The organism is Bifidobacterium sp. ESL1130 (assembly GCF_058507935.1).
Genome location: NZ_CP196379.1, coordinates 1,211,101 through 1,441,786, shown reverse-complemented (window position 1 = coordinate 1,441,786; position 230,686 = coordinate 1,211,101). Strand labels below are relative to the sequence as shown.

Sequence of the window (230,686 nt, the reverse complement as noted above, 5' to 3'; positions counted from 1 at the left end):
TGGTTCTGGCACGGATAGAGCGTTTGACACTCGGCTTGCGCATACCGATTTTCATGTGATGTTCCTATGCGTTTTGTAGTTCGCGCCGGTAGTTGGTCTCGAGACCGTCGCGCAACACCTGCGAGTAGTTGATATGGTGTTGCTCTGCATAGGTGTCGAGCCATGCGGGGATGGTGACGTTCTTGCGCACGGCTTTGCTGCCATACCTAGCAGCGTAGTCGTCCATGTCGAGGGTGATCAGAGTGACGATGCCATCGCTTTCTTCTGGCATAACATTGTGTACATCGGTGGCTTTGGGTGCAGGGCGTCCTGCCTCGAGTTCGGTGAGGACCCAGCCGCTGGCCGCGTCTTGTGCCATGGTGAGCACTTCGGCCAGATTATTGCCTTCGGTAACCAGTCCTGGCATATCTGGGGCGGTAACAGTGCAACCATCCGGAGTGCCGGAGGGGTATAGGATGATGGGGTAGACGAGTTTCATTTGATTTTCCTTTCGTTGGTGCCGGCTTGTTTCCAGATGGACTTGACGGTGAAGGGGCGAGGTCGCCGTTGTGTTTGGGCACGGTCACCTTGCCGGGCTTGCTGGGGTGCGTGTATTGGCAGTGGCTGCCCGCTTACGCGTACAGTTGCCATCCGTCTGCCATCAGCCGTTTCTCGAGTTCCTTGAACCTCATACCTAAGCAATACGCATAATGCGTATGAAAGTCAAGCAGTAAATGCCGCCACCTTTGATAATTATCATGCTTCAGGTGTTCATTAGCCGCGGCTAGAATCTCGGCGGCAGTATCTGGAGCTGGAGTTCGGGTTTTTGCCACCCTGACTGGTGGCTGTTATGCAGCAGGAGCATGCGTGCGGCGTTTGATATATGGGTAGTAGCGTTTTGACTGTTGCGCTGAAATGTATCCGACCAGTTGCCCGTCAGGGTGGGCGAAGACGGTTGACACAGGGTAGTGTCATCGAACCTCTGGATGCGGATGTTTCAGGTACGCGCTCCAGAGTCAACTCGTACCCAGGCTCTGGGAAATATGTCTTGGCAATAACAATGTTGCATGCGGACAACGAACCTTGTTCTCGAAGGATTGACTCATTCGAGACTTGTCTGCAAATGTGGCTCAATGCGATGACGTCCCGGCCAAGTCATCTAAGACATTCGCCATGGAGCTTATATTCCCAGAGGTGTCTGTATGATGGTGCGTAGTGCAGTCCGCTTGTATACGCAATGCGGCTGGTTGTGTGCGCAAACGGCGGTGCGTCGTTTGCGGGAGCTTGATCGTGTATCGGTTTGTATGGAATGTAGGGGTAAAAGAATGGTTTCGAAGCAGCGCAAACTCAACAAGAGGCAGATTAAGCAGCTGCGCACGTTGGCGAACACATTGGAGCCGATGCTGTGGATCGGCAAGAATGGTCTGACCGATGAGACGGTGCGCCAGGCTGCGCAAACGTTGGAATCGCACGAGTTGCTCAAATGTTCTCTGCAGGACGGCTGCCCTGTCGATGAGAAAGAGGTCAGCGAGGCACTGTCTGGTCAGGTCGGCGCTCAGGTGGTGCAGGTCATCGGCCACCGTTTCGTGCTGTATCGTCCCACCAAGAAGCCGGGCGTGAAGACGATTCAGCTGGTTCGCTAAAGTTGCGCTTGGGCATGCGAGCATGCTTCATAACCCCGTCTACGTGAAGCTATTCGCGCCCCTTGTGGTCGCTGTTGCTCGAGGTTTTCTTCGTTGACGCCATGGTCTTGAGAATATCCACGACCTGATTGGCTTTGAGTTCGGGCACGTACGCATTTACCACGGAGATGCCGATTTGTGCGAGTTTCGCTGCGTCTGGGTAGCAGACGTAGATGGGATCTGGTTTGGGCTGGAACTTGCGCTTGAAGAAGAACAGCGACTTGAACCCATATGCCGGTTCCATGATGTCTGCCACAATCTGCAAGGCATGCTCGATAATCTCGGTGCCGGACTGTGCCTGCACCGGATTGGATGGAATACCGGCGTCACCGGTTCCGCAATCGGAAGTTTGCTGCGGATTGTCGGCTTTGTTCTGTTCCCCGCTTTGTGTCTCTGTGACCCGGCCTTCGCCCATACCGGCCAGGGGAGCGGCGGACAAACTCATGAACTCCACACCGCCGTCGGGGTTGGCAAGGCGTTGGTCACGCAGTCTTTCCGCCATACGTGCGATGAGATATTCCATGATGCCATTGGGGCTGTCGGTACGGTGACGCATGAAGTCGAGTGTCCATCCCACCACATGGCCGGCCCGGTAGGTGGGTAGCCAGCTGGTCACGCCGAGCACTCGCCCGTCGGCATCCTTGGCGTAGAGCAATGCCACGCGCTCATCGCGCAGTTCTTCCAAACCGCCTAACGTGAACTTCATTTCGGGCAGGGCTTTGAGCTGAGTCCACTGCTCGGAGATTTCGACGATTTGCTGTTGAATGTCGAATCCCGCAGTGTCGTAGGTGCACAGTTCATCGGTGATGCCGTCCCGTTTGGCCTTGTTGATGGCGGTGCGGATATCCTGCCATTTCTTGCCGCGCGTCTGCCACTGGTTCGGGTCGATCACCATTTCGGTGCCTACCTGTATGGAACTGCAGCCCATGCTCTCGAGTATGGTGCGTTGGTCGTCGTGCACCGCATAGAATGCGGGACTCCAGCCTCGGTTTTCGCAGAAGGCGGTAAACTGTGCAAGATCGTCACGGTACTCCCGTTCGTCGCCGAATGGGCCGGTCACGCTCAAGGCGATGCCATGCAGCACGCGATAGGCGATGGCGCTATGGCCGGACTGGGAGAACCAGTAGTGATTGTCTTCCCAAGTAGTCATGAAGCTCATGGAGGATCCACCGGCCTGCACCAGCAGGTTCGCTTTGGCGCGATCGTGCTCGTCAGGCGTGACGTTGTCTTTGAACCAGAGAATGAACACCACCAACACCGTGAGCCAGAACAAGGTGGTGAATCCCTCGCTCACCAGTGTTGCCGGTACGGTGTCGGGTTTGATGATGGATGGTCTGCGTCCTGCGAATCCCGAAGGTAGGAGACGGCGCAGCATGTCGAGTACCAGGAGTTTGAGATCTGGCTTGGGCTTGAACGAATCGGGGAAGGACAATGCGAATGCGGTATATCCTGCCACGGTGCCGACCAGTATGAGTGCGATGGTGCCGATACCGCGTCGTATGCGGCTGGCGGGCGTGGCGATTTCAAAATGTTCGAGCTGTCGTGCCATGAACATAACCAGAAGCAGCGGCGGTAACGCCGTGAGGATGAAGGCCGGCATCACGGCATGGTTTTTTGAGGGGCCGGCACCCAAAGGTGCGAACCAGATGGGGAAGACCACGTAGTAGAGCACGGTGAAGATAACTACCAAAGTGTTGAGGGCCATGCTGGTCCATGCTGCAAGACGGCGTCCATGGTATAGACCCCAAGCCACCACGGCAAGTGCGGCCACCGGCAGCAGGATATGAATCCATAGTCCCAGCAGTTCCAGATGGTGCTGCCCGGAGACCATGATGCAGCTTTGCACGCTTTGATTGGCGCTGCATGAACGCAGCAGGGACGAATCGCCCACCATCGAAGAGTAGAAGAGACCGAGCGAGGTGAACAGGCCGAAGCGTGAGGTGGAGGTCAGCGAGAAAATGGGACCGATGGCAAGCACGAGTTGAGCGAAGGTGAACAGACGGCGAATCTCATAGTCGGTGCCACGTTTCCAACTTACCTTATCGACCGTTTTCCCGCGCATCAGCAGGCCGAGGGCATGCCCGACCACTGCGGCGGCGAGGTTGCAATAGTCGCCTGGATTGCCGCTGAACAGCAGGAGCGTGCCCACCGTGGTGTAGGTGATGAGTACTATGCGGCGGCGCCACAGTACGGACTCGAACGCGCTTTGGGCCATAAGTGCCCCCACAATCAGCACGAGAGGGGAGAGTGTGACCGGAAGTTCCTGCAGCCTCGACCAACCGGTGATGGTGTGACTCACCAACATGCATATGCCAAGGCCCAACGTTGATCCGAGAATGGCGCTGAACAGGGAGGTGGCTATGGTTTTCCATACTCCAAGGCGTGTCTGTACCGAGCTGATGACAACAAGCAGCAATACGAAGTAGAGCAGAAGCTGGAACAGACCCCGCACAAACACGACTGAACCCAGCACATGATTGAGCCAAGTGAGAAGATCGGGATGATTGTCCTGTACCGATCCGCCGGGCAATAGATGCCGGTCTTTAAGTGCTTGGGACAGGCTGAGACTGTGCACGGTCGGGTTGGAGACGATATGCCGTGATGCGCGCCAGATCCACCGGGTGAAATTGGCCAGTACGAAGAGCAAGGACACGCTGATGGCGAAGACGTGGCCGTGCATCCAGCGTTGCAGGTCGCTGCCGAGTACTCGCCAGCTTGATTGAGGTGTTTGTTTACGGCTTGGTTGTTTGGCTGCCTTAGGTCGAGCTTGAGGCTGCGGGTGTGGCGCGTCCGTTCTGGTTTTGCCTGTGGCATCTCCGTGCTCGAATGGTCGCTCAGAGTTTTTCGAGGCAGGTTCTGAGGAGTCCGGTGAGGGGTGCTGTGCAGAAGCTGCGGATTTCGAAGTGCTGCTGCCGTCTTCGGCTTCGCCCGGGCGGGAAGCTGTGCCCGGCGCACACTGAGGTTCGCTCTGTGCTGCGCGAGCTGGGGCGGAATGGCCATTCCGCGGCTCGGTGGTGTCGTTATCCTGCATAATGCCCTCTGTTAATGGTGAAACTTGGATGGGTGGGATGCGTGTGGCTTACAACATGCCTCGTCAGTCTGTTCTTATGGTGGTTGCCGAGTCTACAAGGGTGAGCTTGGGATAGTCGGCAATGTCTCTGCCTGTGGAACCCATGCCGGTCTCTGTGCCGAACATGTCGACTTGCGCCTCCATGGCTGCCTGCACGGTATGCCAGTCGTGGCCTGATTCGTGCGCTATAACGGTGGTGGTGCGCATACCTGCCTGCTTGGCCGCCGTGGCGATTTTCAGCTGGTTCTTTTGCGACTTGCTGTCCCATTCGCCGGCCACGCTGAACCATGTCTGTGTGCTGGGGCTGTGCCGTTTGATGATGGTGATGGGAACGTGCGATTCGTAAGCGTGCTCGTCACCGTCGAAGAACTTCTTCACCGTGGCTTTCCGGGAACCGTCAACCGGCTCGATCTCACCGCCGGCAGAGAACACATGGCCGTAAAGATCGGGATGGGCGGGGCCCAGCTGCGTGCTGCATGTGGCGCCCTGCGAGAAACCGCCGATAAGCCAGTCCTTGGCCTTGGTGGAGACGGGAAGATTCGCCTTTACCCAAGCACTGACATCTTTGGTGATGTAGGTTTCGGCGTTGCCGTAGACGTCTGTGTCGGCGCACAGTGAGTTGCGGGAGATGGCACCGTTTTGATCAGGAGAGATGGCGATAGGGGCCAATCCGTGGTGTTGTTTGGCGTATGCGTTGAGCATCTGACCCAAACGGCCTGCGGTGAAGAAGCGATCGCTGTTTCCTGGTTGCCCGGCAAGCACAATCATGACAGGCAGTGCCGGTGGTTTCTCGCTCAGTGCTGCAGGAGGCAGATATACGTTCGCTCCTCTGGCACGAAAATCTGAAATCGTGGCGGGAATGCGCACCGCATGCACCTCTCCTCGATCAGGCATCGACGGCAGCCTGCCCTTATCGGCAAGGTCCTCCCATTGCTTCACGCTCATTACCGCTTTGCGTTCCGCTGAGGTATCAAGCTTGGAGAACTGCGAATGACCGAACAGGGAACCCATCGTGGTGTACTCACCGTAAATGCCGTCGACCTGAAGCATGCACGTAAGCAGTGATATGAACGCCATAATCAGAGCCAGAACCCGACGCAGCCCCTTGGATTGCACCGCTGCTGCCACCAGAGCGGTAATGACACCGACGCCTATGGCGATGGTGGTCATGACCGCCCATCCCAAACTCACCCCAAACACGCGGAACACATCGGAGATGAGCCACACCACCAACGCACCCGCCAAGAAGCCGAGAATACCGATGCCCAGTTGGAGCAATAGTGGTTTGAGCCATCCCTTCTTGGACTTGAGCAGCACCACCAGCGCGATGCCCACGATGGTGATGACCATCATGGTGGGTGGCAGCCAGCCGCCGATCAACCGTATCTTAAAAAACCAATCCATGGCTTACCTTCGCTTTATGTACCCGTGCCCGTGACGGCAGTAAATTCTGACACCATCCTAAGCGCGTCTCAACAAGCGTTCAATCGGCCACGGGGATGATGTTCGCCATGTTTGAACTGTATGAGATGTGGGGTAGGCTTTGGGCGATGAATAATATGGATAAGGAACAACAGGATGCCGCGCCTGTCGAGGCGGCATCCGAGACGAGTAGGGAATACCCACGCCTGCAGACCGGTGAAGAGCGGGTCGATGCGGGAGACGGGGTGCAAACAGACGCCGCACCGCAAACGCAGGGCGGAGAAGAGTCATCGAACGAAGATGAGCACAAGCGGCACGTATCGTCTCGCCAATCGCGTTCGCATACCTTCAGTCATGCAGTGCACCTGAGATGGTTCGCCTATGTAGGACTGTTCATACTCTTTAACTTCCTTGCGGTACTGGTCCTGCAACAGGGTGTCACTCTCACCTCCACCCGCACCGACCTGTCCAGCCCGCTCGAGACGCCGTGGTCGATGATCGTCAAACTGTTTACCAAAGGCAACTTTGTTCTGGTACTCAACATGGTGCTGCTGGGGCTGGTATATGTGGCGCTCATCATGGTGTTCAATCGTTTCTGGGTGGCTACGGGAGCACTGTTCGTAGCGGCCATCTTCATCTCGGTGGTCGAACATTTCAAGGTTGGAGCACGGTACGAGACGATTCTGCCTTCCGACTTGAACTTCCTGAAATCCGATACCGGCAGCTTGCTGAGCTTCCTGCCCGCAGGTTCCGGCCTCATCATTGCGCTCGCCGTGCTGGCCATAGTGGCTGTCATGGTGCTGGCGCGTGTGCTCAGCCGTTTCGATCTGCGCCGTGGCCGCGTGGTCAAGTCAATGCACAAAGGGCTTGGAGCGGCGCTGCGCATCGTGCTGGCCATCATGCCGGTGCTGCTGCTTGGTGGGTACACCATGCAGGTGAGTGTAGTCGGATCGTGGGCTAACAAGTTCTCGCACGCCATGGGTGACATTCCCTCGATGTGGGATTCTGTCTACGACGCGCAGCGCAACGGTCCGCTTGTCTCGTTCTTGGGGCAGGTCAAACCCAAAGTCATGGACGAGCCAGAGGGCTACAGCAAGGACACCATGAAGAAGGTGGCCGATCGTTACCGTGCGTCGGCTGAATCCATCAATGCCCAGCGCACAGCCAACATAGATGACAGTACGGTCGTGTTCATCCTCTCCGAGTCATATTCCGATCCCACTCGGGTGCCGGGCGTCAAACTTAACCAGGATCCTATGCCAAAGATCCGAGACATCAAAGGCAATACCACCAGTGGACTTATGCTCTCCTCGGGGTATGGCGGCGGTACAGCCAATTTGGAATACATGAGTCTGACGGGCATGTCGATGGTCAACTTCGACCCTTCGCTCACCAGCCCCTACCAACAGTTGGTGCCGGGGGAGAAGTGGACGCCCAGTGTCAACCAGCTGTGGGGAGATAAGAAGAACTCCATTGCATTGCACCCCTATGAGCCGTCGATGTATTCGCGTGCCGGCAATTACAAGAAGTTCGGCATCTCGCACTTCTACACCATCCAGCCACCCGAGATCATCGACCATCAGAAGAAGCTGGGAACATCGCCCTATGTGTCCGATGAGTCGGCCTACCAGAGCACGCTCGAACAGATTGAACAAGCGGATGGCAGCCAGTTCATCCAGCTGGCCACCATGCAGAACCATATGCCGTATCAGAATTGGTATCCGGGCAACACGTTCAAGGCCACGAGTTTCAATCCCGCCGCGCCGCTGGGGCAAAGTGAGAATGAGTCCATCAACACATACGCCAAAGGCGTGAACCAGACCGATGGGGCCACTGCAAAGTTCCTGGATCAGTTGGATGGGCTTGACAAGCCGGTGACGGTCGTCTTCTACGGCGACCACCTGCCCGGCATCTACAAGACCGCCAGCGACGACTCTGCCAATTCGCTGGCGTTGCACGAGACCGATTACTTCATCTGGTCCAACAAGGCCTCGGGGCGGCAGGGTACGAAGAATCCTAACAGCGCGTATTCCTCGCCGAACTTCTTTATCGCTCAGGCTGCCGAGCAGATGGATGCCAAGGTCTCGCCCTTCCTGGCGTTTCTGACACAGCTGCACGGCAAGGTGGCGGCCATGGAACCACCGGTGGTCAACAAGATTCAAGGTTGGGACCGTATCCCCGAGGGACAGTCAATTTATTTGGATGCACACGGCAACCCGATGAATGCTGGGGAGTTCGACAAGGAAACCAAACAGTTGATGGAGGATTACAAGCTCATCCAATATGATGTGACTGCGGGCAGCAATTATCTGAAGGATGATGGGTTTATGAGCGTGCAACATTAGGCTTTGCTGCTGTTTGGCTGATTCTGCGGGTGTGCGAGCCTCTCTCGGGAGGCTCGCACACCCGCGGATCTGGAATCATAGGCCATATTTCCGGGCGATGAAGCAATGTGCATTTGGACGTACCCGTGGTGGTCCCAAACACTTTTGTGCTCCTGCGCAATAAAGAAAACCTCACAAGCCTTACGGCTGTGAGGTTTTGATGGGGTGGATAACGCGGTTCGAACGCGCGACCTTCTGAACCACAATCAGATGCTCTACCTGCTGAGCTATATCCACCATGTGGAGCGGAACGCGAGTCGCCAAGAAGGCAACTCTCATTCGCACAACAAATGAGACTATACACGATTCTTTCGACTTGTGCAGCTCGGCGCGTCGCGGTAGTGAACGTGAGGTATGACTGTGTCGTTGCTTACATAACCGTCGAAATGCGGGAGAAACGTGACCGTAGATACCTTCCGTGCGACATAATGAACCTGTTTGAGTTTTCCACGCTGAGAAGAAGATGAGATCACATGCCACACACGATGCACCCCACCAGGAAACGTCCCGCCGCACCAAAACCGGAGAATGTGAGTCCGGAAAGCGCCAAACCGTTGTTCCCCGGGCGTGAGTTCATCAGCACGGTGCTCCATGTGCTCGAGAGCAAGGAGAAGATGACCGGGCGGATGGCGGGTCAGTACGTGCAGCGTGCGGTCATGGCCGGTCTGTTCATCGGCATCTTCATATCGGCGTTCTTCATGATTCAGGGGCAGGCGAGCCTTGGCGGCCCCGGAACCAAACTTGCCGGCAAGGTGATTGCCGGCACCACGTTCGGCTGGGCGTTGGTGCTTATCTACTACACGAATTCCGAACTGCTCACTTCGAACATGATGCTGGTGAGCATTGGTGCGTACCATCACCGCATTGACTGGCTGCACACGTTGCGTCTGCTGGTGTTGTGCTTTGGTGGCAACCTGCTGGGCGCGCTCGTGGTGTCGGTCATTGTTCGTTTTTCCACCGTGGTTTCGGGGCCGGGCCTCGATCAGATGGTGGCGGCTGCGAATGTCAAAATCGGATATCTGGACTCGGCGACGGGCGTGGTTGATTTGTTCGTGCGCGCCATCCTGTGTAACTTCTGCATCAACATCGCCATGCTCATGGTCTACAACGGTAAGCTGAGCAACGATTTCACCAAATGCTGCATCATGATAGTGGCCGTTTTTGTCTTCACCTTCTGCGGTTTCGAGCATTCGGTGGCCGATTCGGCAGTGTTCCTAATTTTGGGTATGCGTGGTTTAATCAACGGGTGGAAGGCCGTGCTGGTCATCGTTGTGGCTCTACTGGGCAACTTCGTGGGTGGCGGCATTCTCATCGGCTATAACTTCGCCGTCATGAACGACGAACGCAGCGTGACGGGCAAGCGCCTCAACGAGACTGTCTGATCGGGGCGGTGCCGAGTCCGGCTGGTGGCAGGCTCGTGCCTCTGACAGTTCGATTCAGCAGACGCACCGGGTCAGTCGCTGTATGCCCGCTCCATTGCCTGATCGATGTCGGCCAGCAGGTCGTCAATGTCTTCCAAACCTACCGAAACGCGTAGCAGGTCGTCGCTCACGCCTGCTTCGGCACGCAATGGTGCCGGCACTTCGCGATGAGTAATGCGTGCCGGGTCAACGATCAGTGTCTTATTGTCGCCGATATTGGGCATGTATGTCATGACGTGCACGTTGTCTACGATGCGAGAGGCGCGTTCGTACCCACCCTCCACGTTGAAGGAGAGCACGGTGCCGGCACCGTTCGGCAGCAGTTTGTGCACTAGTTCATTCTGAGTGGCACGAGTCTTGCAGTGGCGTTCCGCATCTTGTTTGGTCATGCCGCTTTCCATACGGTCAGGCTGTGCACAATGATTGTCGGGCGCACTGTCGTTGCATTGCGTCTGGCTGTTTGCCGGGTTGTTTGCAAGGCTGGGATAATGCACCTGCGTGACGTGGGGGAGTGCTGCAAGATGGAGCGCAAGGCGTTCCGCGCTCGTCACCTCTGCACTGACTCGCTGCGGCAGGGTTTCCAGTCCTGTGAGCTGTAAGTAGGCATTGAACGGGCTCATTACCGCGCCGAATGTGTGCAGATACTTGGTATGTACCCGTTCGAGAAAAGCGAGCCTGCCGAACGCATCAACAAAGCCTCTGCTGGTGCCCGCGCGCTCGTCGCTGATCACGAGCTCCGGTTTGTTCATGTGTGGGTAGCGCCCGTTGTTCCAGTCAAAGCGCCCGGCATCTACAATCACGCCGCCCAACGTGTTGCCGTGCCCGCTGATGCCCTTGGTGGTGGAATGCACCACGATGTCTGCGCCGAAGCGAATGGGGTTGCACAGGTATGGTGTGGGGAGGGTGTTGTCGACGATGAGCGCCACACCATGCCGGTGAGCCAGATCCGCCAGTCCGGGAATGTCGGCGATGAGTGTGGAAGGATTGGCTACGGATTCCGTGAAAATGGCTCGAGTGTCCTCGGCGATGAGTGCTTCGACGGCATCCAAGTCGTTGATGTCGGCCACGAAATCGGTATGTATGCCGAAATTCGGGAAGAATGTGGCCATCGCATCGACCGAGGTGCCGTAGAGCGAACTTGAGGCAATGATGCGACCGCCGCCTTCCGCTGCGCATAGCAGTGCGAACGAGACGGCTGCCATGCCGGATCCCACGGCCACCGCGCCCTGCCCGCCTTCCAGTTCGGCGATACGCCGCTCGAGTGTGGAGACGGTAGGATTGGCCAGTCGCGAGTAAGAGTAGCCTGGCAGCGTGCCTCCAGAGAGCGCATCTCCGCGCTCGGCATCGACCAAGGCGAACGCGGCGGTCTGGTAGATGGGTACGCTGGCTGCGTTCTGGTGTTCTTGGCTCGCGTATCCGCTGTGTACGGCTGAAGTGGCGAATCCGTTCATGATTCCTCGCTTATGGTGGTGTTTCATTATGGTTTAAGTACTTCGCTTAAGTAACTTCCATCAAAGCGCATCTGCCGTCATGATGTGCCGCGTGTCACAGATTTGCTCATAAGAATTCTTTATGACCGCTTCGAAGAACGGTGAAGTTGAGGCGGTGGAGCAACCGGCAAGTGACAGGCAAGAAGTGAGTGAGACCCCCGCATACCCCGGGTTTTGTCGGGCAAATGCCCGGATGACCATCCATCTCGACCTGACGTTGCCGTCAGGCTCTAGCAGCCTACCCGAAGGACTGGGCGAGCAACCCATGCTTACTGCATTCCCTCTGCTTGGCCTTGCTCCCGATGAGGCTTGCCTTCGCGAACGATGTTACCAACGTCCCGGTGGTCTCTTACACCGCCGTTTCACCCTTACCTGTTCCAACGGAACAGGCGGTTTGCTTTCTGCTGCGCTATCTCTCAGGTCGCCCTGGGCGGACGTTATCCGCCATCGTGCTCTGTGGAGCCCGGAAGTTCCTCAGTCGCGCCCCATGAGGGGTCTGACCGCGGTCATCTGGGGGTCTCAACGTGCCATTCTATCAGGGGCGCGGACGCGTAGACGGCAGTGTGGTGATTTATATTGCGGACGTGAAGATATTGGTGTGGCGAATTGCACATTATAGCGGCATCGGGTACAATTGCATGCATTGGTTTACTGCAGTGGTGCGTGAGCCAAGACAGTAAAGCGCCATCGTGCGCGGCGAAGATGCACAAGAAAGGAACGGCTATGAAAGCTGTACGCATTTACGGTGAAGGGGACGTGCGCGTCGAGGATGTGAGCATTGAGGATCCAAAAGCGGATCAGGTGCAGATCAAGGTGAAATACTGCGGCATTTGCGGCTCCGATCTTCATGCCTATTCCGAAGGCTGGGGTCTTCCCACTCATCCGCACCCGCTGACCGGCAAGACCGTGCCAATCACGCTGGGGCATGAATTCTCTGGAGAGGTTGTCAAGGTAGGCGCTGATGTCACCGACCTGAAGGTGGGTGACGCCATTGCCGTCGAACCGCTGTTGGCCTGTGGCAAGTGCGCGAACTGCCGTGCCGGCAACTACAATTTCTGCGATAATGTGGTGGCGGAAGACGGTGCTGGCAACTTCCTTGGCTTCTCGCAGGACGGCGGTATGGCCGAATATGCGAACATCGACGATGTGTTTGCGCACAAACTGCCCGAAGGCCTGCCATATGAGCTGGGTGCGCTGTGTGAGCCGGTGTCTGTCTCCTACGAGGGCATCAAGAAGTGTGGCTTGCACGAAGGTCAGACCGTGGCCGTGATGGGTGCCGGTCCCATCGGTCTGACCACGGCGCTGCTGGCGCGTATTGCCGGTGCCAACCGTGTCTATATCTCCGACGTTTCCGAGGTTCGCTTGGCCAAGGCTCGCGAACTTGGTTTCACCGATGTGCTCAACCCGGCGAAGGAAGACGTGGTGGCCGCCATTCGTGCCGACTATCCCAACGGTGTGGACGTCGCTTTTGAGGCAGCGGGCGTGCAAGCCACCTTTGACACAGCTCTCAAGGTGACGCGTCGCACCGGTAAGGTGCAGGTCGTGGCTTTGTTTGGCAAGCCAATCAGCATGAACATGACCGATGATGTCATCATGCAGGGCATTGATCTGATCACCACGTTGTGCTACAACAACAGCTTCGACACGGTGCTCGGCATTATCGACAACAACCGTGACGAATTCATGCCGCTGGTCACCAAGAAGGTAAGCCTTGACGACGCTGTGGAAGACGGCATCAAGACGCTTGCCAGCGACAAATCGCAGGTCAAGATCATGATCGATCCCTCGTTGTGAGGATAGACGTTCGCGGACTGTAGCTGTGCATCATGTGCGGATTTCGGTCTGTGTTCTCGCATATACGTCCCGTTGCACCCGCTGCGCATCGGGACGTTTGCATGCAAAAGGCAAACTGGTGTTCGGTATGGCGTGTCATGGGTGTTGGTTTGGTTATGGCATGTTGTCGCGTGTTTCGGTGAGTGTATAGCAGGATGTGGAGTCCACGCAACGGAACCGTCGCTGAGTAGGTGTGGGTGTCGGTTTTGTTGTGTTTGGTGATTGGGGCTCAACGGAATCGTCGCTGAGCGGTGGTGAGCGTCGGTTCCGTTGCGGTAAGTGTGGAGTGCGCAACGCAACCGTCGCTGAGTGAATATAAGCGTCGTTTTTGTCGCGTTGGGTGCGGTTTGCTGTTTGTGTGAACGACGGTGACTCTGTAAGTTGGTGTTGACGGTTGCGGCGTATGGTTGCGTAATTGCGCTGATATCTTCATGCGTAGATCTGTTGGGAAAATCCTCGTATTGTGCACGTGCATTTAGTTGGTGGATGGTTTCGTATGTAGTTTGGTGAATATATGCGGGTTCTGTTATGCTGTGTGTTGTTTGTATATGACCTGTGGCACATGATGTGGTTTGGTGTGTGCGGCTGAGAATAGGATGTGATTATGGTTCGTATGGGTGCAAAGAGGCGTGCAGTTGCCGCGTCAGCCACTGCTGCGACGCTGGCTGTGATGCTGGGGATTTCGGCATTTGCTTCGGCCGATGTTGCCGGTGACTCCGCGATTCGCGGGGGGGGGGTAATCTAAATGCCTCTGCAGTCCAACAGCAAACTGAGGTAGCACAACCTCACACTCTCGAGGATGGTGCGAATTCCTCATCTTCTCTTCTTGCGCAGCAGCAAACCAGTAAAGAAGCTGGAACGATAGGCGCAAACAGTGCTTCGAATACTCAGTCGGCTTTGACGGATAAGGACTCGGCTGCAGTTTCTGTGGATGCGCAGGCCAAACAGGACGCTTCCAGCAGCACTACAGTTTCCTCTCAAGACATGACGCGGGCGGCTTCATACCCTGACCATCTCGTTAATGGAGATTTCAGCTACCCGAACTATAACACCGATACACAGTGCTGGAACAGATTCTCGATCACCAGTCCCGGTTATGACCGGTGGCATATTCAGTTCGTCACTAATACCGCCGGGAATTATAAGGTTGATTACGGTGATTGCGCCGGTTGGGGATCATATAGTCCAAGCGTGTTTGGCTGGAAGAATGATGTGGCTGGCTTGACTGGTGGCAGCGCGGTGACGTTCGATCTTGACACCGTGCACAACAATCAGGTAGGCGAGCTTGGCATCAGACAAGCCGACGGTGAGATGGGTAACGGCATCATGTACCAAGACATTGCTACGGTTCCTGGGGCGGTCTACCACTGGAGTCTGAAGCATACGTCGGCGTGGAATAAAGATACCTATTCTATGCAAGTGTTGATCGGCGCGCCGAACAAGACAACCGCGCAGCCTGCCACGAGGACGGCCAGTCAAAACGGCAATACCATCGGCGCGACGTCAACCACGATGACTACGCCTACTAAAGGCACGAATGCGCACGATTTGTATTGGGACACCTATGCTGGCGATTATACGGTTCCAGCGGGGCAAACAGTCACGCGCTTCACCTATGCGGCAGTGAACGGATGGAGCGACATTGACGATGTGAACTTCAGCATTGCGTATCCGCTGACGTATAACGCCAACGGGGGAACTGGGCAGAAGCCAACTGACATTGCCAATGGTATCGGCGGTTGTCAGGTATACCACAACGTCGGAGCGGTGACATTGGCGACGGGTGCGAAGGATAGCGATTGCTGGGATGCTTCGATGTTGACGAAGCCTGGTGCACGTTTCTTGGGTTGGAGTGATACGCTGTTGGGGACGGTGAATACTGCTGCCGATTGGAGTTCAGCACAGTCTCATATCAAGACGTCGGTGACGATGGTTTCCCCGGGTGTGACAGTGTATGCGGTGTGGGGTTCGGATAAGACCCTATCGTTTGATGTGAACACGCCAACTGGGCATACTGCTCCTGTAACGCCGACTGCGCAGACTGTAGGGTTCAACTTAGGCACGACAGATCAGTCTGGTTGGACGGTTGGTGACACTACGAAGGTGCCGGGTTATAAGTTTACTGGGTGGAAGACGGCGCAGTCAGGCACTCCTGTCACTGGCTCTGGTGGCCCGTTCGATGGTAATACCACGTACGATTTCACTACACCGATGATGGCTAATGTTGTGGTGTATGCGGGTTGGCAGCCGTTGGCTGCGGATATTACGTATGATCCTAATCCTGGTGATGGTGTGGTAACGGGAACTACTGATCCGACTGTTGGTGTGACTGATGGTAGTGCCACGATTTCGGATAGTGGGTTTGCTCGTCGTGGGTTCCGGTTTAACGGGTGGAATACGAAAGCGGATGGTCAGGGTGTTACGTATTGGCCGGGGCAATCCTATGACAGGCTGCCTGTTGGTGGTGTGACCTTGTATGCCCAATGGGCAACCGTGCAGTATGCTCTCCCGTTTACTGGTGGTCAGGGTATTGCTGTTTCGATCCTGGTGGCGGTCATACTGTTGGGTGTGGCTGCGGTGTTTCGGTGGTGGAAGAACCGTCGCATGGCCCGGTGAGGTATCAGCAGGCTGTCGGCTTAATGCAACGAAATCGTCGCTTATTGAAGGTGAGCGTCGGTTCTGCTGCGTTGTGTGCCGGTGGAGTAGCGGAACCATCGTTGAGGTGGTGTGAGTGACGGTTTGGTTGCGTTGAGTGGTGGAGGTGTAACGGAACCGTCGCTGAGACGATGCTAGCGTCGGTTATGTTACGTTTGGTGCAGGGTGCGCGGCTGAACCGTCGTTGAGGTGGTGTGAGCGACGGGTTTGTTGCGTTGGTATAGAGTCGCAAGTAAACCGTTGCGGGACGAACCTGGGCGACGGTTGTGTTGTGTAAAGTGAGTGGTGAAGCAGCAAAATCGTCGGTGAGACACTGCAGTCGTCGGTTTGGTTGCGTTGGGTATGGAGTATGCAACCAAACCGACGCTGAGTCAGAGTGAGCGACGTTTCTGTTGCGTTTGGTGCAGGGTGCGCGGCTGAACCGTCGCTGAGCTGGTGTGAGTGTCGGTTATGGTGCGGTGAGTGGAGTGTACGCGTCGTAACCGACTGTAATGAGTACTAGCAAGGTGGCAATTGGCACCGAGAATTGACGATAATGATAAGCCTGGGTGCGGCCGTCAATTCTCGGCGGCTCACCGCTCCAGGAAGGCAGGGATGCGTTCTGCGGCGTCGCGCCCCAGCTGGTACATGCGCTCCAAGCCTTCCAGATTCTTGGACAACGTGTCCAGTCCGCACAGGTCGCTGGGAGCCAGAATGAGCACCTTGCCCTGCGCTTCGTAGCGCTTGGCGAGGTTCACTTCATCGTTGTAGGTTTTGAAGCGCATCTTGAGCTGGTAGGCCGCAGCAGGGTAGGAGTGGTGCAACATTGCGGCAGGAATGGCGTCTTTCTTAGCTTGACGGACGAAATCGTATTCGTGCGTCAAGATGAGAATCACTCGGTCTGCGCCGTCATCGAGCGCTTTCTGCACCGGTACCGGGTCGGCCAGTCCGCCGTCAAAATAGGGCACACCGTTGATCATAAACGCCTTATTGGCCACCGGCACTGCAGAGGATGCCATCATCGGCTCGTAATGATCTTGGCTGATGTCGTCACGCCCAAAGTAAGTGGGGTGGCCGGTGTTCGCGTTGCATGCCACTACGGTGAAGTCGGCAGGATTGCGCTCAAACGCCTCGTAGTCGGCCGGATATTCGCCGTCATGGTTGGAGAGCGTGCCGTAAATATATTGGAGATTCACGAAGTTGCGGTCATGGAAGAAGTTGCTGGGGCTAGCGTACTCCTTGCGGAATGCGTACTGCGTGTAGAACGTATAGGAGCGCCCGGGCTGTTTGCACAAGAAGGTGAAGATGTTGGCACTACCGGCAGAGATGCCGTACCCGTGGTCGATGGTCAGGCCCAGCTCGGCCATGCGGTCCATGACTCCAACGCCGAATATGGAACGGTAGCCGCCGCCAACATCAATCATTGCGGTTCGTGTCATGAGCTCCTCCAGTCGTTCAGCAGCTGATGCGTATTATACGCTCAGCATACGCGGCGCTGGCGGACATCGGCGACGCGAACTCACCGGTTCAGCAGGTCAAGCGCAAGCTGCTGTTTGGCTGGGCTCGGGTCGGAATTGTGCAGTTCAACCGCACCAAGCTGATGAGCACCGTCTCCCTGCGGAAGAGTCGCCAGCGCGCCTCGCTCCTGCAACAGACTGCGCACTCGCCGCGCAGTGCCTGCGTTGCCGTCGATGATGGCGCAGGTGGAGGGGAGTAGTTCTTGGAAATACTCGCGATAAAACACGAAATGGGTGCAGCCCAAGACCACAGAATCAATAGTATCGAGGTCGTACGCGTCAAAATAGCGGTGCAGCGCCTTCATGACCACGCGCCGGTCGCCAAGCAGCCCCTGCTCCACGATTTCCACCAAATCGGGGCACGGCTGACGGTAAATGGTATGGGTGTCCTCAAAACGGCTCATCAGCGCAGCAAACTTGTGCTCGCGCAACGTCAGGTCAGTGGCAGCTACAATAACCCGCTGCGCTCGCCCCTGGCCCCGATCGCACGCCACTTTGAGCGCCGGTTCCATGCTGATAATAGGGAAGGGGTACGCGGCCCTCAAATCGTCCACCGCAGCAGAAGTGGCGGTGTTACAGGCAATCACGACCGCTTTGACACCCATACGAGCGAATCGTTCCACGATGTCGAAAGACAGCTGCCGCACCTCGCTCGGGCTTTTCGTGCCGTACGGTGCATTGGCGGAGTCGCCGAAATACACGATCCGCTCGGCCGGCATAAGCGAGCGCAGCTCGCGGACTACGGAAATACCGCCCAATCCCGAATCGAACACGCCGATGGGAGCGTCTGCAGTCATACTGTCCCTTCCTGTCATATTCCTTATTGTAGGAGCTGGGCTGTGCTGGCGGCGAACGGCGCGTTAGACTTGGGGGTATGACGATTCCAAGACACATCGTAAAAGCCCACGCTACCGGCAATGATTTCGTGCTCTATGTTGACCCGGATGGTCGCTATGAGCCTGACGCCGACGAGGTGCGCTGCCTGTGCGACCGTCATTTCGGCATCGGTGCCGACGGCCTGATTCGTTTGGCACACCCGTGCGATGTTTCCGATCTTGAGGAGTCTGACGTGGAGCGTTGCCAGCAGGCAGGAGCTCAGTGGTTCATGGACTATCGCAACGCTGACGGGTCCATCGCCGAGATGTGCGGCAACGGCACGCGCGCAATCACCCTGTTGGCACAGTGCGAAGGTATTGCGGCCGGGCCTGGAGGCGAGCCGTTCCTGCTGGGCACGCGCGCCGGGGTGAAGACGCTGCGCTCGTTGGGTGAGGCGGTTCCCTACGGTGAGCACGTGTTCGAGGTGTCGGTCGGACGTTGGCAGATCGGCCCGGTGGACGCGCTGCAGGTCTCACTGCCTGGGTTGGAAGGTGTGCGGGCAGGCACCTTCGTCGACATGGGCAACCCGCATGTAGTGGTGGTTTTGGACGGCGCTCGCGGCACACTGCCGGTTGGTGCAGGCGCGTGGCCGGATGTGGAACAGCTTGATTTGTCGCGCGCTCCTACGGTCACGCCCGCGCTGGAGCATGGGCAGAACGTCGAGTTTGTGCGAGTTGACCGGCTGGATGCCAGGCGAGGGGTTGGCGAGGCCACGATGCGCGTCTACGAGCGAGGCTGCGGTGAGACGCTGTCGTGCGGTACCGGCTTGTGCGCCACGGCGGTCACGCTGCGTGCCAAGACGGGAGTGGATCAGTGGGATATCCGCGTGCGCGGCGGGGTGCTGCATGTGGTGGTGAGCGATGATGATGTGAAACTTACCGGGGACGCTTGCCTAGTGGCAAACGTTGAGCCGGAGCAGCTGTAACGTGAGGGGTATCAAGCCCCGTGCGAGTTAGGGCAAGGCCTCACCAAGAAACGCAACAGCCGCTGATACGCAATTACAGGAATGCATATCAGCGGCCGTATGCCATGAGGGACTTCGCTATGCGAAGAGCGCTGGGCCTTCGGTGATGACTACGAGTGCCACGATGGCTGCGATCCACAGCACGTCCACCATCCAGTCGTAATGCAGACGGTAGTAGGTGCGCAACCACCCTGCGTTGGCTCCCAGCCCTTGCACGGTGACTGTAGCGTGGCTTAAGGCCATGAACATTACCGTGGTGGCTCCCATCATGAGCATGCACCACGGGCATAGCGCCTTGATGACGAACAAGGACTGGGAGAACAGCCAATAACTGAACAGCAATGCCAGCAGGCCACCGCCCCAAGCGGCGCCGGCGAACCATCGAGGCAACTTGACTTGTGCCAGACCGATTACGGCCACGGTGATGAACACGCTGTAGGCAGCGATGCCGAAGAAGGCGTTCGGAAAGCTCAAACTGCCGATTGTGATGAGTTCGGCTTGCGGGGACTGAGCTACTGAGGAGCAGGACACCACGGTGTTTACGTCGCAGCTCAATGGGGCGTTGCCGTTGCGTGCCAGCTTTAGCGTTTCTGCAGACAAGGTAAAGGCACTGAGCAGCCCAAGTACGGCTCCGACCAGCATTACGGCATATGTCCACGTGGAACTGTGCCAGAAGCCGGTAAAAGACTTTGCAGCTGGGACGGCAGAGGCTTCCGGAGCGTTCTCCTTGTTGAGAGCGGGCGCTGTTGACCGCTGCGACGGGTCAGTGGATTGCTGCTTCTTGCTCATGCTTTGGTACGATAGCAGGGTGACACGAATATTGCGATCGACGCCTCCCGCGCACGGCTGGGACCTGCATTGCCATACGGTATACTCCGACGGCACCACCACTCCCGCGGAGTTGGTGAAGCGTGCCCGGGCATGCGGATTGGATGGGGTGGCCATCACCGACCACGACACTGCAGCAGGCTGGGATGAGGCGAGGCGGCAGGCAGAAATATCGCACATGCCGCTGCTATGCGGCTCCGAGATCACGGCCGAATTTGATATTTCTTCTGTGCATATGTTGGCGTATGCCTACAACCCGTGCAGCGAGCACATCGTGCGACTATTTACCAGCACTCGTCAGGCAAGGCTTGAGCGTGCGCAGATTATGGTGGAACACCTGTCCCGCGATTTTCCCATCAGCTGGGAGAGTGTGTTGGAGCAGGCCAAGAAAGGCGATCAGACCACAGTAGGCCGCCCGCACATGGCCGATGCCCTTGTGGCCGCAGGTGTTTACCCGACAAGGTCGGATGCGTTTTCCGGCGCAATTTCAGCCTCGAGCGAATATTACATTCCCACGCCGTCTCCCAGTGCCGTTGAAGTGGTCGAGGCAGTGCGACAAGCAGGAGGGGTGAGCGTGGTGGCGCATCCGGGCGATCACAGCCGCAACGCCACATTGCTGAGCGACGAACAGATACATCGCTTGGCGCTAGCTGGGCTAGGCGGTCTCGAGGTGTGGCACCGGGGCAACAGTAGCGAGCAACGTGCCCGGTTGCTGGAATTGGCGAGGCGCAATGATTTGTTGGTCACCGGAGGCTCGGATTGGCATGGGGAAGGCAAGCCGAATCTTCTGGGGGAGTGTGTTACTGATGACGACACGGTGGCTGAGATTATCAGCCGCAGTGCAGAGCTTGCAACAAGTTGACCATCTTGTGCGGCGCAATGGTGCGTTCAGTCGATTGCATTGATGGTAATCTGCCCTAACAAGATTTTCGGGCAAATCGGGCGGGCAAATCGGATACGTTCTGCGAATAGCGAGTTTGCAATCATCACATAGCGTGCGAGGAGATAACGATAACAAAATTGCCTCGCACGTGAAATTTCAATGTGCGAGGCAATAGTGAGCGGTCAGGTGCTTTAAAGGGCGCCGAACCCTACGGCATGCTTGGTCTCGGAACCGATCATTGCGTAGCCTAATGCTCCGGCGGGTACGATGATGCGACGGCCCTTGTCGTCGAGCAGGCTGATGGGCTTGCCTTCGTTCATCGCTTGCTCCACCGCAGCCTCCACACTCTCGGCGCTGTCCGAAGTGCTGAAGTTAACGGGGCGCGCTACATTCTGAATGCCGAATTCAACGTCCATGTGTGTTTCCTTTTCTGTTAGGCCGCTGCCGGTATCCGCCGGCCGCATATTGGCTTTGTCGTATGATTGTACGCCGTTGCGTACTGGCGTTCACTCTGTCCGCTTATTGTCCGTGGTATCGTCACTGCCTGCCGTATGGTCGAAGGTGATGTCGGAGAAGTGGAAAGAGCTATTGGTGTCATCTTCCGCATCCGGTTCGTTTGACGCTGAGCTTCCCGGCTGCGGTGTCTGGGCGAACTTGCGGCTCTCGTACTCGTCAAGTCCCTCCTGGGCATCACGCAGTGCCTGCTGCTCCTGTTCAAGCTTGGGGATGAACAAGGTGGGAGGCAGACCGCTGTCTCGCGTGGTCTTGTGGGTGGAATGATCGTTGGCTGCGGCAGCGTGCACAGCATTGTCTGGCGCAGGCTGATCGATGGTCTGCGATTCGTTGCCGGCAGACACCGTGCCGGCTGCCATCACAACCGTGGCTGACGACGAGGGATCCGGCATGTCCTTGTAGGAGGGACTGTTCGCCTTGCTGCCAGGGTTTGGCCGCTGCGTGCCCGAAGAGGCCGGACGTTCAGCGCTGAAGGTGTTGTCTTCGTCGAGTGTGTTGTCGGAGACGATGTCCTCGTCATGGGTGTTGTCGTTGTCAAAGGTGTCGTCGCTCACCGGCACATCGTCGAAGGTGTTGTCTTCGTCGAGTGTGTTGTCGGAGACGATGTCCTCATCCTGCGTGTAGTCGCCGTCGAAGGTTTCGTCGGACTGTTCCTGACGGGCTTGCGCCTGCGCCTGTTCGCTGGCCTGACGTCGAGCAGCCTCAGCAGCGGCCTTCGCCTGACGCGCCTCACGCTCCGCGCTGGCCTTGGCCTCATTGCGGTTGGTGAGCACGGTCAGCTCGTGCGCCAGCTTCTCAACCTGTGCCTTGAACTTGGAGATCTGGCGGGAATCGGCGCGGCTGAGAGCCTCGATGAACTCGCCCACCTGTTCCATCTGCATCCACAGGTTGGCTCGCAGCATGATCAGATCATCCACGCGTGAACCCATCATGTGCCCGTAGGCGCTCATCAGCTGGTTGCGGTGCTCTTCGTCCAGTTTGGAGAATATCCAAGCCAGGTCTCGTGCCGGATCGTTCAACTGCATGCTCTGCCAGTTGGTAACCGCGTTGATGGTTGAGCCTGAGAAGACAAAATCGCCATCGTTGAACCCGCCATGTACCAGGCAAGTGGAGAACATCCACAGACCGTCGGTATTGATGACCTTGGCCCAACTGGACGTGATGGCCTGAGGGATGTGTCCTGCCCGTTGCAGACGTTCGATCCATGTGGTGAGCTGGATGCGGATCTCGTCGGTGGTGAACGTCGCGTAGCCGCCCGACTCAAGAAAATCGGGGTTGAGACGGTGAATCGCACCGATGGCGGTGCCGGCGCTGGCACAGTCCTCGAAGGTGAGCAGATCAAGCGAGCGAGATTCGCCGTTGACGTGAGGGGCCACCAGCACAGACTCGTCCCCACCGGGTTCGAACGCGCTGATATCGTCCACAGAGAAACCCAGTCCATTGGGCCCACGGGTCCCCGCCAGTGTCTGGGAGGCTTGCGCACGCTCGGCAAGGCGCTTGCGGCCTTCTTCGCTACGGGCGGCATATACGTCGTAAAAGCGGCCGCGTGTGTCCTGAACCACGGCAAATGCTATGCCTGCGGCCTCATCGGTCTCATTCGTTTGGTGTACGTCGCGCACGCCGGCAACGGCGATGGACGGCATCGCGGCCGAGGCTAGTGCTGCCAACGTAAGCTTGCTCTGTAAAGTCGTCACACCCCTACAGTAATACAGTGCACCCCCGTGAGGAAATTTTCGGCCAGCCGTCCAAAAAATTTGGGGCATGCGACTGCCACAATGGAACCATGACCACCTCGACCTTGCCCCATGACGACGCCGAAGCCCTGCTGGAGGGCCTTGACGACTCCCAGCGAGCCGCCGCGACCGAGTTGGAAGGGCCGGTGCGCATCATCGCCGGTGCCGGTGCAGGCAAAACCCGTACGGTCACCAGGCGCATCGCCTACGCCTGCGCCACGGGGGCATGGGATCCGAGCCGCACACTCGCGGTGACGTTCTCGGTGAAAGCGGCAGACGAGATGCGTCGACGTCTCGAAAACCTTGGTGTGGACGGGTCGATCACCGCAGCCACCTTCCACTCTGCGGCCCTGCATCAACTGCGTCGCGTCTGGCAGCAAATCAGCGAAGCGCCGTTCCCGCGTCTTGTGGAGAACGCACAGGAGGTGATGCACCGGGCACTCAAGCGGTTCGACGACCCGGATCGTTTCGGTGACAGCGAAGTGAGGGATCTCATGGCGCAGATCGACTGGGCGAAAGTGTCTTTGGTGGCACCCGACGACTATGTCAGAGTGTGCGCCGCAACCCATCGTGAGCCGCCTGCCGGACTAGAGGCAGCGGAATTTGCTGATATATACACGGCGTACGAGCAGGAGAAGACCTCGCGAGGCGAGATGGATTTCAATGACATTTTGCTCATGGTCTGTCATGTGCTTGACCGGTTCCCCGAGGCCGCTGCTTCCATACGTTCCTCCATCGGTTGGCTCACCGTTGATGAATACCAAGATGTATCGCCTCTGCAGCACCGGCTTATGACGTTATGGCTGAACGGCAACACCAACGTATGCGTGGTGGGGGATCCGGCACAGACCATCTATTCGTTCGCCGGAGCCAGTAGCTACGATTTGCTGGGGTTCGCCGATGAATTCGCACCGTTGAGCGCCGACATCAATTTGGGCATCGACTACCGTTCCACGGCAGCAATCGTTTCCAGCGCCAACAAAGTACTGGAGAAAGCCCCAAACCGCCAGGATTATCTTCGTCTCAAAGCAGTGAGAGCTGGTGGCAGGAAAGTGCTACGAACTGTGTACGACAACGACGTGCAAGAAGCGCAAGACGTGGCTCATCGTATTGTAAAACTGGTGGAATCGGGCGCCGATGTGGCTGATTGCGCGGTATTGACCCGCATCAACGCGCAACAGCAGGTGGTGTGTCGAGCGCTTAGGGCGGCAGGTCTGAACTACAGGATGAGACGCGACGGAGCCGCACAAAGCTCCGTATTGGAAGACGATAACGAATCGCGGCGCGCGGCGTTGGAGGCATTGGGCCTGCGCGCCGCCGGAGCGGTGACGGTCTCGACGATTCACGCTTCGAAGGGTTTGGAGTTCAAGCATGTCTTCCTTATCGGTTGCTCGGAAGGCCTGCTGCCGTACGGATCACCTGCTGAGGGCGACGCTTTGGAAGAGGAGCGGAGGCTGCTCTACGTGGGAGTGACCCGTGCCGAGGACACGCTGCACATCTCTTACGCGCGCAGCAAGGACGGCACCGGTTCGCTCACTCGTTCGCCGAGTCGGTTCCTGTAGGTTCCTGCCCCTGCCCGCCGTTTGCAGCTGGACGGTTTGTGCCGTCTGAAGCATCATCGTCGCTCGCTGTGTCTATTTCGCCGGAGCTGTCAGGTGCGCCGGCTCCGGAATCTGTGCTGTTTGCCTGTGCAGAACCGCCCTCATCTGAGTCGTTGTGATTGGTACCGCCTTGATCGGCTGCTCCCATATCGCTTTCGCGCAGTAGCTTGGCGAGTTCGGCATCCCAATCTATGGTGCCGTGTTCAGTATCGGCGCTCGCCGAGGATTCGCTCTGCCGCTCCGGGGAAGGAGTGTTTGTGGGATGTTCTGCAGAGGCATCCTGTGCGTCGATGCGTGGAGTCGAATCGTCGATTTGGGGCAGCAGATCGGGGTGGGACCAAGCGTGATCTCGTCCCTGCACTCCTTGCTCGGCAGTAAGGCGTTCCCACAAAGCAGCGGCCTCACGCATACGCTTGGGCTTAAGTTTCAAGCCCAGCAGGGAGGAGAAAGTATGTTCGGTGGGGCCTCCGACCGCACGCTCGCGACGTGCCATCTCACGCAGCTGCTCGATATGCGGAATATGGGCCATGCCGGCATGCCAGGTAACGCAGTCAACCCAGCCTTCGACCTGATCCAGCAGATTTTCCAGCGCTCGCAGGGCTTCCTGCTGTTCCGGGGTATCGGGAATGGCTACTTTGGAAAGATCCACGGCTCCGGAGAGAGATTCAGGATCCATGCTAGTGGCATCGCGCAACTGCTCCTCTACGGCATCCAGATCGATATCGACACCACGGGCATATTTTCCGATAAGCGCCTTGAAACGAGGCATGAGCCAGGGCACGTTTGCGAAGAGCCTTGCATGTGCAGCTTCCTCAAGTGCCACATATGCCAGAACCTCCGCTTTGTCGATACCCAAATCGTCCGCATAAGCGAAGACGTTTTGAGCCACAATCGCACCGGCGGGATTGTTCTGCAAGGCGATACCTTGATCGAAACTGCCGTGTACCTCATGGCTGATTTCTCCCGCCGAGTTTCCTAGTTGCATGGCGAATGCGGTACTGCCCAGCATCTTGACAAGACTCGCAGGATCTTTCATGTTGTCAGGTATGGAAATGGGGATGGGTCCGGCAAAGACTCCTGAGATCTCGCCCGAGTCTCCTAAACGGTCGGTCATCACTTCAGCCAGTGCGTCGTTGGTTGCCTGTGCCACCGGGCTGGCGATATCCACCCAAGCGTCCAACGTGGAGCTCACCCAGTCGGCACGGGTCTGTACCTGCACCTCCCCGTGTGCAGGGTCGATGTCGCAGGTGGTGTCAAGCCACAGGTTTGCTTCGCTCATCGCCTGGCGCACCTCCTGTGCGTTCTCGGCGCTTACGATTTTCTCACTCGACTCGTCGTTGGCCTGCGCTGTGGCGATGGAAGAGGCCAACTTGGCGTTGATGGAGCCGCCTTGCATCGCATCGGTCATGTCTCCGACTGTGCTGAATCCTTGTGAGGTGAACGCCTGCATCATGGCCTGCACTTCGGAGGGACGGGGGAGTTTGGATACATCCTGGCTGAACAGCTGGTCGCGCACCACAGAAGGCATGGATTGAATCTGATTCCATACCAACTCTCCCTGCACGGGGCCAAAGCTTTCAACGATCCACTGGTGGATTGCATTCTCATCCATCGTTTGCTCCTCGGGTTGCAACTCGTCGTAACTGAATCACGACCAATCTTATTGGTTCGCATGGTCTTCCGCCCCGCGCGATGTTGGTGGCAGCGGGTCATAGAATAACCGAGTGAAGATTCGTAACGCACCAAGTAACAAGCCTGATTCCAAGGCATCGGCTTCCGGCAACAGGCGTAGGCGCAACACAGGTCTGCATGTGGGATCGTGGTGTGTGATGCTCTGCCTGCTGGCCATGCTTGTTCCCAGCCCGTACGTCATCAAATCTCCAGGACCGACCCAGGATGTGCTCGGTACCGTTGACGGCACTGAGGTGATTGCCCTGGACGGGGTGAAAGCACACAAATCTCGTGGCAAACTGCTGATGGTCACCGTCAGTGTTGAAGGGGTTCCCGGATATGTGGTGCCCGTGTCCAGAGTTATTCCTGCGTTGGCTGACAGCAATCAGGAAGTCGTACCGAGTGAGGCTGTGTTCCCGGTGGGTCAAAGTGCCAAGGAGTATCAGCATGAGTCCGACTCGCAGATGAGCGGATCCCAGGATGAGGCTTCGAAGGCTGCACTGGCATATGCAAAGCAGCGAGGGATAGATGTGGAGGGAGCGAAAATAACCCTGCACAGCAAGGATGTGGGAGGCCCGTCGGCCGGCATGATGTACGCGCTCGGCGTGTTGTCCAAGCTCACGCCTCGCGATGAGACCGGAGGGCGTGTCATTGCCGGCACCGGTACCATAGACGAAGCTGGAACGGTTGGGAAGATCGGCGGTATCACGCTGAAAATGCAGGGTGCCAAACGTGACGGCGCCACATGGTTCCTTGCTCCTGCGGGAGACTGCGGGGAAGTGGTAGGTCATGTGCCGCAAGGGTTGCGCGATGTGAAGGTAGCGACGCTTGACGATGCGTACCGTGCGCTCGAAGCCATTGGACAGGGGCGTGGCGAATCACTGCCACACTGCTCGGCCAGTGGTGCGGGGCGGAGCTCTCAACGCTAGCCTTACAACGTTGCTGCACAGCGTATTTCGACAAAACGTGACGCAGTTCGCAGCCGTTTGCTACTATGAGCCACGTGAATGAAACGGCATCTCAAAACGCTGAAGAATTCGGTTTTCGCGAAGGCGACATTGTCCAGGAGTGGCTCTGGGACGATGACGTTGACGACTCCGTGCGTGCGAAGATTGAAACGTTGACAGGCGAAGACCTTGTTGATGAAGATTACGACTCCACAGTTGACGGGGCTATCATCTGGTGGCGCGACGGCGATGATGAAGATGGTCTGAGCGACACCATTGTGGATGCGTATGCGGTGATTGGAGATGACGGTCCTATGTGGCTGATTACCCCCAAGCCTGGTCGTTCAGGGTCCGCGAATCCCAACATAGTGCAGTCTGCGACCAAGACCGCCGGCATGAATGCCGCCACACCGCTCACTGTGGCACCGGATTGGAACGGAATACGGCTGCGTCCTTTCGGCAAAGGCCGCTGAGATGAATGAAGCCCCGACATGCTTACACGCCTGTCGGGGCTTCATTCATAGTGAAATACTTGCATTTCAAGTGTTTAAAGAGATGTGGGCGATGAGGGATTCGAACCCCCGACATCCACCGTGTAAAGGTGGCGCTCTAACCAGCTGAGCTAATCGCCCGCAATCGTACATGCTTCATATGTTCGCGTTGCAGATTCATACTGTAGCGCACCGTGCGGTCAACTTCAGTGAATCGTTGCCGCGGCAGGGCGGAACACGCGCGCATAACCGGTGTGTGCAGCTGCTGTAGTTTGGTTTTTCTCGTTGATGCGTCTGTGCGCTCGCGTAAACTTGACGCAGTCAACGATTACCTTGAGGAGGCAAATCCTATGGCCGAGGAAACCGAGACTGGTCAGAAAATGCCCGGGATTGCCCGTGTCGGCAGTCGCAAGCGCGGGTATGACGTGGATCAGGTGGACGCGTTCCTGGACAGGGCGCATGCCATGTACGACAGCGACCGCATGCCGCTGACGCTCAACGATATCCAAAACGCCGCCTTCCATTTGGTCAACGGAGGCTACGCTATCGGCCAGGTCGATGCCGCCCTGGCTCGTTTGGGCCGTGCCGTTGCAGACAAGCAGACCGCACGTGAACTCAATGAGCAGGGGAACGAGGGATGGAAGGCACGCACCCGGCATCTGTACCGCGTGGTGGAGAACCATGCTGAGCGTCCTGCCAAGCACCGTTTCGCCAGGGGCGAGCGGAAACGTATCTCCTATGATGTCAAGCAAGTCGATCAGCTCGTCAACATGGTGGTCGATAAGATCGCCCTGGGATTGGGCATGGACGATGACATCAAGCAATCCAAAAAGTTGGATAATCTTAGTTCCACCAGCGTGTCGAATTCTATTTTTACCCAGCGTAAAGGTTCGCGCGGCTACGATCAGCGTCAGGTCGATTACTTTCTGAGCTACTGTGTGGACCTGCTCAACCGCATTGAGTCCTACAACCGTCTGGATGGCTATCAGCAAAGTGTCGGTTCTGCCGGTGCTTTCGATGGCGCGCCTTCTGCTCCCGTGCCGGTTGCTGCAGTACCAGCGCCGATGCCAAACAGCGCTGCGGACGAGCAGTACGCCAATGGCTTTGACTATGCGTCTGGCGGGCAGCTTGAGGACGATTCACGTGATGAATTTGCTGAGCCGTTCAATGCTGGTTCCAGCGTTTCGAATTTCGGGTTCGACGATGATTTTGGTGATTCGGCGGTAGATGATTCGGTTGTTGAACCGCGCAATGCGTATGAGCAGCACAGCGCTTATGAACCGGTTGCGACTGCATATGAGCCGGAACCGATGGATGTTCCTGCGGCACCGCCTGCACCGGATTTTTCGCAGTCGGCGCAGGTAGCACCGAGTGCAAGTCAGATGTCTGACTATCCAGCTCCTCCTGTCTCAGCTCCCGTTCCGGCTCCTGCTGCTTTCAGTGCGACGGAATCATTCGCCCCCAGTGTTCCTCCGGCTCCGGCACCCTCGTCGTTTGATGGAGCTCCGGTGCCCCCGCAGCCAGTGGAAAGCGACGTTCCGGCTCCTGCCGCAGCCAGCCCCTCGCTTGCTGCCCTGGCGAGTATGGGCCAACAGGCAAATGCCCCGGCCCCCGCTGCCCCTCCCGCACCTCAGTTCGATGGCAAATCCGCAGATGCCGGAGCACATTATGACGATGCTCTCTATGAGGACGAACAGAGCGACATGGGCATTCCCAATGTCACGTTCCCCGGGCTGAGCAATGGCGGCAACGGGTATCGTTTCTGATTATGCGGGCGGGGTGACGTCCCCTAGGTTGGTGTGAGTTTGAGTGATGTGATGAACGGTGCCGAGCAGCCGGACGAGAAGGCTGAGCGTGCCGAGCGCCCCAAGGCATGGACGTTCGGCAAGCGTATGCTTGCCACGCTGCCCATCTTCGTGATTATGCTGGGACTGCTGGTTTCCATATCAGGTGCCACAGCGACCTCATGGAACAAGGAGCCGACCGATCAGCGCATCGAAACGTTGACGCCCGACACCAGCGTGCACTTCGACAACCCGCAAGGTGTGCACTTGAACAGGAAAGGCGACTACGAGGTAACGAGCCGGCATATCACAATCGATGCCAAGCAGCCTTCGACCGGTGCGGTGCAACACATCAACGTCAACATTCGCGAGCCGAAGGGTGCGCCCAAAGGCATGCCGGGACTGGTGTTCTTGCATGGCGCCGGCTATGGCACGTGTGACAACTCGTTTGGTGACGTGGCCACTGATTTTTCTTCGGCCGGTTTCGTGACGGCGGTGCTCGACAAACCGGTATGGAATACCAACGACCTGACCCGAGACTATCCGGGGTCGGCGGTCGCCTACGACCAAGTGGTCGACTACGTACGCGGTCTGCCTGGCGTCAATCCCGACAACATCGGTCTGTATGCCACTTCGGAGAGCACATGGATTTCGCCGTATGTCATCAAACGAGACAAGCGTATTGCCTTCCAACTGCTGCTGAGCCCTATGGTTTACCAGCCTAGGCTTTCGCTCGGTTTCTTTGTCTCCCAAGACTTTTCTCTGGTCGGTGCCAATGATGGATACCAGTCGATTGTGCGCCGTCTGTTCCACATTGATGCAGATATGTTCGGCATGCATAATCTGGACGTACCGGTGGATTTGCCGGAGGCATATTCGGTTCCCACCATGGTCATGTATGGCGCCAAAGATGTGATGACCGCGCAGGTGCAAGGCGCTGAACACATCTTCGATTCCGCACATAAAGCAGGAAACCAGAATGTGACCGTACGCAGCTACCCTGTGGCCAACCATGTGCTGCGTCTGGGAGACGAGGCGGAAGCCGGCACTCCGTTCGCCGACGAGTATGAGCGTGATATCACTGACTGGACGGTCGGCACCTTAGCCGGACTGCATGAGACGAGCGAGCGTGTGGCGGGGGTGACCATCCACCAGTCCACGGCGGTGCCTACGGAATTGCACGCCGACAGACCGCTGACGGTGTACGGATGCATTGTGCATGTTGCCATGTTGGTGCTGTTGGCAGTGGCCATAGTACTTTCGTTGGTCGCTTTGGTGATGAAGGCTGTGCGATGGTTGCGTCGTGACAAGCGCCGTGTGTTCGGGTTCCGGCATGGCTTCGGCAGTGAACTGCTGGCCATCACGGTCACCACATTCGCCACGTTTATACTGTTCGGAGCCGGTTTGGGTCAAGTCATCATGGCGCTGGTCAAGCTTGGTTGGGGAGGCGCACCCGATGAAGATCCGGGCATGATGCATTGGAGCTGGCCGGTAGTGCAGATTATTGCCGTGGTCATGGTCTGGGCGTGGGCGCGAGTCGTGGCACGTCTTGTGGAATTGACGCAGACCGGCAGGGTGCGTTTGCCGTTCTCCAAGACGAAGCAAGGTTTATCCCTGCAGGCTGCGCAGCCGTCATCGGTGAAGAACGAACCGGTACTGGCTACCACCCGATTCGGCAGAATCTTCTTCTGGGTGGTCGCGGCGGCTATGCTGCAGATGCTGCTGGTCTTCGCTTTCTGGGGGCTGTTCATCTACTAGATCGGTAGGAAACCGGCACGGAGAGGAGACGGCCGTGGCATTGTATCGTGACGAAGGTGTGGTGCTGCGCACGGTCAAACTAGGCGAGGCCGACCGCATCATTACGCTCATGACGCGCAACCATGGCAAGATTCGTGCTGTGGCCAAAGGGGTGCGTCGTGTCAAATCACGTTTCGGCGGTCGTCTTGAACCGTTCATGCGCTGCGACCTGCTGGTGGCTCAGGGACGCTCGCTCGACGTGATTTCCCAAGCATCCTCGATTTCGGCTTATGCCAGCACGGTATGCGCGGATTATGAATCCTATGGTGCGGCCAGCGCTATGGTCGAGGTGGTCGACAAGCTGGTGTCTGATGAAGATGAACCGGCTCAAGCTCAGTATCTGCTGCTCATTTCTGCCTTGCATGCGCTGGAGCTGAACCGGCACCAAGCGTCGAGCGTCGGCTATTCGTATGCGTTGCGAGCCTTGGCCTTGGCTGGGTGGACGCCGCGTCTGGACTCGTGCGTTGTCTGTTCCACACGTGACGACCTGGGGTATTTCTCTTCGGAAGCCGGCGGAGTGATGTGCTCCGTACATCACACCCGGCAGTCCAGACCCATCGGTTTGGAAGGGCGTGAGTTGCTCGAGGCGTTGCTTGAAGGCGATTGGTCAGTGCTTGACCAGACTGTTCCAGATCAGCAGACATGCCGGTTTGTGGAGGAATGGTGCGAATATTACCTGGAACGCCCCATCCGTTCTTGGCAGTTGTTACATTCATAGGTATGGCTTTTGAACAAGTGGATTATCAGTCGTTGAGTGTTCCTGCGGCACCATTCTCCGACCCTGCCATCATTCCTGATTTCCCGAAAGGCTCCGTACCTCGTCATGTCGGTGTCATCATGGACGGCAATGGACGCTGGGCGCAGAACCGCGGATTGGCGCGCACCAACGGGCATCAGGCTTCCGAACCCGTGGTGTTCGACACCATCGCCGGTGCCATCGAGGCCGGTGTGCGGTACCTGAGCCTGTACACCTTCTCCACCGAGAACTGGAAGCGCAGCCCACAGGAGGTTCGCTTCCTTATGGGATTCTCCCGAGATATCATCCATCGCCGTGTAGCGCAGATGGACGAGTGGGGCGTGCGTGTGCGTTGGAGCGGCAGACGTCCCAAATTGTGGAAGTCGGTGATCGACGAGCTGGAAACCGCGATGGAACGCACGCGCCATAACACGACCATTGATGTGGTGTTCTGCATCAACTATGGGGGCCGGGCGGAGATCGCGGACGCGTGCGCGCAAATCGCCCGTGAGGTACGCGACGGTGAGATCAGCGGAGATCGCGTCACTGAAAAGATGATCGCCCAGCACCTGTACAATCCGGACATTCCCGATTGCGATTTGATGATACGAACCTCGGGGGAGCAGCGCACGTCGAACTTCCTGCCTTGGGAGGCGGCGTATGCCGAGTTGGATTTCGCTCCCGAACTGTTCCCGGAATACGGCCGTGAGCCGTTGTGGAGGTCCATCGACCATTACGTGCACCGAGACCGCAGGTTCGGAGGCGTGAAGAAGTAGTCCCTGACGGCCTGCCGTATGTGCGAGAAACATAGCAAGAGAACACTGACGGATGGCTCAACCGGCGGTTTTGGCTGTCAGTAACTGCTACTAGCATGGCGCTTATCTTTATCGTTGTTGTCTTTGACCAGAAGGTGTGATTGTGGCTGTTTCCAAACTTGATGAGGTGGTGTCGCTGGCTAAGCGGCGCGGATTCGTGTTCCCCGCCGGGGAAATCTACGGTGGTACGCGCTCGGCTTGGGACTATGGCCCGTTGGGTGTGGCGCTCAAAGACAATATCAAGCGTGAGTGGTGGCGCTCCATGGTCGTCACCCGCGGCGATGTGCAGGGCGTGGACACATCCGTCATCCTGCCTTCGGCGGTATGGAAGGCTTCCGGCCATGTCAGCGTGTTCAACGATCCGCTTATCGAATGCCTGAACTGCCACAAGCGTCAGCGTTCCGACAAGCTTGAGGAATCGTGGGCCGAGAAACACGGCGACAAGATGCCGGAGAACGGACTGAAAGACATTGCCTGCCCAGAGTGCGGTACACGTGGTCAATGGACGGAGCCTCGTGACTTCAACATGATGCTGCGCACCCAGCTCGGCCCGGTGGACGATGACAACGCCCTGCACTATCTGCGTCCCGAGACCGCACAGGGCATCTTCGTGGACTTCAAGAATGTCATGACTTCTTCGCGTTCCAAGCCACCGTTCGGTATTGCCAATATCGGCAAGTCCTTCCGCAACGAGATCACGCCCGGCAACTTCATCTTCCGCACCCGCGAGTTCGAGCAGATGGAAATGGAGTTCTTCGTGGTGCCCGGCACCGATGAGGACTGGCATCAGTATTGGATTGACACGCGCACCCGTTGGTACACCGATTTGGGTATCAACCCCGAAAACCTGCGTCATTATGAGCACCCCAAGGAGAAGCTCTCGCACTACTCCAAGCGCACGGTCGACATCGAATACAAATTCGGCTTCAAAGGTTCGGATTGGGGCGAGCTCGAGGGCATCGCCAACCGCACCGACTTTGACCTTTCGGCACATGCCGAGCATTCCGGCGAAGACCTGAGCTATTTCAACCAGGCTACCGGAGAGCGCTTCGTGCCGTACGTCATCGAGCCGGCAGCTGGCCTGACGCGCTCTCTCATGGCATTCTTGGTGGATGCATACGATGTTGACGAGGCTCCCAACACCAAGGGTGGGGTGGATCGCCGTACGGTGCTGCGTCTCGACCCGCGCCTGGCGCCTGTCAAGGCCGCGGTGTTCCCGCTGAGCAAGAAACCCGAACTGCAGGGCTTGGCTCAGGATTTGGCTGCTGACCTGCGCCAGCATGATTGGATGGTGGACTACGACGAGTCCGGTGCCATCGGCCGTCGTTACCGTCGTCAGGACGAGATCGGCACCCCGCTGTGCATCACCGTGGACTTCGACACCATCGACGACCAGGCCGTGACCATTCGCGAACGCGATTCCATGAGCCAGGAGCGCGTGAGCCTGAGCAAGGTGGCTGATTTTGTGGCGGAGCGTGTGGGAGAGAAGCGCACCCGCTACCCGCAGGGACCGATCAACATTGTTGGCACCAAGGCTGCGGATGGCGGCAGCGATGTAGCCAAAGAGTCCGGCATCGACACCTCTGAGCCGGTCAAGGTCGCGCAAGCAGGTGGGTTGTACTAACGTGCCCGATGTAGCTGTACCTTCTGCCATCGCCCCGATTGATCTGGGGCCGGTGCATGTCCCTACACCAGTGGTGCTGTCTCCCATGGCCGGCGTTACGAACTGGCCGTTCCGCGTATTGTGCGAAAGCTATGGTCCGGACGGTCTGTACGTGGCTGAGATGATTACCTCACGGGCTCTGGTGGCGCGCAACCCGAAGGCGTTTAGACTATGCAGGTTCGCACCCAGCGAGAAGATCCGTTCGCTGCAACTTTACGGTGTGGACCCCGAGATTACCGCGCAGGCCACGAGAATCGTGGTGGACGGTCATATGGCCGATCATATCGACCTGAACTTCGGCTGCCCGGTGCCCAAGGTGACCCGGCGCGGGGGAGGTTCCGCTCTGCCATGGAAGACGGATCTGTTCCGCGAAGTCATCCGCCGCGTGGTCGAAGTGTGCGAGCCCGCCGGGATTCCTGTTACAGCCAAGATCCGTGTGGGTATTGACGCCGAGCATGAGACGTTTTTGGACGCAGGTCGCATCGCAGAAGACGAGGGATGCGCAGCGGTGACCTTGCATGCCCGCACCATGGCCGAATACTACGGCGGTCACTCCAACTGGGACAAAATTACCGAACTGGTGCAGGCCTTGGATATTCCAGTAATCGGCAACGGAGATATTTGGGGCGCCGAAGATGCTCAGGCCATGGTGGAGCAGACCGGTTGCGCTGGTGTCGCTGTGGGGCGTGGCTGCCAAGGGCGCCCTTGGTTGTTCGCAAACATCGCCAACGCGTTCGCCGGTAGTGACGAACGGCTTGATCCGAACCTTGGTGAGGTGTGCGCCATCATTATGAAGCATGCCGGTCTGCTGGTCGAGTTCTATGACGGTGACGAGCAGATGGCCGTTCATGATTTGCGCAAGCATATGGCTTGGTATCTCAAAGGTTTTCCTGTGGGCGGGCAGACGCGCCGCGCGTTCATGGAATGTGAGACGCTTGACGATGTGCGCCGCCAGATGGACAAACTCGACCCTGAAGTGCGCTATCCCGAGAGACTGATGGATAAGCCGCGGGGGCGTGTTCGCTTTGCGAAAAAAGTGCATGTGCCTTACGGCTGGTTGGATTCCAGAACCACCAGCCACGAGGAACGTGAGGAATTATTCGGCAACGATCCCATGGACGCCAGCTATTGACGAATCGCTGGTGCAGTGGATTGTTTACACGAACGTTACGACGCACGACGCGAGCCACGTCAACTTGGCGGCGTTCTGCGGTAGAGTTACAGATATACGTGAGTGACAGGAGACAATGGTGAGCGAGATTGCCCAACAAGACAATTTCAACGACAAGACCAGCATCAAAGTGGTCGGTGTCGGTGGTGCCGGTGGCAACGCCGTCAATCGAATGATTGCTGAGGGGCTGCAGAACGTTGAATTCGTAGCGATTAATACCGATGCAAAGGATTTGCTCCGTAGTGACGCGGATGTGAAGATCTCGCTGAGTGACCATACCAGTCGTGGCCTTGGCGCAGGTGCTGACCCTGAGAAGGGGTCCAAGGCCGCGCAAGACCATCAGTCCGATATCGAGGAGGCCCTCAAGGGTTCCGATATGGTATTTGTCACATGTGGCGAAGGTGGTGGCACCGGTACCGGTGCCAGCCCGATCGTGGCTCGTGCGGCACATCAGCAGGGTGCGCTTACCATCGCCGTGGTTACACGTCCTTTCGAGTTCGAGGGACCGCAGCGTGCCGCGTCAGCAACGCTGGGCATTGAAAACCTCCGCAAGGAAGTCGATGCGCTCATCGTCATCCCCAACGACAGGCTTCTGGAGCTTTCCGACCGCACCATCGGCATCGTCGATGCCTTCAAGACCGCGGACACCGCTCTGCTGGCCGGTGTGCAGGGCATTACCGACCTCATCTCCATGAACTCCTATATTCACGTAGATTTCTCTGATGTGACCTCGATTCTTCGCAGCGCAGGCACTGCACTCTTCGGCATCGGCTCCGCCCGCGGTGAAGATCGCGCCACTCAGGCGGCCGAGATCGCCATCAGCTCCCCATTGCTCGAAGAGAGCATCGAAGGTGCCCACGGTGCTCTTATCAACATTGCCGGCCCCACCGATTTGGGCATGCAGGAGACCAGCGCCGCAGTGGAGCTTGTCCGCCGTGCCATCCACCCGGAAGCACAGATTATCTGGGGTCTTGCTCTCGACGACTCCTATGGCGATGAGGTTCGTGTCACCGTCATCGCGGCCGGGTTCGACAGCACGTCAAAGAAGGATGACGGCGATGCTCAAGATTCTGTTGAGTCTGCACCAGCCGAAGTGCCGGAGACTGTGGAGCAGCCTGCCGTGCAATCAGCTCAGCCACAGGCTCAGCCACAGGCTCAGCCTGCAGTGCAAGAGCAAGTCCGTCAGCCTCTGCAACAGCAGTTCGTAGCTCCCAATACGCAGGGCGTTCAGGGGGGTGCTGCCCCCTCTACTGTGTACCGTGATCCGCAAGGCCGACCAGTTGCTGGTCGCGTCTATGAGGAGCCAGACGACTCGGCTGATGAGTTTGGTGACCTCGACATTCCGGATTTTCTGCGGTAAGGTAACGACTGCACACTGAAAGAGGGTTCTTATGGCTGGTATCATGAAACATGCCATGTCTTACTTGGGCATGGCCGACGTTGTTGACGAGGACGACCTGGACGAGGAGGACACTCCCACTTCGGCGTTTGACTCCGACCGTACTGTCACGCCTATGGTGCCGCAGCATGAGGAACCCATGGAATCTTCCGAGACATCGATGAACCCGTTCCAGAGCAAAATCAACCGCATCACCACCATTCATCCACGTTCGTATGAGGATGCGCAAAAGGTGGGTCGTGCAGTGCGTGACGGTATTCCTGTGGTTCTCAATCTTACCGGTGTCTCTGAGTCCGTGGCCTATCGCATTGTCGATTTTTCGTCTGGTGTGGTATTCGGCGTGCGCGGATCCATCGAGCGTGTCACCCCGCGTGTCTTCCTGCTCAGTCCCGCACAGGTGAACATCAAAGTAGAGGAATCCAGACCGGATTCCGACGATGAACTCTTCTAGCTGACGTTACCGGCGCGTTCTGAGGCAATATGCTCTTTCTGCTGTACGTCATCATTTCATGGCTGATTAACATCTACTCTATGGTGGTGCTCATACGCACCATCATAGACTGGGTGCTGGTGCTCATGCCGCGCTGGCGCCCCGGCCCCACACTCGGTAGTATTTTCAATGTTTTCTACGTTCTCACCGACCCGCCGCTGCGTTGGCTGAGACGCTACATCCCCATCGTGCGCATCGGTGCCTTGGGCATTGATTTCAGTCCAGTTGTGCTGATTCTCGGACTCGAAGTACTCAATTTCCTGATTTGAGGCGAGTAGACGAATCCAGACAGGAACCCGAGAGACCAATAATCGGTGTGTTCTGCGCTACTGGGACAGGATTGTGCTAGCATGGCTGAGGAACAACAGTCGCGTCAGCGCCCAAAGTGAGGTAATAGTTTATGGCTTTACTAACGCCTAAGGATATTCGAGAGCACAGTTTCAACACTGTTCATTTCAAAGAAGGCTATGACGTCGACGAGGTGGACGAGTTTCTCGACGAAGTCACCGAGACCGTAGATGTGCTGAGCAGCCAAGCGGTGCGCGGCGGACAGTCCGCACAGAGTGCAGGGCCCGAGGTAGGTAAGCTCAATGCAAAGATTGCGGAGCTGAACTCGCAAGTGCAGTCTCTGACGCAAGAGAACCAGTCCTTGAAGGCAGCTGGATCCAAGCAGGGAGCAACCGCTCAGCCGGCCGTGGACTCTGCCAAATTGAATGAGGCGGAAGAGAACAACCGCGCTCTGGTCTCCCAGAATCGCCAGCTCAAGGATCAGGTTGATCGTCTCAACGTGCAGGTGGATCAGCTCACCGCTCAGGCCGCCAAGACGCAGGGCTCAGGCGATTTGACCAGTCAGCTTACCGCATTGCAGCGGGAGCGTGACGAGGTGCGCTCCAGCAACGAACGTCTGAATCGTGAACTTTCCCGGTTGCAGCAGCAACTGAACCAGACTCGTTCGCAGTCCGATCAGGTACGGGATCTGAACCGTCAGCTCGAAGAGGCCAAGAGCAGGGAGAGTCAACTGCGCGCCCAAGTGGCGAAGATCGAGCCCAGCACGGAGACCGGCAGCCTGCAGAAGATCGCAGGAGCTGCCGCAAACGGTGACAACGAGGCCGAGCGCGCCACGGCGATGCTGGCGCTGGCCATGCAGCTGCACGACCAGTACGTGGACAAGGGCAAGGCCAAGGCTAAGGAGATTACCGACTCCAGTCAGTCCAAGTACGACGAGATTATCGCCAAGGCGAACGAATACTCGTCTCGCACCCGCTCCGAAGCCGAGTCTTACGGCAAGCAGGTGAAGGAGAAGGCTGAGTCCTACGCTTCTCGCAAGCGTTCGGATGCCGACCTCTATGCCAACCAAACGCATGAGGACGCCGATGCCTACGCACGCAAGGTGCGCGCCGATGCCGCCGGATATGAGACCGAAGTGCAGCGCAAGGCGAACGAGTATGATACCCGTACCCGTTCTGCGGCAGATGTCTATGCACGTCAGGCGCACGACAACTACGAGTCTCAAGCCAAGGCCGCAGAGGAGAACATCCAGAGCCTCAAGCAGTTCGAGACCGAGTACCGTGCTCGTCTGAGCGATTTCCTGCACCAGCTGATGACGCAGGTCTCGGACGTCGATACGTACAGCAAGATCGAGCGCTCCGGCCGCTGATTGGCGAAGCGTGGAGATGACTGTGAATGTTCAACGACGGCTGTGCACACGCACAGCCGTTTTGTTGTGTGTAACCGCATTGGTGCTGCTCGCCGACCGGTGTTCAAAGCTCTGGGCGCTCAGTGAACTGAGCGATGGCCGTTCTGTGCGTCTTCCCCTCGGACTTGGGCTTACCTTGGTGCGCAACCCTGGCGCATCCTTGGGTATGGGGTCTTCCAGCACATGGCTGATTTCATGCCTGGCGATTGTGGCATGCGTGGTTTTGGCGCTATTGGCACTACGCACCCGGCACATGATGTGGACGGTGGCGCTGAGTCTGGGATGCGCCGGAGCGCTTGGCAACCTCATCGACCGTGTGATATACGCAGACGGATTCCTCAACGGTCGCGTTGTGGATTTCATTGACTACGGTTGGTCCGTCGGCAATGTGGCAGACATCGTACTGCTTGTGGCGGCCGTGATAGCTGTGGTGCTCATCATGGTTGGCGTACCGTTTGGCGCGGCCGACCACACTGACCACACCGAACGCACCATCGATCCAGAAAGTGCCGGGCAAGGAGATCGGTCATGAGCCATGTGGTACCGGTTCCAGATGCACTGGTGAACCGTCGTTTTGATGTGGCGGCGGCAAAAATGCTGGGTGTGTCCAGATCGAAAGCCGCGGAACTGGTCGAGAGCGGTGAAGTGTCGGTACTGGGACGAGCCCTGCCCAAGTCAGGTATGCTGCTGGCAGGCGACATGGTGAACGTTGACATCCATGAGGAAGACACTCCGGTTGAACCGTTGGCGCAAGACATGGCGGTGGTCTACGAAGACGACGATGTCGTGGTGGTTGACAAGCCGGTGGGTGTGGCCGCACACCAATCGGTGGGGTGGACCGGCCCTACCGTGCTGGGCAGTCTGCTGGCACGTGGCGTGCACATCACCTCGTATGGAGCTCCTGGACGGCAAGGCATCGTCAGCAGACTCGACGTGGGGACGAGTGGACTCATGCTGGTGTGCAAGTCGGAACTCGCCTACAAGGAGATGCGCCGCCAATTCTCCGAGCACGAAGTGGTGAAGACCTATCATGCGCTGGTGCAAGGCAACCTCAAGCAAGACAAGGCCACCATCGAGGCACCCATAGGTCGTGCAAAAGTTTCCGATTTCCGCTTCGCTGTGCTTCCTGACGGCAAACGTGCGGTAACGCATTGGGACGTGCTGGAACGTTTTGGCGAGGCGACCTTGGTGTCGGTGAACTTGGAAACAGGTCGCACGCACCAGATTCGTGTGCACTTTTCTTCGATCGGACACCCATTGGTAGGAGACCCGATGTATGGCAGCAACCCGGTGGTGGCAAAGGAACTGGGACTGGAACGCCAATGGCTGCATGCCATGAAGCTGGAGTTTCGCCATCCGCGCACCCACGCGTGGACCACTGTCGAGTCTCAATATCCGCCGGATTTGGCGGCAGCCCTCGCGGCAGTACGCCAACGCGCCAGCTCGATACGCTGACCCGGTTGCTGCGTCCGCCTCTTCGACAGGCATACAGTCGCAATGAGTCGGTAGGGTGGAGGCATGGCTCATTCGGGAAACTTCGTGCAACTTCACAACCACACCCACTATTCGCTGCTTGACGGCGCTTCGAAGATTCCGAACCTGGTGGCACGTGCCAAAGAGCTGGGTATGCCCGCCGTCGCCATCACCGACCACGGCAACATGCATGGTGCCTACGAGATGTGGACCGAGTCGGTCAATGCCGGCATCAAACCCATCATCGGCATCGAAGCGTATGTGACGCCTGAAACCGCGCGCCAAGACAAATCCCGCGTGCACTGGGGCACCGAAGCCCAGCATTCCGACGATGTCTCCGGCGGCGGCCTGATCACCCATATGACCATGTGGGCCGAAACCGACGAGGGTCTTCGCAACCTGTTCAAAGCCTCGTCCGTGGCCAACTTGGAAGGCCGCGTACAGCGTTACCCCCGTATGGATTACGACGTGCTTGAGCAATACAGTGCCGGTGTGATCGCCTCTTCCGGCTGCCCCTCAGGCATAGTCCAGACCCGTCTGCGCTTGGGGCAGTACGATGAGGCATTACGTGCCGCCGGTCACCTGCAGGACATTTTCGGCAAGGAGAATTTCTACATCGAGCTCATGGACCACGGCCTGAGCATCGAGAAGCGGGTATTCGAGGATCTGCTCAAGATCGCCAAGGCGCTGGATGCCCCGCTGCTGGCCACGAACGATTCCCACTATGTGAACGAAGAGGACCGCCAAGCGCAGGATGACATGCTCTGCATCAACTCCGGTTCACGCCTCGATGACCCCAACCGGTTCAAATTCGACGGCTCGGGATACTACATCAAATCCGCCGAGCAGATGCGTGACCTGTTCAAAGACTTCCCTGAAGCCTGCGACAACACATTGGAGATCGCCGAACGGTGCAACGTCATGTTCGACGACCACGAGGACGGCGCCTACATGCCGAACTTCGACTGCCCGGAAGGTTGGGACGAGACCTCTCTGTTCCTGCATGACGTGCAGGCGGGTCTCGAAAAACGTTATGACGGCAACGTTCCCGAGGATGTGCGCGCCCAGGCCGACTACGAGTGCGGCGTGATCTGCCAAATGCAGTTCTGCGGCTACTTCCTGGTGGTGGCGGACTACATCAACTGGGCCAAGACCCACGGCGTGATGGTGGGGCCCGGGCGAGGCTCGGCGGCAGGCGCCATGGTGGCGTACGCCATGGGCATCACCGAACTCGACCCGCTCAAGCACGGGCTGATTTTCGAGAGGTTTTTAAACCCCGAGCGCGTCTCCCTGCCCGATATCGATATCGACTTCGACCCCGACGGCCGCGCCAAGGTGCTCGACTATGTGGGGGAGAAGTACGGGCACGACAAGGTGGCGCAGTGCGTCATCTACGGCACCATCAAAACCAAGCAGGCCTTGAAGGACGCCGCGCGCATCATGGGCTACGAGTTCTCCGTGGGCGAGCGGATCACCAAAGCCCTGCCGCCGAGCAAGAACGGCAAGGACGCGAGCCTGAAAGAAATGTTCGACCCCACCTCCAAGCGCTACGCCGAGGCCAAGGAATTCCGAGAGCTCTACGAGGCCGACCCGGATGCCAAGCGCATCACCGACGAGGCCAAGGGCATCGAGGGGCTGATCCGTCAGACCGGTGTGCACGCCTGCGCCACCATCATGTCCGCCATTCCCATCACCGACTCTTCGCCGCTGCTGGAACGCACCGACGGCACGGTGACCACCACGTTCGAATACCACACGTGCGAAACGTTGGGATTGGTGAAGAACGACTTCCTGGGCTTGTCCAACTTGACAGTCATTCGAGACACGTTGAAGAACATCGAGATCAACGGCAAGGAGTCCATCGACTACACCAAGATCCCGCTTGACGACAAAGCCACGTACGAGCTGCTCTCCCGGGGAGACACCCTGGGCGTCTTCCAGCTCGATGGCGACGGTATGCGCGCTCTGCTCAAGAGTCTGAAACCCGATAACTTCAACGATATATCCGCACTCATCGCCCTGTACCGACCGGGCCCCATGGATGTGGATTCGCACAACAATTACGCCAAGCGTAAGAACGGGTTGCAGGAGATCACACCCATCCACCCTGAGGTGGCCGAGGCACTGGCCCCGGTGCTCGACGAGACGTATGGTCTGATCGTCTACCAGGAGCAGGTGCAGTCCGCTGCGCGTATTTTGGCCGGTTACTCGCTCGGTGAGGCAGACGTGCTGCGCCGTGCCATGGGCAAGAAGAAGCCCGAGGTGTTGGCGCGTGAGCAGGTGCCGTTCTTCGAGGGCATGAAGCAGCATGGCTACTCCCAGGAGGCGGCGCAGGCTGTGTGGGACATCTTCGTGCCGTTCGCGGGCTACGCCTTCAACAAGGCGCATTCTGCGGCGTACGGGCTCATCTCGTACTGGACGGCGTACTTGAAGACGCACTATCCGGTGGAGTTCATGGCGGCCCTGCTGCAGAACGAGCGCACCAATAAGGACAAGACCGCACTGTATCTCGGTGAAGCGCGACGTATGGGCATCCAGGTGCTGCCACCGGACGTGAACGAGTCGCGCCTGGAGTACGCGCCTGTGGGCGACGTGGTGCGCTTCGGACTGGGTGCCATCCGCAATGTGGGTGACACCCCTGTGCATGACATCATTGCCGAGCGCGAGAGCGGACGGGGCAAGTTCGTCAACTTCATGGACTTTGTGCGCCGCGTGCCGATTTCCGCCCTCAACCGGCGTTTGGTGGAATCTCTTATCAAGGCCGGTGCCTTCGATTCCATCGACCCCAACCGTCGTGCCCTCTTCCAGATTCACGAGTCCGCCATCGACTCGGTGGTGAGCCTCAAACGCAAGGAGGCGGAAGGCCAGTTCGATCTCTTCTCCGATTTGGATGATGACGGGGGAAGTGACGCGATGGGCGATGCCCAGGTGCAGGTGCCGGACATCGAGGAATGGGACAAGAAGACCAAACTGAACTTTGAACGCGAGATGCTGGGGCTGTATGTTTCCGACCATCCTCTTTCGGGCATGAGCGCCGTGCTGGCTGGGTTGCGGGACATGTCCATCGCGCAGCTCATCAACAGTGCGCAAAACTCGGGGGATGGCCGGCAGGTCACCATCGCCGGGCTGATCACCAGCGTGGATCGGCGTGTATCGAAGAAAGGCAACCCATGGGCCATCGTGACGGTGGAAGACATGGAAAGCTCGGTACAGTGCATGTTCTTCGGCAAGGCCTACACCACGTACGCCCCCGATTTGGCCCTTGATCAGATCGTACAGATTCGAGGTCAGGCGGAGCAGCGTGACGAGAGCGTGAGCCTGCGTGCCATGGAAGTGGTGGTACCCACCATCGAGGACGACGACGGTAAGCCGTTGATCATCACCCTGCCCATGCAGGCACTGGATAGGGGACGAGTGATGCAGCTGGGGCAGATCATCTCCTCGCATCCCGGGTATTGCGAGGTGCGTTTGGCGGTGCTTGACTCGGACGGCAACGCTCAGGTACTCACGTTTGGTGACCGGTTCCGCGTCAAACGCGAGACCGCGCTGTTCGCGGAGATCAAAACGGTGTTCGGCCCCAAGTGTTTGCCGGCGGCGTGAATCCGCGTCTCAGCATGTGACATAGTTGTGCCTTGTGGCGCATTCCCAGCCGGAAAGTTGCTAGGATGGCGCTATGAACGATACCATGATGCGAACCATCGATCTGCGGGGCAAAGCCCTGTCCAAAGCACAACTTCTCGAAGCCATGCCGCGTGCGGCCATGGGTACCGGCGACGCCGCACAAGTGGTGCGCCCCATTCTCGAAGCGGTCAAAGAGCACGGTGCACAGGCACTGCGCGACTACGAAGAACAGTTCGATCATGTGCACGTGCATCATCTGCGTGTGCCGCAGAGTGCCATGCAGGAGGCGTTGGAGAAGCTCGACCCCCAAGTGCGCAAGTCCATCGAGGAGTCGGTGACCCGTGTGCGTGCGGTATGCCAATCCCAAGTGCCGCAGGACTTCCACACCGATTTGGCACCGGGTGCCCGTGTCTCGCAACGTTGGATTCCCGTTGAGCGAGTGGGACTGTACGTTCCGGGAGGCAAAGCGGTGTATCCCACCTCCGTCATCATGAACGCGGTGCCGGCTCAGGTGGCCGGTGTCAAGTCCTTGGCCATCGCCACGCCTCCCACTCCCGGTGGGGACGGCCTGCCCAACGCCACTATTCTGGCTACGTGCGCCATTTTGGGCGTGAGCGAAGTCTACGCCGTGGGAGGCGCTCAAGCAGTAGCCATGTTCGCCTATGGAGCCAAGGGGAGCGAACCGCAGGACGGGGAGGTGCTGTGCGATCCGGTCGATAAGATCACCGGTCCGGGCAACATCTTCGTAGCCACTGCCAAAAGTCTGGTTTCCGGTATCGTGGGCATCGATGCTGTGGCAGGCCCCACGGAGATCGCCATCATCGCAGACGCCGGCGCCAACCCGAGCTGGCTGGCTGCCGATCTGATCGGGCAGGCGGAACATGACGAGCTCGCCGGCTCTGTGCTCATCACCGACAGCGAGCACATCGCCCAGGAGGTGCAGGCTGATCTGGAACATCGTGTGCCACTGACCGAACACGCTGAACGAGTGCGCACCTCGCTGTCCGGCAGTCAATCCGGCATCATCCTTACCGATTCGCTTGATCGTTCCATCGAAGCGGCCAATGCGTATGCCGCTGAACACTTGGAGATCCAAACCGAGCATCCGGACGAGGTGGTGCCGCGCATCACCAACGCCGGCGCCATCTTCCGGGGCCCCTACTCGCCGGTGCCGCTTGGTGACTATATGGCCGGGTCGAACCATGTGCTGCCCACCGGTGGCACAGCGCGCTTCAACCCCGGTTTGGGCGTCCACTCGTTCCTCAAACCCGTGGAAGTGGTGGAATACGACGAGGAAGGTCTCAAAGCGATCGCCTCGCGCATCAACACGTTTGCCGTGGCAGAAGACCTGCCGGCTCATGGGGAATGTGTGCTCAGTCGTTTCGTCGACGATCCGTACGACAAAGCCACCTTGGCAGCTCAAGAGGAAACGGCAGGATTGCGATGAACGACCGGCAACAAGCTGAGAGCCCCAATGACAGCGCTACTGCCAGCGCTACGGTTGGTGATGCCAGTACGGCAGACGGCAACCAGCAGGCCAGCGCGCCCGGCGATCAAGCCTCTGCGCGACGTGCTCTGCCGCTGCGCAACGATCTGCAAAACGAGGAACCATACGGTGCCCCACAGCTCGACGTGCCGGTGTGCCTCAATGTCAACGAGAACCCATACCCGCCTTCACCGGCGGTGGTGGACAGTATCGCCCAAGCCGTACGCCGCGTGGCACCGAGCCTTAATCGATACCCGGATCGTGAACATATAGCGCTGCGCGGGGCGCTGGCAGATTACCTGAAACGCGAATCCGGCGTGGCGCTCGCTGCCGAGCAGTTGTGGGCCGCCAACGGATCCAATGAGATCATGCTTGAACTGTTCCAAGCGTTTGGCGGTCCCGGGCGGTCGGCGCTGGGTGCCGCTCCCACCTACTCCATGTATCCCGAGTATGCGCGCGACACGTTCACCGACTGGCAGGTGGTGGGGCGCCGGGACGACTTCTCTTTGGATCTCGACGCATTGCTTGCGCGCATCAGCGAACTGAAACCGGCCATGGTGCTGCTCACCAGCCCCAACAATCCCACCGGCACATTGCTGCCGCAAGATCAGCTGCGCACCATTCTCGACTTCTGCAAGAGTGCGAGTGTGGCCGGAGCTGGTCCCGAAGTGCATCCGCTGGTAGTGGTGGATGAAGCCTACATTGAATTCAGAGACCCCGGCGTTCCTTCGGCGCTTGAACTGCTCGACGAATATCCGGCGCTGGCGGTGAGCCGCACCATGAGCAAGGCCTTCGCGTTCGCCGGTACTCGTCTGGGTTACCTGGCTGCAGCCCCAGCAGTGGTGGACTGCTTGCGCATAGTGCGCATGCCCTACCATCTGTCCGCAGTCACCCAAGCCACTGCATTGGCCGCGCTGGAGCATGCCGACGAACAGCTCAGCCAAGTTGAGCATCTGCGCCGTACCCGTGAAGCCACGGCCGCATGGCTCAAGACGCTGACTTGGCATGGCAAAGCACTTGCCGTGGCACCGTCACAGTCGAACTTCCTCATGTTCGGTGGAGGGTTTGAAGACCGAGAAGCGATTTTCGCAGCAATGCTGGAGCGGGGTGTGCTCATCCGGGCTGTGGGACCTCAGGGCTGGCTGCGCGTGTGCATGGGAACCGATGAGGAGGTGGAAGTGTTCCGTTCCGCTTTGGCTCAGGTGCTCGCTACCATGGAATCGGAGGGATGATATGGCACGAACTGCTGCGATTACAAGGCAAACCAGCGAATCAAGCATTGAGTTGAGCTTGAATCTGGACGGTACCGGCAAGACTGACATCGATACCTCGGTGCCGTTTTTCAACCATATGATGACTGCGCTCGGCAAGCATTCGCTTATTGACCTGACTATCAGAGCCCATGGCGACACCGACATCGACGCGCATCACACCGTGGAAGACACCGCCATCGTGTTTGGGGAGGCGCTGAAACAAGCGCTTGGCGACAAGCGCGGCATCCGCAGGTTCGCCGATGCCACGGTGCCGCTTGACGAGGCTTTGGCTCGAGCAGTGGTGGACATCTCCGGAAGGCCTTACGCTGTGTGCACCGGTGAACCCGAAGGGTTCCAGTACGCGATGATTGGCGGGCATTTCACCGGATCTCTGGTGCGCCACGTCATGGAATCCATTGCCATGCACGCCGGCCTGTGCCTGCATATGCAAGTGCTGGCCGGACGCGATCCGCACCATATCGCCGAGGCTGAGTTTAAAGCGCTGGCTCGTGCCCTGCGTGTGGCAGTGGAGCCTGACCCAAGAGTGGACGGAGTGCCGAGTACGAAAGGAACGCTGTAGTGGCGGGTAGCAACCGGGAAGATAACACGTTCGACGATGATGCATTTGACGCGCAAGCGCCGTACGAGTTCAATATGGACGACTTGTTCCCGTCAGGGATGAGCGAGGAGAGCGCATCCGGAGAAGATGCGCATGCTCAAGGAGCCGAAGCGGATGATTTGGCGCAGTTCGAACGCGAGTTCGGTCAGGCTACGCAAGCTGATTTCGATGCCGAATTGGATGGGCTGATCGGCAACAAAGCCAAGGCTGCCATGCTCATCACCGGTCTGGTCTCCGCCGAGTTGCTTACCGCGTTCTGCTCGCTTACGGACATTGCCGCCGACTGCATGGCGGACGAGCATGGTGCTGTGGCCGTGTTGCGCAATCTTGACGGTGACGCTCCCGAAGCCGCTGCTTCAAGCCTGTCCCGCATGGTATCGGGGATGCCGGTGGTGCTGGCCGTCAACCGTGCGGATAAACTCGCATCAACGTTGTACATGGACGGCGAAGCGGGGCAGGAGTTCGCACCCCCTGTGCTGTTTGCGTCCTCGCCCCGGTTTGTGGAAGATGTGATGCTCGGCATCGTCTCATTGGCGGATCTGCAAGCGCAGGGGCAGCCGACGTTCGACTCGTCGTCGATGGGACGGTTGAAGGCCATGAGAACCGTCAATTCATTCGTGCGTCAGGCGCAGAAGGCAGCCAAAGCGCAAGAGCGTGCAGAGCGCGACCAGGACAGGGGCGCAGATGCAGGCACCGGTGCCGAGGATTCCGGTAATGCCGGCGATATCTCGGGAACCGACCCGACGGACGACGGGAAACGCTCATGAAACGAGTGGTGGTGTTCGATTACGGGTTCGGTAACGTTCGCTCTATGATGCGTGCCTTGGAACATGTGGGCGCGCAGGTCGAACTCACCGCCGATCCCCAGCTCTCGTTCGAGGCGGATGGCCTTGTGGTTCCGGGAGTGGGAGCGTTCGGTGCATGCATGCAAGGCATTGAAGCCGCACACGGCGCGCAGATCATCAACCGTCGTCTGCAAGCAGGGCGACCGGTGTTTGGCGTATGCGTAGGGCAGCAGATCATGTTCACTTCCGGCAGTGAACACGGCATGGCTGTACCTGGCCTGGGGCTGGTGCGAGGCACTGTCGAAGCACTGGATGCTCCTCGCGTGCCGCATATGGGCTGGGACACGGTGCAGGCAGCCCCTGACTCCACACTGCTTGCCGGGGTGGGAGATGAGCGTTTCTATTTCGTCCATTCCTACGCGGCAATGAACGCCGAATCCGCCACTGATGCGCTGCATGGCGAGCCATTGAAGGTAACCCGTTGCAACTACGCGGGCAACGATTTTGTGGCTGCGTTGGAGCAAGGACCCCTGAGTGCCACTCAATTCCACCCTGAAAAGTCGGGGGACGCCGGTGCCGTGCTGCTGCGCAACTGGCTGAACACACTATAGGCTGAACACAGAGAACGCAAAGACGGAAATAAGAACGGAGAACCTCATGCTGACATTGCTCCCCGCAGTAGACGTAAGAGACGGTAAAGCGGTGCGCCTGGTACAAGGGCGTTCCGGATCGGAGACCGACTACGGAAGCCCGCTCGAGGCGGCTCAGGCGTGGGCGGACGAAGGTGCACAGTGGATTCACCTGGTTGATCTCGACGCCGCGTTCGGTACCGGCGACAACCGCGAGCAATTGCGCAGCATCGTCGAAACGCTGGGTGAGCGAGTGCACATCGAATTAAGCGGTGGCATCCGGGACGACTCCAGTTTGCAGGCCGCTCTCGACGCCGGCGCAGCACGAGTCAACATCGGCACCGCAGCTTTGGAAAATCCCGAGTGGACCGTAGCGGCCATCAAACGTTACGGGGACCAAGTGGCCGTAGGCCTTGATGTGCGAGGCCATACCTTGGCAGCGCGCGGCTGGACGCGAGAGGGCGGTGACCTGTTCGACACCATGGCCATGCTCGACGATGCCGGCTGCGCCCGGTACGTGGTCACCGACGTGGAGCGAGACGGCATGATGAACGGTCCCAACGTGGACCTGCTGTGCGAAGTGGCCGAACGCACCGAAGCAAAGATCACCGCGTCGGGCGGTATCTCGAGTTTGGATGATATTGCGGCTGTCAACGCATTGGGAAAGAGTGAACAAACCTCCAATGTGGACTCGGTCATCGCAGGAAAATCCCTGTATGCCGGGGCCTTCACCCTGTCTCAGGCGCTCGCCGTCACCGGCTTGTAATACGAGTGTGAGACCATGGGAGGCATGGATAAACAGCAAGAATTCGTAATGCGCACGGTAGAAGAGCGAGATGTGCGCTTTATTCGCCTGTGGTTCACCGATGTGCTGGGGACGCTGAAGTCCGTAGCCATTGCACCTGCCGAACTCGAGGACGCGTTCAACGAAGGCATCGGATTCGACGGGTCGGCCATCGAAGGCATGACTCGTCTTTCGGAAGACGACATGATTGTCAAACCCGACCCCTCCACCTTCCAGATGCTGCCTCAGAAAGGTGCGGATAAAGGCAGCGCGCGCATGTTCTGCGACGTGCTTACCCCCGAGGGAGAGCCCTCGCTCGGCGACCCGCGCCACGTGCTCAAGCAGGAGCTGGAACGTGCCAAGGAGAAGGGCTTCACCTTCTACGTACACCCCGAGATTGAGTTCTATCTCTTCGAGAGTCAAGACGACTGGAGCAAACCGCCGGTTCCGGTAGATCGTGGTTCGTACTTCGAACACCTGCCCAGAAGCTCCGGTATGGACTTCCGTAGGGCTGCGGTCAACATGCTTGAGCAGATGGGAATCTCTGTGGAATATTCGCATCATGAAGTGGGGCCGGGACAGAATGAGATCGACCTGCGCTACGCCGACGCACTCATCACAGCCGACAACATCATGACGTTCCGTACCATCGTCAAGGAAATCTCCATCGATCAAGGCATTCACGCGAGCTTCATGCCCAAGCCCCTGACCGATGAACCCGGGTCGGGCATGCACACCCACCTCAGTCTGTTCGAAGGGGATTCGAACGCGTTCTATGAGGCTGGACAGGAATTCAACATGTCGCTTATCGCCCGTCAGTTCGCTGCCGGCATCCTCTACCATGCGGCTGAAATCTGTGCGGTGACCAACCAGTATGTGAACTCCTACAAGCGCTTGTGGGGAGGCAACGAGGCACCCAGCTACGTGTGCTGGGGGCACAACAACCGTTCCGCCCTGCTGCGTATCCCGCAGTACAAGCCAGGCAAGGGCAACTCGGCGCGCATGGAGTTCCGTGCGCTCGACTCGGTCACCAACCCCTACCTCGCCTTCTCAGTGCTCTTGGCGGCTGGCCTTGACGGCATCGAACAGCAGATGACGTTGGGGGAGCCCACCAGTGATGCGGTGTGGAAGCTCACCGATGCCGAACGTAAGGCTATGGGCATCGAACCTCTGCCCGGCTCGCTCGACGACGCGCTGTCGATTATGGAAAAGTCCGATTTTGTGGCCGGGGTGCTCGGCGAGCAGGTGTTCGAATACTTCCTGCGTAACAAGCACCATGAGTGGGACGACTATCGTCGTCAGGTGACCACGTACGAATTGGAGCACTTCCTGCCCAAGCTGTGATGCGTGGCTGTAATATATGGCTGAGATGTAGCGGTGTTGTCTGGAGAAGCAACACCGCTTTTTTGTTGTACATCGTTCCAATCTGTGGCGTATATAGTGGCGCATAGTGCTTGGACGGGCAGCTATTTGGAGGGCAACAGCGAGGATGTTTACTTGCGCGGGTCGCCGAACCAGTTGCTGTAAATAAGTGAGAAATTGCGGTTGCCGTAGCTCGAGCAGCCATCTCCCTCGCCGTAGCCGGCACTGAGAGCGGCCTCGTTGGGCTGATAGGGTGTATAGACGTAGAGTAGGGCCGTGGCGGCGGTAGATATGTAGACCTGTGTGCCGCCGCACTCCTTGTTGGGATGGTACTGCACATAGTTGAGCGTGCCGGAATGATATGGGTATTGCTCGGCATGGGCCTGATAGTACTTGAACCGTTTGGCGGCACCATAGACCTGGCGGAAGAATCCGGCATATTGGGGATCGCAGTCCGCGTCGTCGGGGCAGCTCAACCCCATGGCCGATTTGAATTGGAAGTCGGAGGCTGGGGTGGTGGAGAGCAAGTGCTGCTCCTTTTGCAGCATGGTCAGGAGCACCTTCTCGCTGATGCCGCAGGCTTGGGCGGATTTGTAGACGATGGCGCCGGCACTCTCGTTGCCGGGGTCGGTGTAGGCCTGGCACAGGTCGTCGGCGGGTTTACTTTCACTGGGGAATGTGCGTGCCGCAAGGCAGTTGGCTTCGGTGCAGCTGCGCGCCGGGTCGGCGATGAACGCCTCCACTTCGGCTTGACTCATGGCGTCTGCGTTGAAGAACTGCGCGTCGGAAATGATATTACCCGGGTCGAAGTTGTACTGTTGCTCGGACTGTTGTTGCCGGTGTTCCGCCTGGCTTACCTCCACACGCCATTGCACGACGCGCACCAATCCCATGACAAGTGCCATGGCGCAGATGGCCGCGATGACGGCGAGCGCGACCGCTGTGGTGCGAGTGGCCACGTTCGCCTTGTTCCAGCGTCGGCGCAACTGATTGCGCCATGAGGCAGTACGAGAGTTGCGTTTGGTGTTCTTGGCCTGTCGTTTGCGGCCGCTCTGGTTGCCGCGTCGGCGGCGTGAGGGGTGCGAGGAGCCGTGATGAGAAGCCATATCCCGATGCTACCGCATGGCACTGAATGGTGAGCGACCGCGTCCGAACATGCTTAGCAGCAAGCGTTGGTGAGTGGCTGCCAGGGGTCGAGGTCGATCGGTTCGGTGTTGAGCACGGCGAGCGTCTCGGTGTTCAGATAGCGCTTGTGGATGATAATTTCGGTGACGTATTCGCTGAACCATTCGTCACTCGCCACGTAGTAGCCATCGCGTCCGCTGGCCTTGCCCCAGCTGTTCTCCACTTTCCAACGGTCGGGCTTACCGGCTTCATCAAGATTCACGCCTGTCAGAGTCATGGCGTGGTTGCTGGGGGAGTCGCCGTATTCCAGCCCATGTGCCTTGTCGAGGGTGAAGTCGGTGCCGAACAGTTCGTCGGTACGCACGGTGCTGCGGTCAAAGACACCTTCTGCGCGCAGGGAGAACTGGTCGCAGTCGCAGGCAAACCAGATGGGGTGACCGTCGGTAAGCTGGTCAACGGCTGCTTTATGGAACACGTCAATCGGCACATTGATGAATTCGAGGGGACCGGACTCAATTACATTGGTGGCGTACATGAGATGATAGCGTCGATTCATCGGGCGGCTTGGCATCGGCACGTTGGCGAGGGTGACGAAGTCGTTCACGTCCACCGGCACATACTTCCTGTAGAACTCCATCGGGGTGATGCCGAATTCGCGAATTTGCTGGCTGGAGTCGATGCGCGAGTCCTCGCTCTTTGCGGTTTTGGCCTTCGCTTTGACGTTGGTTCCGGTGCTTGCGGGAGTGGCGCTGCCGGTCTTTTCGTTGCTCTTGTCATCCTTGGTGCGAGCGAAGAAATCGAAATGTTCCGGCGGCTCGCCGAGGCTGATGGCGCAGATACGGTAGACGGTCTCCATGCTTTGGCGTTTGAGCTCGCGCAGTTCATCTATGCTTGCGCCGGCTTCATGTTTCTCGCGCAAGGTGGCGCCCGCCTGGTGGAGTTTGGTAGCGAGGTATTGGGTGAAGTCGTCGGAGTCCCGGGAATTTGCGGACTCCGGGTAGGCGGACTTGGGGACGAGACCGTACTTGTTGATAAGGTTGACGAACATCTGCCACCAGCCTCCGTCCGCTGCCGGATAGTCGTTGATGGCTTGGAAGATGCGGCTTTCGGTGGACTCGTCGAGCGTGGCGAGCACGTTTTCGAGGTAGGCGTTGGATTTCTCCATCTTGTCCCAGAAGAAGAGGTAGGTTTCTGAGAATTCGAAGTCGTCCAGATTCCAGCGGTGCATCACTTCAAAACGCAGCGTATTGAGTGCGGCGAACATCCAGCAGCGGCCAGAATGGCGCTGGTTGGTGATGGATCCCTGCTTGAGTTCGACCGAGAAATCCTGTGGCAGTTCGCGCAGTCCTTGGTAGCTGGTGGCTGCTTTAAGCACGCCGTTGGTCACAGCTGCGTTGGCAGCCACACGGTTGGCGCGGTCGGTGTTGAAGTTAACCGAATACTGCCGGGTCTGATCGGCGGTGATGGCTTGCAAAGATGCTGCGGAGGTAGGAGCGGAGGCGGTTGGCGATGGTGCTGTTTTGTCTCCGTTGCGGCCGCCAGTCGTACTGTCATTGCTCGGTATGGGTGTTTTTCCTGATGATGCCATGATGCTTATGCCTCCGGTTTCGTAGAATACGCATCAGTATACGGTCAGATATGAATGACGGTGAGGAGCAGGGGCGCCTATCCGCGTCATGTGTCGTCGCGCACCACGGTATTGTCACGTTGAATCGTTCCGTGAGTACTTTTTGTGGATGGTGTGGGTGTGCTGGTTTTAGAGATTGGTGGAATTTCAACGTTCTTGTTGAGGTGGTGGTTGTGTAGCCTGCGTGAAAGTACTCACGGAATGAGCTGTTCATGGTGTTGGTTCGTTCCGTAGGGACGAAAACCAGGGTGTGGCGTTACATCGATTTCGCAGGTCGTTGAGATTCCAGCGTTTTGGTTTTCGGGCGAAGAGTGTTTAGCTTGTTTTGTCTCTACTGAATGAAGAGGGCTATGGGTGAGGGTGAGCTCACACGGATAGTGTGAACTCACCCTCACTGATTTTTGTTACTGGCTACTGGTTGGTTCGCTTGTTGCGCAGGTGGGTGAGGAGGGCTGCTAGGGCTAGGAGTGCTAGGGCGATAATACAGCCAATGATCACTCCGGTGCCGCCGGTGAAAGGCATGCGGGTGATGGCACGCTGATAGATGACGGTGACATCGAGCTTGCGATTGGATGTGTTGGGGTTAGCTGGATCAGTAGCTGCAAATGTGACCGATGGGTTATCGGTACGACCGTCTTGGGTGATGCCGGTGATGGAGGTGACTGTGCGTGGGTTGGTGAGATATCCAGGCTTTGACGGGGTGACAGCATCGAATGCGGTGGTGTCGGTGTTGTGCCAGTTGTTGTAATGCTGGGGCGGCTCGTTGGGGTAGATGACATCGTAGAAGAGGTCTTCTTTCCATGTACTTGTTTGAATGGTGTCTGGGGCTGCGCTGGTGCCGTCGGCGTACTGGTGGTGGATGGTGCGGGTGATGGTTTTCACTCCGGCGTCTTTCTTGATTTGGTTGTTTTTCAGGTAGATGGTGATTGTGGTGTCACTACTGGGGATGGTGGTGTTCAATGTGAAAGTGCGTGTTTTAGCGCTGTCGCTTCCTTCGCTGACGCTGACTTCAGGGGGTACGCCGACTGCTCGGTCGGGTCCGAAGAGTTTGTCGGTGTAGTTCAGGGTTTCGTGTACGGGTGTGCCGGGTTGGTTGGTGAAGGATTGTTGGTATTGGGTGACGGGTTGACTGCCGGCACAGGATGCCCAGTCGTTGTTGGCAGGTGCGCAGGTGTCTGGTACTTTCAAATATTGGACGGTGATGGTTTGGTTGTCTGGGATGTAGAAGTAGTAGACGTCGGTGGTACCCCAACCGGCGGTACTTCCTGCGGTGCCGAAGGCGACGATATCGCCGTTGGCGTTGTAGCTGAGGCCGGTTTCTCCAGGGTAGGGAACGGATAGGTTGCCAGTGGCCCAGATGCTATTGGCATCAGTGTTGTTGGCTAGAGCGGTCAACCCGGCCACGCTGGAGTTCGACGCGCCGAGTGTGGTGGCGATGGTTTGGCGCTGTGCGTCGGTTAACGAGCTTAAATCGGTGCTGGTGAGTGGTCGATAGCCGGGTATGGAGGCCGGGGTGTTGGCTGCAGTCGCAGTGCCCTTGCTTCCGGTGACGGAGTTGGTTTTGCCCGTGGGGAAGCTAACGGTTTGACTGTCTGGTGCTGCGGAGGTTCCATCAAGGTTGAGATGATGCGTGGCGACCGTGGTTTGTCCGCTGGACGATGAACCGGTGCTGGGCGTAGAGCCGCTCACCTTTTTGAGTACCGAACCAACGGTATGTGACGTGCATGTGCTGCCTGTCATGCCTCCTGCGCATGTATTGTTGGCGTCAGGGGCGCTGCTGTCTAGCGAGAATGCATCGACGGAAGTTGTTTTGTTGGTATTGGCAGGTGTGAAGTATTCGTAGATGCCGATGTTGCTGGCATAACTGTTGAGATACTTGTGGTAGTAGTTGCGTGTGGAGGTCACGTCGGCTTCACGATTCTTGCTGTAGGCTGCAGCACTTGCATGATATGTGCTGCGGGTGTTCTGATCAATCTGGACGTCAGTGAGTACTTGATCTGCAGCTTTGATTATGGTGGAAGTCATGATGGATCCGTCGTCTTGCCGCGAATAATACATCGCTGAGGAAGTGAGTTTCTTGACTTTGGCATCGAGTTCTTTGGCGTAGATACCATCTCCGGCGTTAACGACCGGTATGGCTTTTGTGATGTCTGATTCCACGGTATCGGCTTCATTCTTGTCTCCCGGTGTGGTCTGTGCGTAGTCGTTGGAAACGTAGAATGTGCCGAGGTACACCGTTGCTTTGGTGGGGACGACTGTCTGGCTGGTATATATGTTCGTGTTTCTGATGATGTCCCGGCCTTTGATGTTTGGTGTCGTTCCCACTCCAGGCTTGTTACCTGGTCCGATGGTCAGTGTTGGTGTCTGAATATCTCTGAACGTGGTGTCTGTTAAAAGATTCTTCCGCATGTGATCGTTGACTGTGATGGTGTCAGCTAAGCGTAGATTGAACATGTCTCCGGCGAGCTCGGTCGCTTTGTATGTGGGTTTTGGAGCCGCGAATTCGATACTGTAGGCGTGGTTGGTGGCACCGGTCTGGTTCTTGCCAGTAGTGAAGGTGCTCGTGAACGGCATGGTGTGCATCGTTGTGGCACTGGTCTGGTATGCGATGTAGTACATCCATTCTCCGGTGAATTTGAAGAATGTGGTGCTGTTGCCGGGAATGGTGTTGGTGACGCTCAAGGTGAGTGCGGAACCCCAAGGCGAGTTGGGGTCGAACTGGAGAGTGCCCACGGGTTTGCCGGTGTTGGTGCTGATGTTGACTGGTTTGCCCTCATCGTTGAAGGGAACTGACTCTCCCCACGTACTATCGGTAGATTGGACAATGGTGGAGACAAGGATGGTGGTGCCGGCCACCAAATCGCTGGTATTGACGCTGAAGGTGCCGGTGGCGCCACCGCGTACGTAGTCGTCGGCGGCGAAATACTGATAGGACGGCATGGGGCCGCTGCAGAAACTGCTGTAACAAGTAAGTGCGACGTCTGCGCTGACGGCTTGTGCGGTGACACCGCGTGTGGAGATGGATGCTGTTTGGTTAGTTCCTAGCGTGCCGGGTTTGCTGGGGGGGGGTGATTTCATTGCTATTTTGGGTTGCCCCAGCTTGTGGTTTAGGCTTCGTTGGCGGTGTTGCCGGCGTAGGCGACTGAGCCTGCGGCGAAAGCGGTGAGTAGGGTAGCTGCGGCAGCGATACCGGCAATCAGGCGTGTGCGTGCGGACTTCGCTGCTGTGCGGTCACTGTGGTGCGCGTGAACCATGGTCATCATGCCTCCTGGTCTGCTCGTGCTTGTCTGCTGCGCGAGTTTCGGCTGCTGTTTGGTGTGCAGATCACACGGACTCTGCAACTATTCAATATTCGTCTATGTACTTGTGGTCGTGCTGACGATACTGCAGTGAGCTAGGCCACAAACAACACAACAAACACTACCTACCGCATCAGACAACACTATGCATATTCCCTGCATACTAGGTTCTGAGATAAGCGTCAATGACGGAGCATTCCGTGAGTACTTTTTGTAGGAGGTGTGGTTGTGTCGGTTTTGGAGATTGGCGGAATATCAACGTTCTTGGTGCGATAGTAATCGTGCAGTTCATGAAAAAGTACTCACGGAACGAACTCATTATGATGTTGATGCGTTTAGTAGGGACGAAATAGCAAATATGAAGGTATGCCTGCATTGAAGATTAGCGAAATGGCACCGTTTTGGTTTTGGGACGGTGAGAGTTGAATTCGAATTCGTCCCTACTGAATGAGAATGCACACATGAGCATGCTACTTATAGGTACGTTTCAGTCAATTATGGGGCAGATTTTGAACGAAACGTACCCGACTGAGTTGGAGGGGAGGAGACCCTACCCATTTTGCCTTAGTTGGTGGCGAACACGGACAAGGCTGAGCGGCTCAGGTGACCTGTACCGCTGTCGCCACAGAGTCGCTACGCCACGAACTCGATGGGCGCGTCTAGCTCCACTCCGGACGCATCTCTGCGCATGTCCGGCTTGGGCAGCTCCACTGGGGCACCTTCGGGTGTGCTGGCGCGCAGCGGGTAAGTGCCCACCACAGCAAGTGTCAGCCCATCCTGGCCTTTGAGGAAGCGTTGCGAGCGCACGCCTCCGGTGCCGCGCCCCTTGGTGGGGTACATCTCGATGGGGGTGACCTTGGCTGCGCCGTTCTCGGTGCCCGGCAATGCCGCAGAGTCGCCGGCCACGGTGAGCAGCACGGCGCCGGAAGCTGAATATAGCCCGTTTTCGCCTTCGTCGTAGGTCCAGGACACCTTGCCGGCCGGTACGACGTTGAACGTCATCACCGTGCAACCTTCAGCCAGGCGAATACCGTTCATTCCCGCTGAAGTACGTCCTTGAGGGCGGACCTCAGCGGCGGCGTAGGTGAGCAGAGATGAGTCCGAGGAGACGAAGACGATACGGTCGTCGTCTTTGGCGGGAGCGGCAAAGACGACGCTGTCGCCGTCCTTAAGCTCGATGACGTTCCACGAGTCCATGGTGCTGGGCGATTCTCGGTTCCAGCGTTTCACCGTGCCCCGGCGCGTACCGATGGCAAGGGGGACATCGCTCAAAGCCGGCACGGCCGCAACCACGGTCTCACCGGGCACCGGATCGGTGTTCTCGGTGCCGCCGAGAAGATCCTTTGCAGCCACGCCCAGAGACACATCTGTCGGTGTCGCCGCGCCTGAGACGGCAAGTGAGGGGAGATCGGCCACATTGGCGAGTACGAGCCGGCCGGCCGAAGTGATGAGCGCGTACCGTGCCTGGGTCGTGGTCTCGAATAGGGAGACGATTTGATCATTGGGTCCGCGTTGATCTGCGGTGGTGCGCGTCTGCCACTGGTCGAGCGTACTGACCTCGCCGCGTGCGATGAGGCCTGACGCGCTGAGCAGCACGGTGCAGGGCGAATCGTCAAGTTGCAGGGCCTGTACGGCGTCTTCGTCGTTGCCTGCCCTGCGTGCGGCAGCGGCCTGAGCCACACCGGCCTCGGCAGAGGAGACGATCTGAACCGCCTGGATGGCCTGCATGGCTTCGCTCTGCACACCTGAAACATCGGAACCTTCGGCGTGCACCGGGGTGAGCGTACCGTCCTCGGCCTGGTCAAGTAGCACCGTGCGCCTGGGGTCGCCGAACTTGGCGGCCGCTTCGTCCATCTCCGAGACGATGACGGCGTCGAGCTTGGCCGGGGAGGAGAGAATGTCGTTGAGCTCGGCGATACGCGCGTTGAGTTCGTCGCGTTCGCCTTCCAGCTCGATACGGCTCATTTTGGTCAGCCTGCGCAGCCTTAAATCGAGAATGTACTGCGCTTGAATATCGTCTAGGTCAAACACGGACATGAGTCTGTTTTTCGCAGCTTCGGCATCGTCCGAAGTGCGAATCACCTGGATGACCTCGTCGATATCGACCATGGCCAGCAGCATGCCTTCCACCAGGTGCAGGCGCTCTTGGGCCTTGCGCAGCCTGAATTCGCTGCGGCGGTGCACCACGGTGCGGCGGTGCTCCACCCACACCTCAAGCATCTCCTTCAAGCCCATGGTGTGCGGGCGTCCGTGCACGAGCGCCACGTTGTTCATGGTGAAGTTGTCTTCCAACGGCGTGGCTTTGAACAGCTGAGCCAGCACGGAGGCGGGATCGAACCCTGTTTTGATTTCGATGACGATGCGGGTGCCGTTGTGCCGGTCTGTCAGGTCGATGGCACCTGAGACACCTTCGATCTTATGGCTTTTCACCCCGGCGGAGATGCGTTCGAGCACTCGTTCCGGGCCCACCATGAACGGCAGTTCGGTGACGATGATGGCCTTTTTGCGGGCGGTTACGTTCTCCACATGCGTAGCCGAACGGGTGGTGAGCGTGCCGCGGCCGGTTTCATAGGCTTCGCGGATGCCATCGCGACCGATGATGATGCCACCACCGGGCCAGTCCGGTCCGGGAACGAAGCGCATGAGGTCGTCGAGTGAAGCGTCGGGATGGGACATCAGATATTTGGCGGCATTCACCACCTCACCCACGTTGTGGGTGGCCATGTTCGTGGCCATGCCCACGGCGATGCCCGAAGCGCCGTTGACGAGCAGGTTCGGAATAGCCGCAGGCAGCACGTCAGGCTCTTTGAGCTTGTTGTCGTAGTTTGGAGAGAAATCGACGGTATCCTCGGCGATGTCGGCATTCATGCCCAAAGCGGCCGGAGCGAGCCTCGCTTCGGTGTATCGGGAAGCTGCCGGACCGTCGTCGAGCGAACCGAAGTTGCCGTGCCCGTCCACCAACGGCAGACGCATGGCAAAGGGTTGCGCCAGTCTGACCATGGCCTCGTAGATCGACGAATCGCCGTGAGGGTGGAGCTTACCCATCACTTCGCCCACAGCGCGTGCGGACTTCATATACGCCTTATCCGGCGTCAGATTCATCTGACCCATCTGATAGATGATGCGCCGCTGTACAGGCTTCATGCCGTCTCGGGCGTCGGGGAGGGCGCGCGCATAAATCACTGAATAGGCGTATTCGAGGAACGACGTGCTCATCTCTTGATTAAGCGGCGTCTCGACGATGTTTTCCTTGACCGTGCGTGGGTCGAAGCCCGGCTTGACGGTTTTGCGGCGTTGAGCCATACCCTGTGAACTCCCTCTTGACGACCTTACCGACTTTATATAATAGCCCGAACCGTGCATTGCCTGATTGACTTGGCATGACGCGGGGGAGATGAGACCTGTATGCGGAACTTTTCTGCGCACGGTGATTCAATGAGACGCGTGAGCATTGCCATACCTGACGAACAAGATCTGCTGCAACCCGTGCCAATAGCGCAATATGGGGATGCCGTCCATCGGGCGCGCGGAGGGGCAAGACATCTATCAGCGCTCTTGCCCGCTCTCAGCGCTGCCATCGGATCTCCGACGTCTACGCGTGTGCACAGCGACCCCGAGGCATTATGCGCCACGCTCGGGTTGCCGAAAGTTCGTTCCGCCATTGTGGTGCTGGTGGACGGGCTGGGATATTGGAACCTGAACATGCGCATAGGCCACGCACCATATCTGCGCTCGCTGATGAAGCGTGCCGAGAATGCACGCCCCATCGCCTCGACGTTTCCGAGCACCACGGTGGCTGCGTTGGCTGCCTTCGGCACCGGCACCGCCCCGGGACTTACCGGCATGACCGGGTACACCCAGCGCAACCCTGGCACCGGTGCCTTGGCTCAGCTTATCCAATTCGACGGTGCGCCAGATCCACTCGACCTGCAGCGCGAACCTACCATATTCGAACGTTTGCGCGAACAGGGAGTGCGTGCCACCAGCGCCGGACTGCGTCAATTTGCCGATTCGCCGCTTACTCGCGCCGCGCTGCGAGGAGCGGACTACGTGAGCGGAGGCACGCCAAACGCCCGCGTTGCGGCAGCCTGCCGAGCTGCCAGAAAACCGGGCTTGACCTACTTCTACCTGCGTGACGTGGATAAGACGGGGCATCATGATGGATGGGAGGGAGAGTCTTGGGCAGCGGCTCTCGAATCGGTGGATGCGCAGCTGGGACTGCTAGGTCGCAGCGCGCCTGAAGGCACCCTTATCGTCATCACTGCCGACCACGGTATGATCACCCCTGACCCTTCGTGCATCATCGACGTTGCCGCACGAAGTGACTTACGGCGCGATGTGGCACTCGTCGGAGGAGAAGCCCGAGCCGCGATGCTCTATGTCAAGCCCGAAGCCGACGTAGATGAAGTGGCTCAGCGGTGGCGCGAATCATTGCATGGGCAGGCGCAGGTGCGCACGCGCGCCGAAGCGGTGAAGGAAGGACTGTTTGGTCCGGTCAGTGCTCGAGTGGAGCCCATGATTGGCGACATTGTCGTTTCTGCACTGGGACGTACCACCATCGTGGACTCCCGTACACAGAGCGAGAACGCCATGCACCTCGCAGGTGTGCACGGTTCGATGTCGGCCATGGAAGCGGATATCCCCCTGCTCATCGACCTTATCGATTAAGCAGAAGGATATTGATGGGCAGGCAGGGGAAGGCTATGCAAAGCGAAGCGTAACCTCTGGAACAGCAATCAGTCGCCGAAAAGAATCTCGTCCCAGCTGGGCATGGCGGAACGGCCCGACTTTCCCTTGCTGCGATGCACCGAGGTGCTCGCTATGGTTTCCGTCTCGACGGTAACCGGTTCCACCTGGGCGTTTTCAGCACCGTCAGTTGCCACCGCGGTTTCACCGACAGCGGAGGGGATGACCGGCTCGGAAACAGGCACAGCAGGTTGCGCAGTGGATTGTGGTTGCACGAATGGTATCGAGTCGTCCGTCTCGGAGCCGAGGGGCTGCCAGTCGGTCTGCGTGGAGACGGCGCTTGGTGAAACATCAGCGGGTGCCAAGGCTGGTGCGTCATCGGGAACTGTACTTGTACTTTCTTGGCCAGCGGCAATATCAGCAACATCAGGGGAGAGCTGCTCTGCCTCACTGGAATACGCTGACGCTGCTTCCGGCTCTGTTTCAACGTCGGTTCCCGCTACCTGGACTTGCGGAGCGGCGATGGGGAACGACTGCGGAATTGGCTGGGTGGGCATTTGCTCAGGTTGCAGCTGCTGCGCGAGCATCTGTTGAATCTGGAATTGCTGCATCTGCGCTACAGGAACAAACGCCGGATATCCTGATATGTTCTCTGGCGTGTCGTTCCCATCCTCACCGGTCTGCAGTGAAGCGGCTGGCTGGCTCTGTGGCTGCTGCCATGAAGGCAGAGTGCTGCCGATGCGATCCTGCGTCACGGTGCCGCCCGCAGATGTCCTGCCTGCCCCTGCGATGGTGTCGATACTCACCACGCCGCTGTCCACCGGCTCGTTGACGCTTTCTCCCAGCAAGATCCGTGCAGCTGTGTTCAGGCATGATACCGAGTTGTCTCGCATGTTCCAAGACCATTCGGCCGTGATGCGGTTCCGCTCGGTCTTGAATTGCGCGCTCACCTTCCACGGCTCGCGGCTTCGGCGTGTCGCGCTCCATGTTACCTCGTTTTCGCTTACATGCGCGGCGGTGAGCGTCAGGTCAATCAAGTCCCCGATGGTGTGCACACGGCTGCCTTTAGGCGCCGGAACGGTGAGGAACTGCTCGATGGCGTACTGTTTCTCGGTTTGCACCGATGACGTGAAGCGGCGCACCAGAGCCTCGCTCAATCCGTACTGTTCCGCCACTTTCTGCGCATCCACACCTTCACGAATCTGTGCCTGAATCCTGGAGATGGGCAGAGTCGACGTTTCATGCACGGGGGCGGTCTGCGCGGCCTCGGAATACAGCTGACGGGCTTCGAGCACGGCACGCTCCAGCGTGTCGCTCACCTGCACCCTGAAGGTTGCGCCGTCCGCATGAAACACCAGATTTCCGGCGTCGTCAACATGGTCGAACTGAGCTTCAACCGCTTCACTGCCCGGCATATACCACCACTTTCCTAGAGCTTCTCTAGCCCAATCTATCATCTGCTTTCTCTATTGTGCCCCACGTGTCGTATTTTACGTTGCGCGCAAATCGTGTATCCTGTAGCCCATAAACCGTAAACGCTCCGCCGCGCCGATGCCGACGGAACGCCAAGATGAAAGGACCGGGCATGGCTCAGGACTACGATTCTCCCCGTAACAAAGACGAAGACGAGGAGTCGCTGCAGGCTCTCGGCAAAAGCGAGCAGAACAACAACAGCGATATCGACGACGATGAGAACGCCATCGCCGAGGATTACGAACTGCCTGGCGCCGATTTAAGTCACGAGGACTCTTCGGTCACCGTCATTCCGATGCAGGGCGACGAGTTCATCTGCTCGCAGTGCTTCTTGGTGAAGCACCGCAGCCAACTCGCCTACGCCGATGAGAACGGGCAGCCGGTGTGCCAGGAGTGTGCCGCATAATGGCATTCGACGAGGCATACAACGAGCCGGAAACCGTTGAGGTGCTCACCTTGGGCTCTGTTGAGCACCTTGGTCTGCGTTATGCGCATGCCGGGGATGCAGGTGCGGATTTGATCACCACCGAGGATGTGGAACTCAAGCCGTTTGAGCGGGCGCTGGTGCCCACCGGCGTTTCTCTTGCTCTTCCCGCAGGCTATGTGGGGCTGGTGCACCCGCGTTCCGGCCTTGCCGTCAAGCAGGGGGTGACGGTGCTCAACGCTCCTGGAACCATTGATGCCGGGTACCGTGGGGAAATCAAGGTTCCGCTCATCAACCTCGATCCTGAACATACGGCGGTCTTCCATGCCGGAGACCGCATCGCCCAGCTGGTGATCCAGCGCTATGTCGAAGCACGTTTTGTGCCGGCACAAGCGCTGCCGGGCTCTGACAGGGCAGACCGAGGGTTCGGTTCCACCGGTGTGGCTTCGCAAGTCTGAAGTGTCAGTGTGGCGCTGGCAGGTGACTCGCCGAGCTGTGGCCCAATCGGTTGGACCGCTCAAGTATGATGGCAGGTAATACAACGAGGGGAGCGGATATGGCGGGCCGCGACGAGGAACAATATTCGGCGAAGATGCTGGGCTGTGAAGTGAGCGCGGACCCGCTGGATCCGTTGCTGCCCATAGCTTCCGTATGTGCACAGCACTACCCGGACGCCGACTTGGACATTCTCGAGCAGGCATACCGCAGAGCTGTGTACCAGCACCGCAATCAACGGCGTCGTTCCGGAGAACCCTACATCATTCACCCCCTTGCCGTGGCGCAGATTCTGGCTGATTTGGGCATGGGGCCGGCTGTGGTGGCCGCAGGGCTGTTGCATGACACCGTGGAAGACACCGATTACACGCTGGAGCAATGCCGCGCCGAGTTCGGGGACACGGTGACGGGTCTGGTGGACGGTGTCACCAAGCTGACCAATATGGAGTACGGTGACTCGGCCCAAGCCGAGACCATCCGCAAGATGGTGGTTGCCATGAGCCGGGACGTGCGTGTGCTGGTCGTCAAGCTCGCCGACCGTGTGCACAATGCGCGTACATGGCGTTACGTCAAACCGGAGAACGCTCAACGCAAAGCGCGTGAAACGCTCGATGTATACGCCCCTCTTGCCAACAGACTGGGTATCAACACCATCAAGACCGAACTTGAGGAATTGAGCTTTAAAGTGCTCTATCCCAAGATATACAACGAAATCGTGGTGCTGGTGTCTCGCAGGGCAGGGCAACGAGACGTGTACCTGAAGCAGATTCTGGCTGAGATCAACGCCGACCTGTCCGCTCAGCATGTCAAGGCGACGGTGACGGGACGGCCAAAGGATTATTTCTCCATCTATCAAAAGATGATTGTGCGAGGTCATGATTTCGCCAACATCTACGATCTTGTCGGCGTGCGCATCATCGTGGACACCATTCAGGACTGTTATGCGGCGCTCGGTGCAGTGCACGCACGCTGGAGTCCGGTGCCGGGGCGGTTCAAGGATTACATCGCCATGCCCAAGCTCAACATGTACCAGAGCTTGCACACCACCGTGGTGGGGCCTGGGGGCAAGCCGGTCGAGATTCAGATTCGCACATGGGACATGCATCGTCGTTCCGAGTTCGGTATCGCCGCGCACTGGAAGTACAAGGAGAATGGGCAGGCCGGTCGGCATTTGAGCGTGCCGGACAAGGATGATCGAAAGCGTGAGAGTGCCGATAGCTCGGAACTCAGCGAAGCCGACAATCTCAAATGGATTCAGCAGCTGGCCGACTGGACCAGTGAGACCCCTGATTCCGACGAGTTCCTGGGATCCCTCAAGGAGGATCTCGGTTCCTCCGAAGTGTATGTGTTCACGCCCAAAGGCAAAATTATTTCGCTTCCTGCGAACGCTACGCCCATCGATTTTGCCTATGCGGTCCATACCGAAGTCGGTCATCGTGCGATGGGAGCCAGGGTCAACGGCCGGCTGGTGCCGCTGGACACGGTGCTGGAATCGGGCGACACCGTTGAGATGTTGACGTCGAAGTCCGAGACGGCAGGCCCGTCGCGTGATTGGCTGAGTTTTGTGAAAAGTCCGAAGGCGCGTAACAAGATTCGGCAATGGTTCAGCAAGGAGAGGCGCAGCGAAGCCATCGACGAAGGCAAGGACGAGCTGACGCGGGCATTGCGCAAACGCAACCTGCCGGTCAACACGCTGCTGACGACGAGCGCATTGGTCGGGCTGGCCGATGAGCTGAGTCTTGACAGTGCCGATGCGGTGTTCGCGGCCATCGGTGAGGGACAGGTGTCCACACAGAACGTCATTGCGCATCTGGTGAAGGATGCCGGCAGCGACGAGGTGGAAGACGACGTGGAACAGAGCGGACTGCCGCTTACCCATGCCGACCGAGGGAGTAAAAAGAGCGAATCGCTGGGAGTCTCCGTCAAAGGTGTGGGCGATGTGTGGGTCAAGTTGGCGCGTTGTTGCACCCCGGTGCCGGGAGACAAGATCGTCGGTTTCATCACGCGCAATGACGGTGTTTCCGTGCATCGTGCCGACTGCTTGAACATGCTTGACTTGCAGAAGCATCAGCCTGAACGGGTTATCGAGGTGGCATGGACCAGTGCCAAGGGTCTGTTCATGGTCAAGATTCAGGTGGAAGCGCTCGATAGGGCGCACTTGCTTTCGGACATCACGCAGGTGCTCTCCGATCACGGCGTCAACATTTCCAGCGCTTCGATCGCCACTGGCTCGGATCGTGTGGCCGTCGGCCAGTTCTCGTTTGAGATGGCCGATCCGCAGCACATGACCACATTGCTGTCTGCGGTGCGTAAGGTGGAAGGTGTGTTCGACGTATATCGTCTTACCGGTTCCAAAGACTCACGCGAGGCCAAGATACGCAAGATTGCGCGTAACCAGCGCTCATAGCCAGCGACCGATAAGTGGGGCGGCGGTGCCCCTGGTACGGGTCTGTGGCAGACTTCGCACTGGTTAGGGGTGCCGGGCATCACGATGATTGGGTATGGCAAAGGGGCGGCCGGAATTGTTTCCGACCGCCCCTTCACTGTTGCGGATTCAGGCCTCACGGCAGTTATGCCGCTGAGCTTACTTCACTTCGATGGAGATGATGCCGGCCGGTTCCAGCGGCATATCGCTGCGGTCGGTGTCCACAGCCTCGAGCTTGTCGACCACGGCGCGGGATTCGTCATCGGCCACTTCGCCGAAGATGGTGTGATGGCCGTCGAGCCAAGGGGTGGGCACGGTGGTGATGAAGAACTGGGAACCGTTGGTGCCGTGCATCTTGCCGTCGGCGCCACGGCGCACGCCGGCGTTTGCCATGGCCAGTTTGTACGGTTCGTCGAACTTGAGCTCGGGCACGATCTCGTCGTCGAAATCGTAGCCGGGGCCGCCGGTGCCGTTGCCCAAGGGGCAGCCGCCCTGAATCATGAAGTCTTTGATGATGCGGTGGAACGTGAGACCGTCATAGAACTTGTCGTGGGACTTCTCGCCGGTGGCGGGGTTCGTCCATTCCTTCTCGCCGGTTGCCAGGCCCAGGAAGTTCTTCACGGTTTCGGGTGTCTTGTCGTCGAATAGGTCGAGTGTGATGTCGCCTTCGGATGTGTGCATGATAACTGTAGTCATGAGCCTCATTCTCGCACGGATTAGGGACGGTGTCGGGCCGTTTGCGGGCAATGCAGGCGTCGGGGATGTAGCCGGTTATAAGCAACGGTGATACGTAATTTGGCCGATAGTGCCGTGTCGGCGTGCATGATTCTGTACGCTGGCTGCAACGGGTGCGGTTCGGCCCGCATATCGGTGGAAGGTCAGGAACGTCGGCACGTGAGGTGCGGCGTGAGGGTCCGACCGGATGATCCCATGAAAGGAACGCGATGAGCGACGAACAACCAGATGGAGAACCGTTCTCGGGTTCGCTTGAATTTGAAGAACCGGTGCGGGTGTATCACATCAAGCGCAACGTGGTGATTGCGGTGGTTCTGGTGGTACTGGTGGCCCTTGTCGTCGGGCTTGGACCGCGCACCGTCGATGCGCTCAAGGCTCGAGCCCCCAAAGGTTCCAAAGCAAATCCGGTGACGATCGGCGTGGTGGGCGTGACGAGCCCGGAATGGGTGGCCTTCAAGGACGAGAGCCAGAAGGAAGGCATCTACGTGGATCTGGTTGATTTCCAGGATTACACGTCCAACAATCCGGCGGTGGACTCGGGCAAGATGGATATGAACGAATACCAGCATTTGTTGTATCTGGCTAACTACAACGTGAAGAACCATAAGCAGCTTCAGCCCATCGGCGCGGTGGCGGTCTATCCGCTGGGCATGTACTCCACCAAAGTACGCAGCGTCGATGAGATTCCGCAGGGATCCCAAGTGCCTATCCCGGACGATGAAAGCAATCAGGCAAGGGCGCTGAGTGTGCTTAAATCTCAGCATCTCATCGAACTGAAGCACCCTTGGACGCCGTTCACAACTCCCGCGGACATCGACCAAGATGCTTCCAGAGTGAAAGTGATGCCGGTCAAAGGGGCGCAAGTGCCTACATTCCTTAACGATCCGAAGGTCTATGCCGGCGTTATCAACAATGATTTTGTGGCCGATGCCGGGCTCAAGCCCACCGACGCCATCGCCACCGACGATCCCGATGGCCCCGAGGCCAGACCATACATCAACGTGTTCGTGGTGCGCAGTGACGATGTCAAGAACCCCACATACACGAAACTGGTGGAGATTTTCCACCGTAAACGTGTCATGGACGGGGTGGCCGCCAAGTCGAAGGGGACTGCCGTGCTTGCAGGCCAGTACACCGCAGATCAGCTTCAGGGCTATCTCAAAGACATCGAGAGGGAAGCCAAAAGTGCCGGGGAGTAAGTGACGGCTGGCCCGATACTGACGTGGGTCAACCAACAGCGACGGCAAGATGACAATTTGAGGAATGAGGAACGCATATGACAGATCCAGCCATTGTCTTCGACCACGTGGTCAAGGAATACCAGAGTGACGGCTCCAATCGTAAACCGGTTCGTGCCGTGGACGATGTCTCGCTGAGCATCGAGCAGGGGGAGATATTCGGCATCATCGGTTATTCGGGTGCCGGCAAATCCACGCTGGTGCGCATGATCAACGCACTTGAGCGGCCCACCTCGGGTACGGTTACCGTGCTGGGGGAGGACCTGAACGGGCTCAAAGGCGCTCAGCTGCGGGCGATGCGGCAGAAAATCGGCATGATTTTCCAACAGTTCAATCTGTTTGCCAACCGAACGGTGGCGCAGAACATTGTGTATCCGCTGGAACTTGACCACTGGCGCAAGGATTATCAGGAGCGACGCGTGCAGCAGCTGCTCCGGTTCGTAGGTCTTAGCGACTACGCCGACCGGTACCCGGCCAAGCTTTCCGGCGGGCAGAAGCAGCGTGTGGGCATAGCCCGGGCCTTGGCCACCAACCCCAAGATTCTGCTTGCCGATGAGGCGACGAGCGCACTCGACCCCCAGACCACGGCGGAAGTGCTGGATTTGTTGCGCCAGGCCAACGAGCAGTTGGGAATCACCGTGGTGACCATTACCCACCAGATGAGCGTGGTCAAGCAGATAGCCAGCCGTGTGGCGGTGATGAGTCAGGGCAGAGTCGTGGAAACAGGGGCCGCCTACAACGTGTTTGCCCTGCCTGATCAGGCGGTCACCAAACGTTTCACTGCCACCGCAGTCTCCGGACTGCCCGAGCCGGCACGTTTGGAGACCATGCGTGCACAGTGGCCGGGGCGCATCGTCACCATCAAGATTCGTCAGCGCGATGTGATGGACGGCGACGAACTGCTGTCCCCGGCCTCCGGGCAGGACATATCCGATCTCATCGCAAAATTCGGCGTATCCACCAGCATGCTCTACGGCGGCATCGATACCGTGGACGGCTCTGCCATCGGAGCGATGACCTACGAGTTGAGTGGGGACGAGATGACGGTGAACCGGTTCCTCGAAGCGTTGAGCCGGGGCAGTGACGTCTACGACTTCGGCACGGCGGCCAATCCTGTGCAATATCAGCAGGCCGTGGCTCGTGTGCTCAATCCAGCATCGTTGACAGTGCCGCCTGTGAGCACCGATAGCGATGTGCGCAGTGCATTGAGTGAAACCGCAATCAGTGAAGACGAACAGGGAGGTGTGCGATGAGTGCAACGAATTGGGTGGACGCCGGTTTTGCAACGGCACAGTCTGTTGCCGTTGGAAGGGGCACACGCGCAACGGTGGTGTTGGCGGCGAACCAAAGCTGGGATGTGCTCAAACCGTTGCTGTTGCAGTCCATCGGCCAGACCCTGGAAATGGTGTTGGTCACGTTGGTTGTCGGCGGCCTGCTCGGACTGGTGCTCGGTGTGGTGCTCTACGGCACACGCCCGGGCAACCTGTTTGAGAACGCCGTGGTCTACCGGGTGCTCGACGTGATCGTCAACATCGTGCGTCCCATCCCGTTCATCATCTTTCTTGCCGCGGTGCAGCCGCTGACGGTCAAGGTGGTAGGTACCTCGATCGGCACTACTGCGGCAATCTTCCCTATGGCATTGATGGCCACGTTCGCCACCTCGCGGCTCGTGGAGCAGAATCTGGTGAGTGTGGACCCGGGAGTGATCGAGGCGGCACGTGCCATGGGCGCCTCCTCGTTCACCATCATCCGCACCGTGCTCATTCCAGAGGCACTCGGCCCGCTCATCCTGGCCTATGCATTCCTGTTCATCTCCATTCTGGACATGTCGGCGATGGCCGGCTATATCGGCGGCGGCGGGCTGGGAAACTTCGCCATCTCCTACGGCTACCAGAAATACGATGCGTCTGCCACGTGGATGGCGGTCATCATCATGATCGTGCTCGTGCAAGTGGTGCAAGCCATCGCCAATGCACTGGCCAAGCACATATTCCGACGCCGTCAATAACGCGTGGGGTGGTATGACGGCATATCCGATACGTGGACAGGTACACCCCACGGCGGTGCATCTCGCCTATAGTGGTTTTATGGCCACGCCGACAGGCGGCATCGTACCCGAAAACAGGTTTGGCCGGGTTCTGCGCATCAGAACAACGGCATCAACGGAAGTGAGTGGTATCATGAGCGAGCATCTCACCATCGATGACGACATCGTCGCCGTCAGGCACCGGTTGCACGAGCACCCGGAGATGAGTCTGCACGAGCATTGGACCACACAATTCCTGCGAGAACAGCTCGAAAATCACGGCATCAACGTACTCGACACTGATTTGCAGACCGGGTTGGTGGCGGAGATTCATGGGGAGCGTCCAGGGCCGCGCATCGCCCTGCGTGCCGACATCGACGCGCTGCCTATCGAAGAGCACAGCGGGTTGGAGTTCGCGTCCCGCAACACCGGTTGCATGCACGCCTGCGGGCATGACATCCACATGTCAGGTCTTCTGGCGGCCGCTTTCTGGCTTGCCCAGCGGCCGGAACTCATTCACGGGTCGATCGTCATCCTGTTCCAGCCTGCGGAAGAGAACGCGCAAGGGGCGCGATTGGTGGTGGAGTGCGGAGCGTTGGGCAGCGTGGATGCCGTAATAGGCACGCACAACAATCCCGAGATGAAACCGGGGCAGATTGCCGTGGGTAACCAACCCATGATGGCGGGCTGCGTAAAATTCGACGTGACGTTGCACGCCCAAGGGGCGCATGGCGCGCACCCTGATCACGGTACAGGCCCCATTGAGGCGCTCGCCTCCATGATCCTGTCGTTGCAGACCATCGTGAGTCGCAACATTCCGCCGTTCAACCCGGCGGTTCTTTCGGTTACCTCCGTGCGAGGGGGAGAAATGTGGAATGTTATTCCGCAAGAGGCGGGATTCTTGGGGACAGTGCGTTATTTCCACCAGGACGATGGGGAGTCCATGGAGCGGCGCTTCCGTACCATCGTTGAGTCGACGGCGCAAGCGTATGGTATCACGGCGGACGTGGAGTGGAATGTTGTGGCGTTCCCGTTGGTCAGTGACGAATACTTGGCCGGCAAGGTGATGGAACGGGTTCCCGACTACGCGCAACTCGTACCGATCATCCCCTCAATGGGTGGTGAAGACTTCTGCAACTACCAAGGTCTGGCTCCGCTGGTGTTCGCTTCCATCGGTTCCAACGGCGGGCCGGGGCACCATGGTGTGCACAGTCCCGGCTTTGTGGCGCTCGACGAAGCCATCAAACCCACCGCCGAGTTCTATGTCAATGCGGCACTCGACGTGGCGCAGGCCATCGAAGAGCGACGCGCATGCGCTGACGTCCCGCGTCGCACCGGTTGCGAGGATGAAATATGATGGGGACATGACTCAACTTCGTTTCGCCATCGCTCAAATCGACACCGCCGTAGGCAACCTTGAAGGCAACGCCGGCACCGTGCTTCAATTCGCACGCGCTGCCGCTTCTCAAGGAGCCCAAGTAGTGGCGTTCCCTGAGATGACGCTCACCGGGTATCCCATTGAAGACCTCGCTCTGCGCGCCACGTTCCGCACGGCCGCATGGAACAAAGCGAATCAGTTGGCGCAAACCCTCAAACGCGAAGGCTTGGGTGCGCTGTACGTGGTTGTCGGCACGGTTGGCACGTCCGCAACGGGCACGAAACCCACCAATCGTCTCGTAGTGCTGCACGACGGTGTGGTATGGGCCGGATATGACAAGCATTTCCTGCCCAACTACGGTGTGTTCGACGAGTTCCGCATTTTCGCGGCAGGAGAACGGTCGGTCGTGCTCGACATCGACGGCGTGCGTGTGGGCGTGGCCATCTGCGAAGACATCTGGCAGGACGGCGGGCCGGTGGCCGAGTTGGCCGGCCGCAACATCGACGTGCTGCTGACCATCAACGGTTCCCCCTACGAGGAAGGCAAAACGCACACGCGTCTCGATCTGGCCGCCCGGCGTGCCGGCGAGGTCGGAGCACCGCTCATCTACGTCAATCAGGTGGGAGGCCAAGACGATCTCATCTTTGACGGCGGAAGCTTCGTGGTGGACGCCGACGGGACGCTGCTTGAACGCTCGCCGATGTTCATGGAACATCTCGGCATCTTTGACTTCGACTCTTCAACCGCTCATCAGACTCCGGGGCAGGTGGCGTCCTGGCCATGCAGAGACGAGGAGGTCTACACCGCCTGTGTGCTCGGGCTGAAGGACTATATGGCCAAGAACGGGTTCACCGGAGTGGTGCTCGGCCTGTCGGGCGGCATCGATTCGGCACTGGTGGCGGCCATGGCGGCCGACGCAGTGGGCGGCGAGCACGTATGGGGCATTTCCATGCCCAGCATGTACTCCTCCGACGGGTCGAAAGACGACGCGGCGGATCTGGCTCGCAATCTCGGAGCGCACTACGAGATCCAGCCCATTGAGCCGCTGTTCACCGCCTTCCAGAACCAGCTGGAATTGGAAGGCGTGGCGAAGGAGAACCTGCAGGCACGCATCCGCGGAGTCATCGTGATGGCCTACTCGAACGGTCAGAACCTTCTGGCGCTCGCCACCGGCAACAAATCCGAGCTGGCATGCGGCTACTCCACCATCTACGGGGATGCCGTGGGAGGGTACGCGCCCATCAAAGACCTGCTGAAAACGCGCGTATGGGATCTGTCCCGATGGCGCAACAAGGCCGCAGCCTCCGGCATGGGGATCGGTGGCCTGCATATGGTCGGCAACGAACATGGTGGAGCCGGAACGCCACTTGACGGCGGTGTGATGATTCCGGTGAACAGCATCGACAAAGCGCCGAGCGCGGAGTTGCGCCCCGGGCAGAAAGACTCCGATTCTCTGCCGCAATACGATCTGCTTGATCAGGTGCTCGCCGCCTATATCGAAAAAGCCCACGGGAGGGCCGACCTGCTGGCCGACGGATTCGATGAAGAGACGGTCGACACGGTGATGCGGCTGGTGGACCGGGCCGAATGGAAACGCCGTCAATACCCGTTGGGGCCGAAGGTCACGGCGCTCGCATTCGGACGCGACCGCAGGCTGCCCATCACCAACGCGTTCCGCGAGTAGTCGCACAAATCATGCAAGGCAGAATCGACCATGGCAGCGAAAGGATCGTAACGATATGAACAGCAAGGAACACCAAGAAGAGTGGTATTTCAACACAGTGACCGGTGAGCCGGAGCTTGGCAAACTTTCACCGGCCAACCAGCGTAGCGGGCCCTACCGCACCCGCAAGGATGCACTTGACGCATGGAACATAGCCCAAGAGCGCAACCTGACGTGGGATGAGCAGGATAAGCGCTGGAACGCTTGGCAGGCTTGATCAGGTCCACATGATGGCCGCGCCGCGTCCCAGAACCAACAAGGCGCACACATACAGCGCACAGCATATGCCAAACACCCAGTCACGTCTGCCTGTCTTCATCTCATGCCACCGGGTGCGTGGCATGCCCGCCTCGTAGCAACGCGCATCGAGCGCGAGCGAAAGGTTGTCGGAATGACGCAACGCGCCTGTGAACACCGGCACGATGATGGCTGCCAATGCTCTGATGCGTTTGGCCGGAGTGCCGGTTTCGATGCTGCCTCCACGCGCCGACTGCGCATCGACGATGGAACGTGCCTCTTGGGCAAGGGTGGGCAGAAAACGCAAGGCCAGACTCATGACCAGAGCAATCTCCTGGGTATGCAAGCCCCAATGTGAGAGAGGGGAAAGCAAGGACGCAAAACCGTCCGTCAGTTCGGTTGGTGTGGTGGTGCGCAACAATACCGCCCCGATGATCACCACCAATGCCAAGCGGCATGAGTAGAGCACCGCATCGGCAAGACCGGCCTCCGTGATCGCCAGTGGTCCCCAAGAGAAGAAGGTGCGGCCGCCTTGCACAAAGAACATGTTGACAATGCCGAGAATGGCGAACATGCCGAGAAACAGTTTGAGAGAACCCAGGAGCTTCAACGGGTTGATGCGTGCCGCACCGATGATGGCAGCCACGGCCGCCGTTGAGAGCAGCAGTTGGGCGGGCGTGGCCACAGTGAACCCGGTGAACAGCAACACCAGGAACAACACCAGCTTGACACGCGGATCGAGTGAAGCGATGAACGAGCGATGGGATGCGGCTGCGTTTGGCGCCGATGCGGATTCGTGTCGCGGTGCGGCATGGCGTGTTGAAGCCGGTTGTGCCTCAGGCTCTCGCTCCCCATGCAGCTTGACGATACGAGCCCCCAAACGAGCCGCCTGCTCCTTGGCATGGGTGATGAGCACAACGGTGACGCCTTGTGCATGTAAGGACAAGATGAGCTGGTCGATCCGTGCCGCTGCGGTACTGTCCAACCCTGCGCTCGGTTCGTCCATGATGAGTATGCGCGGGTGGCAGGCAATGATGCCCGCTATGGCGACGAGCCGCTGCTGGCCGCCGGACAAGGCAAAGGGCGAACGGTCTGTCAACGCTCCCATGCCCAGCATGTCCAGTGCTTCCTGCGCTTGGCGTTCGGCATCCTCCTGTGTCAGCCCCTGGTTTCTCGGCCCATAGGCGACATCCTGAAGCACGGTGTCTGCGAACAGCTGGCGTTCCGGCTGTTGCATGACCAATCCGACGGTGCGGCGCAGCGTGCGCTTGTCAGCGCGGCTGAGATGACGCATATCCAATCCTGCTACGCGCACCGTACCGGTGTCAGGTGCGGAAAGCGCCGTCAACACGCGTGTCAGTGTGGTTTTCCCGGTACCGTTGCGGCCCATGATGGCAATGATCTCTCCGGCATCGATGTGCATCGTCACGTCATGCAAGGCATCACGTTGGGCATTGGGGTATCGCATGCTGACATGTTCCACACTGATGACGGGGTCATTGCCGGCAGCGGCATCTAAGCCGGCGCTGGATGCGGCCGTTGGTGCAGTGGTCAAGTCCGTTTCGGCATCGGTACACACTGTGCCGGCATCGCCTACGCCGTCCATCGCGGTCGCGCTCGAGGCTGTCACATCGTGCAACAGCCCGTCACGTAGTTCAAGCACGCGGTCGGCACCCTGCAATTCAGCGGGTTTATGGGTGACGTGGACGATGGTGGTGCCGTTGTCGTGCAAGCGCTCCAGGATATGCAGCACATCGGCTTGTGCCTCTTCGTCAAGCATGGCGGTGGGTTCGTCAAGCACCAGCAGACGGGGAGACATGGCCAAGGCTCCGGCCATCGTCACGCGCTGTTGCTGGCCGCCGGACAGTCTGGTGGGATCGGCGGCCCTGAAATCGCTCATTTCCACGGCGCGCAATGACTCGTCCACGCGTGTGCCGATGGTAGTGCGCGGCATGTTCAGGTTCTCCGGCCCAAAAGCGGTGTCATCAGCAGTTACTGTAGTAATGAGCTGGTCGGCAGGATTTTGGAAGACGACGCCGATGTCGCGGCGTGCCGCACGGTATTGGTCGGCGTCCGGGGTGCTCTCGTGGAAGACCTGATGGCCGAGTAGGGTGATTTCTCCCTCGTCGGGAGCCGACAGACCAGCGATGAGACGGACGAGCGTGGATTTTCCGGCACCATTGGGACCGATGATGCACAGTCGTTCGCCCGGAGTAATGCTCAGGTCGATACCGTCCAATACCCAGGTCTGGCCGCCGTTGTGGCTGAACCGTACGTCGCGCATGCGTACGAGCGGCTCAGCCGAGAGGGTGCTGCATTGCGAGATCGCCACGGTGTCAGCGATTCAGGAAGTTCGAGATCGGCTTGTAGATCAGGAAAGTGACCACGCCGTTGATGGCGAACTTGATGAGGTTGAACGGCAGCAAGGTAGGCACGATGATGGCCACGACCTTGTCTACCGGCCAACCGGTGTAGATCGGTGTGATGAGCAGGTTGCACACGATGGCCATGATGAGCGCGCACACGGCTCCCACGATGATGGCAACGGCTGCACGGCCGCGCGTGCGGCGAGTTTTGTAGATAAACGCCGCGGGCATGCTCAGCGACAGTGCCACGATGATGGCGATGAGGGCTCCCCAAGGGTCTCCGAACACGTGCGGCAGGAAGCTCAAAATGCTTACTATGGCCGCCGCCGAGGGGCCGAATGCGAATCCCGCTATAAGGCAAACGATGCCGGATGGATCATATTTCAGCCAGTTGGTGCCCGGCATGATGGGGAACCCCACAAAACTCAGCGCCATGGCCAGCGCTACAAACAGCGCGTAGACGGCGATGCGTTGGGTGGACCAGCGGCCGGAATCGGCAACGCCGGTGGCATGGGAGGACTGCGTCTTATCGCGGCGCCCATCGTTGTTTTGGGTATGCTGATTAGAGCTCATATCGAGCCTCGTTTCTTTCATCCGGACTATGACCGTTGGCTTCGGAGTCTCACCGAATCAGCCGCTTGCGCAGCGCGCGGGCTTCGTGCCGGGAACCGTTATGACAGTGGTTCCGGACGTTACCGCCAGTAAGGAATTGCACCTTCCCTGAAACTTGCACTTCCAAGCTATACACGTACGGCTCGCCAAATGGGCACGAGAGTGTGAACGGTACGTCCGTCCGGTCTCGTTGGGCGGGCGTGCAAGAATGACGGTATGAATGAAACAGAACACATGACCTCCGCAGATTCGCAGCGCCCCTCGGTCGGCAAGGATATTGAGCGTTCCGGTGCTGCTCGGCCGGCACGTCGTGGCATGCTTCACCAAGGGCGAACCATCGAACGCCTGGCCATCGTAGTGGTGACCTACAAGCGCCAGGAGTTGTTGGGAGAGCTGCTGGAATCCATCGAGCACTTGGAACAGGCGCCATGGCGCATCGTGATGGTGGACAACGAGCACAGCGACCGCACCCGAGACATGGTGCTTGAGTTTTCGGCCAGAGTGGCGGCACGTTGGGGGCAGACCGATCCTGACGACCAGGGCGGGCGTTCGCGCGTGGTGTATGCCCCGCAAAGCGGCAACATCGGTGGTGCCGGCGGGTTCAATGCCGGTGTGAAGAAAGCCTATGAGCTCGGCGCGCAATGGTTCTGGGTGATGGATGATGATGTGGCGGTGCTTCCTGACGCCATCGACAAGTTGGCCAAGTGGACGCCCAACCACGATGTCATCCAAGGCTCGCGCTTCGATTTTGATGGAGGTCCGTTCTACTGGCAGTACGACTTCATCGTTCCTCTGGGTATTCCCAATCCCATCGCTCCTGCGGCATTTGGGCCGTCCGGGTATCACCGGATGAACACCCTGTGCTTCGAGGGGGGGCTGTTCCGCCGCTGCATCGTCGAGAAAATCGGATTCCCCGACCCACGCTTCTTCATCTACTGGGATGACACCATGTACGGTTATCTGGCCAGCAAAGTCACCGAGTCGATTGTGGTGGTCGACCGCATCATCCGCCGCACGCGCACCATCGGCAACTGGGACATCGCTGGAGTTCGCCAGCTCAACTCCACTTCGGACATGAACCGCTACCACATCATGCGCAACCGCGGCTATATGGCGCGTTACTTCATGGCGCACGGCGACTATCGTCCGGCGATGTTCGCCCTGGGTACCTTCCTGACGGGCGTCAAGGAGGTGATTCGCCTGGTGGCTGTAGACCGTGAGCATCTGGGCAATGGGCTCAAGCAGATCTTCAAGGGATGGATCGATTCGAGAAAACTGCTGCACGACCCTGACTGGAAGCCCATGCCGTCTTTGCGTTGAGCGAAACCGACCTGCCGGCAGATCGGCTGATCGTCTGATGTGCCGGTGCGTACGGTCGAACTCCGCCGAATGCAGACGGGGCGGCAATATGGGCATGTTGCGTAACGTGTCGTCTTTTTGGGTATCGGATGAGTTAAGATACCTGAGTTTATAAGCTCATGAACCAAAGGGGTAATGATGATTGAAACAGCGCAGGCCTTCGGTGTCGATATCGGTGGTTCCGGCATCAAGGCGGCTCCCGTCGATTTGGAGCACGGGCAGTTTGCCGAGCCGCGCCTGAAGATTCTCACCCCCGAGAACTCCACCCCTGAAGCGGTGGCGGCAGTGGTGCGCCAGGAGCTCGACCATTTCGAGGTTCCTGCCAGCGCTCCGGTGGGCATCGCGTTCCCGGCACCCATCAAGCCCGGTCAGACCATTGACTTCATGGCCAACCTTGACAAGTCCTGGATCGGTACCGATGTGACCGAGGTCTTCTCCCAGGCGTGCGGCCGTCCTGTCACGGTGGTGAACGACGCTGATGCCGCAGGTCTTGCCGAGCAGCAGTTCGGTGCGGCGAAGGGGCATGACGGTCTGGTCATCGCCACCACGCTGGGAACCGGTATCGGCACGGCACTCATCTACAACGGTGTGCTCATTCCCAACACTGAGCTTGGTCACATCGAGCTGCAGAAGGGCAAGGGCGACGCGGAGAAGTATGCTGCGTCCTCAGTGCGCGACCAGCAGAGCTTGGGCTACAAGCGTTGGGCCAAGCGCCTTACCAAGTATTACGGGCTGCTGGAAAAGTACTTCAGCCCGGATCTGTTCGTAGTCGGTGGCGGCGTGAGCCGCATGAGCGAGAAGTTCCTGCCGTACATCGAGATCAAGACCCCGTTGGTGCCGGCGCAGCTGCGTAACGAGGCAGGCATTATCGGTGCCGCATACTATGCGGCGACCAAGCAGGCGTGAGCATTCTGCCATTGATATTCGGGGGCGAGTCTTGAGGCTCGCCCCCGTCTGTATAGGGAGCGTGACGGTGCCGGTTGTGGGCGCTGCCGGCAGATAAGCAGATACACGCTCAAATCAAGGAAGGTGTGTGCCTATGTCGTACCGGCCGGTGCATTTTTCATCACGTGTGGGCAGCGTGACACTCAACGCCGTTGCCCAGGCCGAAGCGCAAGCCAAGAGCCGAGGCGTGGCATTGGGTAAACTCAACGATTCAAACCCCACCGCCAACGGACTCGGACCGGCATTGGTTCCCGGCATCTACGATGCACAACCCAAGGGGCCGCAGACAGCACGCCGCGCCTTAGCCGAATTTCTGGAAGAACGCGGTCGCGCCGAAAGCAGTGGAGAAGGGCAGGAGGGGCATGCGGTAGACCCTGAGAGACTCTACCTGTTGAGTTCCACATCGCAGGCGTATTCGTGGCTGTTCAAACTGTTGTGCGACGCCGGAGACGTTGTACTGGCGCCCAAACCCGGATACCCTCTCATTGAGTCCATAGGGCGGTTGGAAAACGTGGAGACGCTCGAATACCAGCTGTCGTTCGACGGATCATGGTTCATGGATCTGTCGCAAATTGAAATGCTGCTCGATTCCGAAGCCAGCTCTCGCACTCGAGCCATCGTCGTCATCAACCCCAACAATCCCACCGGCTCCTATGTTAAACCGGACGAGCGTGCCCGCTTGGTGGCATTGTGCGCGCAACGTGGCATCGCCATCATCGCCGATGAGGTGTTCTTCGACTACACGCTCGAGCCATTCCCCGGCAACCGTCGCTTTGCTCGGGAGAAAGAAGCATTGGTCTTTGCGCTCGACGGCTTCTCCAAACTGTTGGCCGCGCCGCACGCCAAAGTGGGGTGGATCGAGGTTTCCGGGCCAGATGAACTGGTAGAGGAATCACTGTGCAGATTGGACATGATTGCCGACGACTACCTGCCGATGAGCAACATCATTGCCGAGCAGATGCCCGAACTGCTGGGCGCGGCACCGAGCCAACTTGCTCGGGTCGGAGGGCGTGTCCATGCCAATTTGGCCACGCTGCACACCATGTTGGATCGGCATGAATCCGGGCTGGTGTCCTTGCTGCGGCCCGAGGGAGGCTGGAACGTGTTGGTGCGTTTCCCCTCGACGATCGATGAGACCGAATTGACGCTCTCACTCATCGAGCACCACCATCTCACCGGTCAGCCTGGATACTTCTTCGACATGCCGGGCAACGGCGCCATGGCATTATCCTTGTTGCCGGAACCTGATGTATTTGCCTCCAATGTTGCCGCATTGTTGGATGCAGTCGATGCCATGGTGCTCTAAGAGCTGCACGGTTCACAGTGAAAAGAGGAGCGAGAACCAGGACTGTACGGTGTGGAACAATACCGGATCGTGTTTGATGAGCGCATCGTCTCGTCCTGGGGTGAATGCGGTGAGCACACTGATCAGCAGGCTGGCGCTGACCAGCACCACACACAGTAACCGTATGGCGGCGAGCCGTACAGGGGTGCTGTGCCATGACATGGCAGACGCGCTTGCATGCGTTTCATCGGCTGTGAGTACGCGCAACTCGCCGGAGGTGTCCGCATGCATGCTGGCAGTCACTGTCACCAGCACCACAGCAGCCACCAACGCCAGCAGCCAGCCGAAATCAATCATGTAGCGCCATGACAGGCCGCCTTTGGCGCTGTCCACCACGATTAGCAGCGCAGCAAGGGCCACTGCTGCCACCAGCGTGGGGAAGATGCCTGACGTGCGTAGACGACGACGCATCCATGGCAGCGCGACCACCAGTAGCAGCGCCGGGCACAGCATGAACAGGCCGCCGGCCATCGGGTCGGTGTAACTCCAGTTCGTCATCGGAGTTGCGGTGATTCCCAAGAAGGGGAAACGGTCCATGAAGGTCAGGGGAGTGGCCAGATAGTATCCGATTTCAGACATCAGGTTGCGCGCATTGCCGGTAACGGTCATCATATCGGATACCGTAAGCTGGTATTGTTCCCCGAAGTTCAACGGCGAACCGAAGCGTGCGGCGTTGTAGATGCCGACGGAAATGATGATGGCCAATGCAGGCAGGAGCGCCGCGCATAACAAAGTGATGGCATTTCGTCGCTCCGCTCGCGCTGTGCTGCCATCTGTGGGCCTGAAGCGCTTGGAAAGAAGCGTTTTGGCAATGGCCTGCAGCTGCCTCCAAAACAGGGGAAGTGCCAGCAAAGCCGTGAAGATGAACGTGGGGCGGCACCCGATCGTACCTGCCATCGCCAGAGATCCCGCCGCCAAATGGGGCCATGAGACCGGTGGGGCCGATCCGATGCGTACCGTATGTTTGTTGCGCTTTTCTTCGCAGTTGATGGCACCGAACCAGAACCACAAGCCAACGATGCTCAGCAGGAGGGAAGCGGCGCAAGGCACCGAATAGAAGTTGGTGCGCAACGCCAGATAGCTTACGTTCGACCCCACCAGCAAGGTGAGCAGTGCCAATATCATGCCGGCCAGTGGGGCGTTGGGGGCGACCCGTTTGGTCACGCGAATCATGAGCAGGGCAGCGAAGAGAATAATGCCGAATGTCATTATGCCCACGGCGGCATGCGTGGAGAGCATGAGACCTCCAGGAGTGAACCAGCTGGAAATCAACCGGAAGGGGGCAAAGAGCAGCAACGCCGGCAATACGCCGAAGTATGAGTACCAGTGCCCCTGATAGAACACATAGTCCCAGTAGATCGGTGTCACCCCATCATGCAGCAGTTGCTCGCGTACGGAAGGATCGTAAGGGTTGGAAGCATGCAACAGTTCGCTCGGCACCGGCATATCCAAGGAGACCTGACCGTGCAGCAGAGCGTCGGCGAGGTGGCCGTACTGGTTGAAATCGTACGTGTAGTTGCCCGGCTGGTGGAATGCCATCGACTCAGGGGATACGGCGTTGGGAATAATGTCGGCCAATGTGGCTGCGCCCAACAAAGCGAACATGCCCCAGAACAATCCGCGCTGCTTGCGACTGCCGGTGTCCAGCGATATGCGCCACAAAGGGGATCCGGGACGGAACGCCTCGACGAATACGGCGATGACTGCCATGAGCGCGATGCGCACCGGTTCGATGCTGAAAGGAACGCGGACGTTCGTGCGCAGGTCCGTGGCCGCCACGCGTGTGCCGGCAGCCTCTTGAATCCACAACTTGACCGTGCTGCCACGGCCCACGTTCAGATAGTGGGAGCGCGGAGCATCTTGGGACAAGGAGATGCTGCGCCCCATATGGCCATCCACCTGCGGAGCCACAAAGAACGACTTGCTGAGCCTGGTGTGTGGTGAATCGGCCGTTTTGTCAATGTTCATGTCGACGCGCACGTAAGGGGAGCTGCCATCGCTGTCTGCCTCGATCCACGCCTGTTGAGGGTCATGGACTATCAGTGTGCCGTCGTTCTGCCGTTCCAGACCGGCACCAATCGCGTTGAGCGCTGCGGCGGAATCCGTGCTGGCCGACGTAGAAGTCCAGAATGGCAGGTTGCACACCACACACTCGAGTATGGCGATCAGCAAGACCCACAGCAGGGCTCTCAGAGCGGCTGTGGATAGGCGGTTGGGCCGGTTTTTGCGAACGTTCACCCTGTTATTCTATAAGCTGGAATGTCTGAATGGATTGAAAGAATAAAATCTATGTCAAAATTCACGCCGCACATGCATGACAGAGATTCGCTGCCGGAAGACAACGGCATCTTTTCGCGCGTCGTGAACGCCGCTCGTAAAGCCGCCTCAGCTGTCTATGAAACCGCACAGCAAAGCCACATACCCGGTCAGGGAAGCAGCGTACCAAGTGGGAGCGGAACCAGCGGGGGCGTGGGGGCTGACGCAGCGGACATGAGTCGTATCGTGGAGGGCATCGAAGCCCACGCATTGACGCTCTCACCGCTGGTAAAAACGCATATGTTCCCCGACTTTCCAGGCATTGCAGACGGATTGGTTCCAGGATGGGCGCAACTGCCGCAGCGCCACGGTACTGCCTTCTCTCTCGGCGTATTCTTCGATGGAGCTAAAAACAGATTCCACCAGTTGGCGCTCGCTGACGGTCAAGGGCGAGTTTTTGTGAGCGTCGATCCCAACGATGACGTGCAATCCCTGACCCCGGCACTCTTCTTCAGCAAAGAAGGCGAGATAACACTGGCCGATAGCAGCCGTATCTCGCGCGCAGGCAACCGGAACGCAGATTACGTTCCGCCAAAAGCCCTGCAAGGTGCCGTGGTCGGAAGGGACGCATCGGGAGAGCCGATGTGGCTTTCCTCCTGGCTTTCCGTAGGCAAGCGGTACACGCTCGAACAGCTGCGTCTCGACGTGCCGCGTAACTTGCGCGTGGACCTCGAATACCGTGATGCGCTCGCGATTGCCTTCTTCTGCGCTTGCGCCATGCCGCATTACGTGGGCACCATGGGCTTTGGCGCCGGCAATATTTTCCGCAGACTCAACCACGAAGCGCCCCTAGGTGCCATACGTCGTGCCGTGGCCGATGGCACTCAAGCCAAAGCCAAGGGGCTGCGTGTCTCTGGCCTGGAGGAATACTTCGCGCGACTGATGCGTGAAGCCGGGGCGTTGGAGAGCACGAAAGGTCTGGAAGCGGTACATGGCAGAGAGCCGTTGAGCTTGGTTACTCTGAACCATTCCGGCATGTACGCCTTCGACTGGGGAGAGGCGTTGGAACTGTCCTCGGCGTTGCGCGCACTGCATATCGAAGGCAATCTGAACCGTTTCGCCGCCGTAAGTGCCTGGCTGGAACATAACGCACGCGTCGGATCGTTGCCGATCGAAGACACCGTTTCGGTGGAGCAAGCTGCCGATATTGACGCGACGCTGTTGCGTAATCCGGCGCTAGCCGCTTTCGACGTGAACGATCAGGGGAGGCTGCGTCTGGATGAGCCAAGCGCCGACTCTGTGCAGCGTGTGCTGCATATCGCGCAGCAAGCCGCACTGCAGAACATGGAACATGACGGTGTGCAACCAGATGGCACCGGTCAACGTGCGCAAGGGGAGTGGGAATACCGGCAAACCCTTTCCGGGTTATTGCGCAGCCTACGTTTCCCTTTCCGTTTCGACGCTGATTTTCGCTCGAACATCGCGCAGGGCGAGACGGCTATATCCCTGAGTGCGGTGGGTTCCTCCATGATGCCGCAGCATCGGTGGGATGGCGGCCGTCATCAGTGGGTTGACTATACGCACAGCGAACGCGTGGAGATGAGTGTGGACTACAACCTGCGTGCAGGCTTGGTGCTGGCCGCGCTGTGCTTTGGCGCCAGTGAGCAGGTGAATCGTGTTTCGCTGCGCATTGAGTCGCTTGGCTTGGAGCAAGCCTTGGAAGCACAGGATTCGACGATCGGCGAGATGATCGCGCGAGCGTTGGGGGCGTTGAAGAGGGCCGATGTTCCTTCACGAGGCACGCGTTCCAAAGCCGATCCCAAGGACGGCGACGTGCACGGAGACCCTGCGCAGGTCAGCCTGAGTGATGACCACGGTCAGATTCGCACCGATGCCTCGACCCAAGACCGTGCGGCTGATGGGACGGATGATGCTCGCACCGCGCGTCAGGCTGCGACGGCTTCGCAGCCCTGCGAGGAAGATGCGGCTCAGCACCCTGCACAAAACGATGCGCATACGGATAATGGCGCAGGGAGCAACAGCGAGACCGCAGGCGTTTCGGGACACCGCAATGATGCTGGTGATGACAGTTCGGTAGATGCGCAGTTCGCTGACCTCATGCAGGGAGTCGACATCGACGACATGGCCATTGCTGCGCAGGAACGTGACCGCCGCATGGGACTGTGGGGTACCGGTATGCATCAGCATGGCGGTTTTGCCGGTGATGGCACTGGTGTCGACGGCGATTTTGAGGATGATATGGACGGCGCCGACATGGGCGACGGGTCTGTCGGCTCAAGAGGGGACATGCTGCGTGGCAATGTGCAGGTTCCTCAGCCTATTGCCGTGGTGACGGTGACATTCACCCGCGAAGATTTCATGCGGCGCATCGCCGAGGGCGGATTGGATAATCCTCAGGAACTGTATCTGCAGTGTGCCGCGGCAATGGCACTGGATTCAATCGAAGGGTTCGCTGAGATCGTCCCGCAGTTCACCCTGCACGATAAGCGTTTTGCTCCTGCCACCGCTCAGTCGGAGCCGGAGTTCTCTGATGAGGTGCTGCCGCAGGCTCAAGCACAGGTTTTGGGGACGCAGACAGTGAGCGGTCTGTCGATTCAGCGAGGCGACGTACTGCAACGCGTGGATTCGGACTTCCAACGTTTGGCGATGGATGAGTCCATGCCGCGAGTAGGCAAGGCACAGGAGGCCATGCGCATCGTGGCTGCGGTGGGAGACCCGGAACTTGATGACTTGGCGCCGATGGTGAGTCGTGCGCTCATCGACGGCGACGATGTGCCCGACATCCATTTTGTTCTGAGCAAGCAGATAGATGATGCGCGCCTCAAGGCGCGAGACCTGCTTTTCTCCGGCAGATTCAATCAGTCCATCGAACTGCTGGAGCAGACGCTCGACGAGATTGACGCCCGTTACGACTCGATTCCTGGCGTGCCGCGTTACTTCAACTCCTATGCGGAGCGGGTGGTGTACAACCGGCTGTTCGCCACCCCCGACGAGTGCACGGTGCTCATTCCTGACAGCCTGTTCTACGCGCACATGGAACTGTCGGATGTGATGTCGCAAGTGCAGGGGCCTGCTGCGGCACTGTCGCACCTCAACAAGATGGTGGCCTATGCTCCGGCCTACCCGCTCTCGCATATGCGTCTGGCGGTGCAGTTGGCACGAGGCGAGGACTGGAATTCTGCACGCGCTGCCTGTTTGAACGCGCTTCGGGTGAGCTTGGACGGGGATGATGCAGCGTATGCTTACTACCGTCTGGCTTACGCGGAATGGATGAGTGATCGGCTCGACGTGGCCGCTGCCGCTTATATGATGAGCGAACATCTGGCGCCCGGCAAGATCGAGTCGGCCCCAGAAGAACTGCACGAGGTCGTAGGCAGAGCTCAATCCCAGTGCATTACTGTGCCTTCTTCGCCGCAAGAGGTGAGCCAGATGCTTGCATCACATGACATTCCGGTCTGGCCGCACATCGGTGTGGCGCCGATGGTAAGTCAGGCCGCACAGGTGTGCGTGGATCGTGGCATGTTCATACCGGCGCGCACATTGGCCGTAGCCAAGGCTCGCATGAGTGAGGGCAATCAAGATGGTATCGACATGGCGCAGATGCAATTTCTGCGCTCATTGGGGGCATGATGGGAATCGAGGCACACGAGCATCAGGAAGCGCTGAATCTGGGGGTGTCGCAGTTCACTCCAGGGTCGGCGGCCTGGGTTGCGGCATTGAGTGCAACCGACGCGGATGCCATGACGTTGACCGTGCTCGACGTTCCCGCATTGACCAGCGAGGTTGCGGCACGTCTGTGGGCAAAGTTGGCCGCGTGGGTGGAAAACGATCAAGTGGCGTATTACATCGACGATGCGCCGGTCTCCTCTGACGCGGCGTATGATGCCAGACTGCGCTGCCTGCAAGCATTGGAAGCAGCATTCCCGGTGCTTGATACCCCGCAGTCTCCCACACATCGTGTCGGCGGCACCTTCTCGAACGATTTTGCTTCGGTGAGGCATCCATCTCAGATGATGAGTCTCGATGATGTGTTCTCTATAGATGAGCTGAAAGACTGGTATGACGGGGTGCGTCAGGCGTTGGAGTGGCCTGAAGACGAAGCGCTGCCCATGACCTGTGAAGTCAAGATCGACGGGCTGGCGCTCAATCTCATCTACCGTTCCGGAGTACTTGAACAGGGGCTGACCCGCGGGGACGGAGTGACGGGCGAGGATATCACCACCAACGTGCGCACCATCTCCTCCATACCGCCGAATCTTGGCGGCAAGGCCGAAGATATTCCACAGTTCGTGGAGGTTCGCGGCGAGGTGTTCATGCGTTGGGACGATTTCAAACGTCTCAACGAGGCGAATGAGAACGCCGGGCGACCTCCGTTCGCCAATCCTCGCAACGCTGCTGCGGGAAGTCTGCGGCAAAAGGATCCTCGCATCACCGCCACACGCCATCTGAGCTTCTACGCGCACGGGTTGGGACGTTTGGACTGGGGTGACGGTGCGACTGGGCATGACGCGGTGAACGACCAGTCGCAGGCCTATGCGTTGTACCAGACGTGGGGCGTGCCCGTGTCCCCGCATAACCGGGAAGTGACCGGGTTCGACCAGATTCTCGAGATGATCGACTACTACGGTGAGCATCGCGGAGACATCGAGCATGCACTCGACGGCATTGTGGTCAAGGTGGACGATCTGGCGCTGCAGCGTCGTCTCGGTTCCACTTCTCGCGCTCCTCGATGGGCTATCGCCTACAAGTACCCGCCTGAAGAGGTCAACACCCAGCTGCTGGATATCACCGTGCAAGTGGGGCGCACCGGCCGGGTCACCCCGGTAGCGGTGCTTGCGCCGGTCTACGTTGCCGGTTCCACGGTGGCTGCCGCCACATTGCACAATCCCACCGAAGTCAAACACAAGAATGTGCTCATCGGCGACACCGTGGTGGTGCGCAAGGCCGGAGACGTGATTCCCGAGATAGTGGGGCCGGTGCTGGAACGGCGGCGTGGTCGCGAAGAGCAGTTGCGAGAGTTCGAGATGCCACAATATTGCCCTTCGTGTGGTACGAAACTGGCACCGTCCAAAGAGGGCGACAAAGACATCCGCTGTCCAAACGTCGAATCCTGCCCGGCGCAGTTCAGCGAAAGGGTCATCCATCTTGCTTCCCGCAAGGCGTTCGATATTGAGCACTTGGGTGAGCAAAGCGCCATTGCGTTGACCAACCCGGAAGATAACCGGCCTGACAGCGTCGCCACCTACATGCCCGGCATTCAGGAGATCGAAGTGAAGCCGGGGGAGGAGCCGGCACCGTACGAGCCGGCCGCAGGCCTGGTGCTCCCGGCTCCTCAGGAACCGGTGCTCACCAGCGAGGCAGGCCTGTTCTCGCTGGACGCCGCAATGTTGCGCAGCGTGCATGTGTGGCGCGAGATTCAAGTGATAGAAAAAAGCGTGGAGGTCGATGCCAACGGGCGCAAGCACTTTCACCGCAAGGCGCTCGGCGGTTCTGGCCTATGGCATACTGTCCCTGCGTTCTGGACGTTGCCGTTGGATGCCAAGAAACCTGCCGGCAGTGAAGAGTATCAGATTCCTGAAGATGCTGTGGTAGTAGGCAGCAGAACGGTGAAGCGGCGGAAGGAAGCCGACGAGGAGAGGCCGCTGTATGTGCGTCCGTCCGAGACCACGCGCACCATGCTCGCTGAGATTGACAAGGCCAAAGACGCCGAGTTGTGGCGTGTGCTGGTGGCATTGTCCATCCGGCGCCTCGGTCCGCCCACAGCACGCCTGGTCGCCACGACTTTCGGCAGTTTGGAAGCCATCGAACATGCCAGCGTGGAGGAGCTGTCCGCCATTGACGGAATCGGTCCGGAAATTGCCGAATCGGTGTCAGGTTGGTTCCAGGCCGCGCACAATCCTGACGATTGGCGTTTCGCGGTGCTCAAGGCGTGGAAAGATGCGGGCGTGGGCAGTCACGCTGCCCAAATCAGCCAGCTGCCGCAAACGTTGTCAGGCAAAACTGTGGTTGTCACAGGCTCATTGGAAGGTTATAGCAGAGATTCGGCCAAGGAAGCCATCGTGGAACGTGGCGGCAAGGCCGCGGGTTCGGTGAGCAAGAAAACCGACTACGTGGTGGTCGGCGAGAATGCCGGGTCCAAGGCGGCGAAAGCCGAGGAGCTGGGCATTCCGCAGCTGGACGAGGAACAGTTCAAGATGCTGTTGGAAACCGGGGACGTGCAGGAATCGTAGGCTGACCTACTATGGGTTGCTGTGCGGCCTCATTGTCCTGCCTATCAGAGATGCGTGTACAAAACTGTATATTTTGCAAAATTTGCTGAATATTGATTCTACGTTTGTTGCGTGAGTCAGGATGGTCAACGGTATCAATAAAAGTAATAGCGGATGATAGCTTTTATAAAAAATAGTATACGAGAGTTGATGAATGAACACGCGCTGGGCTGTAATTTGATATGACATCGCAAAGGCGCGACACGCCCGGATGGAGTTGTGTTTAAAGATGTTTTTTTACTACGTATGACTCAAAAAGGCACAGAATTCTGTAATTGAGTTGTACTTTTTTAGCGGATGCCATACGCTGTCTTATGCAGGGAAATTTGAAGTGGTTGTATAAAAGTTCTCTGTATAGCCGTAAATCAGTACTGATGGTTATTCGTAATCCGAATAATGATGGAAAGGTTTGACTATGTCAATCACAAAAACGACATTCAACAATTTCGACCCTACCGAAGGTCGTGGAGCTTCAATGAATTATGCAGCTGGTTGTTGTTGCTGCTCCTGCTCTTGTTCATCGGCTGCGGTGTGAGCTGAATTCTCTAGCATCGCGGTGGAAGGGCTGGTGCACAATGTACCGACCCTCCCATGAGGAGCAACAATGATTATTCTGCAAGATATAAAAGTTAATCTTTCTGGGAAAACCATCTTGGATTTTGCTGGAAAGAACATTGAAATCAGCAATGGTAGTAAGTTGGCGGTTCTTGGCGAAAATGGAGCCGGGAAGACTACTCTGATTAATACCGTTTTAGGCGAGTACAAGCTGAGTCGCGGTGCAATTGAGAAGGACTTTCAAGGCAGCGATGTCGGCATCGTATTTCAGGACAACAGCTATAGTGACTTAATTAAGGTTAAAGAGTTTGTCGCTTTAATTTTTCCACACTGGCGTCGAGACAGTGTTGATGCTTTCTTAAATAAGTATCAGCTCAGTGGCTTGGAAAATTCGTTGATTAAGGATCTTTCCGCCGGTGAATTGCAGCGATTTACTTTGGGCTTGGTTCTGTCACAACAGAAATCTGTGTATTTCTTCGATGAAATCACGTCAGGGCTGGATGCATACAAGCGTAGTCAACTTTTGAAGATTATGACTGAGGAAACCAGAGACGCTACCGTAATCAATATTTCTCATTATTTTGAAGAAATCAATAATTGGGCTACAGATATCCTGATTTTGCGCCGTGGAAGACTTGCATTCTATGGCACTAAAAGTCAACTGTTTGCAGATTTTCCTCATATTGGTGCGCTGAAAGTGAATGGAATGGATGCATTTCCTGTTGATGAATCTATCCAGCATGCTGATACAGGGGATGGTACGGTGTACTACCTGAAAGACGCAGAAGATAAAGCAAAATTGACAGAACAATGTCATCAGGACAAAGTTGAATTCTCCTACCTTGAGCCAAGCATATATACGTGCTATCTCATGGCAAATCAAGCGGAAAGTATCGTGGCGTGAACAAAATTATTCTCAGTCTAAAAATGCAAATGCGTGTTCCGATATCGATTTTCTTTACGGTCTTTTTCCCGCTTATCATGATGTTCGTCATGATGACGTCGTTTAAGAATTTCGATATTGGCCAAGGGTATCATTTTATCGATAAATATGTGCTCGTCACGACTGGCATAGGCTTGATTCCGCTCACCCTGATTAGCTTTCCCATCTGGGTTGGTGAAAGTATTCGCAATGATAGTTATAAGCGGCTTAAATACTTTAATGTCAACTTACTGACATACACGCTCGCTGATGTTTTCTCTTATGTTGTGCTTGCTCTGCTGAGCATATTTGTGAATATTTCCGTCGCGTATTTTGTGTATGGGGCCAAACTTCCATCTTTCGGCTATCTGGCAGCGTATGTGCTTCAATGCCTGTATGGTGTCTTTGCATTCTTGCTAGTAGGAACGCTTATCGCTTTGGTTGTCAAGAATACTCGAGTATTACTTCCGCTCGGTATGACCTTGCTATTCGCGTGCTATATGTTTACCGGAGCGTTTGTTCAATTCGATAAGCTTCCCTCATCTATCCAAAAGATTGGAAGTGCTCTCCCATGGAAATATATGATGAATGATTTCTTTGAGATATGGGGCATGAATGAGTATTGGAATCTGTCGTTTTTGAAGGTAACGTCGCTGTGGCTTGTTGCTAGTGGAGTTGTGTTGCTGGGCGTCGTTTACCTACGCAAAACACTGGAACGTAAACGAGTGAACGCATCGTGAAGAGGTAAAACACGGTGCTGTACCGTGCTTCTAAGTTGACGTAACTGTGCGGAATCGGCTCCGACTATAGACGAATGTTGAGCGGGCGGCTATGGTAGGTGAGTGACGTTGCTCAACGGCGCATGCGGCGCAGGCTCGTCAAGGAGGTTTCAATGACGGCAGCTGGCGTGGACATCGAGACGTTGAGTAGACGGTTGTATGAGAGGCTTTCCCACGTCATCGACCCGGAGATTGGCCGGTCGGTCACCGATTTGGGTATGATTGCAGGCATTGACATCACCCCCCAAGAGCGCGACGGACACTTCGATGTCACCGTACACGTGGAACTTACTGTGCCGGGCTGCCCCCTGTCGGCAACCATCGCCGAACAGATCAAGCAGGCTGTGGCATCGTGCGCCGACGCCGAGCTGACGCCCCACATCGAAGTCGGCTCGATGGAACAGGACAAACTCGAACGGCTCGTAGCAGATCTCAAAGCCGAGCGGCGGCAGAACCCTTTCAACAAGCCAGGAGTCAAGACCCGCATCTTCGCCATCGCATCTGGCAAAGGGGGAGTGGGCAAATCGTCCGTGAGTTCCAATCTGGCGGCCACGTTCGCGGCGCTTGGGTACAGTACCGCAGCCATCGATGCCGACATCTACGGGTTCTCGCTGCCCAAGCTGTTCGGAGTGCACTCCCAGCCCACCAATGTCAACGGTATGCTCATGCCGGTGAGCGCTTGGGGGGTCAAGCTTATCTCCATCGGTATGTTCGCCGGTGCCGATCGTGCGATTTTGTGGCGCGGTCCGCGGCTGCAGCGCTCGCTTGAACAGTTCCTCTCCGACGTGTGGTGGGGTGAGCCTGACGTGCTGCTTCTTGATTTGGCCCCGGGCACTGGCGACATGGCCATCTCGGTGGCTCAAGCCTTGCCTAACGCTGAGCTAGTGGTGGTCACCACTCCGCAGCCGAGCGCTTCGGATGTAGCGGTGCGCAGTGGTCTGGTGGCTTTGCAGGTGCCTATGAAGGTACGCGGCGTGGTGGAAAACATGAGCTACTTCGACCATGCCGGGGAACGGTTGCGTCTGTTCGGCCAGGGGGGCGGCGAACGGGTGAGTGCTCAGCTGACCTCCGCACTGGGGTATGATGTGCCGCTGATGGCCACGTTGCCGCTCGAACCTGAGCTGCGCGAGAGCGGTGAGGCCGGCCGCCCTGCAGTGTTGAACGAGGACGGCTCCTTGGCTGCGAGCCCGCTGGCGGATGCATTCCGAGACTTGGCTCAAGGGCTGATGCGAGGTGCGCATGAAGCATGATCATGATGATTCGCGCGGCCGCGACGGAGCGGCGTCACCGTCAGACGAGACTGCTGGCGACGTTGATAACACGACAGCCAATGCAGTTTATGGCACTGCAGCCGGTACAGACAAGACCGGTACAGACAATGGCACCGTTGCCGGCTCAGACAAGACGAACTCTGACATGCGGGCTCTTAGTGACGAGCAAATAGCCAGTGTGGGTGTGCTTGCACAAGACAATGTGTATATGAAACAATCCAAGTGGAAGACGTTCCGAGAGTTGCCGTTGCGAGACAAGTGGCCGTTCTTTGTTCAGCATTTTCTGCTTGGTGTGGTGGCTGTTCTGGTGGTGCTCGCGCTGGTGATCTCGTACATCGTCACGCTTGTCACCAAGGCGCCAGACCCGTACTTGAGCGTGGAAGCACTCAACATGCACGAGTATTCCAGCCAGCTCACGCGCATACGCTCCGGCTTCCTGAGGCATGAAAACATCGATGACGAGCGGCTGGTCGGCATCAATGCTGATCTCAATGTCAGCGTCGGCTCAAGTGAACGCAAAGAGGACGATGGAGCTGACGGCAACAGCGTTGATGATTCCGCCAAGATTCTGGTGCAGGTGACCGCAGGGCAGATTAACGCCTTCGTATCCACGAGACAACAATTTCCGCAATTGCAGCAGCGTGGCTATACGTCGAAGCTTGAAGATGGACTGTCTGCCGCGCAGATGAAGCACTTGGCAAATATCGGGGCGTTACTGGACTCGAACGGTGCCTCGGTGGCGGATCCGTCGCAGGCGTATGGTCTTGACCTTTCCAAGTCCTCGGTGTGGAAAGGCGAATCGGGATTGCCGAGTGACGCCGTCCTTGCTTTGGCAAACTTGGAAAGCGGTACGAAATATGTACGGGACTTTGTGAATTACCTTGACTTCCACTGATGCTGCCGGTGTGAGGCGCGGCTGGTTAATGTCTGGTTAACGGTTGTGCCACGCGTCGCCCGGCCGTCAGTCCGGCGTTGCGCTATGGTTAGGCATAGCCAACAAACGCAAGGGGGCGGTATGCAGCGGTTCGCGGTTGGGTATGAGTTCATCGCACGTATCATCATGATGGTTGCAGTGGTGCACGTGGCCTTCGTGGCCTACACATTGTTGGGGTTGGGCGTGCTTGGAGTGTTTCCCTCCATTGCTGCGGCATGCACGGTGTATCGTACTTGGATTCTTGACGTGGACGACCGATCGTGGACGATTAAACAGACATGGACCGTCTTCCACCGTGCATGGAAATCCGAATTTGTGTCCGCAAACTTGTTTGGTTGGCCTCAATTCCTGGTATGGGCGTTGCTGATATGGGATTACTGGCTGACCATGCGCAACGACATGGGAACCGCTGGACTGGCCGTTTCTGGCGTATTGCTGGTGCTGAACGTGTTCTATGGCCTGTTCGTGTTTCTCAGCTGGCCGGTACGTTCGAACTTCGAAGAGCGGCCGATGTGGATCATTAAATACTCACTGTCGATGGTGATTGCGAGACCGTTGAACAGCGTCATGGTGGTGTTGCTGCTGTTCATTGTGGTATGGGCATACTGGCAGTGGCCGGGACTGATGGCGGCGTTCGGTGTGGCCGTGCCGCTGTTTGCCGACATGATGGCCGTCTATTCCTGGGGGCGTTTGCCGGGTATGGATGTACATGTACTTGAGCCGCGTGAGGAGAAGCGGAAACGTGCCGAGCGGCGTGCTCAAGCGCGCAAGGATCGGGTGAGTCGCCGGCGTTGAATGCTGCATGGGTTGCGGTGAAGCTCAGCTCAAGCGCAGTTGGCAATACTGTGGTAACGCATGTTGTTAACTTGTCGGTTATGGATACTGGAAGAAGAATATGACTGCAATGGCTAGGATTCTGCATTATAAGTTAACAAGTTAATGAGCAAAGTTGACATCAACCGGTTAACTTGTTATTTCTTATCTCATCATCAACCGTTCGTCAGCGAGGCTGCTCGGTGGCGGCTGGTGATATCACGAAAAGGAGAGTGTAAATGACACAAGGAAGTGCATGGAAGAAATTCGCGGCAGCCGGTGCCTTGGTAGCCATGCTGATGCCGCTTGCGGCATGCGGTTCGGATTCCAGCGACAATGCCACTGACAAAGACGGCAAGCCGATCGTAAAGCTCATGATCACCCGCTATTCCACCGACACGCCTATGACCAAGATGAAGTGGGTCAAGGATGTTGAAGCCGCATGCGACTGCCACATTCAGTGGGACGATCTTGCGGATTCTTCGTGGAGCCAGCAGAAGAGCGCCAAGCTCGCCTCCGGAGACATCGCGGACGCATCAATCTTTGCATTCGATCCGGGAGACGCCACAAAGTATGACTATTTCGATGACCTCAACGCCAACATGGACAAGATGCCCAACGTCAAGAAGTTCTTCACCCAGAACGAGACCGCTGAAAAGATGGTGAAAGACAAGGACGGCCACGTCTATGTGCTGCCGACCGATCGTGGCGAGAGCTACCGGGTCTCCACCAACCACTTCCTCATCAACAAGAAGTGGCTCGACAAGCTCGGTCTGCAAATGCCCAAGACCTGGGACGAACTGACACAGGTGCTCACCGCGTTCAAGAACGACGATCCGAACGGCAACGGCAAGGCCGATGAGATTCCGTTCAACATGCGCAAGCTCGATACCGATGGATTCAAGCTGTGGAACCCGTTCGTGTTCCTCAACTCCACCGGCATCACGACCAGCTTTGCTGGCACCTCACCCTCGCTGCAGGGCTACTATGTCAAGAACGGCAAGGTCGATAGCTTCCTGACCACGCCGGAATACAAGTCGGTCATCAACTATCTCCACTCGCTCATGGAACAGGGCCTGGTTCCCAAGGACGCCATGACCCGTGATGACGCAGCCACCACAGCGGCCACCACCGGTGACGGCAAGACGGCCAAGTCCGGTTTGATTGTGGGCTGGTCGAAGACCGACTTCGAGAAGCTCAAGGATGAATACGTGCCCATGCCGGTGCCTAAGGACACCGCCAGCAGGCCCGACTCCGAGGTGACCTGGGACTACTCGCAGGATCTGACCGAACTGAGCAACCATGGCATCGCCGTCAACAAGAACGCGAAGAACAAGGATGCCATCTACAAGGTCATCAACGCTCTGTACAGCCCCAAGATTTCCGTGGCCCAGTACTACGGCGACATTCCCGACTATGTCGAGCAGAAGAGCGACAACGAATTCCGCATGAAGGACGGCTGCTATGACGGCAAGCTGCAGTGCGCGGCCGTGGCCGACCGGTTTGCCGGTTGGATCCCCGACAGCGTAAAGGTCGAGAATGACCAGACCGCTGATGCGTTGCACGAGGCAGATGTGCCGTACCAGCAGAACTTCGCCAACGTCGATCCGGTCAAGGATGTCATGCCCGCTTACGTGCGTATCGATACCGAAGAGGATCAGACCACTCTGGGCAACAACAACACCGCCATTCTGAGCTATGCTCTGGAGCAGACCGCCAAGTGGATTCAGAAGGGCGGCGTGGACCAGGAATGGGATGCGTACGTCAAGAAGCTTGAAGATCCGAGCCTGGGACTCAAGAAGAATATCGATATCTGGCAAAAGTATTACGACCAGTACACCAAGGCCGAAGCCGGAAAGTAAGTCTTCGGTCCGACGAGTGGCCCCACCTCGAACGGTGAAGTGGGGCCACTCTTGCCGGTGCAGCTCTTACTGTGCCGGAGGGCGGCGCACCATCGCAGGTGGGCTGTTCCATGAATATGTCATATACGCGCGAACAGTGAAGGAGTTGTGCATGAGAGGGGAAAAGAGTGTACCCCACGAGAATCAGCCACACGGGTGGAGTGGCATCGTTTGGTCGCTAAAACGGTACTGGCAGCTGTGGCTGTTGGCAATCCCGGCGGTATTCTTCGTGGCGTTGTTCGCGTATGTGCCGATGTGGGGCATTCAACTGGCGTTCCGCAAATTCGAGCCGAGCAAAGGCATAACCGGCGGTGACTGGGTTGGTTTGGATTACTTCAAACAGTTCTTTGCCTCGCCGATGTTCGTCAACATCATGAAGAATACGGTGACCATCAGCCTGTGGACACTGCTCATGGGGTTCATTGCCCCGATCATCCTGGCGTTGCTCATCAATCAGATCGGCAGCAGCAGAGTCAAGGGCTTCGTGCAAACCATCACCTACATGCCCCACTTCATCTCCACAGTGGTGATTGTGGCCATGATCAACATCTTCCTGACACCTGGCACCGGTCTGCTCGGCAAATTCCTCGGCGAGACCAGTTTGCTCGGCGAACCGCAATGGTTCAGCACCATCTATTGGGTTTCGGAGGTCTGGCAGCACGTCGGGTGGAACTGCATCATCTACCTTGCGGCCCTTTCCTCAGTGGATACCTCGCTCTACGAAGCGGCGAAGATCGACGGCGCAGGCAGACTTCAGCTCATCCGGTATGTGGACATACCGACCATCATGCCTACCGTAGGCGTACTGCTCATCATGAATATGGGTTCCGTGCTTTCCGTTGGCTTCGAGAAGGTATACCTCATGCAGAATGCGTTGAACGCCTCGGCCTCCGAGGTCATCTCCACGTACACCTACAAAATCGGTATTCTGGGTAGCCAGTTCTCCTATTCCACGGCCATCGGCCTGTTCAACACCATCGTCAACTTCTTCTTCCTCATCATCGCGAATTATGTGTCGAAGAAGGTTTCGAACACGAGCATCTTCTAAGGAGGCATCATGGCAGATACACAGATGCAAGCCGACAGCCACGAAGCCGTGGCCCAAGCGCACGACGCCACTGCTCTGGCTGTCAAGGTCAACGGCGGAGACGTTCCGTTCAACACAAAGATGAAGCAGCGCAAAAGCGTCTCCGACTGGATCATCGACATCATCATCTGGGTGATCATCGCACTGGTGGTCATCGCTGTGCTCTACCCGCTCTGGTTCGTGGTCATCGCTTCGGTATCGGATCCCAAGATGGTAGCCAGCGGTCAACTGAGCCTTCTGCCCAAAGGGCTGACGTTCAAAGGGTATGAGACCATCTTCAAGGATTCGCGCATCTGGAACGGGTATGCGAACACCATCCTGTACTCGGTGGTGGGCACACTGCTGAACATGGTGGTCACCATTCCCGTGGCCTTTGCTTTCTCCCGGCCGGAGTTCAGGGCTCGTCGCGTGCTCATGTTCCTGTTCACCTTCACCATGTTCTTCGGCGGAGGCCTCATTCCCAGCTACCTGCTCTACAAGCAGCTCGGCATCCTCAACAGCGCATGGGTGTTCATCCTGCCTGGCGCGGTGAGCGTGTACAACGTCATCATCGCACGCTCATTCTTCGACTCCTCGATCCCGGAGGAGCTCTACGACGCGGCGCAACTCGACGGCATGAGCTACATCGGCTACTTCCTGCGCATCGTCATCCCGCTCAGCTCGGCCATCATCGCCGTCATCGCGCTGTACTACTTTGTTGGGCACTGGAACGACTACTTCACCGGTCTGGTCTACATCACCGACATGAAGAAGTGGCCATTGCAGAATGTGCTCCAGCAGATTCTGCTGGCCAACCAGACGCAGACCAACGTGGCGTCCCTTGGGGCGCAGCAGGCGCAGGAAGCCGCCGAACAGATCAAGTACGGCATTATCATCGTCTCGACGCTGCCGCTGCTGGTGGTCTACCCGTTCCTGCAGAAGTACTTCAACAAGGGTGTCATGATCGGTGCCGTCAAGGGCTGATATCATACTGTCTCCGAATACAAGGGGGTAATCGTGGTCACGTTGCAGGAAATCGGCGACAGCCTTGGTATTTCCAAAGCTACCGTGTCGCTCGTTTTGAGTGGCAAGGATCGGGGTCGTGTCAACGCCCAGACCGCCGACAAAGTGCGCCAGGCAGCCCGTTCCATGGGGTATGAGCTGCGTGGCGCCGGAGCCGGAGCGCGGGGGAGAAGAACCCGCGTGCTCGGATTCATCAGCGACCACATCGCCACCACCCCGTACGCGGGCAGGCTTATCCTCGGAGCTCAGGAGGCGGCCCGGCAGCAGGGATACATCCTCGTCGCCGTCAACACGGACGGCGACGACCGGCTGCGCGCCTCGGAGATACAGGCGCTCAAGGAATACGGCGTGGATGGCTTCCTGTACGCCAGCGTGTACAACCAGGTCATCCACTTGCCGCAAAGCCTGCGCAACGAGCGTGTGGTGGTGGTCGATGCCACGGACGCCAGCGGTCAGGTAGCCTCCATCATTCCCGACGAACGTTTCATCGGCCGCATCGCCACCCGTCGCCTCATCGAGGCAGGGTGCAAGCGCATCGCCTTCATCGGCTCGTTCGGGCCCATGCAGGCGCAGCGCGGCCGGCTCGCCGGGTATTGCGGAGAATTGACCAGGCACCGCCGAGCGGTGGATGATGCGCTCATCGTCAATGTGGAGATGGGTGAGGACGGCATGGAGAAGGTCGACAAGCTCTTTGAAGATCGTCACCCTGACGGGTTTTTCTGCTTCAACGACGCTCGGGCATGGTACGTGTACGGTGCCGCGATGCGCCGTGGTCTTACCGTAGGCGAGGATATATCCGTAGTAGGCGTCGACAACCACCAAGTGGTTGCTGAAATGATGGCACCATCCCTGACCACCATCGAGCTGCCGCATTACGAGATGGGGTATTGGGCCGCGCTCAAGCTCATCTCCCTGCTCGAGCGCCGGCGGCTGGACGATGTCAAGCTACGCCCCACCACGGCCCCCATACCATCGTTCGACAGGATTCACGCGCAGGTCGAATGCGCTCTGATAGAAAAGGAATCGGTCGTAGGTCATTCATGAGTGTACGCGCCACCGGTTCGTCGGAAGGCACGCATATCCATGTTCAACATTTTCGTCCTGTCACCGTGTGGCAGGTAGCCGTACACGGCACATATCACCAAAGGAGTTCCATAGTGTCACTCAGCTCACAGGCAGAACACATTGCATTCGACGCCCGATTCCATACCCAAGTGGAGGTTTTTCTCGAACGCGAGGGGAACGGTGAAGCGTCTGTCACTCTTTGCGAGGATGGCTCGATTGAGCGCAAAGAGGCAATGAAACCACAGAACTACCGCCAACATCTGGTGCTGCCCCTCGAGCAAGGTCATCAGTACCGGCTTGCCGTGCATGGGGGACGGGTGAGTCTGGCATATTGCTCCGGTGGAGAAGACCTGCTGGAACGGGGTATTCGCTACATTGTGCCTGACATAGATGAGACAGCGCGGTTCTCCGGGCATTTCAAGCCAGCCGCTCATTGGATGAACGATCCGAACGGACTGTGTCGCTTCCAAGGCCGTTACCATCTGTTCTATCAATACAACCCCTACGGTTGGGATTGGGACAACATGCATTGGGGGCATGCCGTCAGCCGTGACCTCGTGCATTGGGTGGACTTGCCGATTGTGCTGTTCCCGCAGCCCAGCCTTCACGAAGACATCACGCTGACCGGTGGCGCGTTCTCCGGATCGGCCATCACAGTGGACGAGAGCGGCAAACCCTGCTTAGACGGCGACAATGCAGCCGCCATCAGGTTCTACTTGACTCGGCATATGGCGCGTAAGGGAGATGACAGCTCGGTCGAGCAGGTGCAGACCACCGCCATCAGCTACGACGGCATCACCATCGAAAGCGAGCACACGGTCATCACCCGTCCTAACGAGTCCTTCGGCCTTGATTTCCGAGACCCGAAGATCGACATGGGGGTAGCTGACCCGACCTACAACGGTGCCGATGGCGACGCACTGCCGTTGATCGTGCTGGCCACGAATCTTCCGGACGACGGCGACGGAGCGCGGCCCGGGAATCCGGGTGCCGTCAACCCGGACGATGCGCCGCAGGACGGGGAGAAGCTGGGCTGGTATACACGCGATTCGTCGCTGGGACGGGAACGTGCCGTGCTCACGCAGATCCCCGACGCCAGGCGCGTGCCCTCCATCGTCGCGTTTCAGGCCGACGGCACTGACTTGGGTCAGGCGCATTGGCGGTGCCTAGGGCCGGTTGTCAAAGACTTCCGGCATGCCGTCGCCAACACGTACGAGTGCCCCGACATCTTTGCGTTGGACGGCTCGATATGTGTGGCCGGTGCCCTGATGCAATACCGTGACGATCATGGCCGCTTCCAGCCGGTACGCTGGTATGTCGGCGATATCGCCGATGCGAGCAAGCCACGGCTCGACGTTCGCTCCAGCGGTTGGTGTGATTTCGGCTCCGGCTACTATGCCGTCCAGTCCTTCCGCGACCGCGGCGGCCGCCGCATCGCCATGGGCTGGCTAGCCGACTGGTTCGGCGCGCGCAAGGCCAGTGCCATGGGCGTCAACGGTGCCATGTCGCTGCCCCGCGAACTGCATATCCGAGACGGTGTGCTCACCGGCTATCCGGTGCGAGAAGTGTTCGATCATCTGGTCGGTTCCGCCGAATTCGAACGTCGTCTGAGCGAACCTGGGCAGTGGGAGGACGGCATCGGAAACGCTCCGTGCTACATCGATGTCACGCTCGAGGATGACAGCGACTTCAGCATCGTGCTGGCACAAAGCGGCAACGGCTCCTCGGCTCGAGTGGAACGCGTCGGCGGCGTGGTGCGTCTGGCCACTGAGGGAATGTCCGCGGACAAAGCCGATCTGGCCTCGAGCGAACGTGGTGTGCGCCGTGTGGAGGTGTTCCGCGACGGCGACATCGTGGAGGTGTTCCTTGACGGTGGTCGCAGCGCGGGAACCCTGATCATGGACGCTCACGCGGTGTGCACGTCCTCGGGAATCCAGGCTTCGATGGGGGCGGGCACCGTGCGTGTGCACCCGTTCGCCGGAAGATGACGCGTGGGCGAGCTAAGGAGCGATGCAGGTATGGCCGGAAAACCGAGAGTCCACAAAGCCGTGGTGGCGCTATCGACGGTGATTGCCTTGGCTGTCGCCGTGGCGCTGGTGTGGGTGTCCGGGCTGGTGCCCGGCTTTGCTCGAGGCAAGACCGGTGCGGGACAAGATGGGGATGCAGTGGAGAACAGTTTGGCCAGCAGCCAGTTCAGGCAGAAGTATCACTTCTATAACCCGGCCGGTTTCATGAACGATGTGCAGACCATATGGAAGGGGCGCGACGGCCGCTACCATTTCATGTACCTGCAGAATTCCCAGTTCAAGCATGATGGTGACGGCACGGAATGGGCGCACGTCACCACCGATGATTTCGTGCACTACCGCCACGAGGGCATCGCCATCGCCAAACACGTCGGGGGGTGGGATGATATGGCCACCGGTTCGATTGTGCGCAATGAGGGCAAGTTCTTTGCCGATCTTGACGAACATGCTCTGGTGGCGTACTTCACGAGTTACATGCCTGCCGGCCAGCAGCAGTTCGTCGCCTATTCCACCGATGAGGGCAAGACGTTTAAGCCGTACGCCAAGGAGCCGGTGCTCAAGGCCCCCGATGCCAGCGCCAACTTCCGAGACCCATATGTCACCATCGATCCGGAAGCGCACAGGCTGACGATGTACTTGGCGGCCGGTGACCGGGTGAGCACCTATACCAGTGATGACGGCCTGAGCTTCGACCATGCCGGAGACACCATGATCGACGCCGATACGCTGGAAGACGGCACGGATTTGGGGCTGATCGAATGCCCGAACGTGAAAACACTGACGGACCCGGACACGGGGGAGCGCAAAACGGTGCTGTTCTTTGGAGCCAACGGTTACAACCATTCTCAACCGACCGGCACGTATTATATGGTCGGACATCTTGACCAAGATGCGGTGTTCGTCCCCGAGCAGCAGCCCAAACGCATGGACGACGGTTCGGACTACTATGGCGCCAACTTCATGCAGCAGGACGACCGGACGGTGACATCGCTGGCGTGGATGGGCAACTGGGATTACACCAACAAGAGTCTGGAAGACGATCACGGCACCGCCTACAATCTCGGTTCGCTGAGCCTGGCTCATCAGCTGCGATTGGCAGGGCATGCCGGGGACTACTCGCTTTCCGGCAGTTTCATCGAGCCCAAAGCGCTCTATGGGAAAGCCGAGACAGGCAAGGCGCGGCTCGGCCAAGCGCAGGGGCAAGGAGACAGTCAGGGCAACGGGCAGGGCAAAGATGGCAAATCGTTTACCAAGGAATGTTCCTCTTACCAACGCATGCGCTTTGAACTGACTCCTGAATCCGGTGGAACGGGGGTGAACGGGCATACGAGTGTGACGCTCAAACAGCAGGATTCGAGTGTCACCATTGACTATGACGCCGATACTGGGCAATATACGGTGGCCCGTACCACGACACGGTTCACCGATGCCCAAGGTGCCAACCACTACAGTAAGAAGTATGCATCGGTGCCCAGTGGTGTGCCCGCCGGCGGCAAGGCGGTGTTGAACATATTGGAGGATCAGAGCAGTGTGGAACTGTGGTTCGAGGGCGGCGGCCGTACCTACACGCTTGCCAAGTTCTCGACGGATACCAGGACTCAGGTCACGGTGTCGGCGACCCGCCCCACTTCGTTGCGCTATAGCTTTCAAGATGTAGGTTCCATCTGACGATATATCCATGTATATCAATGGCTCATTGATCCGCAGCATCTGAAATGTACCCACTTTCCGTCAGCCGCACTGTGAGCGGGTACATTTCGGACACTGAACAGTGTGTTTTTGACCGAAGTGTACCCATTTTCTTGGAGCTGGTGGGAACGTGGGTACAATTCGGTCGTGTTGTGACTTATTGTTGGCCGAAATGTACGCACCCGCGGCGTGCGATGGCGATTGTGGGCACGTTTCGGTCATGAAATGGTGTCGTATTGACCGTATCGTACGCATTTTATGTGAGTAGTGGCCGAGATGGGTACAGTTCGCTCATAAATGAGTGTTATGCGCAAGAAGAAACGGATAGATTGCGTAAACGCGAGAAATGCCTGCTTTCAGCTGGGAAAGCAGGCATTTACCGTTGTGTTTTTAGCGTGGTGCTTGGTAGGTGCTTATTTGATGCGATTCTGCCTCTTTTTGAGCAGGTGGCTGATGGTGATGAGTACTCCAGCCAGGAGTATCCCGCCTGCGATCAGTCCCAACGCGGTGAGCGTGGTACCGGTGAACGGTAGGGCCTTGACTGCCCGGTGGTAGATGACGGTTACCTCCTGGGTGCGTGGCGCTGTGGTCGGGTCGCCAGGCACGGTGGGGGTTCCCGGAGTGAATCTGGGATCGTCATGGGTGATGATGTCGATGGAATCCACGGTGCGTGGGCTGGTGGTGTAGTCGGTCATTGTGGTATCCACGGCAGGCATGGACACCTGGCCCGCTGTAGTGACTAGAGCGGGGTCGGTTTTGGTCTTGTCGAGAACCCAGTTGTATTTCAACGTGGGTTGTCCGGCATAGCCGGGGTAGTCGTTGGTGAACTGATCCTGGCTCCAGTACACGGTCTGGATGGTATCGGGTTTGGCTTGGCTGCCGTCTGCGTACTGGTGGTGGACGGTGCGTGTGGTGGTTTTGTCGGCGTAGTGGATTTGCCGGTTGTTTTTCATGTACACATATTCGACCTGGTCCGTGTTGTCGTCAGTGTCGTAGGTGGTGTCCAATGTGAAGCTGATGGTCAGTTTCGGTCCGACCGGTTGGCCTTGCTTGATGCCGTCGGTGGTGGCAAACACCCAGTCGGAGCTGCCGACGCTCATGGTGCGGTCTAGGGTTCCGGTGGCAGGGCTGTTGGACGGGCCGGTGAAGGTCTGGCTGTAGGCGGCTACTTCTCCCATGCATCCGTTGAAGTTGGGGTCGGTTTTGTCTTTGATGCAGGCGCCGTCCAGTACGGTGGGCGTGTGGTCGTTATCGAATTTGAGGAAGACAACCTTCAACTTCTGCGGGTTGCCGGTGTAGGTGACGGTGACAATGGTGCTGCGGCTGCCGCTGCCGTCCGGATTGGCGGTGGGGAAGTTGGTCGCTGCGTTGGAGGGGCTTCCGGTGGCGGCGTTGTTGCCGTCATGGTCGAACCCGGCAATGGCCGGCACGTTCTTGGTGTCAGGAGTGTAGCCGGCGATTGCGGGCGTGGCAATCGCGGGAAAATCGTCCTTCAGTGTGGTGGTGTCGCCGTTTTTGGACCAGTTGCGGTATGATTTCTTGTTGCCGTGATCAACGTTTACGATGACTTTGCGCTGCCATGTGGTGGATTGTGTTTGGTCGGTACTGGCTTCGCGCCCGTCGCTGTACCGGTATTTGACGGTGCGGCTGGTGGTTTTGGTGTCGATGGTGTAGGGGTTGGCCTGCAGGTACAGGTAGGCTTCTACTCCGCCGGCGGGGGTGTGAACCAGATTGAGGTGGTAATGCCAGGCGCCGGTGCCGTCGCTGATGGGTTTGTTGTTGCTATCTTTGATGTCCTGCACCCCGTCGAGCTGGTCGCTCCAGCCTGCAGCGTGGTCGTCGCCGTTGTATTTTACGGTCTGGCTGATGGTATCGCCGGCGGCTTCGTCGGTGAGATGGGTGAATGATTGGCTGCCGGTTTCAGTGCCGTCATTGGGCTGCCATGTGGTGCCGCTGGCAGGCTTCGCATCGCATGGCTTGCCTGACTGCTCGTCTCCGGGGTTGGTGTAGCAGGGCACACGCACGGTATGCACGGTGATGGTTTGTGGATCGGGAGTGTAGGTGACCGTGACGGTGTCGGTGTAGGTATGGTCGGCGTGTTCGTAGGCGCTCAGGTCCGGTGCGCCGGGTGCTGCACTTTGGCTGGCGGTATAGCCGGGAATGGCGGGGGCTGTTATCTGCATGCCGGTGCTGGTAGGGTCGACGGCCCATCCGGCGTCGTCGCTGATCGCGCCGGTGGTCGGGGTCTGCTTGAACGTCCTAGTCTGCTTGTCGGTCAGGGTCTGGTCGGGTTTGGCTGTGGTGCCGTTAGCATACTGGAATTTGACGATGCGGTTATGGATGTGGGTGACGATGCGCGTGGGGATGTCCGCATACCAGACGTAGTAGTTGGTAGCGCCTCCGTTGGCATCATAGGTGACGTTGATGCTGAACGTGCCATTCGCGTTGGAGGTGATGCCCGGTGACGTGTTGGTCACGTATCCGCCGGCTGGCAGGGTCCATCGCAATTGTCCTGCGAGTTGGGTTCCTGCATTGCCTTGGTATGCTTCCAACATGGCGGTATTTTCGATGGCATTGGCGGCGTTGCTGGTGTCGCGGTTGTTGTAGTTCATCCAATGCACGTAGACGGTGGATATCTTTGGTGCTGGCGGCGGGGTCGGTGCCGGTGCCGGCGTCACATCGGGTAGCGTCAAGGTGCCACCGGCACCCACGCCGAACGGGTAGTAACCGTGGCATGGTGCGGTTGGGCTATTCATGTCGACGTTCCTGTCCGGAGCGATGGTGAGCTTGGCACTGTTGTTGCCGTTGAACGTAACGCGCTGGGTAAGTGACCGGTTGCTGATGGCTGCTCCATGGTAGAACTCCAGAGCTGCTTGGTCATCCGAGGCCTGACCGTTACCGGAAACGATACCGCTGGCACGGGTACTGGCGAGAATCTGCGCGTCGGTGAGCGATAAATCCGACGGTTTGATGCTCACCGCGACGTATTGTGAGCCGACGTAAGAGGTGCTGATGCAGGCGGCACTGTAGGACAGGTTGTTTGCACACTGTATTGTTTGTTGTGCAGTGGTAGCGCCCGAGTTCGCTACCGGCAGTGCGATTGTTTTACCGTATTTCAAACTTCCAGAGAGGCTGGAATTACCGGAATATACCATTTTGGGCGCCGAGTTGCCTGTGCCTGTGTATGCAACCGGGTAGACGCCCATGTCCACAGTGATGGATGGATTGCTGATGCCCTGTTTGCTGCCGATATGGTACAGGCGAATCACGTTGTGCGGAGCCGGTTCGCCTACGGTCTGTGTGCGACCGCTGGATTGTTGCAAAGTGGTGAGAGTCTGCGTAGCAGTGCCGTAGCCGGTGCCGCCTTTATCGCCGAATAGCTCATGTTGCAGGATGTCGCTTACGGAGAATGCTGGATTACTGCGGCTGTTGAGCACGAAGTTATCATAGTCGATGCTGTTCAGAATGCCGATCGAGGAGCTGATTCCTTGCGGAGCTATGGTACCTGCCGAATCAGCGCCTAGTGTGCCCGCTGTTGCGGGGGGGGGGCAATATTCGATGTTTGCTGAGTCTCCGTGCTGGAATCTGAGCCAACGCCGGTGTCGTTTCCTGCGGCAAACGCAGTGGCCGCAGTGCCAGTGAACACAGCCACGGCCGCCACAAGCACGGCTATGGGACGAGTGCGGTGATACTGCTTGGCTGTGCCGTTGCTCTGTAGCTTGTGTCGCGACTGCGTGAAGAGGGACATATGATGCACCTGTGTTTCTCGATACGGCACCGCGGGGCGCCGTCGCAGCCCCGCAGCATGTTCTGGTTGTAGGCGTAGCTTCCGTGAACAGCAAAGCATACTGTATAATAGACTACAATTATGTGTGGATTTTATGCACGTACTGTGGATACGTAAGGCGCGGCACCGATTCGCGGGACTTATATTCGTATATATCAGTATCTGCCGCTGTCTAGCCGACAACGCGTACTGTTTCTAAGCCGTCAGTCGCGGTTCCTTGATGCGCAGCACCAATTTGCGTGCTTCCGAAGCCACAGCGACGAACAGTGAAAGTCCCAGGCACTCCAGCCAGTCGAGTGCGCTCAGCGGTGTGGTGCCGAACGCTGTGTTGAGCGCAGGCGTGTAGATCACCGCCACCTGCAGCAGGGTGGAGATGCCGATGGCGGCCCACAGCCAGTGATTCGAGAACAGGCCTGTGAACATGCTTTGTTTGTGAGAGCGCGAGGCAAGCGCATTGACCATCTGTGCAAAGACGAGGATGGTGAAGCCCATGGTACGTGCTTCGGTCATCTGGAATTCATGACTGCCGCCAAGAGAACGATCGGTGAACAGGCCGCCGGGCAGGTGCAGATCCATACCGATAAGGGTGACGGCTGCCATGACAATGCCAGTGAAGATGATGTCCCCCCACATCGTCTTGTCGATGACGCTGCTGCCGTTCTTGCGAGGAGGCTGATCCATAAGATTCTCGCTCGACGGATCCACACCCATCGCCAGCGCCGGAGCTGCGTCGGTGAGCAGGTTGATCCAGAGTAGTTGTGTGGCCAGCAAGGGCACCGTCACACCTGTGGAACCGGGTTGGGTGATACCGAGGAACCCGGAGAGCACCACGCCGCCGAATACGGTGAACACCTCGCCCATATTGGAACTGAGCAGGTAGCGCAGGAACTTCTTGATGTTCTCGAAAATACCGCGTCCCTCACGCACAGCGGCCACGATAGTGGAGAAGTTGTCGTCCGCCAGAATCATCTTGGCGGCTTCCTTCGTCACTTCGGTGCCGGTAACTCCCATTGCCACGCCGATATCCGCCGCTTTGACCGCTGGGGCGTCGTTCACGCCGTCTCCGGTCATGGCCACGATGTTGCCTTGGCGTTGCAGAGAGCGCACTATCGTGAGTTTGTGTTCGGGGGCAACGCGTGCGTAAACGCTTACTGAAGCCGTGGCCGCGTCGATGGCCTCCTCGTCATCGCCCAAACGCTCGAGGTCGTCTCCGGTCATGGTCACCTTGCCGGCAGACTGAGCTGTAACGCTTTCGCCTTCGCTGCTGTGAGCCTCACCGTTATCGGCTGCATCGTTATCGGTGGGTTTGCGCTCGCCGTCCGCTTCGATGATGCCGAGGTCGGCGGCGATGCGCTCTGCGGTGAGCGGATGGTCGCCGGTGATCATCACCGTGCGGATGCCTGCCGCATGCGCTTCGGCTACGCTTGGAGCCACCTGCGTGCGCGGAGGGTCGATGATGCCCACCATACCGGCCCAAATGAGATGCTTCTCTATCGCCTCACCTTGCTCGCTGATATCAGATGCATCGCCCTGCTCGTTCGTGGCAATGCCATCAACGTCGCTGATGTTGGAGACTTCCAGTGGACGGTAGGCCTGGCCGAGTGTGCGGTAGGCCTGAGAGGAGAGACGCTCTACCTGACTCAACACAGTTCTGCGGTCTTTGCTGGTGAGGGGCCTTACCGTATTGCCTTCAAGGATGCGGTCACAATACTCCAAAAGCACATCGGGCGCGCCCTTGGCGAAGACGGACAGGAGCCCGTCGCTGGCCATGTCGCGTGCGATGACGGACATGCGTTTGCGTTCGGAGGTAAACGGTATCTCCGCCACACGTTCAAAATCGCCATACAGCTTGTCTGTGCCGGTTTTGCGAGCTGCCACAATGACGGACACCTCGGTGGGATCGCCCACTGCCTGCCCTTCGCTCAGATCGCCGTCATTGGCCAAGAGACCGGCTCCCAAGGTCGCCGTTACCTCATGCATCACATGTTCAGGTATGGTTTTCGGACTGGAGGAGGCAGAAACATCGGATTCCGCTTGGTCGGATTGCAATGGCAGCACTTCGACCAGACTCATTTCGCCTGCTGCGGCATATCCGGTGCCGCTCAGCTGCACCTCGCCGCTGGTGGTGACCACTCGTTCCACCGTCATTTCGTTGCGCGTCAATGTGCCGGTTTTATCCGAGCAGATCATCGATGCCGAACCGAGCGTCTCGACGCTGGACAGTTTCTTGACGATGGCTTTGTGCTGAGCCATGCGCTGCACGCCGAGCGCCAATACCACGGTAAGGATGGCAGTCAGTCCTTCGGGCACAGCCGCAACGGCAAGCGAGACCGCAAGCAGCAGTGAATCGATGACATCGTGCACGTTATGGAATCCTTCCATAAGTGCCAGTGCCGCAATGACCAGCACGGCGATAATGCACACCGACACTCCCAAAATCTTCGAGACTTTCGCCATCTCCTTCTGCAGAGGAGTGGATTCTTCGTCCGCGTTCGCCAACAGGCTCGCGATGTTGCCTACCTGCGTATCCATGCCTGTGCGGGTTACCACGGCCCGGCCTGTGCCTTGGGTCACTGCTGTGCCGTTGAATACCATATTGGTACGGTCGCCGAGAGCTGCGGCACTGTTGAGCGTTGCCGCATTTTTGCTCACCGGTACCGACTCGCCGGTCAGGCTCGCCTCGGCCACACGCAGCGACGCGCAGGAGAGCAGTCTGGCGTCGGCGCTTACGGCATCGCCTTCGGCAAGTGCAAGAATATCTCCCGGTACCAGTTGCGCAGTGTCAACGGTGGTGAGTGCGCCGTCTCGAAGCACTTGGGCCTGTGGTGCGGTCATGCTGGACAGCGCCGCCACTTCACGCTCGGCTTTGGCCTCCTGCAAGTAGCCGAGCACGGCATTGACGATGAGAATCAGCACGATGACGATAGCGTCGAACGGCAGCTTTTCGCCGCCTTGTGCGCCTGGCTGTGCATTTGCGCGTTCGATGAACCATGCCACCACGGAGATGGCTGTTGCAGCCAGCAGCAGGTAGACCAGAGGGTCTCGGAACTGTTGAAGGAATTTTTTCCACTGAGGCACCGGGGGAGCGGATTGCAACGTGTTGGGGCCGAATCGTTGCAGTCGGCGCTCGGCTTCGTCAGAGCTCAGACCGGTCTTGGCATCGACTCCGAGTTCCTGCGTGATGCGTGTTGCGTCAGCGAGGGACGGATCTGTTTTCCAGTCTGTTTCTAAGCGTTCGGAGGAGATTGGCAGTTGATGATTCGTTGAATCACTCATGATGTTCCCATCGATGTGCCGCGGAGTAGTCAGTTCTTGCGTCAGGCTGAAACACAAGCGCCCGAACCGCTCGAACTGCGCGGTTATGGTGCCGGCGGTGCCGGCTGGTAATGCTCAATCATAAAGTGTGGCATGGATGGGAGCATGGTCTCGAGCCGAAGCATGCGTATGCGTCTTTGTGGCGCAGTCAGTCATGCCTGGCTACAGCAGGTCGATAAGCTGATCCACGTGTTCGGCTGTGGTTGCCCAACTAGTGCAGATGCGCATAATGGTGTGCGTATCGCTGTATTTGGTGACAAAATCGAAGTTCACGTTGCGCGATAGACGTTCTATGGTTGGCTGATCCATAACTATGAAAGTCTGGTTCGTGTGGTTCTCGAAAACAATCTGATAGCCTTTGTTTCGCAATGCTTTGCGGATACGGTCGGCCTGTTCGTCAGCGTTCGCGGCGATGCGGGTGTACAGATCGTAGGTGAACAGTGTGTCAAACTGCAGTCCGAGCAGCCAACCCTTGGCAAGCAGCGCGCCATGCTGCTTGATTTGGGTGAGGAAATGGTTCGGGGTGTTGCCTTTGGTGAATACGACCGCCTCGCCGAACAATGCTCCTACTTTGGTGCCGCCGATGTAAAATACGTCCACGATGCTGGCGATATCTTCAAGACTGAGATTGTTGCCTTCTGCCGCTAATGCGTACCCCAAGCGCGCTCCATCCAGAAAGAGCGGCATGTCGTATTTGTGGGCGACCTCCGCAATGGATTCAAGTTCGGCTTTGGTGTAGAGCGTGCCGTATTCGGTGGACTGAGAAACGTAGACGCAGCCGGGGAAGACCATATGGGTGTGGTTGCCGTCGGCGTAGAAATCGGCGCAGAACCGGTCGAGCTCGCGCGCATCCATCTTGCCTTCGTGGCTCGGCACTGTGAGCACCTTGTGACCAGAGAATTCGATGGCTCCGGCCTCGTGCACGTTGACATGTCCGCTGTCGGCCGCCACCACGCCGGCCCATGCGGGAGTGATGCAGTCGATGACGGTCTGGTTGGTCTGTGTACCGCCCACCATGAACCATATGTCAGCGTCCGGGGCATTGCATGTTTTGCGAATCTTCGCTTTGGCTTCGTCACAGTAATGGTCGGAGCCGTAGCCGGGCAGCTGCTCGAAATTGGTCTCTTCGATGCGCTGTAAAATTGCCGGATGCGCGGCCTCGCAGTAGTCGTTGACGAAATTCAGCATGCTATAAGATCGCTCCTCTTGATGTCAGACCGGACAGCCTCAGTCTAACGCAGAGTCTGCGAACCTGGGCCACAAAATTGTTAGTTTCTTCCTGTTCTGCTGAGAATGCGAGCATTATTGCAGCCGCGGCTTCGAGTGCTCCAGCTATCTGGGGGCGGGATCGCCGTTCTCTAGTGCATTAAGCCGTAGCTCAAAAAAGTTGAGGAGAGAAATCGTGTCTAGGATATACTGCGTTTGAAGTCTTTTTAACTCTTCAGCATCCTGAGTATGGGATTGTTCCACAAAGTCCAGTATTGAGGAGACATAATTCTGTGTATATGGTGTTTGGGTATAGGCTGCTTGAAGAAACTGCAAGGCCTCTATGAATACTTCTTCCTGTGACATGGCCGAGTGCTGCTTTCTTGCTAAACCGTGTAGGTGGCGAAGAATACGAATCTTCGCCACCTACAACGGGAGAGTGTTCTATCTCAATCAGTTCCAAACTACCAGATAAGCTACCCCTGTAATTGCATTAGGGACGCAGTAAGCCGCTTTGGCATACCTGTATTGCTGTTTTCTTATTCGTTCGCATTCATTGTATGAATTGAGGACTCTTCTCACTTTACTGTAATCGAGGATTGGTCTTATGTAGCGAGGCCCGATTTGAGCGTCATTGCCTTGCATGGTGCTTATTGACAGAGAATATGAGGAAGTCTCAGCAACTTCGTTGTGTGATGGTGTTATGGTGCCAGCCATTGCTGAAGATGGAGTAGAGAGACATAGTACAGTAGCTATAGCTACGATGAATCCTGTTTTTTTTCACTTCATTATCCTTAATTGGTTGTGAGTTAGATAGCCTAGCAAGAGTAAAGGTAAAACCGTTATCATGAAGGCTGCTATTAAGCATACCAGAAATTATTTATTTGCAAAGCATATAATGCTGGAATTATTCAAATATATGGTGTGCGTTATATGTTGTCTGGTTTTGGTACATCGGAAAGTTCAGTTCTCGCTGGTGATTCCGTTTTCTGATATAGATGCCGTCTTGCCGGTTGTGTGAAGACTCGTAAGACCTTTAAACAACGGCAAGCCTGTCACTCACGCCGTGCTTACTGCAACTAGCAATTTTTAATGCTGCAAAAATGAAAAGGCTGGTGCCTGCTGCAGAGCAGCAGGCACCAGCCAATATGCCGAAATGTGAAGCTTAAGCCTCAGCAGTTGAAGTAGAGCTGATACTCCAGCGGGGTGGGGGCCAGACGCTGCTGATCGATCTCTCCGCGCTTCAGGTCAATCCACGCCTGCAGCAGGTCGGGAGTGAACACATCGCCGGCGGTGAGGAAGTCGTTGTCTTCTTCCAACGCATCCAACGCCTCGCCGAGGGATGCCGGCACGTGCTTCATACCCTGCAGTTCTTCGGGCGGCAGCTCGTAGATGTCCTTGTCAACCGGAGCCGGCGGCTCGATGTGGTTGATCACACCGTCCAGGCCGGCCATGAGCTGAGCGGAGAAGGCCAGGTACGGGTTCGCCGAAGGATCGGGCACGCGGAACTCGATGCGCTTTGCCGAAGGCGAGGTACCGGCGAACGGGATACGGATGGCAGCCGAACGGTTGCGAGCGGAGTACACCAAGTTGGTGGGCGCTTCATATCCGGGCACTAGGCGCTTGTAGGAGTTGAGTGACGGATTGGTGAATGCAAGCACCGAGGAGGCGTGCTTGATGATGCCGCCAATGTACCAACGGGCAATGTCGGACAGTCCGCCGTAGCCGTTCTCGTCGTAGAACAGCGGCTTGCCGTCCTTCCACAAGGACTGGTGGCAGTGCATTCCGGTGCCGTTGTCTCCCGCGATGGGCTTGGGCATGAACGTGACGGCCTTGCCTGCCTCGGCGGCGGTCTCATGCACAATGTACTTGTACTTCATCAGGTCGTCGCCGGCGTGCAGCAGTGTGCTGAAACGGTAGTTGATCTCCTGCTGGCCTGCGCCGCCCACCTCGTGGTGAGAGCGTTCCAACGTCATGCCTGCCTGCTGCAGGTTGGCGACCATGTCGTCGCGCAGATCCTGGTTGTGGTCCTGCGGGGCAGGGGGGAAGTATCCGCCCTTGACCGTGTTCTTGAACCCGATGTTCGGCGTGCCGTCGGTTTCGGTTTCGCGGCCGGTGTTCCATGGGGCTTCGTTGGATTCAATCTGGTAGAAGGAACGGCCCATGGAGTTCTCGTAGCGCACCGAGTCGAAGATGAAAAACTCGGGTTCCGGAGCGAAGCAGGCGGTGTCTGCCACACCAGAGGCCTTGAGATAGGCTTCTGCCTTGGCTGCCACCTGGCGCGGGTCGCGCGAGTAGGGCTCCATGGTTACGGGGGTCACCACGGAATGGGTGACGACGATGGTCTTGTGCTTGCGGAACGGATCGACATAAGCGGTGGAGACGTCTGGCACGAGCTTCATGTCGGAGTCGTCGATGGACTGGAACCCGCGGATGGAGGATCCGTCGAAGGGCTCGCCGTCGGTGAATGCGTTCTCCAGGAACTCGCTTGCGGGAACGGTGAAGTGCTGCTGGCTGCCGACCAGATCGGTAAACCGTACCGAAATGTATTCTGCCCCTTCGGCATTGACGAGGGCCTCGAGATCTTCCTTGGTTTCAAGTGCAGTCAATGGACCGCTCCTTTCCTTGGGTGAGTGAACCAATTACCTACCAGTGTAAAGCGTGGCGTTTCGGCGCTTTGTTCCTCATGTTACGAACGTGTTTCGTAAGTGTGCGCCGATTTACTTGCCACGCATGGCCCGCCGGCTCATGTGCTGCGGATGGGTGGGGTCGATGCCCTTGGGAATGCCTAAGCCCTGCTTGCGTTGCAGAGTGCGCAGGCGCTCGTTGAGCACGTTGAGTTCCTCACGCGTGAGCAGGAAACGGCTGGTAGGATGCAGTTTACGCATGATGGCGCTCTTGTGGCCGCTGGGCACGCGCGTCTTGGATTTGAGCACCACTCGCCGTAGGTTCTTGAGTCGTACCTGGCCTTCACCGGTACCGACAATGATGCGGTAGACAGGAATTGAAGAGCCGGCGGTCACGCCTTTGATGGCATGCTCCTGACGGTCGAGTTCTCGCCGGACGCTGCCGGATTCACCTTCGGCCAGCAGATAGATACCGTTGTACCCAGTGCCGCGCCAGATTGAATCTTTGGTTTTGCGGTCAATCCACACCGGCTGCTCAGGGAAGCTATATCCGGCCTTGTTGATGTTGCCAAGCACGGCGACGGCTGCACCGGGCTGTCCCTCAAGCCTTACATATCCGACCCTGTCGGCGCGGCGAGTGAGCGTCATGGTGGCAAAGAGCATGCCCAGCATCACTGCCATGATAATCATAAGAACCCAGATGAGCCAGCCCCAGTGCAGAAGCAGCCCGGCAACGACGATCACAATCAGCGGCGCGACGAATACCGCTGCCAGCAGCCATGGCAAAGCCTTGTCATCGGCATGCGTATATTGGTAGATTTGCGTGATCTGCCTGATGATCTTGGGGCCTTTGTCCTTCTTCTCGGTTGGCTTCTTCTCTTTAGCCATCAACTTCCTCACTTCGTGGGTGTTACTCGTACGTGCGATGCCCTCATCCTACCAGCAGCGCAGACTGTATGGGGTTTGAACTGCTAACGGGTGTGTAGCGGTCTGCCATCGGCTTTCAGCAGCGTTTCCCCAAGCATTTCACTGAACGTGGGATGCGGGTGGATCAGTCTTGCAGCTTGGCTCACCGGTATGCGGTTGCCCACCAGCTGCTCGGCTTCGGCTATCAGATCCGAAGCGCCGGGCGCTACCATGTGCACTCCCAACACCACCGGAACATCTGGCATTTCGGGGAGCGCGCCGGAAATCAGCGCCATGGATCCAGCAGCGTCGCTCATGCGCATGCGAGCGTTGCCCATCACCGGGTATACCGTCTCTCTGGCATCAACGAAACCGTTTCTTTCGGCATCGTCCAGTGTCAGTCCCACACTTGCCGCTTCCGGAGTGCTGAACACCACTTGCGGCACGGTGCGGTCGTCGAGGGGTTTGGGGCAGAGACCTGCGATGGTTTCGGCGACGATGATGCCTTGCTCATAGGCACGATAGGCGAGTGAAGGGCCACTCGTAATATCTCCCACCGCCCAAACGTGCGGGGCGTTGGTGTGCCCGAGTTTGTCGGTAATCACTGTGCCGTCCTCGTTACGGGTAACACCGGCTTGGTTGAGCCACTCCATACCGGTTACGGGGGTGCGGCCGATGGCCACAAGCGCGGTCTGCGCACGCAGCTCAAGCTCGGAAGACTCGTCGGTCTCGCGGTTGCTGCGGTAGTGTATGACGGCCTCACCGCTGGAATCGTCCGTAGAGGCGGATGTTACGGCAGTGTGGGGGAGGACGGTTATTCCTGACTTGCTCAAAGCACGGGTCAGCGTAAGCGAGGTACGTCGGTGCCAACCTGACAGCACACGCTCGCCGCGAATGAGCATGGTGACGTCCACACCGGCCTGGTTCCACATCGAAGCGAACTCGACCGCTACCGCACCCGAGCCGATGACGACGGCGCTGCGGGGGAAGGGAATCGCGTTGAGTGCCTGCGTCGAGTCGATGACGGCGCCGCCGAAGGGAGCCGCTGGAAACGGTTGGGGGCGCGAACCGGTGGCAAGCACGATATCGGAAGCATGCAACTCCAGCGTGTGCCGCGCTCCAGATGTCGCATATTTTCCGTCGGAGATATTGCCGCTTGTGCTGTCTGCACTGTTTGCATTGATTGTCGTGTCGTTTACGCTACTGACGCCAACCTGCCCCTGCTTGTCGGCCGTCTCCTCGCCTTGCTGTACCAGCACCACACCCGTCTCGGCAATGCTTGCTATGCCGTGTATGACGGTTACGTTGCGTGCAGACAGTAAGGATTGCACGCCTTGTGTCATCGAAGTGACCATCTCTTGTTGGTAGGCACGAAGCCGGTCTGCATCGACTTTCTCCAACGTGGCGCGGATACCCATGCGTTCGCTGTCGCGTATCTCGGTCATGGCATGAGTGGCGGTGATCAGTGCCTTGGAGGGAATGCAACCGCGGTTCAGACATACCCCTCCCAGCGTGCGATCGCGCTCGACCAAGGCGACGGAGTGTCCCAACTCGCTGGCACGCAAGGCGGTGGAGTAGCCTCCCGGGCCACCACCGATCACCACAATGTCGAACGTATTATTGCTGGTGCAATTCGGTGCTGTCATAGTGCCTCCACAAGTTGGCGCGGCGGGTTACTTGGGCCAGTTGCCACGCTTCTTCGAAGTGGGCTTGGGAATGCGCCAGCGGCGCAGCTGAATGGCGCGACTCCACGCATAGCTGCACGAACGCATGCCTTTGGCTACGGAACGTTCACCGTACTTGGCGATAAGTTTCTTCTTCAAACCGCGCCACATGATGAAAATATCGACAATGCCGACCAGGATGTATACGTAGAGCGCCATTACAATGCCGTAGGAAAGCGCCGTGGACTTGGCCATGGCAATCCAGCTGAGGATCAGGGCGACAAACATCACCGGAATGAAGAACTCGCCGATGTTGAACCGGGCATCCACATAGTCGCGAATATAGATACGCCATGGAAGACGTTCGCTGCGCGGCATCTTCGAGACATCACCGGTGCGCATGGCCTCATATTCGGCGTCCTCGCGGGCCCTGACGCGTGCCTTCTCGGCCTTGGAGTCGGCTTTGCGATCCTTGGGAACCAGAGGGTGCAAGTTCTTGGCCTGCGCGTCGCGGCGCTTGGGTGTGGGTTTACCTTTGCTTGTGCTGCGCGTGGTGGTGTTCTCGCTTGCTTGCACGCCTTCCTCGGCGGCCTCGTTCTTCTTGGCGAATGGGTTCCATGTCATGCTTGCAGGTTACGGTGACGCCTAGACGCGAGTAGGTGGTTTGACCGCCTGACGACTGGGTTTTGACGCTACGCAAGTGTCTTGCTCAGCTTGCGTGCCTGCGGCAGATGCCGTACACGCGGCTCGCATTCGCTTTCGACAGTGAGGAATGAGGAATACAGTATGAGCACATTGAGTACACAGACGGTGCAATCCAGGGTAGCTTCTGATTTCGAACGGGTGGTGGACATGCTGAGCCGAAAAGTGGCGATGCAATCCGTGTCCGCCAACGGCATTACCGCCGAGCATATGCGTCGTTCCGCGCAATTTGTGGCTGATGAACTGAAACTGGTGGGTGTGGATGCCAAGGTGATTCAGTCTCAGAACCCCGATGGCACGCCGGGCGCGTTCGAGGTGGTCGGTTCCAAGCTCGTCGACCCGCAAGCACCTACCGTGCTGCTGTATGCCCACCACGATGTACAGCCTGTGCCTGATGTCAGCGCGTGGGACACCGATCCGTTCACCGCCACCGAGGTGGACGGAAGGCTCTATGGCCGCGGCTCGGCGGATGACGGCGGCGGCATCGCCATTCACTCCGGCGCGCTCAAAGCGTTGGGGGACGATCTGGGTGTCAACAGCAAAGTGTTCATCGAAGGTGAGGAGGAGATGGGGTCGCCGAGCTTCATTCCCTTCATTGAGGCCCATCGTGAAGAGTTTGATTCCGACGTCATCATCGTCGCTGATTCGGGCAACTGGTCAACTGAGATTCCCAGCCTCACCACCAGCCTGCGCGGCAACACCGACTTGGACGTGCGCGTGCGTGTACTGGGACATCCGGTGCATTCCGGCCAGTTCGGCGGTCCAATCCTCGATGCCAACACCTTGGCGTCCATGCTGATAGCCTCCATGTATGACCAGGACGGATCGCTGGTCATCGACGGGCTGGAAGGCGGGGACCCGGTCGGCGGACTGCAACGTGACCTCGAGGAGTCCAGTGTGCGTGCCGATGCCGCTGTGGTGGACTCCTACCGTTTGGCCGGAACAGGTTCGTTGGCTTCCCGTCTGTGGACCAAGCCCAGCGTTTCGGTGATCGGGTTCGACGCCCACCCGGTGGATGGTTCGTTCAATGTGATCGCCGATCAGACCCGCTTCCGTCTCTCCGTGCGCACGGCTCCCTCACAGCGACCCGAAGAAGCCCAAGAGGCCGTCTCTCGCTTCCTGAAGGAGCATGCGCCCTTCGGTGCAGAAGTGGAAGTCACCCCGTTGGACGCCGGCATGGGTTGGAGCATGGATCCTCAGGCGCAGGCCACTCAGGACGCGCTCGAAGCAATGCGTGAGGCGTTCGGTACCGAGCCGGTCAACAAGGGTGAAGGCGGGTCGATTCCCTTCATTCCCGAGTTGCAGCGCTTGTTCCCCGCGGCGCAGGTGCTTGTCACCGGTCCGGAAGACCCGAAAGCCAATGCCCACAGCCCCAATGAGTCCATTAGCCTGCCGGCGTTGGAACGCAACATTGTGACCGAAGCGCTGATTCTGGACAAGCTCGCCAGCTGAACGTAAACCGGCTTTCCGCAACGCTGTACGGCATCGGTTGCCGTCAATCCTACCCTTGCCGTACAGTGGGCGGTGACACGGGGGCTGCGCAACACGATTACTCGTTGAGTCTTTCTGTAGGATGGATGTTGTGATGCGCGGCTGAGATGAGGGTTACCTCGACCGAATGAACGTGAGTCCAGATAATGCTGGCGCACGGACGTCTCTTTTCCCGTGCCTTGGGTGCGCTGAAATACAGTGATCCCGGGAAGGCACACATCATGTCATCATCTATGTCGGATTCATCCGAAGCGACCGCAATGGTTTCTCCTGCTCCAGCCCCCGCGAGTCTGCGCTGGCGCGTAGTCGATATCGCCGTGGCTTCGGCCGTAGGAGTGGTCAGCTCGCTCATCTACTGGGCTGCGGCCCTGTTGTACAGTCCGATCGCCGCACCATTGACCGCTCTGGTGCCGGGGCTTGACGGGTTCATGAACGGTTTCTGGCTGTTCGCCGGACCTCTGGCACTCGTCATCGTACGCAAACCGGGTGCTGGTCTCTACGCTGAAATTGTGGCAGCTGTGCTCGAAGCGTTCTTCGGCAACGTGTGGGGCGGTCTAGGGACTGTGGCGATAGCATTGGCGCAAGGAATAGGCGCGGAACTCGTGTTTGCGCTGACTCGTTACCGGGTTTGGAATGTGGCGCTTACCACCCTGTCCGGGGCGGTGTCAGGACTGGCTTGCTGGCTGTACGTGTTCTTTACCCACATGCAAGGCTTCTCCATCACCGGTGCCTATGGTATCTGGAACTTGGTTTCCACGCTTATTGCCGGCGCATTGATTGCAGGCACGCTCATGTGGTATCTCTATCGCGCCATCGCTGCCACCGGGGCGCTCGACAAGTTCGCGTCCGGTCGTGCAGTGCACAACGTGAACGCATAAGTCACGGCAACTCGGAGAACGGTGAGGTGAAGAAGGCAGCGGAGGATATGGGGAGAATCGCATGAACACGAGCGTGGAACCGGAACAATCGGCCGGTGCAGGCACAGCGCGGTCTGGGGCGCGGCCGGGTGCGTCCATACGCTTCGAGAACTGGGGGTATCGGCATGCCTCGAGAAGCAGGTTCACGCTCCAAGGTCTGAACCTCACCATCTCCGCCGGTGAACGGGTGCTGCTGCTGGGAGCTTCCGGCATCGGAAAATCGACGATGCTGGAAGCTGTGGCAGGACTACTCGGAGCCGGGGCCGTCAACGGTGAGGAAGACAGCGAAGGGGGCATCTCGCAAGGCGCAGTACTGGTGGACGGAGTACCTGCAGTGCAGGCACGAGGTGCGGTAGGACTGGTGTTGCAAGACCCCGAGGCACAGGCTGTTTTCGAACGCATCGGTGACAACGTGGCCTTCGGACCGGAGAACATGGGTGTGCCGCGCGACGAGATTTGGGAACGAGTACGTCGTAGTATGGCGGACACCGGGCTCGAAGGCCTGCAACTGCATCGCTCATCAGCACATTTGAGTGGCGGTCAGATGCAGAGGCTGGCGCTGGCCGGTGCGCTGGCCATGCACCCGCGTGCCTTACTGTTGGACGAACCGACCGCCAACCTTGATCCCGCAGGCGTGGAACAGACTGTGCAATCAGTCGCTCGAGTGTTGGAAACCACCGGTGCCACAATGGTGCTGGTGGAACATCGCGTCGACCCGTGGATAGACACAGTGAACCGTGTGGTGGTGCTGGGCAAGGAGCATGACCAAGAACAGGGTTCCCGCGCAGTGGTGCTGGCGGACGGCACCCCCCAGGAGGTGTTCACGCGCAAGGACGTGGACTTTGCATCATTGGGCATCTGGGTGCCGCAGCGTTGGCGCAGACCCGAAGACGAGGTGAAACGCATACATGTGGAGGGTGAACCCGGCACTGATCCGGCTCAAGGCAGCGGCGATGTGGTGCTGAGTACCCACGACTTGGCAGTGGGACGCAACGGCAACGCCATCGCCAGCCATATCAACCTAGAGTTCTCCACTGGGCAGATCACTGCCATCGTGGGCCATAATGGTGCCGGCAAATCAACGCTTGCACTCACACTGGCCGGGCTGCTTGAACCAGTGGACGGCACTGTCGAAGCCTCACCTTCCCTGCAAGCCGGAACGGCAAGCGCACAACCGTATCAATGGTCATCGGCACAGCTGGCGGCGCGCATCTCCTACGTATTCCAAAATCCCGAACACCAATTCGCCACCGGCAGCGTGCTCGAAGAAGTCAAGCTTGGCCCTGTTCGCACCGGCGTTGAGCCAGATCATGCAACAGCGCTCGCAGAAGGTCTGCTGGAACGCTTCGGTCTGTCCGCACACGCCAATGCCAACCCCTACACGCTTTCCGGTGGTGAAAAACGCCGTCTCACGGTAGCCTCCGCTTTGGCGGCAGCTCCGAAAGTGGTGATTTTGGACGAACCGACCTTCGGGCAGGATCGGGTTACCTGGATGCGCATAGCCGAACTCATCCAATCGTTGCGTGCCGACGGTGTGAGTATCATCGTCATCACGCATGACCGTGATTTGGTCACGGCGCTGGGGGCGCGCGTCGTAGAACTGGCCAGTGCGCCCGCATCGCACGCACCTGCACAAGCAGTACACGAGACAGCGATTCCCTCCGATGAACAGGTGACAGTCAGCTCCGTCAACGACCGGAGCGAGGAGGAAAAGCCGTCCAGTCGTTCACGATTTCTTGCCTCCCTCAACCCGGCTTGGCGCATGATAGGCGGGTTCCTGGTCTCTCTGCCCATGTTGCTCAGCCTCGACTGGGTATCGGCTCTGGTGGCGCTCGGGTTGGAGTTCGTGGCGTTGTTGGCCATGGGATTTAAACCTTGGACCGTGGTACGCCACACATGGCCCGTGTTCATCGGAGCCCCTGGATCGGCACTCGCAGTGCTGCTATACGGCAAAGAAGGAGGGGCACTGTGGTGGCACTGGGGCATGATCAACATCACCGAACGCTCTGCCACGCTGGCGCTGGCCACCGGTCTGCGAGTGCTGGCGATTGGTGTACCGGCGGTTATCGCCATGCTCGGCATTGACGCCACCGACTTGGCGGATTCGCTCAGTCAAGTGCTGCATCTGCCGGATCGATTCGTCTACGGTGGGCTGGCAGGCATGCGCATGTTCTCCGTGCTGCGCGACGACTGGGCTGCGCTTACCGCGTCGCGGCGCTCGCGGGGATTGGGCGACGACAATAAAATCAAAGCGTTTTTCCCTCAGGCATTTGCACTCATCGTGCTTTCCATCAGGCGTTCCACTACGCTGTCGGTGGCTATGGAGGCTCGTGGATTTGGTGGTGAAACGATTCGTACCCATGCCCGGGTCAGCCAGGTGCATAGACGAGACCATATGTTTGCTCTCGGGTGTTTCGCTGTTCCGGTGGTGGCGCTGCTTGCGGCTTGGGCGGCAGGCACCTTCGTTTTCTTTGGAGGGTGATGCTCGCATGCGGGCTGTCTGTGATGTATACCGGCGAATATTATGCGACTCTGACCTTGCCTTCGTCTAAGATTGCCAATGTATATGCCATCAATGAGGGGAAGAGAAAATGTCCGAGACGGATATGCCGCAGTCAAGCAATATTGACGGGCCCTCACTGTACCCCAACGGTGAGCTGCCCGCAGAGGCGCCGCTCAATCCTGTCGTAGAGGCCGAATTGCAAGCCATGGTGCAGCGTGCTGCCGCAGAACGTGCTGAAGACAAGCGGCGTAAACAGGCGTCGTTGGGATTGCCAGCCGCCATGGTTCCTTCGGCGCAGAACGCGCCACAGACTCAACCCTATGCTATGGAAACGCCCTATGGCAACACTGCAAATCCCGTTCAGCCATCTTATACAGGCCAGACCTCGGCGCCTGTAGCGAATCCTGTGACGGTGCCGCTCGGAACCGGCGCGGTGAAACCTGCTCCTGCGACCACCCCCAGTGTCGTCTCTCCATATCCCTCCGAGCCAGTGCCAACAGCATCGGGCGCGGCTACGGCGAGTGCCGTTCCGCCATCGAGCATGTCAACTGGTGCAGCACGGCACAATAATCCGGAACATGAGCGTTCGAGCCAGTTGAAGCACAGGCAAGGACATAAGCACACCAAGGCTGACCAACGGTCCAAGAACACCCCGAGCGCAGCGAATCCAGCGGGGAATGACAGTCGTCGTGCTGTACGGCGGCAACCAAATGCCGCAGGTGAGCGGAGTGCTGTACAAACGGCAAAACCGCGCAGGTGGAAAGTGGTACTGGTGCTGGCCCTGGTGCTCGCCATCGGTTTTGGTATCGGCTCATGCGCTGGCAGCAGTCACCCCAAGAAGTCGCAGGAATACAAAGATCTGAACGCGCAATATATGAAAACCGAGCGTGAACTGCAAAATTCGCGGGATAGTCTGGCCAGCATGCAAGCGCAGCTTGCGAACTTGAGCAAGCAGGCGCAACAGCAATCCGCGCAAACACCGCAGCAGGGCGATCAGAGCCAAAATCCGCAACCGGCTCAGCCTCAGGCACAGAACGAACAGCCGCAGACTCCGACTCAGGAGCAGGGGGCAGGGGCGCAGTCGCAGCAATCTTCTCCAAGTGCGACGGCACCTCAGGTGCGCAGCAACGATTCTGCCGCAGTGCCGGCACCGCAAGCGTCCATTGCTCCGCAATCCGGGCAGGCGTGCACTTCTGAGGGCAAGACGTCCGCCGATGGCAAGTTATTGTGCATGTCGGGACATTGGCAAGGCTGAAATTCCGGTATTCGCTAAACGCGGAGCATCCTGGCGAGGTATCATAAAAGTGTGACTTAGATTACATTATGATATGCACGCGAGGAGGCAATCATGGCCAGCGACAAGTCCCAAGAGATCATGGACATGGAAGAGGCTGACAAAGCCTATAACGACGCCCAGTCGGAATATGAGGAGGCTACGTCTTCGGCGAAGTCAGCGCTGAAAAAAGCGCAGAAGACCTATCGCAAGGACATCAAATCGGCCGAGAAGGCGCTTGAAGATGAGAAAGATCGCATCGGAAAACCATTGGCTTCATTCGGTGGGTCAAAACTATATTGGGATCATATCGAGCAGGGCAAGACCTCGTTGGTTCTGGAAGAAGGCATGAGCATCGAAGTTAATGCTGCAGGTAGCACCTATACGGTGGTTGCCGATCCCGATGGCGTCAGCACCAAGTCGTCCGGTGATATCGAGCAGGATGGCGGCACACGGGATGCCAGTGGGACGGGCGCCGCCGAAAGTCGGAACCTGTTCATTTCATTGAAAACGTCGAGCAATGTGATGATGTTGCAATGCAATCCCGATAAGGCCAAAGAGGCAAGGGACTATGCAGATGCCATAGGTGAAGCAGCTGCGAATGTGACTCGTAGAGCCGGCGAGAATCAGCAGAGGTTGAACGAGGCGAATGAGGAAATTGCACGAAGCAGAGGTAACACCGCCGGTGTGCAGGATGCCAAGCGAGCCTTGGACGAGAGCACGTCCGACAAGGATGATGTGAACGAGGCCAAGCGCAATCTCAAGCAGGCCATCGACCAAGTGCCGCAAGATGAGCTTGATGACTACCGTAAGACCAAGCGGTGGCGCAAGTTGCTATTGGTGCTGCTGGGTGTTGTGGTAGTACTGGTTGTGGCGGTGGTGCTGTACATTCTGCTCACCTGACTTCTTGGCATCGGATTCGCGCCTGTCACGTGCAGTTTGTGTATTGCGCCTGCAGTGCGCTGTGCGGTTGGCTGTGTGGCGGACTGTGATGGCTGACTACCATAGGTTTGGCCGGTGTCTGATGCTCTCATGCAACAGACACCGGCCAAATCCGTGCAGCGGAACAACCGCAGGGCTCGAGGTGCTACTCGGCCTTCTGTTCTGTGATCTTCTGTTCTGTGTCGTTCCGTTCCGCGGCCAGTGCCAAGTAGTCGGTCATGGTCGCAGGGTACTCAGGCCACGCTCCGGACTGAGTGCACACGAATGCGGAGGTGTTGACCGCGGCCTTGTGAGCCTCGCGAAGCGATGAACCGGTGAGCAGCTTGGCGGTGAACGTGCCGGAGAAGGAATCGCCCGCACCCACGGTGTCGGTGGCATCCACGCGAGGGGTGGAGAGTGTGGAGGTCTCTCCGTCGCGGGAGACGATGGTGCTGAACGTTGCGCCACCGGTCAGAATCACATATTCCAGCCCATAGGTGTCGATGAACCACTGGCATGCTTCCTCGTCAGTGGTGCCTTCGATGGTAAACATGTCCCGGAGCAGCAGCAATTCGGCATCGTTGATCTTGAAGACAGTTGATTCCTGCAGCAGCTCTTCGATGAGCTCTTTGGAGTAGTTGTTGCCGCGAATGTTGATGTCGAAGAACTTCATGGCACCTGGCTTGGTGCTGTGCAGCAGTTCGATGATGGTGTCATGCGATTCGGGGGAGCGCATGCCCAACGTGCCGTAGCACACTGCATCTGCCTGTTCCGCCAGGTCGATGATCTGCCGGGTGAGCGGGATGTGGTCCCAGGCCACACCCGAGATGATGGAGAACTCGGGGATGCCGTTTTCCAGCTCCACGGCCACGGTGCCGGTGGGCCATGCATTGCGAGCGATAACTCCCTTGATACCGGCCTTCTGAGTAGTTTCAAGCAGTTCATCGCCCAACGTGTCCTCGCCGACTGCGCTGATGGCATAGCCGTCACAGCCGTTCATCATGGCGTGATAGATGAAGTTGGTGGGGGCGCCGCCTGCACGCTTACCGCTGGGCAGCATGTCCCACAGCAGTTCTCCCATGGAAAGCACGATTGGCTTGCTCATTTCGATCCTTTCGGTTATGTGATGTTGCATCAGGTTAAAAATTTTTAATTGGTTACAGTTTACGGCAAGGTCTGAGCCTCAAAGGCTGACATACCGGGCGCAGCTCGTGCCGTAGCGCGTCGCTCCGGCGGTGTAAAGCGCGAAGGCTGGTTGAGAAACTGTGTGATGGCGATCGCCGCCGCGCCGCTCACTGCGGCATCGGTGGGCAGAGCAGAAAGTTCGATGGACGTTCCTGCCCTCAGTTCGGGGATGACTCTATCCTTGACCACACGTTGAGCAGCCTGCAGCAGGGGCATTCCGGCGGCGGCAAGCATGTCTCCCACAATGATCCGGGACGGGTTGAATGCGTTGATGATGGTGACGCAGCCATAGCCCACGTAAGTGCCAATGGTTTGCACTAGCTCGACCGCGTCTGTGCGGCCTTCCTGCGCATCGGTGAACAGTCGTTCGCAGGCTTGCTGATGGGTCATCGACTCGATTCCGGGGCAGTAGCCGCGTAGATTGAGGGTGCGATGCACTGCCACGGCCGAACAGTATTGCTCAAGGCAACCTCGGTTGCCGCATTCACAGTGCCTTCCATCCACGTCAATGCTGATATGGCCGAGCTCGGTGGCAGTGCCCATGGCACCGTCAATGAGGTGACCGTTGTCGATAACCCCCAAGCCCACGCCTTCGCCCAGCAGGTAGTACGCCAAACTGGGGGAGCCGTGCTGTGAGAACAGCTGCTCGGCGAGCGCCCCTGCACGTGCGTCCTGCTCAATGAAGACGGGTACGGGGAAGCTATGGGTGAATTCTTCCACGAAGTTGACTTGTCGCCAACTGTCCATGGATGAGACCAATGCAGCTCGTCCCGCCTCTCGCAGGTAGGGGCCCGGCACGGCCATGCCGATGGCGATGATGCAATGGTCGTCGCGCAGCAGTGCGGCGATGGTGCGGTGCACGTCGTTCAGTGCCTGGCGCACGGTGTGGTTGCTGACGGTGGGCAGGTTGTTTAGTGAAATTTGAGTGCCGCGCAGGTCGAAGACTCCGATTTGCAGGAGGCTTCGGGCGAATTTGACGCCGATGACGTGGAATGCTTCGTGCCGCAAGCGCAGACCCACGGAGCGGCGGTTGCGTGAACCAGGTAGTGCTTGTGTTTCTTCGATGATGTTGTTTTCCAGCAATCGTGCTGTGATTTTGCTGATGGCGGCCGGTGTGAGGTTCAGCGCCCGGGCTATTTGTGCGCGAGAGGTGACGCCGTGCTGGTAGAGGTAGCGTAAGGTGTGCGAGCGGTTGGACTCGGAAAGTGAGGCTTGGGAGATGGTGTGCGTGGTGAACGGCATAGGTCTCCTTTGCTCTGTGTGTAGCATGGTCGGGTGAGCCTGCTGGGGCGGTAACCCTCACTATATGTTAACAGCGTTAATATTAGAAGTTTGCCATGACGTATAGCAAGGGCGTGTCGCGGATGCTTCTGCGTACATCGTATGCGGTTAGATAGGTCACATCAAAAATCAAGAAGGAAGTGTTAGTATGTCCGGAAATTCCCGGCTTCTTGAGGAAAATGCAGCGCTCGTAGCGCTGCTGAACGCGACTGACCGCAGAAAAGAGTCTTGGAGTGCAATTGCCGAAAAGATAACGCGGCAGGGTAGTGCCATCGAGGTGTTCAACCACGAGGCGGACCCTGCACATTTTGCCCTGAAAGATGAAGGTGAGGGGCAGTATGAGTCCGGTGTGCTCTTCGGTGATGACGAGGTGCCGGTGAACGTTGAGCGGCGCCGTCGTCTGGAAGAGGCTCGGGACGAGGCGAAGCAGTTGGTGGCCGAATGGGATCGACATGGCTTGGATTTTGTCTCTGTGCTTGATGAGCGCTACCCGCCACGGTTGCATCAAGTAGAAGACACACCGCCATTCGTGTTCTGTCGTGGTCGATTTAATGAGCGTGACCGACAGGATATGGGCGTGTGCGTGCTCGGTTCTCAGAACGCCTCTCAGGATGCCCTTCTGTTTGCTCGCGCGGTTACCGGCATGCTGGTTGAGCGGGGTCTGACCGTCTTCGCCGGCCTGACGGTGGGTGTTGATGCTGAGGTTCATCGGCAGGCCATGGATTTGGGCGGCAGGGCAGTGGCGTTTCTGGGTACAGGAATTGATCGTTGTTACCCGCTGACTAATCGGCTGCTGCAGGAGCGGATAGGGCGAGAAGGGCAACTGCTTTCCCAGTTCTGGCCTGAGACTGGCCCCAGTCGTCACACATTCCCTGCACGAAGTGCGGCGATGTGCGGCTATGCGGTGGCTACGGTGATTGTGGAGGCAACCGAGCAGTCTGACGCTCGTATGCAGGCAAGATTGGCGCAACGGCAAGGCAAGCCGGTGCTGCTGCGCGATGAGGTGGCGCGTCATACGGTGTGGGGAGCTTCTATGGTCGGCCGCAAGGGTGTATATGTCGTGTCGAGCGTGGCTGATGTGAGCCAGGTGCTCGACCAAGTGCTTGCCGGACTGCGGGCGCAGTGAGGACGGAACGACGGCGAAGCGAAGGAATCGTGCCGCCAATCGCGGCATGCCGGTCTGCGCGCGTAAGGCGTGTGCTGAATAGTGTCCGCGATGATGAGCACGCCGACACGGCATGCCTGCTCACGCGCGTAAGGTGTGTGCGCCATGGCGTAGAACACGACCACGATAAACAATGCCTGCTCACGCGCGTAAGGTGGGGTCTTGCGGGAAACTGCCAGCCGGACGCCAACTTCGTGCCATGCCTGTCTGCGAGTGTAAGCGTGCTGTACTTGTGGGGCGGAAAAGAACCGATTGGGCTTACTTGCCTGCGGGCGTAAGGTGTGCGTGACGATTGTGGTCATTGTGGTGCGCGTTGCCACGCATACCGGCCTGTGGGTATAGGTGTCTGCGATCCGTAGGCATGCAGGCCTGCATGTACATCGTGTACACGTGCCGGCTTTTGGGCGTAAGGTGTGGTCTTGCGGGAAATTACCGTGTCGGAACCGACTCCGCGGCATACCTAGGGCAATAAAGAAGTGCAACACCTTGCGTAGCGTTGGGATTGTTCATTGAATCCGGTAGGTGGAACGCCGTGGCGGCGATGGTTTGCGGGTCGGTGGCGGATTGTTCGCTGAACCCAAGAAACTGGGGCCGTACATTGCTATATGATGGGAACAGGGCGCAGCTAAAAGCGGCGCGAAATACGACGGCATGACGGGAATACCATGGAACAGAGGCAATATCGCTGTGATAAGTGCGGGTGCACCACGTATGTGTCGGATCAGTTCCAAGCCACTGGTGGAGATTTCGCCAAGCTGTTTGATGTGCAGAACAAGAAGTTCATCACTGTCAGTTGCACTAGTTGCGGCTACACCGAGTTGTACCGCGGGCAGACGGACGCGGGCATGAATATGCTTGATTTCCTCGTCGGCAACTGATTGATGGCCAGAAGCTTCGGCAATCTGAGTACTAACGCAACAAAACCGTCGCTGATTGAACATGAGTGACGGTTCCGTTGCGTTTGGTGCGAGATACGTGACAAAACCGTCGTTCAGTCTGTATCAGCGACGGTTTCGTTGCGTTTGGTACGGTGTGCACAGCAGAACCGTCTCTGAGTCTGTATCAGCGACGGTTCTGCCGCTAGGTTTCCGTCATGTAGGATGCTTTGTGAGCTGTGAGTTGTAGTCGTTTGTAAATGAGTATCAGTCGTTTTGGTTGCGTTGAGCTGCGGAAGTGCAACGAAACCGTCGCTGAGACGATGTGAGCGTCGGTTTTGTTGCGTCCATTGTCGGTTTGGTTGTGATAGATGCGATGTAACCGTTGCGTAGTCGTCTGTAAACGAGTGTCGCCGTCAGGTTTAGTGTCGTTGTCGGCGCCATCGGTGTCGGTTCGGGTGCGTGAGGGTGCAGAGGTGCAACGAAACCGTCATTGGGGCACTGTGAGTGACGGTTTCGTTGTGTTGAATGGTGGTGGTGCAGCTGGACCGTCGCTGGGATATGGTGAGCGACGGTCCAGCTGCGTTTGATGTAAGGGTGCGCGACAGGACCGTCGCTGAGGTGGTGTGAGCGTCGGTTTTGTTGCGTTTGGTGCGGGATATGCGACAGAGCCGTCTCTTAGTCTGGATGAGCGTCGGTTTCGCTGCGTGGTTGCGTGGTTGCGTCGGTTGCGTCGACTGCAGTGAGGTTCCGATACTTACGACTCAACGTCGGAGCCTCACCGTCTACTACTTGGTCAGGTTCGGGTAGTCCGGTACTCCCATGTAGTTGGGTTGTGCGCCTTTTATGCCGTTTCGTGCCGCCATGTTGGTGTTTGTGTACCACAACGGAATCACCGGAAGGTCTGCGAACAGTTGCTCCTGAGCTTGCCGGTAGCAGTCAAGGGCGGCGTTTGAGTCGGTTTGGCGTGCTGCCTGCGCAATAATCCCGTCAAATGCGCGGCTCTTGTAATCCCCGTTGTTCAACCCTTTGCCATCAGCTCCTGACGAGTCGTAGGCCTGCACCAAGTAGCCTTCGGGGTGCGGGTAGTCTGACTGCATGCCTTGAATGAATGCCGCTGCGATGGTGCGATCGTGTATGGCTCCGGTCAACGACTTCTGCGTGGCGAAAATGTAGGGTTTGGCGTCAATGCCGAGCGTATTGTGCACCGAATTGACTATGGCATCCACCCATGGTTTGTTGGCGGTGTCGGCACTGTAGGCCAACTGGAACGTTCCTGTCCATGGAGATATGGCATCAGCTTGGCTCCACAGCTCCTTGGCTTGGTGTTCATCATATTTCAACACGTCAGCCCCGGGCAGATCCTTGCTGTAGCCGGAAATCGTAGGCGCTGTGAAGTCGGTGGCCGCAGTGGCGGTGCCGTGCAGCGTCTTAGTCACGATTTCGGTACGGTCGATGGCCTTGGAGATGGCGGCACGCCGCAACTGTCCCTCGCGCCCGGTGAAGTGCTGCAGGTTCTGTGCAATGGTGATGGACTTGAATCCTGTCCCTGGCGCGTTGATTGACTGCAATCCCGACTCGTGCATATACGTCTTGAGCGCAGAATTGGGAATGGTGTCGAGCACGTCCAGATTTCCCGATTCCAGGTCGGCGTAGGCGCTGTCGAGATTGGTGTAGATTTTGTAGGTCAGCCCCTTGTTTTTAGGTTTTCTGGGGCCGTTGTACTTGGGGTTTGGCTTGAGTGTGATCTGCTGATCGTGATCCCAGCCAGTGAGCTCATAAGGGCCGTCGCCCACTGGATGCTCGCCAAAGGCTTTGATGTCGCGATATGCCGACGAAGGCATGGGCAGGAATGCCACATCTCCTACTTTGTAAGGAAACGAGGAATCAGGAGAGGAGAGCTGCACCTGTAACGTGGTATCGTTCACTGCGGTGAGGCCGGAGAGTTGAGCGCCGGGGTCGCCGTTCGGGGTTTGAAGTTGATCGTAGCCGGCGATGTTGGAGAATATGGCAGCACCCATCTGACCGTTGGCGGCATTGGCCGCGAATGACCAAGACTTGGCGAATGTGGATGCGGTAATGCGTTCTCCGTCGGAAAAGCGCAGATTCGGTCGTAGCGTGACAGTGTATTGGGAGGCGTCGGCGTTGGGAGTGATGGCTTTGGCGTCGGCATAAATGAGTTTGCCGCTATCGCTGAAGGTCACGAGCCCCTCGAAAATCTGTGTCACCACTTTCCATCCGGCGGTGTCATTCGTATTGCCTGGCACTAGTCCGGCCGCTGGTTCGGTCTCGTTGACCGTGATGATATTGGCTGCGTCGTCGTTTGTCTGGGCACTGTTCGAATTTCCGCATCCGGTGAGTATTGCGCACATGAGAGTCGCCGCCATCAGGGCGGTTCCAGATCGTTTTACCGTAGAAGATATGGTCATCGTATGCTCCTTCTCTATGTGTACCGCAATGTTGATGAGTACGAGGTGTGTGCCGGGGCTTGCGTGTCTGCCGGTTCGTAGCAGGCACGGATGGTGCCGCAGTCGTCCGGTAGCAAAGACAGAACCTGAATCAGTACTCCGTCTCAGCATAGCTGGTGTTCGCAAGGTCTTTGCGATTACGCTCACAGGGTGGCGGTCGGTCCCGTTTTATGCGAGGAACGTTGTTTTGAACCCGCAAACCTGGGCTTGGATGAGGGGAGACAAAGGGTGTACCGTCGTTTTCATTAGCCGGGTGTTGTCCTGCACATGTCGGATCCGACGGCATCAGGGAGGTTTGCGCCTGAGAGCGCAGGATGCCACAAACGACCGATGGGCTGAACCTCATCATCGAACCGGAGATTCGTGCCTGGGATACGCGGGGTGCAGCAGGTATGCACGAGCGTTGTACCCCGGATGTGTGGGTGTGGTATCGCGGTTGTCCGCTGAGTGATTAGAATAACGCAAGACGCGAAGCCCATAGGTTCGCGCCAAATGCTCAAATTTCAAGGAGAAAACAGATGAGCAGCATGTTCACGTGGAAATTGCACGGTGATGGCAAGACGTTGCGACCCGGTGAAGTGGTTGAACCCGATGAGAGAATGACGTGGGGACGCACCGCCGGTATTGGCGCCCAGCATGTGGTCGCAATGTTTGGAGCCACGTTCCTTGTCCCGATATTGACGGGCTTCGACCCATCGACGACATTGTTCTTCACGGCAATGTCGACGGCGCTGTTCCTGTTGATCAATCACAATGAGCTACCCAGTTATTTGGGTAGCTCTTTTGGTTTCATAGCCCCGATCATGGCCGTGGCGAGCGCAGGCAAGGGACTGGCCGCTGCGAGCTTCGGCATCATGTGCACGGGTTTGCTGCTGGCGGTTATCGGCCTGCTGGTGCATTTTGCCGGCGCAAAGTGGATTGACATCATCATGCCGCCGGTGGTCAACGGTGCCATTGTGGCCATCATCGGCTTCAACCTGGCTCCCTCGGTGTGGGACAACTTCAAAAAGGCTCCCGACACCGCCATCGTCACGCTCGCGGCGGTGCTGCTGATTGCGATGCTGTTCAAGGGTTTGCTCGGCCGTCTCAACATTCTGCTTGGCGTGCTTGTCGGTTACTTGTACGCCTGTGTGTGCGGGCAGGTGGACTTCAAAGCGGTGGCTGATGCCGCATGGATCGGCTTCCCGCACTTCCACGCCCCGCAGGCCGATTTCTCCGTGCTGCCCATGTTCATCCCTGTGGTCATGGTGCTTATCGCCGAGAACGTGGGACATGTCAAGTCCGTGGCGCAGATGACCGGCCGTGACTATGACGACAAGATCGGCACGGCTCTCTTCTCCGACGGTCTGGGCACTGCCATCGCCGGTGTCGGCGGCGGTTCGGGCACCACTACCTACGGCGAGAACATCGGTGTGATGGCGGCCACTCGTGTGTATTCCACGGCTGCCTACTGGTGCGCGGCAGGTTTTGCGCTCGTGCTGAGCCTTTGCCCCAAGTTCGGTGCCATCATCAACACCATTCCCGCCGGTGTGCTCGGTGGTGTCACCACGCTGCTGTACGGCATGATCGGCATGACCGGCGTTCGCATCTGGGTCGACAACCATGTCGACTTCGCCAACCCGCTCAACAACATGACTGCTGCGGTGACGATGATCATCGGCATCGCCGACTTCAGCTTCGCCATCTCCGGCGTTAAGTTCAACGGCATTGCCATCGGCACCGTTGTGGTGCTCGTGGTCTACCACGGTCTGAAGTTCATCGGTCGTCTCACTGGCGCATTGCAGGAAGATAAACCTGTAGAAGATGCGGCAGGCGTTGCGGTTGGCGGGCAACCGGCTGCGGCAGGTGCGCAGCATGATGCTGCGGCGGAGTCGCTCGGCGACAATGCCGGTTCAAGCCATTGATCGTATCCTAGTCGTCGCTTCGCGGTGCGATGAATGGCGCCGCTCAAAGGCAACGCAATGAACAGGTAAGGCCCGTCTGTATATCAGGCGGGCCTTACCTGTATGCATATGGGTGGATTCATAGGCATATTCTCTTCTGCCATCTCGTATGCCATATTGCCGGTTGGCGTGTACATGCTCCCGGCGATGCCTACCGCTACGATTGACCCATGTCTATATATGACCTTTTCGGCAGTGCAATGAACGGCGATTTCCCTTACGGGCCGTCCGGCAGAAGCTCACGCCCTTCGTGGGGGCGCGGGGAAAGCGAGGAGGATGACGATCCCACCATCCTCAACGTGGAGACGGATGGTGACGAGGCAGGGAAGTCCCGTTCGCGCAGGTCTTCAGGGTCGTCCTTGCCGCCGTTCGTGCCCCGGCTTTCGAATGGTTCGTCCGGCTTTGGGCGCGGGTCTGGTCTGGCATGGAAGGTGCTGTTTGTTGTCGCCATTGTCTTGGTGGTTCTGTTGGCGCTGTTGTTCGGTCTCGATCGTTTCATCACAGACCTGATGTGGTATGACCAACTTGGTTTCCAGAGTGTAGTGTGGAAGCAGCTATGGACCAAGGTCGGTCTGTGGGTGGCTTATGCGTTGGTGTTGGCTGTGGTGAGTTACATTTCCGCCACTCTCGCCATACGTGCCAGGCCGGCCGGTGCAGACGGCTCCACCATTCGTATCAACGGTGATGTGGTCGAGGTCGGCACGTCGTTCAGTTCCAAGTCGGCGCGCCGTGTGGCTGTGGTCGTATCGCTTATCGTCGGGGTGCTCTTCGGATCTCAATTCAATGCCAACTGGTCCGAGGTGCTGCTCATGTTCAATGCGCAGTCCTTCGGTGTCAAGGATCCGCAATTCGGCATCGACAACGGATTCTATGTGTTCATATTGCCAGGTCTCAAGCTTATGCTTTCGGCGCTCACCGTCATGCTGGTCGTTGGCCTTATCTTCTCCGCGGTCACGCATTTTGCCATGGGGGGCATCCGCATCACGATGCCGGTGAACGGGCGCGGCATCCTGACCGTCACCAAACGCGCCAGAAGGCAGATCGGTGTATGGATCATATTGAACATGCTGCTCTGGGCGGTCAGTCAGGTAGCGTCGGTGTTCTCCAACTTGACTGCAGACAGCACCCGATTCACCGGAGCTGATTACACCACTGTCCATGCCACTATCCCGGTGTCTTTCGTTATGGCTGCGCTTACGGCTTTGCTCGGTGTGGTGCTTGGTGTTTGGCTGATGCGCACTCACGCGTTCGACGGGTCATCCTCGACCGCGGTCAGTGCCGCTGAGGCCCTGCGTGCATGGAAAACACCGGTCATTGCGGTTGCTGCGGTTCTGGTGGTCGCTGTGGTGCTTGGTACCGTATGGCCCATGCTGCTGCAGCGCTTCAAGGTCAGCCCGAACGAGCAGGAGATGGAGTCTGACTACATCTCACGCAACATCAGCGCGACCCGTCAGGCGTACGGTCTGGACGGTTTGAAGACCGAACAGTACGATGCCACTACCGAAGGCAAATCCGGCGCTCTGGCATCGGATCCGGAGACCACCGCGCAGATTCGATTGCTTGACCCGCAAGTGGTATCGCCCACCTTCAAGCAGATGCAACAGTCCAAGCAGTATTACACGTTCGCCGACACGTTGGCGGTTGACAAGTACGACATCGACGGCAAGAGCCAAGACACCATGATCGCCGCGCGCGAGCTGGATCTTAACGGCAACGACAACCGCAACTGGGTGAATGACCACACGGTCTTCACACACGGTTACGGTGTGGTGGCCGCATACGGCAACAAAGTGACCAGCGACGGCTACCCTGAGTTCTTCGAATCGGGGATTCCCACGCAAGGCAAGCTTACCGAGTCCGAACGCTACGAGCCGCGCATCTACTTCTCGCCCAACGCTCCCGACTATTCCATCGTCGGTTCGCCCAAAGGCACGAAGTCTTGGGAGTTTGACTATCCCAAGGGTTCCACCGGCGCCTCCAATACTTTTGATGGCAATGGCGGGCCGAAGATAGGCAATGCCTTCACCCGTCTGCTCTATGCGTTGCGGTTCGGTTCCGACAAGATTTTCTTCTCCGACCGAGTCACTTCAGATTCGCAGATTCTCTATGACCGCAGCCCGCGTGAGCGTGTGGCCAAGGTGGCTCCCTATCTGACGCTCGACGGGCGTGTATACCCGGCGGTAGTGGATGGGCGTGTCAAGTGGATCGTCGATGGATATACCACATCAGATGCGTATCCATACTCGCAGAACACTGATTTGGGAAGAGCCACGCAGGACTCCACCACAACTACCTCCTCTACCGTCAAGGGACTGATGAGCCAGCCAGCGAATTACATTCGCAACTCGGTGAAGGCTACGGTTGATGCCTACGACGGCTCGGTCGACCTTTACGTGTGGGATAAAAGCGATCCGGTCATCAAGGCCTGGCAGCAGATATTCCCTGGTCAATACCACCAGATTTCCGATATTTCCGGCGATTTGATGAGTCATTTGCGCTATCCGGAAGGCTTGTTCAAGGTACAGCGCCAGCTGTTGTCCAAGTACCACGTCACCAGCGCCGGCCAGTTCTTCTCCGGCGAGGACTTCTGGCAGACTCCGACCGACCCGACCGAGTCGCAGTCAGGGCGAAGTTCCAACGTGCTGCAACCTCCGTACTATCTCACCCTGAAAACGGGAGGTTCCAACGAGCCGCTGTTCTCACTGACCTCAACATATGTGCCTGCAGGCACATCCACCAGGGAGATTCTTACCGGATTCCTTTCCGTCGATTCGGATGCCGGCAATGAGAAAGGGCATATCGGCTCGAATTACGGCACGATTCGACTACAGGAATTGCCGAAGGACTCCAATGTTCCAGGCCCCGGACAGGCGCAAAACAACTTCAATGCCAACGCTGAAGTCTCCAAGCAGCTCAATCTGCTCGAATCCGGATCTACCAAGCTCAGACGAGGCAACCTGCTTACCTTGCCGCTTGGTGGAGGGTTGGTATACGTCCAACCGGTGTATGTGCAGTCCGCCGGCAGCACGAGTTTCCCCTTGCTGAAAAAGGTGTTGGTCGCCTTTGGCGATCAGGTCGGTTTTGCAGACACGCTTAACGACGCCCTCAATCAGGTCTTTGGCGGTAACTCCGGTGCCTCGGCAGGAGATGCGGAGAATGCCGATGACGGAGCCGGAACGGCTGATAGCGCGGGAACGGGCAGCTCGCAATCCGGTTCGGGTACCCCTGCTGACGGTGGCAAAGGCACGGGTCAGTCACCTGATAAGCAAGGCGGTAAGCCCTCCAACTCAGCAAGCCCTGAACTCAAAGCCGCACTCAACCGCGCCGGTCAGGCCATGAAGGACTCTGATGCGGCCATGAAGTCCGGCGATTGGGCGGCGTATGGTAAGGCTCAACAGGATTTGAACAATGCGTTGAACCAAGCCATTGAGCTGGAAAACAAACAGTAGTCGAAGCGTATTCGGGAGTAGGGGGAGAAGATGGGAATCATCCGGCCCTATGGGGAAGATGACTTGCAGGCGATCACCGACATCTACAATGAGTCGGTGATCGCCGGTGGGGTTACCGCCGACTTGGTGCCGCGTACTCTCGAACAGCGCGCGGCTTGGGTAGACGAACACACACCACGTGAGGTATATCCCGTGGTGGTGGCTACCGACGGAGCGGGCACCGTGGTCGGTTTCGGCTCGTTGTCGAGATTCCATCAGCGTCAAGGTTTCGACGGTGTGGTGGAAGTCAGTTATTATGTTGCTTCCCAAGAGTGCCGGCATGGCTATGGTTCCGCGCTGCTTGAACATCTGCTCGCGCAGGCGGAAAGCATCGGCCATCGGCTTGTTGTTGCGCTGCTGTTCGACGAGAACAAAGGGTCTGCCGCGTTGGTGCAGCGGTACGGATTCACTCGTTTTGGATTGCTTCCTCGAGCGTCGCGCAACAGTGAGACCTACTCCGATCTGGCCTACTGGTATCGGCCCGTTGAAGGTCATCGCTCCTGAACGGTGACGTGCGCTTGGCTGAAACGTTATCGTCGCGTCGCCAATTTCCAGTAGGATGAGGCGGTGGTTGGCTCTCACAGCGCGGCACGCTCGACTGTGCAGTGCTTGGCAGACCGGCATATCGTGCCGGTCACTTGGCGTGTGGGCTTTGGATGACAAAGGATGGGCAGAGCGCGGATGGCATCTGATTTTTGGCTGGTGGCGGGGCTGGGAAACCCTGGTAAGAAATATGAAGGCACCCGTCACAATATGGGTTTCATGGTGGCAGATGAGTTGGCACAGCGTTGGTCGGTCTCGCTCAGTGGGCATAAAGGCCTGGCGGATCTCGGAAAAGGCGTGATGCGTCTGGACGGTAAGATGGTCAAGTTCTTCCTGGCCAAACCACTCACGTTTATGAACGACTCGGGTGCCGCTGTATCGTCCATCTGTTCCTATTACGGTATTGAGCCGGCACACGTGGTCGTCGTGCACGACGATATGGACTTGGACTTCGGCCGCATCAAAGTAAAGTCGGGCGGCTCGGCCGGTGGGCACAACGGTATCCGTTCCATCGACAGGTCTCTGGGGACCAACCAGTATGCGCGTGTGCGCATGGGGGTCGGTCATGCCGAACGTGGTGCCAGAGCGCACGAGAATACCATTGACTGGGTGCTTGGCGGGTTCGCGGCGTCTCAGCGCAAAGAGTTGCCGGAGTTTCTTGCCGATGGGGCGGATGCTGTCGAGACCGTTATGGTCACCGGGCTGAATGCGGCACAGGAGCGGTTCAATGGCCGATGAGGTGAATGCATCGGGCACATTGGTTCCGCTGCTGGAACGCTTGCAGCGTGATGAGTCCTTCAGTCAGCTGGTCGAAGGTAAGGTGGACGGTCCCGTGGGTGCTGCCGATGCCGCGATTACGGTAGGTGCCCCCACTGGTATCCGTCCGGCATTGGCGGCTGCGGCGGCCAGACGGGCACCGGTGGTCATGGTGGTTTCCTCTTCGCGCGAGGCCGAGGAAAGTGTCAAAGCGATTCGTGCCTGGTATGAGGGCGACCCGCAGGAAGTGTGCCAGCTTGAAGCATGGGAAACGCTTCCGCACGAACGCCTTTCACCGCGCTCCGATACCGTGGCAAGCCGTATGGCAGTGTTCCGTAGGCTGAGTCACCCCCAAACAGGGAATCCGGTGTTCGGTCCCATACGCATTCTCGTGATGCCGGTGCGTTCACTCATCCAGCCTGTGGTGGCAGGTCTGGGTGAGGTGGAGCCGTTGGTATTTGAGCGCGGGCACGAGATAGAGCTGGATACGGCAGCCGTACGACTGGTGGAGAACGCCTATACGCGGGTGGAATTGGTGGTCAATCGCGGCGAGTTCGCGGTGCGCGGCGGCATTCTCGACGTGTTCCCTCCCACGCTCCCGCATCCTGTTCGTATCGAGTTCTTTGGCGACGAGATCGACACCATGCACGAGTTCCACGCCTCAGATCAGCGCACGTATGGTGACGACATCGATATGGTATGGGCCACGCCCTGCCGTGAACTGCAGCTCACTGATGCCGTGCGTGCGCGAGCCAAGGCGCTTATCGGAGAGATTCCCAATGCCGACGATATGCTCGCTTCCATTGCCGATGCCATTCCGGTGGAAGGCATGGAGTCGCTGATTCCCGCACTGGTGACGGATATGGAACCGGTGTCCGGCATGCTGCCCAAAGGCGCGGTGCTCATGCTGTCCGATCCGGAAAAACTGCGCCGAGCTGCTGACGACCTGGTCAAGACGGCGAACGAATTCCTCGCAGCCAGTTGGCATGTGGCGGCCAGCGGACACGGTGCAGGCGCCCCGATTAGCTTCGAGCAGGCCAGTTTCATGGACTTCGGTGAAAGTGTTGCCCAGCTTGAATATGCGAACCATGATGTATGGAAGGTTACCGGTTTCGGTGTAGACGCTTCCGTCGCCGGCCATATCAGTCTGGATGCTCAGGCCGCGGCGGAATACCGGGGTGATGAGCACAAGGCCGCCTCCGGCATCGAAGGATTGGTAAGTGCCGGGATCGATGTCACGCTGACCGCTGGTTCGGCCACTACGCTGGCACGGCTGCAGCGGGCGGTGGAAGGCGTCGGCGTTACGAAATTCCACACGGCGCAGGCCGAGATGATTGACGGTTTTGTGGATGTCGCGGCCAAAGTGGCTGTGCTCACTGAACGTGATCTGACTGGAAAAACCAGTGTTGCCGCACGCACCAAGACACGTGGCAGGCGTCGTAAACCGCTTGATCTGATGGAGTTGAAAACCGGTGATTTCGTGGTGCACGAGCAGCATGGTGTCGGTCGCTTCGTCGAGATGCGGCAGCGTACCACGGGTGTGGGAGCCAACAAGGCCACGCGCGAATATCTGGTCATCGAGTATGCTCCCAGCAAACGCGGCGCACCGGCCGACCGGCTGTTCATTCCCACCGACCAGCTTGAACTGGTGTCGAAATATATTGGTTCAGATGCGCCCAAGCTCAACAAGCTCGGCGGCTCGGACTGGGCACAGACCAAAGCCAAGGCTCGCAAGCACGTACACGAGATCGCAGATGACCTGGTCAAGCTTTACTCGTCTCGTCAGGCGGCGCGCGGCTACGCGTTCGGACCTGATACCCCGTGGCAGAAGGAACTGGAGGATTCGTTCCCGTTCCAAGAGACGACCGATCAGCTCACCACCATCGCCGAGGTGAAAGCGGACATGGAACGAGCAGTGCCCATGGATCGTCTCATCTGCGGTGATGTGGGCTTCGGAAAGACCGAAATCGCGGTGCGTGCCGCCTTCAAGGCCGTGCAGGACGGCAAGCAGGTGGCGGTGCTGGCTCCCACAACGCTGCTGGTGCAGCAGCATTACGAGACGTTTACCGAGCGTTACGATGGTTTCCCAGTTGAGGTGGCCGCCATGAGCCGCTTCCAAACCACCAAGGAGATCAACGAGACGCTCGAAGGTTTGGAATCCGGCAGGGTGGACGTGGTCATCGGCACCCATAAGCTGCTCAACCCTAAAATCAAGTTCAAGGACTTGGGGCTGCTCATCATCGATGAGGAGCAGCGTTTCGGTGTGGAGCACAAGGAGACGCTCAAGGCGCTGCGCACCAACATCGACGTGCTCTCCCTGTCCGCAACCCCCATCCCGCGCACGTTGGAGATGGCGGTGACGGGCATTCGTGAGATGTCTACTCTCGCAACTCCTCCCGAGGATCGCCTGCCGGTGCTCACATACGTGGGAGCGCAGGAGGACCAGCAGGTCACTGCGGCTGTGCGACGCGAATTACTGCGTGGGGGACAGGTGTTCTACGTGCACAACCGGGTCAACGACATCGACAAGGTTTCATCCAAGATTCACGAACTTGTACCGGAAGCGCGCATTGGCGTGGCTCATGGCAAAATGCGTGAGAAACAACTCGATGAGATCATTCAGAGCTTCTGGCATCGCGATATTGACGTGCTGGTGTGCACGACCATCATCGAGACGGGGCTTGATATCTCGAATGCGAACACGCTCATCGTCGACCAGGCCGACCGCTTCGGTCTCTCCCAGCTGCATCAGTTGCGAGGTCGCGTAGGGCGTGGACGGGAGCGTGCTTACGCCTACTTCCTCTATGATCCCACCAAGCCGATGACCCAGCAGTCGCATGACCGCCTGGCCACCATCGCGCAGAATACGGCGCTGGGCTCAGGCTACGACGTGGCCATGAAGGATCTGGAATTGCGCGGCACCGGCAACCTACTGGGTGGCGAGCAGAGCGGCCACATCGAGGGCGTGGGCTTCGACCTCTACGTGCGCATGGTCTCCGACGCTGTGGAACAGGTCAAGGAGCCGGAACGAACCGAACCGGTCGCCGTCACCATAGACCTGCCCATCGAAGCGTCCATTCCGGTGGACTACATCGATTCCGACAAGCTGCGCCTCGAGGCCTACCGCAAACTTGCCGCATCGCATACCGAGGAGGATCTGGACGATCTGTGCGACGAGTTGACGGATCGGTACGGTGCCATGCCCAAGGAATTCGACGCACTGTTTGAAGTCACACGTCTGCGTGAGGCCGCGCGAAAGCTGGGTATCACCGAGATTATCGGACAAGGCTCGCGTGTGCGCATCTCCAAATTCGACCCGCCGGAGTCGCTGCGCATGAGGTTGAACCGCATCTACCACGGTATGCAGTACCGGCCGGTCACACACACGTTGCTGCTGCCGGCGCCATTCAACGGCTCGCTGGGCTCCGGGCCGATGAGCAGCGACGAAGTGCTGGAGTGGGCGGCGCAGCTGCTCAAGGATTTGGCTTGGACGGGTGCGGCGCGCTGATCAGGGTACCGGCAGCGCCACAGCAGTATGAGCGTGCCTCGGCACCTGGTCGCGGCAACCGGTTGTGTGAGCGTTCACAAATACGCGCGATTTTGACTCTCGCTCGTCCAACAAGGCCACTATTCTGGAATTTGTTAGAGAAACCAACGCTAAGGAGTAGCTGTGGCAGCAATTGAAAGCGTATACGCGCGCGAAATCCTTGATTCCCGTGGAAACCCGACCGTGCAGGTCGTGCTCGACACCGATGACGGCGCTCAGGGCGTCGGTCTGGTGCCTTCAGGTGCTTCGACTGGTGAGGCAGAGGCTTGGGAGCGCCGCGATGGCGACAAGTCCCGCTACATGGGCAAGGGTGTGCTTGACGCAGTCAAGGCCGTCAATGAGGTCATCGCCCCGAAGATCATCGGTATGGACGTCACCGATCAGCGTGCGCTCGACGAGACCATGATTGAGCTCGACGGCACCCCCAACAAGGGCAAGCTCGGCGCCAACGCCATCCTCGGCGTGTCCCTGGCCGCCCTGTATGCCGCTGCCGACTGGGCCGACATGCCGCTCTACCGTTACATCGGCGGCACCAACGGCCACATCCTGCCGGTGCCGAACATGAACATCATGAACGGCGGCGCCCACGCGGACTTCGCCACCGACATTCAGGAATACATGATTTCCCCCTACGGCTTCGACACCTACAGCGAGGCCCTCCGCGCCGGCGTCGAGGTGTACCACACTCTGCGCGGCATCCTGAAGAAGGAAGGCTACAACACCGGCCTCGGCGACGAAGGCGGCTTCGCCCCCAAGATGAAGTCCAACGAGGACTCCCTCAAGTACATCATGACCGCCATCGAGCAGGCTGGCTATGAGCCAGGCCGTCAGATCGGCATCTGCCTGGACGTGGCCTCCTCCGAGTTCTACAACAAGGAGACCGGCAAGTACCACTTCGACGGTGAGGACCGCGACGCCGACTACATGCTCGACTACTACAAGGGCCTGGTGGAGAAGTATCCGCTCGTCTCCATCGAGGATCCCTTCGCCGAAGAGGACTGGGAAGCCTGGCAGAAGATTACCGCCGCTCTGGGCGACCAGCTCCAGTTCGTAGGCGACGACCTGCTCGTGACCAACCCCAAGCGCCTGCAGAAGGGCATCGACCTGAAGGCCGCAAACTCCCTGCTCGTCAAGCTCAACCAGATCGGCACCGTCACCGAGACCCTCGACGCCATCGAGCTGGCCACCGCCAACGGCTTCACCTCCATGGTGTCCCACCGTTCCGGCGAGACCCCTGACACGACGATCTCCGATCTCGCGGTTGCCAAGAACACCCGCCAGATCAAGACCGGTGCTCCGGCCCGTGGCGAGCGCATCGCCAAGTACAACCGCCTGCTCGAGATTGAGGAGGAGCTCGGCTCCACCGCTCAGTACGCCGGCTACAGCGCCTTCAAGGCCTGCAAGAAGTACATGAAGTAAGTGTTTTCGCTATGGCGCGTTGCCAGCGCCTGATGCGAGCACAATACTGAGTTCGGGTGCACATCTTCCAGTAAGGTGTGCACCCGAACTGTTCCACCCGCCGCATTCTGCATAAGGTCGAATGCGGCGGGTATTTTCGTGACTATGAGTAGTACCAATTCAGGTGGCTCGCCAAGCGGTAGACGCATGGGTGAAAGACAAGTGAGTGAACGGAGGCAGTCAATGCCAAACGCTCGCCAATCTTCAGACTCCAGAGGCTTCTCGAAGGCTCGCGCCGCACAGAGCGTGCGCGCTGAATTAGACCGCGAGCGGCAGGCCGCCAGCGCACGATCTCAGCGTGAGCATGCTGCACCGAGTGGCGTATCCGCAAAGAGAAAGCGCAGTTCTGCAGCGTCTCTGAACACACACAAAGACGACCACCGAGCACGTAACAACAAGTCCGCGAATCGGGACAAGGCACATTCCAAAGCAGGTTCCGCCCGCGCTGTGACGCGCGCTAAGCAGCAACGGGAATCCGGCCCTATAGCCTTGTTCGCTGCCGTATTCATTATATTGTTGGGAACGATTCAACTGGTTGCCACGTTCCATAGCTATGCGCAGAACCTGTCGGAACTCAACGGACTGAAACGACAGGAAGCTTCGTTGCAGTCGCAAAAACGCGGTCTGGAGAACGACATCGCCCGTTGGGACGACAAAGCCTATGTTACCGCTCAGGCCAGGGAACGGCTCGGCTTCGTGTTTCCGGGTGAGCAGGCGGTGCATGTGGAGCATCCGGAGGCGGTGACCGGAGTCAAGCCCAAAAAGGGCGGTTCGGCTACCGCAGTGTCCAAACCGTTGCCCTGGTACAGTGAGATGTCCTATTCGTTCAAGAAGGCCGATGCTCCATTGCCTAAGCGCGACGATGACACCGGAGTGGTGTCGGGCAGCGCCCAAGACAAGGCGCATTCCAAGACTGACACCGGCAACGGTGCAAACAATAACGGCACTGATGACAAGAGTTCAGAGAAATGAGCCAGACAGACATGACAACATCGTCCAAACAGCAAGCCGAGCAAGACATTCCGGCTGCCATACGCACCGCGGCACAAGCGCTGGTGGATCGTGTAATGAGTGATGCCCCGAGTGAACAGGACATCGCCATGGTCACCAAACAGCTAGGTCGCTATCCTAGGGGAATGGTGGCAGTTGGAGCCAGGTGTGTAGTCTGCGGCAGCCCGTTGGCCGTGGTGACGCGTCCAGAGCTGCCGGACGGCACCCCTTTCCCGACAACGTGTTACCTCACCAGTCCGGAGGCGGTGAAAGCGGTCTCTCATGTGGAGGCAAGCGGGGCAATGGCACAGATGACGGAGGAGCTGGAAGGCAGTGAAGATCTGCAGGCGTGTTACCGCGCCGCCCATCAGCAGTACTTGGCGTTCCGTTCCGAGCTGGCGGCACGACTTGGTGACAGTGAGGAACATGTGCAGGGCATCAGTGCAGGCGGTATGCCGGTTCGTGTGAAGTGCCTGCATGCCTTGCTGGCGCAGACGCTGGTGATGGGTGCCGGCATCAACCCGTTCGGAGACAGTGTATTGGAACAGGTGAAGGATGAGTTCTCGCCGGACGTCTGCCGGTGCAGTGTGCGAGCGGATATGTTGGAGTGAGGGCGAGCTTCACTGGTCGACTCGAATGTGGCACATGTGCATGAGAGACCACTGCATTGGCATGCGGCAGTAAGGCTGCGATCGAATCTTTAGGTATCTGACGAAGGAAGCAATCATGAAACAGACGGCACAGCGGGATTCGGTAGTGGTAGCTGGTGTGGACTGCGGTACGAATTCGATTCGTCTCAAAGTATCACGCGTATATCAGGACGGACATGTGGACGACATCGTACCTCGTATGTTGCGTGTGATTCGTTTGGGCGAAGGAGTGGATGAACATCACCGTTTCTCCGAGGCCGCGCTGGAACGTGCGTGGGATGCCGCGCATGACTTCGCTGCAGTGTTGCAGGAGCATCCGGTGGACGGGCTGCGTTTCGTGGCCACTTCGGCTACCAGGGATGCGCAGAACCGTGATGTGTTCGAGCAGGGCATCCGTGACATTCTGGGGGTGACTCCCGAGGTGATTGCGGGGACTCAAGAGGCGGCGTTAAGCTTTTTGGGTGCCACTGGCAGTGTGCCGAGAAACGGTCTTGAAGCCCCGTATTTGGTGGTCGACTTGGGTGGTGGCTCCACAGAGCTGGTGCTTGGTGGAAACGGTGTGGATGCTCCGGCTACGTCTGTGCGCGCCGCTTTTTCGATGGATATTGGCTCGGTGCGCATGACGGAGCGGCACTTGTTGGCCGACCCTCCCACGCAGGCTCAGATCGATGAGGCCATGGCTGACATTGACCGTCATATCGACGAGGCGTTTGAGCATGTCCCTGCCGGGCAGGCGCGCACCATCATTGGCGTGTCGGGCAGTGTTACCACCATGACTGCGCTGGCATTGGGGCTCGATGAGTACGATCATAGCGCGGTCGATGGGGTTCAGTTGCCTATTGCCGACGCTGTGGCAGTAGATGAGAAGTTCTTGAGGATGTCCCGGGCGGAACGTTCGAGCTATCGGGCCATTCATCCCGGCCGCATCGATGTGGTGGGTGGCGGAGCATTGGTGTGGAATCGTGTGCTTGAACGGGTGTCTGCCTCTGCACAGGCCGACCATGGTACGCCTATTGACTCATTTGTCTCCAGCGATCACGGTCTGTTGGACGGCATTGTGATGGACTACGGAGCCCGGTTGTTGTACCCCCGGTCGGACTCGAACCGACATGCCAATGGCGACTGATTTTAAGTCAGGTGCGTCTACCAATTCCGCCACGGGGGCACGTCTGAAACAGACATAGCCATTGTGCCACAAGCGCTCTACACTGCGGTAGCAGCGTGTGCGAGAACTGTATATAGAGCGTGCGAGAAGGGTTATCAAACACATGTGGGGTGCAGCGACGCTAATCGCTACACCCCACATGCGGAGAACCTCAATCGAACGTGTTACTTCACGCGCTTGATGAGCAGAGCGGAGCCTGCCGAGACGACGGTCATGACGATGGCGACCGGGAATACCAGATCATAGCCGTGGCCGATGGCCACGCAAACCGTGGTGCACACCGAACCCAAGGCCTGGCCGGCGCAGGTGGCGATGTTGATGAAGCCCAGGTCCTTGCCCGCGTTCTCTTTGTCAGGCAGCACGGCGACGTTCAACGCCTGGTCGATGGCCGAATACATGCCGTAGCCGAAGCCCGCCACGCCGGCGAACAGCAGCATGCCGGTAGGTGTCGGGATGGCCCATGCCAGGGCGATGCCGATGGCGTAGAGTGCGCAGGCGAAAACGATAGGAGGCTTGCGGCGCTTGATGAAATCGGAGATGGGGCCGGAAACGGCGGTGGCGATGAGCGAGACCACCATGGTGATCACCGACATTGTGGCGATTACGGCACCGGCCTCGGCCTTGCTCTGTCCGAGGCGGTCTTCGCAAATGAAGAGCTGGTAGGCGGTGATCATCTGATAGGCGATAAGCAGGCCGGTACGGCACACGAACGCCTTCCAGAAGTCGCTTGCACCCTTGGTCGGTGGAGTGAACGCGTGCACGAGCACCTTCCACAACGGCTCGTTGTTCTTCGGGGTGTCCAGGTTGGCCTTCTCCTTGGGGATGATGACCATGGCCAGCCATCCGGCCAGCAGCAGGGAAATGCCGGAGAGTGCGAAACCGATGGTGGTGTGGGAGATGAACTGGGCGGCGAGCAGGTTGCCCAGGCCCTGGCCGATCACCGCGCCACCGCCGAACGCCGCCGAAGCGGTGCCGCGGTCATGCTCGGGCACGCGGTCCGAGAGGATGGCGGTAATGGGAGCAATCATCATGTTCAGGCCGATGAGCGAGAAGCAGTAGGCGATGCCCACTCCAACACCGATGGTGGGCAGGCCGGTGGCGTAGAAGGACAGGCCGCACAGTACTGCGCCGGAGACAATCCAAGGGGTGCGCTTGCCGAAGCGGGAACGTGTGCGGTCGGACATGCTGCCGATGAACACGTTGATGAACATGGAGAGTACGGCACCCACGCCGTTGATGGTACCGAGCAGGGTGCTGGGGTCGTCTACGCCGATGTCGCGCAGGCGCTGCGGCATGAGCACGCTGCCCACCATGGTGAAGCCCACATAGGTGAGTGTGTTGTAGACGAAGAGTCCAATGATGTAACGCCAAGCTTCGCGACGAGAGCGACCGCCTGGTTGGGTGGATGACGGCTCGTTGGCGGTGATGTTTTGTTCCATGATACTTCTTTACTGTATTGCTGTGAGGGTTTGGTCGTAAGGTCGCAGCTCCTACGCTGCGCTGAACAGGCAAACCCGGATTGGTATGTGGAATTCATATGTGGAGTGGCGGTTCAGACCACTCCACACAAGCATGTCGAACGCCGTTCGGGGCATAACGGTGACCGAACGGCATTCCGGACACGGCTCAGTCGTCGAGCTGAATCCACGCGGACGTATCCTGCGGCAAGGTGCCGTCGGCGTTGAGCGGGCTGGAGGTGAGCAGCACCTTACCTTCAGGCAAGGTCATCGGCTCAGCGCTGAAATTGGTGACATTGGCCCAACCGTTCGCACGGCGATAGGCGATCGAACCGCCCAAGTTGCCGTCAGCTCCGTCAGGTTCGCTTCCTTGGCGGTCAAACCCGTCAAGCCAGGTCAGGCTCGTGTCTGTAGTCTGCAGCTCATGACGCATCTTGACCACCTTGCGGTACAACGAGAGCACCGAACTGTCGTCCTCTTCCTGCGTGCGGGCTGCGACTTGAGAGAACCATGCAGGCTGGGGCAGATGCGGCTTGGAAGCGCCTGCGGGGGAGAAGCCGTACGTATTGCGCGCATCATCCTCCCAAGGCAGTGGCACGCGGCAGCCGTCGCGGCCTTTCTTGGACAAGTTGCGAGAAGTGCCGAACGCCCACGGATCCTCAAGGTCATCCCATGCAATATCGGCGACTTCGAACAGGCCGAGTTCCTCACCCTGATAAATGTAGGCGGAGCCGGGCAGTGCCATTTCCAACATCACAGCGGCACGTGCGCGCCGGGTACCGGCTTCACGATCCTCGACGTAGGTGGTGCCGTCGCGCAAAATCCAATCATTGGCGATGGCATGGTACAAGCCGTTGTTGGTCTTGACCTGCGGCAACGCATAGCGGGTGGCGCTGCGAGGCACATCATGATTGCCCATCACCCAGGTGGAAGTGGAGCCGCCGGTCTGCGCCGCCGAGGCGATACCGTCCTCGATGGCGCTGTGCATCTCGTCACGCAGCCAGTTGCATTCGGCGAATTTGAAGTTGAACACCTGGCCCAGCTCGTCGGGGCGGGCATAAAGATGCTGACGTGAAGCAGGCACCCAAGCCTCACCCACGGCGAAACGTGCCGGAGTGTACTTGTCGAAGACCTCGCTGCGCCACTGACGGAAGATCTCGTGCACCTCCTCGCGGTCATAGACCGGGTGGGTGCCGTCTTCCACGGTGACGTGCATGGCGTCCACATCGTAGTTGTCCAAGTCGTCGCGATCGAGATCCTTGGCCAGAGCCTGCGCCACGTCGATGCGGAAACCATCTGTGCCATGGTCGCACCAGAAGGTCAGTGTCTTGATGAAGTCCTCGCGCACCTCGGGGTTGTCCCAGTTGAAGTCAGGCTGCTCCTTGGTGAACAGGTGCAGGTACCACTGGCCATCGGGTACGCGCGTCCAGGCAGAACCGCCGAAGTTGGCAAGCCAGTTGGTGGGGGGCAATTCGCCGTTCTCACCTTTGCCGTCGCGGAAGACGTAGCGCTCGCGTTCCGGGGAACCGGGGGCTGCTTTGAGTGCCTCCTGGAACCAAGGGTGCAGGTGGGAGGAGTGGTTGGGGACGATGTCGACCATCACTTTGATGTCGCGGGCGTGGGCTGCCTCCACCATGCGGTCGAAGTCGTCCATGGTGCCCAGCTTGGGATCGACGTTGCGGTAGTCCTGTACGTCGTAGCCGCCATCGGCCAGTTCGGAGGGGTAGAAGGGTGAGAGCCAGACGGCGTCTACGCCGAGTTCTTTGAGATAGTCCATCTTGGAGGTGACACCGTTGATGTCTCCCAGGCCCGATCCGGTGGAATCCTTGAAACTGCGTGGGTAGATCTGGTAGACAACCGCTTGCTTCCACCACAGGTCAGCATCAGTAAAAGCGCTTTTATCATGCGTTTCGTTATGTTGTTCTTGCATAGCTACTTCCTTATAGTGCATGGCGTTAATATGGTTATTTCAGCATTTGTAGACGTTATTGTCTGATGAAATGCCGATACTGCAAAATAATAGCGCTTGCATGGTAAAAGTCAACTCGCCCCATGAACAGCGCGAGTTGCCAAGTTGCAGTAGAATCAGAAACGTTTCGCCGTCAGTACAATCCGTGCAAGAAACGGCGTCAGCTAGGGGGAAATGCATGGCCAGGGTCACGCTTCATGACGTTGCGAGAGAGGCAGGGGTTTCGGATTCCACGGTCTCCAGGTCGCTGCGAGGCTTGGATAAAGTCGATGAGCGCACACGCCGGACAGTCAAAGAGGCGGCGCAGCGTCTGCATTTTTCCTTTGCGCGCAATGCCTCGTCGCTGGCCAGCGGGAAGACCATGAGGGTGTCGCTGCTCTTCTCAGACGCGCTCAACACTTGGTTTGATGCCGGTGTGATGCAGGGGGCCTACGAAGTGCTGGTGCCCAGCCACTACGACATCATTCCCAACATGGTGCGCGATCACTCCCAGCTTGACGAGTTCTTTGACCGGCTGCCCGCTGGGGGCAACGTGGATGCGGTGGTCGTTGCCTCCATCAACCTGAGCAAACGGCATATTGGAGTACTCAAGCATCTCACCATTCCCACTGTGGGGCTTGATTCCAGAACCATCACAGGTTTCGACGCCTCGGTGCTCATGGACGACAAACGGGCCATGGATGACGCTGTTCGTCTGCTCAGGGCGTTGGGACACCGCAACATCGGGTTCGTGGGTTGGCCCGAACCGGGGGACTTGGAATTCAGCACCCAGTTGCGTGTGCGTGATTTCATCGAAGCTGCACAGGCTCAGGGATATGGTCGGCGGCAGGTTCAACATTTTGACTTGGGGAAGGTGCAGGATTATCGCAGCCGTGATGAGGCGCTTGACGCGGCGGCCTCCCGGATTCTTCAGGCACCGGTTCGTCCGACCGCCATTTGTGTGGAGACGGACGATTTTGCGGTGCCGCTGGTGGCTCGTCTGCGCAGCAAAGGTATGCGTGTGCCCGAGGATATGTCGGTAATAGGGTTTGACGACAATGATGTGGCCGGTGCCGTTGGGCTGACCACCATCCACCAGGATCCGGTGGAAATGTCGCGAAGTGCATCCCTTAAGGCGCTTTCCCTGATGCGTTCCGAACCTCTGGCACAGCCTCATGATGTGGTGAGGTCGGTGCTCATGGTACGTGACACCACCACATTTGCGCCAGAACAGTGAATCGCAGGTGGGGCGCGAAGTGCCAACTGCCGCGCCTTTCTGCTTGCCGTATGGCACCTGTGTGACGGTTCGGTAACCGTGCTGTGTCGGCGGTATGAACGCGCCGTTTCTCTGCTCGCGCAGCAGCTCCGATACGGGTATGCGGACGGCTAGAATATTGGTCATGTTCAGCATTCTCGATATGTTCAAAGTAGGAGTGGGGCCCAGCTCATCGCACACCGTGGGGCCGATGGCGGCCGGTGCGGCGTTTGCGTCCTCTCTCTCTACCAGCACGGCAACATCAGATATGTCGGAGAAACTCATTGCTGCGGTGCGTCGTGTGGAAGTGACCTTGTATGGGTCGCTTTCCCTTACTGGTCTGGGACATGGGACCGACCGTGCTGCGGTAGCTGGTCTGGAGGGCAGCGTGCCGGCCACGGTTGACACCGATCATCTGCTTGACATCAAACATGAGTGTGAGCGCAATGGTTTCATCATGCTCAATGGCACGCATCGTGTTGAGTTCGACTATGATCGCGACGTGGTGTTTGAACAGTGGGAGCGGCTGGCGCCACATACCAATGGCATGCGGTTCAAAGCGTTTGCAGGCAACGGCGAGGTGATTGCCGAGCAGGTTTGGTATTCCATCGGCGGTGGCTTTATTCGTCAGGGTCACGCGGATGACCTGATGATCGGCATTCACGACCAGCCTCCGGCGGGCTCGTCCTTCGCGGAGCAGGAGAGCGCGGACGATGCTGATTTCCCTGCGCAAGCCCCCTATCCGTTCTCGTCCAGCGTGGAATTGCTGGAACTGTGTCGCACCACGGGGAAAAGTATCTCGCAGATCGCCTGGGAGAATGAGATTGCCGTGCAGCCTGAGGCTGAAGTGAGGGCGCGCCTGCTGCGCGTGTGGGAATACATGCAAGAGTGCGTCAATGCCGGCTGCACCAGTCGCCAGACGGTACTTCCGGGAGGACTTAATGTGCCTCGGCGTGCGCCGAAAATCTATCAGCGCTTGGCCAGCGGAGCCGATGTGCTGGGGCTGACTCATAGCGCACAGGCGTCTTCCGCAGTCGGGCGGGGGATTGCTCAGCCTGGTGCGGCCAGTGACACGTTCGGCATCCGGCATGCCGATGATGCAAACGATGACGTGCTGCCGCAGATACATCAGGGCGCAACGCCGGTACCGGATGCCAGCGTGCTCTATGACTCGCATTCGGCATGGCTGGATCTGTTTGCCATGGCGGTGAATGAAGAGAATGCCGGAGGTGGCCGCATCATCACAGCACCCACCAACGGTTCTGCCGGCATCATTCCTGCCGTGCTGGAGTATTACTGGCACTTCTGCGATGGCGCCGACGAAGATGGGGTCATCCGCTTCCTCTTGGCAGCAGGTGCCGTCGGCTATCTGTTCAAACGCAATGCCTCGATCTCCGGAGCTGAAGTAGGATGCCAAGGTGAGGTCGGGTCTGCGTGTTCCATGGCTGCCGCAGGGTTGTGCGAAGTGATGGGCGGCACACCCGAGCAGGTGGAGAATGCTGCCGAGATCGGCATCGAGCATCACTTGGGGCTGACTTGCGACCCTGTGGCCGGACTGGTGCAGGTGCCGTGCATTGAACGCAACGCCATGGCGGCCAACACGGCGGTCAATGCTGTGCGGGTGTCGTTACTGGGAGACGGCGGACACATCGTCACTCTTGATCAGGCCATTAAAACCATGAAGGATACCGGCGAGGACATGATGGCCAAGTATAAGGAAACTTCCAAGGGAGGACTCGCGGTCAACGTGGTTGAGTGCTAGTCTAGTGTCGTTGTGAATCTGGCAATGAATGTGAAGGAGGCCGCATGGCTGGCAATATGCCCGAAGTAAACGCTGAGTTCGGAGCGCATCCGCAGATCGAGTTCCCTGAAGGCGAGGCTCCTAAGGGCCTGAAAGCCGTTGAACTTATCGAAGGCGACGGCCCGATGGTGCGCAGTGGAGACACGGTCACCGTCAATTATCACGGTGTGGTGTGGGGCAAGAGCGACCCGTTCGATTCGAGCTTCGACCGTCATCAGCCCGCGAGCTTCGGCATCGGTGTGGGGCAGGTCATCAAGGGCTGGGATCGCTCTCTGCCGGGCCATAACGTCGGTTCGAGACTGGTGGTTTCCATTCCGCCAGAGTATGGCTACGGTCGCTCTGGTATGCCCCAGGCAGGCATTGGCGGTGACGATACGCTCGTTTTCGTGGTGGATATCATTTCTACACGCTGATTGGCGGATTAAGGCGCTGCATGGTACCGGTTATGGTGCCGTGCAGCGCTCTATGATTTATGCACATGCGTTTTACGCTGAAATATACGGTTCAAGGCTCAAGGAGGACAAGATGGCCGAAGAAGAGAAGACAGTGCTGCTCACCCAGGAGGCATTCGACAAGCTCAAGAGCGAGCTTGCTTACCGTGAGGGGGAGTATCGCGAGGAGATCACCAAACGTATCGCGGTGGCGCGTGCTGAAGGCGACCTTTCTGAGAACGGCGGCTATCAGGCGGCTCGCGAGGAGCAGGGTAAGAACGAGGGTCGCATCATCGAACTGACGGTGAAGCTGCGTAACACCAAGATTGTGCAGGCTCCGCCGAAGGGCACCGTTGGCAACGGTTCACTGGTGAAGCTTGCGGTTGGTGGCAAAGAGATGCAGGTTGTTCTCGGTTCTCGTGACATCGCTGTGGCCACTGACTTTGATGTTATCAGCCCCGAGTCGCCGATCGGAGCTGCCGTCATGGGTGCCAAGGTTGGCGACACCGTCACCTATCAGGCTCCGAGCGGCCGTGATATCGAGGTTGAGATTAAGGAATCCGAACCTCTGCAGTAACGGTTGAATCTATTCTGCTATATATGTAGGAATAAGAAAATAAATATGTAAAGGCAACTTTCTCTTGGCACAGCGGTACAGCGCTGCCAGAGAAAGATGCCTTTTGCGTGTAGTCGGGTGCACAAGGATGACGCAACCACAGCCGAGTGCCGCAGAGCAGTTGTTTCGGTGCAGATCTGACACGCCGGCAGGCTATCTGAGATTCACCACCACCATGTAGATGGCCACCATATGGCAGGCATACCCGGCCACGGTGCCCACATGGAATATTTCGTGGAAGCCAAAGATGCGCGGCCACGGGTCGGGACGACGCAGCGCATACACGACGGCACCGGCAATATAGCAGGCTCCTCCGGCAGCGAGCAGCACCACGACTACCGGGCCGGCGGCGGGTGAGGTCCAGAACAGTCCGAGGAAGGCGACTCCCGAGACTCCGAAGACAATGTAGACCACCGTATACAGCCAACGTGGCGCGTTGATCCACACCACGTGGATGATGAGCGCCACTGCCGTACAAGCCCACATGCCCGCAATCACACGGGTGCGCCACGTGTCGCTCAGTGCAAAGGACACTGGAGTGTAGGTGCCTGCGATGAGCAGAAAAATGTTCATGTGGTCGATGCGGCGCAGCACATCGGTGACGCGCGCCGACCAGTCACCCAGATGATAGGCGGCTGAATTGGTGAACAGTACCAACGAACAGACCATGAATACGGCGCAGGCCCATTTAAGGCCCGTGCCGGGAGCCAAGCAGATGAGCACGATGCCTGCGGCCAATGCCAGCGGGGCGGCCACCGCATGAATCCAACCTCGCAGTAACGGCTTTGGCCGGCCGTGTACGTCAAGGCGAACACGGCGACGCGCATCCGGCACATCAATGCCCTCGATGCGTGCGGCTTTCGCCTCGCCCTGTGCCACAATCCGCGTTGCGCGCTGTTCGGCACGGCTGCGGACGGTTTCGGCCCGGGTATGGGCGCGGGTGCGGACCAATGCTGCACGAGCCTCAGTAGAGCGTTGCTGTGCGTTGAGTGCAGCGTTTGCACGCGAATCGCGGTCTGTGGTACCTGGCATATCTCTCCCGCCGTCGCTTGCTTGTATTCAGCTCTCATCGTAACCTACGCTGTCGTAAGTTGCAATGTGACTACCACGTTGTGACGGTATTCGTCTGTCTGGGTCATACGCGGCAGCGCCAGGATCATCTGTGGCAACACGAGCCTGATGTTGAGAATTGTGGAACATGCGTATGATGGTGTCTATGGCTGATTTAGATGAGATTCTTGCTGCGCAATCCGAATTTGACGCAGGCGACCGCGAATGGCTTCACTTACTGGTGGCTGACTGGCAAGTGGTGGCGGATCTGAGCTTCGCCGACCTGCTGCTTGTGGTGAAGAGGGACGATGGTAAGTTCATCGTAGCGGAGCAGTGCCGCCCGTCCACGGTGATGACGTTGCGCAGCGACGACGCTGTGGGCAGTGAAGTACCAGACGAACTGGTACCCGAGCTCGAGGCCGCCCTGCAATCGAGGGGGGAGACCCATTCGCAATACCTGCAGACCGTCGGCAAAGCCAAAGTGTGTAACGTCTACACTCCCGTGAGGTGCGGCAACAAGACGCTTGGAGTAGTGGTTCGAGAAACGAACATGGCTACCCGAGAGTCCAATGGCCGCTACGAATCAGAGAGCATCAACGCCGGCAAGCAGCTGTACGATATGATTGCGCGAGGCCAGTTCCCGTACCATGACGCGCTCATGAGCCAACGTCACAATGCGCGCGTGGCGGATGGGTTTATCCTGCTGACCGTAGACGGCGTGGTGCACTATGCCTCGCCGAATGCCATTAGCTGTTTCCGGCGGCTCGGCGCGCTCACAGCCATGGAAGGTCACTATCTGAGTGAGGTGGGCACCAAGCTCATTCATCACGGTGACTCGGTGCCTGACTCGCTGCCCGATGTGCTGAGCGGCAAACTGGCGGCGGACTGCGAACTGGACGCGAACAATTCCATGGTGTCCATGCGCGCGCTGCCGCTGTACAGCGAAAGCAACCGCATCGGTGCCATCGTGCTGTGCCGCGACGTCACCGAGCTGCGCCGGCGCGAGCAGGAGCTGCAAACCAAGGACGCCACCATCTCCGAGATTCACCACAGAGTGAAGAACAACCTCCAGACCGTTTCGGCACTGCTACGGCTGCAGGCGCGCAAAACCAAGTCGCCCGAGGTGAAGGCGGAACTGCGTGAGGCGCAGCGGCGCGTGCAGACCATTGCTACGGTGCACGAGGGGCTGAGCCAGACGGTGGACGAGATTGTGGACTTTGACGAGGTAATCGCGAACCTGTTGAAGATGAGCGTGGACTTGGCCAGCATGAAGGACCAGCACATCAACGTGCACTATGTCGGCAAGTTCGGCATGATGCCGGCTCAGGATGCCACCCCGCTCTCGCTGGTGCTCACGGAGCTGATCACCAACGCCGTCGAGCATGGATTCGAGGGGCGCAGCCAAGGCAACATCACCATCTCGGTAGGCCGCAGCGGCAAGAACCTCAACGTGGTGGTGGAAGACGATGGATCTGGCCTCGAACATGAGGAGCACAACGGCATGGCTCGTTCTTCAGGCTCTGGCTTGGGCACACAGATTATCAACACCTTCGTCACCAACGACTTCGGCGGCACCGTGCGCTGGGAGCCGGCTCGCAACGGCGGTACACGCGTCGTCCTCGACATGAAGCTGCGCGCGGCGCGGGAATAGTGGAGTGAACAGCGAGTCGGTAAGTAGCCTCTCTCGCAAGCCGTAAAGCTGCAACTACAGTTGTGGGGTGCATACCCGAATAAGTATGCACCCCACAACTGTATAAGAGCGTTGCTCTAGCGATTTAGTATGCGCCAATTTTGTGTATCACGGCAGAGAAGGTCTTCATGATGATTGCGATGTCACCTGTCAGCGACCAGTTTTGGATATAGGAGACATCGGCGAATTCAGACTGTTCCTGTGTCAGGTTGCTGCGCCCGGAAATCTGCCAGACTCCTGTGATTCCAGGTTTCACCAAAAGTCGTGAGGAGTAGAGAGCTTCGTACTTTGCTACTTCATCTGGGAGTGCTGGGCGGGGCCCGACGAGGCTCATGTCTCCTTTGAGAACGTTAAATAGCTGCGGTAGCTCGTCTATAGAACGGGGGCGCATGAAGTTACCGATTTTGGTGATTCTGGGATCATTCTTCATTTTGAAAATGAAGTTGTCTTCCAAACCGTTTTCTTTGGCGAGTTGATCTTTCATATCGTCGGCGTCGACTCTCATGGAGCGGAACTTATGCATGGTGAATGTTTTGCCGTATATGCCGACGCGCTGCTGATGATAGAACACTGGCCCGCCGTCTTCACGCTTAATGCGCACTGCCACAATCATCATGGGTATGGCAAACAGTATGAGTGCAACGATTGAGCCAACTATGTCAATGACGCGCTTGCAGAATTTGGTGAAGAGCGAATACTGAGTCAGCCGAGCGGTGAGTACTGGCATGGTGGGGTCATTGCGCATGTGCACAGTTGCACCGCTCATATCGGCAACTGATGCAGAGAATGCCAATTCCAATCCCATGCTTTCGGCCGCTAAAGAGAGCGCCTTCATGGCTTCGGAATGGCTCATCATCACGTCGGCCACCAAAATGGTCTGCGCTCCCCAGATACGAGCGTTTTGTGGTAAATGGGAGCTGAAGGATAGCTTATGAAGGTGCTTTTCGATGTCGTTCTGTGGAACGAATGTGGCCGGCACTAAGTTTCTTGTGCTGAGGTCATTGTTGGAAGCGGTCACTGACTCAACTGGGCAGATGGCTACTGGAAGATAGCCGAGTCCTTTGTTTTCGGTGAGCTGCTGCACGGTGGCGTGGATACCTTCGGGAGAGCCAACCACAACGGTTTTGTAGTTATACTCGCCCTTATTGCGATTATGATGCAACATTCTGCGCATGACCCATCGCTCGATGATGGTGAGAACCCCCGTGATCAGAGGGATAGCGATGGTCAGACTACGAGGAATCTCAAGTTTGATGAGGTATACGAATGTGCACAGGAAAATGAAATCCATGAACATGGCGGCGACGATCTTGCTGTATAGCTCGTAGCCTTCTCCCATAGTGTGCCGTGCGTAAGCGTGCTGGCTGACAAGGCTGATAAGCCAAGCGGCGACGATAAGAACCAAATACTTGCCGATTGCTCCATCTTCGGAGTTGCGCACGAGCATGTACTGATAGGTCGATGGGCGGAAGAGGAACACTAGGAAAGTCGCCAGAAGTGTCATAACGGTGTCAAGCACTGCAAGCACTGCGTTGTAGAAAATGCTCCATCCAGGGAAACGCTGGTGAGAGAGTTTTGCTGCGGAAAGTCCGGATTCTTTGTCGTTTATGGCCGATTCGAAGTCGTATGAGCCGTCAAAGAACGCTGCTGCGCGGTCATCCTGAGTTTCTGAAGAGGAGTCATGAGAATAGGCAGAGGTGTTGCTGGAATGCGTGTGCTCAGAGTCTTTGTTGGCACTATATGAGGCAGCAACGTGTGCAGTGTCAAACTCTACAGTTTGCTCCGCTGTGACTTCTGCAGTGTGCTCCGACTGTGGCATGGAATCCTCTTCCCTCGTACTTCTCTGCTTACAGTGTAATGCATATACGAACAATCAAATGACACGTAATTGAGCGGGGGGGGGGGAGTTATTTGCGTAAAGATATAGATTCTGTCGTATTTTAAATATTGTGAATGTGAATAATTGTGCACGTATAAATTAGGATTACCAGCACCTCGGCGATGTGTAGAAGTGATATTCCTTACTTACCAAGGGTTTCGTCTACTTGGACGTTGTTGTTACGACTTCTGGGTACGATGTGAAGGTTGGAAAGACAAATTGCAGCTGGCAAAGTTGCGGTCGGCGTTTCGGCAAACGCAGTCCTCTACGATGGCAGAAGTGAGATGTTGTGCAGGGTTAGGAGCATTGGATGAATCTGAAACAAGCAGGGATGCAGCATGTTTATGATCCAGATGAACTCGGGAAACGTCACCATACGGTGCTCTGGAGTGTTTTGGGAGTGTTGCTGCTGCTCGCGCTTGCGGGGGCCGTTGGAGTGTACAAGCTCTATAATGAAGCCATGCAGGTCAAGGATGACGAAACCAAGGCGATGACCCTGCTCAAGGGTGTTTCTAGCGGCTCAGGGGCTGATGCCTTCACTGAAGTTGCAGACAGTTTGCCTCAAGTGCAGAAATATGCAAAAGACGCGAACAGTATTTCTCATGGCGTGTTGTGGAATATCGCGGCAAAGGTTCCTGTGGTCGGAGGGGACATCAAGAATGTGCAAGGCATGACACAGGCGCTGGATTCGATGACGACTGACAGCATTCCACAATTTGTCACCATTTTCACCAATCTCAAAGGCGCGTCGCTGAGTAGCGGTGACGGGAATCTTAATCTGGACCCACTTATCAAAACGCAACAGCAAATGATGAGTGCCAACAAGTCGTTTCAAGGCGCCGTGAAGCAGTTTGATGCGCTGCCCACGCCGAAAATATCGATGATTAAAAACACATATGACAGCGCCAAGACCAAAGTTGACGGTCTTGCCGGGCAAGTGGACCAGGTGAGCGGCATGATGAATCTTTTGCCGCAGTTCCTTGGCACAGATAGTCCGAAGACATATCTTGTCGCGGCCATGACGACTTCTGAAGCGCGCATCAGCGGTGGCTTGATTGGTTCTGTCGGCACCATGACCACCAGCAACGGCAAAATCGAAATGGGGAAGTTCCACTCGAACGCTGAACTAATTCCATATGGGAAAGGCAAGCCTACCACCGATGAGACCAAAGCAATGACTGACTGGGGGCCGCTCAATATGTCATTCGATATTCGAGATTTGGCTGCCTTCCCCGAGACGAAAAGTTCGGCGGATAACATCACAACGATATGGAAACGGACCCCGTGGGGAGCAAAGCAGCAGATTGATGCTGTGATTCTGGTGGATCCAGTGTTTTTGCAAGAGCTGAATGGCATCAATGGGGGAGTTACATTGAAAGATGGGCGTACACTCGATGGTAAGAACACCGCTGAGTTCCTGCTCAATACTGTGTACAAGGATTATTCTCCGATTCAGCAGGACATCTATTTCCAACAAGTAGTTGACCAGGGGATGAGCCAGATGTTTTCCGGTATGGATATGAACAAGCTGATGAGCATTGCTAAAATCATGGGCAGTATGACCAAAGGCCGCCATTTCAATGTGTATTCGTATGATGAGTCTATGGAACAGACGCTTGATGCCGCCGGCTACACCGCGCACGCGCCAAATAGCGAAGAGAAACCGACAGTGGGTGTCTACATCAATGAGCAGAACCCCTCCAAGATGGACTGGTACGTGCACCGCACCTCGACCATCAGTGGTGGTAAGCGCGACTCGAATGGCGTGGCGACCTATCATGTCGAGTACCGTATGACGAACACGTTGAGCAAGAACGATGTCGGGGCGCTGCCAGCGTATATTCGAGGTGTTGGTGACCCGTCTGACTCGGGTGCTGCTATTGAGAAGACGTTCGTGTATGCACCTGCAGGAGGATCTGTGAGCAATATGGTCGTTTCCGGAAGTTCCAGCGACGGGAAAGTGGTCTCCAAATCGATGAATGGTGCCACCACGCAAGCTTCAGTTATTCATATAGCTCCAGGCACTACAGCGACCATCTCCTTCGATGTCACGACATCCAGCAAAGCGCAAGCGCCGCTCGCCATCGATCAGACTCCAATGGGCTGGACCGACGATGGTGTTACTGTGGTGGATGCGAATTTGTAAAGTAAATTTGCGTAATGTGCGGAAGACTTCCGAGAAGGTGTATTTATAGGAGAATACGAAACTCATCTGCATAAAAGATAGACTAGAGACAAGTTGAGAAGTAGGAAAGCATAATGACAGAGAGCCAGCCAGTCCTAACGGTGTTGATACCCGTTTTTAACGGAGAAACGCTCATTAGGTCTTGTGTTTCGTCAGTACTGGAGCAGCCTTGCAAAGATTTGCAGGTACTCATTCTTGATGATGGGTCGACAGATAAGACTAAGGATATTTGTGAAGCGATTGCAGAGAGAGACAATCGTGTGACAGTGATGTCGCATGAGAATTATGGCTTAGGTAGAAACCGTAATGAGGGATTCCCATTTATAAAAGGGAAATACACGATTTTTTTGGATCATGATGACTTCCTAGTCCCTAATTTTTATTCTGAGCTGTTCAAGTCATTCTTACAAGATTGCTTTAGGAAAGGTATAGATACGATTGTTCCTGCGAGGTTGAGATGTAATAGTGCGGCAACTTTAGGGTTTAAAGAAGTAAACCATATCTCTGGCTTGTATTCGGGAAATTCTATGCTCTCTTGGAAGGTTAAATATGAATTCTCTACGCTGATATATGCAACTGAAAATTTACAGCGCCATGCTATCTTTTTCAGTGAGACTAGACCAGAAATGGAATCGATTTTTCGGCACAAAGCCGTTCTAATGTCAAACAAAGTTTTGTTTACAGACGAACTGTATTTTGCTGTGCGTCGCGATAATTCGATGCAGATTACTAAAAACTGGAATCAAGCTGAAGTTAGTAAGGTACGGATGCAGGAATACTCTAAACTTTTAGGATGGTACGATAATCTAAGTATAAGTTCAGATGTTCGTAAGAAGTGCCGAAAAATTTTAGCAAGTACAGAAAAAGAGTATGTATATCAAGTAGCGCGTAGTATAGGGACAGTTGATTTACAGCATCTTGATGACATTCCAGATACGGGGCTGCTTGATAAGATGAGCAAAGTTCTTTTAGAAACTAATCGACATGGCAAATTAGTACGGCTAACTATGCTGACAATGATTGAAGTACGTAGAAGTTTGGATAAACTTACAAAGGGTGCTATTAAATATTTATACATGTGTGCTCATCTGAGACAATTGGATTCACTCTTTCTGTCTTCCGAGCAATATGAGAAAACTATCAGGGGTTTGAGAACGATTATACAAAATGAGTAATACGATAAGTTTCAAGTGGTTAGATTCTCCAGCGCCCTTGATATAAAGTACGATAAATCCAGTTATGTGAAATCCGGGGAGTTACAGTTGTATCCTGACTATACTTTGATTATGACGTTATATAAGGGTTCGCAGTTGAGTAGCTTTCAGCAAGCGGTAGAGAGTATGCTTAGTCAGACCGTGAAACCATCGGAAATTATTTTTGTATATGATGGTTTTGTGTCTGATGAGATTTCTCAATTCTGCAGCAAGTTAAAGGACACGCTCTCGATAAGTATTATAATTCATAAGATTGAACCTAATGTAGGGCCGTCTTTATCCGCGGCATGGGCAATAGAACATGCACACACTAATTATATAGCTAGGTTAGATTCCGATGATATATCTTGTAAAAATCGTATAGAAAAGGAGTTCGACTTCTTTGCAAAGCACCCGGACTATGTGGCAGTCGGAACGCTAGTGACCGAATTTTCTGACTCTGATACCTCGAAGATTAGCAAAGTTTCATTGCCCGAGACTAGTAATGAAATTGCTGACTTTGCACGGCGCCGATGCCCTTGCAGACAAACAACATTGCTATATAGAAAAGATGCAATTTTATCTGTAGGAAATTATCGTGCTTTTCGGATGGGTGAGGAGTGGGACTTGTATAATAGGTTTATTTCGCATCGGTTTAAGTGCTACAACCTGCAAGAGTCACTTGTATATATGAGAGTCGATGATGCATATTATGCACGGAGAGGCGGTTTGAAAGTTTTGAGAGAGCTGCTGCATCTCAAATGGGGCATGCTTTGCGATAGACAGATGGGTACTTGGGACTTTATAGTTTCTGTTTCTGCTTCGATTATCGTATGTCTTATTCCTAATAAGTTACGTACATTTATATATATGCGTCTTTTGAGATCTCATGTCTGAGAGTAAGGATAGGGCTATGAACGTTTACCTTTCTGGTTATTTGAGAGGCAATTTCGGAGATGACTTGCTATTTAAGATTATGTGTGAGCGTTATCCAGATGTGCATTTTTATTCATACTCTGATGAAAAGTATGATGGATTGTGCAAGCAGGTGCCAAATCTGACGATAAATTCTCCAAAATATGCAAGGAAAAGCAAATTTGCTGGGCGCTTATTGAGAGTTTTTGACATCCTGAAAAATTCTGCCCGGTGCAATGCAATTGTAAATCTAGGAGGATCAATTTTTATTCATACGCCGAGTAATCACACGTTGCTAACACATTTTAAAGATCTTGTGTACAGCTTGTATAGGAAGTTGCTTCTCATCTCGTACAAGAATAATTTCGTTGTTGGTTCTAATTTTGGCCCGTATGGTAGTGACAAAACATACAAAAGGATAAACGATTATTACTTTTCAAGGTGCAGAGACGTCTGCTTTAGAGATAATGAATCGTTCCGTTTATTTGAGAACATAAAATCATGTAGACAATCCACAGATTTAGCTTTTACTCTCAATCATGAGAATATCGGTAAAACCGGGTCTCAAAAAGTATTCGTTTCTGTGGTGGACTTACTGCAAGTTGACGGCTTCTCCTTTACGCGTGAAGATCAATCAGCATATGAGTTGCAGATTGTATCGACCCTTAGGCGATTAGCAGAGACTAGCACAGACATAGTAATATCGGGCTTTTGTCAATATCAAGGTGATCATGCAGTTGCGAAAAGGATATGTGAGCGCCTTCACGAGTACTCAGTGCCTGCTACTTTGCTGAACTATGATTCGAACGTCGATGCAATAATTGATTCTATTTCGCAATCAAAATATGTTATTGGTACAAGGTTTCATTCGGTAGTGTTAGGCATACAGTTTGGTTGTGTAACACTTCCTGTTCTGTATAGTAATAAAACTCGGAATTTATTGAATGATATGAATTTCCCCTCGCACCAAATTATTGATGCGCGAGGCGGGATGCAAAAACTTTCAGATGCTGTTCAAGATGCAGAGAGATTTAACCTAAGCAGGTCGTATAAAGAGTTTGCAGAAGAACAATTTAGAGGGTTAGATTCTTACTTCAAAGAACAACTCTAGAGACTGATGAAAGGTATTTTAGATGAAAGTTTACGTCTATCTTATTATGTTATTGGTTCTCGGAACGATTTGCGGTCCTAAACTCCCGCGGAACGATCATTTTAGGAAGCGTCTTCTTATTGTAGCTCTTGCTTTGCTCGCTATCATATCTGGGGCGAGATATGGGATTGGTGGTGACTATGCGCACTATGTAAATGAGTTTAATGCCATACGTAAATATGGGGCGTCGAAAGCTTATACTGAAGCCGGATATACGTTTTTTTCTCTCTCTTTGGCGAAATTGCATTTACCTGTGCAGTTTTTGTTTATTTTGTCTAGTGCGTTGCTTTATGTCGCACTGTACTATTTTATTAGTAGGAATTTTGAATCTAGATACTGGCTTCTTTGCGTTTTACTATTTGTAATTCTGGGATTTTTCTTTTCTTCGATGAACCTAATGAGACAGTATATGGCGGCATCATTTTGTATAATAGCGTTTGATACCTATTTGCGAAGGAAGTATCTACAGAGCACTTTTTGGTGGATATTAGCCATTCTATTTCATAGCGTAGCAGTTTTTGCCGTACTAATCCCGCTAGTAGCGCGGCTATGCAAATCACGTTATGCTTTTACGTTGATTTCTGGCATATTTATACTCACAATCGTGCTCTCTTTCATAGATATACGACCTAGCATAGCGCAATTCTTACACTTCTTCCCACGCTGGTCTGGGTATGCTTCTTCAGAGTTTTTCATCGATCGAAATCGATCAGCCATTCTTAAAAATGTAGTTCCTGATTTGCTTTTTGCATGGTATCTTCTTAAAAACATCAAGGATGCTGATATACACATATATTTGCGTAGCAAATCAGCAAAAAGTGTGCAGGTGTTAGATGATTCAATTCATCCGTTTTTCGTTTCTGGTGCTTTACTATATATCGGTTTTCAAAATATCTTTTATGGCGTGATGGTAGCAACACGTATTTCAGAAATCTTTTTTATTGTGTATCTTGGATTCCTAGTTGAGCTTCAGAAACTTTGCGAAACTGAGTTTTCGAGGAAGTTATATATCACGGGGCTAATTTTGTATGGAGTAGTGTTGACAGTAATCACAATTTTTATAGGAAAAGGTAATGGTGTTGTACCGTACACTTCAATCGTCATCTAACGCAAATGCTTGCTCGCTTAAAGGCAGAAGTGAGATGCACCACCTATCCTTGTGCACTATGGTTTCGTCTTATATCTACATATGTGCGCTAGACCATAGTGTGCAGTATACCTAATAGTATCAAGGTTCAGTAGTCTCAACTTTCAGAATCGATAAAAGAGGAGTTGAAGACGCAGATATATTGTCTTTAGTAAAGTTGGAGCCTGATACTGTACGTCAAAAAAACTAGAGAGTCTCTTGGAAAGACTGTTTTTTTGATCAACAAATTTTTTTACAGTCTCCCTCGCATTTGGTTCCATATCATTTTCATACAAGTTGAGCAACTGCACTGCCATGTGACTAGATGCATGATTGTTGTTTCTGATAAACTCACGAATCAGTTTCCAATACCGACTACTCGTATGGACTTGACTCTCAATGGTGACATTGTTACCGTGAATACGGCGCAGTATATAACTATTGTGATCATCGATAACGATTCCACACGTCCGAGCAACAAGGTGAATCCAACCGTCATGATGCTTATCGCCGTTATATTGTGACGAGCCATGCTTCTGAATTAGACAGCACAGTTTATTATTGAAAACCATAGTGCAGCCACCTGCCCAGCTTCTCACTAACGACATCTTCAGCTTATTCGGAAGATTTAAAAACCAAGTATTCTCTGGTTTCCCATTCTGCAAATTCTCATCGGTATTTTGCATAACAGAGTAATACAAGGCGGCTTGTCTGTTAACTGGTTGTAGTTTACTGATCGCAATAGATAATTTTTGTGGAAGCCAGTAATCATCCTGATCAGAAAATGCAAAGTAATCATATTTCTCAGGCTCACATTCCACGACCATGTCTAAGAAATTTTTTGTAACTCCTTTATTGGTGGTATTGCTGCGGACAACTATACGCTTATCATTTTCTGCAATCTGTTGGCATATGCCAACAGTATCGTCGGTCGATCTATCATCTGATATGAGGAGAGAAACTGTCACATCTTGCTGGTTAAGAATACTTCCTATTTGTTCTTGAATATACTTGGCGCCATTATATGTTGCCATCATAACGAGAACATGTGGCACATTTTCCCCTGTAGTTGTCATGTGTTTAGCCCTTCTAAAGTCGGATGCAACTATGCTACTCAAGGCTCGCGAAGTATGTGTGTAAAAGTAGGCCTCACTACATACCATGGGGTCTTAAATGTTACTTACATGATATAGAAGATACAAGGTGTGCAAAACCATGTCAACTGTAATATCTCAGTACCTGTTCAATCGGGTCATCGTTTTACAATGGTGTATGTTAAAGAGTTCAGTCTCGATAGTGCGAGGAGAATATGTCTGAATCTGTTTTGTCTAACATCATAGTGACCGGTGGCTGCGGTTTCATCGGCTCGAATTTTGTGCGATGGGTGGCAAAGAACCATCCGGAAACGCATATTACTGTGCTTGATGCGCTGACTTATGCCGGCAATGTTGAGAACATTGCCGGTCTTCCTAAAGACCAGGTCGAATTCGTGCATGGGAACATTTGCGATGCAGAACTGCTTGATCGCATCGTTCCTGGGCATGACGCCATCGTGCACTATGCGGCGGAGTCGCACAACGACAATTCGATAGCCAACCCCGAGCCATTCGTCAAGACAAACATCGAAGGTACGTTCCGCCTGCTGGAAGCTGCGCGGAAGTACGATGTTCGTTATCATCACGTCAGCACTGATGAAGTGTATGGGGACTTGGCATTAGACGATCCTGCACGGTTCACCGAGGAGACCCCATACCATCCGTCTAGCCCCTATTCCTCCAGCAAAGCGGCGTCGGACATGCTCGTGCGAGCATGGTACCGCACATACGGAACCAAGATAACCATCTCGAACTGCAGCAACAACTACGGTCCTTACCAGCATGTTGAGAAGTTCATTCCTCGACAGATTACCAACATTCTTGACGGGAACCGGCCTAAGTTGTATGGCGATGGCCGTAATGTGCGCGATTGGATCCATACCGAAGACCATTCCTCGGCAGTATGGACGATTCTCACCCAAGGCCGGCTTGGTGAAACCTACCTGATTGGTGCCGATGGCGAGCGCGACAATCTCACGGTTCTCCACGACATACTGCGTGCAATGGGGCGTGACGAGAATGATTTTGACTGGGTCAAAGACAGGCCGGGGCATGATCGACGCTACGCCATAGATTCAACCAAATTGCGCACTGAACTGGGATGGACACCAGAGCATACTGATTTTGCAAACGGATTGCGCCAAACCATCGACTGGTACACCAATCATCGCGATTGGTGGGAACCAGCTAAGGCGGCGACGGAATCGAAATATACGCAACAGGGGCAGTGATACACGCTAAGCCGCAGTCGGATTATATTTCGTTTGCTGATCGTAGTAAAATATGCGAAGTGTCAGTCGAGCGAGACTTCGCCAGTTGAGAGGTACAAGAACAGTGGAGTTTGAAGCGCCATTATCCGTGGAGAAAACCAACATACCAGGTTTGCTGGTGTTGTCTTTGCCTGTTCACGGCGACAGCCGTGGGTGGTTTAAAGAGAACTGGCAGCGCAGGAAAATGGTCGACCTGGGCCTTCCGGACTTTGGTCCTGTTCAGAACAACATCAGTTACAATGCCAAGAAGGGCGTGACGAGAGGAATCCACGCCGAGCCGTGGGACAAGTATATTTCGATAGCTAACGGCGAGATATTTGGCGCTTGGGTGGACTTGCGAGAAGGGCCGAGCTTCGGGCAGGTGTACACCACACGGCTCGATCCCTCAAAGGCAATTTTCGTGCCGCGCGGCGTTGGCAACAGCTTCCAGGCGTTGCAGGATGAAACTGCATATACCTACCTTGTCAATGCACATTGGTCACTCGAGCAGAAAAAGACCTACACGTTCGTTAATCTGGCAGACCCCCAGCTCAACATCAAATGGCCTATTCCACTTGAGCAGAGCGAGCGCAGTGAAGCTGATTTACATCATCCGATGCTGGAGAATGTTGTTCCTATGTCACCTAAGCGCATCATGGTGACCGGAGCTCGTGGGCAGCTTGGGAAGGCTGTTCAGGAATATGCTCGGGAACACAGCATTACTAATATCGATTTCACCGATATCTCGACGTTCGATTTTTCAGACCAGGCAAGCTATGCCGATATCGACTGGGATATGTACGGCACCATTATTAACGCTGGCGCATACACAGCAGTGGACAAAGCAGAAACCGATGACGGGCGCGCAGCCGCTTGGAAGGCAAATGCGCAAGGGCCGGCTCTCTTAGCCAATGTGGCCGCCGAGCATCATATTACGTTGGTTCATATCTCGAGTGATTATGTCTTTGACGGCGCTGTAGAGGAGCATGACGAAGAAGAAGGCTTCTCTCCGCTTGGAGTATACGGCCAGTCAAAGGCTGCAGGTGACCTGGCTGTGGCGAATGTGCCGAAGCATTATATTCTCAGAACCAGTTGGGTCATAGGGGAGGGGCACAACTTCATCAACACCATGATGCAGCTGTCCAACCGTGTGGCCGACGGAGAGGACAGCCTTCAGGCTGTGACTGTGGTGGACGATCAGGTAGGGCGTCTCACGTTTACGTCCGAGCTGGCCAGAGCAATATTCCATTTGCTGGATACCAATGCTGAGTACGGTGCCTATAACGTTACCGGAGACGGTGAAAGTGCTTCTTGGGCGCAAATCGCCAAGCGGGTCTTTGACGCGACCAATGGCAACGGTGGCGCAGTGCAGCCGGTTTCAACACAGCAGTACTACGCAAATGCCAGTACACCGGTGTCGCCGAGACCGTTGCATAGCACGCTGAGTCTAGAGAAAGTGAAACGAGCAGGATTCGAGCCGGCATCATGGGAGCAAACGTTTGATGCATACGTGAATGCGGCACTCAGTAAGTAGCAGTACATTAGAACTAGGAAAGTTGGTATATGCGATGAAGGGCATCATTCTTGCCGGAGGTTCGGGCACGAGGCTGTACCCGCTCACCACAGTGACGTCGAAGCAGCTTCTGCCGGTGTACGACAAACCGATGATTTACTACCCGCTGAGTGTGCTCATGCTGGCCGGTATTCGGGACATTCTCATCATCTCGACCCCCAACGACGTGCCGAATTTCCAGAAACTGCTCGGTGATGGATCGCAGTACGGAGTCAGTTTGTCATACAAGGTTCAGCCGTCTCCGGACGGCTTGGCGCAGGCGTTCATCCTGGGTGAGGAATTCATTGACGGTGATGCGTGTGCCTTGGTTTTGGGAGATAACATCTTCTACGGCAATGGTTTGAAGGAGATGCTGCAGGAAGCGGTGCGCACTGCGGAAAACGGCGGCGCCAGCGTCTTTGGCTATTACGTCGACGATCCGGAACGCTATGGCGTTGTGGAATTCGATGGTAACCATAGGGCGGTGAGCATCGAAGAGAAGCCGGCTGTGCCGAAAAGCAACTACGCTGTTACGGGTCTGTATTTTTATGACGCCGATGTCTGCAAACTTGCCCAGCAGATTACTCCAAGCGCACGCGGAGAGCTGGAAATCACTGATCTGAATCAGCTGTACCTTGCCCAGAATCGACTCAATGTCACCACGCTAGGCAGAGGATATGCGTGGCTCGATACGGGCACTATGGACTCCCTCTATGAGGCTGGCGAATTTGTACGGTCTGTTCAGCGCGTGCAAGGGCAGCCTATTGCCGTCGTTGAAGAGGCGGCCTACCAGAATGGTTGGATCAGCCGCGAACAGCTGTTTGAGGCAGCATGCAAATACGGCAAAAGCTCTTACGGCAAGCATCTGAAGGACGTGGCTGAGGAGAAGTTTATTTAGCACTTTCGTTCTTTACGAGCTTCTGCCCGATGGTGGAAGCAAGTTCCTTGACCGCCTTGCGGTTGGCAGCCACGAAGACGGAGTACACGGCGACGTAACTGAGCGCTGCAGGAATACTGGGAAGAGTAAAAGCAAGTGCGATGAACACAACGGTGAGCGCAATTTCTTCAACGGAAATTATGCTGAACTTGACGTCGAGCTCCATGCCGATAAGGATTTCAGACACGAAGCTGCGTAGGATGATTGCCGCGGTAACACTTCCAATCACGAGGTATACAGAAGGCCATACGACGGTGAACAGCACAACTCCAATACTGCTCAATAGTGCTGTTGCAAGATTTACTTTGAGCAGCACTTTTTCTTTTCGCAGCACCTTAAAATAGGTGGTGCAGGAAACGTCCATTTTCGCATCAAAAAGACATATCGGAATAAGAAGAATAAAGAATCGAAGGCTTTCTGCGTACTCAGGGAGCCAGAGCTTCAAGAGCCAACTTATCGGGAAGTACAATACGTATATTACTGGGAATACAAGCTCCATTACATCACGAATACGTTCATAGATACGACGCAATTCGCTTGTTTTGCTCTGTCGCAAAGCCGGAAACAGAACTATGCTGGCTTGGGCTACAAAGGTGATAAAGAAGTTTACCAAAGACAACGAAAGCGATAATTTGCCGAAGACGGCGATACCCCATTTGCTGTCGATAGCGAAACGTGCCACTCCTAGGATGAGCAGACTGGCAAAGTTCGCAATCATGAGGTTAATGCCGACTTTAATGCTTCGTATTGCAGCGTGAATAGATTCGTTAAAAGGTAACGTATGTGCTGATAGAATATCTTTCGCCTTCCATAGACAAAAGGCGAGGGCAAAAACTTTTGATATCGCATAAAACACAACATACAGTTCGAACTGATTCACTCGTAGAACGAGCAAAATAATAAGAGGCACTAGGAAGATAACCCGATCAACGATTGTAGAGACCGAATATAATTTCGTTTCGTTGATTGCCTGGAACACCATACCGAGGAAACTGGTGAGGTTCGTGAGAACCATGTAAATGCCGGTAAAGAAGATAACGAAAGCGCGTTGCTGCCCAAAACCGCCTAGTAGTGCTACAGCAAGAATAATGATTGCAAATACCATTTGCAGGAGAAAAGCCACGGTGAACTGGCTTTTGATTGATGACTTATCCAGAGTTTTACGTGTTTTTCCGCCATTAATCAGGTAAACTCCGTCATTAAGACCAAGATGTGATATGCCGCAATAGGTCGTGTAAAACATAAATAATTGCCAATATCCGAATTCGGTCACACCAAGGAGTTTGGGAACGACTAGCGATGTAATAAAGCTAAGAATCATTGAGATTCCTTGCGTCGAAAACGCAACAACAAAATTCGAAGCGACCTCGCGGATTCTCATATAGTCCTGATTCCTTACCTACTAATCTAAGACACAAAATTAGACATCGTAAGATGCAACAAATGTGAGTTTACTATCATGCCATGTCGTTTCTCGCTAGAACCCAGCATATGTCTGTTTTCCAGCGTGATATGAAACGACTGGTACATAAGCACATTGATCGAGGCCGGTGAGGGGTGTACAGCTGGTTGCAGAACGTTGCGCAGGCTAACTAGCTGTGAGACGATGCATCATCGCCCGTCTCCTCTCCGTCCCATCGTATAGTGATACCCATGGCAGTACACAATGCAACCGAAACACTTACCAACCCTAAGGCAGAGCGCATCCGGCGGGTGGCGGATTTGGCGCGCTCGCATGGGCGTAAGAAAACCGGTCGGTTTTTGATTGAGGGGCCGCAGGCGGTGCGGGAGGCGGTGCGGTGGCGTGCTGATGCGGTGCTGGACTGTTACGCACAAGTGGGCGAACAGGGTGACGGGTATCTTTCGGACACGGTATTGCGGATTGTGATTGAGGCTGAAGCCCAAGGGCTGTACGTGCATCAGGTGAGTGCCGAGGTGATGCGCAAGATGAGCACCGACTGCCAGGGTATTGTGGCGGTCGGCAGCATGGAGGCGATGCGGTATAGCGTCGATACTTTTGACGTTCAGAACCAGGCGGATGATGCATTGCAACACGAGACATCGATGGAAGACAGCAGGGCAGACAGCGACGATTTCTCAGGTAAAAGGCGCTCGCGCTCACAGGAGTTTGATCGGTCGATTGATGCTGACGCAGCGAATCCTTTGCCTACCTCCAACCTGAAGAACACGGTCGCGGCGTTCTGGCAGGTGCGCGACCCGGGCAACGCGGGCACAGTGATTCGCGCGGCGGACGCGGCCGGGTGCCGTGCGGTCGTATTCGTTGACGACTGCGTGGATCGCTTCAACCCCAAGGTGGTGCGTTCCACAGCCGGCTCGCTGTTTCACCTGCCGGTGCTCACCATGAGCACGGACGAGTTTTTTGCTTGGGCAGTGGAGAGCGGCGTCGACGTTATGGCTGCGGACGTCTACGGCACGGCGCAAACCAAGCCGGAATCACTGGTCGATGTGCTCGCCGAGCGCGCAGGCATCACGCAACCTCACACGGTACAAGCGCCGCAAGAACCGTTGAATGCAACGGGCGACGATACCGATACTGGCGCAATACAAGCAACAAGCATTGCTTCCGCACCCGTTCGTCACGCCGTGCTGTTTGGCAACGAGGCTCGCGGACTGCCGGTCGATGTGCTGGAACGAGTGCAGCGCATCATCTCGATTCCGCTCTACGGCAAGGCCGAATCACTCAATCTCGCCACGTCGAGCGCCGTGCTGTTGTATTCGCTGGCTATGGCATAGGAACGCGCGGCACGCGCACGGTTCGGTGTACTGGGTGCCGTGTTCCAGCGTGCCCGCAAGCGTCAGCATGTCGAGTCATATTGGAAGAATGAACAGACAGTGATGCCTTGATTTCCGCGGGTTTGTGGGTCGTGGCGTCGGTAACCCAAGTCGCTACAGAAAGGGTACTCGTGGCAGAAGGTGTGGTATTCGACGCGCAAGCGGTGAAGGACGCGGCCGCCGAAGGCATAGAGAAGATTCAGTCCGCCCAATCGATGGCGGAGCTCAAGGCCGTCAAAGCGCAATATATGGGTGCGGATTCCGTCATTACGCAAGCTAACCGCGCCATCGGCACGCTTCCTGCCGACGAGAAGAAGGCCGCTGGTCAGGTGCTCGGTAAGCTGCGCGCAGATTTCGGCCGTGCGTACGGCGCTAAAGAGGCTCAGGTAAAGGCTGCCGAGGAGAACGCCAAGTTTGCCGCCGAGACCGTTGACATGACTTTGCCGGTGCGCCGCAAGCCTCTTGGTGCGCGTCATCCGCTCTCCAAGCTGCTCGAAGACGTCGAAGATTTGTTCATCTCCATGGGTTGGACCATCTCCTCCGGTCCCGAGGTGGAGAGCGAATGGTACGACTTCGACGCCTTGAACTTCGGGCCGGATCATCCTGCCCGCCAAATGCAGGACACGTTCTATATCAAAGGCAATCAGGCCAAGGATGCAGCCGGGTTTGTGGGCTCGAACATGGTGTTGCGCACGCAGACCTCCTCCGACCAGGTGCGTGCGCTCATCTCACAGGGCGTTCCGCTTTACATAGCCTCTCCCGGCCGCGTGTTCCGCACGGATGAACTTGATGCCACGCACACACCGGTCTTCCACCAGTGCGAGGCTCTTGCGGTTGACAAAGGCTTGACAATGGGAGATTTGAAAGGTGTGCTCGATAAGCTCGCCGTCACCATGTTCGGCCCGGACGCCAAAAGCCGCATCCGTCCCAGCTATTTTCCCTTCACCGAGCCCAGCGCAGAAATCGACCTGTGGTTCCCCGACAAGAAGGGCGGGCCCGGTTGGATCGAGTGGGGCGGCTCGGGCATGGTGAACCCGAACGTGCTGCGTTCCGCTGGCCTTGACCCGGACGTATACACCGGCTTCGCGTTTGGTGTGGGCATGGAGCGCACCCTGCTGCTGCGCCACGACATCAACGATATGCATGATCTTGTTGAAGGCGACGTGCGCTTCAGCGAACAGTTTGTGATGGGGGAGTAAGTACTCATGCCAATGGTAGATATTGACTGGCTTCAAGAGCACACCGAGGTTCCCGAAGGCCTGACCTATGAGCAGCTGGCCGCCGATCTGGTGCGTGTGGGGCTTGAGGAAGAAGAGATTCACTCCTCTCAGGTCACCGGTCCGATTGTAGTGGGCTACGTGGTGAGCGCCGATCCGGAACCGCAGAAGAACGGCAAGACCATCAACTGGTGCCAGGTGGATGTGGGTCCCGAGTTCAATGAGACTGACGAGAACGGCAACAAGGTGCCGCGCGGCATTGTGTGCGGTGCGCCCAACATGGCCGCAGGTGAGAAAGTCGTCGTGACGCTTCCTGGTGCTGTGCTTCCCGGTGACTTCAAGATTGAGCCGCGCAAGACCTACGGTCATATCTCCAACGGCATGTGCGCTTCCGAGCGCGAGCTTGGCTTGGGAGACGACCATAACGGCATTATCCTGTTGCGTCACTACGGCTTCAGTGAGGCGGAATATGACGCACTGCAGCCCGGTGACGATGCCATGCATCTGTTGCACCTGGACCAGCCGCTCCTCGAGATCAACATCACCCCAGACCGCGGATACGCATTCTCTTACCGTGGCGTGGCGCGCGAATATCATCACTCCACCGGTGCCAAGTACACCGATCCCGCGTTGGTTCTTGCAGCCAACGCGCCGCAGGATGCCGGTGAGGGGCAGCGCGACATTGAAGTGGCGATCGAGGATAACAACCCGATTCACGGTGTGCCCGGCTGCGACCGGTATTATGCTCGTGCCGTGCGCGGCTTCAACCCGGACTCTCGCACGCCCAACTGGATGCGGCGCCGTTTGATTCGTGCCGGCATGCGTTCGATTTCCCTTGCTGTGGATGTGACGAACTATGTCATGCTCGACTTGGGGCAGCCTATGCACGCGTACGACATGGACAAAATCAGCGGCCCGATTGTGGTGCGGCGCGCCCAAGCCGGCGAAAAGCTGACTACGCTGGACGGCAAAGAACACGACTTGGATCCCGAAGATCTGCTCATTACCGATTCTCCGGAAGGGAAGCGCGGTTCACGCATTCTCGGCCTGGCCGGTGTGATGGGCGGTCTGTACGGTGAAGTGACCAGCGAGACGAAGAATGTGCTGTTGGAAGCGGCGCACTTCGACCAAGTCACCATTGCACGTTCCGCTAGGCGGCACAAGATTCCTTCCGAAGCGTCACGACGCTTCGAACGTGGTGTGGACTTTGACCTGCAACCCGCAGCAGCACAGATGTCCGCTGATTTGCTCGCCCAGTTCGGTGGGGGAGAACCTTCCGATACCCCGGTCGATGTGAACCGTACGCAGCCTCGTGAACCTGTCGTGTTCAAGCTTAGTGAAGTCAAGCGGCTGACCGGGTTGGATACCGACGACAGCACTATTCGCACCATGCTGACAGACATCGGCTGTACGGTTGAATCACATGGTGATGCCAGCGCTGTGAATGTGGTGCCGCCCACGTGGCGCCCTGACCTCACCGACCCGTGCGACTTGGTGGAGGAAGTGGCCAGACTAGTCGGCTACGATCAGATTCCGGTGACGGTGCCTCCAGCTCCTGTGAGCGGCAGTGTGGGATTAAGTGCGGATCAACGACGTCAGCGCCAAGTGGCTGACGAACTTGCTGAATACGGTTTGGTGGAGACGCTGAGCTATCCGTTCGTAGGGCCGATTGATTTCAAGGCGTTCGGCTATAACGCAGAACAGATCGAGCCCGTGAGCGTCGAAGTGGCCAATCCATTGGCAGGTGACAGGCCGTATCTACGCCGTTCCGTGCTGCCGACCCTCGCCCAGACAGTGCAGCGCAACATTCGTAGGGGGTTGGACAACGTATCGCTCTATGAACTTGGACACGTCTACCTGTGGGATCCCGATGCTCCCGCCATTCCAGCACTGCCTGGAGGAGTGAAGCCCAACGATGAGCAGCTCGCTGCGCTGGATGCCGGTCTGCCGGAACAGCCATTGCATGTGGCGGCGTTGCTGACCGGCAAAGCCGAGGAGTCCGGTTGGCTCAAGTCCAGCCGCGACGTGGACTGGAGCGACGCGGTAGAGGCCCTGATGAGGGTGTCGGATCGTTTGGGAGCACAAGTGTCCCTTGACCAGCCGGCAGCAGGAGATGTACCGGAACAGTGGCATCCAGGTCGTGCAGCGCGTGTCATGATGGATGAGACGTGCGTGGGCATGGTCGGCGAGCTGCATCCGCACGTGAACGCGGCTCTTGGCTTCCCTGAGCATTCGGCGGCGTTTGAGCTCGACCTGACGGCGATGTTTGCTCGTTTGGACGGTAAACCGGTGCAAGCCAAGCCGCTCTCCACGTTCCCTCCGGTCAAGCAGGATTTGGCATTCACCGTTGACCGCAATGTCACTGAAGCACAACTGCAGGAAGCGATTGAGACGGCCGCAGGCGACGACTTGGAATCCATCGAACTCTTCGACGTGTTTGCCGGTGAGCAACTGGGCGAACATATGAAGTCGTTGGCCTATGCGGTCACGTTCCGCGCACCGGACAAAACGCTTGATTCTGCGGATACTGAAGCGTTACGTGCCCGCATAGCACAGCAAGCTGCCACATTGGGTGCCACGCTCAGGGCGTGAACCCGAGTATGAGGTTAGTGTGATACGTACGATAACGTCCTGCAACTGACGAAGGGAACGCCATGGACGAAGCAAACAATGATATGACGAATGAACCAGTGAACGGGTCACAGCTGCCTGAATACGGTGCTCTGGCGTCGCAATTCCCCAAGGACTACGACCCCTACGTGTTCGGCAAACCCGAACCAAAGGAAGAGAAGCCGGCCCAAAAACGAACCGGGTTCTCTAATCCGTTCGCCGGCGGGCGCTCCGGTCAGCAGGATACCCAGAATCCTGCAGGAGACGCAGCAGGGCAAGGGCAGTCTGATCCTCGTTTTCAGAACATGCCGGGGGCATGGCAGCCTCAGCAGGGTCAACCGGCACAAGGACAGCCCATGCCCGGCCAGCCTGGCTTCAACCCGATGCCAGGTAATGCCAACCAGCAGAACGGCAACACGCCGTACAATAACGCGCCGTATGGATATAATCCCAACATGCCGCAGACAGGGCAACAGGTGCCGGGCAACTCAGTTCCCCATGTTCCGGACATGCGAGCCGGTATTGACATGAACGATCCGCAGCAAAACCCGTTGTGGGGGCGCTGGAGTGCCATGGCCATTCTTTCCTTCGCCTGCGCGATTCTGTTCCCCGAATTTCCTGCTTTGGCGCTGGTTCTTGGTGCAGCATCGATATGGCGTACCAAGCTGTACCACATGCGTGGGCGGGGATTTGCCATAGCGGCCATCGTCATTGCGGTCATCGTGCTCCTTCTCTCCGCATGGGTTATGTCTAATCCTTCATTGATGCAGGAAATGCAGAACATAATGAATAGCATGCCAGATAGCGGTACATTTGGAGCCTGATGTGAGGTAAGTCGCGAGAAGAGTATCGGCCCCTGTGCGTGTTGCGACGCACAGGGGCCGATTTGTTGATAATATGCAGCTAGGAGCATAGTAGTATGCAACATTCGCTAGAATGGTCATGAGAGAGAAAACAAGGAGGGCGAAGTGACCGAGAAACAAGGCATCCGTGCAGCTGAATTGAGTTCAGATAAGCTTGACGGTGCTGTAGATGAAGGTGTTGAGCGGCAAAGCATTGACGGGGGTGCCACCGGCACTGACAATGCAAGCGCTGGCGCGGCATCTGTCGCGAGTGATGCGAATGGTGGGCAGTCTGCGCAAGCTGGCGGCCAAGACGGCAAAGAGAGCGATTTGGAGCACGCGACACGCCGAGTGACCGGTCTGCATCGACCGACGAATCGAGCGGCACGTTTGAACGTCATTGAGCAGATCCTGCTGGAAAACATCGTGTCTTCGCAGGCGCAGCTTTCCGTCATGCTTTCCGAACGAGGCATCGATGTGACGCAAGCTACACTGAGCCGCGATCTCGATGAGATGAACGCTACCAAGTCGCGATTGAAGAATGGTCGCATTGCCTATACCATCGGCGCAGAGCCATGGGATGGGCAGGAGAGCGCAACCGAACATATGGATAAGCAGCTGTCCCGCGGTTTGGCGGGGCTGATTGTCTCTGTTGCCTCGGCACGCAACCTCGTCGTGGTGCATACGCCGGCAGGTGCTGCGCAGTACATGGCCAGCGTCATCGACCGTCAGCCCATCGACGGCATCTTGGGCACGGTTGCCGGAGACGATACCGTGCTCTTGATCTGCGCCAGTGACGATACCGCGAAGGATCGGAGCCGTTGGCTGCTTGATGTGGCGTCAGGGCGCGCCAAGCGTATCGCGGAGTACGAGAAATCCAAACAGGACTGAATCGGCGAAACATGAAACATCGTATGTGCCGGCACCAATAGTGCCGGCACATACCGTATCCTGGCTCCTCAACGTTGAGTGAGTCGTGCGCCAACCCGTTGCTCTGCATGGCGTGAGGTCTCTTACCTGGTTGCTTCAGGGTCTGTTGGTGTCGCTATCTGCTGCGAAAATGAAGACATTCTGCACTTCAGCGCAAGGTTCCAGAAATATTGGAAATGCGCGATTATCGGACAGGCTTTGGAGTGTTGCAGCACCAAGGGAAGAAGGAAACGGGTATGTCTCACGTCACCGGCTACAAGGAAGCGGGATTCGCTGCGCTGTACGACGAGTTGGAATGGCGTGGCCTTATTGCGCAGTCTACTGACAAGACTCAGTTGGAATCTTCTCTCAACGGGGAGCCGATCACCTACTATTGCGGGTTTGACCCTACCGCGGCTTCTTTGCACATCGGCAACTTGGTGCAGCTCATCATCATGCGCCACCTTCAGGAGGCTGGGCATCACCCCATTGCACTGGTCGGTGGAGCCACCGGTCTGATCGGAGACCCGCGGCAAAGCGGTGAGCGCACGCTCAACGCCAAAGAGACTGTTGCTGCTTGGTCGCAGCGTCTCAAGAATCAGATCGGCGACATTCTGGTGACGGATGGTGCCAACCCGGTTCGTTTTGTCTCCAATTACGATTGGACTGCACAGATGTCGGTCATCGATTTTCTGCGCGACGTAGGCAAGAACTTCCGTATGGGAACGATGCTGGCCAAGGATGTGGTGGCTCGTCGTCTTAACTCCGACGAAGGTATTTCATTCACCGAGTTCAGCTACCAGGTGCTGCAGGGCAACGATTTCCTGCACCTGTATGAAGAATTCGGATGCACTTTGGAATTGGGCGGCTCCGACCAGTGGGGCAATCTGACCAGCGGTCTTGATCTCATCCGAAAGGTGCACGGGGAGTCGGTCAACGTGTTTACCAGCCCCATCATCACCGATGGGCAGGGCAAGAAATTCGGCAAGTCCGAAGGCAACGCTGTCTGGTTGGATGCCACCATGCTCAGCCCGTACAAGTTCTACCAGTTCTGGTTCAACCAGCCGGATGACCAGATGGAGAAGCTGCTCAAGGCGTTCACGTTCCTGCCAAAGGAAGAGATCGAGCGTTTGGTTCGCGAGGCGCAGGATGATCCTGGTGCACGGCAGGCTCAGCGCACACTGGCATGGGAAGTGACCAGCTTCGTGCATGGCGAAGAGAAGACACAGCAGGCGCTTGACGCAGCATCGGCGTTGTTCGGCCGCGGGGGCGACTTGCATGATATCGCTATGGATGCGCTGGAGTCAAGCATCGAAGGGCTGAAGGTCGAAACCGAGAACGGTATGGCATTCGCCAGCGCAAAGGTCGGGGATCGAGTCGCTCAGGCCGGTGTGTCTGCCGGTCTGTTCGCTTCTCTGTCTTTGGCGCGCAAAACCATCAAGTCGGGCGGTGTGTACGTGAACAACGTGCGGGTGGAGAACCCGGATCAGGAGTTGGAGGAGTCTGACTTCCTGGGAGGCCGTTTTGCGTTGGTCAGGCGCGGCAAGAAGGCCGTCGGCGCTGTCGAACTGGAGCAATGACCCGTACAGGGCATACCGATTGGCTTCAGGCATAAATTGTTCGATGCCGCAACCCGCCGTAGGGTAGGCTGCTAAGCATCACACCATAATAGATATAGGTAAAGGTAAAGCGAACTATGGCATATAACGAGCACGAATCTCACGGCGGCGAATCTCGCGGACACGCTGCTGGAGGCTCGCATTCAGACGGGTACCACGGGCACGGCGGCTACCGTGGCGGAGCCTCGGGCGGACGGCGTGACGGCTTCCACAAGGGAGGATCGGGTAACGGTTCCCGCGGTGGCTACCGTGGGAACCACGACGAACGTCATGGCGGCAAAGAGTACGGTGACCGTGGCGGATACCGCAGGGATGACCGTGGCGGGCGAGACGGTTTCAAAGGCAACGGCGGTTATCGCGGCCGGCGCGATGATCACCGTGACTTCCGCCGTGATGATGGCGAGCGTGGCGGATACCGCGGCAACAACGGTGGGCGACGTGATTTCCACCGTGATGGTGAACGTTCCGGTTCATACCGAGACGGAGGCAATAGGCGAGATTTCCGGCGCGAAGATGGTAACCGCGGAGGGTATCGCGGCTCGGATCGTCGTGACTTCCACCGCGACGACCGTCGCGATGGCGGTCGTGAGGGCTACCGCGGCAACGGCAGGCGTGACTTCCATCGGGACGACCGCAGAGACGGATTCCGTGAGGATCGCCGTGATTTCCGCCGTGACGGTGAACGTAACGATTACCGCGGCAACAATGGTGGTCGTCGCGATGGTGAGCGTCGTGACTTCCGTCAGGACGGCGGTCGTTCAAGCTTTGGTCGCGATGGCGGCCGTGGCGGCTATCGCGGCAATGACCGCAAGGATTTCCGACGTGATGATCGGCGTTCCGACGATAGGCGCAGCAATTTTGGCGGACGTGAGGATCGTCGTGACTTCCGCCGTGATGGTGGTGACCATGGTGGTTACCGCGGCAATGATAGGCGCCAGGGAGGCGATCGCAGGGATTTCCGCCGGGATAACGGGCATCGCGAGGATCGTCGTGACTCGCGCGACGATCGTCAGCAGCACCGTGACCACGATCGTCGCAGCTTCAATGACGGCCGCAGTGAATATATGGATAGAGGTATGCGTCGCAATTCTGACGGCACTATCTCCTTCCCCTCGCAGAACCCATATACGGATCGCCGTCCAGACGAACCTCGCATGCCGCGCGGCATGGAATGGTCGATGCTCTCCAAAGATGAAAAAGAGCGTCTGCGTGGCCTGTCGAAAGAGCATGCAGAGAACACCGGATTGCATATTCTAGCAGCATATGCATTGGAAGAAAGTGATCCTGCAGCGGCTTTGGAGCACGCCAAGTGGGTGGCTCGGCAGGCGTCCCGCATCGATTTCGCACGTGAGACCTTGGCATTTGTGGCCTACCGTCAGGGTGACTACAAGTTGGCGTTGCGTGAGTTCCAAACCGCTCAGCGCATGAACGGATACGGTGACTACATGCCGTTCATGGCCGATTGCGAACGTGGCTTGGGCAACCCGAAGAAGGCCGTGGCTCTGGCATTGAGCGATGAGGCCAAATCGCTGACAGGAGAGGCGAAGGCTGAGATGTTCCTCGTCTATGCCGGTGCTTTGAGCGACCTAGGGCTGCTCGATCAGGCCATCAGCGTGGTGGACAAGCTCGGCAAGTCCAACATTCCCGGAGCTTATCGCATGCGTGCCTTGCAGGCGGAACAGTACTTCTTGGAACAGGCCGGTCGCAGCGATGAAGCCACAGACCTGGATGTCATGCTCGACAAGCTCGAGCAACGTTACGCAGACGTTGACGAAGAGGACGAAGAGCCGGTCATTGACTACGATCTCGAACGCTTGCCGGACGATATGATGGAGGAACTCGGCATCACGGAGGAAGACGCACAGTACGCGCCGGAACCGGAACGCCGTGGCGGGTACGATGACGAGCGTGACGAGTTCGATGCGTCCTCCGAGCTGAATGACACGGCCGATACCGAAGGCAACGCTGATACCGAAAGCAGCGACACTGAAGGCAACGATACCGAGGAAGCACTTGAAGAGGACGACTCCGATAGCGAGGCCAGCGTTGAGGAAGGTGCTGTCGAAGCGGCTGGAACAGAGAGCTCACAGGCGGCCATCATCCCCGAAACAGCAGAAGCTCAGGTTGAAGCGCAGGCCAGTGTGGCGCAGGAGGCTGACGGTTTTGATGTGATCGATCCTCGTATCCACACCGAGACCGTACCGCAGCCGCCCGTGCAGGATGAAGCTGAGCTTGGTGCGGATGAGGATGATGAAACCCAGCTGTCCGAGAGTTTGACCCAAGAGGGAGTAGATAGCGATATCGATCCTGCCCAGCAGGCTGCCGTATCGAGCGAATACGACGAGAACGGTCGTGGGGAACAAGCTCCTCAGTCGGCGGTGCCCAGTGACGCTGACGACCAGCAGGAGGAGGAATAAACCATATGATTACAGGGACGGCTGAACCGATTGAAAACGCGTATGCGTTGGCATTGCTCGACCTTGACGGTGTGGTGTACCGCGGCAAGAACCCGGTGGCGCATGCTGCGCAGTCCATTCGCGAGGCGCAATCGCAAGGCATGGGTGTGGAGTACACCACGAACAACTCCGCTCGCATGCAGGCCACTGTCGCAGAGCAGTTGCGAGGCTTCGGCTTGGACGTGGAGCCGTCCCAGGTAATCACATCATCGGTGGTGGCTGCTCGTATGCTGGCTCGCCAAGTGCCGGCGGGTTCCAAGATCATGGTGGTCGGTGCCGAACATCTTAAGGCGGAAGTGCGTTCTCAAGGACTCGAAATAGTTGAGTCGTCCGAGGACGATCCTGCCGCAGTGATACAAGGCTGGTACCCCGAAATCTCATGGCATGACCTTGCCGAGGCTTCTTTCGCGGTCGAGCATGGCGCACAATACTTCGTCACCAACTTGGACTCCACGCTCCCTAAAGAGCATGGCGTGGCGCCTGGGTGTGGTTCGCTGATTCAAGCCGTGGTGACGGCCACCGGCGTCAAACCGATTTCGTCGGCCGGCAAACCCGAGTCTGCAATGTATGACGAAGCGCGGGTGCTGGCGGCCGGCGAGGGCGAGGACATGGTAGCGAAGTCACGCTGCCTTGCCATCGGAGACCGCCTCGACACTGACATTGAGGCCGGCAACCGAGGAGGGTACGATTCGCTGCTGGTGCTTACCGGCGTATGTACCCCTGAGCAGCTGCTGCGCGCTCCCGAATACCTGCGTCCCACGTTTGTGGCAAAAGACCTGCGAGGGTTGCATGAAACCATGCCTGAGCCCCAACGCCTGGATGATGGTGTGTGGCGTTGTGCCGACGATGAGGCTTATGTCGTAGGGGAGAGGCTTGAGGTCAGTTCAACGTCAAGCGTGAATGCGCTGCGCGCCGCCTGTAACGCCGTGTGGGAGTTCGAGGCACAGCAGGGGACGGATGCGGCATGTTCGCTTATCCTGCCCCAGTTCGAATTCTAACCGGCGTGGTGTGAACACCATGGATGAGACGGTTGAGATGGATGAAGCTGCACTAGTGCAGCGTTTTCCTGAGCTTGCCGACATGTTTGGCGAGCTTGGGGCTTCTGCTGTCTACGGTGACGAAGACGCTCCTACATCTCCGTCTGATGATGAACCTGGAATGGACACGGCTTCAGAGCGAGAGCATATCGCCATGTTGCGCGATGTGCTCTCTCGTCTGCAGCTCGAGCTTGACGAGGGAGATCGCGATCAAGACAGCGCAACCAATGCGGGCAGGTATGCGCGGCAGACTGAGGGCCTCACATGAACTCTGTGATTCGAGACGATGGCCATGAGAGAAAGCCTCCTACGGACCTGGAGACGTCTACAGGAAATGTACGGCTTGATGTACGACTTGCCGAACTGGGCATCGCTTCCAGCAGAGCCAAAGCACAACGTCTGATTCGCGAAGGTCGGGTACTGGTGGACGGCGCCGCAGCCGGTAAACCCTCAGTGCAGGTCACTTCGCAATCGCACATCGAACTTACGGCAGGGGACGACTACGTCTCCCGTGGCGCCTACAAATTGCTGGGTGCCTTTGACCACTTCGCACAAGATGGCCTGATTGGCGCCGAAGGCTTGGATTGCTTGGATATCGGCGCTTCAACCGGAGGGTTTTGCGACGTGCTGCTGCGCGCAGGCGCCAAGCGCATCATCGCTCTCGATGTGGGGCACGGCCAGCTCGACCCTCGCATCGCCACCGACCCTCGTATCATAGAGATGAGCGGGGTCAACATTCGTGACGTCACCGCGCGCTCGCTACCTTTCCGCCCCCAACTCGTAGTGTCGGACGTTTCGTTCATATCCCTGACCTATGTCATTCCCGTTATCGCCGAACTCGCCGCTCCCGGTGCGCATATGGTGCTGCTGGTCAAACCTCAGTTCGAAGTCGGCAAAGGTCACTTGGGAAAGCATGGCATCGTCGAAGACGAACGCCTGCGGGAAGCTGCTTTGGAACAGGTGTGCGCATGCGCTGAGCGGTGCGGCATGGATGTGCGCGGCACGTGCGTTTCTCCCATTGCAGGCACACACGGCAACATGGAGTATTTGCTTTACGCCACTTTACGCTCAACTGCCGCTGCTTGCTGAGCGTCTGTCTGCAGCTGATTGACCGGTAGCGCCACCGATTCAGACGAGTGAGGCGATGACACTTGACGAGTCAAAGGACGTTGAGACGAAAATCGTCGAGACGGAGGCCACGAGCGCTGCATGGCGTCGACATGTGACGTGTCGTCCAACGTCAAATCGTCATCGAACAGCACCTCCTGTACTCGGCAACGGTTGGACAGCGACACCAGTGCGGCTTGCACACGTTCACTGTCCGTGGCCTGCAGTCGCACCTGCTGCGCACGGATGCGCCCCAAACTGCTGCATGCGGTGTACTGGTCCATGCCCAAACGGGTCAGCATGCGAGATTGCAATGGTTCAACATTCACAGTGAGCGCCTCGATGCTTTGCACATGCGCACGGCCCCGTACTGCGACTAGGCCTGCGGCACGCACGGTTTGGGCACAAAGCGCGCCGGTGACATGTACATTACCGCTTGAGACCAAACTATGCACGGCAATGTCTCCCGTGCAGTCGATGTTGCCGCACTGAAGCTCACCTGAAACATCGAAGCGTCCGTGCCCGCTGACCGCAGCCAGCTGAAGATCGCCGTCGCAACGCATCCCTCCGCCGTGCAGGTTGACGCGCCCTGCGCGGGCCGCATGCATGCTCACTTCGCCATATACCTCCAGCACTGCGCACACAGTGCCGGCGCAGAGCGACACGTTGCCATGCGCGATGATCGTACCGTACGTGCGCGGTTCGACGATGCCACCGAAAACGTTGAGGTTCATGAATACTCGCTTCCGCAGTTGGTTCAAGGACAAACCGCCATGCCACTGTACGAGAGAAAGCAGTGAAGTCGCAACATTGCGGAACATATCTCAAGTGGAATGTTCATAGGGTTCGTGTTATTCCAAGGACGGAACCACTTGCTGGTTTGTAGACGGTGGTCGGTTAGGATAAGGGCAGTGTGGACTCGGCAGGAAAGGTATATGGATGGCGGAACAGCGGCATGCGGTGGTGGTAACGCATTCGAGGTTGGACGAGGGCGGAACCGTGGTGCGTCATGCTCTCGATCAGCTGCAGCATGCCGGGTTCCAAGTCGATGTTGTCGACGACCTGGCTGCTCCTGATTTTGGTGAGGCCGCACCTACGGTGAGTGCGGATACGGAAATCGTGGTGGTGCTTGGAGGCGACGGCACCATACTGGGTGCTGCCGAGATGGTGTACGGCACCGATGTGCCGATTTTGGGTATTAACCTGGGGCATATAGGGTTTCTTGCCGAGTTTGAAAGTTTCCAACTTACTGAGGCCATCAGTCGTATCGCCGATCGCAATTACACCACGGAGTCGCGCATGCTGGCCCGAGTCGACGCCACGCTGCCGTCGGGGCAGCGGGTGCATGATTGGGCGCTCAACGATGTGACTGTCAAAGAGCCGGGCAGTGGCCGTATGGTGGAGCTGTCGGTGAGTGTGGACGATGTGCCGATGAGTTCGTTCAGCGGTGACGGCGTGGTCATCTCCACCCCGACAGGTTCCACCGCCTACGCATTCTCTGCTGGAGGGCCGATTATATGGCCAGACGTGCAAGCCTTGCAAATGGTACCTTTGGCTGCACACGCGCTCTTCGCTCGTCCTGTCATCATCGGCTCGGGTTCGACCTTTGGCGTGCACGTGCTCAACTCGTCGGTGACGAACGGATGCATCTGCTGTGACGGACGGCGGAGCATGGTGCTGCCACGCGGGTCACGCGTCGAGGTGGGTCAGCTGTCCCATAAACTTAAGCTGGCCAGCTTGTCGGACGTACCCTTTACCAGTCGTCTGGTCACCAAGTTCAACCTTCCCGGGGTCAGCCTGCGAGAACAGGCCCGGCTTGAGGAACAGGTGAGGGAGCGGTCCCTCACTGCAAGTCAGGAATAGAAGGAGTCATGCATGCTTGAGGAACTTGAAGTACGCCATCTCGGACCCATTCGTGCAGCGAAGCTTGAGCTGAAGTCGGGTATGACGGCCATTACCGGCGAGACCGGTGCCGGTAAATCCATGCTGCTCAGCGCCATTCGTCTCATCTCCGGTGATGCAGCCAGCAGTGCGAGAGTCTCGCCGGGCGCTGATGCCGCATGGGCGCAAGGTGTCTTCGACGTTGACGAGCAAGGGCCGGCTGTGGGCTTTGCCGTGCAAGCCGGGGCTGTTGAAGAGCGTGAACAGAGCGATCCCGATCCCGATGAGGCAGGACGCCAGGAGCTGTTTTTGGCAAGGTCCGTACCCGCCTCAGGGCGTTCGCGTGCGGTACTGGACGGGCACAGTGTGCCGCGCGGTGTTCTGGCGGATGTGGCAGGGGAGTTGGTCACCATTCACGGGCAGAGCGACCAGTTGCGCATGGCTTCTGCGGCGCGGCAACGCGAATTCCTCGACATGGTGGCTGGAGATGAGACGGAACTGGCTGCGTACCGCAAGGCTTGGGGAAGTCTGCAGGACATTGATGACAAGCTGCAACGCATCAGCTCCCAAGAGTCAGCTGCGCGTCAGCGAGCCGACTATCTGCGAGACTCTGTGGAGCAAATCAACGCGGTTGATCCCAAAGTGGGGGAAGACGAGGATCTGAAGGAGAAGCGTTCACGTATTGAAAACGCTGCTGAAATCACGCGCGGGGTAGGGACTGCACTGTCTTCGCTCGATGCTTCTCAAGTCGATGCCGACAGTGATGCCGTTGGAGCCTCGGATGCCATCACACGAGCCATTGCTGCACTGCGCACCATTCATACCCAAGGAGCATTTGGCGAAGCAGCTGACCGGCTGGAATCACTCAACGCAGATTTGACTGACATCGTGTACTCGCTGTCGGATGAGATGGGCGAGGAAAGCAGTGTGGAAAGTCTGGACTCAATCAATGCTCGCATCCACGATTTGGATGAGCTGACACGACGCTGGGGTCCCGAACTCAGTGATGTCATAGCATGGCGAGACAAAGCGGCCTTTGAAATCGAAGATCTGGACGCCTCTCCTGAAAAAATCGAAGCACTGCAAGCCGAACGACAACAACGGTTCGACGATGCTCTGAAAGCTGCGCAAAAGCTCAGTAAAGCGCGGCTCAAAGCCGCGAAAACGCTGAGCAAAACAGTCACTGCCGAACTGGGGAACCTGGCCATGGCAGGGGCGAAACTCGATATTCACGTCACTCAGCGTGCAGTCGGTGACGGTGCTGCCGGCTCGGTAGACGTGGAGGTGCCGTCATCTGCCCCTCTTGACGCTCATGGCGTTGATGACATTGAGTTCCTGTTCACTCCCTTCCCTGGATCTGCGCAGCTGCCGATGAGCAAAAGCGCTTCGGGCGGTGAGTTGAGCAGACTGATGTTGGCGCTCGAACTTGCCGCTGCCGGCAAACGCACCGGCACTTCCGACATGACCTTCATCTTCGATGAGGTGGATGCTGGTGTGGGCGGTCAGGCCGCTGCCGAACTAGGCAAACGTCTGGCGCAACTGGCTCGCACCGCGCAGGTCATTGTGGTCACGCATCTTCCGCAAGTGGCTTCATGGGCGGATGCGCAATTCGTAGTGTGCAAGTCAGGAGGCGGGAGAACAGGAAACGGCAAAAACGCACAGAAAGGTTCCCAATCATCGGTTTCCACCGTCGTGGAACAGGTGGACGGTGAAGAGCGTGTGCATGAGGTGGCCCGCATGCTGGCCGGCACGGAATCCGAAACCTCGCTCGAGCATGCTCGAGAACTGTTGCAGGGAAGCACTCTTGGCAAATGAACTGAACGACGATAAGATCCAAAGCCCGGCAGAGAGTGCCAACTCGGGGAAAGCGGCGATTTTTGACCTTGATGGCACACTGTTGGACTCGATGGGTGTGTGGGCGCAGGTTGATATTGACTTCTTTGCCGATCGCGGCATAGAAATGCCTGACGACTACATGGCCACAGTCGCCACCATGCAGTCCCATCAAGTGGCGCAGTACACCAAAGAGCGGTTTGGTTTGCCTGATTCTGCACAGGAGCTGGCAGCATTGTGGGATGGCATGGCGTATACGGCCTATGCCACGGACGTGCAGCCCAAGCCGCATGCTTTGGAGTATGTGCGTGCTCTGCGCAAGTCGGGAGCGGCATTGGCTGTGGCGACGGCGCTGGCCAAGTATATGTATGAGCCGGCGATGAAACATGTAGGGCTTGACGGGTATTTCCATGAGTGTGTCAGTGTCGGCGACGCTGGCGATGTCGACAAAAGCAGTCCTGATGTTTACCTGCTGACGGCGCAGAGACTTGGTGTGGAACCAGGCTTGTGCACGGTTTTTGAAGATCGAATTACCGCCGTACGCGCGGCAAGAGCTGCTGGTATGCGAGTGTGGGCGGTGCTGGACGAACATTCGCGAGATGATTGGCACGATTTGCGGCGCGAAGCCGACGGTGTGTTGACTGATTTTGCACAAGCCCCAATGGTGCTGTAGGCAAGTCGCGTGCGTGGTTGAGATAGACGCGCGTTCAGGTTTTGCGGCGAGTCGCATGGTGTGGTGCGAGCGGCCGTGTGCCGGTCTTGTGATGGGCTGTGTTGGACCGGCGATTCAGAGGTTTTCGATTTAGAGTTGCGCATACGCACTTAAATAGACTGGTGCTGGTGGCTGGTATGGCAAGCTGATACATGTTGCGATTATTGGTAATACGGCAAACTGTTATAGTGTCGACTTGCACAGTTGAGAAAACTGTTATATAGTGTTGTATATCAGCAAAGAACAGTTAGTATGAGCTGGCTGCAAGGCTGACGGCAATATCCATCAACAGAAAGGGACATTGATGAAACTGATCATCTCATCCGTGTCCGGCAAACCAATCTACGAGCAGATCAAAGATCAGATTCGCCAGGCCGTGCGTTCGGGGGAGTTGCATCCCGGGGATGCGCTGCCCTCGTTGCGTAAGCTGGCCAGAGAACTGCGTATTTCAGTGCTTACCGTTACGCGCGCGTATAACGAGCTTGCGGATGAAGGCATTGTGGAGAACCGGCAAGGCAAAGGCTCTTTTGTCGCTGAGCGCAGTGGCGAAATGATGCAACAGCAATCAACGAAAGCAGTACGGGACCATCTCGATCAAGCAGTGAATGCTGCTCAATCGGTTGGCATGTCCATGCAGGACGTAACGCGTCTGCTTTGGGAAATCTATGGCGAATAGATTCACGGTGTTCGTGGTTTGGTGAAACAAGAAAGGAGCGTTGAAGATGGCAGCATCACCTTCGATGCCCGCGATGCAGCAGCGTGTCTTGGTAAAAGGCGCGGCTGCTATGCCCAGCGCTGATGCCGGGCAACCCTATGCACTTCGCGTGAGCGATGTGGGCAAGACCTACGATTCGGGCTTCAGTATCAGCGAAGTCACGTTCGACCTGCCGCTGGGCTATATCATGGGGCTCATCGGTCCCAACGGCGCGGGTAAATCCACACTTATCAAGTTGATTCTCAACATGGTCAAGAGGGACACCGGTTCCATTGAGGTGCTCGGCTTGGACAACATTACTGACGAGGAAGAGGTCAAGGCACAACTCGGCGTGGTTTTTGATACGAATTTCTTCCCGGAATACTGGAGCGTCAACCTTGTGGAGCATGCGCTGAGCGGTATGTACGAGGAGTGGGATGCACAAGCCTTCTCGGATTACCTCGAGCGTTTCGGCATCAGTGAGCGTAAGAAAAGCATGAGGCAGCTTTCCAGGGGCATGCAGATGAAGGTCATGTTGGCAGCGGCGATGAGCCACGGGGCCAAGTTGCTTATCTTGGACGAACCCACGAGTGGACTTGACGTGCTCTCACGTGATGAACTTATGGACATTCTTTCGGCCTACATTGAGGACGAACGTCACTCCGTGCTGTTCAGTACGCACATCACTGGCGACCTCGAGTTATCAGCTGATTTCATTACCTACATCTCTTCTGGATCGTTGTTCTATACCGGTCCGAAAGATGAGTTCGAGGACTCGTTCCGAGTGCTCAAAGGAGGGCCGGATGCCACGCCGGTACAAGAAGCTGACTGGGTGGTGGGCGTTACGAGCTATGCCACCGGTTGCGACGTGCTGGTGAGAACAGATAAGCTGGCGCAGGCGCTGAATTGTATACCGGGAGCGGTGGTGGAGCCTGCTTCAATCGACAACATCATCAGGCTTACCAATGACCGACGCTCGCGTGGAACAACGAACGGTACGCAAGATGAGCACGCACAGGAGGTGGCGCGATGACAAAGCAACTGTGGTTGGCCATAAAATTGGATTTGCTGCGGTATACAAACTATCGTAGGCCTCTGGTTATGCTGGTCTTCGGATTGGCCTTGCCTCCAGTGTTCACGGCTTTGATGGTAGCCTTTCATCTGAGCGACACCACGTTTGGTTCGCTTATCGGAGGCATGCTGGTCGGTATCATATTCATGGTCGTGCTACTGTATCCGTTCATGCTTGCTACCGTGGATGATGCCGGTGGAGCTTGGCGTATGCGCTCAGTAGTGCCGTTGTCTCGACGAATCCAAAGTGACGCGATATATGTGGCTGTTGTTTGCGCTGATGCGCTCATTGCGGTGGATGCGTGCCTCACGCTCTGGATATACAACCTGCCGAATGGAGGTGCTGTACTGCACATAGGTGATGCTTCGGTTGCCGTAAGTATGTTGTACCCCATCATGCTGGCGATCCTTGTCTTTCTGATAGTCTGCGATGCATTGATGATTCCGGCGGTGCAACGGTGCCCTCATTCTCCTCAACTGGTCGTTGCCTTTTTGGTGGTCTTTATCGTAATATATGCAATCTTCTTTGCTGTTATCAGCATTCCTGAACAGCATATGAAGCAGATTGTCGGATGGCTGTCCACGCACATCTTTATCAATTATTGGACGGATACCGTTGCGGCCGTCGTGATTTCAGCAGTGTTCCTCTTTATTGCGATGACTGTTTCGCGGCGCATCGTTGCCGAGCGCGAAGACTAAACTTCCCGCTTGGTGCCAGGTATAAACATGTGCTGAACTCAAGATAGAGGAGACCAGGGTATGTGTGTACGTATTTTATACAGCACTATATGCCTTTTATGTGGCACATGTATCCGTATGCAACAGTAAATCCCGCTTCATGTCAATGTGAACCTCGTGGGAAAGGAAGGGTTGGTTTTGAGCGCCGCCATGTCGCGGTACTCAAAACCAACCCTTCTGTATTACCGAGAGTTTTCTTGGTGGTAGCAAGTGAGTGGGGCAGATGGGTGTGGCAAGCAGGGTGACAGTGCTGCGAATCAGCCTAACGACTGTGACGCTTTGGCAACATAATCAGGCATGTCGTCAATACTGATTGCATCGGAGAATCGTTCCGGTAAGTCACGCAGGGCACGCAAGCGTGCGGGTGCTTCGGTATTGGTGGCGTCTTCCAACGCCTCCATGCATGCAAAATCATCGCCAGTGCAGTTCAATCCAATGGCTTGCCCAACTACGCGCGGGAACTTGTACGGGCTGGCGGTGCTCAGCAGCACACGGGGCACACCCTTCTCTCGAGGCATCTGTTCGAGCAGATGATATCCGCAAGCGGTATGCGGGTCGATGACATAGTGGTGCTCGTTCCAGCAGTGCGCGATGGCATCGCTGACCTGAGACTCGTCCGCCCAACCACAGGCGAACAGCCTGCGCACCTTGGCAAGTAACGGTTCAGGAATCTCGAACGCCCCCCAATGGTCAAGGTCGTTCATCAGATTGGTGATAAGCCTGGTGTCGCATTCCGACATGTAGTACAGCATTCGTTCCAGATTCGAGGAGACAAGAATATCCATGGAAGGAGATGTGGTCTCGAAGAAGGGGCGCTTGCGATTATAAAGGCCGGTTGTCAGGAAGTCGAAGAGCACGTTGTTCTTATCGCTGGCAACTGTCAGGCGCTTGACCGGCAACCCCAGCCTCTTGGCGTAGTAACCGGCCAGCACGTCACCGAAGTTACCGGTGGGCACCACGAATTCCACACCGTCTCCAAGCTTCACTGCACCACGCTGCACAAGCTGCATATATGATGCAAAATAATACACTACTTGCGGTACGAGCCTGCCGACATTAATGGAGTTGGCTGACGACAGGGAAACATTGCTGTGGCTGAGATTTTCGGCAAACGCATGGTCGTTGAAAATATGTTTTACTGCGCTTTGAGCATCGTCAAAATTACCGTCAACGGCGCATACATGCACATTGGAGCCGGACTGTGTGGTCATCTGCAACTGCTGTACGGCACTGACTTTGCCTTTGGGGTAGAAGACGGTGATGCCGGTGCCTGGAACGTCGGCAAACCCCTCGAGCGCTGCTTTGCCGGTGTCGCCGGAGGTGGCGGTGAGAATCATGGTGCGCTTGTCGGCATTGCGATCGCCGGTGGAGCGAGTCATCAACTGCGGCAGCATCTGTAACGCCACGTCCTTGAACGCTGAAGTAGGACCGTGGAACAGCTCCAACACGTAATCGTCGCCCAAAGGCCTGAGGGGAGTGATGTCATCGTCGTCCCATTGGCCGCCATATGCCGCTGCGATGCATTCCTGCAGTTCATCGCTACTGAAGTCGGGAAGCAAAACGCCCAGCACGCGCTGCGCAATCTGCTGATAACTGGCTCCCTGCAGTTCATGAATGTCGATGGGAACAGAGCCCAGACTGTCGTCTACGAACAGGCCGCCGTCTGCAGCCAGTCCCTGCCGGATGGCCTGCTTGGCGGTCAGCTTTTCGTTCATGCTGCGTGTGCTGTGAAAGTACGGTGTCATCGGTCCTCGCGTTCGTGCCGGGTAGGAAACTGCTTTCATCATACGTCAACGGCGGGTACGATGTTGTGACCATTTCAGGTATTGAGCACAGGCGCTCGCAGCACGAGGCGCTGGCCGGCAGGTCTTGCGCCGGTAACGTATGCCAAGCACATGTTGCAGGCATGACCGTATACTGGAACCCTATCGGATTAATAATGGTCAGCCCTGATAAGGGAGGAAGCATGGCACAGCAGCAGACCGCGGCTGCAGACAAGGCAATCGTCGGGCTCGACCCCGAAGTGTTCGAACAAGTGTGCGCGCTGGCGGACCGGGCGGCATGCGGGCAGAGAGAACTGGCGCGTTCCTGCGGAGACAAACGAAACATGCTGCTCATGGCGCTTGCTGACGCCTTGGACGAACACGCTTCCTATATTGCCTCCAGCAACAGCGAAGACATGGATTCTGCGCTCGCAGACGGCATGGCGCCGGGCTTGCTGGACAGGCTGCGCTTCGATGAGGAACGGGTGCATGCCGCTGCCCAGGGGGTACGGCATGTGGCATCCCTGCCCGACCCTCTGGGGCAGGTGGTGCGCGGCTCTACGCTGCCCAATGGTGTGAGACTTGAACAGGTGCGTGTACCCATCGGCGTATTCGGCATGATTTACGAAGCGCGCCCCAATGTGACGGTGGATGTGGTGTCGTTGTGCTTGAAATCCGGCAACGCGGTGCTGCTGCGTGGCGGGCACGCTGCGCAACGTACCAACCGGGCGACGCTCACTGTGGTCAAGCGTGTGCTGGATGAGCTCGGCTTCGATGCTTCTCTGGTGGCGTCGGTTGACGAATTTGGTCGTATGGGTGCCACAGCCATGATGGAGGCGCGTGGGCACATTGATGTGCTGGTACCCCGGGGTGGTGCTGGGCTGATTCAGTCCGTGGTGCGGCAGGCCAAAGTGCCGGTTATTGAAACCGGCGCCGGCAATGTACACATCTACGTGGACGCTTCGGCTGATTTTGCCAAAGCGGTGCCGGTCGTACTGAATGCGAAAACACAGCGTGTGGGTGTATGCAACGCCGCTGAAAAGCTGTTGGTGCACCGCGATGTCGCCGAAGCGTTCCTGCCGGTGATCGGCGAAGCGTTGACGCAGGCCGGAGTGGAGCTCCATGCTGACGAACGGTCATATGAGTTGCTGGAATCTGCCGGCATAGACGGATTGGTGGTGCGTCATGCCAGCGAGGACGACTGGGACATCGAGTATCTGGCCCTGACCATGGGGGTGCGTGTGGTGGATTCGCTCGATGATGCCGTAGAGCACATCCGCCTTCATTCCACAGGTCACACTGAATGCATCCTGGCGGAAGACTATTCGGCGATTGAACGGTTTACCGGCGCGGTTGACTCAGCTGTGGTCATGGTGAATGCCTCGTCGCGGTTCACTGACGGCGGTGTATTCGGTTTTGGTGCGGAGTTGGGGATTTCCACGCAAAAGCTGCATGCCAGAGGGCCGATGGGGCTTCAGGAAATGACGACGACACAATGGATAGGCTACGGAACAGGACAGGTGCGCCAATGAGTGAAACGACACAGCATGAAGCAACACAGCACGAGACCAGCCGATATGAGGACGGCTCGGGGATGGTGGACAGTGTGGCGGAGGTGGCCGCGCCTGACCTGAAGCTCGCTGCGGACAGAGGCATTGACGTGGATGCGCCGGCCATGGGGCTGAAAATAGCGGCTGAGCGTCTCAGCCAAGTGCGTTACGTGTTTCTCGTGCAGGTCGAGGACGGTATAGCCTCGGCTGAAGAGCGCGCGGCGTTGGAGTACGCAGACGCGGTGCTCATAGGCTGGCCTGAGGCGGACGACAGCGACGTCGTGGAGATTCGCGATGAACAGTACCGAAGCATGGTGCGGCAAGCCGAAGGCATGGAGCACTACATCAGCCAGTTCCGCAGGCAAGAAGCACAAGGCGATGTGGAAGGCATGACGTTCTCCCTGGTGGCTGCAACCCAGTGTGTGGCCCAAGTACGACGGATGTACCAGCCCAGCTTCCCGCTGCCCACGTTCGCTGAAATCAGACGCGTGGTGCAGGATGAATGGGACGAGGACATGGGCAAAATCGACCCCGAGGCCTCGGGCACCACTGTGGAAGCCATCGAACAGCAGACCGAACAGGCAGACGAACAGCGGCAATCCGATCGCACGGATGGCCCGGATGGCAACAGCAAACACTAACCCATACGTTTCTTATACAAAGGCAAACGACTCTTGAGCAGTACCAAACCAAGCACCACCAATAGCGAATCGGCCGTTGCTGGCACCACAAGTCCTTCACTGGGGCAGCCGGCCAGCGCTGCGGCCGAAGAACTGACGGCGAACGATGACGGGCAAGCTTTAGGCTCACGAGCGGCGGATGTGGCGCGGCGGATGTCAGATCTTCCCATACGTTTGCGCCGAGCATCGGCCCCGTTCGCTTCAAATGCCGCTGCCGGTATTTCCGGAACGCCGTGCCGGCGCCGCATCGGCATCATGGGCGGTACCTTCGACCCCATCCACCACGGGCATTTGGTAGCGGCTTCAGAGGTGGCTTCCGTCTATCAGCTGGACCAAGTCATCTTCGTCCCCACAGGCAGACCTGCATTCAAACTCGACCAGAACGTCACGAATGCCGAAGACCGGTACCTGATGACCGTGATCGCCACCGCCTCCAACCCGAAATTCACCGTCTCCAGAGTAGATATCGACCGCCCGGGCGTCACCTATACCATCGACACTCTGCGCGATCTGCACCGACTCTACCCGGATGCCGAACTGTTCTTCATTACCGGCGCGGACGCAGTGGCTGAAATACTCGATTGGAAAGACGCTGACCAGATGTGGGATCTGGCCACATTCATTGCGGTGACACGCCCAGGATACCTCGACCCCAAAGGTATCCGCTCGGCAGTGAACGTCAACATTCTTGAAATCCCAGCCCTCTCGATCTCGTCCACGGATATACGCAAACGTGCCGGAAAAGGCAAGCCAGTGTGGTATCTGGTGCCCGACGGCGTGGTGCAGTACATTGCCAAGCACGGGCTGTATATGTAAGCGTGGTGAGTCGTTGCACGGCACCGTCCGGCGGCCTCCGTCTGGCGAGTTGACTAGGATAGGGGCAACTACAAGTCAATTTCGTTTGGAGTCATGGTGAGTGCAATCCTCGAAGGCAAACCCAATAAGAATCTTATATTGGTGACGGGCCGGGCGCATCCGGCGCTCGCCGAGGACGTAGCCAAACAGCTCGGCATCGATGTGCTTGAGACCACTTCCTACGACTTTGCCAACGGAGAGATGTATGTGCGCTACACCGAGTCGGTGCGCGGTGCCGACGTGTTCGTGTTGCAAAGCCATACCGGGGCTGTCAACAAGGCCATCATGGAGCAGCTCATCATGATTGATGCGCTCAAGCGTGCTTCGGCTCGTTCCATTACCGCAGTTTGCCCTCTGCTCGGATACTCTCGCCAAGACAAGAAACACTTGGGACGAGAACCCATCTCGTGCCGTCTGGTATTCGACCTGCTCAAGACCGCAGGTGCCGACCGCGTGATGAGCGTTGACCTGCACGCCGCGCAGACCCAAGGTTTCTTCGACGGCCCCGTCGACCACCTCGTGGCCATGCCGGTGCTGGTGGACTATATTCGAGATCGTTTCCAAGGTCATCTTGATAACGTCGCGGTCGTCTCTCCGGATGCCGGGCGCATCCGTGTGGCCGAACAGTGGGCGCAACGCTTGGGTGGCGGCCCTCTGGCTTTCGTGCATAAGACACGCGACACCACGCGCCCCAACCACGCCGTGGCCAACCGTGTGGTAGGAGACGTTGCTGGCAAGGATTGCGTGCTGGTCGACGATCTTATCGACACCGCCGGCACGATTGCCGAAGCATGCAATGTGCTGCAGCAAGCCGGTGCGGCCTCCATCACCGTTGTGGCCACGCATGGTGTGCTTTCCGCCCAGGCCATCGATAATCTCAAAAACAGCGGCGCTCGCGAGGTGGTATTGACCGACACCGTGCCGATTCCTGAAGAGAAGCGTTGGGACGGTTTGACGGTGCTGTCCATCGCGCCGTTGCTGTCCAGTGCCATTCGCGCGGTGTTTGAGGATGGGTCGGTTGCCAAACTGTTCGACACCTATCCTGAGCACCACGGTCAAGGCTTCCTGTTTGCCTGATGACAGGTGTACCGGTAAGCGCTGTATGGTGGGCAACTCGCCCAGTGTTGAACAATCGGCACAGTGTGGCATAATAGAAACTCGGACTTGGTAACCTTTGGTTGTCAGTCCTGCTCCTCCATGGTGTAATGGCAGCACACGGGTCTTTGGAACCCTTAGTCTTGGTTCGAGTCCAGGTGGAGGAACGAACAGTCGGCTGGTAGTCTTCAAGGCTGCCGGCCGTTCTTGATATTGGAGTGGAATCGTCAGCATACTGCGCTCCTTGGGTGGAACGTGGGCGTACGGGCGATTGCGTCACGAAAGGCGGAGTGGCATGGCATTGTCCGCAGCGATTATTCTGGCGGCTGGAGAGGGTACGCGCATGCGTTCCAACACTCCCAAGGTGTTGCATACATTGGCTGGGAAAACTTTCCTGGAACGTGTCATGGCCGCTGTCTCACACTTGGATCCGGAGACAACCGCTGTGGTGGTGCGGTATCAGGGCGAACGCGTGGCCCAGGCTGCGCTGTCGTATGATGCGGATGCCGTCGTGGTGCAGCAGGACGAGATTCCCGGCACCGGTCGGGCGGTGCAATGTGCCATGGAACAGGTGTCTCAAGCGGGTGCGTTGAGCGGACAGGTGCTGATTGCGGCCAGTGACATGCCGCTGCTGGACAGTGGGACGCTGAATGAACTGTTGCATGCTCACACCGCTGCTGGCAACGGGGCAACGGTGCTCACCGTCAACTTGGAGGATCCGACAGGGTATGGCCGTATTATCCGTGATGATGACGGCAACGTGCTACGCATCGTAGAACAACGTGATGCCAGCGATCAGGAACTTGCAGTGCGAGAGGTAAATACGTCGGTGTATGTGTTTGAAGCCAGTGTGCTTGCCGGCGCCATCGCCGGTCTCAACACTGAGAACGCACAGGCTGAGTTCTACCTGACCGATGCGCTCGAAGCCGCCCGCACGACAGGCAGGGTCGGAGCGTTCGCCGCTCCCGACCCGCTGAGTGTGGAAGGTGTGAACGATCGAGTGCAACTGGCAACCTTAGCCAAACGGCACAATGAGCGAACATGTGAACGTTGGATGAGGGCAGGGGTGACCATCCTCGATCCGAGCACCACGTGGATCGACGACGATGTGGAACTGGAACAGGACGTCACCGTGTTGCCGGGCTGCTTCCTGCAAGGGCATAGCGTTGTCAAGAGCGAAGCGGTCGTCGGCCCCTACACTACGTTGATCGATGCGCGGATTGAAGCAGGAGCTACCGTGGAGCGTTCGCGTGTCCAGGAATCGCATGTGGGTGAGCGTGCCAATATCGGCCCGTGGACGTACATGCGCCCCGGCAATGATCTGGAAGCCGACACCAAGGCCGGAGCGTTCGTAGAGATGAAGAAATCGCATATCGGTGCCGGTACCAAGGTGCCGCATTTGAGTTACATGGGAGATGCCGACTTGGGAGAGCATACCAACGTGGGCGGCGGCACCATCACTGCCAACTACGATGGCGTGCACAAAAGCCATACGCATATCGGTTCGAATGTGCACGTGGGAGCCGGCAACTTGCTGGTGGCGCCGGTGTCGGTCGGGGACGGTGTCACCACTGGTGCAGGCTCGGTGATCAGGCATGACGTGCCGGACGGCAGCATGGCGTACTCCGAGAATTCACAGCATGTGGTGGAAGATTGGAAACCAGCCTGGGAACGCTAGAAACAATGGTTTGGCCGTTGTGAGGCCAAAGCTTAAATTCGCGAACAAGACGATACCTGCAGTATACAAGGAGAATTCATGCCTGCATTATCAAGTTCAGTCGAGGCATTGCGCATCGCAGCCGTTGCTGCGGATCGTGTCAAAGGTGCCGATATCGTGGCGTTCGATGTCACAGGGCCGGTGGCGATCACCGATGCCATGATGATCGTATCCGCGTCAAACGAGCGTCAAGTACTTGCCGTAGCCGAAGAGGTCGAAAAGGATCTGTATCTTAAGTCCGGCAACATCAAACCGATCAGTCGTGAAGGTGTTGAGGATGCCCGCTGGGTGCTGTTGGATTACGGTGATTTCGTCATCCACATCATGCACGAGGAAGACCGCGCCTTCTATGATCTGGAACGGTTGTGGAAAGACTGTCCGGCGATCGACCTTCAGCTGCCCGAACCGCAGGCTCAGGATTGATGGTGCTGACTGACGGTACTACGATGTGACTGTACTTCGATGAGAATACAACTAAGAAGGGCGACCCGCATGGTGTGGGTCGCCCTTCTTAGTATGCGCGGCAAAAGTTACAGCCGCTACTCCAATCAGTCCTTGGAGATGGTGGTGCCGGCCTTGGCTCCAGCGGAGAGGTCTTGAATCTCGGTGATCTCGAGCACCGGGATGACGGCGGGCTTCTTGGTGCCGTTCTTTTCGGCGACCTTGACTTGGCTCTCGTAGATGGCATCGTCGCTGTGCAGCGTCACATTGCCACGGAAGCGGTAGCCGGACTTGGACTCCAAGTTGGCGAAGCACACCACCAGGTCGCTGCCGTCCTCAAGGTTCTTGTAGTGCTGCCCGGCGGTACGCTCGTGGTAGGCCAAGTGGTTGTCGTCGAGCACGAACATCGACATCTTCGGGCCGAGGTCAAGCTGACCATCCTTGCTCGAAGTGGCGATCCACGCGAGGTTGTTGTTGATGAAATCCTTCATTTCTGCGGTTAACGTTGCCATGGCAACTCCTTTCAAGTCGGTCATTGACACCTCTAGTCTACATCCCATCCCTTAAGTTTGAGGATGTTCACTGGAGGCATGTGTGAGCAATGTCACCGGAGGAGGTTTTGTGAAGGTAGCGTCGCATTCAGCGAGTTGCTAAGTTCGTCATCTATGATGAAGCGTGTGAAGAATTTTTTCAAAGGCATCTCCGTAACGCAAGTAAGTGCCGGTGCTCTCGCCGCGGTCACTTCTTTTTTGCTGTCTGCGAAAATAGGCATCGCCGGTTCGGTGATCGGCGTTGCCATTGGCTCTGTGATTTCAGCGGTGGCCTCGCAGATCTATCAGAACGTGTTGAAAGAGTCGAGTAAAAAGCTGCAGACGGCAGCCCCGTTTGTGGATCAGGGCGATGAGGACGAAGCGAATGGCGAGCAGACGACAGTAATCGGAACGTCCGGGCAGTCGGCAAAAAGTGATCATGGCAATGCGTCGGGGTCGACTACCATGATCTTCGCCGGTGAGGGCAGCGACAGTCTCTCCGCTCTGGCGCGTGGCCGAACGGGGGCCGAGCAGGACGCGCAGCAGACGATGGTCGGAAGCTCATACGCTGCCCAGGATGAGACTAAGGGCGATGCGACGCAGCTTATCGGGACTGCCGATGGCGCCGATGCGACGAGGGTCATGCCGGCGGCCGGTTCTGCTGCAGCCTCGCGCACGGCATCGTCGCGCGGTACGGGTGTGAGCCCCACAAACGGTGAGCACGGCGTGCTCTCTGCCTCAAAACAGCGTGAGGTGCAGCAGCGCAATAAGCGTGTAGCCATCATCATCGCGGTAGTTGCCGCCTTGATCGGCGTTGCTGTGACCGCAGGAGTGATTACCTTGCTTACGCAAGGCGAAGGCACTGACCACGTGGTGCGTGATATAGTCAACAACTCGTCTACGCGTACTCCCGATTCCGACAGTGACGGCAAGACGCCGAGCACTGATTCGAATGATGGTGATGGCAAGAGCGGGTCGAGCGACGGGCAAAACAAAACTGAGACCCCCAAGCGCGACGGGAATGCTGACGGTCATCAGCAGAACGGAACGCAGGGGAATACCGGTTCGAGTAGCAGGGAAGGACAGTCCGGACAGTCGAACCATTCCGGCAGTGAAAACGGTACGATCGGCGGTAACGAGTCCGGGAATACGGGCGGTTCGGGATCCTCCAATTCACACGGCTCGACTGGAGGGAATGGCAACTCTTCGGGCTCCAACGGCACGTCGACTCCCACCAATCCCGGGGATGCGGCCAGTGGTGGCGCCTCGTCAGGCAACGGTGCGAACTCCGGGCCCAACGCAGGCGGTTCCTCGTCGGGCGATGGGCAAGGCGAAAACTCGTCGTCAAACCCTAGCAACGGTCAGCAGGGTGGCGTGTCCTCGAACAAACCGGGTACTGTGCAGTGAGCCAACGGTGTTTGGTATTTCTGCGGCACCGAGCTTTGCGTCAAACGCGGAGCGGTGGAAGCTGGGACAGCAGTGGCCGTGTGGTGCTGGATATGCCTTAAAGGGCGTGCGGATGGGTTGTAATCATGAATGTGGTTGCAACCCATCAGCGTTACTGGTGTGTATTGCTGGTGGAGTGGCACAGGCGTCATGGGTGGTGTGATCGGTCTGTGTGCTCGTTGTGCGACACGCCGGTTTTGCGGATATCGGGGGATGGTGTAGACTGATGAAGTCTTCGCAAGGAAGGCAACAAATGAATACGGGGCTATGGCGCAGCTGGTAGCGCATCTCCATGGCATGGAGGGGGTCGAGAGTTCGAATCTCTCTAGCTCCACCCGATATAACAGAACCGCGGAATGTTGATATTCCGCGGTTTTCTTTTACCCTCGAATCGATATAGTAATCGGTGGGATGTGGGTCTTCAGTACGATTGTATGTCTGCTGGATGCCGGTGTGGGTTATGACTAGTTTCTGGCTATGTGATCGCCATATGGCACTGTTACGGTTCCGTTGATTCTGATTTTTTAATGGACAAATAGGTGGACAGGAAACAGCCGACACGGGACTGGATTGGATTATTCGGTTGGCTTGTCTACAAGCCGGATAAAGCACAACTGCATGGCATCGTATCGTCAACATGGTTCATGCCTCCACGTCTCGAAGCAGTTGATCTCTTACTCCCGCAACACCGCGTACCCAAAAGATACACATTCTGACCAATAACCCAATAATCCTCAGTCTGATGCCATATAAGGCCGATGGGGGGGTGAGAGGTTGATCATCGAGATTCTCAAAGGCAACGCTCTGGCATTGGCAGCTCGCGCAGATGACTTAGATGCTGTGGTATATCAGCATACTTGTGTACAGTGGCGTTGAATTGGTGGTTGGCTGAACCGGGTGGGGATGAAGCTGATGTTGGGATGCGTTGGTTTGCATTTGGTGTGGTCATCGTCTTCCTCCTGTTTAGTTGGTGTGCGTGGTTGGTGAAGCGTTGGTGGATATCACGTCACCGGTCTGGTTCACTTAAAAACGAACTTCGCTAACGTGCAGCAGCACGAACCTACACATCATTGTTGTCTCCACTAAGCAGATCAGGGGAAACGTAATTGGCCTATGTTTTGGTTTCTTTTGTCGTTTTCATCTCGCGGTAGAATCCATCTGCAAGCTGTGCTTCCGTCTCGCCCAATCCTCTTGCAAGCCTGCGGAATCTGCCTGCCATCAAATCAGGTGCATTGTAATATTTGAGTATTGTCAGTGACAGAATGTGGACTGCTTTAATCTCATTGCGCGTCATCATGTTGTGACAGCGTATCGTCGATAAGTTGCTGAGCTTGGCGCAGGCAGTTGATTTTCGCCTCTATCTGTCTGCGCTTGGCACGAAGCAGGGCGCGTTCTCGCTCGCAAACGCCCTGATCGTAATCGAGACAATCGCCGATTTTCCCAACCTGATCCATGCTCAGCCCTGCCTCAAGTAGCGCGTGAATACGTAGTGCTCTCGCCACTGAGATATCGTCATAAATCCGGTAACCGTTGGTGTCCCTATGCTCGGAGATTAAGCCATGTTGCGTCCAGTACCTGATTTGGCGCGTGCTCAACCCTGTTTGATGGGCGAGTTCCCCGATGTGCATGATTGTTCCTCTCTATTCGAGTTTCCTGGCTGGGTTCCATGCTTAAGCCGGCTTGCAGCGACGGTTGGTGTTTCGGTGTTCGCCTGGGGCAAATGATGCCGTATCCATTTGACCTTGACACTAGTGTCAACCTATACGCTCGACATGTCAATGATTTCGACATGAGAGGAAACGTTCATGACATCATCCACTAATCCATCCGAAGTTGGGTACGGGGAAGCGGCGAAGCCAAACACCCATATGGGCCTGCTCGCCTTCTGCACGCAGTTCGTCATCGGCACCGACACCTTCCTGACCGCCCCGCTGCTGCCCGTGCTGCAACGCGAGCTCCACATCCCCACGGCCCTTGGCGGCCTGCTGGTCTCGGCCTACGCCATCGGCTTCGTCGTAAGCGCTCTGTTCGCTGGCCCGATCTCCGACGCGCTCGATCGCAAGGCCGTCATCATCGGCGGGGTCACCGGTTTCGCCATTTTCACCTGCCTGTGCGGCTTCGCCTGGAACTTCCCGACGCTCTTCGCCGCCCGGTTCCTTGCCGGCGTGGCGTCCGCGTTCGTCGGCTCGCAGATCTACGCCACCATCCCCGTGGTAGTCGAGCCGAACAAGGTGGTTTCCGCAATGGGATACGCTACCACGGGCTTGGCAGTGGCCCAGGTGCCGGCATCCCGATCGGCTCACTGCTCTCCGTGGCGAACTGGCGCATGCCGTTCTACGTGGTTTCGGGCCTGGCAGTATTGCTCGTCATCGTGCTGGCTGCCATGTTCCCACACGTCCGCCCCGCGGCCGGCACACACATGGGCAATCCGTTCGCGCGGTATTCTGAAGTGCTGCACAACTGCAAACTGCTGCTGTCCCTCTTGGCCTACCTTGTGTTCATGGTCGGCAGCTGGTCGGGCATGACCTACATCAGCTCGTGGCTCACTCGCGATTTCGGCATGTCACAGGCCTGGGCCTCCGGCGCGTTGATGGCCGTGGGCGCAGGCCAGACCATCGGTTCGATCGTCGGCCCGAAGATCGCAGCCAAACTCGGCACCGCACGCTCGCTCGTCGCAGGCGCGCTGGGTATGGGCGTCCCTTACGCATTGACCTTCGTGGCCACCAATGTGTGGTTCGCTGTGGCGTTGCTGGTGCTCGCCCTCATGGCCGCCGGTTTCATGCTGCCGGTCATGATGAACCAGACCCAGCAGCAGACCAGCGCCGCCCGCGGCACCGTTTCCGCACTGACGAACGCCGCCATGTACTTGGGCGTGACCATCGAGGGTGCTATCGCAGGGCCGGTCTTTGCTGCCACCCGCGGGTACCAAGGCATCGCCGTCATTGTGGTGGTCGCCTTCTCGCTATCGATGCTCATCTACGCTGCGGCAGGTGCATTGAAAAAGGATTGATAGGCATGTCTACTAGTTCTTCCCCAAAGGCGTGTCATGTCGTCACACCTTAACGAAACGACGTATTCTGATGAGAATGTCGTGGACTGGCAATGTCATAATTCCAAATTCTATGGGTGTGGGTACATTTCGGCCGGTATTGGGTGGTACGTTGATTGCAGCGTACGCATTAATGCTGTTGAGTGACCGATGTGGGTACAGTTCGTTCATAAATGAGTGTGATATTGATCGAACTGTACCCACTCGTGGGCTCACGGGAGGGGTGCCGCGGGTTGGTCTGTGATGATGGCGGCATATCGGCATTGGATATTGGCTGAGTTGCAGCATTCGGTTCCTTGGCAATGAACGCTCCATGCCCGTTGGTATTCTTTCACCGAGGTTGCTGCACATGCAGCGGCGCGATAGTTGTCCGAACTGCCAGTGCGGTGCCCGAGTGAATCGAGGTTGGTGTGTCGATGTTCCGTGGCCTGTCAGCCAAGGATGTCATGTCGAGGGGAGCCGGCGCCGCCATCTTGCGTGGTGGTGGTCGGGCAACGCATCATGGTCGTATTGGTGCCATCGATGGTTTACGCGCGTTGGCCATTCTTGGCGTGGTGGCATACCACACGCGTCCCTCACTGTTGGATGGCGGGTTCATTGGCGTCACCATTTTCTTCGTTATCTCAGGGTTCCTGACCACGGTCAGCGTGGAGCGTCGCCTCAACTCAGAGCGAGGGCTGGATTACTGGTCGTATCTGTGGCGCAAAGCGAAACGTTTGATGATTCCTGTTCTGGCGATGATTGCGCTGCTGGCCCCTATCCTCTACATCTTCTCTCCGGGTCTACTGCCGAAGTTTCGTGCAGACTCGCTTTCTGCCGCCTTCTTCGTTACCAACGTCACCTACATCGTGCGGCAAGTGTCGTATTTTGCCGCGTCCGGCCTGCCTTCTCCCTTGACGCATCTGTGGTTTGTGGCGCTCATCATGCAGTTCTATGTCTTGTGGCCGATGGTGTTGTGGGCGATGAACTGGTTGCGATGCACCAAAGCGGTGAAGCTGCTGTCCACGGCGCTTTTGGCTGCAGGCTCCACTGCGGTCATGGTATGGCAGGGGGCTGCTGCTCAGGGTGACGCGCACGCGTATTATGGGCTAGATTCGCGCGCTGCTGAGCTACTGATCGGAGCCTTGCTGGCGCTAGTGATGGAAGACCGCGGGCGGAGGTCTGCAAGGACCGAAGAGGGCGGGGCGTTCGCCGCTACCTCAAAACTCGCCCGCATTGCCCTCGGTGTGGCCGGATGGTGTCTGGTCTTGGCGCTGATGGTCATGTACATGACGGTGAACGGTGAGGATGGCGCGCTCTATCAAGGCGGCTACCAGATTGTGGCTCTCGTAGTGGTATTCCTACTGGTGGTGGTGCTTGAACCCACCAACTTGTGCTCACGGGTGCTGGCATCGGCGCCGTTGCAATACTTGGGATCGCGCGCTTTCTCGATTTATCTGGTGCATTACCCGCTGCTCGAGCTGATGAACCCGGCCACACGCATGTCCCGGCCCTCCGCATGGCAGTGGGGAGTGCAGATGCTGGTGATTTGGGGCGCTGCGGAACTGTTTTACCGGGGTGTCGAAGTTGCACGTCAGGCAAAGCGACGCCATGCGGGGGTGCTTGGTGAAATCAGTCTTCCGGCCAAGGTTCTGGCGGTGTTGGGGCTAGTGGTGGTGCTCGTATGCAACGTTGCCCCAAACGGCGTTGACGGCATGGCTGCCAAGCGTTCTCAGTCGTTGCGTGGCACCATGCTTTCACTGTCGGATTTGGGTGCAGCGATTTCAGGGCATCCTGTGGTGCGGCGCTCCCAAGTGCCTGAACCGACGCTGGGACTGCCTCCGCAGCTGGTGCCCAAAGCGGGGAAAGTGCCCTCGAATATCGACGCTGGGCAGTGGACGCTGGACCGGTCCACGGGAGTATGCAGCGCCAATCCTCTCATCATCAGCGATTCGGTGGAGATGGGGGCGCAAAGCTATGTGCAGCAGCTCCTTCCCGCAGCGGTGCAAGACAACAAGGTCGGCCGTGGGTTCAGCGCTGCGCAACCCTTGTATGAGCAGTATGCGAATCAGGGGCGCACGGGCAGCGTGGTGATTGTGGCACTTGGCACCAATGGCCGTATCGCGAACCGAGAACAGGTGGAAAACCTGATCTCTGCGGTGCATGGTCAGCCGTTGTACTTCACTACGGTGCGTGGCCCGGTGGCCTGGCAAGACGACAACAATGAGTTGCTTGTCTCCGTGGCTTCCCGGCACCGCAATGTCGGTGTACTGGACTGGTATGCCGTTAGTGAGAATCATCCGGAATACTTCTACGACGATGGCATCCACCTGACACCGGGGGCTGATGGTGGGCGTCAGGCGTTCGGCAAAATGGTGGTGAGAGGATTGTGCGGCCAATAACGGTAACAATATGATACGCACTGTCAGAAGCGTTGTTTGCCGCGTGTTCAATACCACGACACGCAGAACATGAAATTATTGCAGACCATTCGTCCACATTGGTTCAAAACGGCACAGTTGCACCTTCATCTCCTGCATACTGATGGGCATGGAAGCTCACACAGGCAGGAGAAGCGCGATGAACAGTAAACGGAGGGAATATCGGGAACGGGCAGGACGGATACGCAGACTGCTCAGTTGGCGTGAGGAGATATGGCAACAGCGTACGCGCGCCAGCTATATGGCAATAGTGTTTATGGCGGTCGTGTTGTCACTGTGCGTTACGACTCTGATACCTCAAGGAATCGGAATGACGCAGGCTGTTGTCCATACGAGTCGCGTGCGGCAAATCCGGTGCGGTGTGGCTTCCGTGACGCCCGTGAGTGGGCGTACCGGCGGCAAGGAGTTTCCTTCATCTGGAGATATATTTGCCATAAGCCAGCCAAGAGTGCGTGGGAAGGCGTATGACCATGCGCAGGCTTCCTGCACGGCTGTGATGGCATGGCCTGTGGAACCCCACCAAGTGATGCGACATTTTGAAGCTCCTGAGCAGGAGTGGAGTGCCGGGCATCGAGGTCTCGACCTCGAAGCGCTGCCGGGCACGACGCTGCTTGCGCCAGACGACGGTATCGTCAGCTTCAACGGGGAAGTGGCTGGTAAAAGCGTGGTCAGTCTACAGTCATCCGCCTTCACACTGACTTTTGAGCCAGCTGCCAGCGAGTTGCATGTGGGTGCGAGTGTGCGCAAGCGCATGCCGTTCGCTGTGGTGAGCGGAGGGTCCGACCATTGCCAAGCCTCATGCGTACATTGGGGTGTCAGACGTGAGGAACGGCAATATTACGATCCGGAGAGGTTGGTATCCAACCGAAAAATCGTGCTGAAACCGGCAGACGATGGGTAACTCACAGTCCGGCATCGGCCATGGTGATGTACCCGGGATCGATGAGCTCGTGTTTGAGATTACCGGCGCTCACTGCGACGAGGCCTCTATGAAGCACAGGAACGGTGGATTGGCCGACCTGCTGCATACTGGTGGAGGGAACCTGATCGAGCGGAGTACGGTCGCTGAACGCCAACGCCAATGCGGCCATGTCGCTGGTAATGCCGGTGATGTCCTCCATCCCTGTGGCCCACTGCTTGCCGTCCACAATGTTGGGGATGATGCTGATCGATGAACCGTACCCAGTGACGATAGGCCACGTCAGGTCGCCGCTCTCGTTGGGTTGAGTGGAAGGTGCGGTGGTATTGCCGTTCGTTCCTTTGGCATCGCCCGCTTCGCCGTCGGCAGGAGCACCTGCGACACCGGCATCTTGGGGTTTGGGGACGGCTTGCTTGGTCAAGGTGCGCTTGCCGGTGATGCTGCCCACAATGTTAGGGATGGTGATGTCTGGATTAATGTCGGCTGAACTGCCATGGTATTTCAACGACTGCAATTCGGCGGTCACCGCATCGCTCGTTAAATCGTTCGTTGCGATGATGCCGTCGATGTGTGCGGGGGATGAGGCGCGGTCGCCGGTGGAGCCGGACTGCAGACGCGATCTCAACGCCTCGCGAATCTGCGAGGACTTGCGCGCCTCAAAGGTCAGCGACTTCCAGTCGTCGTTCGTGCTGGACGCGGTGATTAGGCCAGAGGGGCTGTAGGCGCGACCTGACTGGAAATACGGCGCCAATACCGACCAGATACCGCTGAATGCGGCTTTGTTAAACGAGTCTGAGGCTGCAGAAGACGACTTGCTGGCATCTTGTGACTGAGCAGAGGAGGATTTGTCTGATGATTTATCAGAGGACTTGGCGTCATCCGACGCACTTTTCTGGTCGCCCGCATCCGCCGGCAACAGCACCTCGATGGCTTTGGGATGGTTTGCTGTGGTGTTGTCCAATGCCAGCTTGCTGACCAGCTGACTGGCCTGCAGCGCGCCAATCTCCTCGGGCGTGGACAGGCTCACATAGGCATCAGGCGTGAAATCGGCAACCTGTGAAGCGATGAGTGTGACATGTGCTCCTGCTTTGTGCGCTTTTCCAAGCGTCTGAGCCAGTCTTTGCTCTTCGTGTTGCCGTTTCGTTGCGGTATCGGCTTGAGACGGTTCCTGTTGTGTTGTGCTGCCCTCGCCGCTGCTTGACGCGGTTGGGAGTGTTGACTGTGCATTGCTCACATAGTCGCCGTATTGGCGCACCGTAGCACTTTGGGACTGTGCCTGAGCCGGCGCCACAAACAAGGTGGTGCGGCGGGCTGCAGCCTCGCCGACAAGATGATGTTCCACATAATCTTCCAGGTCGTCGTTCTGCTTGGCTTGCGACGGTGAGGTCTTCTGTACGATGGCGTCTTTGGCCAGACCTGCTTTACGTAGCGCAGAGACCAACCGGGGGGCGAAAGCCGTCCACTTGTTCAAAGGGGTGTGCTGGGAGATGGTAATGCTGTCGGAGGGGATGAACACGGCAGCTTGTGCGTTGCTGGCAGATGCAGCGTCTACGTTTGGGGTTTCTGCGGCGTTCACGGTGGGACTTTGTCCGCAGGCCGCCAGAGTAGCCACCATGACACAGGCCATGAGCAAGGTGGATACCCGGCGGCGGGAGCGTGAGCTTGGTACTGTCATCCCTGTTTCCTCCGACCTCGTACTGGAATCAGCCTGATTCTATCTCGAGGGGAATATAGCCGGTTTGTGCAGCCTCATTTTCCGCCGTTTTCGTCACGCCTGAGCACTACTCTTGCAAGCATGAGTGAAGCAATTGAAATCGGCCTCGGCAAAAAGAGCCGTCGCGCTTATTCCCTCGACGACATCGCCATCGTGCCTTCGCGTAGGACAAGAGACCCACAGGCGGTCTCGACGGCTTGGCAAATCGATGCATATGAGTTCGATGTGCCGGTGCTGGCAGCTCCCATGGATTCGGTCACCAGTCCTCAGACCGCTATTGCCATGGGTGAGCTCGGCGCTCTTGGTGTGCTTGATCTGGAAGGCTTGTGGACCCGGTATGAGGATCCGCAGCCGTTGCTGGATGAGATCGTGCGTTTGGATCGCGATCAGGCGGTTGCGCGCATGCAGGAGATTTATGCGGAACCGATCAAACCTGAACTCATCGAGGCGCGTTTGCAGGAGATTCGTGCGGCTGGTGTCACGGTGGCCGGAGCGTTGTCTCCGCAGCATACCCAGGAGTTCTATAAGACCGTGGTGCGGTCCGGTGTGGATCTGTTTGTGATTCGTGGCACCGCGGTTTCGGCTGAACATGTGTCGTACGACCATGAGCCGTTGAACCTCAAACAGTTCATCTACGACCTCGATGTGCCGGTCATTGTTGGCGGTGCGGCGAGCTATGCTGCGGCCCTGCATTTGATGCGTACCGGTGCTGCGGGTGTGCTGGTCGGCTTTGGAGGGGGAGCGGTCTCTTCCACGAACGACACATTGGGCGTGCAGGCTCCGTTGGCTACCGCCATCGCCGATGTGGCCGAAGCGCGGCGTGACTACATGGACGAGTCCGGCGGCCGTTACGTGCAGCTCATTGCCGACGGCGGCATGGGAACATCGGGCAGCTTCATCAAGGCTCTTGCTCTTGGTGCGGACGCGGTGATGCTTGGCGTTCCCTTGGCGCGTGCCACTGAGGCTCCTGGGCAGGGCATGCATTGGGGTGCCGAGGCTCGTCATCCTACGTTGCCACGCGGTTTCCGTACCGACGTGGGCACGGTGGCACCGCTCGAGCAGATACTCTATGGTCCCAGTCATAATGCGGACGGGACGGCCAACTTTATCGGAGCGCTGCGCCGCACCATGGCCACAACGGGCTATTTGGATGTAAAAAGCTTCCAGAAGTGCGAGGTTGACGTAATTGGTGCGGGCATCCGATAAGCACATGCGAAAATAAGCATTGAAATTTTCCATGTCACGTTGCTTATCGTGCTCCCATCTGGTGTGATGAAATCCCGGCGCTCGTGTTGCGCCGGGCATACCACCTGCAAAGGCGGCACGACCGGGGAGTAGCGCATGACAGGAACAGCAGGCACCAGCAAGGCGGATGAGGGCTGCCGTGACGTCCTTGCGCTCACAGATGGTGGCGTGGCACAGCCGCCCATGGGAGTTTCGCTTGGCTCTGCTGCCGCGTCTTCAGTGGTTTCACAGCAGCGCAATGGGTTGCCGCAGTGCGACGGGTATATTCAAGTAGAGCTTTCCTCGGCTCCGATACCATACCACTTCGCCTATTGTTTCCAGGCGTTGATTGATCCAGATCAGTGCGACCGTTTTGCCATGCACGCGTGCAGGGTAGCCTGCACCGTGGTGGATGTGGTGCGCCAGCGTGTGCCTGGGCGTACACTCAACCGGCAGCTGACCGGCACGTGCATCAGCAAGCTGGAGACTATGGCATGGCTGGTGGCCAACCACCTCAACAACCATCCCGAACAACGCAACGAACTGAGCTACCTGCCGGTAATGCCGACGCTGGTCAACGGCATGATGATCAGTCCGACCACGTTCGAGATCGCGGTACGTCTGCGCATCAGTCGCGCTGAATATTGGGTTACGCTGGTGCTGAAACTCGACGGTACACGTTGGGTGTGCACGTTGGCGGACTTGGGATGAGACAAAAGAAAAGGTGGGGATGCAACCTTGCGATTGCAACCCCACCTTAAACACCGGCCCGAAAGGGCTCAGCTTTACAGCGCGTTGACGGCGAGCGCCAGGCTCGACTTGCGGTTCGCGGCCTGATTCTTGTGAATCACACCGGCACCGGCGGCCTTGTCGAGCTTCTGTCCGGCGACTTTGAACGCAGCCTGTGCTGCAGCCTTGTCTCCGGTCTCGACGGCCTCGCGGGTCTTGCGAATCGCGGTCTTGAGACCGGACTTCACTGCCACGTTGCGCTTGTGCGCCTTCTCATTGGTGATGACGCGCTTCTTCTGCGACTTAATGTTTGCCACATCTACTCCAAACAACGGTTACGACTTTAAGGACATACAAGGTTTAATATACCATGTCCCCGCGCCGAACGGTTTCATGGGCTTACGCCAAGTCACACAGCGGTGGTGCCGCCATCCACCAGAAGCTCTGTGCCAGTAATATAGCTTGCTTCGTCGGAAGCGAGGAACAGCACTGCGTAGGAGACTTCCTTGGGCTCGGCCATACGCTTCAAAGGTATTTGGCCAACCATCTCTTCCGTGACGCGTTTGCCTTCACCTCCGCGAGCCATGATTTCGTCGATCATGTGGGTGCGGATCACGCCGGGGTGAATGGAATTGACACGAATATGGTCGCTGGCATACTCAAGTGCGGCGCTCTTGGTCATGCCGCGAACCGCGAATTTTGTGGCGTTGTAAGCCAGGCCGCCGGCTTGCCCGACAAAGCCGGAAACCGAGGAGATGTTGACGATGGATCCCTGGCCGGCCTTGCGCATGGATGGAATGACATGCTTGATGCCGTAGAAGACCGAGGATTCGTTAAGCGCCACGACCTTCTGCCATTGGGCATCGTTCATTTCCTCGGACTTGCTGCTGTAGCTCATGCCGGCGTTGTTGACCAGTACGGTGACCGGACCGAAGGCACGTTCGCTCTCTTCGACGACGTGCGCCCAGTCTTCCTCGCTGGTGACGTCATGCTTGACGAACAGGGCGTTGGGGCCAAGCTCCTCGGCCAGTTGCTGCCCTTTCTCTTCTTGGATGTCGGTGAGTACCACCTTGGCGCCCTCCTCAACGAAGAGACGTGCGTGTGCGGCGCCCATACCATCCGCGCCGCCGGTGACAATGGCTACTTTTCCTGTTAGACGTTCAGACATCTTTGTTCCTTTCTTGTGCCGTACCACGGCGTTGAGTCACGGTACATGGCTTCGTGCTGCTGCATTGCAGAGCGGAGTTGTTCTCATGATACCAGTGTTTTGCTGGATGACGAGCGGAACTCAGGTTTTGGATGGAAATCAAGTTAGATAGGGTGCTTGCTGAGAGCAGGAACGCCGTGAGCTTCCCTTTTGCGAACGTATGCAGTAGGTTGGAGCACAGTAGGGTAACGATGGCGCTGTCTGTGAGGAAGGAACACGTATGACGAATGCAGGGATCAGAGATGTAGCCAAGGCTGCGGGGGTTTCTATTTCGACGGTTTCGCGCGCATTCACACGCCCGGACCTGGTGTCGGACAAGACGCGGCAAAAGGTGTTGGAGACCGCTGACAGTCTGGATTTCAACATATCCCGTTCCGCCACAACGCTCAAGTCGGGCCAAACCTACCGTGTGGCCATGCTGATGAACGAGGAGATTACCAGCTGGTTCAATACGCAGGTGTTTGCCGGAATCGAATCGGTGATGCATCCTGCCGGCTACGACATCTCGCTGTTTCAGCACGTTGACACTGCGGAAAACCGACGTGATTTTTTTGATAACCTACCGGTCAGACGCAATGTGGATGCGGTATTCGTGGCTTCGTTCGCGGTGGCGCGCCATGAGGTGGAAAGACTCGAGCGTATCCATGTGCCGATTGTGGGTATCAACACCCCCAGCGTCAAAGGGTTCGACGCGGCGGTGAGCATTGATGATGAGCAGGGCATGTATACGGCGGCACAGCATCTCATCAATCTCGGGCACCGCCATATCGTCTATGTGTGTTCGCAAAGCAATTCCATCAATTCCAGTATCGACAAGCGCACGAGCGGGTTCGTAAAGGCGTGCGAGGCGGCCTCGGAACGGGATTTGCAATGGGAGGTGCTTGAGGTGCCACGTGGGCGCGATTTTGCCGACTCGGCCTTGGCGGCCCTGCTTGGGCTGTCGCATTTTCCTGACGCCATCTGCTGCCAGACCGATATGATGGCCATACCGGTGCTGCTGAAACTGCGCAAGTACGGGCATATCAGCCCGCAGGATTACTCGATTATCGGCTTTGATGACAGTCCTAACGCCGATACTGTCGACCTGACCACTATGCGACAGGATCCCAAGGAGATGGGGCAGTGGGCAGCCAAACAGGCGCTCGACCTCATTGCCGGCAACAGTCTGGTCGAACCGTTCCGTACGGTTCGACCGCAACTGGTGCTGCGAGGCACTGACGCCACCTTCGATCGCGGTTGAACGGCAGTGGGCATAAGCCGTCCATGTACTACATCACTGTTATCGCACATACCAGCAGTATGAGAGGGTATGAGGCATAAAACGCGTATTTGACGAAGCTGTGCTTCCGGTCGTATCCCAGCTCCTCGTTACGCCAATGCAGTGCCACCACGCCAAAAGCCGGAGTGACGCCAAACAGGGCGCCCAACAAGCCGGCACCGAACATCATGACGGTTTCGGTGCGGCACAGATAGAAGATAAGACAGCATGCCAAAGTGAGCACACCGAGGTTGATGAACTGCTGACGCACACCCACCCGGCATATCAGCATCCAGGCAAATCCGGCCGCCGTCACCAGCACCTGCACGAGTCGCCTCTGACTGGCCGGCAGCGATCTCGCCCAACGGATGGCCGCCAGCACAACCAGGCTTACCAAGAGAGCGAACGTCGGGTTCTGCGAACTCCAGTCCACGCTCGTGCCGGTGGTGGTGAGGTCGTAAGGCACTTCGGCGAGCAGGGCCAAGACCAGCAGGCTTGCCATGTATCGACCTAGGTTGCGGGTATGACGAAGTCCCTGAACCAACAGCCAGGAATACAGGGGAGCGGCTGCCCATAGCAGACTTTCGCTCACCACGGTGAGCGTGAGCCCGGTCATGGTCATTTGGCTTGCATCGGATCGCAACGCGGCCCCTGAACCAGCGGTGCCGGCCAATGCCGGAATCATGGTGGTGCCGAGAGTGCCGACAGCCAGCAGTGCGGTTGCGATTATCTTGATACGAAAGTCGGAGAGACCGCGCCGCCGTGCCCGGCGTATACCGGTGCCGTCTGCGCTACGTTGTCTGCTGGTGTTCCTGCTCATTGTCTCTCCTTGTGGCTGGTGACGTTCGTATCATATCGTCGCCGGTGGCGGTCACTTTTGTATCCAAGTAGATAACCTCCGAGACGAGTTTCCTGTGCGACGCTCAGCCTACATGATAAACACCGCGAAGCTCTGCGGTCCGATCAGCAATGCGTCGTCCAGAGGCTGCACCGTTCCGAGGGCGGTCGCGGCTCGGACAGCCGCATGCATACGGACGTTCTCCGGTAGCTTCACCTGCTCTTCGCGAGTGCCCGGGTTGAGTGCCACGAGCACCCGCCGGTCATCGTCGGTAGCATGATCTGAGAAGCGCTCGTATACCAAGGAACGCCCCTCGCTTGCCGCGGCCAAGACCTGCAACTGCGCGCCGGCATCAAGCGCGCGCACGGTATCGCGTAGGTGCAGCAGCGATTTCACCCAATTCAGCATGGAATCGCTCTCGCCGCTCTGATCGGCTACCGTTGCAGTGGTTCGTTCATCTTCCACCGGCAAGTACAGTTGGCTGGCAGGCGCCGTGGAGAAGCCGAGGTTGGCGCTATGATCCCACTGCATGGGGGTACGACTGCCGGTGCGCGAGAACCCGCCCTCTTTGGTGTGCAGCTTGCGGTAGCTCATGCCCAGCTCGTCGCCGTAATATACAAACGGTACGCCGGGCAAGGTGAGCAGCATGCCGTAGGCCACCTTGCGCTCGCGCTCGCTCAGACGGGGCGCCAGTCGGGGGGTGTCGTGGTTGCAGGTGATGAGGCTGAAGTAACCGCCGAGCTGTTGCGCATCCTCAAGCCGTGGCAAGTATTCATTGAGGAATCGTGTGGCGCTTTGACCGCTGTCGGCATTGAAGTAGCTGGCGTCGCCCTGCCGGCTTAACGGGTCGTCGGTGTCGCGCGCCATCATGGCGTAGCCGTTGGGATTGCCGTCCCAACGCCAGTCCAGGTAGAAATCCATGTCGAACCCAGCCTGCAGTGCCTGCTCGGGTACGCCCCATTCCGAAACGAAAGCGGAGTTCGGGTAATCGTTCTTGACCGTGGTGAACATGCGCTGCCAGGCCTTGATCGTTTCCGGCTTGTCGTCGCCGTCGTTCTTGACCAGCGAGTTGGCCATGTCGACCCGGAACCCGTCGCAGCCCAGGGCGAGCCAATATTCCATGACGTCAATCATGGCCTGCTGGGTGCTTAATGCTGCAGGGGAGTCCGGAGGCGTCTGCCAAGGCTTGTCTAGATGGGCAAATCCATAGTTCAGCGCTGGCTGGCATTTGAAGAAGTTGAGAATATAGGCGCCGTCGCGCTCGCTTTCGCCTCCGATGAACGGCATGGAGTAGCCTTCCATCGCGCTGCCGGTCCAAATATAACGGTCTGAGTATTCGTTGTGTTCCGGTCTGCGGCTCTGCTGGAACCATTCATGCTCTTCGCTGGTGTGGCCTGGCACCAGGTCAAGCAGCACGTGCATGCCGCGTTCGTGAGCCATGGCAAACAGTCGCACCAAATCGTCGTTGGTGCCGTAGCGGGGGGCTACCTTGCGGTAATCAAGCACATCGTATCCGGCATCTTTGAAGGGAGAGTCGAAGCACGGGTTGATCCACAGTGCGTTGCATCCCAAGTCTTTGATGTAATCGAGTTTTGAGCAAATGCCTGGGATGTCGCCGATGCCGTCACCATTGCTGTCGGCAAAGCTCTGCGGATATATCTCGTAGAATCTGGCTTCTTCCAGCCACTTCGGGCGAGGCGGCAGCGTGTGTTCTCGGTTGCGATGCGGGTCCGGTTGTGGTTGAGGTGTTGCCTGAGGTGTCGGTGTCTGCTGTTGTGGCTGCTGCGCCTGCTGTCGCTGTTTCTGTGAGGTTTCGCTCATCGTCGTTCCTTAACTCCGGTGTTGTGGTGTTCGTCGTCGAACCGGTGTGGCCTGTATCTGGTGGCGTTGTTGCCAGTCTACATACTACAGGATTATGCAAACGCTAGCAGACCGGTGTTTTCTGTACGCTATGATGCGCGTGTTCTGTATCCCGCAAAAGGCGAAATATGGCGTATAGCGGCGAAGAGAAGGGTATGGGAGAGAAGGAATTCTTTTGTTTGTGGCGTCAGATGTCATATGAATTTGCATACGTTTGCAAAACCGTGTACACTGCTGACTTAGACAACGACAGTTACGGTGCTGTACCGCGCAGATGCTGTGCAGCGTGTGGCGCACGAGCTGGGGATTTGCCTGCCATATAAGAAGAGAACTCAGATATTGAGGAGGTCAAAGATGACTAACGTAAAGCGGATTATGGGCGCGGGCCTTGCCTTGGCGCTGACCATGGGAGTCGCTGCATGCGGCTCGGGTTCCGACTCCAGTGCTTCCGGCGACGACAAGAACGTGAATCTCACAGTATGGAGCTCGTCTGAAGATCAGGCAAAATCAGATTCCTGGCTGCCTACTATGGAACGTGAGTTCGAGAAGGCTCATCCCGACTACAAGATCACATGGAAGAACTCCGTGGTCGCCGAAGGCGATGCCGCCACCACCGTCAAGCAGGACCCGTCCGCGGCTGCTGACGTATACCTCTTTGCCAACGATCAGCTCGGTCTGCTCGTCCAAGCCCAGGCCATCGGCGAACTGAGCGACGACGCCGCGGCGCAGGTCAAGAAGCAGGATGACGAATCGATGATCAAGTCCGTTACCGGCGAGGATGGCAAGATCTACGGCGTTCCTTACACCGGCAACACCTGGTTCATGTACTACAACAAGTCCAAGTTCTCCGCCGACGACATCAAGTCGCTCGACACCATGCTCTCCAAGGGCAAAGTGAGCTTCGATCTCGGCAACTCGTGGTACCTGCCCGGATTCTATCTCGGCGCCGGCGCCAACGTATTCGGCAAGGACGGCGACCAGAAGAGCGACGGCATCAACTTGGGCGACCATGCTGCCGATGTCTCCACTTATTTGGCGAAACTGGTCAACAACCCCAATTTCGTGCTTGACAACAACGGCGCCGGTCTTTCGGCGCTCAAGGACGGTACTGCGGACGTGTTCTTCTCGGGAACCTGGGATGCAGACAACGCCAAGCAGGCTCTGGGCGACAATTACGCCGCCGCGGTGCCGCCTACCTTTACCACCGACTCCGGAACCTATCCCATTGCGCCCTTCGCCGGCTCCAAGGCAGTAGGGTACAACCCGAACTCCAAGAGCCCTAAGGTCGCCTCGCAGTTCGCCGCCTTCCTCGGCTCCACGCAGGCACAGAAGAAGCATTATGAGATGCGTTCCGTAGTGCCTTCCGACAAGTCACTGGCTTCGAGCGTCACGGGAGATCCCGCCGCCCAGGCGCAGATGGACACCATCTCCAGTGTGGCGCGTGTGCAGTCCACATTGCCGGCGATGGGCGACTTCTGGGATCCGTGCGACAACTTCGGCAAGGCGTTGACCAACAAGGAGGTCACCGTCGACAACGCGGCACAGAAGACCGCTGATTGGGCCGCGGCCTACAAGAAGTAGTACCGAGCATCTTCCGGCCGCCGGTGAGTGTGATGCTCCCGGCGGCCGGAGCGCTTAAGGTGAAGGAAACGGTTATGAGTGAAGTATCGGCAGCCCCGACGCGGCGACGTCGGCCGGCGAACCATGACAAGCGTAGCAAACGCGCCACGGTGCGCGTGAATTCCGACGGGTTGACACCGTCGCCATATTCCGCCAGGAATGCCTGGAGCAGGGGTGATATAGTGACCCGGGGTTCGTTCCTGATATTCGGCTTGGGCAACCTGGTGCGCCGGCAGTTCGCCAAAGGCGTGCTGTTCCTGCTGTGCGAGGTCGGCATCATCGCCTATCTGGCCACCAGCGGCGTGAAGTACCTGTCCAAATTCGGCACGCTCGGCACCGCCACGCAGACCAAAGTGAAGGTCGACGGCTTCTGGGTGTATCAGGCCGGCGACAACTCCGTGCAGATTCTGCTGTACGGCGTCATGGCGGTGTTCGCTGTCGTTGCCCTTGTGCTGCTGTCGGTGCTTTCCGCACGTAGCGCGTACAAGGCTCAGGCGACACTGGAGGACGGTTCCGTGCCGCTCACCTTCCGTCAGGACGTGCGTTCGCTCGCCGACTCCAATGCTGCGGTGGGGCTGATGACACTTCCCACGCTCGGCATCATCGTCTTCACCGTGCTGCCGCTGGTGTTCATGATCTCGATGGCGTTCACCAGCTATGACAAGAACCATACTGTGCTGTTCAGCTGGGTCGGATTGCAGAACTTCGGCCGCCTGTTCAGCTCGTCCACCTCCAGCCACGACATCAACCTGAACATGTTCCTTTCGGTGCTGGGCTGGTCGCTGGTCTGGGCATTCTTCGCCACATTCCTCAACTTCTTCCTTGGCATGTTCCTAGCCATGATTATCAACCGCAAGACCACGCGGTTCAAAGGCTTCTGGCGCGCATGCTTCTCCATGTCGGTGGCCGTGCCGCAGTTCGTCTCGCTGCTGGTCATGAACACCATGCTCCAGCAGGACGGCGCCATCAACCGTCTGCTCATGAACTGGGGTGTCACCAGCGGCCCGCTGCCATTCCTTTCGGATGCCACCTGGGCCAGGGTCACGGTCATCATCGTGAATCTGTGGGTCGGCATTCCTTATACGATCATGCAGATCACCGGCATCCTGCAGAACATTCCGGCCGACCAGTATGAGGCGGCCATGCTCGATGGAGCCAACTGGTGGCAGCGTTTCCGCAACGTCACCATACCCTACATCTTCTTCGTGATGACCCCGTACCTCATCACCACCTTCACCGGCAACATCAACAACTTCAACATCATCTACCTGCTTACCGCCGGCGGCCCCACACCGGTCGGCCAGTCCGCTGGCAAGACCGACCTGCTCATCACCTGGCTCTACAAGCTTACGGTCGATAAATCCCAATACAACCTTGGTGCGGTAATCGGCATCCTGACGTTTATCGTGCTCGCCACGATCTCGCTGCTCACCTATCGCAGCTCCGCATCGTACAAGAACGAGGAGGCGTTCAATGCCTAGCTCAACTCGCGCCACCACAGGCGCCACCGAACGCAACGAGGTTCAAACCTCTCAGCATGCCGAACATAACACGTCCGCCGTCCAAGCCAAAGCGCGTACCAAAACGCCGTTCTGGCAGGACCAGCGCAAACGCCGAATCCTAGGCGACGTGTTTACACACCTGTTTCTGGCCATCCTGGCGGTCATCTGGCTGTTGCCCATCGTCTGGGTGTTCCTCGAGGCCTTCAACAAGGACCCATCGCCATATCAGAACACGTTCTTCCCACGTCAGTACACGCTTGACAACTTCAAACAGCTGTTTACGCAGACCGACGTGCTGAACTTCCCCCGCATGTTCCTCAACACGTTCTTCATCGCATGCTGCTCATGCGTGATATCGCTGTTCCTGCTGCTCTCGGTAGCGTTCTGCATGTCCCGTCTGCGTTTCGGCGGACGCAAGGCGTTCATGAACATCAACCTGGTGCTCGGCATGTTCCCCGGCATCATGTCGGTCATTGCCATCTACTTCATCTTGAAGACGTTCGGCCTGACGCAAGGCAAGTTCGTGCTGGTGGCGCTGATTCTGGTCTACTCGGCCGGAGCCGGTGCCGGTTTCTACGTGATGAAGGGGTATATGGACACCATCCCCAAATCGCTTGACGAGGCCGCCTACCTTGACGGAGCCACCAAGTGGCAGGTGTTCACCAAGATCATCATCCCGCTGTGCAAGCCGATGATCGTCTACCAGACCATCTCTAGCTTCCTGTCGCCGTGGCTTGACTTCGTGATGGTCAAGGCCATCGCCCGCACGCAGGACAACTACACTGTGGCGCTTGGTCTGTGGCAGATGCTGCAGAAGGAGTACATCAACCAGTGGTACGCGCGCTTCGCCGCAGGTGCCGTCTGCGTCTCGATTCCGATCGCCATCCTGTTCATCATCATGCAGAACTTCTATCAGGAGTCCGTTACCGACGGGTCCACGAAGGGCTGACTCGTTCCGTTTGATGGTGCTGCATCGCCCCGCCACCTCAATCCCATGGGATGGTGGGGCTTTGTCTTGCCGCATGCCTGTGACGGCAGGTCTTCGCCGTCGGATTCTCCGCCATCAGCCACGACCGGGAAAGGATATTCATGCCAGTCTCACCGACGCACGCCCCCGCAGATTTCGATTGTGCGTACCCTTATTATTCGGGTCCACTTGGTGCCCGCTGTACCGACGGTTCCACACAGTTCACGCTCTGGGCCCCCACGGCCTCGGCGGTGCGGCTTCGCCTGTATGCCACCGGTCGGGGAGGAGCTGCTTGGGCGACATTCGACCTTGAGCCGGGAGAAAGAGGATCGTGGAATGCCACGGTTGCGCAACGGTTGGACGGTACCTACTACGACTACGAGCTGGACTTTCCCGACGGTTCGAGCACCACCAGCCCAGACCCATGGGCCAAGGCGAGTGGCGCCAACGGCGTGTGCAGCATGGTGGTCGATCTTGCCCGCACCGATCCGCAGGGGTGGAGCCACGACCGCTCGCCACGGATCGCACAGCACAGCACAGTCGTGTGGGAGACTCATATCGGCGATTTCAGCAACGACGTTCACAGCGGTGTCCCCGCCGAGCATCGTGGCAAATACGCAGCCTTTTGCGATATGGGAACCAGCGTGGACGGAGCCGGAGCGTTCCCAACCGGCATAGACTACCTCACATACCTTGGGGTGACGCATATCCAGATCATGCCCTTCTACGACTACGGTTCAGTGGATGAAACCAAGCCGGGCGGATACAACTGGGGATATGACCCCGTGGCCTATGATGTGCCGGAAGGCTCCTACAGCAGCGATCCCGACGACGGCGCCTGTCGAATCCGCGAATGCAAAGCGATGATTCAAGCGTTGCATCAATCTGGTTTCCGCGTCATCATGGACGTGGTCTATAACCACATGTACACGCCGGACAACTCCTTCGAACGCATAGCGCCAGGGTATTTCTGCCGTCGCACAGCGTCGGGAACGCTGAGAGACGGTTCGGGCTGTACCAACGACATGGCCAGCGAACACCCCATGTTCCGACGTTTCATCGTCGAATCACTGCAATACTGGGTGAGTGAATACCACGTGGACGGTTTCCGCTTCGATCTGATGGGATTGATCGACGTGCAGACCATGAACGAGGCGCGCCGCGCCATCAACCGGTTGCCCGGCGGCAACGACGTGCTCATGTACGGCGAACCGTGGGTAGCCAACGAAAAAGATACGCGTGATGTACCGGCAACGCTGGCCTGGGGGACAGGGTTGAAATCGCTGGATGACGGCATCGGATGGTTCTGCGACGACTTGCGCGACTGCATTAAAGGCAGTGTGATGGACGAGCGCTCGCATGGCTTCGTCAACGCAGGGTCAGGCGGCGCGGATGCCGACGATTCGAATACAGCCAGGCGGCTGCTGAAGATATTGACGGAACCGGGGGATGCAGGGAGGCAAATTCACTACGTTTCCGCCCACGACGACCTGACATTGTGGGACAAACTGTGCCTCACGATGCGCGAGAACCCCACCACGGCGGATTTCGGCGCACAGACAGTGCTGCCGCATCAGGGTGATGCGCGTATGGCGCGTGGCTCCGCAATTTCCGACGATGCCAGTGTCCACGACATGCTGGCAGCCAATGCCATCGCTGCCGGACTGGTGTTCACCGCGCCTGGCACGCCGTTCCTGCTTTCTGGCGAGGAGTTCGCCAGAACCAAGTTCGGCTGCGACAATTCATTCGATCGCAGCGCCGAATTGAACCGGCTTGATTGGAATCGAGCCGCACGTTTGTCGCCTTTGGTGCAGTGGTATCGCCGGCTCATCATACTGCGCAAGCGATATCCTGCGCTGTACGACGCTCCTCGCACACCGCTGCATGCCGGCGACGGTACGCTCGCCTTCGCTGTCGGACAGGGGAACGAAACCCTGCTGGTCGCCGCCAATGCGAGCGCGGATGCCTGCGAATTCGATATTGCCTGTGATGCTGCTGGTCTGCCGTTGGCTGCGGGGCGTTGTGAGGAAGCCGACGGAGGCGCATGTGCCGGTTGCAGCACCGCCGTGGGCTGGGAGCTACTTGCCGACTCTGCAGTTGCGCTGCGTGCGGACGGCGTCGTCAAGAGCGGCGTATGTTCGAGCGGTAGCCGTTCTGCTGCCGATCATGCTACTGGTTCCCGTTCCGTCGGCTTCCGTTGCCCGGGTGTTCATCAGGCCAATAGCGGAATCGGTTCCGGTGAGGTCGTCCCCGATAAGGTCGCTGCCCCTGCTGCCGCCATTGTCCCCGCTAAAATCTGCTCTGTGCACATGCCACCGCGTTCACTGTGCATCTGGCGGCGTACGGCGTGATGCGGTGACATATCGTGACTCAGCGGTCGTCTTCGACGCGTGCGCGATGGCAAATTGCACTATATGGCGCAAATATCGACAAAAATAGCCTGTTTTCTGTCGATATTTGCGCCAATGTCTAAAAATGTGTCAGTCGGGAGAATGGCTGGCTAGGATGCGAAGCAATGGGGTGCGGTGCTGCGACACGGTTATCCACAGTAGGCATAAAGCGCGAAGCGTTCGACCACATTGCTGTGATGAAGGTCGCTGGTGGTTCCGATGCAGATATTGTTGCGGCATGCATCAACATGAATCATTGCCGAGTTGCGTCAGCCGTGCCCATCGCAACCATCGTTGCGCCGTGCCTCGCCATGGGTCTGAGCACAAACAGTTGTCGCGTTATTGGCATAAAGGCGTTCTTGTGAAGCCGTATCCAAACGTTTATGCCGATGCGTGCGTATGGGAGCGGCTAAGTCGCGTCGAAAGGATGCTATGGGTCGAACGTGCACTCAGTCTGGTGCATCCGGACTGGGTATTCGCCGGATTGAGCGCCGCTGCCATACATCGCATCGCAGGCCCGTCTTATTGGTATGACGAGTCGACAATATACATTGCGACTCAGGGGCGAACCAGACGCGGGACTGGCCGCCGGCTTCAGCACATTCACTCAGAATCAAAGGATTGCAATACCGTGCAGGGGGTGCGGGTGACAAGCGTTGCTGACACACTGTTTGCCTGTGCCGGCATGATGCCGTTTCGCGACGCACTGAGCATGTTTGACTCCGCGTTGAGTCTGGGCAAAGTGATGCACAGCCAGTTAGAGTCTACGTTGGCGTGCATGCGTCAAGGGAAAACAAAACTGGTGCCTTTGGTTGCTCATGCAAGTGAACATAGCGGGAGTGTAGGAGAGTCGCTGTGTCGCGGCACGTTGTTGGAGGAAGGCTTTCCGTCGCCGCTCATGCAGGTGGTGCACCGTAATCCTTACCGTCCGGGACGCGTGTTCAGAACAGATTTCGAGTTTTCTTTGAGTGATGGCGGTGTGGTCATTGTTGAATTCGATGGTATGCAGAAGTACACCGATCCTGCGATGACCGGGAACAGCAGCATTCGGCGGGTGGTGCAGGAAGAGCAGCAGCGTGAGCGCGCGCTGCTTGCAGAACCGAATGTTACGGCGATCATACGGTGTACCTATAGCGAAATGATGGATCGAGAGCCATTGGTCGCAGCCTTGAGCCGTGCCGGCGTACCTCGATCAATCAAGCGATGGTATGCCCCGTCTCAGCTATGACGCATTTTTGGACATATGACGCAAATATCGACAAAAAACAGGCTATTTCTGTCGATATTTGCGTCATGTAGCGCAATGCATCACGCTGGGGATGGGGAGTGGGCGGGTGAAAGCATCGTGCTGTGAGGCTTGCGTTGGATGGGCGAGCACAGATATGCGACGGGCTTGTTCCGACGATTGTTGTGTGTCGGAACAAGCCCGTTTGCGTTGGACGCTCAGATCAGACCAGCAGCCAAGCGGTCTCGTCCTGTGCCAGCTGGCCGTTGCCGTCCAGCTCGCCGGAGGTGAGGACGACTTCGCCGTCCGGCAGCTGCACTGGTTGATCGCCGAAGTTCGTCACGCTCACGAATGTACGATTCGCATCATCGGCGGTGGGACGGCTGTAGGCAATGACATCGTCTCCCATATCCTTCCACTCAAAGCTCGTGGTGTCGCCGGTGGCGGTGAGCAATTGAGCGCGCAACACCAAAGCTCGGCGGTACAGGGTGAGCATCGACGTGCTGTCTCCAGCTTCGCTGCTGGCTGTGAAATCCTTGAACCAGAGCGGCTGAGGCAGATGCGGGTCTGCGCTGGCAGTGCCGTCAGCACGGGTTGCGGGGGAGAACCCGAAGGAAGCGCCAGTACCGAAGGATTCGCTCCAGTCAGCGGCTTGCGGTACATCGTCGGCGGTCCACGGCAGCGGTACGCGGCAGCCGTCGCGCCCCTTGTCGGTGAAGTTCTGATGGGTGCGGAACGGTGTGGGGTCTTCGAGGCGATCCCACGGAATATCCGCCACCTCGTACAGGCCGAGCTCTTCGCCCTGGTAGATGTAGACGGAACCGGGCAGGCCGGCTTCCATCAGGATGGCGGCGCGTGCACGCTTGGCGCCCAGTGCGCGGTCTTCGGGATAGGTGGTGCCGTCACGCATGAGCCAATCCTTGGCCAGCTGGTGGGAATCGGGAGCTGGTACTTGCGGCAGTCCGTAGCGGGTGGCGTTGCGCGGCATGTCATGGTTGCTCATCACCCACGTGGCCGTGGAGCCGCCGCTGTGCGCCGCCGAGTCCAATCCGTCCTCGATCGCCTTGCGCATGGCCTGTACGGTCCATGCGGCGCTGGAAAGCTGGAAGTTGAACACCTGTCCCAGCTCGTCAGGGGAGGCATAGAGATGCTGGTGCTCGGGCACCACCCAAGACTCGCCCACAGCGAAGCGGGGCGGGTTGTACTCGTTGAAGACTTGGCGCCACTCTTTGTAGATCTCGTGCACCTCCGGCCTGTCCCACATGGGGTTCACTCCTTCGAGCACACCCTGCTGGTTGTTTTCCACGGTGAATTCGCGGCCGAGCTCCTCAAGCGGTTTGGAATCGAAATCCTTGGCCAGTCCGTGGGCCACGTCGATGCGGAAGCCGTCGGTGCCGTGGTCGCTCCAGAAGCGCAGGGTCTTCTTGAATTCCTCGTGCACGTCCGGGTTCTTCCAGTTCAGGTCGGGCTGTTCGGCGGCGAAGATGTGGAAGTACCACTGGCCGTCCGGCACCTGTTCCCAAGCGCTGCCGCCGAAGAGGGAACGCCATTCGTTGGGAGGCAGCTCGCCGTGCTCGCCGCGCCCGTCGCGGAAGATGTAGCGGTCGCGTGCGGCCGAGCCGGGCTGGGAGGAGAGCGCTTCCTTGAAGAGTTCGTGGCGGTTGGAGGTGTGGTTGGGGACGATGTCCACGATCACCTTGATGCCGGCGGTGTGCGCGGCTTCTACCATGGCGTCAAAATCGTCCATGGTGCCCAGGCGGGGATCGACGTTGCGGTAGTCGTCCACGTCGTAGCCGCCGTCGGCGAGCGCTGAGGGGTAGAAGGGGGAGAGCCATACGGCATCGATGCCGAGGGCTTTGAGGTAGTCCATTTTCTCGGTGATGCCGGCGATGTCGCCGATGCCGTCGCCGTTTACGTCTTTGAAGCTGCGTGGATAGATCTGGTATACGACCGCTTGCTTCCACCAGTCGCTGCGTGCGTTGTTGTCGGTCATGCTGCCTCCTTTGGTCTGAGCGTTGCGATGCTGTATTGTGACGTCGCAGCATCGTTCTTATGACAACGCTAGCATAGCAGATTTAACAAACAACACGAGGGAGGTTTGAGGTTATCTGGGACGATGTGAAATACTACGGAACGAAAGCGTTTTCATGACGGTGATGAGTGCGCTACAACTGGGGCGCCATGCTCTATTGCGCTGTGTGACAACATCAGCGTGCGTTCGTGCGGTGTACTGACTCGCTGCAATGCTGTGAGTCAGTGGGCTGCCATACTGTGTTGTGCTCGTGCCTCGGTGCGTTGGTGGCAGTGAGGCTTTGCCTAGTGGCTAGCGGTTTTTGGGCGGTTTGGTGGAGTTGCGGAAGATGATGGTTGCCTCATAGGTACTTGGCAAGGCCGCCGGAGTCGAGGTGTCGCTGGCTGGCTCGCCTTCGCCCATCGCCTGCGCCAAGCTGGTGCCAACGAGCCGGCCCATCGCCGCAGGGTCCTGGCGCACGGTGGTCAGTCCGATCTGCCGAGCAATGTCGATGTCGTCGAAACCAGTGATTGATACGTCTTCGGGCACACGGTAGCCAAACCCTTGCAAACGGCTGAACAGGGGAGCCGCCAAGGAATCTTGTTCGCAGCAGATTGCTGTAGGCATGGAGGCAAGAGCGAACAGCTGGTTGAGCGCTGAGTCAATGGCTCCCTCACCCTCCGGTACAGTGATGATATTCGGCTCCACTCCAGCCCGCTCGCACTCTGTTATGAATCCTTTGGCTCTCAGGCTGGCGCTGAAATGCAACGCATTAGCACCTTCGCTCTCGTTGGGGAACGTGAGGAAGGCGATGCGACGGTGGCCCAAGGAAATCAGATGGCGGGCGACCCGGCGCATCGCCTCCTCATCGTCAATGCCGACGCTCACGTCAAAGGCGGCGGGAGGTATGGCATTGATGCCGGCCACGGGCACGTGCATGGTTTTGAGCCGTTCCACTTCGCGGCCCTCAATATCGAACGAAGCCACTACCACAGCGTCTACATTGCGCCGTATCGGCAGCTCTTCGAAAAAGCTGCGCCGTTGTGCGCTGCTGCTCACCTGATAGAACACCATGTCGTACCCCAACGGCTGCAACACTTCGCTCAGTCCTTCATACACGTGCGCGTTGAACCATGAGGATGAGCGGTCGTTAATGAGCAATGCCACGCGATGCGTCTGCCCGGTCTGCAGCAGGGAAGCGGAGCGGGATATGGAGAAGTCGAGGCTCCGGGCTGCGCTGAGTACGCGTTCGCGAGTTGCGGCAGCCACGAGATCGGGATGCCGGAACGCGCGTGAAACCGTGGTGATAGACACCCCCGCCTGTTCGGCCACGTCTTCGATGCTGGCTTGCATATGCTCTCCTGCCTTCTGCTTATCCCTAATTCTAGCGTGCGCGTAGCCCCGAGCCACTTGCCGAGGGGAGCAGGTTTATCGGTTTTGTCAGTTTTATTGGCGCAGGCGCTGGTTCATACTGCGGGCGGTGAGCTTGGCGTAGACGATATTGATAATCCAGACCAGCGCGTAGATGCCGACGAAGGCACCCAGGAACAGGGGAAGCTCCTTGGTGAGTATGAACGCCCAGCCATTGACCGACATCCATACCATCACCAGTGCGAACGTCAGCGCGCAATGGATGGCATAATCTTGCGTGGCCGAGGTCGTCGCATCGCCGCTCATGCCGGGCAGACTGTAGCCGATGCCCATTTTGGCACGGAACGCCTGCTCCATGTCGGAAGCGTGCGGGGTGCCTGAGAACGCGTCGCTGACGGCATCGGGCATGAGCAGTCGGCGCATGAGCGAGGCGCAATAGGCTCCGGGCCAGAACTGGACCACATGCTGGGCTGCCTTCGGCATGACACCGATGGGGAAGTAGACGCAGGAGAGGAATCCTGCCGCCGTGCCGAGGAACGAGGTGAGACCCGAGGCGGCGGATTGGGTTCGAATACCCGCGTTGAAGGCGTAGCACAGCAGTGAGCTGAGCGCGGCGGCCAGTAGCATGACTGCGAGGAACAGCACATCCGTTCGCACATCTCGCCATGGCAGGGTAATGCCGTCGGTGAGCGTGAAGTAACCACCGATGATGACGAGCACGACCAGTTGCATGGCGAACGTGATGACGGTGGAGCTGAGCAGATAGCCGCATGCGATGCGCCAGCGGGAGTGCAGTGCCATCAAGAAATCGACGTCGAGCCCGTTCTCGCGGTCGCGCACCATCTGGGCGACCAGAATCAGCGCTGTGGTGACGGCCGTGGAGGCGAGGATGCCGCCGATGAGCCAAGAGTCGAGCAGATTGTTGATGGTGCCTTGACTCAGGCCTTGGCTGCCGCCGGTCCAGTTGGAGGCCATGGTGTCCTTCAAAAAGAGCAGGTAGAGCACGAACCCGATGAGCGCGTTGATGAGCGAGAAGAACGCGGCCGTGCGGTTGCGTAGGTAGAGTGTGACGTTTCGGCGAGCAAGGGTGAGCATATTGATGTCTTTCGGTGAATTTTGGTCATAAGAGGCTTAATTTTGGAGGCGCTTTCGTTCCGTGAACACTTTTGGAAGGAAATTCTGAGTTTCGGATTTGCCAAACAGCGGAGTTTCAGCGTTTTGCAAATTGGTTAGCGAGACAACTCTCTTAAAGTGCTCACGGAATGCAGTTAGCGGTCAGGATCGCACGTCAGCGCGAGGAATACGTCGTTCATGGTGCCTGGGCGGCATTCAAAGTCGGCAAGATAGGGCCGCAGCGCGGTGAGCATCGTCAGGCTCTGGTCGGCGTTCGGCAAGGTCAGATTGCGGTGGGTGAGGTTGGGCAAGGTCGTAGACGCGGCTGTAGGTGCAGATACAGGTGAGAGTGTGTCCGTATGCATGGGTGCGGGATCTAGTGTGGGTTCGGATACGTTCCGTTGGATTCGTTCGGGCGCGACCAGCTGATTGAGGGTGGCGTTTATTGCGGCATCTGCCTGCTTCTGCGCACCGGGCTTGATAACCAGCGAGAGCTGATATTGCGCGTATTGACCGATGAGCTGTTCGGCTGATCCGGAAGCCATGACCCGCCCGTGGTCGATGACGTAGACCTGCTCGGCGTGCTCGGCCTCCTCCAGGTAGTGCGTGGTGAGCAGGATGGAGAGCCGTGCCTCCTCGCGTAGTCTGCTGAGCAAGTCCCACAGCGCTTGGCGTGTGGTGATGTCGAGGCCCGTGGTCGGCTCGTCGAGCACTAGGATATCGGGGTCGTTGATGAGCGCGCGGGCAATGTCGACGCTGCGCCGCTGGCCGCCGGAAAGCGTGCTGTAGCGCTGGTCGGCGAACGGTTCAAGGCTCACCAGTTCGATGAGCTTCTCTACCCGTGCCTTCGGTTCGGTGATTGATTGGTAGAGTCGGGCGCGGCATGCCAGGTTTTCGCGCACCGTGAGCTGCGGGTCAAGCACACTGTTCTGGAAGACCACACCGATGGTGGGTCGCCCCGTGCCGGTTTGCTGCCGGGCGCGTTCATAGTCCGGGTAGGTTATGGTGCCACCGTCGGGCTTGGAGATGCCGATGAGCATGGAGATGGTGGTGGATTTCCCGGCGCCATTCGGCCCGATGACAGCGGTGAGGCTGCCGCGCTCGATGCCGAGGGTTATGTCGCCCACCGCCCGGTGGCTGCCATAGAATTTGGTGAGATGATTGGCCCGGAGCAATGTCGCCATCGCTATCACGCCCTTTCGTATTCGTTGCGTTTGGTGCAAACATGAGTCTGCCCCAGAACCGGTGTGCGCGAAAGCGAAAACGGTCAAGCGGTCGGCCCGCAATGGTGAGCGGTGTACGCCAGCCCGTGAGTGGACAGCCAATCATGATATGCTCGAGGCGAGCGATGTGAGCGACTTGAAACAGCGATAGTAAAGTAACCGCATGGCTCAAGTGAAGATAAAAACGCAATTCGGGCGCTCGCCCGATAGAGCCGGTAGGTAGCCCGGCCGCCTCGCCAGAGGTAAGTAACCTGCCCCTCCGGGTTGTCCCTTCTTCATGGAACACAAACATGGAGGGACAATATGGCAAGCCGAAGCGGAACGCTGACGGTGTATTTCGAGGACCCGTTTTGGGTCGGGGTCTTTGAGCGAAACGAGGGTGAACAGCTTTCGGCCGCGAAAGTGACGTTCGGCGCGGAACCCAAAGACCGTGAAATATATGATTTCATACTTCACCACTACGATGAGTTGGAATTCAGCCCAG

Annotated in this window: 170 protein-coding genes, 5 tRNA genes, 1 other RNA gene, 5 pseudogenes and 1 riboswitch (2 of these 182 running past the window's edge); of the genes and pseudogenes, 123 read left to right on the top strand and 58 right to left on the bottom strand. The window is 57.4% G+C overall.

Translation table 11 applies throughout. The features are described from left to right. The 3 genes and pseudogenes from ACSYSO_RS05650 to ACSYSO_RS05640 form a co-directional block, all read right to left on the bottom strand. Window positions 1-55 (bottom strand): annotated as a pseudogene (locus tag ACSYSO_RS05650) (hypothetical protein); it reaches 156 nt to the left of the window's first position. Window positions 56-64: 9 nt separating this feature from the next. Next, complete coding sequence (locus ACSYSO_RS05645; RefSeq protein ID WP_489760817.1) at window positions 65-478, bottom strand: type II toxin-antitoxin system HicB family antitoxin; 414 nt, start codon at window positions 476-478, stop codon at window positions 65-67. Beyond that, window positions 475-671 (bottom strand): annotated as a pseudogene (locus ACSYSO_RS05640) (type II toxin-antitoxin system HicA family toxin). Before ACSYSO_RS05640 ends, ACSYSO_RS05645 begins: the two are co-directional and overlap by 4 nt. A gap of 633 nt (window positions 672-1,304) precedes the next feature. Between ACSYSO_RS05640 and yhbY the strand changes: the two are divergent. Next, the gene (gene yhbY, locus ACSYSO_RS05635) at window positions 1,305-1,622 is read left to right on the top strand and encodes a ribosome assembly RNA-binding protein YhbY (RefSeq protein ID WP_489760816.1); all 318 of its coding nucleotides are present in this window, start codon (window positions 1,305-1,307) and stop codon (window positions 1,620-1,622) included. A 49-nt stretch (window positions 1,623-1,671) separates the two neighbouring features. On the opposite strand, the gene ACSYSO_RS05630 is transcribed toward yhbY, so the two are convergent. After that, window positions 1,672-4,692, bottom strand: a complete 3,021-nt coding sequence (locus ACSYSO_RS05630; RefSeq protein WP_489760815.1) for a bifunctional lysylphosphatidylglycerol flippase/synthetase MprF — start codon at window positions 4,690-4,692, stop codon at window positions 1,672-1,674. A gap of 63 nt (window positions 4,693-4,755) precedes the next feature. Further along, on the bottom strand, window positions 4,756-6,135 hold the full coding sequence (locus tag ACSYSO_RS05625) for an alpha/beta hydrolase (RefSeq protein ID WP_489760814.1): 1,380 nt from the start codon (window positions 6,133-6,135) through the stop codon (window positions 4,756-4,758). Window positions 6,136-6,281: 146 nt separating this feature from the next. Between ACSYSO_RS05625 and ACSYSO_RS05620 the strand changes: the two genes are divergently transcribed. After that, entirely contained in the window at window positions 6,282-8,498 is a 2,217-nt protein-coding gene (locus ACSYSO_RS05620) for an LTA synthase family protein (RefSeq protein ID WP_489760813.1), read from the top strand. 200 nt (window positions 8,499-8,698) lie between these two features. Here ACSYSO_RS05620 and ACSYSO_RS05615 read toward each other — a convergent pair. Further along, window positions 8,699-8,774 (bottom strand) — tRNA-His (locus tag ACSYSO_RS05615). A gap of 236 nt (window positions 8,775-9,010) precedes the next feature. Here ACSYSO_RS05615 and ACSYSO_RS05610 point away from each other — a divergent pair. After that, a complete protein-coding gene (locus ACSYSO_RS05610; RefSeq protein ID WP_489760812.1) occupies window positions 9,011-9,919 on the top strand; it encodes a formate/nitrite transporter family protein in 909 nt (302 codons plus the stop codon). A gap of 71 nt (window positions 9,920-9,990) precedes the next feature. Here ACSYSO_RS05610 and ACSYSO_RS05605 read toward each other — a convergent pair whose 3' ends face one another. Beyond that, window positions 9,991-11,409, bottom strand: coding sequence for an O-acetylhomoserine aminocarboxypropyltransferase/cysteine synthase family protein (locus ACSYSO_RS05605; protein ID WP_489760811.1), 1,419 nt, complete (start codon window positions 11,407-11,409; stop codon window positions 9,991-9,993). A gap of 185 nt (window positions 11,410-11,594) precedes the next feature. Next, window positions 11,595-11,970: RNase P RNA component class A (gene rnpB / locus ACSYSO_RS05600), an RNA gene on the bottom strand. Window positions 11,971-12,171: 201 nt separating this feature from the next. On the opposite strand from rnpB, the gene ACSYSO_RS05595 reads away from it, so the two are divergent. Further along, on the top strand, window positions 12,172-13,242 hold the full coding sequence (locus ACSYSO_RS05595; RefSeq protein WP_489760810.1) for a 2,3-butanediol dehydrogenase: 1,071 nt from the start codon (window positions 12,172-12,174) through the stop codon (window positions 13,240-13,242). 936 nt (window positions 13,243-14,178) lie between these two features. After that, a complete protein-coding gene (locus ACSYSO_RS05590; protein WP_491701663.1) occupies window positions 14,179-15,897 on the top strand; it encodes an InlB B-repeat-containing protein in 1,719 nt (572 codons plus the stop codon). A gap of 611 nt (window positions 15,898-16,508) precedes the next feature. On the opposite strand, the gene ACSYSO_RS05585 is transcribed toward ACSYSO_RS05590, so the two are convergent. Then, on the bottom strand, window positions 16,509-17,354 hold the full coding sequence (locus ACSYSO_RS05585; RefSeq protein ID WP_491701662.1) for a patatin-like phospholipase family protein: 846 nt from the start codon (window positions 17,352-17,354) through the stop codon (window positions 16,509-16,511). Window positions 17,355-17,434: 80 nt separating this feature from the next. Continuing rightward, entirely contained in the window at window positions 17,435-18,229 is a 795-nt protein-coding gene (murI, locus tag ACSYSO_RS05580; protein WP_491702074.1) for a glutamate racemase, read from the bottom strand. A gap of 77 nt (window positions 18,230-18,306) precedes the next feature. Between murI and dapF the strand changes: the two genes are divergently transcribed. After that, on the top strand, window positions 18,307-19,233 hold the full coding sequence (gene dapF / locus ACSYSO_RS05575) for a diaminopimelate epimerase (protein ID WP_491701661.1): 927 nt from the start codon (window positions 18,307-18,309) through the stop codon (window positions 19,231-19,233). 117 nt (window positions 19,234-19,350) lie between these two features. On the opposite strand, the gene ACSYSO_RS05570 is transcribed toward dapF, so the two are convergent. After that, on the bottom strand, window positions 19,351-20,061 hold the full coding sequence (locus ACSYSO_RS05570) for a vitamin K epoxide reductase family protein (RefSeq protein WP_491701660.1): 711 nt from the start codon (window positions 20,059-20,061) through the stop codon (window positions 19,351-19,353). On the opposite strand from ACSYSO_RS05570, the gene ACSYSO_RS05565 reads away from it, so the two are divergent. After that, window positions 20,060-20,962 (top strand): PHP domain-containing protein, encoded by a 903-nt coding sequence (locus tag ACSYSO_RS05565; RefSeq protein WP_491701659.1) that lies wholly within the window; start codon window positions 20,060-20,062, stop codon window positions 20,960-20,962. The two genes, ACSYSO_RS05570 and ACSYSO_RS05565, sit on opposite strands and share 2 nt — an antisense overlap. A 212-nt stretch (window positions 20,963-21,174) precedes the next feature. On the opposite strand, the gene ACSYSO_RS05560 is transcribed toward ACSYSO_RS05565, so the two are convergent. Together ACSYSO_RS05560 and ACSYSO_RS05555 are read right to left on the bottom strand one after the other, a co-directional pair. After that, window positions 21,175-21,399: a DUF3107 domain-containing protein gene (locus tag ACSYSO_RS05560; protein ID WP_489797980.1), complete on the bottom strand. Its 225-nt coding sequence runs from the start codon at window positions 21,397-21,399 to the stop codon at window positions 21,175-21,177. 90 nt (window positions 21,400-21,489) lie between these two features. Further along, window positions 21,490-23,139 carry a phosphotransferase gene (locus ACSYSO_RS05555; protein WP_489798468.1) on the bottom strand — a complete coding sequence of 550 codons (1,650 nt, stop codon included), beginning with the start codon at window positions 23,137-23,139 and terminating at the stop codon, window positions 21,490-21,492. Between the two features lie 140 nt (window positions 23,140-23,279). On the opposite strand from ACSYSO_RS05555, the gene ACSYSO_RS05550 reads away from it, so the two are divergent. After that, entirely contained in the window at window positions 23,280-24,791 is a 1,512-nt protein-coding gene (locus ACSYSO_RS05550) for an ATP-dependent helicase (RefSeq protein WP_489797982.1), read from the top strand. Here the strand turns inward: ACSYSO_RS05550 and ACSYSO_RS05545 are convergent. Beyond that, a complete protein-coding gene (locus ACSYSO_RS05545; protein WP_489797984.1) occupies window positions 24,763-26,442 on the bottom strand; it encodes a zinc-dependent metalloprotease in 1,680 nt (559 codons plus the stop codon). The genes ACSYSO_RS05550 and ACSYSO_RS05545 overlap by 29 nt on opposite strands. Window positions 26,443-26,560: 118 nt before the next feature. Here ACSYSO_RS05545 and ACSYSO_RS05540 point away from each other — a divergent pair, with 118 nt between their 5' ends. Next, a complete protein-coding gene (locus ACSYSO_RS05540; RefSeq protein ID WP_491702073.1) occupies window positions 26,561-27,430 on the top strand; it encodes a YlbL family protein in 870 nt (289 codons plus the stop codon). 74 nt (window positions 27,431-27,504) lie between these two features. Continuing rightward, on the top strand, window positions 27,505-27,921 hold the full coding sequence (locus ACSYSO_RS05535) for a DUF3052 domain-containing protein (protein WP_489797986.1): 417 nt from the start codon (window positions 27,505-27,507) through the stop codon (window positions 27,919-27,921). An 85-nt stretch (window positions 27,922-28,006) separates the two neighbouring features. On the opposite strand, the gene ACSYSO_RS05530 is transcribed toward ACSYSO_RS05535, so the two are convergent. Continuing rightward, window positions 28,007-28,080, bottom strand: a tRNA-Val gene (locus ACSYSO_RS05530). 209 nt (window positions 28,081-28,289) lie between these two features. On the opposite strand from ACSYSO_RS05530, the gene ACSYSO_RS05525 reads away from it, so the two are divergent. The 20 genes from ACSYSO_RS05525 to glnA (ACSYSO_RS05430) all read left to right on the top strand — a co-directional run bounded on the left by ACSYSO_RS05525 (window position 28,290) and on the right by glnA (ACSYSO_RS05430) (window position 51,484). Further along, the gene (locus ACSYSO_RS05525) at window positions 28,290-29,705 is read left to right on the top strand and encodes a DivIVA domain-containing protein (RefSeq protein WP_489797988.1); all 1,416 of its coding nucleotides are present in this window, start codon (window positions 28,290-28,292) and stop codon (window positions 29,703-29,705) included. Window positions 29,706-29,756: 51 nt separating this feature from the next. After that, on the top strand, window positions 29,757-31,481 hold the full coding sequence (locus ACSYSO_RS05520; RefSeq protein ID WP_491702072.1) for an alpha/beta hydrolase family protein: 1,725 nt from the start codon (window positions 29,757-29,759) through the stop codon (window positions 31,479-31,481). A gap of 34 nt (window positions 31,482-31,515) precedes the next feature. Beyond that, complete coding sequence (gene recO, locus ACSYSO_RS05515) at window positions 31,516-32,238, top strand: DNA repair protein RecO (RefSeq protein WP_491701658.1); 723 nt, start codon at window positions 31,516-31,518, stop codon at window positions 32,236-32,238. 2 nt (window positions 32,239-32,240) lie between these two features. Beyond that, complete coding sequence (locus tag ACSYSO_RS05510; protein WP_491701657.1) at window positions 32,241-33,032, top strand: isoprenyl transferase; 792 nt, start codon at window positions 32,241-32,243, stop codon at window positions 33,030-33,032. Between the two features lie 142 nt (window positions 33,033-33,174). Further along, complete coding sequence (locus ACSYSO_RS05505) at window positions 33,175-34,695, top strand: glycine--tRNA ligase (protein ID WP_489797993.1); 1,521 nt, start codon at window positions 33,175-33,177, stop codon at window positions 34,693-34,695. 1 nt (window position 34,696) lies between these two features. Further along, the gene (dusB, locus tag ACSYSO_RS05500) at window positions 34,697-35,866 is read left to right on the top strand and encodes a tRNA dihydrouridine synthase DusB (RefSeq protein WP_489760908.1); all 1,170 of its coding nucleotides are present in this window, start codon (window positions 34,697-34,699) and stop codon (window positions 35,864-35,866) included. Window positions 35,867-35,981: 115 nt separating this feature from the next. Further along, complete coding sequence (gene ftsZ / locus ACSYSO_RS05495; protein ID WP_489760907.1) at window positions 35,982-37,265, top strand: cell division protein FtsZ; 1,284 nt, start codon at window positions 35,982-35,984, stop codon at window positions 37,263-37,265. Window positions 37,266-37,296: 31 nt separating this feature from the next. Next, complete coding sequence (locus ACSYSO_RS05490) at window positions 37,297-37,755, top strand: cell division protein SepF (RefSeq protein WP_489760906.1); 459 nt, start codon at window positions 37,297-37,299, stop codon at window positions 37,753-37,755. A 29-nt stretch (window positions 37,756-37,784) separates the two neighbouring features. Beyond that, complete coding sequence (locus tag ACSYSO_RS05485) at window positions 37,785-38,063, top strand: YggT family protein (RefSeq protein WP_489760905.1); 279 nt, start codon at window positions 37,785-37,787, stop codon at window positions 38,061-38,063. Window positions 38,064-38,194: 131 nt separating this feature from the next. Then, entirely contained in the window at window positions 38,195-39,451 is a 1,257-nt protein-coding gene (locus ACSYSO_RS05480) for a DivIVA domain-containing protein (protein ID WP_489760904.1), read from the top strand. Window positions 39,452-39,467: 16 nt separating this feature from the next. Continuing rightward, on the top strand, window positions 39,468-40,022 hold the full coding sequence (locus ACSYSO_RS05475; protein WP_489760903.1) for a signal peptidase II: 555 nt from the start codon (window positions 39,468-39,470) through the stop codon (window positions 40,020-40,022). Continuing rightward, a complete protein-coding gene (locus tag ACSYSO_RS05470) occupies window positions 40,019-40,945 on the top strand; it encodes an RluA family pseudouridine synthase (protein ID WP_489760902.1) in 927 nt (308 codons plus the stop codon). Before ACSYSO_RS05475 ends, ACSYSO_RS05470 begins: the two co-directional genes overlap by 4 nt. A 63-nt stretch (window positions 40,946-41,008) precedes the next feature. Continuing rightward, entirely contained in the window at window positions 41,009-44,563 is a 3,555-nt protein-coding gene (gene dnaE / locus ACSYSO_RS05465; protein ID WP_489760901.1) for a DNA polymerase III subunit alpha, read from the top strand. A gap of 88 nt (window positions 44,564-44,651) precedes the next feature. Beyond that, window positions 44,652-46,031: a histidinol dehydrogenase gene (hisD, locus tag ACSYSO_RS05460; protein WP_489760918.1), complete on the top strand. Its 1,380-nt coding sequence runs from the start codon at window positions 44,652-44,654 to the stop codon at window positions 46,029-46,031. Further along, the gene (locus ACSYSO_RS05455) at window positions 46,028-47,302 is read left to right on the top strand and encodes a histidinol-phosphate transaminase (protein WP_489760900.1); all 1,275 of its coding nucleotides are present in this window, start codon (window positions 46,028-46,030) and stop codon (window positions 47,300-47,302) included. The genes hisD and ACSYSO_RS05455 overlap by 4 nt, the downstream gene beginning before the upstream one ends. A 1-nt stretch (window position 47,303) precedes the next feature. Beyond that, window positions 47,304-47,903 carry an imidazoleglycerol-phosphate dehydratase HisB gene (gene hisB / locus ACSYSO_RS05450; protein ID WP_489760899.1) on the top strand — a complete coding sequence of 200 codons (600 nt, stop codon included), beginning with the start codon at window positions 47,304-47,306 and terminating at the stop codon, window positions 47,901-47,903. Further along, window positions 47,903-48,709 (top strand): hypothetical protein, encoded by an 807-nt coding sequence (locus tag ACSYSO_RS05445; RefSeq protein ID WP_489760898.1) that lies wholly within the window; start codon window positions 47,903-47,905, stop codon window positions 48,707-48,709. Before hisB ends, ACSYSO_RS05445 begins: the two co-directional genes overlap by 1 nt. Beyond that, complete coding sequence (hisH, locus tag ACSYSO_RS05440; RefSeq protein WP_489760897.1) at window positions 48,706-49,338, top strand: imidazole glycerol phosphate synthase subunit HisH; 633 nt, start codon at window positions 48,706-48,708, stop codon at window positions 49,336-49,338. The genes ACSYSO_RS05445 and hisH overlap by 4 nt, the downstream gene beginning before the upstream one ends. Before the next feature lie 46 nt (window positions 49,339-49,384). Further along, window positions 49,385-50,122 (top strand): bifunctional 1-(5-phosphoribosyl)-5-((5-phosphoribosylamino)methylideneamino)imidazole-4-carboxamide isomerase/phosphoribosylanthranilate isomerase PriA, encoded by a 738-nt coding sequence (gene priA, locus ACSYSO_RS05435; RefSeq protein ID WP_489760896.1) that lies wholly within the window; start codon window positions 49,385-49,387, stop codon window positions 50,120-50,122. Window positions 50,123-50,146: 24 nt separating this feature from the next. Next, on the top strand, window positions 50,147-51,484 hold the full coding sequence (glnA, locus tag ACSYSO_RS05430; protein ID WP_489760895.1) for a type I glutamate--ammonia ligase: 1,338 nt from the start codon (window positions 50,147-50,149) through the stop codon (window positions 51,482-51,484). A gap of 149 nt (window positions 51,485-51,633) precedes the next feature. On the opposite strand, the gene ACSYSO_RS05425 is transcribed toward glnA (ACSYSO_RS05430), so the two are convergent. From ACSYSO_RS05425 to ACSYSO_RS05405, 5 genes are all read right to left on the bottom strand, one after another. Next, window positions 51,634-52,608: a LasA N-terminal domain-containing protein gene (locus ACSYSO_RS05425; RefSeq protein WP_489760894.1), complete on the bottom strand. Its 975-nt coding sequence runs from the start codon at window positions 52,606-52,608 to the stop codon at window positions 51,634-51,636. 53 nt (window positions 52,609-52,661) lie between these two features. Next, window positions 52,662-54,215 (bottom strand): C1 family peptidase, encoded by a 1,554-nt coding sequence (locus tag ACSYSO_RS05420; RefSeq protein WP_491701656.1) that lies wholly within the window; start codon window positions 54,213-54,215, stop codon window positions 52,662-52,664. Window positions 54,216-54,665: 450 nt separating this feature from the next. Further along, a complete protein-coding gene (locus ACSYSO_RS05415) occupies window positions 54,666-57,194 on the bottom strand; it encodes a mucin-binding protein (protein WP_489760892.1) in 2,529 nt (842 codons plus the stop codon). Between the two features lie 167 nt (window positions 57,195-57,361). Next, window positions 57,362-57,517: a hypothetical protein gene (locus ACSYSO_RS05410; protein WP_489760891.1), complete on the bottom strand. Its 156-nt coding sequence runs from the start codon at window positions 57,515-57,517 to the stop codon at window positions 57,362-57,364. Window positions 57,518-58,186: 669 nt separating this feature from the next. Further along, window positions 58,187-60,856: a DNA gyrase/topoisomerase IV subunit A gene (locus ACSYSO_RS05405; RefSeq protein WP_489760890.1), complete on the bottom strand. Its 2,670-nt coding sequence runs from the start codon at window positions 60,854-60,856 to the stop codon at window positions 58,187-58,189. A 132-nt stretch (window positions 60,857-60,988) separates the two neighbouring features. Here ACSYSO_RS05405 and ACSYSO_RS05400 point away from each other — a divergent pair, with 132 nt between their 5' ends. After that, a complete protein-coding gene (locus ACSYSO_RS05400) occupies window positions 60,989-62,221 on the top strand; it encodes an alkaline phosphatase family protein (RefSeq protein WP_489760889.1) in 1,233 nt (410 codons plus the stop codon). 68 nt (window positions 62,222-62,289) lie between these two features. On the opposite strand, the gene sepH is transcribed toward ACSYSO_RS05400, so the two are convergent. After that, a complete protein-coding gene (sepH, locus tag ACSYSO_RS05395) occupies window positions 62,290-63,654 on the bottom strand; it encodes a septation protein SepH (protein ID WP_489760888.1) in 1,365 nt (454 codons plus the stop codon). Window positions 63,655-63,824: 170 nt separating this feature from the next. Here sepH and ACSYSO_RS05390 point away from each other — a divergent pair, with 170 nt between their 5' ends. The 3 genes from ACSYSO_RS05390 to ACSYSO_RS05380 all read left to right on the top strand — a co-directional run bounded on the left by ACSYSO_RS05390 (window position 63,825) and on the right by ACSYSO_RS05380 (window position 67,038). Continuing rightward, on the top strand, window positions 63,825-64,118 hold the full coding sequence (locus tag ACSYSO_RS05390; protein WP_489760917.1) for a DUF4193 domain-containing protein: 294 nt from the start codon (window positions 63,825-63,827) through the stop codon (window positions 64,116-64,118). Further along, window positions 64,118-64,594 (top strand): dUTP diphosphatase, encoded by a 477-nt coding sequence (gene dut / locus ACSYSO_RS05385; RefSeq protein WP_489760887.1) that lies wholly within the window; start codon window positions 64,118-64,120, stop codon window positions 64,592-64,594. Before ACSYSO_RS05390 ends, dut begins: the two co-directional genes overlap by 1 nt. Window positions 64,595-64,692: 98 nt before the next feature. Beyond that, window positions 64,693-67,038, top strand: a complete 2,346-nt coding sequence (locus ACSYSO_RS05380) for a RelA/SpoT family protein (protein ID WP_489760916.1) — start codon at window positions 64,693-64,695, stop codon at window positions 67,036-67,038. Window positions 67,039-67,215: 177 nt separating this feature from the next. Here the strand turns inward: ACSYSO_RS05380 and ACSYSO_RS05375 are convergent, their stop codons facing one another. Continuing rightward, the gene (locus tag ACSYSO_RS05375) at window positions 67,216-67,752 is read right to left on the bottom strand and encodes a peptidylprolyl isomerase (RefSeq protein WP_489760886.1); all 537 of its coding nucleotides are present in this window, start codon (window positions 67,750-67,752) and stop codon (window positions 67,216-67,218) included. A 248-nt stretch (window positions 67,753-68,000) separates the two neighbouring features. Between ACSYSO_RS05375 and ACSYSO_RS05370 the strand changes: the two genes are divergently transcribed. From ACSYSO_RS05370 to ACSYSO_RS05345, 6 genes are all read left to right on the top strand, one after another. Next, the gene (locus tag ACSYSO_RS05370) at window positions 68,001-68,990 is read left to right on the top strand and encodes a MetQ/NlpA family ABC transporter substrate-binding protein (RefSeq protein ID WP_489760885.1); all 990 of its coding nucleotides are present in this window, start codon (window positions 68,001-68,003) and stop codon (window positions 68,988-68,990) included. 77 nt (window positions 68,991-69,067) lie between these two features. Continuing rightward, complete coding sequence (locus ACSYSO_RS05365; RefSeq protein ID WP_489760884.1) at window positions 69,068-70,282, top strand: methionine ABC transporter ATP-binding protein; 1,215 nt, start codon at window positions 69,068-69,070, stop codon at window positions 70,280-70,282. A gap of 149 nt (window positions 70,283-70,431) precedes the next feature. After that, complete coding sequence (locus ACSYSO_RS05360; RefSeq protein ID WP_489760915.1) at window positions 70,432-71,037, top strand: methionine ABC transporter permease; 606 nt, start codon at window positions 70,432-70,434, stop codon at window positions 71,035-71,037. A 172-nt stretch (window positions 71,038-71,209) separates the two neighbouring features. Then, window positions 71,210-72,412: a M20 metallopeptidase family protein gene (locus tag ACSYSO_RS05355; protein WP_491702071.1), complete on the top strand. Its 1,203-nt coding sequence runs from the start codon at window positions 71,210-71,212 to the stop codon at window positions 72,410-72,412. A 7-nt stretch (window positions 72,413-72,419) separates the two neighbouring features. After that, window positions 72,420-74,117 carry an NAD+ synthase gene (locus ACSYSO_RS05350; RefSeq protein ID WP_489760883.1) on the top strand — a complete coding sequence of 566 codons (1,698 nt, stop codon included), beginning with the start codon at window positions 72,420-72,422 and terminating at the stop codon, window positions 74,115-74,117. A 55-nt stretch (window positions 74,118-74,172) separates the two neighbouring features. Then, window positions 74,173-74,373 (top strand): hypothetical protein, encoded by a 201-nt coding sequence (locus ACSYSO_RS05345; RefSeq protein ID WP_489760882.1) that lies wholly within the window; start codon window positions 74,173-74,175, stop codon window positions 74,371-74,373. Here ACSYSO_RS05345 and ACSYSO_RS05340 read toward each other — a convergent pair whose 3' ends face one another. Continuing rightward, window positions 74,374-76,725 carry an energy-coupling factor transporter ATPase gene (locus tag ACSYSO_RS05340; RefSeq protein ID WP_491701655.1) on the bottom strand — a complete coding sequence of 784 codons (2,352 nt, stop codon included), beginning with the start codon at window positions 76,723-76,725 and terminating at the stop codon, window positions 74,374-74,376. A gap of 4 nt (window positions 76,726-76,729) precedes the next feature. After that, on the bottom strand, window positions 76,730-77,332 hold the full coding sequence (locus ACSYSO_RS05335) for an ECF transporter S component (RefSeq protein WP_489798026.1): 603 nt from the start codon (window positions 77,330-77,332) through the stop codon (window positions 76,730-76,732). Between the two features lie 5 nt (window positions 77,333-77,337). Next, window positions 77,338-77,491: riboswitch (FMN riboswitch) on the bottom strand. A 195-nt stretch (window positions 77,492-77,686) separates the two neighbouring features. Between ACSYSO_RS05335 and ACSYSO_RS05330 the strand changes: the two genes are divergently transcribed. From ACSYSO_RS05330 to ACSYSO_RS05320, 3 genes are all read left to right on the top strand, one after another. Then, entirely contained in the window at window positions 77,687-78,691 is a 1,005-nt protein-coding gene (locus tag ACSYSO_RS05330; protein ID WP_489760913.1) for a glycosyltransferase family 2 protein, read from the top strand. A 177-nt stretch (window positions 78,692-78,868) separates the two neighbouring features. After that, window positions 78,869-79,636 carry a polyphosphate--glucose phosphotransferase gene (ppgK, locus tag ACSYSO_RS05325; protein ID WP_489760912.1) on the top strand — a complete coding sequence of 256 codons (768 nt, stop codon included), beginning with the start codon at window positions 78,869-78,871 and terminating at the stop codon, window positions 79,634-79,636. A 133-nt stretch (window positions 79,637-79,769) separates the two neighbouring features. Then, on the top strand, window positions 79,770-80,981 hold the full coding sequence (locus ACSYSO_RS05320; RefSeq protein ID WP_489760911.1) for a pyridoxal phosphate-dependent aminotransferase: 1,212 nt from the start codon (window positions 79,770-79,772) through the stop codon (window positions 80,979-80,981). A 12-nt stretch (window positions 80,982-80,993) separates the two neighbouring features. Here the strand turns inward: ACSYSO_RS05320 and ACSYSO_RS05315 are convergent, their stop codons facing one another. After that, entirely contained in the window at window positions 80,994-83,258 is a 2,265-nt protein-coding gene (locus ACSYSO_RS05315) for a glycosyltransferase (protein WP_489798028.1), read from the bottom strand. A 51-nt stretch (window positions 83,259-83,309) separates the two neighbouring features. Here ACSYSO_RS05315 and ACSYSO_RS05310 point away from each other — a divergent pair, with 51 nt between their 5' ends. From ACSYSO_RS05310 to ACSYSO_RS05245, 14 genes are all read left to right on the top strand, one after another. After that, window positions 83,310-86,927 (top strand): tetratricopeptide repeat protein, encoded by a 3,618-nt coding sequence (locus ACSYSO_RS05310; protein WP_491701654.1) that lies wholly within the window; start codon window positions 83,310-83,312, stop codon window positions 86,925-86,927. Next, complete coding sequence (gene ligA / locus ACSYSO_RS05305; RefSeq protein WP_489760877.1) at window positions 86,924-89,527, top strand: NAD-dependent DNA ligase LigA; 2,604 nt, start codon at window positions 86,924-86,926, stop codon at window positions 89,525-89,527. Before ACSYSO_RS05310 ends, ligA begins: the two co-directional genes overlap by 4 nt. Before the next feature lie 454 nt (window positions 89,528-89,981). Then, window positions 89,982-90,101, top strand: coding sequence for a listeriolysin S family TOMM bacteriocin (locus tag ACSYSO_RS05300; protein ID WP_489760910.1), 120 nt, complete (start codon window positions 89,982-89,984; stop codon window positions 90,099-90,101). A 69-nt stretch (window positions 90,102-90,170) separates the two neighbouring features. Next, on the top strand, window positions 90,171-91,025 hold the full coding sequence (locus ACSYSO_RS05295; protein ID WP_489760876.1) for an ATP-binding cassette domain-containing protein: 855 nt from the start codon (window positions 90,171-90,173) through the stop codon (window positions 91,023-91,025). Continuing rightward, window positions 91,022-91,783 carry an ABC transporter permease gene (locus ACSYSO_RS05290; protein WP_489760875.1) on the top strand — a complete coding sequence of 254 codons (762 nt, stop codon included), beginning with the start codon at window positions 91,022-91,024 and terminating at the stop codon, window positions 91,781-91,783. Before ACSYSO_RS05295 ends, ACSYSO_RS05290 begins: the two co-directional genes overlap by 4 nt. A gap of 152 nt (window positions 91,784-91,935) precedes the next feature. Next, complete coding sequence (locus tag ACSYSO_RS05285) at window positions 91,936-93,072, top strand: Mrp/NBP35 family ATP-binding protein (protein WP_489760874.1); 1,137 nt, start codon at window positions 91,936-91,938, stop codon at window positions 93,070-93,072. After that, the gene (locus tag ACSYSO_RS05280) at window positions 93,062-93,988 is read left to right on the top strand and encodes a hypothetical protein (protein ID WP_489760873.1); all 927 of its coding nucleotides are present in this window, start codon (window positions 93,062-93,064) and stop codon (window positions 93,986-93,988) included. The genes ACSYSO_RS05285 and ACSYSO_RS05280 overlap by 11 nt, the downstream gene beginning before the upstream one ends. A gap of 120 nt (window positions 93,989-94,108) precedes the next feature. After that, window positions 94,109-94,822: a YesL family protein gene (locus tag ACSYSO_RS05275; RefSeq protein WP_489760872.1), complete on the top strand. Its 714-nt coding sequence runs from the start codon at window positions 94,109-94,111 to the stop codon at window positions 94,820-94,822. A 257-nt stretch (window positions 94,823-95,079) separates the two neighbouring features. Further along, window positions 95,080-96,702 carry an extracellular solute-binding protein gene (locus tag ACSYSO_RS05270; RefSeq protein ID WP_489798038.1) on the top strand — a complete coding sequence of 541 codons (1,623 nt, stop codon included), beginning with the start codon at window positions 95,080-95,082 and terminating at the stop codon, window positions 96,700-96,702. A 151-nt stretch (window positions 96,703-96,853) separates the two neighbouring features. Further along, window positions 96,854-97,789 carry an ABC transporter permease gene (locus ACSYSO_RS05265; protein WP_489798040.1) on the top strand — a complete coding sequence of 312 codons (936 nt, stop codon included), beginning with the start codon at window positions 96,854-96,856 and terminating at the stop codon, window positions 97,787-97,789. 9 nt (window positions 97,790-97,798) lie between these two features. Next, window positions 97,799-98,791 carry a carbohydrate ABC transporter permease gene (locus ACSYSO_RS05260; protein ID WP_489798042.1) on the top strand — a complete coding sequence of 331 codons (993 nt, stop codon included), beginning with the start codon at window positions 97,799-97,801 and terminating at the stop codon, window positions 98,789-98,791. Window positions 98,792-98,824: 33 nt separating this feature from the next. Then, window positions 98,825-99,874 carry a LacI family DNA-binding transcriptional regulator gene (locus tag ACSYSO_RS05255; protein WP_491701653.1) on the top strand — a complete coding sequence of 350 codons (1,050 nt, stop codon included), beginning with the start codon at window positions 98,825-98,827 and terminating at the stop codon, window positions 99,872-99,874. Between the two features lie 113 nt (window positions 99,875-99,987). Then, window positions 99,988-101,883 carry a glycoside hydrolase family protein gene (locus ACSYSO_RS05250; RefSeq protein ID WP_489798045.1) on the top strand — a complete coding sequence of 632 codons (1,896 nt, stop codon included), beginning with the start codon at window positions 99,988-99,990 and terminating at the stop codon, window positions 101,881-101,883. 30 nt (window positions 101,884-101,913) lie between these two features. Then, window positions 101,914-103,590: a glycoside hydrolase family 32 protein gene (locus ACSYSO_RS05245; RefSeq protein WP_489798047.1), complete on the top strand. Its 1,677-nt coding sequence runs from the start codon at window positions 101,914-101,916 to the stop codon at window positions 103,588-103,590. Between the two features lie 434 nt (window positions 103,591-104,024). Here the strand turns inward: ACSYSO_RS05245 and ACSYSO_RS05240 are convergent, their stop codons facing one another. From ACSYSO_RS05240 to ACSYSO_RS05200, 9 genes are all read right to left on the bottom strand, one after another. After that, window positions 104,025-107,048 (bottom strand): mucin-binding protein, encoded by a 3,024-nt coding sequence (locus ACSYSO_RS05240; protein WP_491701652.1) that lies wholly within the window; start codon window positions 107,046-107,048, stop codon window positions 104,025-104,027. An 83-nt stretch (window positions 107,049-107,131) separates the two neighbouring features. Beyond that, window positions 107,132-107,359 carry a hypothetical protein gene (locus ACSYSO_RS05235; protein WP_491701651.1) on the bottom strand — a complete coding sequence of 76 codons (228 nt, stop codon included), beginning with the start codon at window positions 107,357-107,359 and terminating at the stop codon, window positions 107,132-107,134. 234 nt (window positions 107,360-107,593) lie between these two features. Next, the gene (locus tag ACSYSO_RS05230; RefSeq protein WP_491701650.1) at window positions 107,594-110,674 is read right to left on the bottom strand and encodes a cation-translocating P-type ATPase; all 3,081 of its coding nucleotides are present in this window, start codon (window positions 110,672-110,674) and stop codon (window positions 107,594-107,596) included. Window positions 110,675-110,875: 201 nt separating this feature from the next. After that, window positions 110,876-111,901 (bottom strand): threonine aldolase family protein, encoded by a 1,026-nt coding sequence (locus tag ACSYSO_RS05225; RefSeq protein WP_491701649.1) that lies wholly within the window; start codon window positions 111,899-111,901, stop codon window positions 110,876-110,878. 144 nt (window positions 111,902-112,045) lie between these two features. Continuing rightward, window positions 112,046-112,345, bottom strand: coding sequence for a hypothetical protein (locus ACSYSO_RS05220; RefSeq protein WP_489798056.1), 300 nt, complete (start codon window positions 112,343-112,345; stop codon window positions 112,046-112,048). 746 nt (window positions 112,346-113,091) lie between these two features. Then, window positions 113,092-114,528: a type I glutamate--ammonia ligase gene (gene glnA / locus ACSYSO_RS05215; RefSeq protein WP_489798059.1), complete on the bottom strand. Its 1,437-nt coding sequence runs from the start codon at window positions 114,526-114,528 to the stop codon at window positions 113,092-113,094. A 111-nt stretch (window positions 114,529-114,639) separates the two neighbouring features. Beyond that, window positions 114,640-115,434 carry a DUF4191 domain-containing protein gene (locus ACSYSO_RS05210; RefSeq protein ID WP_491701648.1) on the bottom strand — a complete coding sequence of 265 codons (795 nt, stop codon included), beginning with the start codon at window positions 115,432-115,434 and terminating at the stop codon, window positions 114,640-114,642. Between the two features lie 83 nt (window positions 115,435-115,517). Then, window positions 115,518-117,098: an FAD-dependent oxidoreductase gene (locus tag ACSYSO_RS05205; RefSeq protein WP_491701647.1), complete on the bottom strand. Its 1,581-nt coding sequence runs from the start codon at window positions 117,096-117,098 to the stop codon at window positions 115,518-115,520. A 27-nt stretch (window positions 117,099-117,125) separates the two neighbouring features. Then, window positions 117,126-117,740 carry a DUF3043 domain-containing protein gene (locus ACSYSO_RS05200; RefSeq protein WP_491701646.1) on the bottom strand — a complete coding sequence of 205 codons (615 nt, stop codon included), beginning with the start codon at window positions 117,738-117,740 and terminating at the stop codon, window positions 117,126-117,128. Between the two features lie 162 nt (window positions 117,741-117,902). Here ACSYSO_RS05200 and ACSYSO_RS05195 point away from each other — a divergent pair, with 162 nt between their 5' ends. The 5 genes from ACSYSO_RS05195 to ACSYSO_RS05175 all read left to right on the top strand — a co-directional run bounded on the left by ACSYSO_RS05195 (window position 117,903) and on the right by ACSYSO_RS05175 (window position 124,905). Further along, a complete protein-coding gene (locus ACSYSO_RS05195) occupies window positions 117,903-119,270 on the top strand; it encodes a dipeptidase (RefSeq protein ID WP_491701645.1) in 1,368 nt (455 codons plus the stop codon). Between the two features lie 299 nt (window positions 119,271-119,569). After that, complete coding sequence (locus ACSYSO_RS05190) at window positions 119,570-120,187, top strand: ECF transporter S component (protein ID WP_491702070.1); 618 nt, start codon at window positions 119,570-119,572, stop codon at window positions 120,185-120,187. Between the two features lie 61 nt (window positions 120,188-120,248). Further along, window positions 120,249-122,708, top strand: a complete 2,460-nt coding sequence (locus ACSYSO_RS05185; protein WP_491701644.1) for an ATP-binding cassette domain-containing protein — start codon at window positions 120,249-120,251, stop codon at window positions 122,706-122,708. Window positions 122,709-122,817: 109 nt separating this feature from the next. Next, window positions 122,818-123,984 carry a hypothetical protein gene (locus ACSYSO_RS05180; RefSeq protein ID WP_491701643.1) on the top strand — a complete coding sequence of 389 codons (1,167 nt, stop codon included), beginning with the start codon at window positions 122,818-122,820 and terminating at the stop codon, window positions 123,982-123,984. A 93-nt stretch (window positions 123,985-124,077) separates the two neighbouring features. Next, window positions 124,078-124,905, top strand: coding sequence for a hypothetical protein (locus ACSYSO_RS05175; protein ID WP_491701642.1), 828 nt, complete (start codon window positions 124,078-124,080; stop codon window positions 124,903-124,905). Between the two features lie 184 nt (window positions 124,906-125,089). On the opposite strand, the gene ACSYSO_RS05170 is transcribed toward ACSYSO_RS05175, so the two are convergent. Then, window positions 125,090-126,028 (bottom strand): carbohydrate kinase family protein, encoded by a 939-nt coding sequence (locus ACSYSO_RS05170; RefSeq protein WP_489798073.1) that lies wholly within the window; start codon window positions 126,026-126,028, stop codon window positions 125,090-125,092. Between the two features lie 59 nt (window positions 126,029-126,087). Continuing rightward, complete coding sequence (locus tag ACSYSO_RS05165; RefSeq protein WP_491701641.1) at window positions 126,088-127,350, bottom strand: ROK family transcriptional regulator; 1,263 nt, start codon at window positions 127,348-127,350, stop codon at window positions 126,088-126,090. A gap of 187 nt (window positions 127,351-127,537) precedes the next feature. Between ACSYSO_RS05165 and ACSYSO_RS05160 the strand changes: the two genes are divergently transcribed. Beyond that, window positions 127,538-128,515 (top strand): DNA-processing protein DprA, encoded by a 978-nt coding sequence (locus ACSYSO_RS05160; protein WP_491701640.1) that lies wholly within the window; start codon window positions 127,538-127,540, stop codon window positions 128,513-128,515. Window positions 128,516-129,219: 704 nt separating this feature from the next. Continuing rightward, window positions 129,220-129,432 (top strand): zinc ribbon domain-containing protein, encoded by a 213-nt coding sequence (locus ACSYSO_RS05155; protein ID WP_491701639.1) that lies wholly within the window; start codon window positions 129,220-129,222, stop codon window positions 129,430-129,432. Between the two features lie 785 nt (window positions 129,433-130,217). On the opposite strand, the gene ACSYSO_RS05150 is transcribed toward ACSYSO_RS05155, so the two are convergent. Then, window positions 130,218-131,858, bottom strand: coding sequence for a peptide ABC transporter substrate-binding protein (locus ACSYSO_RS05150; protein ID WP_491701638.1), 1,641 nt, complete (start codon window positions 131,856-131,858; stop codon window positions 130,218-130,220). Window positions 131,859-132,415: 557 nt separating this feature from the next. On the opposite strand from ACSYSO_RS05150, the pseudogene ACSYSO_RS05145 reads away from it, so the two are divergent. The 9 genes and pseudogenes from ACSYSO_RS05145 to ACSYSO_RS05105 all read left to right on the top strand — a co-directional run. Next, window positions 132,416-133,693, top strand: a pseudogene (locus tag ACSYSO_RS05145) (uracil-xanthine permease family protein); the annotation flags it as partial. 347 nt (window positions 133,694-134,040) lie between these two features. Further along, complete coding sequence (locus ACSYSO_RS05140; RefSeq protein ID WP_489798483.1) at window positions 134,041-137,289, top strand: UPF0182 family membrane protein; 3,249 nt, start codon at window positions 134,041-134,043, stop codon at window positions 137,287-137,289. A 30-nt stretch (window positions 137,290-137,319) separates the two neighbouring features. Further along, window positions 137,320-137,832: a GNAT family N-acetyltransferase gene (locus ACSYSO_RS05135; protein WP_489798082.1), complete on the top strand. Its 513-nt coding sequence runs from the start codon at window positions 137,320-137,322 to the stop codon at window positions 137,830-137,832. Between the two features lie 177 nt (window positions 137,833-138,009). Then, the gene (pth, locus tag ACSYSO_RS05130) at window positions 138,010-138,609 is read left to right on the top strand and encodes an aminoacyl-tRNA hydrolase (protein ID WP_489798083.1); all 600 of its coding nucleotides are present in this window, start codon (window positions 138,010-138,012) and stop codon (window positions 138,607-138,609) included. Beyond that, a complete protein-coding gene (gene mfd / locus ACSYSO_RS05125) occupies window positions 138,599-142,135 on the top strand; it encodes a transcription-repair coupling factor (protein WP_491701637.1) in 3,537 nt (1,178 codons plus the stop codon). Before pth ends, mfd begins: the two co-directional genes overlap by 11 nt. A gap of 162 nt (window positions 142,136-142,297) precedes the next feature. After that, entirely contained in the window at window positions 142,298-143,593 is a 1,296-nt protein-coding gene (gene eno, locus ACSYSO_RS05120) for a phosphopyruvate hydratase (RefSeq protein WP_491701636.1), read from the top strand. 486 nt (window positions 143,594-144,079) lie between these two features. After that, the gene (locus tag ACSYSO_RS05115) at window positions 144,080-144,604 is read left to right on the top strand and encodes an FtsB family cell division protein (RefSeq protein ID WP_491702069.1); all 525 of its coding nucleotides are present in this window, start codon (window positions 144,080-144,082) and stop codon (window positions 144,602-144,604) included. Window positions 144,605-144,615: 11 nt separating this feature from the next. Then, window positions 144,616-145,233: a DUF501 domain-containing protein gene (locus ACSYSO_RS05110; protein WP_491701635.1), complete on the top strand. Its 618-nt coding sequence runs from the start codon at window positions 144,616-144,618 to the stop codon at window positions 145,231-145,233. A 115-nt stretch (window positions 145,234-145,348) separates the two neighbouring features. Then, a complete protein-coding gene (locus tag ACSYSO_RS05105) occupies window positions 145,349-146,398 on the top strand; it encodes a Ppx/GppA phosphatase family protein (protein WP_491702068.1) in 1,050 nt (349 codons plus the stop codon). Here the strand turns inward: ACSYSO_RS05105 and ACSYSO_RS05100 are convergent. From ACSYSO_RS05100 to ACSYSO_RS05090, 3 genes are all read right to left on the bottom strand, one after another. Further along, a tRNA-Leu gene (locus ACSYSO_RS05100) sits at window positions 146,357-146,437 on the bottom strand. The genes ACSYSO_RS05105 and ACSYSO_RS05100 overlap by 42 nt on opposite strands. 164 nt (window positions 146,438-146,601) lie before the next feature. After that, on the bottom strand, window positions 146,602-147,876 hold the full coding sequence (locus ACSYSO_RS05095) for an MFS transporter (protein ID WP_489760793.1): 1,275 nt from the start codon (window positions 147,874-147,876) through the stop codon (window positions 146,602-146,604). Between the two features lie 187 nt (window positions 147,877-148,063). Continuing rightward, window positions 148,064-149,824 (bottom strand): glycoside hydrolase family 13 protein, encoded by a 1,761-nt coding sequence (locus ACSYSO_RS05090; protein ID WP_491701634.1) that lies wholly within the window; start codon window positions 149,822-149,824, stop codon window positions 148,064-148,066. A gap of 217 nt (window positions 149,825-150,041) precedes the next feature. Between ACSYSO_RS05090 and ACSYSO_RS05085 the strand changes: the two genes are divergently transcribed. The 4 genes from ACSYSO_RS05085 (at window position 150,042) to ACSYSO_RS05070 (ending at window position 153,906) form a co-directional block, all read left to right on the top strand. Beyond that, a complete protein-coding gene (locus ACSYSO_RS05085; protein WP_491701633.1) occupies window positions 150,042-151,079 on the top strand; it encodes a LacI family DNA-binding transcriptional regulator in 1,038 nt (345 codons plus the stop codon). 163 nt (window positions 151,080-151,242) lie between these two features. Further along, window positions 151,243-152,859 (top strand): L-serine ammonia-lyase, iron-sulfur-dependent, subunit alpha, encoded by a 1,617-nt coding sequence (locus tag ACSYSO_RS05080; RefSeq protein ID WP_491701632.1) that lies wholly within the window; start codon window positions 151,243-151,245, stop codon window positions 152,857-152,859. A 44-nt stretch (window positions 152,860-152,903) separates the two neighbouring features. Further along, window positions 152,904-153,311 carry an FKBP-type peptidyl-prolyl cis-trans isomerase gene (locus ACSYSO_RS05075; RefSeq protein ID WP_489798095.1) on the top strand — a complete coding sequence of 136 codons (408 nt, stop codon included), beginning with the start codon at window positions 152,904-152,906 and terminating at the stop codon, window positions 153,309-153,311. Window positions 153,312-153,423: 112 nt separating this feature from the next. Continuing rightward, the gene (locus tag ACSYSO_RS05070; RefSeq protein ID WP_489798097.1) at window positions 153,424-153,906 is read left to right on the top strand and encodes a GreA/GreB family elongation factor; all 483 of its coding nucleotides are present in this window, start codon (window positions 153,424-153,426) and stop codon (window positions 153,904-153,906) included. A 192-nt stretch (window positions 153,907-154,098) separates the two neighbouring features. Here ACSYSO_RS05070 and trhA read toward each other — a convergent pair whose 3' ends face one another. Continuing rightward, a complete protein-coding gene (gene trhA / locus ACSYSO_RS05065; protein ID WP_491701631.1) occupies window positions 154,099-154,977 on the bottom strand; it encodes a PAQR family membrane homeostasis protein TrhA in 879 nt (292 codons plus the stop codon). A gap of 184 nt (window positions 154,978-155,161) precedes the next feature. On the opposite strand from trhA, the gene ACSYSO_RS05060 reads away from it, so the two are divergent. Beyond that, the gene (locus tag ACSYSO_RS05060; RefSeq protein ID WP_491701630.1) at window positions 155,162-156,646 is read left to right on the top strand and encodes a sensor histidine kinase; all 1,485 of its coding nucleotides are present in this window, start codon (window positions 155,162-155,164) and stop codon (window positions 156,644-156,646) included. A gap of 124 nt (window positions 156,647-156,770) precedes the next feature. Here ACSYSO_RS05060 and ACSYSO_RS05055 read toward each other — a convergent pair whose 3' ends face one another. Then, on the bottom strand, window positions 156,771-158,504 hold the full coding sequence (locus ACSYSO_RS05055) for a sugar transferase (RefSeq protein WP_489798101.1): 1,734 nt from the start codon (window positions 158,502-158,504) through the stop codon (window positions 156,771-156,773). A gap of 370 nt (window positions 158,505-158,874) precedes the next feature. Here ACSYSO_RS05055 and ACSYSO_RS05050 point away from each other — a divergent pair, with 370 nt between their 5' ends. The 5 genes from ACSYSO_RS05050 to ACSYSO_RS05030 all read left to right on the top strand — a co-directional run bounded on the left by ACSYSO_RS05050 (window position 158,875) and on the right by ACSYSO_RS05030 (window position 165,115). Further along, window positions 158,875-160,710, top strand: a complete 1,836-nt coding sequence (locus ACSYSO_RS05050) for a DUF4012 domain-containing protein (protein WP_491701629.1) — start codon at window positions 158,875-158,877, stop codon at window positions 160,708-160,710. Between the two features lie 113 nt (window positions 160,711-160,823). After that, a complete protein-coding gene (locus ACSYSO_RS05045) occupies window positions 160,824-161,924 on the top strand; it encodes a glycosyltransferase family 2 protein (RefSeq protein WP_491701628.1) in 1,101 nt (366 codons plus the stop codon). A gap of 111 nt (window positions 161,925-162,035) precedes the next feature. After that, window positions 162,036-162,839 (top strand): glycosyltransferase, encoded by an 804-nt coding sequence (locus ACSYSO_RS05040; protein ID WP_491701627.1) that lies wholly within the window; start codon window positions 162,036-162,038, stop codon window positions 162,837-162,839. Between the two features lie 16 nt (window positions 162,840-162,855). Beyond that, complete coding sequence (locus ACSYSO_RS05035; RefSeq protein WP_491701626.1) at window positions 162,856-163,968, top strand: polysaccharide pyruvyl transferase family protein; 1,113 nt, start codon at window positions 162,856-162,858, stop codon at window positions 163,966-163,968. A gap of 22 nt (window positions 163,969-163,990) precedes the next feature. Further along, entirely contained in the window at window positions 163,991-165,115 is a 1,125-nt protein-coding gene (locus ACSYSO_RS05030; protein WP_491701625.1) for an EpsG family protein, read from the top strand. A gap of 143 nt (window positions 165,116-165,258) precedes the next feature. On the opposite strand, the gene ACSYSO_RS05025 is transcribed toward ACSYSO_RS05030, so the two are convergent. Next, the gene (locus ACSYSO_RS05025; protein ID WP_491701624.1) at window positions 165,259-166,209 is read right to left on the bottom strand and encodes a glycosyltransferase; all 951 of its coding nucleotides are present in this window, start codon (window positions 166,207-166,209) and stop codon (window positions 165,259-165,261) included. Window positions 166,210-166,442: 233 nt separating this feature from the next. On the opposite strand from ACSYSO_RS05025, the gene rfbB reads away from it, so the two are divergent. From rfbB to rfbA, 3 genes are all read left to right on the top strand, one after another. Continuing rightward, a complete protein-coding gene (gene rfbB / locus ACSYSO_RS05020; RefSeq protein ID WP_491701623.1) occupies window positions 166,443-167,459 on the top strand; it encodes a dTDP-glucose 4,6-dehydratase in 1,017 nt (338 codons plus the stop codon). 103 nt (window positions 167,460-167,562) lie between these two features. Further along, window positions 167,563-169,011, top strand: coding sequence for a sugar nucleotide-binding protein (locus ACSYSO_RS05015; protein ID WP_491701622.1), 1,449 nt, complete (start codon window positions 167,563-167,565; stop codon window positions 169,009-169,011). Window positions 169,012-169,045: 34 nt separating this feature from the next. Continuing rightward, the gene (gene rfbA, locus ACSYSO_RS05010) at window positions 169,046-169,927 is read left to right on the top strand and encodes a glucose-1-phosphate thymidylyltransferase RfbA (RefSeq protein ID WP_489798116.1); all 882 of its coding nucleotides are present in this window, start codon (window positions 169,046-169,048) and stop codon (window positions 169,925-169,927) included. Here rfbA and ACSYSO_RS05005 read toward each other — a convergent pair. Then, on the bottom strand, window positions 169,920-171,347 hold the full coding sequence (locus tag ACSYSO_RS05005; RefSeq protein WP_489798118.1) for an oligosaccharide flippase family protein: 1,428 nt from the start codon (window positions 171,345-171,347) through the stop codon (window positions 169,920-169,922). The genes rfbA and ACSYSO_RS05005 overlap by 8 nt on opposite strands. Window positions 171,348-171,619: 272 nt before the next feature. Here ACSYSO_RS05005 and ACSYSO_RS05000 point away from each other — a divergent pair, with 272 nt between their 5' ends. The 10 genes and pseudogenes from ACSYSO_RS05000 to ACSYSO_RS04955 all read left to right on the top strand — a co-directional run bounded on the left by ACSYSO_RS05000 (window position 171,620) and on the right by ACSYSO_RS04955 (window position 184,538). Further along, entirely contained in the window at window positions 171,620-172,720 is a 1,101-nt protein-coding gene (locus tag ACSYSO_RS05000; RefSeq protein ID WP_491701621.1) for a TrmH family RNA methyltransferase, read from the top strand. 170 nt (window positions 172,721-172,890) lie between these two features. Further along, window positions 172,891-173,958 carry a phenylalanine--tRNA ligase subunit alpha gene (gene pheS / locus ACSYSO_RS04995; RefSeq protein WP_491701620.1) on the top strand — a complete coding sequence of 356 codons (1,068 nt, stop codon included), beginning with the start codon at window positions 172,891-172,893 and terminating at the stop codon, window positions 173,956-173,958. 6 nt (window positions 173,959-173,964) lie between these two features. Next, complete coding sequence (gene pheT / locus ACSYSO_RS04990) at window positions 173,965-176,568, top strand: phenylalanine--tRNA ligase subunit beta (RefSeq protein ID WP_491701619.1); 2,604 nt, start codon at window positions 173,965-173,967, stop codon at window positions 176,566-176,568. A gap of 83 nt (window positions 176,569-176,651) precedes the next feature. Further along, window positions 176,652-177,410, top strand: a complete 759-nt coding sequence (locus tag ACSYSO_RS04985) for a hypothetical protein (RefSeq protein ID WP_491701618.1) — start codon at window positions 176,652-176,654, stop codon at window positions 177,408-177,410. Between the two features lie 348 nt (window positions 177,411-177,758). Next, complete coding sequence (argR, locus tag ACSYSO_RS04980; protein WP_489798492.1) at window positions 177,759-178,319, top strand: arginine repressor; 561 nt, start codon at window positions 177,759-177,761, stop codon at window positions 178,317-178,319. Between the two features lie 275 nt (window positions 178,320-178,594). Next, a complete protein-coding gene (tyrS, locus tag ACSYSO_RS04975; RefSeq protein ID WP_489798126.1) occupies window positions 178,595-179,917 on the top strand; it encodes a tyrosine--tRNA ligase in 1,323 nt (440 codons plus the stop codon). Between the two features lie 116 nt (window positions 179,918-180,033). Further along, window positions 180,034-181,803 (top strand): annotated as a pseudogene (locus ACSYSO_RS04970) (tetratricopeptide repeat protein); the annotation flags it as partial. A gap of 575 nt (window positions 181,804-182,378) precedes the next feature. Then, a complete protein-coding gene (locus ACSYSO_RS04965) occupies window positions 182,379-183,410 on the top strand; it encodes an HAD-IIA family hydrolase (protein ID WP_489760979.1) in 1,032 nt (343 codons plus the stop codon). Window positions 183,411-183,429: 19 nt separating this feature from the next. Then, window positions 183,430-183,717 carry a hypothetical protein gene (locus ACSYSO_RS04960; RefSeq protein WP_489760978.1) on the top strand — a complete coding sequence of 96 codons (288 nt, stop codon included), beginning with the start codon at window positions 183,430-183,432 and terminating at the stop codon, window positions 183,715-183,717. Next, window positions 183,714-184,538, top strand: coding sequence for a TlyA family RNA methyltransferase (locus ACSYSO_RS04955; RefSeq protein ID WP_491701617.1), 825 nt, complete (start codon window positions 183,714-183,716; stop codon window positions 184,536-184,538). Before ACSYSO_RS04960 ends, ACSYSO_RS04955 begins: the two co-directional genes overlap by 4 nt. Here the strand turns inward: ACSYSO_RS04955 and ACSYSO_RS04950 are convergent. Next, complete coding sequence (locus ACSYSO_RS04950) at window positions 184,502-185,290, bottom strand: hypothetical protein (RefSeq protein ID WP_491701616.1); 789 nt, start codon at window positions 185,288-185,290, stop codon at window positions 184,502-184,504. The two genes, ACSYSO_RS04955 and ACSYSO_RS04950, sit on opposite strands and share 37 nt — an antisense overlap. 205 nt (window positions 185,291-185,495) lie before the next feature. Here ACSYSO_RS04950 and ACSYSO_RS04945 point away from each other — a divergent pair, with 205 nt between their 5' ends. From ACSYSO_RS04945 to ACSYSO_RS04920, 6 genes are all read left to right on the top strand, one after another. After that, window positions 185,496-186,419 carry an NAD kinase gene (locus ACSYSO_RS04945; protein ID WP_491701615.1) on the top strand — a complete coding sequence of 308 codons (924 nt, stop codon included), beginning with the start codon at window positions 185,496-185,498 and terminating at the stop codon, window positions 186,417-186,419. 12 nt (window positions 186,420-186,431) lie between these two features. Continuing rightward, entirely contained in the window at window positions 186,432-188,252 is a 1,821-nt protein-coding gene (gene recN / locus ACSYSO_RS04940) for a DNA repair protein RecN (protein WP_489760975.1), read from the top strand. Next, window positions 188,242-188,943 (top strand): HAD family hydrolase, encoded by a 702-nt coding sequence (locus tag ACSYSO_RS04935; RefSeq protein ID WP_489760974.1) that lies wholly within the window; start codon window positions 188,242-188,244, stop codon window positions 188,941-188,943. Before recN ends, ACSYSO_RS04935 begins: the two co-directional genes overlap by 11 nt. Window positions 188,944-189,286: 343 nt before the next feature. Beyond that, on the top strand, window positions 189,287-189,658 hold the full coding sequence (locus ACSYSO_RS04930) for a GntR family transcriptional regulator (RefSeq protein ID WP_489760973.1): 372 nt from the start codon (window positions 189,287-189,289) through the stop codon (window positions 189,656-189,658). Window positions 189,659-189,767: 109 nt separating this feature from the next. After that, the gene (locus ACSYSO_RS04925; protein ID WP_489760982.1) at window positions 189,768-190,709 is read left to right on the top strand and encodes an ABC transporter ATP-binding protein; all 942 of its coding nucleotides are present in this window, start codon (window positions 189,768-189,770) and stop codon (window positions 190,707-190,709) included. Beyond that, the gene (locus ACSYSO_RS04920; RefSeq protein WP_489760972.1) at window positions 190,706-191,446 is read left to right on the top strand and encodes a hypothetical protein; all 741 of its coding nucleotides are present in this window, start codon (window positions 190,706-190,708) and stop codon (window positions 191,444-191,446) included. Before ACSYSO_RS04925 ends, ACSYSO_RS04920 begins: the two co-directional genes overlap by 4 nt. A 296-nt stretch (window positions 191,447-191,742) precedes the next feature. Here ACSYSO_RS04920 and thrC read toward each other — a convergent pair whose 3' ends face one another. Continuing rightward, window positions 191,743-193,230, bottom strand: coding sequence for a threonine synthase (thrC, locus tag ACSYSO_RS04915; RefSeq protein WP_489760971.1), 1,488 nt, complete (start codon window positions 193,228-193,230; stop codon window positions 191,743-191,745). A gap of 221 nt (window positions 193,231-193,451) precedes the next feature. On the opposite strand from thrC, the gene ACSYSO_RS04910 reads away from it, so the two are divergent. The 7 genes from ACSYSO_RS04910 to rsfS all read left to right on the top strand — a co-directional run bounded on the left by ACSYSO_RS04910 (window position 193,452) and on the right by rsfS (window position 199,568). Continuing rightward, the gene (locus tag ACSYSO_RS04910) at window positions 193,452-194,780 is read left to right on the top strand and encodes a glutamate-5-semialdehyde dehydrogenase (RefSeq protein ID WP_489760970.1); all 1,329 of its coding nucleotides are present in this window, start codon (window positions 193,452-193,454) and stop codon (window positions 194,778-194,780) included. Between the two features lie 62 nt (window positions 194,781-194,842). Then, window positions 194,843-195,439, top strand: coding sequence for a phosphoribosylglycinamide synthetase (locus ACSYSO_RS04905; protein WP_489760981.1), 597 nt, complete (start codon window positions 194,843-194,845; stop codon window positions 195,437-195,439). A gap of 33 nt (window positions 195,440-195,472) precedes the next feature. Beyond that, on the top strand, window positions 195,473-196,294 hold the full coding sequence (gene nadD / locus ACSYSO_RS04900) for a nicotinate-nucleotide adenylyltransferase (protein WP_489760969.1): 822 nt from the start codon (window positions 195,473-195,475) through the stop codon (window positions 196,292-196,294). Between the two features lie 93 nt (window positions 196,295-196,387). Continuing rightward, window positions 196,388-197,410, top strand: a complete 1,023-nt coding sequence (locus ACSYSO_RS04895) for a ribose-phosphate diphosphokinase (RefSeq protein ID WP_489760968.1) — start codon at window positions 196,388-196,390, stop codon at window positions 197,408-197,410. 114 nt (window positions 197,411-197,524) lie between these two features. Then, window positions 197,525-197,595 (top strand) — tRNA-Gln (locus ACSYSO_RS04890). A gap of 128 nt (window positions 197,596-197,723) precedes the next feature. Beyond that, a complete protein-coding gene (gene glmU / locus ACSYSO_RS04885) occupies window positions 197,724-199,106 on the top strand; it encodes a bifunctional UDP-N-acetylglucosamine diphosphorylase/glucosamine-1-phosphate N-acetyltransferase GlmU (protein WP_489760967.1) in 1,383 nt (460 codons plus the stop codon). Window positions 199,107-199,184: 78 nt separating this feature from the next. Further along, window positions 199,185-199,568 (top strand): ribosome silencing factor, encoded by a 384-nt coding sequence (gene rsfS, locus ACSYSO_RS04880; RefSeq protein ID WP_489760966.1) that lies wholly within the window; start codon window positions 199,185-199,187, stop codon window positions 199,566-199,568. Window positions 199,569-199,693: 125 nt separating this feature from the next. Here the strand turns inward: rsfS and ACSYSO_RS04875 are convergent, their stop codons facing one another. Further along, window positions 199,694-200,098, bottom strand: coding sequence for a pyridoxamine 5'-phosphate oxidase family protein (locus ACSYSO_RS04875; protein WP_489760965.1), 405 nt, complete (start codon window positions 200,096-200,098; stop codon window positions 199,694-199,696). Window positions 200,099-200,263: 165 nt separating this feature from the next. On the opposite strand from ACSYSO_RS04875, the gene ACSYSO_RS04870 reads away from it, so the two are divergent. Further along, complete coding sequence (locus tag ACSYSO_RS04870) at window positions 200,264-201,523, top strand: hypothetical protein (RefSeq protein ID WP_489760964.1); 1,260 nt, start codon at window positions 200,264-200,266, stop codon at window positions 201,521-201,523. Between the two features lie 300 nt (window positions 201,524-201,823). Continuing rightward, window positions 201,824-201,896 (top strand) — tRNA-Ala (locus ACSYSO_RS04865). A gap of 777 nt (window positions 201,897-202,673) precedes the next feature. On the opposite strand, the gene ACSYSO_RS04860 is transcribed toward ACSYSO_RS04865, so the two are convergent. Continuing rightward, the gene (locus tag ACSYSO_RS04860; RefSeq protein ID WP_489760963.1) at window positions 202,674-202,859 is read right to left on the bottom strand and encodes a hypothetical protein; all 186 of its coding nucleotides are present in this window, start codon (window positions 202,857-202,859) and stop codon (window positions 202,674-202,676) included. Next, complete coding sequence (locus ACSYSO_RS04855; RefSeq protein ID WP_489760962.1) at window positions 202,843-203,190, bottom strand: MerR family transcriptional regulator; 348 nt, start codon at window positions 203,188-203,190, stop codon at window positions 202,843-202,845. The genes ACSYSO_RS04860 and ACSYSO_RS04855 overlap by 17 nt, the downstream gene beginning before the upstream one ends. Before the next feature lie 177 nt (window positions 203,191-203,367). Here ACSYSO_RS04855 and ACSYSO_RS04850 point away from each other — a divergent pair. The 3 genes and pseudogenes from ACSYSO_RS04850 (at window position 203,368) to ACSYSO_RS04840 (ending at window position 207,932) form a co-directional block, all read left to right on the top strand. Next, window positions 203,368-204,572, top strand: a pseudogene (locus tag ACSYSO_RS04850) (MFS transporter). Between the two features lie 485 nt (window positions 204,573-205,057). Further along, the gene (locus ACSYSO_RS04845; protein WP_489760961.1) at window positions 205,058-206,992 is read left to right on the top strand and encodes an acyltransferase family protein; all 1,935 of its coding nucleotides are present in this window, start codon (window positions 205,058-205,060) and stop codon (window positions 206,990-206,992) included. A gap of 565 nt (window positions 206,993-207,557) precedes the next feature. Continuing rightward, window positions 207,558-207,932, top strand: coding sequence for a peptidoglycan DD-metalloendopeptidase family protein (locus tag ACSYSO_RS04840; RefSeq protein ID WP_489760960.1), 375 nt, complete (start codon window positions 207,558-207,560; stop codon window positions 207,930-207,932). A gap of 1 nt (window position 207,933) precedes the next feature. On the opposite strand, the gene ACSYSO_RS04835 is transcribed toward ACSYSO_RS04840, so the two are convergent. Continuing rightward, window positions 207,934-209,625 carry a type 1 periplasmic-binding domain-containing protein gene (locus tag ACSYSO_RS04835; RefSeq protein ID WP_489760959.1) on the bottom strand — a complete coding sequence of 564 codons (1,692 nt, stop codon included), beginning with the start codon at window positions 209,623-209,625 and terminating at the stop codon, window positions 207,934-207,936. 120 nt (window positions 209,626-209,745) lie between these two features. Between ACSYSO_RS04835 and ACSYSO_RS04830 the strand changes: the two genes are divergently transcribed. Together ACSYSO_RS04830 and ACSYSO_RS04825 are read left to right on the top strand one after the other, a co-directional pair. After that, window positions 209,746-210,870, top strand: coding sequence for a GuaB3 family IMP dehydrogenase-related protein (locus ACSYSO_RS04830; protein ID WP_489760958.1), 1,125 nt, complete (start codon window positions 209,746-209,748; stop codon window positions 210,868-210,870). 135 nt (window positions 210,871-211,005) lie between these two features. After that, window positions 211,006-211,599 carry a hypothetical protein gene (locus ACSYSO_RS04825; RefSeq protein WP_489760957.1) on the top strand — a complete coding sequence of 198 codons (594 nt, stop codon included), beginning with the start codon at window positions 211,006-211,008 and terminating at the stop codon, window positions 211,597-211,599. Window positions 211,600-211,673: 74 nt separating this feature from the next. Here the strand turns inward: ACSYSO_RS04825 and rpsT are convergent, their stop codons facing one another. Together rpsT and ACSYSO_RS04815 are read right to left on the bottom strand one after the other, a co-directional pair. Further along, window positions 211,674-211,934, bottom strand: coding sequence for a 30S ribosomal protein S20 (rpsT, locus tag ACSYSO_RS04820; protein WP_489760956.1), 261 nt, complete (start codon window positions 211,932-211,934; stop codon window positions 211,674-211,676). Window positions 211,935-212,026: 92 nt separating this feature from the next. After that, a complete protein-coding gene (locus ACSYSO_RS04815; protein ID WP_489760955.1) occupies window positions 212,027-212,785 on the bottom strand; it encodes an SDR family NAD(P)-dependent oxidoreductase in 759 nt (252 codons plus the stop codon). A gap of 259 nt (window positions 212,786-213,044) precedes the next feature. On the opposite strand from ACSYSO_RS04815, the gene ACSYSO_RS04810 reads away from it, so the two are divergent. Beyond that, a complete protein-coding gene (locus ACSYSO_RS04810; protein ID WP_489760954.1) occupies window positions 213,045-214,064 on the top strand; it encodes a LacI family DNA-binding transcriptional regulator in 1,020 nt (339 codons plus the stop codon). A 28-nt stretch (window positions 214,065-214,092) separates the two neighbouring features. Here ACSYSO_RS04810 and ACSYSO_RS04805 read toward each other — a convergent pair whose 3' ends face one another. Together ACSYSO_RS04805 and ACSYSO_RS04800 are read right to left on the bottom strand one after the other, a co-directional pair. Then, window positions 214,093-214,902: a TraX family protein gene (locus ACSYSO_RS04805; protein ID WP_489760953.1), complete on the bottom strand. Its 810-nt coding sequence runs from the start codon at window positions 214,900-214,902 to the stop codon at window positions 214,093-214,095. Between the two features lie 108 nt (window positions 214,903-215,010). Then, a complete protein-coding gene (locus ACSYSO_RS04800; protein ID WP_491701614.1) occupies window positions 215,011-216,741 on the bottom strand; it encodes an alpha-amylase family glycosyl hydrolase in 1,731 nt (576 codons plus the stop codon). A 393-nt stretch (window positions 216,742-217,134) separates the two neighbouring features. Here ACSYSO_RS04800 and ACSYSO_RS04795 point away from each other — a divergent pair, with 393 nt between their 5' ends. The 5 genes from ACSYSO_RS04795 to ACSYSO_RS04775 all read left to right on the top strand — a co-directional run bounded on the left by ACSYSO_RS04795 (window position 217,135) and on the right by ACSYSO_RS04775 (window position 224,487). Beyond that, complete coding sequence (locus ACSYSO_RS04795; RefSeq protein ID WP_491701613.1) at window positions 217,135-218,361, top strand: extracellular solute-binding protein; 1,227 nt, start codon at window positions 217,135-217,137, stop codon at window positions 218,359-218,361. Between the two features lie 74 nt (window positions 218,362-218,435). Beyond that, window positions 218,436-219,881, top strand: coding sequence for a carbohydrate ABC transporter permease (locus ACSYSO_RS04790; protein ID WP_491701612.1), 1,446 nt, complete (start codon window positions 218,436-218,438; stop codon window positions 219,879-219,881). After that, window positions 219,874-220,851: a sugar ABC transporter permease gene (locus tag ACSYSO_RS04785; RefSeq protein WP_489798167.1), complete on the top strand. Its 978-nt coding sequence runs from the start codon at window positions 219,874-219,876 to the stop codon at window positions 220,849-220,851. The genes ACSYSO_RS04790 and ACSYSO_RS04785 overlap by 8 nt, the downstream gene beginning before the upstream one ends. A 140-nt stretch (window positions 220,852-220,991) precedes the next feature. Next, window positions 220,992-223,220: an alpha-amylase family glycosyl hydrolase gene (locus ACSYSO_RS04780; protein WP_491701611.1), complete on the top strand. Its 2,229-nt coding sequence runs from the start codon at window positions 220,992-220,994 to the stop codon at window positions 223,218-223,220. 277 nt (window positions 223,221-223,497) lie between these two features. After that, a complete protein-coding gene (locus ACSYSO_RS04775) occupies window positions 223,498-224,487 on the top strand; it encodes a hypothetical protein (RefSeq protein ID WP_491701610.1) in 990 nt (329 codons plus the stop codon). 220 nt (window positions 224,488-224,707) lie between these two features. On the opposite strand, the gene ACSYSO_RS04770 is transcribed toward ACSYSO_RS04775, so the two are convergent. From ACSYSO_RS04770 to ACSYSO_RS04755, 4 genes are all read right to left on the bottom strand, one after another. Continuing rightward, entirely contained in the window at window positions 224,708-226,477 is a 1,770-nt protein-coding gene (locus ACSYSO_RS04770; protein ID WP_491701609.1) for a glycoside hydrolase family 13 protein, read from the bottom strand. 330 nt (window positions 226,478-226,807) lie between these two features. Then, window positions 226,808-227,848: a LacI family DNA-binding transcriptional regulator gene (locus tag ACSYSO_RS04765; protein ID WP_489798175.1), complete on the bottom strand. Its 1,041-nt coding sequence runs from the start codon at window positions 227,846-227,848 to the stop codon at window positions 226,808-226,810. A gap of 93 nt (window positions 227,849-227,941) precedes the next feature. Continuing rightward, window positions 227,942-228,961, bottom strand: coding sequence for an ABC transporter permease (locus ACSYSO_RS04760; RefSeq protein ID WP_491701608.1), 1,020 nt, complete (start codon window positions 228,959-228,961; stop codon window positions 227,942-227,944). 173 nt (window positions 228,962-229,134) lie between these two features. After that, window positions 229,135-230,163, bottom strand: a complete 1,029-nt coding sequence (locus ACSYSO_RS04755; protein ID WP_491701607.1) for an ABC transporter ATP-binding protein — start codon at window positions 230,161-230,163, stop codon at window positions 229,135-229,137. Between the two features lie 342 nt (window positions 230,164-230,505). On the opposite strand from ACSYSO_RS04755, the gene ACSYSO_RS04750 reads away from it, so the two are divergent. Then, window positions 230,506-230,686 carry the 5' portion of a YjdF family protein gene (locus tag ACSYSO_RS04750; protein ID WP_491701606.1) on the top strand. It continues 239 nt past the right edge of the window, so the window shows 181 of its 420 coding nt (coding positions 1-181); it begins with the start codon at window positions 230,506-230,508; its stop codon lies off the right edge, out of view.

What these genes read in the sequence shown, in the direction of transcription:
- ACSYSO_RS05645 (WP_489760817.1), bottom strand. Translation starts at nt 478, where the DNA reads ATGAAACTCGTCTACCCCATCATCCTATACCCCTCCGGCACTCCGGAT.
- yhbY (WP_489760816.1), top strand. Translation starts at nt 1,305, where the DNA reads ATGGTTTCGAAGCAGCGCAAACTCAACAAGAGGCAGATTAAGCAGCTG.
- ACSYSO_RS05630 (WP_489760815.1), bottom strand. Translation starts at nt 4,692, where the DNA reads ATGCAGGATAACGACACCACCGAGCCGCGGAATGGCCATTCCGCCCCA.
- ACSYSO_RS05625 (WP_489760814.1), bottom strand. Translation starts at nt 6,135, where the DNA reads ATGGATTGGTTTTTTAAGATACGGTTGATCGGCGGCTGGCTGCCACCC.
- ACSYSO_RS05620 (WP_489760813.1), top strand. Translation starts at nt 6,282, where the DNA reads ATGAATAATATGGATAAGGAACAACAGGATGCCGCGCCTGTCGAGGCG.
- ACSYSO_RS05610 (WP_489760812.1), top strand. Translation starts at nt 9,011, where the DNA reads ATGCCACACACGATGCACCCCACCAGGAAACGTCCCGCCGCACCAAAA.
- ACSYSO_RS05605 (WP_489760811.1), bottom strand. Translation starts at nt 11,409, where the DNA reads ATGAACGGATTCGCCACTTCAGCCGTACACAGCGGATACGCGAGCCAA.
- ACSYSO_RS05595 (WP_489760810.1), top strand. Translation starts at nt 12,172, where the DNA reads ATGAAAGCTGTACGCATTTACGGTGAAGGGGACGTGCGCGTCGAGGAT.
- ACSYSO_RS05585 (WP_491701662.1), bottom strand. Translation starts at nt 17,354, where the DNA reads ATGACACGAACCGCAATGATTGATGTTGGCGGCGGCTACCGTTCCATA.
- murI (WP_491702074.1), bottom strand. Translation starts at nt 18,229, where the DNA reads ATGACTGCAGACGCTCCCATCGGCGTGTTCGATTCGGGATTGGGCGGT.
- dapF (WP_491701661.1), top strand. Translation starts at nt 18,307, where the DNA reads ATGACGATTCCAAGACACATCGTAAAAGCCCACGCTACCGGCAATGAT.
- ACSYSO_RS05565 (WP_491701659.1), top strand. Translation starts at nt 20,060, where the DNA reads ATGCTTTGGTACGATAGCAGGGTGACACGAATATTGCGATCGACGCCT.
- ACSYSO_RS05570 (WP_491701660.1), bottom strand. Translation starts at nt 20,061, where the DNA reads ATGAGCAAGAAGCAGCAATCCACTGACCCGTCGCAGCGGTCAACAGCG.
- ACSYSO_RS05560 (WP_489797980.1), bottom strand. Translation starts at nt 21,399, where the DNA reads ATGGACGTTGAATTCGGCATTCAGAATGTAGCGCGCCCCGTTAACTTC.
- ACSYSO_RS05555 (WP_489798468.1), bottom strand. Translation starts at nt 23,139, where the DNA reads ATGCCGTCCATCGCCGTTGCCGGCGTGCGCGACGTACACCAAACGAAT.
- ACSYSO_RS05550 (WP_489797982.1), top strand. Translation starts at nt 23,280, where the DNA reads ATGACCACCTCGACCTTGCCCCATGACGACGCCGAAGCCCTGCTGGAG.
- ACSYSO_RS05545 (WP_489797984.1), bottom strand. Translation starts at nt 26,442, where the DNA reads ATGGATGAGAATGCAATCCACCAGTGGATCGTTGAAAGCTTTGGCCCC.
- ACSYSO_RS05525 (WP_489797988.1), top strand. Translation starts at nt 28,290, where the DNA reads ATGGCCGAGGAAACCGAGACTGGTCAGAAAATGCCCGGGATTGCCCGT.
- ACSYSO_RS05520 (WP_491702072.1), top strand. Translation starts at nt 29,757, where the DNA reads ATGAACGGTGCCGAGCAGCCGGACGAGAAGGCTGAGCGTGCCGAGCGC.
- ACSYSO_RS05510 (WP_491701657.1), top strand. Translation starts at nt 32,241, where the DNA reads ATGGCTTTTGAACAAGTGGATTATCAGTCGTTGAGTGTTCCTGCGGCA.
- ftsZ (WP_489760907.1), top strand. Translation starts at nt 35,982, where the DNA reads ATGGTGAGCGAGATTGCCCAACAAGACAATTTCAACGACAAGACCAGC.
- ACSYSO_RS05490 (WP_489760906.1), top strand. Translation starts at nt 37,297, where the DNA reads ATGGCTGGTATCATGAAACATGCCATGTCTTACTTGGGCATGGCCGAC.
- ACSYSO_RS05485 (WP_489760905.1), top strand. Translation starts at nt 37,785, where the DNA reads ATGCTCTTTCTGCTGTACGTCATCATTTCATGGCTGATTAACATCTAC.
- ACSYSO_RS05480 (WP_489760904.1), top strand. Translation starts at nt 38,195, where the DNA reads ATGGCTTTACTAACGCCTAAGGATATTCGAGAGCACAGTTTCAACACT.
- ACSYSO_RS05475 (WP_489760903.1), top strand. Translation starts at nt 39,468, where the DNA reads ATGACTGTGAATGTTCAACGACGGCTGTGCACACGCACAGCCGTTTTG.
- ACSYSO_RS05470 (WP_489760902.1), top strand. Translation starts at nt 40,019, where the DNA reads ATGAGCCATGTGGTACCGGTTCCAGATGCACTGGTGAACCGTCGTTTT.
- dnaE (WP_489760901.1), top strand. Translation starts at nt 41,009, where the DNA reads ATGGCTCATTCGGGAAACTTCGTGCAACTTCACAACCACACCCACTAT.
- hisD (WP_489760918.1), top strand. Translation starts at nt 44,652, where the DNA reads ATGCGAACCATCGATCTGCGGGGCAAAGCCCTGTCCAAAGCACAACTT.
- ACSYSO_RS05455 (WP_489760900.1), top strand. Translation starts at nt 46,028, where the DNA reads ATGAACGACCGGCAACAAGCTGAGAGCCCCAATGACAGCGCTACTGCC.
- hisB (WP_489760899.1), top strand. Translation starts at nt 47,304, where the DNA reads ATGGCACGAACTGCTGCGATTACAAGGCAAACCAGCGAATCAAGCATT.
- hisH (WP_489760897.1), top strand. Translation starts at nt 48,706, where the DNA reads ATGAAACGAGTGGTGGTGTTCGATTACGGGTTCGGTAACGTTCGCTCT.
- priA (WP_489760896.1), top strand. Translation starts at nt 49,385, where the DNA reads ATGCTGACATTGCTCCCCGCAGTAGACGTAAGAGACGGTAAAGCGGTG.
- glnA (WP_489760895.1), top strand. Translation starts at nt 50,147, where the DNA reads ATGGATAAACAGCAAGAATTCGTAATGCGCACGGTAGAAGAGCGAGAT.
- ACSYSO_RS05425 (WP_489760894.1), bottom strand. Translation starts at nt 52,608, where the DNA reads ATGGCTTCTCATCACGGCTCCTCGCACCCCTCACGCCGCCGACGCGGC.
- ACSYSO_RS05420 (WP_491701656.1), bottom strand. Translation starts at nt 54,215, where the DNA reads ATGGCATCATCAGGAAAAACACCCATACCGAGCAATGACAGTACGACT.
- ACSYSO_RS05415 (WP_489760892.1), bottom strand. Translation starts at nt 57,194, where the DNA reads ATGCCGTCCTATCAGTATTTCGCCGCCGACGACTACGTACGCGGTGGC.
- ACSYSO_RS05410 (WP_489760891.1), bottom strand. Translation starts at nt 57,517, where the DNA reads ATGATGACCATGGTTCACGCGCACCACAGTGACCGCACAGCAGCGAAG.
- ACSYSO_RS05405 (WP_489760890.1), bottom strand. Translation starts at nt 60,856, where the DNA reads ATGGCTCAACGCCGCAAAACCGTCAAGCCGGGCTTCGACCCACGCACG.
- ACSYSO_RS05400 (WP_489760889.1), top strand. Translation starts at nt 60,989, where the DNA reads ATGAGACGCGTGAGCATTGCCATACCTGACGAACAAGATCTGCTGCAA.
- sepH (WP_489760888.1), bottom strand. Translation starts at nt 63,654, where the DNA reads ATGCCGGGCAGTGAAGCGGTTGAAGCTCAGTTCGACCATGTTGACGAC.
- ACSYSO_RS05390 (WP_489760917.1), top strand. Translation starts at nt 63,825, where the DNA reads ATGGCTCAGGACTACGATTCTCCCCGTAACAAAGACGAAGACGAGGAG.
- dut (WP_489760887.1), top strand. Translation starts at nt 64,118, where the DNA reads ATGGCATTCGACGAGGCATACAACGAGCCGGAAACCGTTGAGGTGCTC.
- ACSYSO_RS05380 (WP_489760916.1), top strand. Translation starts at nt 64,693, where the DNA reads ATGGCGGGCCGCGACGAGGAACAATATTCGGCGAAGATGCTGGGCTGT.
- ACSYSO_RS05375 (WP_489760886.1), bottom strand. Translation starts at nt 67,752, where the DNA reads ATGACTACAGTTATCATGCACACATCCGAAGGCGACATCACACTCGAC.
- ACSYSO_RS05370 (WP_489760885.1), top strand. Translation starts at nt 68,001, where the DNA reads ATGAGCGACGAACAACCAGATGGAGAACCGTTCTCGGGTTCGCTTGAA.
- ACSYSO_RS05365 (WP_489760884.1), top strand. Translation starts at nt 69,068, where the DNA reads ATGACAGATCCAGCCATTGTCTTCGACCACGTGGTCAAGGAATACCAG.
- ACSYSO_RS05360 (WP_489760915.1), top strand. Translation starts at nt 70,432, where the DNA reads ATGGTGTTGGTCACGTTGGTTGTCGGCGGCCTGCTCGGACTGGTGCTC.
- ACSYSO_RS05355 (WP_491702071.1), top strand. Translation starts at nt 71,210, where the DNA reads ATGAGCGAGCATCTCACCATCGATGACGACATCGTCGCCGTCAGGCAC.
- ACSYSO_RS05350 (WP_489760883.1), top strand. Translation starts at nt 72,420, where the DNA reads ATGACTCAACTTCGTTTCGCCATCGCTCAAATCGACACCGCCGTAGGC.
- ACSYSO_RS05345 (WP_489760882.1), top strand. Translation starts at nt 74,173, where the DNA reads ATGAACAGCAAGGAACACCAAGAAGAGTGGTATTTCAACACAGTGACC.
- ACSYSO_RS05335 (WP_489798026.1), bottom strand. Translation starts at nt 77,332, where the DNA reads ATGAGCTCTAATCAGCATACCCAAAACAACGATGGGCGCCGCGATAAG.
- ACSYSO_RS05330 (WP_489760913.1), top strand. Translation starts at nt 77,687, where the DNA reads ATGCTTCACCAAGGGCGAACCATCGAACGCCTGGCCATCGTAGTGGTG.
- ppgK (WP_489760912.1), top strand. Translation starts at nt 78,869, where the DNA reads ATGATTGAAACAGCGCAGGCCTTCGGTGTCGATATCGGTGGTTCCGGC.
- ACSYSO_RS05320 (WP_489760911.1), top strand. Translation starts at nt 79,770, where the DNA reads ATGTCGTACCGGCCGGTGCATTTTTCATCACGTGTGGGCAGCGTGACA.
- ACSYSO_RS05310 (WP_491701654.1), top strand. Translation starts at nt 83,310, where the DNA reads ATGTCAAAATTCACGCCGCACATGCATGACAGAGATTCGCTGCCGGAA.
- ligA (WP_489760877.1), top strand. Translation starts at nt 86,924, where the DNA reads ATGATGGGAATCGAGGCACACGAGCATCAGGAAGCGCTGAATCTGGGG.
- ACSYSO_RS05300 (WP_489760910.1), top strand. Translation starts at nt 89,982, where the DNA reads ATGTCAATCACAAAAACGACATTCAACAATTTCGACCCTACCGAAGGT.
- ACSYSO_RS05295 (WP_489760876.1), top strand. Translation starts at nt 90,171, where the DNA reads ATGATTATTCTGCAAGATATAAAAGTTAATCTTTCTGGGAAAACCATC.
- ACSYSO_RS05285 (WP_489760874.1), top strand. Translation starts at nt 91,936, where the DNA reads ATGACGGCAGCTGGCGTGGACATCGAGACGTTGAGTAGACGGTTGTAT.
- ACSYSO_RS05280 (WP_489760873.1), top strand. Translation starts at nt 93,062, where the DNA reads ATGAAGCATGATCATGATGATTCGCGCGGCCGCGACGGAGCGGCGTCA.
- ACSYSO_RS05275 (WP_489760872.1), top strand. Translation starts at nt 94,109, where the DNA reads ATGCAGCGGTTCGCGGTTGGGTATGAGTTCATCGCACGTATCATCATG.
- ACSYSO_RS05270 (WP_489798038.1), top strand. Translation starts at nt 95,080, where the DNA reads ATGACACAAGGAAGTGCATGGAAGAAATTCGCGGCAGCCGGTGCCTTG.
- ACSYSO_RS05265 (WP_489798040.1), top strand. Translation starts at nt 96,854, where the DNA reads ATGAGAGGGGAAAAGAGTGTACCCCACGAGAATCAGCCACACGGGTGG.
- ACSYSO_RS05260 (WP_489798042.1), top strand. Translation starts at nt 97,799, where the DNA reads ATGGCAGATACACAGATGCAAGCCGACAGCCACGAAGCCGTGGCCCAA.
- ACSYSO_RS05245 (WP_489798047.1), top strand. Translation starts at nt 101,914, where the DNA reads ATGGCCGGAAAACCGAGAGTCCACAAAGCCGTGGTGGCGCTATCGACG.
- ACSYSO_RS05235 (WP_491701651.1), bottom strand. Translation starts at nt 107,359, where the DNA reads ATGTCCCTCTTCACGCAGTCGCGACACAAGCTACAGAGCAACGGCACA.
- ACSYSO_RS05230 (WP_491701650.1), bottom strand. Translation starts at nt 110,674, where the DNA reads ATGAGTGATTCAACGAATCATCAACTGCCAATCTCCTCCGAACGCTTA.
- ACSYSO_RS05225 (WP_491701649.1), bottom strand. Translation starts at nt 111,901, where the DNA reads ATGCTGAATTTCGTCAACGACTACTGCGAGGCCGCGCATCCGGCAATT.
- ACSYSO_RS05210 (WP_491701648.1), bottom strand. Translation starts at nt 115,434, where the DNA reads ATGGCTAAAGAGAAGAAGCCAACCGAGAAGAAGGACAAAGGCCCCAAG.
- ACSYSO_RS05205 (WP_491701647.1), bottom strand. Translation starts at nt 117,098, where the DNA reads ATGACAGCACCGAATTGCACCAGCAATAATACGTTCGACATTGTGGTG.
- ACSYSO_RS05200 (WP_491701646.1), bottom strand. Translation starts at nt 117,740, where the DNA reads ATGACATGGAACCCATTCGCCAAGAAGAACGAGGCCGCCGAGGAAGGC.
- ACSYSO_RS05195 (WP_491701645.1), top strand. Translation starts at nt 117,903, where the DNA reads ATGAGCACATTGAGTACACAGACGGTGCAATCCAGGGTAGCTTCTGAT.
- ACSYSO_RS05190 (WP_491702070.1), top strand. Translation starts at nt 119,570, where the DNA reads ATGGTTTCTCCTGCTCCAGCCCCCGCGAGTCTGCGCTGGCGCGTAGTC.
- ACSYSO_RS05185 (WP_491701644.1), top strand. Translation starts at nt 120,249, where the DNA reads ATGAACACGAGCGTGGAACCGGAACAATCGGCCGGTGCAGGCACAGCG.
- ACSYSO_RS05180 (WP_491701643.1), top strand. Translation starts at nt 122,818, where the DNA reads ATGTCCGAGACGGATATGCCGCAGTCAAGCAATATTGACGGGCCCTCA.
- ACSYSO_RS05175 (WP_491701642.1), top strand. Translation starts at nt 124,078, where the DNA reads ATGGCCAGCGACAAGTCCCAAGAGATCATGGACATGGAAGAGGCTGAC.
- ACSYSO_RS05170 (WP_489798073.1), bottom strand. Translation starts at nt 126,028, where the DNA reads ATGAGCAAGCCAATCGTGCTTTCCATGGGAGAACTGCTGTGGGACATG.
- ACSYSO_RS05165 (WP_491701641.1), bottom strand. Translation starts at nt 127,350, where the DNA reads ATGCCGTTCACCACGCACACCATCTCCCAAGCCTCACTTTCCGAGTCC.
- ACSYSO_RS05160 (WP_491701640.1), top strand. Translation starts at nt 127,538, where the DNA reads ATGTCCGGAAATTCCCGGCTTCTTGAGGAAAATGCAGCGCTCGTAGCG.
- ACSYSO_RS05155 (WP_491701639.1), top strand. Translation starts at nt 129,220, where the DNA reads ATGGAACAGAGGCAATATCGCTGTGATAAGTGCGGGTGCACCACGTAT.
- ACSYSO_RS05150 (WP_491701638.1), bottom strand. Translation starts at nt 131,858, where the DNA reads ATGACCATATCTTCTACGGTAAAACGATCTGGAACCGCCCTGATGGCG.
- ACSYSO_RS05140 (WP_489798483.1), top strand. Translation starts at nt 134,041, where the DNA reads ATGAACGGCGATTTCCCTTACGGGCCGTCCGGCAGAAGCTCACGCCCT.
- ACSYSO_RS05135 (WP_489798082.1), top strand. Translation starts at nt 137,320, where the DNA reads ATGGGAATCATCCGGCCCTATGGGGAAGATGACTTGCAGGCGATCACC.
- pth (WP_489798083.1), top strand. Translation starts at nt 138,010, where the DNA reads ATGGCATCTGATTTTTGGCTGGTGGCGGGGCTGGGAAACCCTGGTAAG.
- mfd (WP_491701637.1), top strand. Translation starts at nt 138,599, where the DNA reads ATGGCCGATGAGGTGAATGCATCGGGCACATTGGTTCCGCTGCTGGAA.
- ACSYSO_RS05110 (WP_491701635.1), top strand. Translation starts at nt 144,616, where the DNA reads ATGACAACATCGTCCAAACAGCAAGCCGAGCAAGACATTCCGGCTGCC.
- ACSYSO_RS05105 (WP_491702068.1), top strand. Translation starts at nt 145,349, where the DNA reads ATGAAACAGACGGCACAGCGGGATTCGGTAGTGGTAGCTGGTGTGGAC.
- ACSYSO_RS05095 (WP_489760793.1), bottom strand. Translation starts at nt 147,876, where the DNA reads ATGGAACAAAACATCACCGCCAACGAGCCGTCATCCACCCAACCAGGC.
- ACSYSO_RS05090 (WP_491701634.1), bottom strand. Translation starts at nt 149,824, where the DNA reads ATGCAAGAACAACATAACGAAACGCATGATAAAAGCGCTTTTACTGAT.
- ACSYSO_RS05085 (WP_491701633.1), top strand. Translation starts at nt 150,042, where the DNA reads ATGGCCAGGGTCACGCTTCATGACGTTGCGAGAGAGGCAGGGGTTTCG.
- ACSYSO_RS05080 (WP_491701632.1), top strand. Translation starts at nt 151,243, where the DNA reads ATGTTCAGCATTCTCGATATGTTCAAAGTAGGAGTGGGGCCCAGCTCA.
- ACSYSO_RS05075 (WP_489798095.1), top strand. Translation starts at nt 152,904, where the DNA reads ATGGCTGGCAATATGCCCGAAGTAAACGCTGAGTTCGGAGCGCATCCG.
- ACSYSO_RS05070 (WP_489798097.1), top strand. Translation starts at nt 153,424, where the DNA reads ATGGCCGAAGAAGAGAAGACAGTGCTGCTCACCCAGGAGGCATTCGAC.
- trhA (WP_491701631.1), bottom strand. Translation starts at nt 154,977, where the DNA reads ATGCCAGGTACCACAGACCGCGATTCGCGTGCAAACGCTGCACTCAAC.
- ACSYSO_RS05060 (WP_491701630.1), top strand. Translation starts at nt 155,162, where the DNA reads ATGGCTGATTTAGATGAGATTCTTGCTGCGCAATCCGAATTTGACGCA.
- ACSYSO_RS05055 (WP_489798101.1), bottom strand. Translation starts at nt 158,504, where the DNA reads ATGCCACAGTCGGAGCACACTGCAGAAGTCACAGCGGAGCAAACTGTA.
- ACSYSO_RS05050 (WP_491701629.1), top strand. Translation starts at nt 158,875, where the DNA reads ATGAATCTGAAACAAGCAGGGATGCAGCATGTTTATGATCCAGATGAA.
- ACSYSO_RS05045 (WP_491701628.1), top strand. Translation starts at nt 160,824, where the DNA reads ATGACAGAGAGCCAGCCAGTCCTAACGGTGTTGATACCCGTTTTTAAC.
- ACSYSO_RS05040 (WP_491701627.1), top strand. Translation starts at nt 162,036, where the DNA reads ATGACGTTATATAAGGGTTCGCAGTTGAGTAGCTTTCAGCAAGCGGTA.
- ACSYSO_RS05035 (WP_491701626.1), top strand. Translation starts at nt 162,856, where the DNA reads ATGAACGTTTACCTTTCTGGTTATTTGAGAGGCAATTTCGGAGATGAC.
- ACSYSO_RS05030 (WP_491701625.1), top strand. Translation starts at nt 163,991, where the DNA reads ATGAAAGTTTACGTCTATCTTATTATGTTATTGGTTCTCGGAACGATT.
- ACSYSO_RS05025 (WP_491701624.1), bottom strand. Translation starts at nt 166,209, where the DNA reads ATGACAACTACAGGGGAAAATGTGCCACATGTTCTCGTTATGATGGCA.
- rfbB (WP_491701623.1), top strand. Translation starts at nt 166,443, where the DNA reads ATGTCTGAATCTGTTTTGTCTAACATCATAGTGACCGGTGGCTGCGGT.
- rfbA (WP_489798116.1), top strand. Translation starts at nt 169,046, where the DNA reads ATGAAGGGCATCATTCTTGCCGGAGGTTCGGGCACGAGGCTGTACCCG.
- ACSYSO_RS05005 (WP_489798118.1), bottom strand. Translation starts at nt 171,347, where the DNA reads ATGAGAATCCGCGAGGTCGCTTCGAATTTTGTTGTTGCGTTTTCGACG.
- ACSYSO_RS05000 (WP_491701621.1), top strand. Translation starts at nt 171,620, where the DNA reads ATGGCAGTACACAATGCAACCGAAACACTTACCAACCCTAAGGCAGAG.
- pheT (WP_491701619.1), top strand. Translation starts at nt 173,965, where the DNA reads ATGCCAATGGTAGATATTGACTGGCTTCAAGAGCACACCGAGGTTCCC.
- ACSYSO_RS04985 (WP_491701618.1), top strand. Translation starts at nt 176,652, where the DNA reads ATGACGAATGAACCAGTGAACGGGTCACAGCTGCCTGAATACGGTGCT.
- tyrS (WP_489798126.1), top strand. Translation starts at nt 178,595, where the DNA reads ATGTCTCACGTCACCGGCTACAAGGAAGCGGGATTCGCTGCGCTGTAC.
- ACSYSO_RS04965 (WP_489760979.1), top strand. Translation starts at nt 182,379, where the DNA reads ATGATTACAGGGACGGCTGAACCGATTGAAAACGCGTATGCGTTGGCA.
- ACSYSO_RS04960 (WP_489760978.1), top strand. Translation starts at nt 183,430, where the DNA reads ATGGATGAGACGGTTGAGATGGATGAAGCTGCACTAGTGCAGCGTTTT.
- ACSYSO_RS04955 (WP_491701617.1), top strand. Translation starts at nt 183,714, where the DNA reads ATGAACTCTGTGATTCGAGACGATGGCCATGAGAGAAAGCCTCCTACG.
- ACSYSO_RS04950 (WP_491701616.1), bottom strand. Translation starts at nt 185,290, where the DNA reads ATGAACCTCAACGTTTTCGGTGGCATCGTCGAACCGCGCACGTACGGT.
- ACSYSO_RS04945 (WP_491701615.1), top strand. Translation starts at nt 185,496, where the DNA reads ATGGCGGAACAGCGGCATGCGGTGGTGGTAACGCATTCGAGGTTGGAC.
- recN (WP_489760975.1), top strand. Translation starts at nt 186,432, where the DNA reads ATGCTTGAGGAACTTGAAGTACGCCATCTCGGACCCATTCGTGCAGCG.
- ACSYSO_RS04930 (WP_489760973.1), top strand. Translation starts at nt 189,287, where the DNA reads ATGAAACTGATCATCTCATCCGTGTCCGGCAAACCAATCTACGAGCAG.
- ACSYSO_RS04925 (WP_489760982.1), top strand. Translation starts at nt 189,768, where the DNA reads ATGCCCAGCGCTGATGCCGGGCAACCCTATGCACTTCGCGTGAGCGAT.
- ACSYSO_RS04920 (WP_489760972.1), top strand. Translation starts at nt 190,706, where the DNA reads ATGACAAAGCAACTGTGGTTGGCCATAAAATTGGATTTGCTGCGGTAT.
- thrC (WP_489760971.1), bottom strand. Translation starts at nt 193,230, where the DNA reads ATGACACCGTACTTTCACAGCACACGCAGCATGAACGAAAAGCTGACC.
- ACSYSO_RS04910 (WP_489760970.1), top strand. Translation starts at nt 193,452, where the DNA reads ATGGCACAGCAGCAGACCGCGGCTGCAGACAAGGCAATCGTCGGGCTC.
- ACSYSO_RS04905 (WP_489760981.1), top strand. Translation starts at nt 194,843, where the DNA reads ATGGTGGACAGTGTGGCGGAGGTGGCCGCGCCTGACCTGAAGCTCGCT.
- ACSYSO_RS04895 (WP_489760968.1), top strand. Translation starts at nt 196,388, where the DNA reads ATGGTGAGTGCAATCCTCGAAGGCAAACCCAATAAGAATCTTATATTG.
- glmU (WP_489760967.1), top strand. Translation starts at nt 197,724, where the DNA reads ATGGCATTGTCCGCAGCGATTATTCTGGCGGCTGGAGAGGGTACGCGC.
- rsfS (WP_489760966.1), top strand. Translation starts at nt 199,185, where the DNA reads ATGCCTGCATTATCAAGTTCAGTCGAGGCATTGCGCATCGCAGCCGTT.
- ACSYSO_RS04875 (WP_489760965.1), bottom strand. Translation starts at nt 200,098, where the DNA reads ATGGCAACGTTAACCGCAGAAATGAAGGATTTCATCAACAACAACCTC.
- ACSYSO_RS04860 (WP_489760963.1), bottom strand. Translation starts at nt 202,859, where the DNA reads ATGATGACGCGCAATGAGATTAAAGCAGTCCACATTCTGTCACTGACA.
- ACSYSO_RS04855 (WP_489760962.1), bottom strand. Translation starts at nt 203,190, where the DNA reads ATGCACATCGGGGAACTCGCCCATCAAACAGGGTTGAGCACGCGCCAA.
- ACSYSO_RS04845 (WP_489760961.1), top strand. Translation starts at nt 205,058, where the DNA reads ATGTCGAGGGGAGCCGGCGCCGCCATCTTGCGTGGTGGTGGTCGGGCA.
- ACSYSO_RS04840 (WP_489760960.1), top strand. Translation starts at nt 207,558, where the DNA reads ATGCGACATTTTGAAGCTCCTGAGCAGGAGTGGAGTGCCGGGCATCGA.
- ACSYSO_RS04835 (WP_489760959.1), bottom strand. Translation starts at nt 209,625, where the DNA reads ATGACAGTACCAAGCTCACGCTCCCGCCGCCGGGTATCCACCTTGCTC.
- ACSYSO_RS04830 (WP_489760958.1), top strand. Translation starts at nt 209,746, where the DNA reads ATGAGTGAAGCAATTGAAATCGGCCTCGGCAAAAAGAGCCGTCGCGCT.
- ACSYSO_RS04825 (WP_489760957.1), top strand. Translation starts at nt 211,006, where the DNA reads ATGACAGGAACAGCAGGCACCAGCAAGGCGGATGAGGGCTGCCGTGAC.
- ACSYSO_RS04815 (WP_489760955.1), bottom strand. Translation starts at nt 212,785, where the DNA reads ATGTCTGAACGTCTAACAGGAAAAGTAGCCATTGTCACCGGCGGCGCG.
- ACSYSO_RS04810 (WP_489760954.1), top strand. Translation starts at nt 213,045, where the DNA reads ATGACGAATGCAGGGATCAGAGATGTAGCCAAGGCTGCGGGGGTTTCT.
- ACSYSO_RS04805 (WP_489760953.1), bottom strand. Translation starts at nt 214,902, where the DNA reads ATGAGCAGGAACACCAGCAGACAACGTAGCGCAGACGGCACCGGTATA.
- ACSYSO_RS04800 (WP_491701614.1), bottom strand. Translation starts at nt 216,741, where the DNA reads ATGAGCGAAACCTCACAGAAACAGCGACAGCAGGCGCAGCAGCCACAA.
- ACSYSO_RS04795 (WP_491701613.1), top strand. Translation starts at nt 217,135, where the DNA reads ATGACTAACGTAAAGCGGATTATGGGCGCGGGCCTTGCCTTGGCGCTG.
- ACSYSO_RS04790 (WP_491701612.1), top strand. Translation starts at nt 218,436, where the DNA reads ATGAGTGAAGTATCGGCAGCCCCGACGCGGCGACGTCGGCCGGCGAAC.
- ACSYSO_RS04785 (WP_489798167.1), top strand. Translation starts at nt 219,874, where the DNA reads ATGCCTAGCTCAACTCGCGCCACCACAGGCGCCACCGAACGCAACGAG.
- ACSYSO_RS04780 (WP_491701611.1), top strand. Translation starts at nt 220,992, where the DNA reads ATGCCAGTCTCACCGACGCACGCCCCCGCAGATTTCGATTGTGCGTAC.
- ACSYSO_RS04775 (WP_491701610.1), top strand. Translation starts at nt 223,498, where the DNA reads ATGCATCAACATGAATCATTGCCGAGTTGCGTCAGCCGTGCCCATCGC.
- ACSYSO_RS04770 (WP_491701609.1), bottom strand. Translation starts at nt 226,477, where the DNA reads ATGACCGACAACAACGCACGCAGCGACTGGTGGAAGCAAGCGGTCGTA.
- ACSYSO_RS04765 (WP_489798175.1), bottom strand. Translation starts at nt 227,848, where the DNA reads ATGCAAGCCAGCATCGAAGACGTGGCCGAACAGGCGGGGGTGTCTATC.
- ACSYSO_RS04760 (WP_491701608.1), bottom strand. Translation starts at nt 228,961, where the DNA reads ATGCTCACCCTTGCTCGCCGAAACGTCACACTCTACCTACGCAACCGC.
- ACSYSO_RS04755 (WP_491701607.1), bottom strand. Translation starts at nt 230,163, where the DNA reads ATGGCGACATTGCTCCGGGCCAATCATCTCACCAAATTCTATGGCAGC.